At 70.8% G+C, this 166,814-nt stretch carries 138 protein-coding genes and 2 pseudogenes; 64 read left to right on the top strand and 76 right to left on the bottom strand.

The features are described 5' to 3' along the window. The 15 genes and pseudogenes from WH85_RS11070 to iolC form a co-directional block, all read right to left on the bottom strand. Positions 1-201 (bottom strand): annotated as a pseudogene (locus tag WH85_RS11070) (serine/threonine protein kinase); the annotation flags it as partial. Positions 202-293: 92 nt separating this feature from the next. Then, positions 294-4,472, bottom strand: coding sequence for a glycoside hydrolase family 38 N-terminal domain-containing protein (locus tag WH85_RS11065; RefSeq protein ID WP_045741662.1), 4,179 nt, complete (start codon positions 4,470-4,472; stop codon positions 294-296). Further along, positions 4,469-5,587, bottom strand: coding sequence for a Gfo/Idh/MocA family protein (locus tag WH85_RS11060; protein WP_045741661.1), 1,119 nt, complete (start codon positions 5,585-5,587; stop codon positions 4,469-4,471). Before WH85_RS11060 ends, WH85_RS11065 begins: the two co-directional genes overlap by 4 nt. Continuing rightward, complete coding sequence (locus WH85_RS11055) at positions 5,584-7,266, bottom strand: phosphatase PAP2 family protein (RefSeq protein WP_045741660.1); 1,683 nt, start codon at positions 7,264-7,266, stop codon at positions 5,584-5,586. Before WH85_RS11055 ends, WH85_RS11060 begins: the two co-directional genes overlap by 4 nt. A 14-nt stretch (positions 7,267-7,280) precedes the next feature. Beyond that, on the bottom strand, positions 7,281-8,168 hold the full coding sequence (locus tag WH85_RS11050) for a carbohydrate ABC transporter permease (protein WP_045741659.1): 888 nt from the start codon (positions 8,166-8,168) through the stop codon (positions 7,281-7,283). Position 8,169: 1 nt separating this feature from the next. Continuing rightward, positions 8,170-9,078, bottom strand: a complete 909-nt coding sequence (locus WH85_RS11045; RefSeq protein ID WP_045741704.1) for a carbohydrate ABC transporter permease — start codon at positions 9,076-9,078, stop codon at positions 8,170-8,172. Positions 9,079-9,139: 61 nt separating this feature from the next. Then, the gene (locus WH85_RS11040) at positions 9,140-10,423 is read right to left on the bottom strand and encodes an ABC transporter substrate-binding protein (RefSeq protein ID WP_045741658.1); all 1,284 of its coding nucleotides are present in this window, start codon (positions 10,421-10,423) and stop codon (positions 9,140-9,142) included. Between the two features lie 104 nt (positions 10,424-10,527). Then, positions 10,528-12,210: a hypothetical protein gene (locus WH85_RS11035; protein ID WP_045741657.1), complete on the bottom strand. Its 1,683-nt coding sequence runs from the start codon at positions 12,208-12,210 to the stop codon at positions 10,528-10,530. Next, positions 12,207-13,013: a DUF6807 domain-containing protein gene (locus WH85_RS11030; RefSeq protein WP_045741656.1), complete on the bottom strand. Its 807-nt coding sequence runs from the start codon at positions 13,011-13,013 to the stop codon at positions 12,207-12,209. The genes WH85_RS11035 and WH85_RS11030 overlap by 4 nt, the downstream gene beginning before the upstream one ends. 119 nt (positions 13,014-13,132) lie before the next feature. After that, complete coding sequence (locus WH85_RS11025) at positions 13,133-14,125, bottom strand: Gfo/Idh/MocA family protein (RefSeq protein ID WP_245673895.1); 993 nt, start codon at positions 14,123-14,125, stop codon at positions 13,133-13,135. A gap of 35 nt (positions 14,126-14,160) precedes the next feature. After that, a complete protein-coding gene (locus WH85_RS11020; RefSeq protein ID WP_045741654.1) occupies positions 14,161-15,036 on the bottom strand; it encodes a TIM barrel protein in 876 nt (291 codons plus the stop codon). A gap of 12 nt (positions 15,037-15,048) precedes the next feature. Beyond that, positions 15,049-16,914, bottom strand: coding sequence for a 3D-(3,5/4)-trihydroxycyclohexane-1,2-dione acylhydrolase (decyclizing) (gene iolD, locus WH85_RS11015; protein ID WP_045741653.1), 1,866 nt, complete (start codon positions 16,912-16,914; stop codon positions 15,049-15,051). Beyond that, positions 16,911-17,714 (bottom strand): 5-deoxy-glucuronate isomerase, encoded by an 804-nt coding sequence (iolB, locus tag WH85_RS11010; protein WP_045741652.1) that lies wholly within the window; start codon positions 17,712-17,714, stop codon positions 16,911-16,913. The genes iolD and iolB overlap by 4 nt, the downstream gene beginning before the upstream one ends. Continuing rightward, positions 17,711-18,607 (bottom strand): Cgl0159 family (beta/alpha)8-fold protein, encoded by an 897-nt coding sequence (locus WH85_RS11005; RefSeq protein WP_045741651.1) that lies wholly within the window; start codon positions 18,605-18,607, stop codon positions 17,711-17,713. Before WH85_RS11005 ends, iolB begins: the two co-directional genes overlap by 4 nt. Beyond that, a complete protein-coding gene (gene iolC, locus WH85_RS11000) occupies positions 18,600-19,547 on the bottom strand; it encodes a 5-dehydro-2-deoxygluconokinase (RefSeq protein ID WP_045741650.1) in 948 nt (315 codons plus the stop codon). Before iolC ends, WH85_RS11005 begins: the two co-directional genes overlap by 8 nt. A 161-nt stretch (positions 19,548-19,708) precedes the next feature. Between iolC and WH85_RS10995 the strand changes: the two genes are divergently transcribed. Further along, the gene (locus WH85_RS10995) at positions 19,709-20,446 is read left to right on the top strand and encodes a GntR family transcriptional regulator (protein WP_045741703.1); all 738 of its coding nucleotides are present in this window, start codon (positions 19,709-19,711) and stop codon (positions 20,444-20,446) included. A gap of 145 nt (positions 20,447-20,591) precedes the next feature. Continuing rightward, entirely contained in the window at positions 20,592-21,755 is a 1,164-nt protein-coding gene (locus tag WH85_RS10990; protein ID WP_045741649.1) for a glycosyltransferase family 4 protein, read from the top strand. Here WH85_RS10990 and WH85_RS10985 read toward each other — a convergent pair. Both WH85_RS10985 and WH85_RS10980 read right to left on the bottom strand, forming a co-directional pair. Further along, complete coding sequence (locus tag WH85_RS10985; RefSeq protein ID WP_052720304.1) at positions 21,682-22,776, bottom strand: peptidoglycan recognition protein family protein; 1,095 nt, start codon at positions 22,774-22,776, stop codon at positions 21,682-21,684. The genes WH85_RS10990 and WH85_RS10985 overlap by 74 nt on opposite strands. 108 nt (positions 22,777-22,884) lie before the next feature. Further along, entirely contained in the window at positions 22,885-25,137 is a 2,253-nt protein-coding gene (locus tag WH85_RS10980; RefSeq protein WP_045741648.1) for a M4 family metallopeptidase, read from the bottom strand. A gap of 555 nt (positions 25,138-25,692) precedes the next feature. On the opposite strand from WH85_RS10980, the gene WH85_RS10975 reads away from it, so the two are divergent. Further along, positions 25,693-27,333, top strand: coding sequence for a rhamnogalacturonan lyase B N-terminal domain-containing protein (locus WH85_RS10975; RefSeq protein WP_211275332.1), 1,641 nt, complete (start codon positions 25,693-25,695; stop codon positions 27,331-27,333). A 45-nt stretch (positions 27,334-27,378) separates the two neighbouring features. Here WH85_RS10975 and WH85_RS10970 read toward each other — a convergent pair whose 3' ends face one another. After that, a complete protein-coding gene (locus WH85_RS10970) occupies positions 27,379-28,305 on the bottom strand; it encodes an NADP-dependent oxidoreductase (RefSeq protein WP_045741700.1) in 927 nt (308 codons plus the stop codon). A gap of 50 nt (positions 28,306-28,355) precedes the next feature. On the opposite strand from WH85_RS10970, the gene WH85_RS10965 reads away from it, so the two are divergent. Genes WH85_RS10965 through WH85_RS10955 form a run of 3 tightly spaced genes read left to right on the top strand, consistent with a single transcriptional unit; the run spans position 28,356 to position 30,414 of the window. Then, a complete protein-coding gene (locus WH85_RS10965) occupies positions 28,356-28,952 on the top strand; it encodes a TetR/AcrR family transcriptional regulator (protein ID WP_045741647.1) in 597 nt (198 codons plus the stop codon). Then, positions 28,949-29,734 carry an MBL fold metallo-hydrolase gene (locus tag WH85_RS10960; RefSeq protein ID WP_045741646.1) on the top strand — a complete coding sequence of 262 codons (786 nt, stop codon included), beginning with the start codon at positions 28,949-28,951 and terminating at the stop codon, positions 29,732-29,734. Before WH85_RS10965 ends, WH85_RS10960 begins: the two co-directional genes overlap by 4 nt. Next, positions 29,734-30,414 carry an NAD(P)-dependent oxidoreductase gene (locus WH85_RS10955; RefSeq protein ID WP_045741645.1) on the top strand — a complete coding sequence of 227 codons (681 nt, stop codon included), beginning with the start codon at positions 29,734-29,736 and terminating at the stop codon, positions 30,412-30,414. Before WH85_RS10960 ends, WH85_RS10955 begins: the two co-directional genes overlap by 1 nt. A gap of 1,032 nt (positions 30,415-31,446) precedes the next feature. Here WH85_RS10955 and WH85_RS10950 read toward each other — a convergent pair. Further along, positions 31,447-32,541 carry a LacI family DNA-binding transcriptional regulator gene (locus tag WH85_RS10950; RefSeq protein WP_045741644.1) on the bottom strand — a complete coding sequence of 365 codons (1,095 nt, stop codon included), beginning with the start codon at positions 32,539-32,541 and terminating at the stop codon, positions 31,447-31,449. Between the two features lie 220 nt (positions 32,542-32,761). Beyond that, positions 32,762-33,529, bottom strand: coding sequence for an RNA ligase family protein (locus tag WH85_RS10945; protein WP_045741643.1), 768 nt, complete (start codon positions 33,527-33,529; stop codon positions 32,762-32,764). A gap of 99 nt (positions 33,530-33,628) precedes the next feature. Here WH85_RS10945 and WH85_RS10940 point away from each other — a divergent pair, with 99 nt between their 5' ends. Both WH85_RS10940 and WH85_RS52845 read left to right on the top strand, forming a co-directional pair. Continuing rightward, the gene (locus WH85_RS10940) at positions 33,629-34,210 is read left to right on the top strand and encodes a hypothetical protein (protein ID WP_045741699.1); all 582 of its coding nucleotides are present in this window, start codon (positions 33,629-33,631) and stop codon (positions 34,208-34,210) included. Positions 34,211-34,302: 92 nt separating this feature from the next. Next, entirely contained in the window at positions 34,303-35,361 is a 1,059-nt protein-coding gene (locus WH85_RS52845; protein WP_245673894.1) for a hypothetical protein, read from the top strand. Positions 35,362-35,577: 216 nt separating this feature from the next. Here WH85_RS52845 and WH85_RS10930 read toward each other — a convergent pair whose 3' ends face one another. Then, the gene (locus tag WH85_RS10930) at positions 35,578-36,147 is read right to left on the bottom strand and encodes a TetR/AcrR family transcriptional regulator (protein ID WP_045741642.1); all 570 of its coding nucleotides are present in this window, start codon (positions 36,145-36,147) and stop codon (positions 35,578-35,580) included. A gap of 81 nt (positions 36,148-36,228) precedes the next feature. Between WH85_RS10930 and WH85_RS10925 the strand changes: the two genes are divergently transcribed. Beyond that, positions 36,229-37,170, top strand: a complete 942-nt coding sequence (locus WH85_RS10925) for an NADP-dependent oxidoreductase (protein ID WP_045741641.1) — start codon at positions 36,229-36,231, stop codon at positions 37,168-37,170. Positions 37,171-37,567: 397 nt separating this feature from the next. Here WH85_RS10925 and WH85_RS10920 read toward each other — a convergent pair whose 3' ends face one another. Continuing rightward, complete coding sequence (locus WH85_RS10920; RefSeq protein ID WP_045741640.1) at positions 37,568-40,375, bottom strand: FAD-binding and (Fe-S)-binding domain-containing protein; 2,808 nt, start codon at positions 40,373-40,375, stop codon at positions 37,568-37,570. A gap of 16 nt (positions 40,376-40,391) precedes the next feature. Here WH85_RS10920 and WH85_RS10915 point away from each other — a divergent pair, with 16 nt between their 5' ends. From WH85_RS10915 to WH85_RS10885, 7 genes are all read left to right on the top strand, one after another. Beyond that, positions 40,392-41,066 carry a GntR family transcriptional regulator gene (locus WH85_RS10915; protein WP_052720302.1) on the top strand — a complete coding sequence of 225 codons (675 nt, stop codon included), beginning with the start codon at positions 40,392-40,394 and terminating at the stop codon, positions 41,064-41,066. 120 nt (positions 41,067-41,186) lie between these two features. Continuing rightward, entirely contained in the window at positions 41,187-42,086 is a 900-nt protein-coding gene (locus tag WH85_RS46875; protein WP_052720301.1) for a hypothetical protein, read from the top strand. A gap of 68 nt (positions 42,087-42,154) precedes the next feature. Continuing rightward, positions 42,155-42,736 (top strand): excalibur calcium-binding domain-containing protein, encoded by a 582-nt coding sequence (locus tag WH85_RS52840; protein WP_052720300.1) that lies wholly within the window; start codon positions 42,155-42,157, stop codon positions 42,734-42,736. A 233-nt stretch (positions 42,737-42,969) separates the two neighbouring features. Next, complete coding sequence (locus tag WH85_RS10900) at positions 42,970-43,833, top strand: alpha/beta fold hydrolase (protein ID WP_045741638.1); 864 nt, start codon at positions 42,970-42,972, stop codon at positions 43,831-43,833. Position 43,834: 1 nt separating this feature from the next. Beyond that, the gene (locus WH85_RS10895; RefSeq protein WP_045741637.1) at positions 43,835-44,410 is read left to right on the top strand and encodes a TetR/AcrR family transcriptional regulator; all 576 of its coding nucleotides are present in this window, start codon (positions 43,835-43,837) and stop codon (positions 44,408-44,410) included. 12 nt (positions 44,411-44,422) lie between these two features. Further along, positions 44,423-45,424 carry an alpha/beta fold hydrolase gene (locus WH85_RS10890; RefSeq protein WP_045741636.1) on the top strand — a complete coding sequence of 334 codons (1,002 nt, stop codon included), beginning with the start codon at positions 44,423-44,425 and terminating at the stop codon, positions 45,422-45,424. A gap of 49 nt (positions 45,425-45,473) precedes the next feature. After that, positions 45,474-46,427: an LLM class flavin-dependent oxidoreductase gene (locus tag WH85_RS10885; protein WP_063775485.1), complete on the top strand. Its 954-nt coding sequence runs from the start codon at positions 45,474-45,476 to the stop codon at positions 46,425-46,427. Positions 46,428-46,495: 68 nt separating this feature from the next. On the opposite strand, the gene WH85_RS10880 is transcribed toward WH85_RS10885, so the two are convergent. From WH85_RS10880 to WH85_RS48605, 3 genes are read right to left on the bottom strand one after another with little or no spacing between them, the layout of a single operon-like run. Continuing rightward, a complete protein-coding gene (locus WH85_RS10880; protein WP_045741635.1) occupies positions 46,496-46,924 on the bottom strand; it encodes a hypothetical protein in 429 nt (142 codons plus the stop codon). A 60-nt stretch (positions 46,925-46,984) separates the two neighbouring features. Further along, positions 46,985-49,129 (bottom strand): hypothetical protein, encoded by a 2,145-nt coding sequence (locus tag WH85_RS46865; protein WP_157410928.1) that lies wholly within the window; start codon positions 49,127-49,129, stop codon positions 46,985-46,987. A gap of 56 nt (positions 49,130-49,185) precedes the next feature. Then, a complete protein-coding gene (locus tag WH85_RS48605) occupies positions 49,186-50,388 on the bottom strand; it encodes an HAD-IA family hydrolase (protein WP_169792428.1) in 1,203 nt (400 codons plus the stop codon). 123 nt (positions 50,389-50,511) lie between these two features. Here WH85_RS48605 and WH85_RS10865 point away from each other — a divergent pair, with 123 nt between their 5' ends. The 3 genes from WH85_RS10865 to WH85_RS10855 all read left to right on the top strand — a co-directional run bounded on the left by WH85_RS10865 (position 50,512) and on the right by WH85_RS10855 (position 53,849). Next, entirely contained in the window at positions 50,512-51,891 is a 1,380-nt protein-coding gene (locus WH85_RS10865) for an FGGY family carbohydrate kinase (protein ID WP_245673893.1), read from the top strand. Beyond that, positions 51,888-52,784 (top strand): tagatose-bisphosphate aldolase, encoded by an 897-nt coding sequence (locus WH85_RS10860; RefSeq protein WP_245673892.1) that lies wholly within the window; start codon positions 51,888-51,890, stop codon positions 52,782-52,784. Before WH85_RS10865 ends, WH85_RS10860 begins: the two co-directional genes overlap by 4 nt. 69 nt (positions 52,785-52,853) lie before the next feature. Next, a complete protein-coding gene (locus tag WH85_RS10855; protein ID WP_045741634.1) occupies positions 52,854-53,849 on the top strand; it encodes a LacI family DNA-binding transcriptional regulator in 996 nt (331 codons plus the stop codon). Between the two features lie 263 nt (positions 53,850-54,112). Here the strand turns inward: WH85_RS10855 and WH85_RS10850 are convergent, their stop codons facing one another. Further along, positions 54,113-55,357: an FAD-dependent monooxygenase gene (locus WH85_RS10850; RefSeq protein WP_045741633.1), complete on the bottom strand. Its 1,245-nt coding sequence runs from the start codon at positions 55,355-55,357 to the stop codon at positions 54,113-54,115. 41 nt (positions 55,358-55,398) lie between these two features. On the opposite strand from WH85_RS10850, the gene WH85_RS10845 reads away from it, so the two are divergent. From WH85_RS10845 to WH85_RS10835, 3 genes are all read left to right on the top strand, one after another. After that, positions 55,399-55,977, top strand: a complete 579-nt coding sequence (locus WH85_RS10845) for a TetR/AcrR family transcriptional regulator C-terminal domain-containing protein (RefSeq protein ID WP_045741632.1) — start codon at positions 55,399-55,401, stop codon at positions 55,975-55,977. A gap of 683 nt (positions 55,978-56,660) precedes the next feature. Next, a complete protein-coding gene (locus tag WH85_RS10840; protein WP_045741631.1) occupies positions 56,661-57,194 on the top strand; it encodes a hypothetical protein in 534 nt (177 codons plus the stop codon). A 299-nt stretch (positions 57,195-57,493) separates the two neighbouring features. Beyond that, positions 57,494-58,483, top strand: coding sequence for a hypothetical protein (locus WH85_RS10835; RefSeq protein ID WP_045741630.1), 990 nt, complete (start codon positions 57,494-57,496; stop codon positions 58,481-58,483). 212 nt (positions 58,484-58,695) lie between these two features. On the opposite strand, the gene WH85_RS10830 is transcribed toward WH85_RS10835, so the two are convergent. Genes WH85_RS10830 through WH85_RS10820 form a run of 3 tightly spaced genes read right to left on the bottom strand, consistent with a single transcriptional unit; the run spans position 58,696 to position 61,583 of the window. Then, entirely contained in the window at positions 58,696-59,730 is a 1,035-nt protein-coding gene (locus WH85_RS10830; RefSeq protein ID WP_045741629.1) for an ABC transporter substrate-binding protein, read from the bottom strand. A 12-nt stretch (positions 59,731-59,742) separates the two neighbouring features. Further along, a complete protein-coding gene (locus tag WH85_RS10825) occupies positions 59,743-60,801 on the bottom strand; it encodes an ABC transporter permease (protein WP_045741690.1) in 1,059 nt (352 codons plus the stop codon). Positions 60,802-60,806: 5 nt separating this feature from the next. Further along, complete coding sequence (locus tag WH85_RS10820) at positions 60,807-61,583, bottom strand: ATP-binding cassette domain-containing protein (protein WP_045741628.1); 777 nt, start codon at positions 61,581-61,583, stop codon at positions 60,807-60,809. Positions 61,584-61,981: 398 nt separating this feature from the next. Between WH85_RS10820 and WH85_RS10815 the strand changes: the two genes are divergently transcribed. From WH85_RS10815 to WH85_RS10780, 8 genes are all read left to right on the top strand, one after another. Beyond that, positions 61,982-63,157, top strand: coding sequence for an FIST signal transduction protein (locus WH85_RS10815; protein WP_045741627.1), 1,176 nt, complete (start codon positions 61,982-61,984; stop codon positions 63,155-63,157). Between the two features lie 22 nt (positions 63,158-63,179). Next, complete coding sequence (locus WH85_RS46860; RefSeq protein WP_052720298.1) at positions 63,180-64,598, top strand: GGDEF domain-containing protein; 1,419 nt, start codon at positions 63,180-63,182, stop codon at positions 64,596-64,598. Positions 64,599-64,670: 72 nt separating this feature from the next. After that, complete coding sequence (locus WH85_RS53700) at positions 64,671-65,177, top strand: ribbon-helix-helix protein, CopG family (RefSeq protein ID WP_045741626.1); 507 nt, start codon at positions 64,671-64,673, stop codon at positions 65,175-65,177. A 20-nt stretch (positions 65,178-65,197) separates the two neighbouring features. Then, a complete protein-coding gene (locus tag WH85_RS10800) occupies positions 65,198-66,055 on the top strand; it encodes a DUF4097 family beta strand repeat-containing protein (protein WP_045741625.1) in 858 nt (285 codons plus the stop codon). After that, positions 66,052-66,978 (top strand): daunorubicin resistance protein DrrA family ABC transporter ATP-binding protein, encoded by a 927-nt coding sequence (locus WH85_RS10795; protein WP_045741624.1) that lies wholly within the window; start codon positions 66,052-66,054, stop codon positions 66,976-66,978. The genes WH85_RS10800 and WH85_RS10795 overlap by 4 nt, the downstream gene beginning before the upstream one ends. Further along, positions 66,975-67,748, top strand: coding sequence for an ABC transporter permease (locus WH85_RS10790; protein ID WP_045741623.1), 774 nt, complete (start codon positions 66,975-66,977; stop codon positions 67,746-67,748). Before WH85_RS10795 ends, WH85_RS10790 begins: the two co-directional genes overlap by 4 nt. A 344-nt stretch (positions 67,749-68,092) precedes the next feature. Continuing rightward, positions 68,093-68,872, top strand: a complete 780-nt coding sequence (locus WH85_RS10785) for a DUF3472 domain-containing protein (RefSeq protein ID WP_083448925.1) — start codon at positions 68,093-68,095, stop codon at positions 68,870-68,872. 15 nt (positions 68,873-68,887) lie between these two features. Then, entirely contained in the window at positions 68,888-69,745 is an 858-nt protein-coding gene (locus tag WH85_RS10780) for a Vgb family protein (protein WP_045741621.1), read from the top strand. On the opposite strand, the gene WH85_RS10775 is transcribed toward WH85_RS10780, so the two are convergent. From WH85_RS10775 to ligA, 8 genes are all read right to left on the bottom strand, one after another. Continuing rightward, complete coding sequence (locus WH85_RS10775) at positions 69,723-70,550, bottom strand: carbohydrate ABC transporter permease (RefSeq protein WP_045741620.1); 828 nt, start codon at positions 70,548-70,550, stop codon at positions 69,723-69,725. The two genes, WH85_RS10780 and WH85_RS10775, sit on opposite strands and share 23 nt — an antisense overlap. After that, complete coding sequence (locus WH85_RS10770) at positions 70,547-71,422, bottom strand: carbohydrate ABC transporter permease (RefSeq protein ID WP_045741619.1); 876 nt, start codon at positions 71,420-71,422, stop codon at positions 70,547-70,549. The genes WH85_RS10775 and WH85_RS10770 overlap by 4 nt, the downstream gene beginning before the upstream one ends. Beyond that, positions 71,406-72,722, bottom strand: coding sequence for an ABC transporter substrate-binding protein (locus tag WH85_RS10765; RefSeq protein WP_045741618.1), 1,317 nt, complete (start codon positions 72,720-72,722; stop codon positions 71,406-71,408). Before WH85_RS10765 ends, WH85_RS10770 begins: the two co-directional genes overlap by 17 nt. After that, on the bottom strand, positions 72,719-74,728 hold the full coding sequence (locus tag WH85_RS10760; protein ID WP_052720297.1) for a glycoside hydrolase family 36 protein: 2,010 nt from the start codon (positions 74,726-74,728) through the stop codon (positions 72,719-72,721). Before WH85_RS10760 ends, WH85_RS10765 begins: the two co-directional genes overlap by 4 nt. A 104-nt stretch (positions 74,729-74,832) precedes the next feature. Further along, positions 74,833-75,831, bottom strand: a complete 999-nt coding sequence (locus tag WH85_RS10755) for a LacI family DNA-binding transcriptional regulator (RefSeq protein WP_245673891.1) — start codon at positions 75,829-75,831, stop codon at positions 74,833-74,835. 75 nt (positions 75,832-75,906) lie between these two features. Further along, complete coding sequence (locus WH85_RS10750) at positions 75,907-78,459, bottom strand: carbohydrate-binding protein (RefSeq protein WP_211275331.1); 2,553 nt, start codon at positions 78,457-78,459, stop codon at positions 75,907-75,909. A gap of 179 nt (positions 78,460-78,638) precedes the next feature. After that, a complete protein-coding gene (locus WH85_RS10745; protein ID WP_045741615.1) occupies positions 78,639-80,570 on the bottom strand; it encodes a hypothetical protein in 1,932 nt (643 codons plus the stop codon). Positions 80,571-80,621: 51 nt separating this feature from the next. Further along, entirely contained in the window at positions 80,622-82,619 is a 1,998-nt protein-coding gene (ligA, locus tag WH85_RS10740; RefSeq protein ID WP_045741614.1) for an NAD-dependent DNA ligase LigA, read from the bottom strand. A gap of 252 nt (positions 82,620-82,871) precedes the next feature. Between ligA and WH85_RS10735 the strand changes: the two genes are divergently transcribed. Next, positions 82,872-83,468, top strand: coding sequence for a dihydrofolate reductase family protein (locus WH85_RS10735; protein ID WP_045741613.1), 597 nt, complete (start codon positions 82,872-82,874; stop codon positions 83,466-83,468). A 655-nt stretch (positions 83,469-84,123) separates the two neighbouring features. On the opposite strand, the gene WH85_RS51570 is transcribed toward WH85_RS10735, so the two are convergent. Together WH85_RS51570 and WH85_RS10725 are read right to left on the bottom strand one after the other, a co-directional pair. Continuing rightward, positions 84,124-85,086: a 2-keto-4-pentenoate hydratase gene (locus WH85_RS51570; RefSeq protein ID WP_045741688.1), complete on the bottom strand. Its 963-nt coding sequence runs from the start codon at positions 85,084-85,086 to the stop codon at positions 84,124-84,126. A 113-nt stretch (positions 85,087-85,199) separates the two neighbouring features. Further along, positions 85,200-85,814 carry an alpha/beta hydrolase gene (locus WH85_RS10725; RefSeq protein ID WP_045741612.1) on the bottom strand — a complete coding sequence of 205 codons (615 nt, stop codon included), beginning with the start codon at positions 85,812-85,814 and terminating at the stop codon, positions 85,200-85,202. A gap of 137 nt (positions 85,815-85,951) precedes the next feature. Between WH85_RS10725 and WH85_RS10720 the strand changes: the two genes are divergently transcribed. Beyond that, complete coding sequence (locus WH85_RS10720) at positions 85,952-86,401, top strand: DoxX family protein (protein WP_045741611.1); 450 nt, start codon at positions 85,952-85,954, stop codon at positions 86,399-86,401. A 69-nt stretch (positions 86,402-86,470) separates the two neighbouring features. Here WH85_RS10720 and WH85_RS10715 read toward each other — a convergent pair whose 3' ends face one another. The 4 genes from WH85_RS10715 to WH85_RS10700 are packed head-to-tail and all read right to left on the bottom strand — an operon-like array spanning position 86,471 to position 89,836. After that, the gene (locus tag WH85_RS10715) at positions 86,471-87,442 is read right to left on the bottom strand and encodes a hypothetical protein (protein WP_045741610.1); all 972 of its coding nucleotides are present in this window, start codon (positions 87,440-87,442) and stop codon (positions 86,471-86,473) included. Positions 87,443-87,494: 52 nt separating this feature from the next. After that, positions 87,495-88,061 (bottom strand): hypothetical protein, encoded by a 567-nt coding sequence (locus WH85_RS10710; protein ID WP_045741609.1) that lies wholly within the window; start codon positions 88,059-88,061, stop codon positions 87,495-87,497. Positions 88,062-88,118: 57 nt separating this feature from the next. Then, positions 88,119-88,781: a response regulator transcription factor gene (locus WH85_RS10705; RefSeq protein WP_045741608.1), complete on the bottom strand. Its 663-nt coding sequence runs from the start codon at positions 88,779-88,781 to the stop codon at positions 88,119-88,121. Then, complete coding sequence (locus tag WH85_RS10700; RefSeq protein ID WP_045741687.1) at positions 88,778-89,836, bottom strand: sensor histidine kinase; 1,059 nt, start codon at positions 89,834-89,836, stop codon at positions 88,778-88,780. Before WH85_RS10700 ends, WH85_RS10705 begins: the two co-directional genes overlap by 4 nt. Before the next feature lie 138 nt (positions 89,837-89,974). Between WH85_RS10700 and WH85_RS10695 the strand changes: the two genes are divergently transcribed. Together WH85_RS10695 and WH85_RS10690 are read left to right on the top strand one after the other, a co-directional pair. Further along, positions 89,975-90,196 (top strand): hypothetical protein, encoded by a 222-nt coding sequence (locus tag WH85_RS10695; RefSeq protein ID WP_045741607.1) that lies wholly within the window; start codon positions 89,975-89,977, stop codon positions 90,194-90,196. Further along, positions 90,189-91,085, top strand: coding sequence for an aminoglycoside phosphotransferase family protein (locus WH85_RS10690; RefSeq protein WP_045741606.1), 897 nt, complete (start codon positions 90,189-90,191; stop codon positions 91,083-91,085). Before WH85_RS10695 ends, WH85_RS10690 begins: the two co-directional genes overlap by 8 nt. 4 nt (positions 91,086-91,089) lie before the next feature. On the opposite strand, the gene WH85_RS10685 is transcribed toward WH85_RS10690, so the two are convergent. The 3 genes from WH85_RS10685 to WH85_RS10675 all read right to left on the bottom strand — a co-directional run bounded on the left by WH85_RS10685 (position 91,090) and on the right by WH85_RS10675 (position 92,937). Next, on the bottom strand, positions 91,090-91,773 hold the full coding sequence (locus WH85_RS10685; RefSeq protein ID WP_157410926.1) for a hypothetical protein: 684 nt from the start codon (positions 91,771-91,773) through the stop codon (positions 91,090-91,092). Next, on the bottom strand, positions 91,770-92,306 hold the full coding sequence (locus WH85_RS10680; protein WP_083448923.1) for a SigE family RNA polymerase sigma factor: 537 nt from the start codon (positions 92,304-92,306) through the stop codon (positions 91,770-91,772). Before WH85_RS10680 ends, WH85_RS10685 begins: the two co-directional genes overlap by 4 nt. Before the next feature lie 94 nt (positions 92,307-92,400). Further along, positions 92,401-92,937 carry a TetR/AcrR family transcriptional regulator gene (locus tag WH85_RS10675; protein ID WP_045741604.1) on the bottom strand — a complete coding sequence of 179 codons (537 nt, stop codon included), beginning with the start codon at positions 92,935-92,937 and terminating at the stop codon, positions 92,401-92,403. A gap of 120 nt (positions 92,938-93,057) precedes the next feature. Between WH85_RS10675 and WH85_RS10670 the strand changes: the two genes are divergently transcribed. Both WH85_RS10670 and WH85_RS10665 read left to right on the top strand, forming a co-directional pair. Further along, positions 93,058-93,798, top strand: a complete 741-nt coding sequence (locus WH85_RS10670) for an SDR family NAD(P)-dependent oxidoreductase (protein ID WP_045741603.1) — start codon at positions 93,058-93,060, stop codon at positions 93,796-93,798. A gap of 46 nt (positions 93,799-93,844) precedes the next feature. Continuing rightward, positions 93,845-94,366, top strand: a complete 522-nt coding sequence (locus WH85_RS10665; RefSeq protein WP_045741602.1) for an O-acetyl-ADP-ribose deacetylase — start codon at positions 93,845-93,847, stop codon at positions 94,364-94,366. A 5-nt stretch (positions 94,367-94,371) separates the two neighbouring features. Here WH85_RS10665 and WH85_RS10660 read toward each other — a convergent pair whose 3' ends face one another. From WH85_RS10660 to WH85_RS10650, 3 genes are all read right to left on the bottom strand, one after another. Continuing rightward, positions 94,372-95,715, bottom strand: coding sequence for a PepSY-associated TM helix domain-containing protein (locus tag WH85_RS10660; RefSeq protein WP_052720295.1), 1,344 nt, complete (start codon positions 95,713-95,715; stop codon positions 94,372-94,374). An 86-nt stretch (positions 95,716-95,801) separates the two neighbouring features. Beyond that, a complete protein-coding gene (lexA, locus tag WH85_RS10655; RefSeq protein WP_052720294.1) occupies positions 95,802-96,446 on the bottom strand; it encodes a transcriptional repressor LexA in 645 nt (214 codons plus the stop codon). A 63-nt stretch (positions 96,447-96,509) separates the two neighbouring features. Further along, entirely contained in the window at positions 96,510-98,114 is a 1,605-nt protein-coding gene (locus tag WH85_RS10650; RefSeq protein ID WP_045741601.1) for a methyl-accepting chemotaxis protein, read from the bottom strand. Between the two features lie 322 nt (positions 98,115-98,436). Here WH85_RS10650 and WH85_RS51565 point away from each other — a divergent pair, with 322 nt between their 5' ends. Further along, positions 98,437-98,958, top strand: coding sequence for an RICIN domain-containing protein (locus WH85_RS51565; RefSeq protein WP_045741600.1), 522 nt, complete (start codon positions 98,437-98,439; stop codon positions 98,956-98,958). Positions 98,959-99,127: 169 nt separating this feature from the next. On the opposite strand, the gene WH85_RS10640 is transcribed toward WH85_RS51565, so the two are convergent. After that, entirely contained in the window at positions 99,128-99,751 is a 624-nt protein-coding gene (locus WH85_RS10640; RefSeq protein ID WP_045741599.1) for an FMN-dependent NADH-azoreductase, read from the bottom strand. A 97-nt stretch (positions 99,752-99,848) separates the two neighbouring features. Here WH85_RS10640 and WH85_RS10635 point away from each other — a divergent pair, with 97 nt between their 5' ends. After that, a complete protein-coding gene (locus WH85_RS10635; RefSeq protein WP_245673889.1) occupies positions 99,849-100,379 on the top strand; it encodes a MarR family winged helix-turn-helix transcriptional regulator in 531 nt (176 codons plus the stop codon). Positions 100,380-101,591: 1,212 nt separating this feature from the next. Here WH85_RS10635 and WH85_RS10625 read toward each other — a convergent pair. The 7 genes from WH85_RS10625 to WH85_RS10595 all read right to left on the bottom strand — a co-directional run bounded on the left by WH85_RS10625 (position 101,592) and on the right by WH85_RS10595 (position 111,381). Then, a complete protein-coding gene (locus tag WH85_RS10625) occupies positions 101,592-102,416 on the bottom strand; it encodes an SDR family oxidoreductase (RefSeq protein ID WP_245673888.1) in 825 nt (274 codons plus the stop codon). Continuing rightward, positions 102,413-103,813 carry an NAD(P)/FAD-dependent oxidoreductase gene (locus WH85_RS10620; protein ID WP_245673897.1) on the bottom strand — a complete coding sequence of 467 codons (1,401 nt, stop codon included), beginning with the start codon at positions 103,811-103,813 and terminating at the stop codon, positions 102,413-102,415. Before WH85_RS10620 ends, WH85_RS10625 begins: the two co-directional genes overlap by 4 nt. 11 nt (positions 103,814-103,824) lie before the next feature. Further along, positions 103,825-104,022 (bottom strand): ferredoxin, encoded by a 198-nt coding sequence (locus tag WH85_RS10615; RefSeq protein WP_045741597.1) that lies wholly within the window; start codon positions 104,020-104,022, stop codon positions 103,825-103,827. Positions 104,023-104,046: 24 nt separating this feature from the next. Further along, positions 104,047-105,246, bottom strand: coding sequence for a cytochrome P450 (locus WH85_RS10610; RefSeq protein WP_045741596.1), 1,200 nt, complete (start codon positions 105,244-105,246; stop codon positions 104,047-104,049). A 70-nt stretch (positions 105,247-105,316) separates the two neighbouring features. After that, on the bottom strand, positions 105,317-105,961 hold the full coding sequence (locus WH85_RS10605; protein ID WP_211275330.1) for a response regulator transcription factor: 645 nt from the start codon (positions 105,959-105,961) through the stop codon (positions 105,317-105,319). Between the two features lie 161 nt (positions 105,962-106,122). Continuing rightward, positions 106,123-108,357 carry an RNA polymerase recycling motor ATPase HelR gene (gene helR / locus WH85_RS10600; protein WP_157410923.1) on the bottom strand — a complete coding sequence of 745 codons (2,235 nt, stop codon included), beginning with the start codon at positions 108,355-108,357 and terminating at the stop codon, positions 106,123-106,125. A gap of 186 nt (positions 108,358-108,543) precedes the next feature. After that, positions 108,544-111,381 carry a glycoside hydrolase family 2 TIM barrel-domain containing protein gene (locus WH85_RS10595; RefSeq protein ID WP_045741595.1) on the bottom strand — a complete coding sequence of 946 codons (2,838 nt, stop codon included), beginning with the start codon at positions 111,379-111,381 and terminating at the stop codon, positions 108,544-108,546. Positions 111,382-111,490: 109 nt separating this feature from the next. Here WH85_RS10595 and WH85_RS10590 point away from each other — a divergent pair, with 109 nt between their 5' ends. The 4 genes from WH85_RS10590 to WH85_RS10575 all read left to right on the top strand — a co-directional run bounded on the left by WH85_RS10590 (position 111,491) and on the right by WH85_RS10575 (position 114,865). Continuing rightward, positions 111,491-112,132: a ThuA domain-containing protein gene (locus WH85_RS10590; protein WP_045741594.1), complete on the top strand. Its 642-nt coding sequence runs from the start codon at positions 111,491-111,493 to the stop codon at positions 112,130-112,132. Between the two features lie 474 nt (positions 112,133-112,606). Continuing rightward, positions 112,607-112,981, top strand: coding sequence for a hypothetical protein (locus WH85_RS10585; protein WP_045741678.1), 375 nt, complete (start codon positions 112,607-112,609; stop codon positions 112,979-112,981). Between the two features lie 54 nt (positions 112,982-113,035). Then, entirely contained in the window at positions 113,036-113,452 is a 417-nt protein-coding gene (locus WH85_RS10580) for a roadblock/LC7 domain-containing protein (protein WP_052720293.1), read from the top strand. 141 nt (positions 113,453-113,593) lie between these two features. Further along, positions 113,594-114,865 carry an ABC transporter substrate-binding protein gene (locus WH85_RS10575; RefSeq protein ID WP_045741592.1) on the top strand — a complete coding sequence of 424 codons (1,272 nt, stop codon included), beginning with the start codon at positions 113,594-113,596 and terminating at the stop codon, positions 114,863-114,865. Here the strand turns inward: WH85_RS10575 and WH85_RS10570 are convergent. Further along, positions 114,858-115,907 carry a sugar ABC transporter substrate-binding protein gene (locus WH85_RS10570; RefSeq protein ID WP_045741591.1) on the bottom strand — a complete coding sequence of 350 codons (1,050 nt, stop codon included), beginning with the start codon at positions 115,905-115,907 and terminating at the stop codon, positions 114,858-114,860. The genes WH85_RS10575 and WH85_RS10570 overlap by 8 nt on opposite strands. A gap of 102 nt (positions 115,908-116,009) precedes the next feature. On the opposite strand from WH85_RS10570, the gene WH85_RS10565 reads away from it, so the two are divergent. From WH85_RS10565 to WH85_RS10545, 5 genes are all read left to right on the top strand, one after another. After that, positions 116,010-117,968, top strand: coding sequence for a putative bifunctional diguanylate cyclase/phosphodiesterase (locus tag WH85_RS10565; RefSeq protein ID WP_157410922.1), 1,959 nt, complete (start codon positions 116,010-116,012; stop codon positions 117,966-117,968). Between the two features lie 69 nt (positions 117,969-118,037). Beyond that, on the top strand, positions 118,038-119,042 hold the full coding sequence (locus tag WH85_RS10560) for a FecCD family ABC transporter permease (RefSeq protein WP_045741590.1): 1,005 nt from the start codon (positions 118,038-118,040) through the stop codon (positions 119,040-119,042). Beyond that, complete coding sequence (locus tag WH85_RS10555; protein ID WP_045741589.1) at positions 119,039-120,076, top strand: FecCD family ABC transporter permease; 1,038 nt, start codon at positions 119,039-119,041, stop codon at positions 120,074-120,076. The genes WH85_RS10560 and WH85_RS10555 overlap by 4 nt, the downstream gene beginning before the upstream one ends. Then, a complete protein-coding gene (locus WH85_RS10550; RefSeq protein ID WP_045741588.1) occupies positions 120,073-120,882 on the top strand; it encodes an ABC transporter ATP-binding protein in 810 nt (269 codons plus the stop codon). Before WH85_RS10555 ends, WH85_RS10550 begins: the two co-directional genes overlap by 4 nt. Continuing rightward, complete coding sequence (locus WH85_RS10545) at positions 120,879-121,880, top strand: ABC transporter substrate-binding protein (RefSeq protein ID WP_045741587.1); 1,002 nt, start codon at positions 120,879-120,881, stop codon at positions 121,878-121,880. Before WH85_RS10550 ends, WH85_RS10545 begins: the two co-directional genes overlap by 4 nt. Before the next feature lie 106 nt (positions 121,881-121,986). Here WH85_RS10545 and WH85_RS10540 read toward each other — a convergent pair whose 3' ends face one another. The 4 genes from WH85_RS10540 to WH85_RS10525 all read right to left on the bottom strand — a co-directional run bounded on the left by WH85_RS10540 (position 121,987) and on the right by WH85_RS10525 (position 129,583). Continuing rightward, the gene (locus tag WH85_RS10540) at positions 121,987-122,187 is read right to left on the bottom strand and encodes a hypothetical protein (RefSeq protein ID WP_157410921.1); all 201 of its coding nucleotides are present in this window, start codon (positions 122,185-122,187) and stop codon (positions 121,987-121,989) included. 22 nt (positions 122,188-122,209) lie between these two features. Then, the gene (locus WH85_RS10535; RefSeq protein ID WP_083448919.1) at positions 122,210-124,975 is read right to left on the bottom strand and encodes a beta-galactosidase; all 2,766 of its coding nucleotides are present in this window, start codon (positions 124,973-124,975) and stop codon (positions 122,210-122,212) included. Between the two features lie 148 nt (positions 124,976-125,123). Then, positions 125,124-125,771: a hypothetical protein gene (locus WH85_RS10530; protein WP_245673887.1), complete on the bottom strand. Its 648-nt coding sequence runs from the start codon at positions 125,769-125,771 to the stop codon at positions 125,124-125,126. Positions 125,772-125,800: 29 nt separating this feature from the next. Further along, positions 125,801-129,583 (bottom strand): GH92 family glycosyl hydrolase, encoded by a 3,783-nt coding sequence (locus WH85_RS10525; RefSeq protein WP_045741585.1) that lies wholly within the window; start codon positions 129,581-129,583, stop codon positions 125,801-125,803. Between the two features lie 132 nt (positions 129,584-129,715). On the opposite strand from WH85_RS10525, the gene WH85_RS10520 reads away from it, so the two are divergent. Then, positions 129,716-130,291: a TetR/AcrR family transcriptional regulator gene (locus WH85_RS10520; protein WP_245673886.1), complete on the top strand. Its 576-nt coding sequence runs from the start codon at positions 129,716-129,718 to the stop codon at positions 130,289-130,291. Between the two features lie 40 nt (positions 130,292-130,331). Further along, positions 130,332-131,159, top strand: coding sequence for a PIG-L family deacetylase (locus tag WH85_RS10515; RefSeq protein WP_045741583.1), 828 nt, complete (start codon positions 130,332-130,334; stop codon positions 131,157-131,159). 367 nt (positions 131,160-131,526) lie between these two features. Here the strand turns inward: WH85_RS10515 and WH85_RS10510 are convergent, their stop codons facing one another. Then, on the bottom strand, positions 131,527-132,159 hold the full coding sequence (locus WH85_RS10510; protein ID WP_211275329.1) for a maleylpyruvate isomerase family mycothiol-dependent enzyme: 633 nt from the start codon (positions 132,157-132,159) through the stop codon (positions 131,527-131,529). 96 nt (positions 132,160-132,255) lie between these two features. Between WH85_RS10510 and WH85_RS10505 the strand changes: the two are divergent. Both WH85_RS10505 and WH85_RS46855 read left to right on the top strand, forming a co-directional pair. Next, positions 132,256-132,927: pseudogene (locus WH85_RS10505) on the top strand (nucleoside/nucleotide kinase family protein); the annotation flags it as partial. Between the two features lie 108 nt (positions 132,928-133,035). Continuing rightward, positions 133,036-135,378, top strand: a complete 2,343-nt coding sequence (locus WH85_RS46855; RefSeq protein ID WP_052720291.1) for a putative bifunctional diguanylate cyclase/phosphodiesterase — start codon at positions 133,036-133,038, stop codon at positions 135,376-135,378. A 19-nt stretch (positions 135,379-135,397) separates the two neighbouring features. On the opposite strand, the gene WH85_RS10495 is transcribed toward WH85_RS46855, so the two are convergent. Then, the gene (locus WH85_RS10495; RefSeq protein ID WP_245673885.1) at positions 135,398-136,321 is read right to left on the bottom strand and encodes a PDR/VanB family oxidoreductase; all 924 of its coding nucleotides are present in this window, start codon (positions 136,319-136,321) and stop codon (positions 135,398-135,400) included. Continuing rightward, positions 136,318-136,674, bottom strand: coding sequence for a cupin domain-containing protein (locus WH85_RS10490; RefSeq protein ID WP_045741580.1), 357 nt, complete (start codon positions 136,672-136,674; stop codon positions 136,318-136,320). The genes WH85_RS10495 and WH85_RS10490 overlap by 4 nt, the downstream gene beginning before the upstream one ends. Positions 136,675-136,800: 126 nt before the next feature. Here WH85_RS10490 and WH85_RS10485 point away from each other — a divergent pair, with 126 nt between their 5' ends. Next, positions 136,801-137,838: an SDR family oxidoreductase gene (locus WH85_RS10485; RefSeq protein ID WP_045741579.1), complete on the top strand. Its 1,038-nt coding sequence runs from the start codon at positions 136,801-136,803 to the stop codon at positions 137,836-137,838. On the opposite strand, the gene WH85_RS10480 is transcribed toward WH85_RS10485, so the two are convergent. Beyond that, positions 137,752-138,732, bottom strand: coding sequence for a LysR family transcriptional regulator (locus WH85_RS10480; protein ID WP_083448916.1), 981 nt, complete (start codon positions 138,730-138,732; stop codon positions 137,752-137,754). The two genes, WH85_RS10485 and WH85_RS10480, sit on opposite strands and share 87 nt — an antisense overlap. 73 nt (positions 138,733-138,805) lie before the next feature. Between WH85_RS10480 and WH85_RS10475 the strand changes: the two genes are divergently transcribed. Then, positions 138,806-139,711, top strand: coding sequence for a DMT family transporter (locus WH85_RS10475; protein ID WP_052720306.1), 906 nt, complete (start codon positions 138,806-138,808; stop codon positions 139,709-139,711). Beyond that, positions 139,708-140,367, top strand: a complete 660-nt coding sequence (locus WH85_RS10470) for a TetR/AcrR family transcriptional regulator (protein ID WP_045741578.1) — start codon at positions 139,708-139,710, stop codon at positions 140,365-140,367. The genes WH85_RS10475 and WH85_RS10470 overlap by 4 nt, the downstream gene beginning before the upstream one ends. Positions 140,368-140,552: 185 nt before the next feature. On the opposite strand, the gene WH85_RS10465 is transcribed toward WH85_RS10470, so the two are convergent. The 3 genes from WH85_RS10465 to WH85_RS10455 all read right to left on the bottom strand — a co-directional run bounded on the left by WH85_RS10465 (position 140,553) and on the right by WH85_RS10455 (position 143,831). Next, a complete protein-coding gene (locus WH85_RS10465) occupies positions 140,553-141,896 on the bottom strand; it encodes an FAD-dependent oxidoreductase (protein WP_211275328.1) in 1,344 nt (447 codons plus the stop codon). A 230-nt stretch (positions 141,897-142,126) separates the two neighbouring features. Then, entirely contained in the window at positions 142,127-142,471 is a 345-nt protein-coding gene (locus WH85_RS10460) for a hypothetical protein (protein ID WP_045741577.1), read from the bottom strand. Between the two features lie 355 nt (positions 142,472-142,826). Continuing rightward, positions 142,827-143,831 carry a LacI family DNA-binding transcriptional regulator gene (locus tag WH85_RS10455; RefSeq protein ID WP_045741576.1) on the bottom strand — a complete coding sequence of 335 codons (1,005 nt, stop codon included), beginning with the start codon at positions 143,829-143,831 and terminating at the stop codon, positions 142,827-142,829. Positions 143,832-143,904: 73 nt separating this feature from the next. Between WH85_RS10455 and WH85_RS10450 the strand changes: the two genes are divergently transcribed. Together WH85_RS10450 and WH85_RS10445 are read left to right on the top strand one after the other, a co-directional pair. Then, the gene (locus tag WH85_RS10450; RefSeq protein ID WP_083448915.1) at positions 143,905-145,359 is read left to right on the top strand and encodes an MFS transporter; all 1,455 of its coding nucleotides are present in this window, start codon (positions 143,905-143,907) and stop codon (positions 145,357-145,359) included. A 13-nt stretch (positions 145,360-145,372) separates the two neighbouring features. Further along, on the top strand, positions 145,373-145,918 hold the full coding sequence (locus WH85_RS10445) for a hypothetical protein (protein WP_045741575.1): 546 nt from the start codon (positions 145,373-145,375) through the stop codon (positions 145,916-145,918). 245 nt (positions 145,919-146,163) lie between these two features. Here the strand turns inward: WH85_RS10445 and WH85_RS10440 are convergent, their stop codons facing one another. The 3 genes from WH85_RS10440 to WH85_RS10435 all read right to left on the bottom strand — a co-directional run bounded on the left by WH85_RS10440 (position 146,164) and on the right by WH85_RS10435 (position 147,964). Continuing rightward, positions 146,164-146,385: a hypothetical protein gene (locus WH85_RS10440; RefSeq protein WP_045741574.1), complete on the bottom strand. Its 222-nt coding sequence runs from the start codon at positions 146,383-146,385 to the stop codon at positions 146,164-146,166. Between the two features lie 712 nt (positions 146,386-147,097). Then, positions 147,098-147,319, bottom strand: a complete 222-nt coding sequence (locus tag WH85_RS50245; protein ID WP_157410920.1) for a hypothetical protein — start codon at positions 147,317-147,319, stop codon at positions 147,098-147,100. Between the two features lie 225 nt (positions 147,320-147,544). After that, the gene (locus tag WH85_RS10435; protein ID WP_045741573.1) at positions 147,545-147,964 is read right to left on the bottom strand and encodes a PRC-barrel domain-containing protein; all 420 of its coding nucleotides are present in this window, start codon (positions 147,962-147,964) and stop codon (positions 147,545-147,547) included. A gap of 264 nt (positions 147,965-148,228) precedes the next feature. On the opposite strand from WH85_RS10435, the gene WH85_RS10430 reads away from it, so the two are divergent. Genes WH85_RS10430 through WH85_RS10415 form a run of 4 tightly spaced genes read left to right on the top strand, consistent with a single transcriptional unit; the run spans position 148,229 to position 152,936 of the window. After that, a complete protein-coding gene (locus WH85_RS10430; RefSeq protein ID WP_211275327.1) occupies positions 148,229-149,845 on the top strand; it encodes an acyltransferase in 1,617 nt (538 codons plus the stop codon). A gap of 39 nt (positions 149,846-149,884) precedes the next feature. Further along, on the top strand, positions 149,885-151,051 hold the full coding sequence (locus tag WH85_RS10425) for an efflux RND transporter periplasmic adaptor subunit (protein ID WP_157410919.1): 1,167 nt from the start codon (positions 149,885-149,887) through the stop codon (positions 151,049-151,051). A 26-nt stretch (positions 151,052-151,077) separates the two neighbouring features. Next, entirely contained in the window at positions 151,078-151,734 is a 657-nt protein-coding gene (locus tag WH85_RS10420) for an ABC transporter ATP-binding protein (protein ID WP_045741667.1), read from the top strand. Further along, positions 151,731-152,936, top strand: a complete 1,206-nt coding sequence (locus tag WH85_RS10415) for an ABC transporter permease (protein WP_045741571.1) — start codon at positions 151,731-151,733, stop codon at positions 152,934-152,936. The genes WH85_RS10420 and WH85_RS10415 overlap by 4 nt, the downstream gene beginning before the upstream one ends. A 344-nt stretch (positions 152,937-153,280) precedes the next feature. On the opposite strand, the gene WH85_RS10410 is transcribed toward WH85_RS10415, so the two are convergent. The 3 genes from WH85_RS10410 to WH85_RS46850 are packed head-to-tail and all read right to left on the bottom strand — an operon-like array spanning position 153,281 to position 159,242. Beyond that, on the bottom strand, positions 153,281-154,387 hold the full coding sequence (locus tag WH85_RS10410) for an NYN domain-containing protein (protein WP_045741666.1): 1,107 nt from the start codon (positions 154,385-154,387) through the stop codon (positions 153,281-153,283). A gap of 17 nt (positions 154,388-154,404) precedes the next feature. Next, positions 154,405-154,839: a type VII secretion system-associated protein gene (locus tag WH85_RS10405; protein WP_245673884.1), complete on the bottom strand. Its 435-nt coding sequence runs from the start codon at positions 154,837-154,839 to the stop codon at positions 154,405-154,407. An 11-nt stretch (positions 154,840-154,850) separates the two neighbouring features. After that, a complete protein-coding gene (locus WH85_RS46850; RefSeq protein WP_052720290.1) occupies positions 154,851-159,242 on the bottom strand; it encodes a DUF6531 domain-containing protein in 4,392 nt (1,463 codons plus the stop codon). 135 nt (positions 159,243-159,377) lie between these two features. Between WH85_RS46850 and WH85_RS10395 the strand changes: the two genes are divergently transcribed. Genes WH85_RS10395 through WH85_RS10385 form a run of 3 tightly spaced genes read left to right on the top strand, consistent with a single transcriptional unit; the run spans position 159,378 to position 160,587 of the window. Then, entirely contained in the window at positions 159,378-159,677 is a 300-nt protein-coding gene (locus WH85_RS10395) for a hypothetical protein (protein ID WP_045741570.1), read from the top strand. Positions 159,678-159,679: 2 nt separating this feature from the next. Continuing rightward, the gene (locus tag WH85_RS10390; protein WP_045741569.1) at positions 159,680-160,279 is read left to right on the top strand and encodes a hypothetical protein; all 600 of its coding nucleotides are present in this window, start codon (positions 159,680-159,682) and stop codon (positions 160,277-160,279) included. 11 nt (positions 160,280-160,290) lie between these two features. Beyond that, positions 160,291-160,587 (top strand): WXG100 family type VII secretion target, encoded by a 297-nt coding sequence (locus tag WH85_RS10385; RefSeq protein ID WP_045741568.1) that lies wholly within the window; start codon positions 160,291-160,293, stop codon positions 160,585-160,587. Between the two features lie 104 nt (positions 160,588-160,691). On the opposite strand, the gene WH85_RS53695 is transcribed toward WH85_RS10385, so the two are convergent. Beyond that, complete coding sequence (locus WH85_RS53695; RefSeq protein WP_045741567.1) at positions 160,692-165,023, bottom strand: FtsK/SpoIIIE domain-containing protein; 4,332 nt, start codon at positions 165,021-165,023, stop codon at positions 160,692-160,694. A gap of 158 nt (positions 165,024-165,181) precedes the next feature. Between WH85_RS53695 and WH85_RS10375 the strand changes: the two genes are divergently transcribed. Further along, positions 165,182-166,630 (top strand): hypothetical protein, encoded by a 1,449-nt coding sequence (locus WH85_RS10375; protein ID WP_045741566.1) that lies wholly within the window; start codon positions 165,182-165,184, stop codon positions 166,628-166,630. Positions 166,631-166,814 lie beyond the last annotated feature (184 nt).

The raw sequence follows: 166,814 nt of genomic DNA, 5'->3' as shown, positions 1-166,814 counted from the left end.
GGCCCGCGTCACCTCACTGCGGAACCGGCCCCGGAACTCGCTGTCGTGCGAGAACTCCGGCCGCACCATCTTGATCGCCACCGGCCGGCCGTCCGGGCCGCGCCCCAGGAAGACCGTGCCCATGCCACCCTCGCCGAGCCGTCCCACCAGCTCGTAACGCCCCAGGCTGGTCCGGTCCCCCGGACGGAGCGGCATGCTCATCGTCGTATCGTCCCCTTCACCGCAACCCGACGCCGCGAACCCGGGAGTCTACTCACCCCCGTCACTGGCGGGTGCGCCGCGGCGGTTCCGCGTCAGGGCGATGTAGACCCTGCGTGACCAGGCAAATCCTCAAGGTCAACAACTCTGAGGTGTACGCCTGGCGTGTAGCCCACCTCGCCCATCCCGACGACCCGGACCAGTGCCCAGTAGTCCGCTCCGGGACGGGCGTCGCCGGACAGCACCACGTCGAAGGTGAGGGTGCGGGTGCCGCCGGCCGGAAGCTCCCACCCCCGGATCCACGGCGTGATCGTCGCCTCGCCGGACCAGGTTCCGTACGGTGAGACGAGCTGGGCGTCGCCGCGGACCGGGCCGGCGGCCGGGTTCCGCAGCGTCAGGGTGAGCCGCCCGGTGCCGCCGGGCGCCAGGCTGAGAACGGCCGGTTCCAGGGTCGCCTCGACCGGCGCGACTGTCGGATCGCCGACGGCGAGGGCCGCGGTGTCCTCCAGCCGTTGCCCGAAGGGGTCGACGATCCGCGCCGCGAGGTGGCGCACGCCGTCGCCGTCGCCGGTGACGTGCAGGTCGATGGTGTGGTGTTCGCCGGCGGCCAGGTCGTAGTCGAGCGTCCCGTCCGCGGTCACCTCCAGTCCCGGCGGCACGATCAGCTCGACGGTGCCGGCGGTGGCGGCGGTCGCCGAGCCCACGGTCAGGCGCAGCGTGGCCGGCAGGGTGGCCGCGGTCGGCGACAGGTGGACGGCCACCGGCAGGTTGCCGAGCGGCGCCGGGCCCTTGTTGTGCATCCAGTACCGGGTCGGCACCGGCTGTACGGGTTCCACCGCGGGCTCGTCCACGACGGTCGCCGCCCGCACCGGGCGGGCGGAGACGGTCACGACGTCGGCCGCCGCCAGGTCGACGATCACCTCGCCGTCGGCGGCTTCGAGGCGGCCGTCGGCGGCCCCGGCTTCCAGCACGTCGGTACGGGTCGCGTCGCGGAGACCACCGTGGATGCGGATGCGCGCGGTCTGCGGGGTGCCGGTGGACTCGTAGATCCGTACCGTGAGGCCCTCGCCCACGTCCTGGGTGCCGGGGAGCCCGGCCGCCAGCGGGTTGCCCCGGGGTTTGAGGGCGGTGAGGACCGCCGACGCGGGTTCGACCGAGCCCAGCGACGCCCGCACGGGCAGTGTCCCGGCCGACGACGGCACGGGTTCGGCGACGAGCGGGTGGTTCACCTCCTGCCCGGCGTGCACGAATCCGGCCTGCCGCCAGTCGCCGGCTCCGGCCACCAGGCTGTACCGGAAGGTGTGCGACCAGTGCTGCAGCGCGAATCCGGTGCCGTCGGGGGTGGTGCGTTGCGGCCCGTCGATCCACACGCCGCTGGGCCAGCCGGTGCAGGCCCGCATCAGGGACATGTGGAAGGTGCCGTCCGGTTCCACCACGAACCCCGGGGTGCCGTGGTTGACCACCGCCATGGAGTAGCCCGAGAAACCGGAGACGCCCGGGATGACGTCCGGAATCTCGATGACGGCGTCGGCGAGATCGGCGATCAGGGCGTCGCGTCCGGTATCGGTGACGATGAGGACCGGCAGGTCGCGCGGTCCCCGCAGGTCGGCGTCGGGAACCCACGCCTCGGCGAGCGAAGCGATCGCGGGGATGTAGACACGGCCGGTCGTCGTCAGTGTCTCCCGGCAGCCCGGCTCCGCCGAGGCCAGGACCTGGTCGGTGAACGCGTTCTCCCCCACCACGATGCGCACGTCGGGGAGGTTGGAGTCGGCGTCCAGACTTCCGTACCGTTCGCCCGCCGGACGGGTGCCGGTGGCGGTCACGCCCTGGGCGACCAGGGCGGTCATCAGGTCCCGCTGGTCGTGCTCGCTGATGATCTCAGCGACGCCGATCGCCACGTCGGTGCCGGCGACGCGGATCCGGGCGGTGGCCGACAGCCCCGCCCAGGTGTGGGCCGGGTTGTCCAGTGTCCACAGGCTCTCCGCGGCGTCCACGTTCGGGAAGCCGAACGAGCGTCCGATGGCCGCGAACCCCACGTCGGAGACCGGCAGGGCGCCCGGACCGTCGAAGTCGAACCGCACCCGCAGCAGCCGGTCCGCCCCGATCGACCCGTCCACGTGGGTGCGGAAGTCGACGCGGTCCACGCCGTGCCAGAGCAGCACCTCGCGGGTGACCGTCAGGTCCTCGAACGTTCCGCGGATCACCAGGCGGCTGCCGGCCGGGCTGTGCTCGACCCGCGCCGACGTCCCGGTCACCGCGACGCCGGGCCCCCGGGGCAGCAGATGCCACGGGCCCTCACCCCAGAACGGGTGGTCGGGGTACTCCTGCTGCACGACGAGCTCACCGCCGGCCCCGTCGGCCCGCAGCAGCTCACGCCCGTGCCGCAGGTCGTGGATGCTGGTCAGTGCCCCGCCGGAGCAGGTGATCCGGAACGCCTCGTTCTCGATGGACGGATCCGGTGCCTCGGAGTCTCCGGCGGTCCAGACCGGGACCGACGCGGCGGGGACCACCCGCCACACCTGGTAGCCCAGGGCCGGCACCTCCTGGGCCGCAACGGACAGCGTGACCGAGGCGAGGGTGCCGTCCGGGTGCCGGGTCTCCCCCTCGGCGACCGCCGGCAGCGTGTTCCCACGGTCGTCGAGCACCGTGACCCCCCGGGGGCCCGGGGCGGGAAAGTCAGCACGAACGGTCGTCACACCGTCTCGCGACCAGGACAGCGGATTGGCCACCAGCACCGCCTGGCCCCGTCCCCGGGTGTCCGCGAAGGAACCCAGCGCCCGCAGCGCCGCGGACCGGGCCGTCGCACCCAGTTCCCAGGCCTCGCGCCAGCCCGCGACCAGGTCCAGGTAGACCTGATCCGACTCGGTCCCGGTCACCGCGTCGTGGTGGGCGCCGTAGGCCAGCAGCCGCCACGCCTTGTCCAGTTCCTCCGCCGGGTACCGGCCGCCGAGCAGCGCCGCCAGGGTGCCGAACCGTTCCGCGTCGAGGACCACCGTCTCGCCGGCCCGCTGCGCCTGCTTCGTGTCGATGTACGACACGTCCTTGCCGGTGTAGACCGGGTTCATGTCCCGGGTCTGCGGCGAGAACCGGGGCTGTTCGGCGCGGACCGCGTCGAAGAAGTCCCGCGGGATGCCCATCCGGAACTTCGGCCACACGTACGGCCACTCGCGGTGGATCTCGGTGCACCACCGGGACGGGATGTTGTGGTCGTGGCCGACCGGCAGCATCACGTTCCGGGTCGCCGAGACCTTCCGCAGCTCGCGGTACTGGGCGTACGCCTCGGCCATCGCCTCCTCGAGGGTGTTCTTGCGCTCGACGTCCCAGCCGGCCACGTAGTGGTTGGCCATGTACGCGGTCAGCACACCCCGCCCGGTCGGCGAGACCCACTCGAACTCGCTGGGGAACTGCATGCGCTCGATGTCGCCGGTGTGCCGCCGCGCCCCGATGTGGTGGAACGGACCGCGCGCCCACGAACTCGACGTCAGGCCGGCGTCCGCCATCAGTCCCGGGAACGCCGGGTCGTGGCCGAAGACGTCCAGCATCCACGCGGTCTGCGGGTCGCCGCCGAGCACCTCCCGCTGGTAGGCGACCCCGTGCACGGTGTTGCGGATCGTCGACTCGGGGTGGGTCAGGTTGGTGTTCGGCTCGTTGTACATGCCGCCGACCAGTTCCACCCGGCCCTCGTGCAGCATCCGGCGCAGGTCCTTGCGGTCCTCCGGATACACGTCCCAGTACGGCTTCAGATAGTCGATCTCGGCGAGCACGAACCGGTAGTCGTCGTCCGCCCGCGCCGCGTCCAGGTGCGCCCGGACCAGGTCGAACGCGGTCCGGACGAACGCCGGGCGCAGCTTGTCGGCCTTCGGCACGTCCGGGAGTTGCTGCCACACCTCGGTGAAGCCGCGCTGGGTGTTCCACCAGACCGGGTCGTAGTGGAAGTGCGAGATCATCCACATGGTCCAGCCGGTGGCCGCGACGCGCATGGCGGCCTTCGCGGTGACCCGGGCGTCCCCGCTCTCGGCGATCACCGTGATCCGGTGCACCGACCCCTCCGAGGCCGGCGCGGCCACGTGCACCCCGACCTCGACGACCCGTTGCTCGCCGGCGGCCAGCGGTGTGGTCACGGTCTCCTCGGGGGTACGCACGGTCGGGCCTTCCACGCGTACCCGCAGAGGTCCGGTGTCCGTGGTGGCGGTGAGGGTGACCCGGACGACCTGCCGGGGTGCCGCTTCCGGCCCGAGGAAGAGATCGGTGTCCTCGACCGTGGTGATCCTCATGCCGTGGTGCCTTCCGGTGTCCAGGTGAAGGGTGCCGCGGTCGCCCAGCGCGCTCCGGTCTCGCGGTAGAGGCGGCCGGTCGCGGCGGCCCGGCGGGTCAGGCCGGGCAGGTCGTCGAACGCCTCCTGGTCGACCGCGGTCGGCGCCGGTGCGGCCAGCACCGCCTCCGCGACCTGCGTGAACGCCAGCGTATCGGCGAGCGGCACCAGCGGGCCGGCGCTTGCGCCGGCCAGGTGGTCGAGCAGGTCCTCGAGCAGGTCGGTACGCCCGTGCCGGGTCGCGCCGGTTGCGGTGACCAGCCGGTCCTCGGTGTAGTGCAGCTCGGCGGTGTCCCGGCTGCCGTAGACGGTGACCGTCGGTTCGGTCTCGGTCTCCGCGCACAGCGTCGCCGCCACGGTGACCGGGGTCCGCCGGGCGGTGACGATCCGGGCGCTGGCCGTGTCGTGCGCCTCGGACGCCCGGGTGCGGTAGGTGTCGAGTTCGACCCGGCGCACCGGCTCCGCGCCGCCGGACCCGTCCAGGGCCACCGCCAGCGCCACCGCGTGCGCGAACGGGTTGGTCAGGGCGCCGTCGTTGACCGGCACCCCGTCGATCGAGCGGCGGCCGGCCCAGCCGGAGCGGTTCCAGTACGCCTCGCCACGCCACCAGAGCCCGGTGCCGCCGATCGCGTGGATCTCGCCCAGCTCGCCGTCCGCGATGCGGCGCCGCAGTTCGGTGACCGCGCCCGACCCGAACGCCTGGAACCCGACCTGCACGACCCGGCCGGTCTCGCGTTGCACGGTGAGCAGCCGGCCGAGCCCGGCCAGGGTCGGTGCGGGCGGCTTCTCCAGGAGCAGGTGCGCACCGGCGCGCATCGCCGCCTCGGCCAGTTCCACGTGCGTGTGCACCGGGGTGACCAGCACGACCACGTCCGGCGCGACGGCCTGGATCAGCTCGGTGGCGTCGGGGCTGAGTGCGGCGTCCCCGGCCAGAGCACGCTGGCCGGGGTCGAGGGGACGGGGATCGGCCACGCCGGCGAGCCGGAGACGCCCGGCCGCATGCAGCCGGGCGATCGCCTCGAGGTGGCCGCGCCCGTGTCCGTGGGCGCCGACGAGGACGACCCGTGGGGCGCTCATCCGCGGGTGATCCGCACTTGCACGGTGTTCCGGGTGTAGACCGGTTCCGCCTTCAGCCCCGGCGTGGTGACGGTGACCTGCGCGAATCGTCCGGTGATCTTCTGAGCGGTCAGCACTGTGCCCGATTTAGTGCCATTCACTACAAGGTTTCCTGATTTGATGGCGAGAACACCATCGACACGTGCGTTTGATACCTGCAACGTCCCGCCATCCACCGTGACATCACCGAGAGACTCCGCCGCCAAGGTCCCGCCGAGGATCCGCACCCCACCGCGGAAGGTGTTCGCCCCGGTCAGAGCCAGCGTGCCGGAACCCCGCAGGGTCAGCCCACCCTTGCCCGAGATGTCGTTGCGCCAGGTGTCCGAGACGCCGGCGCCCAGGGTCACGTCCACGTCGTTCTCGAACGCGCCATAACCGTCGGCGGCCGTGAACAGGTCCAGCCGCCCCCACTGCTCCGGACCGTCCAGCAGCGCGTATCCGCCGGGCAGGGCCGTGCTGCGCAGCACCGCCCGCCGCTGGGCCGCCGTGAGGTACGGCAGACGCGTCTCCAGCAGCACCTCGGCGCCCTTCGGCACGGTCAGCGGGGTGTCGCGCCCGGTCCGCGGCAGGATGTAGGTGAGCCGAGGCAGGATCGACCGGCGGTTGCGCACCCGGTCCGCATACGGGTCCTCGGCCCCCGGCGTGGCGGTCAGCACCGCCGCCGCCTGGGCACGCGCCGCCGCCTTCAGGCCCGCGTTCGCCGGGTCGTTGAGGATCGCGGCGGCCAGCGCGGTGGCCAGGATCCGCCCGCTCACCACGTCCAGCGGCGAGTGCATGCCGGCCGTGATCCGGGTGTCGGCCAGGTCGAACGCGCAGGTCAGCAACTCCTGGAAGCGTTCCGGTACGGCGTACGCGTAGGCCAGCGCGGCCAGGAACAGCGCGTTGGTGTGCCCGCTCGGGAACCCGCCGTCCTCGGCCGGCACGGTCCCCCGCTGGCGGAGAAGTTGCGGGACGACGACGACCTTGGACCGGTAGACCGGGTAACCGAACGCGTCCACCGCCCCGGTGTCCACGACCGCACTGTCGGTGGTGAGACGCCACGGCCGCGGGTACTGCACCGCGAACTTGCTCGGGTTGCTCGACGACCAGTTGCCGCGCACGGTGTTGACCAGGGTCACCACATCGCCCAGCGACGACGTCGGCGAGCCCGCGCCGAGCGCCGACCCGGCCGGGGCGTCGGCCGGCACGAAGTCGCTGACCGTGGTGGCCGGCGTCGTCTCCGGCGCGGACGTGATGCCGGTGACCGCGAGGGATCCGGCCCGGTAGGAGGGTGCGAGCGGGCCGAGTCCGGCGATCACCGCGTAACTCTGGTGCTGACGGTCGACCACGAACGCCCGGGCGCCCTCGGCCGCGGTCCGGGAGGCGGTCCGGGTCTCGCAGAACCGCACGTTGGCCCGCAGCGTCGCGCGGTCCAGCGGCACGCCGGTGTTCCAGGCCGTTCCGGTCTGCCACAGCGCGGAGACGCCGGACAGGATGCGGACGGCCGCGTTGGTCTCGGCGGTCAGGTTCGCGGTGGTGTTGGAGGTGTAGTCGTCGACGAAGGGGACGAATCCGGCGGCGGAGACGGCGGAACCGGGGAGCCAGGCCACCGCCGGCACCGCGAGGGAGGCGCGCAGCAGGGTCCTTCGAGACACGCTCACGGAGGGCTTTCTCCTTAATCCTTGAGGCCGGCGTTCATGTCCGCGCTCATCACGTACTTCTGGAAGATCAGGTAGATGGCGACGAGCGGGATCATCGACATCACCGAGGCGCCGAGCAGGACCGACCAGTTGATGTTCTGCGCGCCGATGATGCTGGCGACGCCGATCTGCAGGGTGAACTGGTTCGGGTCGTTGAGGATGATCAGCGGCCAGAGGTAGTCGTTCCACCGCCACTGGAACGAGAAGATGGCCAGGGTCATGATGATCGGCTTGGCCAGCGGCAGCATGATCCGCAGGAACGTGGAGATCTCGCCGGAGCCGTCGATGCGGGCGGCTTCGAGGAGGTCGTTCGGCACGGTCACGAAGAACTGGCGGAACATGAACGTGCCGGTCGCGGTGATGACCGCGGGGACGATGACGCCGCTGAGGCTGTTGTAGAGGCCGAGGTTGCGGACCACCACGAACAGCGGGGCGAGGATGGTCTCGCCGGGCAGCATGGTGGTGGCCAGGATGCAGACCGCGAAGATCTTCAGCCACCAGCTGCGGTATTTGGCCAGGGCGTACCCGGCGGCGGCGCTGGCCACCACGGTGAGCACGGTGGCGCCGACCGCGACGATCAGCGTGTTGAAGAAGTACGTGGCGAAGTCGAACTTCGTCCAGGCCTCGGTGAACCCGTCGAGGGTGAACCGGCTCGGGAAGAAGGTCAGCGGGTAGGAGAACAGTTCGCCGGCCGGCTTGAACGAGCTCATCACGAACCAGAGCGTCGGGAAGCCGTAGACCACGACCAGCAGCCACATCACGGCGCTGGAACTGATCTTGCGGGCCAGGTCGCCGGTCCGGCTGCCGGGCTTCTTGTTCTGCTGAGGGCTGCGCAGGGCGGGCGGCTTGGAGATGACGGACATGTCAGCTCTCCTTCCGGCGATTGGCCATCATCTGGATTCCGGCGATGACCATGAGGATCAGCAGGAGGACGAACGACGCCGCGCTGGCGTAGCCGATCTGCGCCTTCTTGAAGCCGGTGTTGTAGATGTACTGGACGATCAGGTTGTTCGCGGTGCCCGGGCCGCCCGCGTTGACCGCGACGATCAGGCTGTACTCCTTCATCGCGTGCAGCGTGCTGAGCAGCACCACGATGAACGAGGTCGGCGCGATGGCCGGCAGGGTGATCCGGCGGAACTTGTCCCATGCGCCGGCACCGTCGAGCTCGGCCGCCTCGTAGTAGGAGACCGGCACGTTCTTGAGCGCGGCGACGAACAACAGCATGTTGAAGGCCGTACCGCCCCAGGTCGCCGCGATGATCACCACCATCAGGGACAGGTCGGCGTTCGACTGCCAGGGCAGCGCCTCACCGCCCAGTTCGGTGATGATGAAGTTGACCAGACCGAAGTTCTCGCCGAACAGCCAGCGCCAGATCACGCCGGCGACGATCGGGGAGATCAGCCAGGGCAGGAAGAAGATGATCCGGGCGAACCCCTTGCCTTTCGTGTACGGGCTGACCAGCAGGTACGCCGTACCGAGGGAGGCGACGAAGCTCAGTGGCACGACACTGCCCGTGTAGATCAGGGTGCGCCACAGGGCGGCCCAGAACGCCGGGTCGTCGATCAGGCGGGTGTAGTTGTCGGCCCCGACGAACGGCGCGGTGCCGATGCCGGTGTAGCTGGTGAACGAGTACCCCAGGCCGATCGCCGCGGGCCAGACGAAGAACAGGCAGAACAGGATCAGGTTGATCAGGATGAAGAGCAGGGGCGCCCCGGTGTAACTGTTCAGCTTCCGCCGTTTGCCGGGCGTGGCCGCCGCAACGGTGTCGACCATGGTGAACTCACTTTCCACGGTGTGGCCCACCCCGCGGGGTGGGCCACACGCCACGGTCGTCTCAGCCGAGCTGTTCGTTCCAGCCGTTGACGATGTTGGTCACGGTGGTGTTGACGTCCTGCTCACCGTTGATGAACTTGGCCATCTCGACCTTGGTGGGGTCCTCGGCGGCGGGCTTGCCGGCGAGCAGCAGCGTGGTCTGGGCGGCCTGACCGGAGGGCGAGATCGGGTCGGCCAGCTCGATCTCGGCGTTGTACAGCGCGAAGGCGTCGAGGGCGGTCTGCTTCTCGAACGGGTACTTCAGGTCCAGGCCCTGCTCGATCGGCAGGTAGCCGTTGGTCTGGGCCAGCTTGGTGTAGTTCTCCCGCTGGAAGATGAACTCGACCCACTTCTTGGCGGCCTCGGCCTTGTCCCCGTTGAACGCCGTCACCAGACCACCGAGGTTGATGTCGGTGGCGTGCACCGGCTGGGCCGGGGTCGGGGCGGCCGCCCACTCGAACTCGGTGATGCCGTCGGCGAAGTCGGCGACCTGCCAGACGCCGGAGTAGTACGCGACGACCTGACCGCTCTTGAACAGGGCGCTGGGGTCGGCGCCGGAGGTCCAGACCGACTTCGGCATCACCTTGTCGTCGTTGATCTTCTTGAAGTCGTCGAGTGCCTGCACGGTGGCGGCGTCCGGGGTGGCGTACTTGTTGTCCGCACCGAGCTGGAAGCCCTTGCCGCCGTGGGTGTAGATCCAGGAGCGGATCCGGGCCGGCGAGTTGTCGTAGACCAGCTCGTACTTGGCGCTGGTGGCGGCCTTCACCTTGGCGGTGGCGGCAAGGAACTCGTCCCAGGTCCAGGTGCTGGCCGGGTCGGTGGGGTAGGCGACCCCGGCCTTGTCGAACAGGCTCTTGTTGATGTAGAGGCCGGCGGCGGTGATGTCCGACGGGATCGCCAGGACCTTGTCGTCCTGCACCGTGATCAGACTCTTGTTGATCTGGTTGGCCTCGTTGTTCGCCACCGAGGAGATGTCCTGCACCTGGTTGACCCAGAGCGGGTCGAGGGCCGGGACGCTGGCGGTGTCCGGCAGCTCGTTCGCCTGCGCGGCCTGCTTCAGCTTGTCCTTGTAGCCGTCGTTCGGGATGTTGACGATCTCGACCTTGATGCCCTCCTTGGCCTCGAACTCCTTGGCCAGGTCGGTGTATCCCTGGTCCTGGGCGTTGGTCGAGTACCAGAAGGTGATGCTCTTGACGTCCTCGGAGTCGCCGCCGGACGAGCAGGCGCTGAGGGCGAGGGCCGTGACGACGCCGGCCGCGAGCAGGCGGCGGAGGCGTCCCTTCCCGAACGCTGCGGAAATGGCCATGACTATCTCCTCGATGAAATCGTCGACTCGTGGCGACGGACGTTAGAGGAAAGCGCTTACCTCGTCAACGAGTCGCCACAGAAAAGGGGGAACAAAACCAACGGTCAGCTATTTGTTCGGCTTGTTGAAAGTAGATTCAGGCGCAGTCGCGCCGGAGCTTTCCCGGTCACGTACAGAATCTCGCCGGACGCCGCGTCGGTGCCGCCGAGAAACGCGTACTCCTCCCCCGGGTGGTACGCCGGGGGACCGTCGGCGGGGGCGTGGTCGGCCGCCGTGACGGAGATCTGGATCGAGTCGTCGCCGACCCGGTAGTGCGCGGTACCCTCGTCGAGCTGCCAGGCGGCGCCGACAGGCCGCGCGCCGTGCATCGTCCCGCCAGGACGGAAGGCCAGCTCCAGGGCCCAGTCGACGATCGCGCCGGACACCTCGACGGACAGTTCCGCGCCGTCCCCGGTGAGATCCACCCGGACCGTCGTCTCGAGCGTCACCTCGTCGCGGCCGCGTTTGGCGAAGTCCATCGCGGCGCTGAACCGGCCGTCGTCACCGAGGCCGTAGTCCGCGTCCGCGCGCAGCTCAGCGGGGTCGAGCGGCTGATAATAGGCGGCCGACACCCGCTCGGTCAGCACCGCCTGATCGCCGTCGAGGGTCAGGCCGTCGCCACGGAACGGTCCCAGTCCGAAGAAGGTCCGCGACAGCCGGACGCTGTCCAGGACGGCCGCGCCGGCGTACAGGCGCAGGAAGGTCGGTGAGTTGGCCAGGCCGGACCGGATCCGCCGCTGCCGGGGGTAGTCCGAACCGCCGAAGACCACGGTGGTCGCCACCGGGGTGCGGTCCACCAGCAGACCGGCGGCCGGGAAATGCCGTCGCCGGGTGCCCGGCGGCGCGACCGGTGCGGGCAGCGCGAGGGCCAGATCCGGGTCCAGGACCAGCGCGGCGGCCACGTGACCGGGCGCCTCCAGGCCCTGCTCCAGGGCCAGGCCGGCGGCCCAGGACAGGTCGCCCCGGCCGCGCAGGCGGGCGATCCGGCGCAGCGGGAGCAGGTACCCGGCCAGCGGCTTCGGCCGGCCCTGGTCCTGCCGCCGGGACAGCACCGTCTCCACGGCGCCGTCGGGGAGCAGCAGGTCGAGGGTGGCGTCCAGGTTCGACACCACCGCGTCGATGAGGTCCGGTCGGTCGAAGACCTCGCCGATGACCAGCAGCGACGGGTTCGAGACGTACGCGGCATAGTTGGCACTGCGCTCGGAGTAGAGGCCGTCCTCGATGTCGGCGCCCTCGGCCAGCCACTGCGCGACCCGGCCGGCCAGCTCCGGCCGCGGGTCGAGGCGGTGCAGCCGGGCCAGCGCCGCGGAGATCTCCCACCGGTGGTTCGGGGTGTGCACACCCCCCTTGACCAGGGCCGGGGTGATCGTGGTCAGCAGTTCGTCCAGGGCCGCCACCAGCGGATGGCCCGCGGCCTGCGGGACGCGCAGCATCAGCGCGACGTCGGCCAGGTCGTTGACGCTGAACGCGGAGTCCGGCGGCGAGTCCACGTTGTCGCCGCCGCGGAACAGCCCGCTCGGATTCTGCAACCCGCGCAGCAGGCCGGTCAGATGCAGGGCGACGTCCAACAGCCCGGTGCGGCCGGTGTCCCCGCGCCAGGCCGCGACCAGGGTCTTCACCCGTTCGGCGAGCCGCCGGTGCTGCATGCCGGTCCAGTCGGCGGTGGTCTCCGCGACGATCCCGGCGATCTCACGGTCCAGTCCGGACCGGACCCGCGCGACGAACTCCTGGTCGACCCGGTCGCTCATATCGCCGCCTCCGCCACGTGTGCGGCGATCGCCTCGCGGCTCAGCACGCCGTCCGCCACCAGGACACGGATGTCCCTGATCAGCGGTGTCCCGGGCACGATCCGCAGAGGCTGCTCCCAGGCCAGTGCCTGACAGACCCCGACGTACTCCTCCAGGCGGACGAACCAGCGGTCCCTGCCCGCCAGACCCCGGAAGACCAGGGTGTACGCGTCACCGACGGTCACCGCCAGCCAGTCCGCGTCCGAGCCGTGCGGTTCGTCGCCGGTGGACGTGAACGCGACGGCCTCGCCGCCGGTGGCCCGCCAGAAGAACCCGCCGTACCCCGCGCCCCCGGTACGCCCGTTCGTCGCCGGGGAGCCGAGATGCACCTCTTTCACGGTGGGGGCACTCAGCGCGTACCCCAGAGAAAGCTCCCAACCGGAGGCCGCGGCACGGGCACGGACCGACCGTTCCTCGCGCAGCACCACCCGGCCGGCGCCGTCCTGCCAGCTCAGGCGCTGGGTGTAGCCGTCCGGCAGCTCCGTGCGATCGTCGGCGACGATCCGGCCGTGGTCGTCGCGCCAGACGTAACCCTCGCCGCGGACGTAGGTGCGCCCGCCCCACAGGTTGACGCCGTCCACGTCCTGACACGTCACCGAGACCCCCAGGTGCCACGGGTGGTCCTCGGGGAGCTCGCCGGTGACGACGGTTCCGGAAAGGGTGCGGACCGGATGCAGATAGGGCCGCGGCGCCAATCGGGTGTCGAGGTCGGGATCGTCCACGACCGTGGCGACCGCGGTTCCGTTCACTCGCAGGCCGGTCATCCGGTCCCTCCCTCGACAATAATGGCGTTCAGAAACTGTTCCGCGCATTATCGGAGGCGCTCAGGCAAGCGCTTTCCTGAAGAAACAATAAACGCGCTGGAACAGGACTGCAAGGTCAACTACCAGCGATAGATCTTAGGAATCGCAGGCAGCTCGACGGCCTGTGCCACGCCCGACTCCAAAGCCGTCACACAGGATTGCGCCACGAACGTCGCGGCGAACCCGTCCCAGGCCGTCGCACCGCCCGCGCCGCCGTCGATCCAGTCCTGCAGCTCCAGCCGGTACGCCTCGGCGAACCGGGGACGCCAGTCCGGCGGCAGCGGCCGCGAGTGCAGCCCGGAGCGGCGCAGCGAGGTGGCCGGCGGCGCGTCCAGGGTGACCGTGCCCAGCTCACCGACCAGCTCACAGCGCACCTCGTAGCCGTAGCGGGCGTTCACGAAGATCTCCACGTCGGCGAGCGCGCCGGACGCCGTGCGCAACACCAGGAACTGCGGGTCGCGGGTGCCGCCGGACTGGCCGGTGGACCGCGGGGCGTGCACGGTGACCTCGACGATCTCCTCGTCCAGCAGCCACCGGGTGATGTCCAGCTCGTGCACCGCCGAGTTGGTGATCAGATTCGAGTCCGGCTGGCCGGGCGTGCCGGCCGGGTTGCGGTGCACGTGGTGCACCATCAGCGCCGCGCCGATCTCCCCGGTGCCGAGCAGGCCCTTCATCTCGGTGTAGCCCGGGTCGTAGCGGCGCATGAAGCCGACCGTGATCAGGCGGCTGCCGTACGCCACCTCGGCCTCGAGGATCCGCGTGCAGCCCTCGACCGTGGGCGCCAGCGGCTTCTCGCAGAGCACCGGCTTGGCGGCCGCGATGCAGGCCAGCACGTACTCCTCGTGGGTGGCGTCGGACGAGGCGATCAGCACCGCGTCGATGCCGTCGTCCGCGATCAGCGCGTACGGGTCGGCGAAGACCCGGGCGCCACCACTGGCCGCGGCGACCGTGGCGGCGCGCTCGGCGTCCAGGTCGAAGACGCCGGCCACGGTCGCGCCGGAGACCGCGTGGGTGAGGAGACGGGCGTGGTCGGCGCCCATGATGCCGGTGCCGATGATGCCGATGCGTCGCACGGTGGTGCTCTTTTCTGATGGTTCTGATCTTGCTGTCATGGCTGATCCTGCAGGAAGGCGCGGCTGGTCCGGACGTCACCCACCGGACCGGCGCCGTCGGCGGGCGGGCCGTCCATCGCGCAGTCCTGCTCCAGGACGTACCAGCCGGCGTAACCCGTCGCCTCCAGGCCGGCCACGATGCCCGCGATGTCGACGTCGCCCGCGCCGAGCGGGGTGTACAGGCCGGCCTTGACCGCGTTCATGTAGCTGCGGGCGCCGGACTGCACGGTCGCGGCGATCGCGGTGTCCACGTCCTTGAGGTGCACGTGGGTGATCCGGTCGGCGGCCAGCTCGATCAGCTCGGCCGGCTGCATGCCGCCGATCAGCAGGTGGCCGGTGTCCAGGCAGAGCGGCACGTCACTGCCGGCCAACAGGCGCAGCACCGCGTCCCGGTCCTCGATCGCGGTCCCGACGTGCGGGTGCAGGGCGGCGCGCAGGCCCCGCTCGGCGGCCATCGCCTGGAGCGTGGCCAGGGTGGCGAACAGCGTGGTCCACTCGTCCTCGGTCAGCCGGACCCTGTGGTCGTAGCTGCCGTCGGTGGACCGGGCGGCCAGCACGACCACCTCGGCGCCGGCCGCGGCCAGCACGCCGATCGCGGCCGCCGCCTCGGCCAGGTCGGCCGCGGTGGCGACGTGCATCGGCACCGGCAGGAAACCGCCGATCAGGGTCAGGCCGTGCCGGTCCAGGGTGGCCCGCACGTCGGCGGGCGTCGCACCCAGATAGCCGGTCGGGCCCAGTTCGGTCGCGCGCAGGCCGAGCCCGCTCATCTCGGACAACACCCGGTCGGCGGGCAGTTCGTACCCCCAGCCGGGCGCCTCGCAGACACCCCAGGAGATCGGGGCCCCGCCGACGCGATCCGCCGGAACACTCATCGGATATGCCTCCTACAGGTAGTCGCGCTGTGCGCGCTTGCCGACGGTGTACTGCTCGTGTGCGGTGCGGACGCTCGCCAGCGTCGAGGTCTCCGCGACGGCCACGTCCCACCACGACTCACTCGACGGGGCGTCGACCAGCGGATCGGCGTCGACGTGCACCACGGTGACGCCGTCGATCCCGCGGGCCTCGGCCAGCGCGCCCCGCAACTCCTCGACGGTGCTCGCCGTCAGGACCGTCGCGCCGAGGCTGGCGGCGTTCGCGGCCAGGTCGACCGGGAGCGTGCCGCCACCCAGGCGGCCGTCCTCGTCCCGGAACCGGTAGGAGGTGCCGAACCGCTGGGCGCCCACCGACTCGGAGAGCCGGCCGATCGACGCGTACCCGTGGTTCTGCACCAGGACGACGATCAGCTTGACGCTCTCCTGGACCGCGGTGACCAGCTCCTGCGCCATCATCAGGTAGGAGCCGTCGCCGACCATCACGAAGACCTCGCGGTCCGGGGCGGCCAGCTTGACGCCGAGACCACCGGCGATCTCGTAACCCATGCAGGAGAAGCCGTACTCGACGTGGTAGCCCTTGGGATCCCTCGTCCGCCAGAGTTTGTGCAGGTCGCCCGGCATCGAGCCGGCCGCGCAGACGACGACGTCCCGGTCCTGCGCGGCGTCGTTGACCGCGCCGATGATCTCCGTCTGGGCGGGGAGCGGAGTGTTACCGAGGTGGTAGGCCCTCTCAACCGTCTGATCCCACTTTTTCGCGAGTAGCGATGCTTTTTCGCGATATTGGTTGCTGGTTTGGAAATCTTGCAGTGCTTCGGACAAAGCGGCCAATGTCGCCTTTGCGTCGGCGACCACCGCCACCCCGGAGTGCTTCGCGGCGTCGAACGCCGCGATGTTCACGTTGACGAAGCGCACCTCGGCGTCCTGGAACGCACTGCGCGACGCCGTGGTGAAGTCGCTCCACCGCGTGCCGATGCCGATCACGACATCCGCCTCGCGGGCGATCTCGTTCGCGGCGACGGTCCCGGTCGCGCCGACCGCACCCAGGCTCAGCGGGTGGTCGTAGCGCAGCGAACCCTTGCCGGCCTGCGTCTCCGCCACCGGGATGCCGGTCGCCTCGGCGAACAGCCGCAACGCCTCGGTGGCCTCCGAGTAGATCACTCCCCCGCCGGCCACGATCAGCGGGCGCTCGGCGGTCCGGATCAGCGCGACCGCCCGGGCCAGCGCGCCGGGCTCCGGCAGCGGACGCGGCACGTGCCACACCCGCGGGCGGAACAGCTCGTCCGGCCACTCGTACGCCTCGGCCTGCACGTCCTGCGGCAGAGCAAGGGTGACAGCGCCGGTCTCCACCGGGTCGGTCAGCACCCGGCAGGCGCCGAGCAACGCCGACGGCAGCTGCTCCGGACGCCACACCCGGTCGAAGAACCGGGACACCGGGCGGAACGTGTCGTTGACGCTGACGTCGAACCCGCGCGGATCCTCCAGCTCCTGCAGCACCGGGCTGGCCGGGCGGGTGGCGAACACGTCGCCGGGCAGCAGCAGCACCGGCAGCCGGTTGACCGTGGCCAGGGCCGCACCGGTGACCATGTTGGTCGCGCCCGGCCCGATCGAACTCGTGCAGGCCAGCGTGGACATCCGGTTGCGCATCCGGGCGAACCCGGCGGCCGCGTGCACCATGCCCTGCTCGTTGCGGGCCTGCCGGTACGGCGCCGCGCCCGGTTCGGTCAGCTCCGCCTCCAGCAGCGCCTGACCGATTCCGGCCACATTGCCGTGCCCGAAGATGCCGAACCAGCCCTCGATCAGCCGGTGCTCGACACCGTCGCGTTCGGTGCGCTGCGCCGCCAGGAACCTCACGGCGGCCTGCCCCACGGTCAGCTTCATCGCGCTTCCTTTCGGTACGGCAGGCGCGGGTCGATCTCCTGGTCCGCCCAGGTGTCGCGGATCCAGGCGTACTCGGGGTCGTCCTGGATCAGCCAGAGGCGTTCGCCCGGCCCCGCCATGACGTTGAGGTAGTAGAGGTCGAAGCCGGGTGCGGCCATCGACGGGCCGTGCCAGCCGTGCGGGATCAGCACCACGTCGCCGGTCCGCACCTCTTCGAGCACGTCGACCGGCCGGTCCTCGGTGCCGTAGACCCGCTGGTACCCGGGGCCGCCCTCGTAGTAGTAGATCTCCTCCAGCTCGGACTCGTGCGGTCCGGCGTCGTCGTGCTTGTGCGGCGGGTAGGACGACCAGTTGCCGCCGGGGGTCAGCACCTCGCAGGCGATGATCCGGTCGGCGTCGAGCACGTCGGGAGTGCCGAAGTTGTTGACCTGGCGGGAGCAGTTGCCGGCGCCGCGGAGTTCGACCCGTACCTGATCGACGGTCACGTGTTTGACGCTGTGCCGTTTCGTGGCGCGTGCCGTGGCCAGCGCGAACCGTCCGCCGCGGTGCGAGGTGAGCGACAAGTCCGCTTTTATCGGGATATAGGCCACGTCGGTCGGGCCGTCGAAGACACTCGCCCGCCCTTGGAGCTCGATCTCCTGACCGTCAGCGGTCACGGTCACGGCGCCGGACAACGGCACCACGATCACCTCGTCGTCCCCGGTGGACGTCGCGTAGGACTCCCCCGCGGCCAACTCGACCACCCGCAGTCCGCTGTAGCCCCACTTCGCCGACTCCGGGGTCACGTCCAGCCTGATCACGCCGCCACCTTCCGTACCAGATCGACCGCGGTGTCCACGGCCGACGCCACGTCACCGTCCGGCGGGTAGAGCAGCGCCCGCCCCACCATCAGCCCCCGCACCCCCGGCACGGCCAGGGCCTTCTCCCAGGACGCGTACGTCTGGCCGGCGTTGCCCGACGGGTCGCCGCCGAGCAGCAGCGCCGGCATCGTGGTGGCCGCCATGACCGCGGCCATGTCCTCCACCACCGGCAACTTCAGCCAGGTGTACGCGCTGGTCCCGCCCAATCCGGCCGCGATCGCCACCGACCGGGCGACGGCCGCCGTGCTCAGGTCGTTGACGACCCTGCCGTCCGCGCCGCGGGTGGACAGGAACGGCTCCACCATCGCGACCAGTTCGCGGGCGGCCAGGTCGTCCACCGCCCGGGCGCTGGCCTCCAGGGTCCGTACGCTGCCCGCGTCGTCCGGGTCGATGCGGGTCAGCATCTTGCCGCCGTCGAAGCCCATCCGTTCGATCGCCGCCGCGTCGTAGCCGGTGAACCGGTCGTCCAGCTCGAACACCGAGTTCTGCAGGCCACCCCGGTTCATCGACCCGAAGACGACCTTGCCGTCCAGCTCGCCGAGCAGCAGCAGGTCCTCGAGCACGTCGGCGGTGCCGAGCACGCCGTCCACGCCGGGACGGCGCAACGCGGTCCGCAGCCGGCGGAGCAGCTCGTAGCGGTCGGCCATGGCGGTGGCGTCACCGCGTACCCCCAGAGCACCTCGCGCCGGATGATCCGCGGCGACCACCATCAGACGCTCGCCGGCGCCGGCCAGCAGCGGCCGCCGGACCCGGCGGGCGGCCGCCTCGGCCACCGCCCGCGGCCGGGTCGCGCGCAGGCTGCGCAGCTCCTCGAAGTCCTCGTGATCAGACACGACCGGCCTCCAGCACTGCCTCGACCTCGGCCGTCGTCGGCATCGCGGTCGAACACTCCAGGCGCCCGGCGACGATCGCGCCGGCCGCGTTGGCGAACCGGATCATGCGTTCCAGCGGCCAGCCCTCGAGCAGGCCGTGGCAGAGCGCGCCGCCGAACCCGTCACCCGCGCCCAGGCCGTTGACCACGTCCACCGGCGCCGGGGCGACCCGGATCCGCTCGTCCTTGGTGGCGGCCATGACGCCCTCCGGCCCGAGTTTGACGATCGCCAGTTCGACACCGGCGGCGAGCAGCGCGTCGGCCGCCCGGTCCGGATCGGTCTCGCCGACCGCCACCTCACACTCGGTGAGGTTGCCGACCGCTACTGTGACGTTCGGGAGCGCTGCTCGGACCTGTGCCCGGGCCTGCTCGGCGGAGTCCCAGAACATCGGCCGGTAGTCCAGATCAAGAACGGTCAGCGGCCGCCGTTCGCGAGCGGCCCAGGCGACGTGGTGCGCGGAGCGGCTCGGATCCTTCGACAGCCCGGTCACCGTGCACCAGAAGATGCCGGCGCCCCTGATCGCGTCGAGGTCGAGCTCGTCGCCCTCGATCATCAGGTCCGGGGCGATCGGCAGCCGGTAGAAGTAGAGCGGAAAGTCGTCCGGCGGGAAGATCTCGCAGAACGTGACCGGGGTCGGCAGTCCGGGGACGGTGCCGACGAACCGGTCGTCCACGCCGAGGTCGGTGAGCTCGCGGCGCACGTACTTGCCGAACGGGTCCGCGCCCACCCGGGTGATCACCGCGCTGTGCCGTCCGTGCCGGGCTGCGGCGACCGCGACGTTGGTCGCGCTGCCACCCAGGAACTTGCCGAACGACGTCACGTCCTCCAGACCGATTCCGGTCTGAAGTGGGTAGATGTCGACGCCGACACGACCCATCGTGACAACTTCGAAGTCCCGCATCCCACCTCCAGCAAACGTTACAGCCACGTTTACGCACGGTTTCCGCGTTGCGTGTGAGCAGCCTGCGACGCAGAGCCACGAAGGTCAAGAGTTTGTCTTGACATTGTTCTGAACGCACTGACAAACTTCCGCGATTGTCAATGCGGAGCGAGGTGCCGACGATGCCCATGCCGCCCGTCGAGATCGACCGGACCAGTCCGGTCCCCATCTACTTTCAGCTGCTCAGACACCTTGAAGAAGCGATCGACCGGGGCGAGCTGGTGCCCGGCGAACGCCTGCCCACCGAGATCGAACTGGCCGCGGCGCTGACCATCAGCCGCCCGACGATCCGGCGCGCCATCGAAGAACTCGTCGCCAAAGGCCTGCTCACCCGCAAGCGCGGCGTCGGCACCCGGGTCACCGACGTGCAGGTGCGCCGGCGTGTCGCCCTGACCAGCCTCTTCGACGACCTGACCGCTTCCGGTCGCAGCCCCGAGACCCGGATCCTACGGTTCGACCGGGACTGCGTGGACCGGCACGCAGCCCGGATGCTGGGTCTCGCACCGACCGAGAAACTGGTCCACTGCGAACGGGTCCGCCTGGCCGACGGCGTCCCCCTCGCCCTGCTGCGCAACTGGCTGCCACCACGTTTCGCCGACCTGAACCCGGACCTGCTGGTGACGCAGAGTCTCTACCGCCTGATGGGCGAGTGGAACGGCCGACCCTCGGTCGCCAAACAGCGGATCACCGCGAAGGCGGCCAGCCCGACCCAGGCCCGGCTGCTCGAAATCGGCCACCACACGCCGCTGATCAGCATGCAGCGCACCGCTTTCGACCCGACCGGCGCCACCGTCGAGTTCTCCGACAACCTGTACCGCGCCGACCACTACGCCATCGAGGTGACCGTCTTCAACCGGTGAGCGTCTACGGTCTCGCGACGCTCTCCCGCCCCCTCCGCTGCGAACCCCGCTCTCCGGCACCGCGGCGTCTGCGAGTGCGGTACAGGGAACTGCTGCAGACCAACGGCACCAGCCGCACGGTGCTTCGGGCGTACACAATGGTGGGGTGAGGGTTCGTTATCTTCTGCACAACGCCTATGGCGTCGGCGGGACCGTCCGGACCGTTTTCCATCAGGCGAACGCGTTGTGCGGGGCGCACGACGTGGAGATCGCCAGTGTGCACCGGAGCGCTGACGCCCCGGTGTTTCCGCTTGATCCGCGGGTGCGGCTGGTGACGTTGTCCGAGCGTGCGCGACGGTCGGGGCTGCGGAATCCGTTGCCGCACGGGCGCGATTTCCGGTACCGCGGCTGGGATCCGGCCGTTGATCTGCGGGTGGTGCGGTACATCCGGGCGCAGCGGGACGCCATCGTGATCACCACCCGGCCCGCGTTGAACATCCTGTCCGCCTGGTTCGGTCCCCGTCGGCTGATCCGGATCGGCCAGGACCACATGAATCTCGGCACCTACCGGCGGCGGTTGCGCCGGGAGATCCTGCGGGCCTACCCGCGGCTGGACGCGGTGACCGTGCTGACCGACGCTGATCTGGCCGCCTACCGCGAGGCGCTGGGCGGCAGAACCAGGCTGGTCCGGATTCCGAACGGCATCCCGGCGCGGACCAGCACACCTCAGCGGCACGACACCAAGGTCGTCGTCGCGGCCGGGCGGCTGGTCCGGCAGAAGGGCTTCGACCTGCTGATCAAGGCCTTCGCCCGGGTGCACGAGCGACACCCGGACTGGGAGCTGCACATCTTCGGCTACGGCCGCAAGCGGCAACGGCTCACTACGATGATCGCCGAGCGGGGCCTCGAGGACGTGATCCGGCTGCGCGGCGTCTCCCGGGACCTGGACGCCGAGTTCGCGACGGCGGCCCTCTTCGTGCTCAGCTCCCGCCACGAGGGCCTGCCGATGGTGCTGCTCGAGGCGATGAGCAGCGGCCTGCCGGTGGTCTCCTTCGACTGCCCGACCGGTCCGGCCGAGATCGTCGAGCACGGCACCAACGGTCTGCTGGTGCCGGCCGAGGACGTCGACGGGCTCGCCGCCGCCCTGAGCCAGATGATCGAGAACGGTCAGGACCGGGAGCGGATGGGGCGGGCTGCCCGGGTGACCGGGACCCGGTACGAGATGCCGGTCATCGCCGAGCAGTGGGAGCGGTTGTTCAGAGAAGTGCGGCGACGTCCGCCCGCACCGACGCCAGCGTCGGGTGGAAGGCGTCCCCGGGGCACTCGGTAGAGCCCGCGCCGATCGTCGCCCAGTCCCGGTGGCCCTGGATCGCGTCGACGGTACCGCCCTTGAGGTTGACCGGGTTGAGGTAGTTCACCTTGCCCGCCGGGTCGATCCCGGTCTTTCCGGCGAGGTATGCCAGCACCTTGACCAGGGATTCGCGCGCGGCGGCCGTCGGCTGGGTGTCGGTGAAGCGGCCGAGCAGCACGATGCCGATGTTGCCGGCGTTGAACTGGCCGACGTGGGCGCCGTTCGCCACGGCGACGCCGTCCGGGCCGAAGGCCGGCAGGCTGTCGTCGCCGGAGACGCGTCCCTCGTAGACCGCGCCCGCCTCGTCGATGAGCAGCTGGTACCCGACGTCGCCGTAGCCGTCGAGCACGCAGTCGTCGTAGTAGATCGCCCGGACGGTGGCGAGCGGGTCCGGGTCGTCGTTGTGCTCGTAGACGCCGGTGTGGTGCACGGTGAAAGCCTGCGGCGGGTAGTAGTCCACCGGCCACAGTTCGGTCGCACCGTCCGCGCTGAACCGCAGCGACTCGTCGGCGCCCCACGCGGCCCGGGAGAGGTACGCCGGAAGCTCACAGTCGCCGATCCGGTCGGCGCCGACGGCCTGTATCGCACCGGCCGGGCCGTCGACCGTGTTCAGCTCGGTGACGGTCGCCGCGCTGCCGTCGGCGGTCTGCACCTCGTACCCGGTGACGTCGCGGGCCAGGATCAGGGAACGCCGGCCGGTGGGGGCGGGTTTGTCGTCGCGTCCGCCGGCGCAGGTGGTCAGGTCGACCCAGTCGCCCCAGCCGGCGCTGGTGCGCAGCCGGACCGCGGCCGCTGCCGGGGCGGCGACCGACAGGTGGGTGAGGGTGAAGTCCGCGACGTCGGTGCGGGTCCGGCTGGCGATCCGCGGGCGCCGGTGGGCGAGGGTGGCCGGGATCCGGGGTGCGGTCTCCCCGGCGAAGGCCGTGGCTCCGGCCGCCGCGGCCAGGCCGAGTGCGCCGAGTCCGGTGGCACCTGCGAGAAGTTTCCGACGTGACAGCATCCGTTTTTGCCTTCCGTGGCGGATATATCACCATGGAAGCTAGATCATCTCGTCGATGAATGACAAGATCGCGGTCCCGCCGCCACGGGACCGCGATCAAGCGATTACTCAGAGGTTGAGCGACCAGCTGTTGATGTAGCCGACGTCAGCCGAAGCGGCGTCCTGCACCCGCAGCTTCCAGGTGCCGTTCGCCGTCTCGGAGGACAGGTTCGCGGTGTAGGTGGTGTCGATGTTGTCCGCGCTGCCACCGGTCCGGCTCTGCAGCACGTACGCGCTGCCGTCCGGCGCCACCAGCGAGACGATCAGGTCACCGATGTAGGTGTGGACGATGTGCACCTCGACCTTGGCCGTCGCCGACGGGGTCGCGTCGCAACCGCTGATCACGATGCTCGACTCGACCGTGGCGTTGTCCGAGATCGTCACGTCGGTGCTGTTGCTGCCCGAGCAACCCGGCAGCCCGTTGATCGTGAGCGCCACGTTGACCTGGCGGATCGTGGCCGGCGACGTGCCGATCACGGTCACCGTGCTCTCCCCGCTGCCGGCCGACGCGGCGGCGGTCAGCGTCAGGGTGGTGGACTCACCGGCGGTCACCGACGCGTCGGCGAACGCGGCGGTCACCCCGGCCGGCAGGGTGCCGGTGGTCAGGACGATGGTCTGCGCCTCACCGTCGACGCTGGTGGTGGTGACGTCGAGGGTCGCCGAGGTGCCGGGGTCCAGGGTCACCGTGGTCGGGGCGACGGCCACCCGGAAGTCGTTGGCCACCGGGCACTCGAGGTCGCTGCCGGCCACGTTGACCGCGGTCCACGCGGCCTGGACCGCCTTGTACTCGGTCGAGCACAGACCGAACAGGTCGTCGGCGGCCTGCAGGGTGTAGGCGCGGGAGGTGTTGGCCGGGGCGGCCGTGTTCACGTACTTGGTGGTCGACGTGAAGTAGGCGTCCAGCGCGTGGAACCAGATCTTCTCGGCCTTCTCCAGTCCGATGCCGACGACGCCCGGGGCGGTGCCGCAGACCGGCGAGGTGCCGTACGCGGTGGCGCCGGTGCCCTCGGCGAGGTTGAAGAAGAAGTGGTTGCCCGGACCGGACGAGTAGTGCACGTCCACGCTGTTCGTGCTGGTCGACCAGCAGCCGTGCGAGGCACCGTCGAGCGTCGGGTTGTACATGTAGCGCAGCGGCGCGCCCGTACCCCGGATGTCGATCTTCTCGCCGATATCGTAGTCGCCCGGGTCGCTGGTGGTGTTCGCGTAGAACTCGACAGCGGTGCCGAAGATGTCACTCGTCGACTCGTTGAGCCCACCGGACTCGCCCGAGTAGACCAGGCCGGCCGTGTGCTCGGTGACGCCGTGCGACATCTCGTGACCGGCCACGTCCAGCGCGACCAGCGGCTTCGCGTTGCCCGCGCCGTCACCGTAGGTCATCTGGGCGCCGTCCCAGAACGCGTTCACGTACGCGTTGCCGTAGTGCACCCGCGACGGCACGCCCCGGCCGTCGTCGAAGATGCCGTTGCGGCCGTGCACGTTCTTGAAGTAGTCGAACGTGGTCGCCGCGCCGAAGTGGGCGTCGATGGCGGCCGACTGCCGGCTCGCGGTGGTGCCGGTGCCCCAGACGTTGTCCGCGTCGGTGAACGTGGTGCACGTGCTGGTGCCGTTGTTCATGTCGCAGGTGCTGCCGTTGCCGCGCTCCGGGTCGATCAGGCTGTAGGTCGAGCCGCTCAGCGTGGTGTCCACGCCGACCGTGCCGGAGTAGATGCTGGCGCCGGTGCCGGCCACGTTCTCGATCTCGTCGTACTGTCCGATCAGCTTGCCGGACGTCGCATCGGTGATGACGTGCAGGTGGGAGGGGGTCTGCCCGTCGGGTGCCCAGCCGTGCAGCACGGTCTCCCAGGCGAGCCGGCCGAGGCCGGTGCTGGCGTCGACGAACAGCTCAGGCTGGTCGGTTCCGGTCAGCTTGCCCTCGAAGCGCGCCTTGGCGGTCTTCAGCGCGGTCGCCTCGGCGACCTTCGCCTTGGTGCTCAGCGTCAGCGGCTTGGTCAGGCCCAGCGACGTCCCGGCGAGGCTGCCGTCGGCGTTGGTGTGCACGACGAAGTCGCCGCCGTAGACCCGCAGGCCCTCGTACTCGCGGGCGTAGCGGACGTGCGCGTCACCGTCGGAATCGATGGTGGCTCGATAGGCGGTGTAGGATTCGTCGCCCACGGCGCCGATAGCCGCCGGACGCGCTTCGATCAGGGCGTCGGCCCGGCTGATCGCCTGCGCCTCGGTGGGCGGGGTGGGCGCCGGCGGGGCTGCCGAGCTGCTCGCGGCGGTGGCCACGAGGGTGCTGCCGACCAGCGCGGTGACGCCGGCCAGCGCGAGGGATTTCTTCACGCGGTTCCTCCCGAACCATGAGATACACACATGGCAATGTGTCGATTCATTATGGTCGGGAAGTAGTGACAACCTTATATATCGTCAGGGTCATATCAAAGGTGGAAGGCTCAACTTTTAGCGATCAGATTCGGTCAGGCTCGGGCGTTTCTCGCACTCTCCTTCGGGGGTACGACCTACCACTCCCCCACCACCACACCTCCCCGTAACCGACTGCGACCTGGGCACATCCCGGCCTTGCCGCCGCCGGCGCCGGGCCGACCCGCCGCCGGATCTCAGAGACACATCCGGAACCGCCGCCGCCCCGCTCCCGCATCCCGGGGCACCCTCGAGTGGCCCGCATCACTCGAGCACTCCCGCTGTCCCACATAGCGGGAGTGGAGCAGATCGGCCGGCGCTGACCCGCCTCGTGATTCGCGACCCGGACCAGGGACATCACCCGCCCTTGACGCGCGGGAATGTTACCGGGAACATCGATAACCTTCAGTTGGTAACGTGTCGGCCGCATCCCCGAAACCGGCGGGCGGCACGGTCCCCGCCCTCCTGGGAGTGACAGTGACGAAACGCCGTACCCTCATCAAAGCCGTCGGTGTGGGCACCGCCGGCGCCCTGGTCGCCGCCGATCCGGCCGCCGCCGCCTCGGTCACCTGGACCGACGACGGGTCCAACTATGTGGTGACGACCGGCGCCAACCTGGTCTTCAAGGTCAGCAAGGCCAACGGTGACCTGGTCTCCTTCGTCTATCGCGGCGTCGAATACCAGGGCTACGGCAAGAACTCGCACGTCGAGAGCGGCCTCGGCGCGTCCACCGTGACGATCTCCGGCAGCACGGCGACGGTGACGATCAAAGTGGTGTACGGGACGCTCGTGCACTACTACGTGGCGCGGGCCGGCGAGAACAACATCTACATGTGGACGTACAAGGACGCCAACTCGACGACCATGCAGCGCTACATCGTGCGGCTGAAGCCCGGGGCGCTCAGTTTCAGCGGCGGCGACGCCTGGGACTCGGCGACGGCGACGACGATCGAGTCGGGGGACGTCTTCCGGGCCACCGACGGCACCACCCGGTCCAAGCACTACTCGGGCAAGCGGGTGATGGACTTCGACTACGTCGGGGCGACGACAGCGTCCGGCACGGTCGGCATCTGGATGGTGCGCAGCAACCACGAGAAGGCGTCCGGCGGGCCGTTCTACCGGTCGCTGCTGCGCTCCGGCAGCACCGCATCACCGGACCTCTACGAGATCGTCTGGTACAACATGGCGCAGACCGAGGAACAGCGGTACGGGCTGCACGGCCCGTACGTGCTCGCCTTCACCGACGGCGGCGCCCCGGCCTCGTCGCTCTACGCCCGCAACATCGACACGTCGTGGGCGGACGGGCTCGGCATTCAGAATCATGTGAGCGCCTCCGGTCGCGGCCGGGTCGCCGGTGTCGGCCTCAACGGGCGGGACACGGCTTACACGTACACCGTCGGTTTCGCCAACAGCGCGGCGCAGTACTGGGCGGTGGCGACTGCGAGCACCGGCTATTTCAGCTGCCCCGGCATGCTGCCCGGAAGCTACACGCTCACCGTTTACAAGGATGAGCTGCCGGTCTACACCGGGTCGGTCACGGTGACCGCGGGCGGCACGACCACGGTGAACACCATCACGATCAGCAGTGATCCGAGTGCGACCGCCGCGATCTGGCGGATCGGTGACTGGACCGGTTCGCCGAAGGGTTTCAAGAACGCGGACCTGATGACGTACGCCCACCCGTCCGACAACCGGGCCGCGTCCTGGACCGGCAACTTCATCGTCGGCACCACCGCCGTCAGCGGGTTCCCCTGCTACCAGTGGGTGGGCGTCAACAACGGCCTGATCGTCTACTTCAAGCTGACCGCGGCGCAGGCGGCCGCCGCGCACACCCTGCGGATCGGGCTGTCGGCGAGTTTCGCGGGCGGCCGCCATCAGATCACGGTGAACAGCTGGACGTCGTCGATCCCGTCCGCGCCGAGCAGTTCCGGCACCCGCAGCCTGACCGTCGGCGCATACCGTTCCTACACGGCGTTCCTCACCTACACGGTCCCGGCGAGCGCTTTCCTCACCGACACCAGCCAGTGGAACATCCTCAAACTGAACGTGGTCAGCGGCTCGTCCGGCGACGGTTATCTGAGCCCCGGCCTGGCCTTCGACTGCATCGACCTCATCTGAGAGCCCTTCCCCTGCCGCTGTAGCCCGGGACCCACCGCCCCCGGGCTACGGCGTGAGGACGATCTTGCCGCGGAGGTGACCGGTCTCGCTCAGCCGGTGCGCGTCCGCCGCCTCCGACAGCGGGAACACCGCCGCCACCGGCACCGTCACCCTGCCCTGCTCGAACAGTTCGACCGAAGCCTTGAACTCGGCCACCGCCTGCGGTCCCGCGCCCGGTCCGCCGGTCCGCGACCGCAGCACCTCGGGTTCCGCAGCGCTCAGGTCCGCGATCGTCACGACCCGCTCCGGGCCGCCCGCCAGTTTCACCAACTCCGGCAGCGAACCCGATCCGGCGCAGTCGAGGACCGCGTCCACCTTCGGGACCAGCGCGGACACCCGGTCGGCGAGGCCCGGCCCGTAGGCGACCGGGATCGCCCCGAGGCCGGTGAGGAACTCGTGGTTCGCCGGGCCCGCGGTACCGACGACCGTCGCACCGGCGGCCACCGCGAACTGGACGGCCATGCTGCCGACACCGCCCGCCGCGCCGTCGATCAGCAGAACGTCGCCGGCGCGTACCCCGAGAAGGGCGAGGGTCCGCACCGAGGTCTCGGTGTTGCCCGCCGCGCCGCCGGCCTGTTCCCAGGTGAGCGTGGACGGTTTGGGCGCCCAGAGCGCGAGGACCACGTGGTCGGCGTTGGCGCCGCCCATCGCGGCCAGGTCGGCCATCCCGAACACCTCGTCACCGACCGCCACCCCGGTGACGCCCTCACCGACCTCGTCGACGACACCGGCCGCGTCGATGCCCGGAGTGTGGGGCAGCGGCAGCGGGATCATCTGCTGGAACGCGCCGGAGCGGACCTTCCAGTCGGCGGGGGTGACGCCGGAGGCGCGGACGGCGATCCGGATCCGGCCCGGTCCGGCGTGCGGCTCCGGCACCTCGGCGACGTGCAGGACGTCGGCGGACCCGTACTCGGAAAACTGCAGTGCTCTCATGACCCGGAACGCTATCCGGAACACCCCGTCCGGTTAGCTAAAGTGAGAGCGTGCCTGATCGACTGTCTCAGAAAACGCTCCGCTCGGACGCCCGCGACAACCGCGACCGCATCCTCGACGCGGCCCGCCACGCCTTGGCCCACGACGGGCTGGACGTGCCGATGCGGGAGATCGCCCGGCGGGCCGGAGTCGGCCCGGCCACGCTGTACCGGCGGTTCCCGACGAAGGAGTCACTGTTCATCGAGGCCTTCGCCGACCAGCTCAACCTGTGCACGGTCATCCTGGACGAGGCACTCGCCGAACCCGACCCGTGGACCGGATTCCGCACCCTGGTGGAGCGTATCTGCGAACTGCACGCCCGGGACCGGGGATTCACTGCCGCCTTCCTCTCCGCGTACCCCCAAGCCCTGGATCTGACCGTGACCCGCACGCAGGCCGTGCGCGCCATCGCCGACCTCACCACCCGGGCCAAACACGCCGGTGAACTACGCGACGACTTCCAACTCGACGACTTCCTGCTGATCCTGCGCGCCAACAGCGGCCTGCGCGCCGCCACCGAGGAGGCGTCGGTCGCCGCATCCCGCCGGTTCGCCTCCCTGATCCTCGAAGCGTTCCACAACCCGGCCCGGATAGGCTCCGGCACGTGAAGGTCCACCACCTGAACTGCGGCAGCATGCGGCCACCGGCGACACCCGGCGGCCTGATCTGCCACGTGCTGCTGATCGAACACCCCGACGGGCTGATGCTCGTCGACACCGGTTTCGGCCTCGCCGACATCGCCACGCCGTCCCGGATCGGCCGGGCCCGTCCCCTGATCCGGCCGGACCTGCGCGCCGAGGAAACCGCGATCCACCAGGTGCGGAAGCTCGGTCACGCTCCTTCGGAGGTACGCGACATCGTGCTCACCCACGGCGACAGCGACCACACCGGCGGCCTGGCCGACTTCCCCGCCGCGGACGTGCACCTGAGCGCCGCCGAGTCCGAAGCCATCCGCCATCCGCGGACCTTCGGCGAACGCGGCCGGTACGTCCCGGCGCAACGATCGCACGGCCCCCGCCTCGTCGAACACCACCCGGAACGCGGCGACACCTGGCACGGTTTCGCGGCGGCCACCGAGATCCGACCCGGCGTCCTGCTGATCCACCTGCCCGGCCACACCCGCGGTCACGCGGCGGTCGCCGTCGACACCGGGAGCGGCTGGATCCTGCACGCCGGTGACGCGTTCTACCACCGCGGCCAGGTGGGTGGTGACGGCCGGGTGCCGCGCAGCCTCCTCACCATGGAGACCCTGGTGGCGTACGACCGGAGCGCCGTCACCGGAAACCACGCAAGGCTGGCCGCCCTGTGGTCGGCGAACAGGCCGGACCTGACACTCGTCAACGCGCACGACCCGGAGCTGCTGCGCCGGGCTCAGGAACGGATCCACTGATGAGGCTGGTCGTCCTCGGCGCCACCGGCCGCACCGGCCTGCTGCTGGTCAGGCGGGCGCTCGACGAGGGCCACACCGTGACGGCATACGGTCGCCGGCGCGGTGACCTGCCCGAACACCCGGCCCTGACGGTGGTCGTGGGTTCCCTCGCCGACCAGGCCGCCCTGGCATCGGCGTTCGCCGGAGCGGACGCGGTGGTCAGCTGCCTGGGACCGGCCCTGCCGTTCGCCCGGAGCACACTGATGAGCGACACGCTGCCGGTGGTCGCCGACGCGATGTGCACCGCCGGTGTACGCCGGATCGTCGTACTGTCGGCACTGGGCGTCGGCGACTCGATCCGCCGGCTGAGTCCGGTGATGCGGTTCGCGTACTCGACGGTGACCCGCCCGGTGTTCGCCGACAAACGGCACGCCGAAGCGCACCTCCGCCAGTCGGACCTGGACTGGACCCTGGTCTACCCCGGTGTCCTGACCGGCGACCTACCCGCCGGTTTCCCGGTCGGCCCACTGCTCGGTCTGCTCACCGGCGGACGGTCGCGCGGCCCGGCCACGATCCGCGACCTGTCCACGGTCGACCGGATCCCCGGCGTCCCGCTGGTGACACGGACCGAGGTGGCCCGCGCCCTGCTCCTGACCGTCACCGACACGACCTGGTCACGCCGTACCGCCGCCGTCCTCTGACCGGTCGATACTGTCCTGCGGTCCCGGTGACGCCCGCGGCCGTTCGCTGACCCCGGGCCGCTGCCCTCCGACCTCGGTGACGCACGCGGCCGTTCGCTGATCCCGGGCCGCTGCCCTCCGACCTCGTGACCAGCCTGCCCGGCCCACGACTCGGCGTCCGCGGCCACGTAGGGAGCCTCGATCGCAGGTAGGCCGCCACCTCCGCCTGAGGCGTCGCCCCGGGTACGAAAAAGTCGCATATATCTGGCATTCCTAGCGGTACGAGTGGCCATCCCAGTACCCGACCAAGCGCAACACCATCGCACGCCAACAGCGCCAGCTCCCCGGCGCTCTGCCCATTGATGCCCCCGGCACTCCGGCACGGCGGCACGCCCGCGCACCCTCACCGACGGCACGGCGCCACAGCGGGCATCGCGGGGAAAGTCGGCATCGCCGATATAGCGGGCATAGCGAATACAGTCGGCATCGCTGACACAGCGGACATCGCGGACACAACGAACGGGCGGCTACGGCTCAGCATTCGCCGCAACAGCCGCTGTCGTGGCCAGCCCGAGCTCGCGTAGCAGGTAGGCACCCCAGCCGTCGTCCACGGCTCCCTCACGGCATCAAACCGACCGTGACTGACGGCTCGGAACCGTCAGCCGTCGGCCACGGTCGTTTTCGGCGCGCCGACGAACCCTGACCGACGGCCGAACCGGACGAGCCGTCGCCCACGGTCGTTTTCGAACACGCCAACGACCCTGACCGACGGCCGAACCGGACGAGCCGTCATCCACGGCCGCCCGGGAGACGAAACACAACCACCGACAACGGCTCGGACCCATCAGCCGTCGTCCACGGTCGCCGTCAGCTTGTCGGCGGACCATGGCCTACGGCCGAGTTGGCCGAGCCGCCGTGCGTGGCTGTCCAGGAGACACGACACGACCATCAGCGACGGCCGGAGCTGACGGCGGACGGAACCGGCGATCAGACACGGGAAAGCGGCCAGGCGGCCAAACGGTCAAACGGTCAAACGGCCAAGCAGGCAGGCAGTCAGGCAGAGGCTCGGAATGCTAGGGAGAGCGGCAGGACCACGCCGGACGGGAGGTCTCCGTCGAGGGTGCGGAACAGTTGGCGGACCAGTTCGCCGGGGTACCGTGACCAGGGAATGCGCACGGTGGTCAGCTGCGGGACGGTCGTCACCGCTATCGGGGCGTCGTCGAAGCCGGCCACCGCCACGTCGCCGGGCACGGACCGGCCCGCCTCGCGCAACGCCTCCAAGGCGCCCGCCGCCATCATGTCGGAGGCGACGAACAGTGCGTCGAACGTGGGGTCGCGGTGCAGCAGCAGTTCGGTGGCTACTTTTCCTCCGGCGAAGGTGAAGTCCCCGACGGCCACCAGGGCGGGATCGAAGCCGTCGACGGCGTCACGGTAACCGGCCAGCCGCTGCACCCCACCCGACACATCGACCGAGCCGTCGACGGCGTCACGGTAACCGGCCAGCCGCTGCACCCCGCCGGGCAGGTCGAGCGGGCCGGTGACGGTGGCGATCCGGCGGCGGCCGCGTGACCGCAGATAGCTGACCATCTCGCGGGCGCCGGCACGGTCGTCCGTGGTCACGTAGGAGATGCTCTGCTCGTACCCGAGAGGGGTGCCGCAGGCGACGACCGGCAGATCGCGTCCGATCAGGTCTTGCACGACGGCCGACGCCGCCGGGGCGGAGAAGACGAGGGCCGGATCGCTGAGGACGCCGAAGACGGGGGCCTGACCGCTGAACGCGCCGGCAACGGAATCCGGACCGCTGAACGCGCCGGCAACAGGAGCCGGGACGCTGCCGACCGGGGTGACCATCAGGATGTCGCGGTCGGCGAGGGCCGTGGCGCAGCCGGCCATCAGGTCGTTGACGTTCGGGTCGGCGAGCAGCCGGTCACCGCCGACGCAGTGCAGGAACGCGACCGTGTCCGGCCGGGCGCCGGCGAGCCTGCGGGCGTGGTGGTGCGGGACGAAACCGGTCGCCGCGACGGCCTGTTCGACGGCGCGGCGGGTGGCCGGGCTCAGTGGTCCGGTGCGGTTCAGGAAGCGGGACACCGACGCGTACGAGACGCCGGCCGCCCTGGCAACATCACGGATCGTCACACGGCCGGCCATCGTCCGACCCTACCGAAAGCAGTCCACAAAGGCCGGACGATTATCGGTGGGGGTGGACAGGTACCGGCGAGAAGCCCGCCCGCGTGGTGACTTCAGGCGCGCTGGGCACCCGAAGTCACCACACCCGACGTGGACCGTGGTGACTACAGCCACGCTCAGCGCCCCAAATCACCACACGGGCGCGACCACGAAACGCGTCCAGTTTCGAGCTTGGCGGGCGTCACTTGCGCCGTTTGAGGGTACGTGCATAGTCCTGGCACCGTGCCTTGGCGATGACCGACCGGTCCCCGGAGCGGAGCACGATGCCCTCCGGGCCGCCGAGCCCGCTGTCGTCCAGGGCGACGAGCGTGGCCGGCAGGTGCTCGCCGAGGAACGTGTTCATCTCCGCGATCCCGGACGGCAGCGCCGAGCCGTCGATCCGGAACAGCCGGGGTACGAGGTCCAGGCCGGTGGCGGTCAGCTCGTCCTCGCCGAGGAACCGCTGGCCCTGGTCCTCGCGCCAGGCGGAGATCGTGGCGGGCGGCCAGTCCAGCTTGTCGGCGAAGTCGTCCTCGGTGAACTCCGCCACGTCGAAGAGTCGCCAGCCGGTGGCGCCGCGGGCCGAGTACTGCTTCGCCTGACCGCCGATCCGGCCGCCGTAGAGTTCCAGGTAGAGCACCCGGATCCGGCCGTCGGGCGCGGTCAGCGTGTCGGCGAACGGTCGCAGGTTCGCCACGATCCCGAGCGCCGGGTTGCCGATCAGGTCGCCGCGCGCGTACAGCAGCTCCTCCCGTGATCCGAGCAGGTAGGAGCCGTCCGGCAGCAGGATCACCCGTGAGTTGGTGCCGTCGACCTTCTCGGTCCCGTGCACGGTGCCGGTGAAGACCGTGACCTCGTCGGTCAGGCTGCCGTTGCGCGGGTCGAGCTGGTGGTACGTCGGGATCGACGGGTACTTGGTCAGCGAGTTCAGCGCGGCCAGGTTCACCGTGCGGATGTCGAAACCGGTCATCGGCGCCTCCTTGAATCACCAGGATGGTGGCAGGCCGGAACGGCGGGCGGCGAGCGGATTTCGGCTCGGGTGCACCCTGCGGGCGGTAGCGTGCGGCTGGTGATCACCGTGCCGGCGGGCAGCAACCTCATCCTTCGGTGCCAGAACGCGCAGGACCGGGTGCTCGTCACGCTCTCCGACGTGGCGGCCCCGTTCATCGCCGAGCTGCCGCCCATCCCGGTCCTCAGCCTGGACGGGCCCGGCGTCCGCCGGATCGGCATCGCCGAGCTGGTCACCACCGCAGGCGTCACCTGGGTGGAGGGTGAGCTGCACCGCGACCAGTTCCGGGTGATCGGTGACGCGCCGGCCGGTGTGGTGCAGCGTCGTGGGGCGCCGCGGCGGGCCGGGAAGCATCCGGCGGTCGGTACCGTGCAGATCCGCAGCACCGGCGGGCAGCGTCTGGTCGCGGTGTCGGGCCGGGTCGAGGACATCTCCACCGAGGGTCTGCTGCTGCGGGCGACCGCCGAGAAGTACAAGCCGTCGCTGCCGCCGGACATCGAGCGCACCATGCTGCACGTGACCATGCCGTGGGGCGAGTTGACCGCCGCGGTGACCGCTGTGGATCAGCGTGCTGATCTGCTGCGCGGCACCTTCGAGTGGGTCGACGACGTGGACCCGCTCGCCGAATTCTGCGCAAGCTGAAAGTTTTTGCCGGATTCGTTGATCCGCTGTGGGAACGCTCCCGTATTCGTGGTCGAACGAACCGGTGAGAGCTCGCGAAGGCGCAGGCACCTATGTACAAGAAGCGTTTCACGAACAGCCGCTCCGGCGGGCGTAAGTGGCTGGTCGGTGGCGGCGTCGCCGTCGTCGCGGTGACGTCGGTCGGTGTCGGCCTGGGCGTCGCGTCGGCGGCCGAGGGCGTGCCGACGGTCAACTGTCCGCAGGTCGTCATCAACGTCGACATTCCGGCGAAGGCCAAGGCCGAGGTCGACCAGAACCTGGCGCTGCTCGACACGCAGATCGCCGAGGCGAACAAGCGCCTGGTCGACACGCAGGGCCAGGGCGGCGCCAACTTCATCCAGAACGCGATCCTCGGACCGCTGGCGGGGAAGCGTGAGTCCGCCATCAACCGCATCGAGATCGCGATCGGCCGCCAGGGCGAAAAGCCTGATCTCAACGCCGCGGGTCTGTCCAAGTGCACGCTGAACGAGGCGGCCGAGGGCGACGACACCAACGCGGGTGAGGGCGAAAACGGCAACGACAACGGGGGCAACAACAACGGGAACAACGGCGGCGGCAACAACGGCAACAACCTGGGGATTCTCACGAACACGTGTGACACCAGCCAGCTGCCGCCGCACGACGGTTTCCAGAACGGCAACCGCTGCGTGTCGACCGAGTTCGGCGAGGTCGGCGCGGCGGCGAACAACCCCACGCTGCTGATCACCAAGGCGCCCACCCAGGTGCGCCGGAACCAGGCGTTCACCATCCAGGTGAGCACCCGGAACCTGATCCGTGACCGCTTCCTGGCGGCCGGTCAGGGTGGTTACTACGTGGAGAGCTCGGTCCTGCAGGGCGGCCTGGTCCGCGGTCACTTCCACACCGCGTGCCGGATCCTGGACAGCACCCGGCAGGCTCCCGCCCCGGACCCGGTGCCGGCGTTCTTCGTCGCCACCGAGGACAGCAAGGGCGGCGCTCAGGCGGACACCGTCAACATCCAGGTGCCGGGTCTGGCCCAGGCGGGCACCTTCCAGTGCTCCTCGTGGGCCGGTGACGGCTCGCACCGCATCCCGATGATGGAGCGGGCGAACCAGACCCCGGCTCTGGACTCGGTGCGGGTCCGGGTGCGCTGACGTAAGACCTCCCGAACGGCGTGGACGCGGCGGCGTCCACGCCGTTCGTGTTTCCGCCGACCGTCACCGAGAACCGCGGAAGATCACGATCGTCAAGGAACTGTCATGTTTTCGCGGACGGACCGTCGCACCCGGACGGCAGAGTTCACCTCGAGCTGATTCACCCCCCACAGCGCCCGGGCGCGGCAGCCCACTACCCTGCCGCGCCCGGGTGTTTCAAATGCTGCGAAGGCCGTCCATCAGGACGTCCAGCAGACGGGCCGCCCGCTGTTCGTGCTGGTGCGGGTGGGCCACCGTGAAGATCCCGATGAGCGCGGCCGCGATGTCCTCGGCGGTGACGTCGGTGCGGATCTCACCCGCCGTCCAGCCGACTTCGAGGATGTCCCCGATCGCCGCGAACAGCTCGGCCTGGGTACGGGCGTGGGCGATCTCCCCCGACTCGATCATGGCGAGCAGCGTGTCGAGCATGCCGTTCTTGGTGGCGATCCACTCTCCGAACAGCTCCGCCCAGCGCCGCAGCGCCGCCGCCGGGGACATCTGCGTGAGCAGTTCGCGGGCGCCCTCGGTGAGCCGCGTGACCTGGTCCTGGTAGACCGCGTCGACGAGCGACTCGCGGGTCGGGAAGTGCCGGTAGAGGGTGGCGATGCCGACCCCGGCCTCCTGGGCGATCGCGCGCATCGACGGCTCGGTGCCGCCCGCGGCGAACAGCCGGGTCGCGACCGCCAGCAGCTGGTCGCGGTTGCGGCTCGCGTCCGACCTTGCTCGGCGGCCTTCTGCTCCAGTCAAAACGGATCACGCTCCGGTTGTGCTACGTTGGCGACGAGAAAAACGGATCATAGTCCGTTTCCTGTTGCTGGAGGAACTCATATGAGCGGGTACGAGAGCCGAGCGGTCCAGTTCGTCGACGCGTTCGGCGGCCCCGAGATGCTGACCCTGCAGGACGTGCCCGCACCGCAGGCCGGGGCGGGACAGATCCGGATCCGTGTCACCGCCGCCGGGCTCAACCCGATGGACTGGTACATGACGTCCGGCGCCGAGGCCGCCACCCGCTTCGGGCTGAGCCTGCCGTGCGGATTCGGCACCGACTACGCCGGCGTCGTGGACCAGGTCGGCGAGGGCGTGACCGGGTTCGCAGCCGGCGACCGGGTGTTCGGCGGCGCCATGTCCCGCGCGGTCGCCGATCACGTGATCATCGACGTGACCGGGACCATCGCGGTGGGCGGCACCGCGCACCACACTCCCGACGGCGTCGACGACCGCACCGCCGCGGCCCTGGAGATCGCGGGCTGCACGGCGGCCGCCGCCCTCGCCGTGGTCCGCCCCGGACCGGACGACACGCTGCTCATCGGCGGCGCTGGCGGCGGGGTCGGCGTCTTCGCCGTCCAGCTCGCCCGCCTCACCGGGGCGCGGGTGATCGGGACCGGATCGGCGACGTCGGCCGACGCCCTGCGCGCTCTCGGGGCCGAGCCGGTCACCTACGGCGACGGCCTCGTCGACCGGGTCCGCGACCTGGCACCCGGTGGTGTCACCGCCGCCCTCGACCTGCACGGCACCGACACCGTCCAGGCGGCGCGGGACCTGGGCGTACCCGACGAGCGCATCACCACCATCGCCGCGCAGGTCGACGGCATCACGCCGGCGAACGGCGCCACCACTCCCCCGGCCGGCATCGAGCAGATCGCCCGCCTGATCGCCGCGGGGACGATCCGGGTGCCGATCGCGGCGACCTTCCCGGTCGAGCGGATCCGCGAGGCGGTCGCCCTCCAGGCCGGCCGCCACGTACACGGCAAGGTGGTCATCGACCTATAGACACGTTTCACAGTCAAGGTCTGCGTGGTGACTTCAGGCGCGCTGACCACCCGAAATCACCACACCGTTGTGGGGTGTGGTGATTTCGGGTGCGCTGGACGCCCGTAATCACCACACCCCCACAGGTGTGTTGACTTGGGGCGTCCAGCCCGCCCGTAATCACCACACCCCCACGGGCGTGTTGACTTGGGGCGTCCAGCCCGCCCGTAATCACCACACCCCCACGGGCGTGTTGACTTGGGGCGTCCAGCCCGCCCGTAACCACCACACCCCCACAGGCGTGTTGACTTCGGGCGTCCAGCCCGCCCGTAACCACCACACCCCCACAGGCGTGTTGACTTCGGGCGTCCAGCCCGCCCGAAGTCAACACGCGGAGGGCTCTGACCACGAAACGTGACTAGGCGTCGGCGCGGTCCAGGAGCTGGGCCAGATGCACGGCCGGACGGTCACGCAGGTCGGCGACCTGGGTGCGGCACGAGAAGCCGTCGGCCAGGACCGTCGCGCCGGGCGCCGCGTCCAGCGCCGGCAGCAGGTTCTGCTCGGCCACCGCCACCGACACCTCGTAGTGGCCGATCTCCACGCCGAAGTTGCCGGCCAGGCCGCAGCAGCCGGCCATCCGTTTCACCGTGGCGCCGGTCGAGGCCAACAGGTCCGCGTCGGCCTTCCAGCCGAGGACCGCGTGGTGGTGGCAGTGCGGCTGGGCGACCACCTCGACGCCGGTCAGGTCCGGCGGGGTCCAGCCGGGCGTCTTGGCGAGGAGTTCGGCGAGGGTGTGCACGGACTCGGCGACCAGGGCGGCGTCCTCGTTGCCGGGCAGCAGCTCGTGGATGTCGGAGCGCAGGACCGCCGTGCAGGACGGCTCGATGCCGACGATCGGCACGCCCTTGCGGGCATCAGGGGCCAGAGCGTCCACGGTACGCGTGAGGATCCGCTTGGCCGAGTCCAACTGTCCCGTGGTGATCCAGGTCAGGCCGCAGCACACCGAGCCGCTGGGCAGCTGTGGTTCGTAGCCGGCTGCGCGCAGCACGCGTACCGTCGCTTCGGCCACCTCGGGTGAGAAGGCGTCGGAGAACGAGTCGGCGAAGAGCACCACGGGGGTGCGGCCCTCGGCCGCGCCCCGGGTGAAGGACCGGTGGAAGGGTTTGGCGGCGAAGGCCGGCACCGACCGCCGCTTGTCGACGCCCGCGATCTTCAGGGCGAGGCCGCGCAGCCCGGGCATCCGGGTCGCCATGTTCGCCAGGCCGGGCATCCAGCCGGCGAGCCGCGCCCAGAACGGCAGCCTACCGAGCGAGTAGTGCGACCGGGGGCGGATCTTGCCCTGGTACGTCTGGTGCAGCACCTCGGACTTGTAGGTGGCCATGTCGATCCCGGTCGGGCAGTCCGACGCGCACCCCTTGCAGGCCAGGCAGAGGTCCATCGCGTCGTGCACGGACGGGTCGCTGAACGCCAGTTCGCCGCGCACCACCTCCTGCAGTACCCGGGCCCGTCCCCGGGTGGAGTCCTTCTCCTCGCGGGTGGCCAGGAACGACGGGCACATCACGCCACCGGCGGCGGAGTTGTCGGCGCGGCACTTGCCGACGCCGGTGCACCGGTGCACGGCCTGGCCGAGGTCGCCGTCGTCGTGCGGGTAAGCCATCGCGAGCATCGGCAGCGGGAACCGGCCGGCCGGGCGGATGTCGGCGTCCACCGGGTCCGGGTCGACCAGCACGCCCGGGTTGAGCAGGTTGCCCGGGTCGAAGGCGTGCTTGATCGCGGCGAACAGGGCGATGGCGTCCGCCGAGTACATGTGCGGGAGCAGTTCGGAGCGGGCCCGGCCGTCGCCGTGCTCGCCGGAGAGCGAACCGCCGAACTCGCCGGCCAGTTTCGCCGCGTCGATCAGGAACTCGCGCATCACCGTGGTGCCGCCGGGCTGGTCGAGCGGGAAGTCCAGGCGCACGTGCATGCAGCCGTCGCCGAAGTGCCCGAACGGTGCGGAGGTCATGCCGTACTGCGTCACCAGCTCGTCGAAGCGGGCCAGGTAGGCGCCGAGCTTCTCGGGCGGGACCGCGGCGTCCTCCCAGCCGGGCCAGGCGGGCTTGTCCGAGGGCGCCCGGCCGGCCAGGCCGGCGCCGTCCTCGCGGATGCGCCACAGCCGGGCCTGTGTGGCCGGGTCCTCGACGACCAGGGCGTCGTCGGCGATGCCGTCGGCGGCGAGCTTGCGGGCGCGGGCGGCCACCTCGCCCAGGTCGTCGCCGGCCAGTTCGACGAAGAGCCAGGCGCCGCCGCGGGGCAGCGGCGGGACGGCATCCGGTCCGCGGCGGGCGCGCAGCACGTCGAGCAGGCGGGAGTCGAGGCCCTCGCAGGAGGTGGGGCCGTGGGCGACGACGGCCGGGGAGGCCTCGCCGGCGGCGACGATGTCGCGGAAGCCGAGGACGACGACGACCCGGACCGGGGCGTCGACGACGAGCTTGACGGTGGCCTCGGTGATGACCGCCAGGGTGCCCTCGGAGCCGACGAACGCCTGGGTGAGGTCGAAGCGTTCGGGCAGGAGGTGGTGGACCGCGTATCCGGAGACCTGCCGCCCGAACCGATCGAATTCGGTCCGCGCGACCGCAAGGTTCGCGCCCATCACCTTCTGGACATTTTGAATCATCTCGTCGGGTCCTTCGGCGAAGGCCTGATCGTCCCGGTATCCCGTGACAATCGTTGATCCATCCGCCGTCATGAGCCGCAGACCGGCCACGTTGTCCGACGTGCGGCCATAGGCCAGCGACCGCGACCCGCACGCGTTGTTGCCGATCATGCCGCCGATCGTGCAGCGCGGATGCGTCGACGGGTCCGGCCCGAACCGCACGCCGTGCGGCATCGCCGCCTTCTGCAGGACCGCGTGCACGGTCCCCGGCTCGACCACGGCCGTGCGCGACTCCGGGTCGATCGACAGCATCCGGTTGAGGTGGCGGGAGAAGTCGAGCACGATCCCGCGCCCGACCGCGTTGCCGGCCACCGACGTCCCGGCGCCGCGCGACGTGATCGGCACCCCGGTCTCGCGGGCCACGGCCAGCGCCGCCGCCACCTCGTCGACGTGCCGCGGGCGGACCACGGCCAGCGGCGGGATGCGGTAGAGCGAGGCGTCCGACGCATACATCCCCAGGGTCGCCGGATCACTCCGCACCTCGAGGCCGGCCTTCGCCAGGGCACCCACCACGCCGTTCACCTGCTCGCTCATGAGTAACATGTTACTCATGCCTGAGCTGGTCCTGCCGCCGGACGCCCCCTCCCTCGCCGACGCCGTCGCCCAGGCCGTCCGCGACGGCGTCGCCGCCGGGGAGTTGCGCCCGGACACCACGTATTCGGTCTACCAGCTCGCCGACCTGCTCGGGGTCTCCCGCAGCCCGGCCCGCGAGGGTCTGCTCCGCCTGGCCGAGGCCGGGCTGATCGAAATCCGCCGCAACCGCGGCTTCCGGGTCCTGCCGCCCCGCGCCGACGACATCGAGGAGATCATCGGCATCCGGCTGGCCCTGGAGCCACCGGCCGCCCGGCACGCCGCCGTGCACGGCACCGACGCCCAGCACGCAGCGATCCGGTCGGCTCTGGCAACGATGGCGTCGGCCGCCGCAGACGGCGACGAGCAGGCGTTCTGGCCGGCCGACCGCGCCCTGCACGACCTGCTGCTGCACACCGCCGGCAAACCCCGCACCGCCACCATCGTCGACCGCCTGCGCACCACGACCGCCCTGCTCGGCCCGCCCACCACGGCCGGCGGCCGCACCCTCGCCGAGATCCACGCCGAGCACGAGCCGCTGGTCACCGCGGTGCTGGCCCGCGACGGCGCGGCGGCCGAGGCCGCCATGCGGGTCCATCTCTCCTCGACGCTCACCCTCCTGACCGGCATGACCCCGGCCCCGGGCGCCCGGTGAGCAACGGCCGAATCATCCAGGCCCGGCCCGCGCCTTCCCGATCCACACTCGTTGATCAAGAACGCTATCCTCCTCGCCGTGTGGCCCTTCCGGAGGCGTACGGCCTTCCACCCCGAAAACGTGTCGGTCGACGAATTCCTGCACGACGACGACGCCGAGTCACTGCGGACCGCGTTGCGGCGCAAGGACTGGCCGGCGGCCCGGCTGATCCTGTCCACGAAGGACCCCGAGCACCGGATGTTCTACTGCCGGATCGCCGGGGAGACACCGGGCCTGGAGGAGTGGATCGACGCGCCGTGCCACACCGACGAGTCGACGCTGCCGTTGCTGATCCGCGGGGCGCGCTACATCTACTGGGCGTGGGAGGCCCGCGGTTCGGCCGTCAGCGCCGAGGTCGCCGCGAGCGCATGGCCGACGTGGTTCGAACGCCTCGATCACGCCGCGAAGGACCTGACCGAGGTCCTGCGGCGCGACCCCGGTGACGCCGACGCCCTGCAATACATGATCATGCTGTCCCGTGCCCGGCAGAAGGGGCTCGACGAGTCGCAGCGCTGGTTCGACCAGCTGCTCGACGTCGCGCCGACCCACCTGTACGGCCACACCGCGATGCTCAACGCCCTGATGCCGAAGTGGCAGGGCAGCACCGAGCTGATGTTCGCGTTCGCCCGGAAACGGGCCGCCGCCCACCCCGGCACCCACCTGCCGGTCCTGGTCGCCAAGGCACACATCGAGCACCACTGGACGAACGGCCGCGAGAGGTGGCTGGAGCGTGACGAGGTGGGCGAGGAACTCCACCAGGCCGCGCACGCGTCGGTCTTCCACGACGACTACGTGAACACGCTGATGACGCCGGTGCCGTGGAACGATTTCGCGTACACGCTCAGCAATGCCCTGTATTTCTCGGCGTCCTGGTCACTGTACGAGGTGATCGGCGAAGACTGGGTGACCACACAACCGTGGGGCAGCGTCCGGAACTTCCTGCGGGAACGCGAGTACGCCGCCCGCAACCGCAGACACTGACCGCCACATCGCCGGCACCCTCATGATCGTTTCTCTCGGCAGAACATCGAATCGGGAGAATCGAACTCATGAAACGCCTGTTCAGCATGGTCGTCACCGCGATGCTCGCCACCGGCGGCATCGCGGTGACGACGGTCGCCGCCGAGGCCGCGGCATGCACCCGGACGACGGCCACCATCGGTGTGCCACTCGACGCCGAGGACCACCGCGACATCCTGCGGCACGCACGGGACGCCATCGCCAAGGGCTATCCGGCCGTCCTCGTCCTGAACCGTCCCGGCGCCGACGAACGCCGCCGGAAGGCGCTCACCACGATCCCCACGAAACGGGGGTACGACCGGGACGAATACCCACCCGCGATCGGCCGCGCCGTCGTCGCCGCCGACGTGCGTCACGTGCCCAGCGCCGAGAACCGTTCGGCAGGCGCCCTGATGGGCAGCACGCTGCAGAGATACTGCGACGGCACGAAGTTCGCCTACAGCGTGCGGTCCACCGCCGTCCCCACCCTCGCGCCGACGGCCGGCACCGACCCGCGGTTCCGTACCTGCGCGGAGGCCAAGCGCAAGGGCTACGGACCGTACGTCCGCGGCACCGACCCGGAATACCGCTGGTACACCGACCGCGACGGCGACGGCACCGTCTGCGAATAGGCCGATCCACGGTCGCGGGGACCGCAGGACGCCGCCGCTCCGCACGGGTGGCGATTGATCACCAGTACGCGGACGGCACCGGCGTGCGGATCCACCGGGCGTTCGGCGGCCCGCAGTGCAGGTGCCCGCAAAGCCGTGCTCCCGAAAGGTCAGCACGGCCGCGCGCAGGAGCAACCGGCGGAACGATGCTGCGCGCCTGGAACTTTTGGTAGTACGGTCGTACCATCAAGGGCATGGAACCCTACGGACGGTTCGTCAGTGACACGGCGCGGCGGGCGTTCCTGGCGGCCTACGACCGGGCACTGCTCGCCTGGCCGGAGCCGAGGACGTCGTGGGACCTGGAGACGCGGTTCGGGAGCGTGCACGTCCACCGGTACGGGCCGGCGGACGGCACGCCGATCGTGCTGCTGCACGGCGCCGCCGGGAACGCCACCAACTGGTACCCGCACGTGGCTGCTCTCGGCGTACACCATCAGGTCTTCGCCCTGGACACCCTCGACGAACCGAACCGCAGCGTCGCCCGGCAGGCCCTGACCGGTCCGGACCAGACGGCGTCCTGGCTCGACGAGACCCTCGGGCTGCTCGGACTGGACGCGGTGCACCTGGTGGGCTTCTCCTACGGCGGATATCTGGCGCTGAACCAGGCCGTGCACGGGCCGGACCGCCTGCGCCGGGTGACCGTCATCGATCCGGGTGGGCTGGCGACGGTGCCGGCCCGGTTCTACCTGTCCATGCTGGCCGGGGCGTTCGCCATGATCCTGCCCCGGCGCTGGCATCCGTGGCTGAGCCGGGCGCTGGCCCAGCGGGCGCTGCTCGAACCGCCGGACCAGCTCGCCCTGATCAAGGCGGCGGCGACGTCGTTCCGGACCCGGCGGCCCGCCGCGCGACGCCTCACCGATGATGAATTACGGTCGATCCGGGTGCCGGTGCGGGTGCTGCTGGCGGGCCGCAGTGTGCTGCTCGACCCGCAACGCGCCCTGGACCGGGTGCGCGCCCTGATCCCGGACGTCCGTGCGGAGATCGTGCCGGGCGCGGGACACGGCCTGCCGCTGGAACAGCCCGGCCTGGTCACCGCGCGCATCCTGGCGGACGACTGACATGCCGCGACTTGCCGACCACGACGAACGACGGGCGCACATCCTCGACGCGCTGCTGCGGATCGCGGCCTCCCGCGGACTGCATGCCGCGAGCATGCGGACGGTCGCGGCCGAAGCCGGCGTCACGGTCAGCACGGTGCAGCATTACTTCCAGGACAAGGAGCATCTGTTGTACGCCGGACTCGAGCGCCTGTCCGTGCGGGTGGGCGAGCGGGCGCTGCGGTCGGTCGCCGGGGACGGCCCGCGGGCGGTCGTCCGGGCGTGGCTGGGACAGTTCATCCCGGTCGACGCGGAGCAGCGGGCGGCGTACACGGTGTTCGCCGCCTATCACGCACTGGCACTCACCGACGACAAGCTGGCCCGGCTTCCCTATGGACGGCGGACGGGAGCTTTGGAGCGTACCCTCGCCGGGAATTTGATCGGCTCCTGCAACGACCCGGACGCGGCCGCAGCCATCGCGCTCGCCCTGGCCACCGGGTTGGGCGACAGCGTGATGGCCGGGATCCGCACGCCGGAGGCGGCCCTCGCGCTTCTGGAAAGGCACCTCGACGACGTTCTCGGCGGTGACGTGGCGTGACATGCTGGGCGGATGGGGCCGGTGGTTCGGTTCGCCGCCACGCCCGCGGGCCGGGTCGCCTACACGGTGACCGGCAGCGGGCCGCCGTTGCTGTGCCTGGCCGGCTGGGTGTCGCATCTCGCGCTGATGGCGGAGAACCCGCAGCACGAACGGTTCTTCGACGGGCTCGCCCGGTCCCGCACGGTGATCCGGTACGACAAGATCGGCTGTGGCCTGTCTGATCGTTCGCGGACCGACTTCAGTCTCGACGTCGAGCTCGCCACGGTTCGGGCGCTGACCGCGCACCTGGGTCTGGACCGGTTCGCGCTGTTCGGATCGTGCGAGGGCGGACAGGTCGCGGCGGCCTACGCGGCGGCGCATCCGGACGCGGTGTCGGCGCTGATCGTCTACGGCAGTTGCGCCCGCGGCGGTGACCTCGCCCCGCCGGCCGTCCGCGCCTCGGTGCTGGACCTGATCCGGGCGCACTGGGGGCTCGGGTCGCGGGTGCTCGCCGACATCTGGCTGCCGGCCGCGCCACCCCCGCTGACCGCGATGTTCGCCCGGATGCAGCGGGCCGCGGCGGACGCGGCGACGGCGGCCGCACTGCTGGAGATGTTCTACGGATGCGACGTCACCGCGCTGCTGCCGGCGATCCGGGTGCCCACCCTGGTGGCGCACCGGCGCGACAGCCGGGCGGTCCCGTTCGAGCGGGGGCGGGAACTCGCGTCGCTGATCCCGGGCGCGCAACTGGCTGCCTTCCCCGGACGGATGCAGCCGATCTACGCCGAGGAGCCGGGGGCCGCGCTGGCTGCCCTCCTGCCCTTTCTGGGGTCGGCCGGTTCGCTGCCCGGGCCCCTCACCGCCCGGGAGTTCCAGGTGGCCGACCTGATCGCGGACGGTCACACCAACCCGGAGATCGCCCGGCGGCTGGGCATCTCGGTGCGGACCGTCGACGCCCATGTGGAGCATGTCCGCACCAAACTCGGGGTGCGGGCGCGTACCCAGATCGCCGTCTGGGCCCGTCGCCCCGCGTAGGTGTGTTGACCGATGCGGGCGCCCGGCCCGCGAATTTAGCGTCGACAGCATGGACCTCACCACCACGCGGCGCGGCGTCGCGTTCACCCCGATGGAGACCCGGCCCGACGTGCTCGTCCGGGCCGCGGCGCTGGCCGACGACCTCGGCTACGAGTCGTTCTCGGTCGCCGAGGGCTGGGGGCTGGACTCCGCGGTCCTGCTCGCCGCACTCGCCGGCGCCACCCGGCGGATCACCCTGATCGCCGGTGTCCTGTCGGTGTGGGGACGCACCCCCGCCACGATCGCGATGACCGCTGCCACGCTGCACCGGCTCTCCGGCGGGCGGTTCGTCCTCGGGCTCGGCGCGAGCACGCGGCGGCTGGTCGAAGGTTTCCACGACGTCCGCTACGAGCGTCCGGCCGTCCACCTGCACGAGGTGACGGCCCGGGTCCGCGCCCTGCTGCGCGGCGAGCGGATCCCCGGCGGCCTCCGGTTGGGGCAGCCGCCCGCTCCGGAGGTGCCGATCTGGCTGGCCGCGACCGGTCCGCGAACCCTGCGGACGGCGGCCGAGCTGGCCGACGGGTGGTACCCGCTCTACCTGCGGCGGGACCGGATCGGGGACCTGGCCGGCCGGATCGCCCGGCACCGGATCCGTAGTCTCACCGACGGGCTGCCGCAACGGCCGATCACCGTGGCGGCCGGGCCGTTCACGGTGGTCGACCCGGACGCCGCCGCGGCGCGGACGGTCGCGACGGCGTGCACGGCCGCCTATCTCACCACGATGGGTGAGGTGTATCCGCGGCTGGTCGCCGGGCAGGGCCTGGCCGAGGACGTGGAGCGGGTCCGGGCCGGAGGTGAGGTGTCCGAGCGGCTGCTGGACGAGTTCACCGCGTACGGCGAGGAGAAGACCGTCCGGGACCAGCTGGAACGCTGGGATGCCACGGTCGACGTCACGATGCTCGGGATCCCGCCGGGCCTGCCCTGGCCGATGATCGAGGCCACGATCAGGGCCGGCCGTCCGTGACCTGCACCCGGTCCCCGGCTTCTCGCCGTCCGACCGGCAGAGCGGTGCTGCGCGCCTGACGGCCCGGTTCAGGGGTGGAGCCGCCGGAAGGCCTCGCCGCAGGCGTCCACGCAGCGGGCCAGAACCACGTCGGCGGTCAGCACCTCGGGCACGGTGAGGAGGAAGACCTCACGGTCGGCCCGCTCGACCGCGGTGATCCAGGGCTGGGCCGCGAGCACCTGTTCGAGGGTGTCGGAGCCGGGCCGGGACAGGTCGAAGACGACGAGCATCCCGTCGTCGAAGCCGAACGACCACTCCCGCCCGTCCCGCGTCGCCACCGACAGGTAGTCCGGCAGGTCGGCCAGTTCGGGGTGGTCCGGCAGCCGCCCGGCCGCCGCGGTCACCGCCGGGCGGGCGGCCAGGCTCTCCCCTGCGAAGCTGTACCAGCCGTTGCTGCCGCGGTCCAGCTCGACACCGTCGACGGCGAACGCCGGCCGGGACTTCCGCAACCAGTTCATGGGTATCACTCTCCCCCGGGCCGGGCCCGGTGTCGCCACCGGACCCGGCCTGCGGACGCGTCAGGGCCAGTAGGTGTCGTTCGACGGGTGAAGAGTGAACGGAATCCGGTTGCGGCGCAGGCAGTCGAGCAGGTCCTGCGGGATGCCCTGGGATCCGTTGGCGTGCGGCAGGAAGTGCCACAGCACGTCACCGACCTGGCCGGTGTCGAGCAGGTGCCGGTCCTGATCGCACTGCTTGAGATAGGACTCCTTGTGGCCGGGCTCGCCGGTCTTCACCTCGTGCAGTTTCAGCGGTGGCCCGTCCTCCAGGAAGTCGGGTTCGCGGGCCGAGTTCGGCTTCGGCTTGCCCGGCATCGGGATCCGCGCGTCCCGGTTGCGTTTGCCGGGGATGCCGGCCAGCAGCACGTCGGCCAGGTAGTCCTCACCGGCGGGCCAGCCCCGCAGCCACGGCACCGAGGCCGCGCCGGGCACCGCGTCAGTGAGCGCGTCGGCCAGCCGGGCCAGGCTGTTGCTGGACTTGCGGGCCAGTCGCAGGATCACCGTGTCGGACATGCCGGCGCCGGTCAGCTTGCCGTAGTTGCCCAGCATGATCGCGCGGATGGTCAGCGTCTTGACGCTGTCCGAGATCTTGTCGTACTTGGCGACGAACGTGATCACCTTGTCGAGCCGGTGCACGTACTTCAGGACGAACTTGGCGGCCTTGCCGGGGATGGCCACCGCGTCTCCGGCGTACGGAACCAACCCCATCACCGACAGCCCGGTGCCGACCCAGTCCTGGTGGATCACTCCGGCGACGGCGTCGCGCAGGTCTGCGAGGCCGCCGAGGATCCAGCCGACCACCGGGATCAGGCTGAGTCCGCCGGAGCACAGGTATCCGGCCAGCCACGCCATCGAGTCGATGGGCTTGAAGTCGCCGGCGATCAGGCCGACCACGAAGTCGGTGACGTAGGTCCACTTGCCGACCCGCTCGTCCGGCACCAGCGGGTCCAGACCCTGGTCCTCGGCGTGCGCGATCTCGTACGCGTCGGCGATCCCGTCCCCGTCGGTGTCCCCCTGCAGCGGGTTCGTCAGGTGTTCGCTGATCTCCGCACCGTCGGACAGGCCGTCGCCGTCGCTGTCCGGGTTGGCCGGGTCGGTGTCGGTGTCGTCGGTCTCGGTGGTGTCCGGGATGCCGTCGCCGTCGGTGTCGACGTCGGTCGGCGTGGTCGGCACCGGCCCGGTGGGCTCGCTGACCGGCGGCGGCGGGTTGTCCGCGACCAGCGGGTCACGACCCTGTGCCACCTCGGCGCCGTCGGCAAGGCCGTCGCCGTCGGTGTCCGGGTCGGTCAGCCTGGTGCCCAGCTCCTGCTCGCGCAGGTTGGTCAGGCCGTCGCCGTCGGCATCCTCGGCGCCGTCCGCGGTCCCGTCGTCGTCGGAGTCCGCGTCGTTGGGCCGGGTGAAGGTGGCGAGCTGTTCGATCTCGGTCAAGTCGGTGAGGCCATCGCCGTCGGAGTCGGCGATCAGCGGGCTGGATCCGAACCGCAGCTCGGTCAGGTCCACCACACCGTCGGCGTCGTGGTCGCCCTCGTAGGTGATGCCGAACCGGCCGAGCACCGCGAAGCCGTTCCTCCAGGTGTCTCCGGCGTACTCGACGGCGTCCTCGGGGTCGGCCTCGCGCAGCTGCTCGTCGGCGTTCGCGAGGGCCCTCGTCGCCTTCGTGATGTCCTCGAGGGCCTTGTCGAGCCCCGTGGGCGTGGGCGGCGCCGGGCTGATGATCTTCCAGGGGCCGACGATCGCCTCGGCGTCCTGAATCGAGGCGTCGGCGAGCAACCGGACGCCGGTCAGCGACCCGACCAGCGCGTCGAGGTAGGGCTGCCGCTCGTCTGCGTCGTCCTCGAGCTCGTCCTGGATCTCCAGGAGGTGCGCGAAGGTCTTCTGCGCATCGGCGGCGCTCCGCAGGCGGGCCCCGTCGAAGTAGCGGGTGCCCAGGTCCTCGCGGATCGGGGTGAGCTTCTCCGCGACGTCCTCGTCGTCGAGGTACGGCTCGACGCGGTCGGCGGCCTCCCGGACATAGGTGGGCGCGTCGCGGGTGTAGGTGGCGGCCGGGATCTTCCGGACCGCGGCCTCCCAGTCCAGGTCGGCCGCGTACGCCGGCGACGCGACCAGGAACGTGGAGGCCAGCAGGGCGGCGGAGCCGAGAACCGCCGTTCTTCGGGCACGATGCATGAACACTCCCCCGTATCAACGACCGCCGATCGACGGCCACGGCGAGAGTATCGACGTCAATAACTTCGCTCAACCCCGTTCCCGGGCCCTACGATCAGGTGGATCCGGGCGTCCCGCGAGGCGAACCGCACCCGGTCCAGACCGTCGACGACCAGGTCGGCCTCCTTGAGCTCCGCCGCTGCCGATGTGCCGGTGACCGCGAGCACCGTGCACCCGGCCGCCAGCGCCGAGCGGATCCCGGCGGCCGCGTCCTCGACGGCCAGGCAGCGGGCCGGATCCACGCCGAGGCGTTCCGCGGCCAGCAGGTAGGGCTCCGGGTCCGGTTTGCCGGTGCGGACGTCGTCGGCGGTGACCGTCACCGGCGGCGTCACCAGTCCGGCGGCCGCCATCCGGGCCCGGGCCAGCGGCGCCGAGCACGAGGTCACCACCGCGCGGCGGCTGTCCGGCAGGCTGCCGAACAGGTCCAGGGCGCCGGGCGTGGGCCGGACCGTCACCGCGTCCTCGATCTCGATCGCGGTGATCCGGGCCAGGCCCGCCTCCGCCTTGTCGGCGGGTAGCAGCAGGTCGATCAGGTGCCGGGCCGGCCGTCCGTGGTTGTCGGCGACGGCCTTCGCCGGGATGCCGTGTTCGGTGGCGAAGCGCCGCCATGACCGGAGCACCGAGGCGGTCGAGTCGGCGAGGGTGCCGTCGATGTCGAACAGGACCGCGTCGAAACCGGCCGCGAACAGCGGGTTCGGCGCCTCGACCGGGCTGCGGCGATCGAGGGCGACGAGGACGCGTAGCAGCTGCTGTTCGGTGGTGAGCTCGGCGTCCACGCTGATCACCGGGATCGACGGTGGGGTGGACGGGCCGTCCGGAGCGCGGTGCCGGTCGCGGTCGGCGCCGCGGGCGGCCCGGCGTTCGGCGAACAGGTCGGGCGCGCCGGTCAGGTGCACGACTCGCACGTCGGCGACCGTTCTCAGCCGGTTCCACGCGTCGTCCTTCTGGAGTTCGGCGGTGAACGGGGCCACCAGGACGGCCGTGCCCGCGGTGGCGACGACGTCCACGGCCACCGTGAGCAGGGCCGCGTACCGGCCGTCGCGGATCGTGGCACGGTGCGGCGACGCCAGCCAGTGCCCGCCGAGCGCCTCAGCCGGGAGGCTGTCGAGCAGCGGATTCGTCATCGTGTCGAGGTCGAGCAGGGGTGCCCCGAGGGTTTTCGCGAGGGCCCGGCCGAGCGTGGTCTTGCCGCTTCCGGCGACCCCGGCGACCGCCACCACGAGGGGTCGGACCTGTTGACAATCCGTTGCTGAGCGCCACATCATGGCTGCCATGTTACCGGTGTCATGGTCGATCGCGACACCGGTGACATGCTCGGATTCCAGCCGCTGGGGAGAACTCCTGTGACAGAACGCGCGGACACCACCGGTCGCTTGATCGCGGGCGTCGACCTCGGCAGCACCGCCATGAAGATGCTGGTCACGGATGAGTCCGGGATCGAGGTCGGCGCGGCCCAGGTCCCGACGCCGTGGCGATCGGGCCCCGGCGGCACCACCGAGATGGACGCCGCCGCCCTGCTCGCGGCGATCCGGACTCTGGTCGCCACTGCCTGTGACCGGGTCGCCCGGTCCACCGGCGCCCCGATCGAGGCGGTCGCGCTCTCCGGGATGGGCGAGACCGGCATGCTGATCGACGCCGACGGCAGCGCCGTCGCACCGGCGTTCGCCTGGTTCGACCCACGCGGCGCCGCGCAGGCCGCCGCGTTCCCGGCGACCGTCCGGGACGAGTTCGCCGGGCGCACGGGTCTGCCGCTGGGCGCGCAGGTCAGCGTGGCGAAACTGGCGTACCTGCGGGACCAGGGACTGCGGCTCGACGGGTTGCGCTGGCTCAACCTGCCCGAGTTCGTCGCCGCCGCGCTCGGCGGGCGGACCGCCGTGGAGTACTCACTGACCTCCCGGACCGGGCTGATCGACCAGGACACCGGCGAGCCGTGGACGGCGATGCTGACCGAGCTCGGCGTCCGGGAGTCCTTCCTGCCCCCCTTGCTCGACGCCGGCGCGCCGTTCGGTGTCACCGGTGACATGGTCCCGGCGAACCTGGCCGGCGCCCTGCTCACCGTCGCCGGGCACGACCACCTGGTCGCCGCCGAGGCCACCGGCGGGCTGCCCGCCGACCACTACCACGTCTCGCTCGGCACCGCCGAGGTGCTGCTCCGGGTGATCGACGAGCCGCTGGGCTACGAGGCCCGCCGCCGCCTCGCCGAACACCTGATCAACGAGGTACGCCACGTCGTCCCCGGCAAACACGTGCTCGTCGCCGGGGTCAAGACCGGGCTCCTGCTGCGCCGGGCCCTGCAGGCCGCCGGGATCAGCGACCGGACCGGCCGTGACGGGCTCGACCTGGCCGTCATGCGGCTGCCGTACGAGGGCGCCCTGCCCGCCGACGCCATCGACGTCTCCGGCGCCCGCAACGACGACGGCGTCCTGAAACTCACCTACCACACCGACGGTGTCACCCCGGCCGAGGTCTTCGGGGCTGTGCTGCGGCACAGCAACGACGAGATCGGCCGGCTCATCCGGGCCATGGACCGGGAGTTGCCGCCCGCGGTCACCTCGACGCTCACCGGCGGCTGGGCCGGCATGGCCGCGGTCCGCCGCGCCCGCGCCCACGCCCTGCCCGCGATGACGGTGTCGTCCCGCGAACAGGAGACCGCGTACGGGGCCACCCGCGCGGCCGTCCGATTGCTCAGCACCATCCCACCGAAGATTGGAACCGCCCCGTGAACCCGCTGACCACCATCGAACGCCGTGGCATGTCCGCCATCTCCACCCCCGGCGGCAAGATGCTGATCGTCGCCGCCGACCAGCGCAACGGCATGAAGGCCGCGATGAAGGACGCCCCCGGCGGCGCCGCGGCGATCAGCAAGGCCGAACTGGCCGAGGCGAAGGCCGACCTGCTGCGCTACCTGGCGAACAACGCCCCCGCCATCCTGCTCGACCCGGAGGTGGCGCTGCCGGGCGTCGTCGACGACGGGGTCCTCGCCCGCGGCACGTCCCTGGTCGTCGGCCTGGACGCGTCCGGCTTCGAGACGGTCGACGGCCTGCGCCACACCGGTCTCGTCCCCGGGGTGACCGCGAAGACCGTCCGCGAGCTGGGCGGCGACGTCGCCAAGATGCTCTGGTACACCCGCCCGGACCGGCAGGACGTCACCTCCCGGGTCGCCGACGAGATGCGCAGCCTGATCAAGGAGTGCACCGACGAGGGTGTGCTGCTCATCGTCGAGCTCCTCACGTACCAACTGGAGGGCGAGACCGACGAGGAATACGCGGCGAAGTTCGCCGGCCTGGTCGCGGACGGCGCGAAACTGGCCGTCGAGTGCGGCGCGAAGGTCCTGAAACTGCAGTACCCCGGCTCGGCCGAGGGCTGCGCCGCGGTCACCGCCGCCGCGAACGGCGTCCCGTGGGCGGTGCTGTCCGCCGGCGTCGACCACGAGACCTTCCTGGGCCAGGTCGCCACCGCGATGGCCGGCGGCGCCGGCGGGGCGATGGCCGGACGCTCACTCTGGAAGGACAGCCTGTCCATCTCCCCGGACCTGCGCAGGGACTACCTCACCAACCGCGCCCTGCCCCGCCTGCGGGAACTGGCCGACGTGGTGGACGGCGCCAACCGACCCTGACAGCGGACCGGGCCGCCGCGGCATCTCCGATATGCTGCGGCGGCCCGGGTACGGACATGCGGAGGTGACATGGCAACGATGCGGGACGTCGCTGCCCGTGCCGGGGTGAGCGCCAAAACGGTCTCCCGGGTCTTCAACGGCGACCCTCACGTGCTCCCGGAGACCCGTTCCCACGTGGAACAGGTGATGCGCGAGCTCAACTACGTGCCGAACATCCTCGCCACCACGTTCCGCTCCGGCAACTCGTCGGCCATCGGTGTCGCCGTCCCCGACGTCGTCGACCCGTACTTCGCCGCCATCGCCGGCGCGGTCGACGACGCCGCCCGCGACCACGGCGTGGCCACCCTGCTCACCAACCTGAGCGACGACCCGGCACGGGAACGCGGCATCCTCGAGTCCCTGCTGAGCCGCCGCCTCGCCGGCCTGGTGGTGGCGCCCACCGGCACCGACCACTCGTGGCTGAAACGGTGGAAGGACAGCACCCCGATGGTCTTCGTCGACCGGGCCCCGATCGGCCTGTCCGCGGACACCTTCACCGACAACGACGAGGCCGGCGGCTACCTCGGCACCCGCCACCTGATCGATCACGGGCACCGCCGGATCGCGTACGTCGGCGACCAGGTCCACCTCTCCACCGAGGTCAACCGCCTGGCCGGTTACCGCCGCGCCCTCACCGAAGCCGGCATCGACCTGGACGACGCCCTGGTCGCGGCCTACGTGAGCGACCGGGACACCGCCGCCGCCGCACTGCGCCGCATTCGAGACCTGCCCGACCCGCCCACCGCGATCTTCTCGGCCAACGCGCGCAGTTCCATGCTTCTGGCGTACGCGAAAGCGCCCGCAACCGTGGCCATCGTGGGTTTCGGCGACTTCCCGATGGCCGACCTGCTCACCCCGGCTTTGACCGTCATCGACCAGGACCCCGGTCAGCTGGGCCGTCTCGCCGTCGAACGCGTCTTCGAACGCGCCGAACACCCGAAACGCCGCCTGCGCCGGACCACCATCCTCGACGTGACCTTGATCGAACGCGACTCCTGCAAGGTCACCCCGCCCGGCCGCGGATAGCACCGGGTCGAGATCGCTGTCAGCATGCGAAGCCCGTCCGCGTGGTGAGCAGTGGACCGTGGTGACAGGCGCGCTGTCACCACACGCAGTAGGGCGTGGTGAATTGAGGCGCGCTGGACGCCCGAAATCACCACACGCAGTAGGGCGTGGTGAATTGAGGCGCGCTGGACGCCCGAAATCACCACACCCGCAGTGGGGCGTGGTGACTTCGGGCGCGCTGGGCGTGTGGTCGGCCGCGCGGAGGAGTCCGCAAGGTTCGTCGATCAGGCGGCGGCCAGATGCCCGTCCGGCCGGACCAGACCGGCCGGGGTGGGCACGAACCCGCCGTCGCGGAGGCGTGCGAAGAGCATGCCGCCCTCCGGTAGTTCCTGGTCGGGCACGCGCGGTCCGGTGGCGTAGGAGGCCGCGAGCCCGGACAGCCGCTCCGCGAGCCGCCGGGAGAAGTCCGGCGCGGTCGTGATCATCTCGCTCAGCACACGGCGCAGCGCCTGGCCGTCGGGAGAGTAGGCGGTCATCAGCGCGGTCTGTGCCCGTGTGTGTTCCAGCAGTTCCGCGCCGACCGGCCACCGCTCCTCGTGATAGCTGTCCAGCAGCGCGTCCGGCGCCCGCCCACCCGCCACGGCAGCGAGCTTCCAGCCGAGGTTGTGCGCGTCGGCGATGCCCACGTTCATGCCGACGCCACCGGCCGGGAAGTGCATGTGCGCCGCGTCGCCGGCCACGAACACGTTTCCGCGCCGATACGTCGCGGCCTGCCGGGCGGCGTTGCCGAAGCGGGACAGCCAGTCCGGGTCGCGCATGCCGAAGTCGGATCCGGCGATCCGGACGACGGTCGCGCGGACCTCGTCCAGCGTCGGCGCGCCACCACCGGTCGCTGCCGCGTCCGCGCCGACGAGCCGGTGCCGCCCGCCCGGCATCGGCACCACCATCAGCCCGCCGTGTTCGCCGGTCAGCGTGAGCACTCCGCCGGCCGGAGGCGCGTCCAGCACGACGTCCGCGAGCCAGCCCCAGGTCGTCGCGTCCGTGCCGGGGAAGTCGATGCCGGCCGCCTCGCGGATCGTGCTGCGGGTGCCGTCACAGCCCACGACATATCGTCCCTCGACTGTCGAACCGTCCTCGAGGAGCACTCCGCCCGGCGCCAGCCCGGCCACCCGTACCCCGCGCCGGACATCCGCCCCCAGCTCCCGGGCCCGCTCCTCCAGCAGCGCCTCCGTGCGTGCCTGCACCAGGATCAGCGTGAAGGGGAAACGCGTCTCCAGCAGTGAGAAGTCCAACCGGTTCGGGAGCGAGGCGAAATGCCCGTTCGGCACGCGCAGCCCTTCGGCGAGGAACCGGTCCGCGAGCCCGCGCGAGTCCAGGATCTCCAGCGTGCGCGGGTGAACGGTCAGCGCTTTCGAGTGTCGGTCCGGCGCGTCCCGGCCTTCCAGCACGGTGACCGTGGCCCCGCCCAGCCGCAGCTCTCCGGCCAGCCACAGCCCGGTCGGCCCGGCACCCACGATGACGACGTCCATGTCTCCTCCTTGGTCAGTGACCAAGAGACTAGACTAGGTCAGTGACCAAGAGTCAAGAGGATGTCGTACGCACCGCACTCGAGGTGCTCCACGACGAGGGCGCGTCCGGCGTCTCGATGCGCGCGATCGCGGCCCGGCTCGGCGTCCGGATGAACACCGTCGTCTGGCACGCCAAGTCCAAGGCCCGCCTCGAGGAGCTGATGGCCGACGCGATCGTGGCGGGCGTACGCCTCGACGATCTCCCGCAGCCGGGCCGGGACCGCGCCGCCGAGATCGCCGCCCGCTACCGCCGCGCACTGCTCGCCCACCGGGACGGCGCGACCGTGGTCGCCGGCACCTACGCGGCCGAGCCCGCCACACTCGACGTGGCCGAGGCGCTGGCGACCGCACTGCTCGACGCCGGCCTGCCCGCACGCGAGGCCGCATGGACCCTGTGGGCGATCATCTACTTCGTCCTCGGCCTGGTCCAGGAGGAGCAGGCCCTCCCGGCCCGCACCACCCCCACGTTCGACCCCGGCGACCGCCCCGCGCTACGGCGCCTGATCCCCTCACTCGCCGAGGACTCGTTCGACGCCCGTTTCACCCACGGCCTCGACCGCCTGCTCAGCCCGCCCGCTTGACCGGCCGGGCAGTGCCTGCAGGCCCTCGCCGATGGCGAGCATGGTGCCCGGAGCGGCGCCGACTCCGGAGATCCGGATCGCGTACGACGACGGCGGCCCACGCCAGATCCTGCATCTACGCCGCCGCAATCGACTCGGCACGGATCGGCTGGGCCTGACCGCGTCGACATCACGAAATCGGCAATACCCCCGACGGCGGCGGTCGGCGCACCGCCGGTCGCGCCCAGGGCGGACTCAACCGCACCGCCGCCGAAACCCCTACCGACGACTCGGCATCACTTCTGAGCTGTGATATCCGCCGGCACGGCGACGGCTGTCCCTGCGTCTCGGGCGGCGTGTCAGCGTGCCTGAGGGTGCAGCTGCCCGGCGAATGGTCAGGAATGACGTTGCGGCCGTCACCGCAAGGAGCCCTCCGCTGATCAGGAAGCCCGGACCCGGGCCGAGCGACTCGGCGACGACCGGCACGCATTGATCCTTGAGCATCGATCGATCACCACCTAGATTGATGTGCGGCGATGTCCATTGTGGAATGGAGGCGCTCAAGGAACGGGGGTTCCATGAGAACAGGCACGGCAAGAAGACTGGCTGCGGGTGCCGCAGCGGCGGCCCTGGCGGCCGGCACACTACTGTCGGCGGCACCGGCCACGGCAGCACCGGACGAAACCGGACAGGAAAACCGCGGGATGCGCCTGACCGCTTTCGACGCACGGGTCGCAGAGGCTCACGGCTACCGGATCGTCATCCTTCCGGACGGCGCTACCGCCTCGGTGCCGGCGTCCCTCGCCGCGGCCGCGGAATCCGGCACCTACGTCCCGACGAGCGGCGTCATCCCCGCCGAACCCGCCGAGGGCGACATGTCGACGTCGGACTACGGCGCGGCGGATGGCGACTGCGGGATGTCCTGGGTCTCCCTGGAGGCTCGCGGCGGCTCCAAGGCGACCCTGCTCACCGGCATGGCTCTGCGGCCTGACGCCGGCGATCCGTGGGACGTGCACTGGAACGTGAACATCAGCGACCCGGGCGGCTCCTCCACCCAGAGCTACAGCGAGGGCCAGGGCACATCCGCCTTGCTGACCTGGACGGCGTACGCGCGCATCCTCGGCCTGACCAAGGGGTACGCCTTCGCCACCGTGGTCTGGTACAGCAGCTACACGGTGACCGACAACGGCTGGGTCTGCTGGTCGGCAGGCCCGACCACGTCCGAGAAGATCACCTGATCACCCCCGCGGACCGGGCCTCGCCCGGTCCGCGGTATCGGCCGGTCCACGGGTCGGTCAGGGCTGGTATCGACGTTATGCCCGCCCGAAGGCGGATTCGGCTCAGGCGGTGTGCGGTCGGACGGCGGTTGAGCTATGCGCGGCCCCTCCCCCGCGGCGACGGCTGCCGGGTTACGGTTTCCATCGACGTCGACCTGTCGCCGCCTGCTGCGGATTCGGCGGGTTCTTCGGGGCTTTCGGGGCTTTCGGGGCTGGAAATGTTCGACCGGCTTGGCAGGGCTCGAACGGGAGGTGACGGGATGGCGTTCGGACCGGCCGCGAGTGGGGACAGGCAGGCTGAGCTTCGGGACGAGCTGGCGCGGCGGGAGCTTCCGGTTCTCGTTCTGGCGCAGGCTGTCGACAGCGCGCGGCTCGCCGGTACGGAACGCTTCGACGGGGTGCCTACCTGCGTTCGGGTGCGGCATGACGGGCCGGACTGCTGGCTCGAGGTCGAGAGCGCACGATGGACGGGCACCCGGGTGTCGTCCGGCTCGCTGCGCGAGATGATCGAACATCATATGAGGCTTTCCGGGGTACGGTTCGCGGACTTCGCCTGGTCCGAGGAGCCTGCGACGCTGGTCGTCGACGGTCGTGAACTGTCCGGGCGCCGGGTGCGCGCCGGCGCCGACTGGTGGGCTACCCGGGTCACCGACGGCGAGCTGGAGATCAGCGCGGTGGCCTTCTGCTGGGCGGAAGGGATCACTCTTCGATCCCTGGCCGGGGAACTGCCGGCACCGTACTCGAGAAAACGAACACCTACGTCCACCACTGAACCACCTGCCGGAGAGCCGAGCGGACAGCCTTCCGGAGAAGACGGCGGACAGGCTTCCGGGGAACCGTACCGGGCACTGGTCGACGCTGCCCTGCGGACCTCGCTGCGGCAGGCGGAATGGCTGGCCGAGGGCGGGCCGGTGCCGGAGCTGCCTGCGGACTGGCGACGGCTCTGGCAAGCGACGGTCGATCGTCAGGCCGGACTGGCGGACCAGTCCCCCGAGTCTGCGCGGCGGGCGGTGCAGAGCATGCTGGGCCAGCTCACCGCGCTGCAACGGGAGGCGACCTGGTTCCGCACCGACGCGGCGTTGCGGGAGCGGGCGATCACAGAGACTCTGCTGTACGGCTCCGGACTGACCGAGTCGGTGCCGAGCCGGGCCGCCCAGGAGGCGTGGACCCGCTGCGAGCCGTCGGACAGCCCCGACACACGGAACCACTGGATCGACCACTGGCACGCCTGGACCCTGGAACATCCCTGAACCGGTTGGGCGCAACCACTCACGCAGGTCGCCCGGTGGGCCGAGTGGTTTGGACGCGGAGCGGCCAGCTCGGGCCGGCGGGCCCTCGGCGGGAGCGACGGTCTGTACCACCCACCCCGCTACGACATCGGTCTTATGATCTTGATCTTTTTCGGGCACGGCGAAGCCGGACGACTGTTCGTCGCCCGGCCTCCCCCCGTTGAAATGCCCGATCAGCAGGTGCTCTGGTAGGCCGCCTTGGTGCCTTCGGTGGCCAGGTTCTCCTTCGTGATCGTGCTGAAGCCCGTCTGGACCTTGGGGTTGACCGTGCTGCCGTCCAGGGCCGCGACCGCCGAGTCCACGCCGAACGCGCCGATCGTGCCGGGCTGCTGGGCGACCAGGGCGTTGACCGTGCCCTCCTCGAGGGCCTTGATCTGGTTGGGGCCCGCGTCGAAGCCGACGATCTTGACGCTTCCGGTCTTGCCGGCCTGGCGGACGCCGGTCGCGGTGCCCTCGGCGGTGAAGAGGTTCGCGGCGAAGACGCCCACGATGTCGGGGTCCTTCTGCAGGGCGGCGCTGATCAGGTTGGCGGCGGTGGCAGCGTCGTTGTGCGAGTACTGGACGGGCAGGTAGGTGAACTTCGCGTCGGCCTCGGCGGCGTCCTTGAAACCCTTGACGCGGGCGTCGGCGGTGGAGATGCCCGGGTCGGTGGACATCACCATGACCTTGCCGCCGTTCGGGTTCAGCTGCTTGATCGCGTCGAAGGCGGCCGCGCCACCGCCCTCGTTGTCGGAGGCGATCGCGGCGGCGGCGTAGGACGGGTCCTCAGTGCTGGTGTCCACCAGGACGACCTTGATGCCGGCGGCGGCCGCGGCCTTCAACGGGGCCTGCATCGCGGTGACGTCGGTGGGGGCGATCAGGATCGCGTCCGGCTCGGCGGCGACGATCGAGTCGAGGATCGGCTTCTGCAGGGTCGGGTCGAACTTCTGCGGGCCCTGCGTGGTCAGGGTGACGCCCAGCTTCGCGGCTTCGGCCTGCGCACCGCACTGCATGCTGATGTAGAACTCGTCGCCGGCCACGCCCTGGATGAACTGGACCGTGTAGTTCTTCTTCGCCTTGTCCGGGACGACCGCTGCCGTGGCGGCGGGGGCGTTCGGGTCGGCGGCGGTGTTACTGGCGACGTTCTCGGCCGGCTTCGAGCTGGTGCAGGCGGAGAGACCGGTGACGAGGGCGAGACCGGCGGCGGTGACCGCGGCGAACTTCTTCATGAGGGGGGTCCTTTATCTGCGCGTGAGGAAGGAGAGGAGCGGCTTGCGGGCCGAGCCGCGGAGCATCGCGGCGCGGCGGGACTGGTCCACGTAGACCGCGGCGACCAGCACGGACCCGACGGCGACGCCCTGCCAGAAGGACTCGACACCGATGATCACGAAGCCGGCCTGGAGGACCGCGGGGATGAACAGGCCGATGACGGTCCCGAAGATGGAACCCTCACCGCCGAAGATCGAGGTGCCGCCGATGACGACGGCCGCGATGACGTTCAGGTTGGTGAGCGACTGCCCGGCGATCGTGGTGGTGCCGAACTGCGCGAGGGCCAGCACCGCACCGAGTCCGGCCATCGCGCCGGACAGCGCGTACACCAGGATCAGGTGCCGGTCGACGTTGATGCCGACCCGCCGGGCGCCGAGCTCGTTGGAGCCGACCGCATAGGTGTAACGCCCGAACCTGGTCTTGTGCAGGAGGATCCCGCCGAGGACCACCACGATCAGGGCGACGAACGGCAGCGCCGGAATGCCCAGGACCTTGACGTAGATGTTGAAGTCGGTGAGCACCTCGGGCACCGATCGGATGTCGATGCCACCGGTGACGACCTGCGCCAGACCGAGGGCCACGGACAACGATCCGAGCGTCACGATCAGCGCCGGGATCTTCGCCTTGGCGATCAGAAAACCATTCAGAAGCCCCCACAGTACGCCGGAAGCCAGCGCGGCCAGGACACCGGCGAACGCCGTCGACCAGCCGTCGCCTCCGACCGCCTGCATGGTCTTGGCAGCGATCACGGAGGAGAAGACGAGCACCGAACCGACCGACAGGTCGATGCCGGACGTGATGATCACGAAGGTCATGCCGACGCCGAGCACCGCCCACACCGCGATGTTCTGGGCGATCAGCGAGAAGTTGCCGGCCGACAGGAACTTGTCACCCGCCGCGGCCGAGAACGCGACGATGATGACGAGCAGCACCCCCAGGATCCACACCTGCTGCATGTTCGCCAGCCGCTTGAGGACCGGCTCCGGCGCCGGGTCGCCGGTCACGGTCTTCGGGTTCGCCGGGGTCGTCATGACGCTCACGCGGGGCCTTCCTTGCCGGTGTTCGCATGGTCCAGGGCGCCGGTCATCGCGCCGACCAGCTGCTCCACGGTCGTGCCGGCGGCCGGCAGGGTGGCGACCCGGGTACCGAGGCGCATCACCTGCACCCGGTCGGCGACCTCCAGCACGTGCGGCATCGAGTGCGAGATCAGCACCACGGCGATGCCCTTGTCCCGGACCCGCTTGATGGTGTCCAGCACGTTGCGGGTCTGCACCACGCCCAGCGCCGCGGTCGGCTCGTCCAGGAAGACGACCTTGCTGGCCCAGCTGATCGCCCGGACGATCGCGATCTGCTGCCGCTGACCGCCGGACATCGCGCCGACCTGCGCGGTCAGGGAACGGACCGTGCCGCCGAGCTCCCGGAAGCCCTCTTCGGCGCGTACCCGCATCGTCTTGTCGTCCATGAAGCCCAGCCGGCCGAGCAGCCCGCGGCGCGGGATCTCCCGGCCGAGGAACATGTTCTGCACCGGGTTGAGGTGTGGGGCCAGCGCCAGATCCTGGTAGACGACCTCCATGCCCATCGCGGACGCCTGCTGCGGGGAGGTGACGGCGACCGGGCGGCCGTCGAAGAGGAGTTCGCCCTCGTCCAGGTCGAGGTTCCCGGTGAGCGCCTTGACCAGCGTCGACTTTCCGGCGCCGTTGTCACCGATCAACGCGACCACCTCGCCGGCGTGGACGTCGAACGAGGCGTCGGTGAGCGCGCGGACGTGTCCGAAACTTCGGCAGAGGCCGCGCGCCTCGAGAAGGGGTGCCATATGACTGTCACCTTCCGGTGTGGGGGGCTGAGCAGGTCGCGGGGTGGATCGGGGGGTTATGGCGACCTTCGTTCCTGATGAGCGATCCAGGGCCGGTATCGAAGTGGGGCGACCGTCACGCGAACCCCTCTCCTGGCCTGTGAGCAGAGCCACTTGTTAACTCGGCTGAAACGCACAGTAAGCCATGTCCCCGGTGCGTGTCACCGGTGTCATGGCAATTTCTTCGAGCGGATGTCATCGGTGACATAGCCGGGTGGGATGGGTATCCTCCGCAGGAAGCGCCGATGTCGGTGCTGCTCAGCGCGGGTGCCGGGGTTCGGAACCCTTCACCCGGGGGCGACAGCGGCCGATAGGGAGCGGGGGAAGCGGACACGGCGCGAGGGAGCGGGCACGGCGCGATGACAGACGACCTCGGCCGCGGCAGCAGCCTCGCCACCGACCCGGGCGAGGCCGGTGAGCAGTGCGTCCGCAAGGCCATCGGCGGCCGGACACCGTCCGCGGCCGACCTGGTCGTCGTCTTCCCCAGCATCGACTACGACCCGCACACTTTCTTCGCCGCCGCGGCCCGCGCCGCCGGTGACGCCCAGGTGATCGGGTGCAGCTCGTTCGCCGGGTTCACCGACGCCGACACCGTCGACGGCGGGGCGGTCGCGCTCTACCTGCCGGCCGCCGACCTCACCTTCGGCGTCGCCGTCACCGACCGGATCAGCGACGACCTGTACGCCGCCGCCCGCGACGCCGCCGAGACCGCGCGGGAACGGGCCGGTGGCGACGCCGACCACTCGGTGCTGATGATGCTCACCGACGGCCTGGCCGGGGACCAGCGTGAGGTGGTGCGCGGCGCGTACGCGGTGACCGGCGCCACCGTCCCCCTGGTCGGCGGTACCGCCAGCGAGAGGATCTCGATGGTGGTCACCTACCAGTTCGGTGCGGGACGGGTGATGTCGAACGGACTGGTCGCCGTCTGGATCAACTCGCCGCGCCCGCTCGGAGTGGGCGTGGCGCACGGCTGGCACCCGATCGGCACCCCGATGGTGGTGACCCGGGCCGACGGCAACATCATCCTCGAGCTCGACGGGCGGCCGGCCGTCGACGCGTACCTCGGGCAGCGGGGTTCGGACATCACCGCGGCGACGATGGAACGGCTGTGGGAGACGCCGTTCGCGCAGGCGGCACTGGGCCATCCGCTGGGGTTGGCGACCGCGTCCGGCGGGTTCGAGGTGCGGCATGTGCTGGGGGCCCGGCCGGACCGGAGTCTGGTCATGTTCGCGCACGTCAGTGACCAGTCGGTGATGCAGGTGATGGCCGGTGAGCCGCGGGATCTGCTGGAGGCGGCGGCGCGGGCGGCTGCGGATGCGGCCGGCCAGCTGGTCGCGCCGTCGCGGGGCGGCCTGGTCTTCAGCTGCGCGGCCCGGGTGGAGCCGCTCGGCGAGGACGTGCCGCGGGAGGCCGCGGCGATCGGGTCCGGCCTGGGCGGGATGCCGCTGGCCGGGTTCTTCACGTACGGGGAGTTCGCCCGGGTCACCGGGTCGACCGGCTTCCACAACGCCACCGTGGTGGCCCTGGCGCTATGACCCGCACACACAGCGAGCAGCCATGACCCGCACTCACGTCGAGCAGGAACTCGAGGAGGTGGTCCGGCTCCGCGCCGAGCTGGCCGAGTCGCGGGTCACGTCGGTACGGGCACTGGCCCGGGCCACCCGTCTCGCCCGCCTGATCAGTGCGCTGGGGCAGCTCGTCGACGTCGACGACGTGTACGACCGCGCCGTCAGCGAGGTCGCCGATCTGTTCGGCGCCGACGTGGCGATAGTGCTGACTCCCGACGACGAATCGAGGAGAGTCAGGCTTGCCGCCCAGTGGGGTATCGCCGCTCGCCACCTACCCCCGGGCACCTGTGACCCACCGGAGCATCCGGCCCGGTTGACCGCGGAGAACCCGGTCACCGCCGGCCCGGCCGGCGACTTCACCATCCCGGACTGGCTGGCTCCCAGCGGTCCGCGGCACGTCGCCTGGGGCCTGCTCACCGTCCGCGACGAGCATCTCGGCCACCTGCTGCTGGTTCGCCGGGCGGACACCCCGTTCGACGCCGCCGAGGTGCAGGAACTGGCCGCCGTGGTGAGCCGGATCTCGCTCGCCGCCGACAACGGCCTGCTCTACCACCGGACCCAGGAGCAGCTGCGCCGGTCCCGGCTGCTGCACCGGCTGACCGCGGACCTGGCCCGGCTCCTGGACGTGGACGAGGCGGTGCGGCGCGTCATCAAGACCCTGATCGAGTACGTGCCGGTGGCGTCCGCCGCGGTCTACCTGACCGGCGGTCGTCCCGTACCCGAGAAGTTGCCGGAGGGAACCGAGCGGCTGGCCCTCGGCCATGACGACACCGAGGTCGGGACGCTGCTGGTGACGGGTGCGCCCGCCCCGGACAGCGATGCCCGGCTGTTCCTCGACCATCTGGTCGATGTCAGCGCGCTGGTCCTGGAGAAGGCGCTGTTCCTGGAGCGGATGCGCACCCAGGCGGAGACCGACGCGCTGACCGGGTTGCCGAACCGGGCACTCTTCCGGCAGCGGCTCGCCACGGCGGTGGCCCGGTGCGAGCCCCGCGGCGCGCCGCTGACCGTGATGTTCGTCGACCTGGACGGTTTCAAGGCGGTCAACGACACGCACGGCCACGACGCCGGTGACCAGCTGCTGATCGCGGTGGCCGGACGCCTGGCCGAGGCGTCCGGCCTGACCGCGTTGTGCGCACGGCTGGGCGGCGACGAGTTCGTGGTGCTGTGGGAGGGCGGCGTTCCGGCGGGGGTGCTGGACCGCATCCAGCGCGCCCTGGACGAGCCGTTCACCGTGGAGACGCCGGACGGGCCGGTGACCGTGACGGCCGGCGGCAGCCTCGGGCTCGGCACCGCCGCGAGCAGCGGTTACGACGCGGAGGCGGTTCTGCGCGAGGCCGACACCGGCATGTACGCGGCCAAACAGCACCGCCGTGCCCGTCCGGCGACCGGGGCCGGCTTCCGCGCCTGACGTGCCGGGCGGGCGCGGCCCGATGTCCGACAGTTTCTTGCGGTGGTGCCATTCTGGTGCCACATTGATGCCATGGACTTGACGTCGTACGTGAACAACCTCGGACGCGAGTTCGCCACACTGGCCGGCGCCGGCGGCGAGGAGGCCCGCGCCCTGGCCGAGCGGTTGAGTGGCGCGCTCGAGTCGGCGATCCGGCTGACCCTGCTGGAGACGCTGACGGCGGCCACCGACGAGATCACCCGGGAGATGGCGCCCGGGTCGGTGGAGGTGCGGCTGCGCGGGCGTGACCCGGACTTCGTGGTGACCGCGGCACCCGCCGAGCCGGATGGTGCCACTGTGGCACCGACCGGCACCACGCCGGACACCGTCGAGGACGGTCCGGCCGCCCGGATCAATGTGCGGATGCCCGAACAGCTCAAGGCGGCGATCGAGGAGGCCGCCGCCCGGGAGGGCCGCTCGGTCAACGCCTGGCTGGTCCGGGCGGCCGCGGCGGCGCTGCAGCCGACCGACCGGGTGCCACCCCGCGAGGCCAGCGGTGCGAAACGTGCCAAGCAAGGCTTCACCGGCTGGGTCCGCTGACCTCGACAAGGAGACCAACCATGCCCACATTCGAGACCCCCGCCCCCATCAAGGTCACCGTCGAGATCGCCAACGGCAGCATCCGGATCGCCGCCGGCGACCGGCTGGACACCGTCGTCGACGTCCGCCCCGGCAATGCCGACGACAGGTCCGACATCGAGGCGGCAGCCCAGATCAGCGTCGACTACATCGACGGTGAGCTGCGTGTCGCCGGCCCTCGGCGGATGCTCGACTTCGCCCGCAAGAGCAGGTCCGTGCACGTCTCGATCGAGGTGCCGTCCGGTTCCCGGGTGGCCGCCGACACCTGGGCCGGGGACATCCGCTGCGCCGGCCCACTCGGCGACTGCCGGCTCAAGACCGGCTACGGCACGGTCCAGACCGGACAGACCGGCTCGGCGAACCTGCAGACCGCGTTCGGTCACATCACCGCCGAGCACATCGCGGGCGACGCCGAACTCGCCACCGGCAGCGGCGACATCGAGGCCGACCGGATCCAGGGGTCCGCCGGCGTCAAGAACTCCAACGGCGGCACCGTGATCGGCACGGTCGGCGGCGCCGTCCGGGTCCGGTCCGCCAACGGCGCCATCACGATCGGCCGGGCCGGGGGCGCCGTCGACGCGAAGACGTCCAACGGCGCGATCCGGGTCGGCGAGGTGGTGGCCGGCACCGCCGTGCTCACCACCGCCTCCGGCGACCTGGACATCGGCATCGCCGAGGGCACCGCCGCCTGGCTCGACGTGCACACCGCGTACGGCCAGGTGCACACCCGGCTGGACAGCGCCGCCCGGCCGGAGGACACCGACGAGACCGCCGAGGTGCGGGCCCGCACCTCGGCCGGTGACATCACCATCCATCGTTCCGCGGGGAGAACCTCATGACGATCACCGCCACCGGTCTGCGCAAGTCGTTCGGCGACCATCTCGTCCTGGACGGCATCACCCTCGACGTGCCACGCGGGACGGTGTTCTCGCTGCTCGGCGCGAACGGCGCCGGCAAGACCACCACCGTGCGGATCCTGTCCACACTGCTGGCCGCCGACGCCGGCACGGTCCGGGTCGCCGGGCACGACCTGGTCCGCGAACCGGACGCGGTCCGCGCCGCGATCGGTGTCACCGGCCAGTTCTCCGCCGTCGACCGGCTGCTCACCGGCTTCGAGAACCTGATGCTGATGGCCGACCTGCACCACCTGCGCCGCGCCGACGGCCGGCGACGGGCCGCCGAACTGCTCGACCGGTTCGGACTGACCGACGCGGCCGGCAAGCCGGTGTCCACCTACTCCGGGGGCATGCTGCGCCGGATCGACCTGGCGATGACCCTGGTCGGCAGCCCACAGGTGATCTTCCTGGACGAGCCGACCACCGGTCTCGACCCGCGCAGCCGGCGCGACATGTGGAGAATCGTCCGGGACCTGGTGGCCGGGGGCGTGACCGTCCTGCTGACCACGCAATACCTGGCGGAGGCCGACGAACTGGCCGACCGGATCGCCGTCCTGGACGGGGGACGGATCGTCGCCGAGGGATCCCCGGAGGAGCTGAAACGGCGGATCCCCGGCGGCCACGTCCGGCTGCGGTTCGCCGACCCGCGGGGGCGGGACGCCGCTTCGGGCGTACTCGAGGAGAGTTTTGCGGAGAGTGACCCTCTGGCGCTGCGCGTGCCCAGCGACGGCAGCCTCCCGGCGCTGCGCGCCCTGATCGGACGACTCGACGACCACCACGTCGACGTCGACGAGTTGTCCGTGCACACCCCCGATCTCGATGACGTCTTCCTGGCCCTGACCCACGGAAAGGCACACACGCGATGACGACGATGAGCCTGGCCGCCCGCGACTCGAGCACGATGCTGCGGCGCAACCTGAAACGGATGATCCGCTACCCCTCGATGACCGTCGTGCTCATCGGGATGCCGGTGGTCTTCCTGCTGCTGTTCGTCTACGTGTTCGGCGGCACCATGGGCGCCGGGCTGGGCGGCGGGCGCGGTGACTACATCGACTACGTGACCCCGGCGATCCTGCTGATGACGGTGATGTCCGCGGTCCAGGGCACCGCGATCTCGGTGGCGATGGACATGACCGAGGGCATCATCACCCGGTTCCGCACCATGCACATCGCCCGCGTCTCGGTGCTGACCGGGCACGTCCTGGGCAGCATGATCCAGGCGGCGCTCGCGGTCGTCGCGGTGCTCGCGGTGGCGCTGCTGGTCGGGTTCCGGCCGGACGCCGGGCCGCTCGGCTGGCTGGCGTTCGCCGGTTTCCTGGCCGCGGTGACCTTCGCGTTCGTCTGGCTGTGCGTCGGCATCGGCCTGGCCAGCGGTTCGGTGGAGACGGCGAGCAACGCGCCGATGCCGCTGATCCTGCTGCCCTTCCTCGGCAGCGGTTTCGCCCCCACCGACTCGATGCCGGCGGCGGTGCGCTGGTTCGCCGAGTACCAGCCGTTCACCCCGATCATCGAGACGCTGCGCGGCCTGCTGATGGACCGGCCGCTCGGCAACGACCCGTGGATCGCGCTGGCCTGGTGCGCGGTGGTCGCCCTGACCGGATACCTGTGGTCGAAGCGCCGGTTCACCCGGTCATAGGTGCGCCGAACCGCGCCGAACCGTGATCCAGCAGATAGCCCGTGGACGGCAGCTCTCCGACGCCCAGGCCGCGAACCACACCCCGCAGAAATACCTGGCCGGCGCCGACAGCTGGAACCCGGTCGGCTGACCCGCTCGGGGCGACGGCGCGAACTCCCGAGCCGTCGCCCACCGCGGCCACCCCGGCAGGCGAACGGTCCGACGACACATCGCCCGTTCGGTCAACGCCCTGCGCGGTCGCACCTCACCGGCGTCAGTCCCGCTTCAGGGTGGTTCCGGACGACGGCGTTCCGCGGCACCTTGGGTTCTCGACGTAACCTCTCCGAGGAAGCAGGGCCGACGACATGCTCAGGAGAATCAGTCGCTGGCTGGCCGGGACGGCTGTGGCGACCACCGCACTCGTCGCCGTCAGTGCCGCGCCGGCGCAGGCGGTCCAGCACCAGAACGCCAACATCGCGGCTCGATGGAACTTCAACGGGGCGACCGGCTTCTGGAACATCGACCAGCGGGTCCAGGTCACGCGGAAGGCCAGGAGCTCGTACTGGGCCATGCAGTGGGGTTTCACCTCCACGCCGAACGAGGCCGGCTACATGGGACTGCAGACCGACGCGCGGCGCCCGAACGGCAGCACCGGCGATCTGGCGATCTTCTCGTTGTGGAACGCCACCAACGCCCGGGGCAGCAGCTGCGGGCGTTTCGGCGGTGAGGGCACGGGGTGGAGCTGCCGGTTGCCCTACACGATCGACGTGCGGACCGACTACCGGTATCGCGTGTGGCGGCTGGAGGCCGACGGCGGCGGCCAGTGGTGGGGCGCCTGGGTCCTCAACGTCCGGACCGGCGTCGAACAGCAGATCGGCGCGATCCGCGTGGCCGGCGGCAAAAACCTGATGACGCCGCCGCTGAACTTCAGTGAGTATTGGGGTGACGCCGTCAGCTGCGACGCTGTGCCCCGGTCGGTGGCCGTTTTCACCCAGCCCGCCGCGAACCAGCAGCGGCCCGGCGTCTACCAGCACGGATCACGCTTCGCCGGTTCGACCAGGGGCGCCTGCACCGGGGGCGACGTCCACGTCGTCGATCTCGGCTGGACCAGAGCCGCCCAGACCACGCTGGGCGGTCCCCGCTGATCAAGGAGGCGACCGATGCCCGCACGTGAAGTGACGCTGCCATCGGGCTACACCCCCTATGCGGTGGCCGGTGACCTGTGGACGACGATCCTGAACCCGCCGGGACTGCTGATGGTGCTGCCCACCGAGAGGTTCGAACCCCTCGAGGGCACCCCGATGCTGCTGGCCGTCGCCACCGACGGCGCGCTCTGGTGCACCCGCACCGACGATCGGCTGGTCCGCCGGGACACCGGTGGCGACTACACGGTGATCGAGCTGGAGCAGGGCTCGGCGCCGTACGGGATCGCCGCCGCGCCCGACGGCGGTATCTGGTTCACCGCGCCGGGCCGGAACCGGATCGGCCGGGCCACCGCGACGGGCGGCCTGACCCTGTTCGACCTGCCGGTCCCGGAGGCCCGGGCGGCGATGCTCACCGTCGACGCCGACGGCCGGCCGTGGACGGCGCTCAACGGCGCCGGCGCCCTCGCCTGTCTGGACGACGGCACGATGCGTCTCGTCGAGCTTCCGGGCGGACGGGCCCCGGCCGCCCCGGTCGGCATCGCCGCGGCCGCGGGCGGCGACCAGGGCGTCTGGTACGCCGACATCGCCGGCGGTTGCGTGGGGCTCGTGGACCCGTCGCACACCGTCCGGCAGATCGTCTTCGAGGATCCCGGCTGCCGACCGCACGCCGTCGCCGCCGACCGTGACGGCGGTTGCTGGGTGACGTTGTGGGGTTCCGGTCAACTGGCCCGGGTCACGTCCGGCGGCGACGTCACCCTGCACGACCTGCCGGGCCGGGAGCCGCACGGCCTGTGGGTGGGCGACTCCCTCGTCTGGGTCGCGATGGAGAGCGGTTCGCTGGTGGCCGTGCCTACTTCACCGCCCCGCTCGTGATGCCCGAGATGATCTTCCGTTGGGCGACCGCGAAAACCACGATCAACGGCAGGCTCATCATGATCACGTACGCGAAGATCAGGTGCCAGTTGTTCAGATAGAGGCCCGCGCTGGCGACGCGGAACAGGTTCAGTGGCAACGTGTCCAGCCGCCCGCCCACCACGAAGAACGCGTAGAACACGTCGTTCCACACGTACAGGCAGATCAGGATCGTCGCCGTCGCCAGGACCGGCCGCAGCAACGGCAGCACCACCCGCAGGAACACCCGGACCGGGCCCGCCCCGTCGATCTGTGCCGCCTCCTCCAGCGACGGCGGGATCGTCCGCACGAAGCCGGTCACGAAGAAGATCACCGTCGACAGGTAGATGCCCATGTAGACGCCGATCATGCCGGTCGCCGTCCCGGCCAGTCCGAGCTGGCGCAGCAGCAGGACCAGGGTGACCACGGCCGGCGGCAGCACGATGCCGCTGATGCCGACGGCATACAGCACCGCGGCGGTCCGGCCGCTGCGCCGGGCCAGGATCCACGCCGCCATCGACCCCAGGACCAGCACGCCCACCACGGCCGGCGCCACCACCAGCACGCTGCCGACGAACGCCGCCGGGATGCGCCCCTCGGTCCACACCGTGCCGAGGTTCTCCAGCAGGCGCCAGTCCGAAGGCGGGGTGAGGTCCGGAGTCAGCGCCTCCCCCCGGGACTTGCCGGCGGTGACCACCACCAACCACAGCGGGATGCCGATCACGACGGCGACCAGCAGGATCGTGACGACGGGCTGGATCCGAGTCCAGATCCGCGAGTCGCTCATACGATCTCCTCACGTTTGCGCAGGAACCGGATGACCGGGAAGGCCAGCAGCGCCACCATCAGGAACAGGATCAGGCTCATCGTGGTCGCCTGCGCGAACAGTCCCTGGCCGAACGTGCGGTAGATGAAGATGTTGAGGATCTCGGTGGTCCGCGCCGGCCCACCCCCGGTGGTGGCCTGCACGATGTCGAACCCGTTCATCGAGCCGAGCAGTGCGGTCGCCACGTTGAAAGTGATCGCCGGGGCGAGCAGCGGGAACCGGATGCGCCAGAACAGTCTCCATCGGGAGGCACCGTCGATGCGGGCCGCCTCGGTCAGCTCCAGCGGCACGGTCTTCAACCCGGCCAGGTAGATCAGCATCGACAGCCCCATCCACTTCCACGCGTGGATCACCGCGACCGTCAGGATCGTCCAGTCCGGATCGGCCAGCCAGGCGTAGTCGATGCCCAGCACCATATTGACGCTTCCGGTCGGCTTCAGCAGGGCCTGGAACACATAGCCGACCGCCAATGCCGACATCAGCACCGGGACCAGCATCAGCACCCGGGCGATCCGGTTCACCGTGGTGTCGCGTTCGAGGAGGACGGCGAGCAGGAATCCGAAGACGTTCTGCAGGATCGCGACCAGCACGGCGTACACCAGGGTGATGCGCAGGGCGCGCAGCAGCGTGCCGTCGGCGATCAGGTCCTGGAAGTTCTCGGTTCCGACGGGTCTGATCTCGGCGTGGAAACTGGACCAGTCGGTGAACGCGTAGACGAAGTTGAAGACCGTCGGCAGGAAGAAGAAGACCAGCAGGATCGCGAAGGCCGGCGCCAGGAACCAGAGCGGATGGGTGTGCCGGCCCCGGTCGAAAGCCTTAGAACCCCGGGACACCGGCGGCCTTGGCGAGCTGCTCGAACTGCGTCTGGGTCGCCGCCGCCACCTCGTCCGGCGTCATCGTTCCCGTGATCATGTCGGCGAGGTTGATGTACAGATCGGGATTCGCCGCCGCCGATGCCTGCATGGATCCGACCGCGGTGCCCAGCGACGCGTGCACGTCCTTCAGCGCCTGCGGCACACCGTCGGGCGTCGGCACCGAGGGCTCCAGCGAAATGGTCTTCCGGTCCGCGACGAAGGACGGATAACCCGGGCCCATCCAGTACGCGAGAAGCTGTCGTGCCGCCGCCTCCCGTTTCGCGTCCCCGGTCCGGAACGCGACGAGCGCGTTGGACTGGTCCGGGATGAAGGTTCCCACGTTGCCGGTCGGTGAGATCGGGAAGAAGCCGACCTTCGCGTCCAGTGCGGCGGTGTCCGCGCTCGCCTGCAGCTGGCCGAAGAACGAGTTGACCTGCACGACCATCGCCGCCTTGCCGTCCAGCAGCGCCCGGCCCTGGTCGGCGAACGTGGCCGTCTTGATGTCGGCGTTGAACAGTCCCTCGTCGATCAGGGCTTTGTATTTCTTGATGGCGTCGACGACAACCGGGCTGCTGAACGTCTCCTGCTTGGTGTTGATTTTCTCCCACAGGCCGTCCTTGGCGGCGTCGGCCAACTGCACCTGCACCCACCACTGGGTGGCCCACCGGTCGGCCGCCATCTCGTGGAACGGCGTCACGCCCTTGGCCTTCAGCTGCCGGGCGACCGTCACCATCTCGTCGAAGTTCTTCGGGGTGGTGGTGATGCCGCCCGCCGCGAAGACCTCCTTGTTGTAATAGACGCCTTCGACCGCCGGACTGGTTACCAGCGCGGCGTATCTGGTGTCGTCGAGAATCCCGGTGATGTCCTTGAGTTCTGGGGCCAGCTGCGGCAGCCAGGGCGCGTCGGTCAGCGGCTGCAGGTTGTTCTTCGCATTGAGGGCGGTCAGCATCGACGCGGTCGGCTGCCAGAACGCCAGATCGGGTTTGTCGCCGGTCGCCACCCGGGTCTGCACGCCCTGTTCGTAGGGGTCCGGAATGGTGACCACCTCGACCGTCGCACCGGTGGCGGCCTGGAAATCGGCGATCACCTTCGCCGGCACGGTGTTGCTGTTCTGCGCCGCCCAGAGGGTGAGCGTGACGCCGTCGAGTCTGCCGGCCGGATCCGCCCAGGTGGCCGGCCCGGACGTGGTGGTGGCGCCGCCGGAACCGGGATCGGTGCAGCCGGCGACGACGAGAGAGGCGGCAAGGACGAGGACTGTTCTGCGGGAGAGAGCCGTCACGACGTTCCCTTCTGAGAATCGATACGGATCAGCCGGGCCGCGAGAGGAGCCGCGCCGGTGTGTGTGATGGTGAGTTGTCGGGCCGCCGTGTCGAGGTCGAGGTCGAACGGCGGCAACGAGGCCGGATAGAGGGTGTCGACGGCCAGGTGGTCCCCGGTCAGGTGGGGGAGGTCCAGCCGGGCGGTCCCCCGGCCGTCCCGGAACCACACCCAGAGGTAGGTGGTTCCACCGGCCACCAGACCGAGGGCGATGACCGGATCGGACCATCCGGGAAGGCCCAGCGGCCAGACCGGCACGGCGCGCGCCAGGTCGTGCCGGATCTCCCGGAACACCGTGACGCCGGAGCGGACCAGGTCACGGTGACCGGAGCTCATCAGGTCCAGGTGGCCGGAGAGGTAGAGCCGCCCGGGCATGCCGGTGCAGAGCGCGACCGCGATCTCCTCGTCGGACATGCCGGGCTGCGGGTACGCCCAGTTCGCCGCCTGCTCCGGCAGGATCGACAGTGGCGCGGCGGCGGCGATCGGCGGGTAGTGGGCGAGGTCCTGCTGGTCGCTGGTGGACTGAAGGTTGAGCCGGGACAGCATCGCGTAGTCCATGCGCATCGCTCCGGACGCGCAGTTCTCCAGGATGAGTCCCGGATGCCGGTCGAGCAGAGCGTCCAGCCAGGCCAGGTGCGCCCGGTTGTGGGCCAGCAGTCCGGCGCCGGGGCTGTCGGCGTCCAGGTCGGTGCCCGCCCCGGGGTCGATGTTGTAATCGAGCTTGAAGTAGCCGACGCCGTACTCGGTGACGAGACGGTCGACGGTCTCGTCGAGGTGGGCGATCGCGGCCGGGTGGCGCAGGTCCAGGTGGTAGCGGTCGTGTTCGACGACGCGGACACCCCGGCGTTGCAGGAACGCCTCGGGTGGCAGCTTGCCGGCGAGCGGGCTGCGCACGCCGATCACCTCGGGTTCGAGCCACAGGCCGGGCACCATGCCGTGCCGGCGGATGTGGTCGAGCACCACCTCGAGGCCGCCGGGGAACCGGGTGCGGGACGGCTCCCACGCGCCGACGCTGTCCCACCACCGGCCGTCCTCGTCGTACCAGCCGGCGTCCACGCAGAACACCTCGGCGCCGGCGGCGGCCGCGGCGTCGATCAGGGGCAGCAGTGCGGCCGTGGTCGGGTCGCCCATCAGCGTGTTCATGTAGTCGTTGAAGATCACCGGAAGGGCGGCGCGTTCGGGATGCGTACGCCGCAGGGCCCGGCGATGTGCGCTGAGTGCGGCCACCGCGCCATGTAGTCCGTCGCCGGAGACCGCGAGGGAGACCGGCACGCTGGTGAAGCTCTCCCCCGGCCGCAGCACCTGCTGCCACTGATGATCGATGTCGGTCGGGCCGGAGAGCGACACGTATGCCCCGCCGAGCCGTTCGCCGACCTCCCAGCGCCAGGGTCCGTTGTGTTCGACCTGCCAGAGCCAGGTGTCGCCGCTCTGCCGGTCGATCAGCGCGCCGGTCGGCAGGGTCTGCCCGGTGGACCAGGTGCCGGTGCTGATCGCGGCGTGCCGTCCGCGGCCGTCCTGCCCGTGGGCCGGCAGGGCGATGTCCGGGACGCCCTGCTCGCGCAGGGGCCGGCGCTGCCAGCGGCCCTCGCCGAGCCATTCGCTGTCGCCGCGCAGCAGGTCGAGGCGGTCGGCGGGGATGTCGACGGCGACCGCGAGCGAACTGACCGCGAGCAGGGTGAGCGGCGCCTCGCCGGTGTTGGTGACCGTCGTGGTGGCCTGGACGGCGGGGACGCCGCCGGTGGAGCGCAGCAGCACGGTGACGGCCAGCCCGTCGTCGGTCAGGTGCAGTCGCCGCTCCTGCCAGTCGCCGTCGCTGGTCTGTTCGGTATCGGTCAGGGTGAGACGGCGGCCGATGGCGGTCCCGGCCAGGCGGTGCGAGGCGCGGGCCCGGCCACTGCCGGGCGTGAGGATCTCCACGCTCAGCGAGACCGGTGTGCCGGCCACTTCGACCTGCAGATTCGCATGCATCGCGCCTCACCTCTTCGATCGACATGTGCCGGTGTGACCGGTCACACGATGCAGGAAGTGTGACCGGTCACACCCATCGATGAAAAGAGGTGGTTACCAGTTCGTTACAGAATCGGTGGCGGGGCCGTCGACTCGCGCAGCACCAACTCCGGCGCGGCCAGCGACACGTCCCGGACCGGAACCCCGTCCAGCTCCCCCACCAGGGCCGTCACGCACGCCCGGCCCAGGGCCACGAAATCCATCCGCACGGTCGTCAACGCCGGTGTCCAGTAGGCGGCGCCCGGCACATCGTCGAACCCGATCACGCTGACGTCCTCCGGCACCCGCCGGCCCGCGTCGTAGAGCGCCCGGCGTACCGCGAGCGCGGTGTCGTCGTTGCCACACAGGATCGCGGTCACCGACGGATCCCCCGCCAGCCGGCGACCCGCCGCGTAGGCCGACGGCGCGTCCCAGCCGGCCGGCACCACCTCGGGGATCTCCACCCCGGCACCGGCCAGCGCCTGCCGCCAGCCGGCCTCCCGGCCCCGCGTCCCGGACTCGGACGGGATCGCGATGTGGTGCACGGTCCGGTGCCCCAGACCCAGCAGGTGCCGGGTCGCGTCGGCCGCCGCGAGACGCTCGTCCAGGCAGATCGTCGTCCGGCTCACCGGCAGCACGTCCGGTTCGATCGCCGCGACGGCCGGCACCCCGGCGGGCAGCGCACGCAGCACCGCCACCCCCTCGGCGTCGAACGCCACCACGATCACGCCACCGCCCGACGGGTCGCTGACATCGTCGACGGCACGACGGACCTCCGCGTCGCGAACCGAGTCGATCACCCGGATCCCGACCGCGAGTTCCTGGTCACGTGCCGATTCCTCGATGCCCTGCAGCGTCGCGGCGTACCCGTAGAGCGTGGTGTTCGCGGTGACCACGGTGACCGCGCGGGCCCGGCCCCGGCCGAGGGTGCGGGCCGCCCGGTTCGGCCGGTAGCCCATCCGGTTCATCACGTCCAGGACCTGCTCGCGCGTCTCGGTCCGCACCTTCGGCGAGCCGTTGAGCACCCGGGAGACCGTCTGGTAGGAGACCCCGGCGGCAGCCGCGACGTCCCTGATACTCGGCAAAGGATCTCCTCGACGGGCCGTGGGCGCAGCGATCAGATCCTACGCCCACGGCTGTTTCGATCGTCTTACCGCTTGCTACCGCGCGGTCGTCGTCGGCGTTCCGGCGACCAGCCGGGCCAGGCTGACCGTGTCGAGGTCCGGCGCGTAGGCGGTGGCGTTGCCCAGGGTCAGCGCGCCGCTCGCCGTGGTGGTGGTGACCGGAATGGATTTGTCCCAGAAGTTGGTCCACGCATACGTCGTGCGGACCGCGCCCCGGGTGGTGCCGCCGCCGGCCTCCGTGACGTCGATGAACCGGTCCACCACCTGCGGGTTGTAACTGTGGCTGCCGCTGCGCTCCGCGTTGGCCGCGCCGACGGTCAGCACGTAGTCACCGGCGCCGAAGCTCGACGGCCGGTTCAGCGTCACGGTGTTCCCGGCGCCGAGTCCGACGAACCCGACGTAGCTGACCGTGCCGCCCGCGTCCTCGGACCCGAAGACGCCGGTCGACTTCGGATAGCTCGCCACTGCCGCGGTTCCAGCCCGGGGCAGCGACTCGGCCTGCGCCCGGTAGACGTTGGCCTGATCAGAATCGGCCGCGGCGGCACGGGCGGTGGTGATCGACGAGAGTTGCGCACCCGCCGCCGCGGTCACGGTGATCTCGCTGATCCCCTGCGGGAGGAAGACCCGCGCGGTGGAGACCCAGGAGCCTGCGCTCTTGCTTGCGGGCATTTTGAGGGTACGCCCGTCAGCACGCACGTCGATCGCGGCGGCGTTCTTCGTCCCGTACCCGACAGAAAGATCGTGATATCCGGTCTCGGCCGCCGCCACGAAGAACGTCGCCTTCCCGCTTCCGGACAGCGACGCCGCGCCGTCGACCAGCTTGGCCCCGCCGGAGAGCCGCGCCTGGAGCACCGGATACACGGTCCTCTCCGAGTCGGTGACGTCGTAGAGGTCGAACCGGTCCACCGCGATGTCCACGTTCGGCAGGGCGGTCACCCCGTCGGTGGAGCCCTTCAGCGCGAACGTGTGGGTGCCCGCGGTCAGCCGCAGCGTCACGTCGGCGTTGCCCCGGTAACCCCACGCCAGCGTCGCCGGATAACGCACCAGCTGGTGGTATCCACCGTCCACGAACAGCGCGTGACGACCCGGGAGGCTGTTGGTGCCGGCCAGCACCGAGAGCCGGTACGTGCCGGTCCGCGGGACGGTCGCCTGCCAGGTGATGCTGGAGGTGGCCTTCTTGAAGTCGCCGACGTCGTGCCGGTTCGAGGCCATCTGGGTCCAGCCGTCGTCCCGGTTGAACACGGTCGCGTCGACGAGCGTGCCGGTCTCCGCCTCCACACTGCTGACCAGCGGGTTCGCCACCGGTTCGCGGCGGGGCAGGACGGGCGTGACGATCGCCTGGTACGCGGTGTGCTGATTGTCGTTCGGCACGGTCACGCTCACGGTGCCGTCGGTGACGGTCGCCCGCGTCGACAGCACCACCGGCGGCTGGCCGGTCGCGCCCTCGGCCCCGTTGAGACGGACTGCCCGCACCTGCACGTCGACCTGCGAGCCGGTGACGTTGCGCAGCACCAGGTTGACGCCGTCGGCGCCGCCGCCGAACAGGACGGTGGTCCTGTCGTTCGCGGCGTCCCGGGCGGCGATGCCCTGCAGGGTGGCGACCGTGTTCGGCCGTGGCGGCGTCACCTTCACCGTGCGGGAACCGGCGAGGTCCCCGTACCACTTGAACATCCACCAGCCGCCGTTGGCGCCGTTGGTCCGGGAGATGTTGTCGCTCAGCCCACCGGCGTAACTCCAGTACGCGGTCTGCGCATCGGCCTTCACGTCCTCGAACATGGTCAGCCACTGGATCAGGCTGCCGGGGGCGCCCATGTCGCGGGGCAGCGCGTACTCGGTGATGTTCACCGGGATCGCCGCGACGCCCAGGCTCTTCTCCAGGTCCCGGTACGCCGCGAAGTTGCCGCGGAAGGTGGCGAGATTGTCGATGCCCAGCTCGTGCCAGATGAACACGTCCGGCAGTTGGCCGTTCTTCTGCGCGTACCCCAGGAAGTCGGCACTGCGATCGGCGTGCCAACGACTGTCACCGGGACCACCGATGCGGGCGTGGCCCAGACCGTGGGCCGCCCACACCTCCTGGATCACCCGGTAGGCCGCGGACCAGTCGGCCAGGAACTGGTCGCGTTCGGTGGGCCAGTCCTGGTACCAGATGCCGTCCGGCTCGTTGAACGGCAGGAACACGTAGTCCTTGGGACGGGCCGACCTGGTGGCGACCTTCTCGACGGCCTCGCGCAGCAGCGGCAGGTAGTCCCACACGCCGTCGCCGTCGGCGTCGCCCGGCCGGGTGCCGGCGGTGTAGGGCCAGTCCGGGTACATGTCCTGCAGGTAGACGTAGAGGTCCTTGCCCGCGCCGGCGAAGAACGACCGTTCGACCTTCAGCGCGTCGCCGGTGGGGTGCTGCAGTCCGTCGGGCGGCCGCTGCGAGGTGTTGGTGACGCGGGCGCCGTTGAGGACCGCCTGCGACGGAACGCCCTCGCTGGACAGTCCGTAGAGGGTGCCGGTCGCGCCGCCCCGGAACGCGCCGGTGTCGGCGGCCAGGTCGACGGTGAGGGTGTCGGTTGCGGCGGCGCGGGCCGCAGTGGCGATACCCATGGTCAGAACGATGGGGACGAGAGCCGCGGCAAGTGTTCTTCGGAGACGGGGCATGGGAGCTCCTTGCAGGGGATTTGCGGCATGTGCACTAGTGTGACCGATCACATAGAGGGACGTGAACGTTAGTGTGATCGGTCACACAGCGAGGCCGGAAGTCCTGTTACCGGTTTGTTACCGGCTTAGAACGCTTGCAGGAGAGCCAGGCTGCCCGAACGCGCCACCAGCACCCGGCCGTCCTCCGCGACCGCGATCGCCATCGATGCCGCCTCACCCTCGTAGACGTCGAGGGGCATACTCGTGCAGTCGACGCCGGAGCAGCGCCACACGGTCTGCCGCCAGGCCGGTGTCGCCCCCTCGGTGCCGACATACACACCCTTCGGGCTGGCCGGCACCGAGCCCGCGACATAGACGTCGTCACCGGCGAAGACGGCGCTGCTCCCGGCACCGTTCTCGGCGCTGCTCTCGGCGCTGCTCTCGGCGCTGCTCTCGGTGCCGGCCAGCCAGGCCGCGGCCTCGACCTCCGGCTCCGCGCCGGAATCCACCGGCGTGCCCGCCTCCGTCTCGGCACCTGCCTCCGTCTCGGTCTCCGCATCCACCGCCGCCTCCGCCTCCGGGGCCGGGTAACGCAACTGGCCGTGCTGCACCGTGACGCCGCGGGTGCCGTCCGTGGCCCAGATGGCGTTCGGGAATCCCGCGAATCCAGATTTCTTGGGATTCACGCAGGTGGTCGGGTCGCACGTCAGCCGCGTGATCCACATGCCCTCCCACCAGTCCGCGCGCGGCCGGCCGTCGGCGTCGATCGACAGCCGGGCCCGTTCACCCCGCTGATAACCGTCCTCCTCGATGTGGTCGAGGGCGCCCATCTCATGCCGCTCGGGTGTGGCGCACGCGACATCCGCGCACCGGATCAGAACGAACCGGTTCCGGCCATGCGGACCACCGTCCGCCGGCAGCGACACGAAGAACCAGAGCGCGCCGTCCGGTGCACTGGCCGGCGCCACCTCCATCTCACCGGTCCCCTGCGTGCTGAGCTTGTCGTTCACCGAGGCCCGAACCGGCAGATACTTCTCCTCGCATCCGGTGCGGACACACCGCGCATAGTGGATGAACGGGCCACCACTGTCCGGCCCGCCACCGATCGCCGCGGTGACGACCGTCCCGTCCCGCCCGATCGCCGCCTTACCGAACCCCCTCATCAACGCCGGCCCGCCGTCGACATCGGTATGCCGCTCGCAGAGATCGTCGTCGCAGAACATCACCGCCCCCAGCGAGGCGATCACCGGATGCTGCCCGGCCGGCCAGGCCATCGCGGCCACCGGCCCCACCCCGTCCCGGGTGTGCACGACCGGCGCGCCGACCGGATTCACCACCGGCAGCCCGGTCGACACCACCAACGACAGGGCCAGTGCCGCGACGCCGGGCCAGGCGCGGATCTTCCGGTCCGTGCCCTCTCCGACGGTACGCGGTAACGACCGCGTCGCGAGTGCCGCCTGGGCGCCGACCGTCACCGCGAACAGGAGGACGTACCCGACGTTGTCCAGATACCACGGCGTCTCGACGGCACCCCACAGGGCCAGCGCGGCGAACGGCAGAGCCAGGCCCGCCAGCACGAACATGACGACCTCACCCCACGACGGCGGCGCCGTGTCACCGGACACCGACCACCGGACGCCGACGAGCAGCGCGCGGACCGCGAGCAGCCCGCACACCACCGCCAGCACGACGATCCCCGGCAACCCGGTCGCCGTCACACCGCCCACCGCGACGAACGCCCACAACACCCCGACCGTCACGGCGCACGCCGCCACCGCGCCGAACAGCATCACCGGCAGGTGCCGCAGCGCATCCCAGGCCGCCTCGCGCGCACCCACCACACCGTCGCCGACCTCGATCCGGCTGCTCGCCAGCAGGGCGAACAGCCAGGCCAGCACGACCACCGCGAGATTCACCCAGCCCAGTGGGGCGGACTCGACCAGCTCGACCCTGCCGTCGACGATGACCAGGCCGTCACCGCCGGCCGCCAGGGTGACCAGGTTCGGCAGGAGCAACGCGACGGCCACCGCGGGAAGAATCACGGCCGCCGACAGCCACCGGGCGGGGTTCATCGACATCCGGCCAGGGTAAGACCGGACGCCAAGAGCCGCGTCGATCAGTCACCGGGATCACGCCAGCATGCGGGCGAACTCCTCCGGATCGATGATCGGAATCTCCAGTTGCGCGGCTTTCTTCGCCTTGCTGGTGGTCGTCTCCGCCGTCACCAGCGCCGTCGTCTTCGCCGACACGCTGCCGCTCGCCGTGCCACCGAGCGCCTCGATCCGCTCGCTCACCGTCGTACGCGTATAACCCGGGACGCTGCCGCTGACCACGAAGGTCTGGCCCGCCAGGGGTTTGTCACCGCCGTCGTCGAGCACCTCCATCGTCACACCCCGCGCGGCCAGCCGATCGATCACATCGGCCATCGCGACCAGCCCGTCGACGATGTACCGCGCCTTGATCAGACCCAGCTTCTCGATCTCGGCGATCTCCTCGACGCTCGCCGCCCGCAGCGCCGTCATCGACTTGAACCGCGACGCCAGCCACCGGCCCACCGAACGACCGGTCATCCGGATGCCCAGCGCCGTGATCACCCGGTTGAACGGCTGCGTCCGCCCCGCCTCGATGCCCGCCATCACCCGGCCGGCGATCGCCGTGCCGACCTGCCGGTTGCCGTCACCGGTCCGCAGCGCGGCGACCTGCTCGACGGTCAGCGTGAACAGGTCGGCGAGGTCCTTGACCAGGCCGGCCTCGACCAGCGCGACGACGATCTCCTCGCCCAGGCCGTCGATGTCCAGGCACTCCCGGCTCGCCGCGTAGACGATCCGGTTGACCACCGCACACGACGGCGTGTGGCAGCGCCAGAGCAGGCTGGACTTGTCCCACGCCTCACCGCACTGCGGGCACTGCTCCGGCGGCGCCCACGGGGTCAGCCCGTGCGGCTGCTCCCCGACCGGGGAGGTGACCCGCGGGATCACGTCGCCGGCCCGCCACACCGCGACCGTCTGCCCGATCGCGAGACCCTGACCGACGACCCAGTCCGGATTGTGCAGGGTGGCGCGGGCGACGGTGGTGCCGGCGACATACACCGGGTCGATGATCGCCCGCAGGCTGATCCGCCCGGTCCGGCCGATCCGCACCTCGATGTCACGCAACACGGTCGACGCGGTGTCCGGCGGGTACTTGAAAGCGGTCGCCCAGTACGGCGTCCGGCTCGCCAGTCCGAGCCGTCGGCGGGTGGTCTCCCGGTCGGCCTTGAGGACCGCGCCGTCGATCGGGAACGCCAGCCCCGCCCGCCGGTCACCGATCGCCTCGATGGCCGCGATCACCTCCTCGGCGGTCCGGCACACCACCGCCGCCTCCGGCACCAGCCCCCGGGCCGCCGGGAACCCCAGCTGCGCGGCGTGCGCCATCCGCTCCTGGTGACTGTCGTCGGCGGTCACCCCCTCACCGCTGATCTCGTACGCCGCGAAGCTCATCGGAGTCTCGTAGGTGCGGTCGACGCTGCGGATCGCGCCGGCCACCGCACCGCGCGAGTTCACGAACGCCTTGCCGCCCGCCTCGACCCGGTTGGCGCTCGACGTCTCGAAGTCGTCGACGGTCATATAGACCTCGCCCCGGACCTCGCCACTCCACGCCGAAGGCAGCTCCGCGGGCAGGCCGGCCACACCCCGGCGGACCTGACCGGTCACGTCCTCACCGGTCGAGCCGTCACCACGCAACGCGGCCAGCACCAGCCGGCCCGCCTGGTATTCGGCCCGGATCGCCAGCCCGTCGAGCTTCACCTCGACCAGGCACTCGTCTCCACCGAGCGTCTCGACGAACGCGGTCACCTCCTCCGCCGTCTTGATCTTGTCGAGGGACAGCATCGGCGTCGGGTGCCGCACGTCGCCACCGGCCGAGGCACCGGCCGCCACCTCGGTGGTGACCCCCTGGTCGTCCCACTCGGGATGCTCGGCGACGGTCGCGGCGATCCGGTCGGCGACGAGGTCGTAGTCGGCGTCGGTCATCTCCGCGTCGCCGGTGTCGTAATACGCCCGGGCGGCCCGGCGCGCCAACGCCACCGCCTCAGTGAACTCGTCGAGGGTGGGGTACGGGCTCACGGCCACGGGCGAACTTTCGATCATGGCGGTGAGCCTAGAACGGCCGTACGACACTTTCCGGCGGGCCCGGAAAATGTCAGTGGTCCCGGCTACCGTGCGGGGTGGCTCTTCAGCCGGGCACGATTCGAGTTCGTCTGCTGGGCACGTTCAAGCTCGTCTGCTGAGCACGTTCGAGCTCTTCAGTCAGGCGTGTTCGAGCTCGTCTGCTGGGCACGTTCGAGCTCTTCAGCCGGGCAAGTTCAAGATCCTCAGTCGGGCAAGTTCAAGGAGGAACCGATGGCTCTCGTGACCGCAGGATTCGCCGTCTCCGCCGACGGGTTCACCGCCGGACCCGGCCAATCCCTCGACAAGCCGTTCGGTGCGGGCCCGGTCAGCGAGCTGACCCGGTGGATGTTCCAGACCCCCGACGAGAACAAGGCCGAGATGGACGCCCTCGTCCAGGCCGACGCCTACATCATGGGCCGCAACATGTTCAGCCCCGGCCGCGGCGAGTGGGACCTGTCCTGGCGGGGCTGGTGGGGCGAGGAGCCGCCCTACCACGGCCCGGTCTTCGTCCTCACCCACCACGAACGCGACGACCTGCCGATGGACGGCGGCACCACCTTCCACTTCGTGACCGGCGGCGTCGAGGAGGCCATGTCCCGGGCCGCCGAGGCCGCCGGCGACGGTCGCGTCGACATCGCGGGCGGCGCCGCCACCGTCAACCAGTTCCTGGCCGCCGGCCTGGTCGACGAGCTGACCCTGAGTATCACCCCGGTCGTCCTGGGCGAGGGCGAGCGCCTCTTCGCCGGCGTCCCACCCCTCAAGCTCGAGCAGATCTCCAGCCGAGCCGCCTCCCTGGTCACCCACATCACTTATCGCGTCGTCCGCTGAAAAGTCGCCCGAACCCACCACACGGAGCCGACTGACAGCCCTCGACGATGAATGAGCCTGGACGGCTCGGGCACCTCGACGGCTCGGGCACCTCGACGACTCGGGCACCTCGACGACTCGGGCACCTCAACGGCTCGGGCACCTCAACGGCTCGGGCACCTCAACGGCTCGGGCACCTCAACGGCTCGGGCACCTCGACGGCTCAAGCGACCGTGGGCGACGGCTGGCCGACCCCGAGCCGTCGCTCACGGCTGGTTCCCGCCCTACCGGACAACCGTAGTCGACGGCCCGACCGGCCCGGCCGTCGACTACGGCCCATCCGCGAGCCGAAGACAACCGCGAGCGACGGCCGGGCAACCCCGAGCCGTCGCCGACGGCTGATCCCCACCCTCCCGAACAACCGCAGCCGACGGCCCGACCGACCCGGCCGTCAGCTGTCGTCCATCCGCCGCATCCCGGCCGCTCAACCGCATCGCTCAGCCATCCGCCGCATCGCTCAGCCATCCGCCGCATCGCTCAGCCATCCGCCGCATCGCTCAGCCATTCGCCGCATCGCTCAGCCATCCGCCGAGTTGAGCAGTCATGCGCCGGGTTGAGTAGTCATGCGCCGGGCCGTTCAACGACGTGCCGGGCGCTCGATGCCGTGCTGTCCGGGTCAGCTGGGTGCCGTGTAGGTCAGCGCGACCAGCCCGTCGATCTCGACGCGATAGGTGACGCCGGGTCGCAGCGGGACCGCGTCGGTGAGCGCCCCGGCCAGGACCACCGAGCCCGCGGGCAGCGACTGGCCCTGGCGGTGCAGGTGTTCGGAGAGGTGTACCAGCGCCAGCCAGGGATCGCCGAGCACCGCGTCGCCCGTCGCTTCCAGCAGCGTCGTGCCGTCGGCGGAGAACACGCAGTGGGCGGCGGCCAGGTCGCCGGCGTTGGTGGTGGGTACCCATTCGCCGGTCAGGAAGCCGGCCGCGCTGGTGTTGTCCGCGACCACGTCGGGCAGGCGGAAGCCGAAACCGGCGAAGCGGGAATCGATGACCTCCACGGCTACGGATACCGCGTCGGCGATGCCGCGGGCCTCGAGGGCCGTGATCGGGTGGTCCAAGGCGCGGCCCAGCCGGAATGCGATCTCCGGCTCGATGCGTGGCTGCACGGCCCGAACCGTCCGGCCGATTTTCACACGGGGATCACCCCGGCCGGCATCCGCCGGAGGATCGTCCACGACGGTGTCCGCCGACCGGCCCACATGATCGGGGTTCACCGGTGGCTCGGAGCGGCCGGTACCTGCCTGCGCGGTGTCCGGCCGCGGGTCGGGCGGGGCTGACAGGTCCATGGCGTCGGTGAGAAAGCCGGCCACGGGCTGGTGCACGCCCATCGTGACCTGCTTGGCGCGGCTGGTCAGGCCCAGTTTCGCGCCTACCTGACGTTCTCCGGCGGCCAGCCGTGCCGCCCGGTCGACGTCCTGCACACGGTATCCCCACTGTTCGTCCAGCAGCGGATCCGAGTCGGTGAACGGCGGCCGGGTCCGGCCCGCCGCCCGCGCCTCGGCCAGTGCCTCAGCGGCCGCCGAAGCCGACAGGAAGGCCGCCGACGCCGACGGGAAGGCTACCGAAGCCGACGGGAAGGCCACCGAAGCCGACGGGAGGACAGTGCCCGAACCGGGCACCCCGGCCGGATTACTCCCGGAGCCGGGATGTCCATCACCGTCCTGAGCTGGACTTTCGGCAGCGCCGGGAGTGTCCGTCACCGGTCGGCCTGCAGCCAGGCGGCGAGGGCCTTCAACGCCTGCGGGGCGATGCCGTGGCCCACCGGATCGCGGCGGGCGGTCGCGTCCGCGCCGGAAGCGCCGGTCACGTACTCCCATGTCCGGTCCAGCAGTTCGCGCGGGATCACCGTGTCGAAGTCGCCCTGGGCCACGAACACCGGCGTCCCCTCCAGGTGCCCGGCTGTGGTCGGGACGCCCGCGTCGAACGGCAGGGTGCCGTAGAGCACGGCCACCCCGGTGTAGCGGCCCGGATCGTCCAGGAGCAGGCCGCCCGCGAATGCCGCGCCGCCGCTGAAGCCGACCAGGAAGACGTCGCGGGTCGGCGGCGCCACGGTGTCCAGCCAGGTGCGGAACCAGTCCATCCCGGTGCGTAGCGAGGACGCGACCGGCCGTCCGATGCCACGGTTCGCGAACCAGGCGTAGCCGCCGCCCTCGGCGATCGGTGCTCTCACGGAGGCGTACGCCGAAGACCGCGGAAGATGCTCACTCAGGGTGATGATCTCGCGTTCGTGCGAGCCGCGCCCGTGCAGCAGCACCACCAGTGGCGCCTCGGGGTCGGTGGAGCCGGCGAAGGCAACGGTCGGGGTGTCCATGGAGGAAACGTAGAACCCGAGATGTTGAAACGTCAACTAAAAGCCGATCGTGACGACAGCCACAGCAATAGTTGTTGCTTCAACCTAAGTCCCTCTAGATAGTTGAAGCGGCAATCAATCCTGCGAGAGAGGCTCCCATGAACAACGGCACGATCCGTGACGTCGCCACCCTGATCGCCCGCGTCGCCGTCGGGGTGGTCTTCGTCGCCCACGGGTGGCAGAAGATCAACGAGTGGGGGCTGGACGGCACCGGCGCCGCGTTCGGGCAGATGGGGGTGCCCCTGCCGACGGTGAGCGCCTGGTTCGCGGCGATCGTCGAGCTCGCCGGCGGCGTGCTGCTCATCGCGGGGGCACTGGTGCCGGTGGCCGGACTGCTGCTGGCGCTGAACATGCTCGGCGCGGTGCTGCTCGTGCACATCGGCAACGGCGTGTTCGTGGCCGAGAACGGCTTCGAGCTGACGGCCGCGCTCGGCGCCGCCGCACTGCTGATCGCCGCCGTCGGCGCGGGCCGATTCAGCGTCGACCGCCTGATCGCGCCGCGACTCTCCACCTCGGGCGCCCGCCACGCCTTCTCCCCCGCGGCCTGACGAGCGATGTGAAGAGGCCCGGCCCGCGGATCCGCGGGCCGGGCCTCTTCACATCGCGTCACACGGAGATCAGGCGCCCGCGGTGTCCGCGAACTGTTTCAGGTCGATCTGCTTCGCATCGGCCGGCGCCTCGATCTTCTCGCCGGTGGCCACCTCGAGACGTGCCGCCACCCGGCCGGTCGCCCCGTCCACGAACTGCAGCACGTTCAGCTCGGCCGCCGTCAGCTCGCCGTCCTCGATCCACAGGTCGAGCGTGATCGGCTTGTCGGCCGGCGCCTCGCCCAGGTCGCCCGCCAGGCCCGGGTCGACCGCCGTCACCAGCCGCTTGGTCTCGGTGTACGCCTTCGCCGTCGACGACGTGGCGATCAGGTGCGTCTCGTCCGCGCTGTCCCGGGTGATGGTCGCACCTTCGAGCAGGTTGGTCGCGCCGGCTATCACTTCCGCGGTCAGCTTCTCCGACTCGAGGTCGTCGGTGGGCACCCCGAAGCCGCCCTCGGCGAACTCACCGAGCTGGTCCGCGGTGACCTTGACCCAGTCGCCGTCCACGAAGTCGATCACGCCGGGCATGGCGGTGACCTCCTTGCGCAGGTCGGCGAAGTCGGCGTCGGTCGCGCCGACCTTCTTGATCACGTCCTGGACCGGCATCTTGGCGTAGAGCACCGCGTCCACCCACCGGATCTCGGTGCCGGTGACGCCGCTGATCGTCGCCGCGAGCGAGCCGCGGTCGTCGGCGGTGCCCTCGCCGGCCTTGTCGTAGGAGATCGTGAACGACGACGCGAACAGCGCGTCCATCGCCATCCTGTCCTCGCCGTCCGCCGACACCTCCTCGCCGGACGCCTTCAGCGCGGCGGCCAGGTCGTCGGCGCTGCCGGTGACCTTGAGAGTGAAGCCGGCCTGCTCCGCGTCGGCGAGTTTCTGCACGGCGTTGCGCAGCTCCAGCTTCGGCTCGACGGCCGCCGCGATCTGCTGCCCGCAGGCGCCGATGAGAGTGAGGGTGGTGACACCGGCAAGGGTGCCGGCGATGAGACGCGAGGCGCGCATGAATCTCCCCGTATGAATGAACGACCGGCCCAGGGTAGAAGGGGGGATCAACTCATGCCGCTGCCCTCCCGGCCGGCACCGGCCGCGCGGACCGCCGGGTCCGGTGGCCGAGCCAGCCGAAGCCCACGAGCAGCAACAGGTCGGCGAGGTGCACCAGCGTCACCTCCCGGGTGATCCGGCTGAGCGGGAAGACGAGGCCTCCGAGCAGGAGGAGAACGCCGAGGGGTACGGGCGCCGCCCGGTACCGCAACAGCACCGCGCCGAGCGCCGTCACCGTCAGCGGGAAGAGCGGCCCGCAGATCCAGTAGAGGGTCCAGGCCGGCACCGGGTAGGCGTCGAGCAACGCCACGGCGGTGGCGTGCGGCACATCCATCACCTGCTCCTGGACGGCCTGCACGCTGAAGGCCATGCCTCCGGTGACGGCGAGCGCGGTCACCGGCGGGGCGACGGTCGCGTACCACGGCACCAGTGGCCGCAGCCGCTGGTAGACGTCGAGCAGACCCAGCATCCAGCAGGCCAGGCCCAGGGTGGCGAGGGTGCCGCCGGTGGCGTCCAGCCCGTCGCCCTTCCAGAAGAATCCGGCCGCGGCGTTCAGCACGGCCCCGAGGATGAGATACATGCCGGCGACGCTACGAACGATCGACGCCGATGGAGTTCCACCGGCGCGGCAGCGGGACTACCGCGGTCGTGGCAGCCGGGCCAGCCCCCAGCGGTACGCGTACACCACGAGTTGTGCCCGGTCCCGGACGCCGAGCTTGGTCATCGCCCGGTTGGTGTGGGTCTTCGCCGTCGCCGGGCTCATCCCGAGACGGTCCGCGATCTCGGCTGTCGACAGGCCGTCCGCGACCATCGCGACCACCTCACGTTCCCGGACGGTGAGGGCCTCCACGGCGGGCGGGGCCGGTTCGCCGGGGACGGCGTAGGCGGCGATCAGCCGCCGGGTGACCGACGGGGCGAGCAGCGCGTCGCCGGCCGCGACGACCCGGACCGCGTGCCGCAGTTCGTCCGGGCTGACGTCCTTGAGCAGGAACCCGGAGGCGCCGGCGCGCAGGGCGGCGTAAACGTATTCGTCGAGGGCGAACGTGGTCAGCACCAGGACCCGGACGCCGGGCAGCCGGTCGTCGCCGAGGATCCGGCGGGCCGCGGTCAGGCCGTCGGTGCCGGGCATCCGGATGTCCATCAGCACCACGTCCGGCCGGTGCGCGCGGGCCGCGGTGATCGCCGCGTCGCCGTCGGCCGCCTCGGCGACGACCTCGATCGCCGGGTCGCGGTCGAGCAGTGCCCGGAACCCGGCACGGATCAGGGCCTCGTCGTCGGCGATCAGCACGCGGACGCTCATCCGGGGATCCAGCCGCGGACCTGGAACCCGCCCGCCGGTCCCGGGCCGGCGCGCAGCCAGCCGCCCAGCCCGGTGGCCCGTTCGACCATGCCGTGCAGCCCGTTGCCCGGTGGCCCGCCGGCGTCCCGGCCGTCGTCGCCGACCTGGATCGCCAGACCGTCCGGCCGGTATCCGAGGCGGACCTCTATCCGTCCCGCCCCGGAGTGCCGGATCGCGTTGGCGACCGCCTCCTGCACGATCCGGTACGCCGCCGCCTCCACCGCCCGGGGCAGCCGCCGGGGCGTACCCTCGCTGATCAGCACCGCCCCGGTGGCCGCGGCCAGATCCGGCAGCCGGTCCAGGGCCGGCGTGGGTGGTGGCGGACCGGATTCGGGGCTGCCGTCGCGCAGCACGCCCACCGCCGCCCGCAGTTCGCGCATCGCGTCGCCGGCCGCCTGGCGCACCGCCTCGAGGGCCCGCCCGGAGCCGTCCGGGTCGTCCTCGCGCAGGTCGGCGGCGACCCCGGCCTGCACCGCGACGACCGCCAGGGTGTGCGCGGTGACGTCGTGCAGTTCGCGGGCGATCCGGACGCGTTCGGAGATCAGGCGCTGCTCGCGGTCCGCGGCGGCGGTCGCCAGCCGTTCCCGTCGCCCGCGGACCACCTCGCCGAGCAGCAGCGCACCGAGGAAGACACCGGTCGAGCCGTCGAGCCGGGCGTCCAGCAGACCGAGACCGGTGGTGGCGGCCCGGCCCTGGATGTCGACGGCCAGCAGCAGCCCGGCGACGACGAACCCGGCACGACGGCGGGACGCGGCGCCCACCGCGAACAGGGCCACCCAGAGCGGCGGGGCGGGCGCGCCGCCCGGATAGCCGAGCACGTGGTACGCCAGGAACAGCACCCCGACCGTGGCGAGCGTGATCGCCGGGTGGTCGTCGCGTACCGGCAGGGCCAGGCACATCGCCGCGACCAGGGCGTACGCCAGCAGGTCCGGGGGCCGGTCGGTGAACACGACCGGGGCGGCCGCCACCCGTGCCACGGCCAGAACGAACGCGAGCGGGGGAAGCCAGCGACCCATGCCGTCACGGTACGGAAATTCGTTCGGCGGCATGTACCACGATCGTTGTATGCACCCGCTCTCTCCACCCTCCGGTATAGCGTGACGTCGGCCCGCGGTGAGATCCGCCGACGGTCGGCGACTGCCAGACTGGCCACCATGGACAGTCAGAACTCCCCCGCCCGCCGCGTCTGGCTCCGGCGGCTGGTCATCGCCGTCTCCTGCATCCCGTTCGCCGCGGCCGGGTTCCTGGCCGCGGTGGGGCGTTCCGGCGACCACGGTGTGCTCGGCGAGTGGTACGTGCTGGTCCCGCTGGCGATCGTGGGTTTCTTCAGCTGGGACCTCATCGAGAAGGCGATCGGGACGACCAGGGATGAGTGACCTTCCGGACTGGGGCCCCGCCCCGCAGCGCGTCGAGGTCGGCGCCGATCAGGTCCGGCGGCTGGTGGCCGCCCAGTTCCCGCAGTGGGCCGGCCTGCCGGTGACGCCGGTGGCGCGGGGCGGCTGGGACAACCGGACCTTCCACCTCGGTGACGGCATGTCGGTGCGGCTGCCCAGCGCCGCCCAGTACGCCCGCGCCGTCGAGAAGGAACACCGCTGGCTTCCGGTGTTCGCCGAGCGGCTGCCGCAGCCGATCCCGGTCCCGCTGGCCCAGGGCGTACCCGGCGAGGGTTATCCGTTCGCCTGGTCGGTCTACGGGTGGCTGGCCGGGGAGACCGCGAGCGTGGAACGGATCGCCGACCCGGTCCGGTTCGCCGGTGACCTGGCCGAGTTCGTCGCCGCGATCCGCGGGTTCGACCCGTCCGGCGGCCCCGGTCCCGGCCTGCACAACTGGTTCCGGGGCGCCACCCTGCGGGCCTTCGACGGCTTCGCCCAGGACGGTCTCACCGCCCTGGACGGCCGGATCGACACCGACCTGGCGGCCCGGGTCTGGGCGGACTGCCTGGCCGCACCGTGGGACGGCCGGGTGACCTGGTTCCACGGCGACCTCGCCCCGGGCAACCTGCTGCTGCGCGACGGTGAACTGGGTGCGGTGATCGATTTCGGCACCTGCGGCGTCGGCGATCCGTCCTGCGATCTGGCGGTCGCGTGGACGTTGCTGACCGCCGACGGCCGCGAGGTGTTCCGCAAGCGGCTCGGGGTCGACGACGCCGAGTGGACGCGGGGCCGTGGCTGGGCGCTGTGGAAGACGCTGCAGATCTGCGCGAGCGACGGGTCCGGCCCCGGCGCCTGGCGTGCCCTGTCCTCGATCCTCGACGACTACCGCTGACCGGTCACTTGCCGGCCTTTCCGGTGGCCGCGCCCATCCGGTCGATCGCCTCCCGGCTGACCGTCAGGCCCTCGCCCAGTTCAAGCAGTTGGGCGCGGGTGATCGGGACGTCGGCCTGGATGGTGGCGGAGACCCGGTCGGACACCGCGATGATCAGCTGCGTGGTGTCGCCGATCGGGTGCACGACCGCCGGTCGCCCGGCGACGGTCACCGTGTCGCCCTCCTGCGGCCCGCGATAGTCGGACCGTTCCAGGAAGATACCGATCTTGTCGGTGTAGAAGCGCGGGTCGTACAGGGTGTCCTTCGACGGATCGACGTCCGGCCCGGGGTTGCGCGCCCGGTCCGGGGCGATCATCAGGCCGGTCTCGTCGTCGTTCTGGATGAAGTAGCCCTCCGGCACCTTCGCGATGGTGAAGTACTTCGGCTGCTCCCCGCGGTAGTCGACCAGCGCCAGGCCGCCCGTGACGCTCTCCGCGGTGCTCCGCGCGCCCGGGACGGCCGATTGCCCCGCGACGGTGGTGAAGGTGAACGCCGCGACGGCGGCGACGGCCGCACCGGTCGCGGCCTGGGCCGCACGACGACGGCGGACGGCGCGGCGTCCCCGTACGATATCGGCGGCGATCATTTCCGGCACGGTGGTCTCGACCGTCCCTCCGAAACGCCGCAACCGCTCCTGCAGGTCCATCATCGACTCACTCCCTGGTGCTGAAGTTCCGGAAAGTTCTCGAGGGCGGTACGCAACTTCTCCAGCGCACGGGCGGTCTGGCTCTTGACCGTCCCGGCGGAACAGCCGAGCGCGACCGCGGTGTCCGCCACGTCCATGTCCAGGACGAAACGGAACACGACGGCCGCGCGCATCCGCGGTGGCAGTTCCCGGAGGGCGGCGGCGAGCGCCGGGTCGGTGTCGGCCGCCGTCGAACCGGGGCGTTCCGGAACGTCGGCGACGGTACGCTCGAAGCGCCGCCAGATCCGCCGGCGTTCGTCCATCAGCGCGTTGAACAGCGCCCGCTTGACGTAGGCGTCCGGTTGTTCCGAGCGCCGGAACGCCGCCCACGACACGTACAGTTTCGTCAGCGCCGTCTGGACGAGATCCTCGGCCAGGTGGCCGTCACCGGCGGTCAACAACCGCGCGGTGTGCAGCATCCGGCCCCGGCGGTCGGCCACGAACTCGTGGAACTGTCGGTCACGCTCGGATCGACCCGAGCCGCTGTCTACTGTCACGTACCCCTAGACCGTCCGGTGCGGGGAGAAGGTTGCACGGGGCTTCACCGCGTACCCGATGACGGGTTTCTCCTGGGGTTGCGAGAACCCGCTCTCACCAGGAACTCCGGTCACGCTCCACGAGCGTCCGCAGGTCCGCGGCGGTGACCTCCTCCTGCAGGAAGACCACCCGGTACACCAGATATCCCAGCCAGGTGTGGGCGGTGACCGCGTCGCCGGTGGTCGCGCGGATGCCCTCGAACCAGGGGTGCAGGATGTCGCGCAGGTCGGCCAGCCCCGCCTCTCCGCGCGAGCTCATCGCCGCCGCGACCACGCTGGCGTCGCCGTATTTCGTCAACGTTCCGAGCAGGCCCTCCAGCCAGGCCAGCGCGTCGCCGGCCATCGAGCCGGTGTCCGGCACCGCGGTCGGCGCCAGGCTGCCGCGGACGGCGTCGGTCACCACCGCCGCCTTGTTCGGCCACCAGCGGTAGAGGGTCATCTTCGCCACTCCGGACCGTTCGGCGATCTTCTCCATGGTGACCCGGTGATAGCCGATCTCGATCAGCAACGCCTCGGCCGCCGCGAGCACCGCCCGCTGTGCCTGCGGGTCCCGTTTGCGTCCCGCTCCGGGACGCGCTCCTCCGACTGCCATGCGGGGCATTCTGCCTCCTGTCACAGGGACCGAGATCACAGGATCCAGAAACCTATACGAGACGTATCGTTTACTTATCAAGGGCCGACCAGCCCTAGTCAGAAGAGCAAGGACAAGATCATGGCTCGATTCGATGGCAAGACCGCGCTGATCACCGGAGCAGCGAGCGGCATCGGCCGGCAGACCGCCCTGCGCGCGGCCGCCGAAGGCGCGACCGTCGTGGTCGCCGACGTACAGGACACCCTCGGCGCCGAGGTGGTCACCGAGATCGAGAAGAACGGCGGCACCGCCCTCTTCCTGCACCTCGACGTGACCTCCGAAGAAGCCTGGGCGCAAGCCGTCAGCACCGTGCAGGAGAAGTTCGGCGGACTCGACATCCTGGTCAACAACGCCGGGCTCGGTCACGCCGAAACCCTCGAGGACACCACCCTCGCGCTGTACGAGAAGGTCGTCGCGGTCACCCAGACCAGCGTGTTCCTCGGCACCAAGGCGTTCGCGCCCCTGCTCAAGGCGGCACCCGCGGCCAGCGTCGTCAACATCAGCTCGATCTTCGGGGCGTCCGGCGGGTTCGGCACCTCACCGGCCTACCACGCGGCGAAGGGCGCGGTGCGTACCCTCACCAAGAACATCGCGGTCGAGTGGGCGCCCCTCGGCATCCGCGTCAACAGCATCCACCCCGGCTTCATCGAGACCCCGATGATGGGCGACACCGACCAGGAGCCGTACGTGACGACGACGCCGCTCGGCCGCGTCGGGCGCCCCGCCGAGGTGGCCGCGGCGATCCTCTTCCTGGCCAGCGACGACGCCTCGTTCGTCACCGGCGCCGAACTGTTCGTCGACGGCGGCTACATCGCCCGCTGAACACCCGCCCGTCGGAGCCCTTCTAGACTGCAGGTCCTCCTGAAAGGTGGATCCCGTGGAGCTGGTGTCCGGCGACCTGACCGAGCAGCACGTCGACGCGATCGTCAACGCCGCCAACTCGTCCCTGCTGGGCGGTGGCGGCGTCGACGGCGCGATCCACCGCAGGGGCGGCCCGGACATCCTGGCCGAGTGCCGAGCCCTGCGCGCCAGCAGGTACGGCCGGGGCCTGAAGGTCGGCCAGGCGGTGTCCACCACCGCCGGCCGCCTCCCGGCCCGCTGGGTCGTGCACACGGTCGGCCCGGTGTGGAGCGCCGACGAGGACCGTTCCCCGCTGCTCCGCGACTGCTACCTCAATTCCCTGGCCGCAGCCGCGGAGCTGGGCGCCACGTCGGTCGCCTTCCCGCTGATCTCGTCGGGCGTCTACCGCTGGCCCAAGGACGACGCCATCCGCCAGGCGCTGCAGGCCGTCGCCGATTCCGGAACGACCATTCCGACGGTCCGCCTGGTCCTCTTCGACGCCGAGACACTCACCGTGGCGAAGCGCATCGCCGCCCGGTCCGGCACCTGACGGAATCAGGCTGGGCGGCGGGCCCGCAACGTGCCGGCCACCACGTCAACCACCAGGAAGGCGAGCAACGGGATGCCGAACAGGGGCATGAACCAGGCCAGCGCGAACACCGCCGGCACCCCCACCGCGATCAGCCACGCCGGCAGCCGCAGCCAACTCCCGCGCGGCGGCGGGGTACCCAGCACGGACCGGCGTCCGCCGCGCTGCCACCACATCCGGTACCCGAGGACGATCATCCCGGCCAGGACGAGCGCCAGCGCGACCAGTGCCAGTTGGTTGACCAGGCCGAACATCGTACCCATGTGCAGGTCGACGCCCCAGCGGGCCATCTTCGCCATGAACGGGTAGTCGCCGAACCGCACGACGTCCGTCACCTCGAACGAAGTCGGGTCGACGGCCGCCACATCCACCGATGTCGGGTATTCCCGGTGGATCTCGGTGACGACCCAGGTCCGGCCCTCCCCGGACGGCGGGCTGATCTCCACCTGGTCGGAGTCCACGTCGGCGGAGCGGGCCGCCGCCAGCACCTGATCGATCGTGGACAGGTCCACCGTGGACGGGGTCGTCACCACACCGCCGCCGTGCCCGGAGTGTTCGCCGCCGGTGACCGCCGCCGCCCGCGCCACGGTCGTCGAGACGGTCGGCGTCGACCAGTCCAGTTGCGAGCGCAGCTCCGTCACGTTCTCGCCGGCCAGCTGCGACCAGGTCAGTCCGGTGGCCGAGATGCCGAGGAAGCCGACGGCCGCCCAGATGCCCAGCACCCCGTGCCAGGTCCGGCTGCGGGCCCGGCCGGTGGCTCCCCGGTCGATCACCAGCGCCGCCCGGGTGCTCCGGGACCGCATCACCCACATGGCCAGGCCGCCGAGGGTGACCACCCACAGCCACGACGCCGCGAGTTCGCTGTAGTACCGGCCGACGTCGCCGAGGTGCAGCGACCGGTGCAGTTCGTCGATCCACGAGCGCAGCGGCATCGCCCCGGTCGTGCCGTAGACGGTCGCCTGCCCGAGCACCGCACCCGTTCCCGGGTCCACGAACACCGCGTGCCGGTACGACTCCGCGAACGTCCCGTCGTCGAAGATCACCCGGGTGGTGCCGCCGTCGGGCGCGGGACGGACCGCGGCCAGGCCGGACACCGTGGTCACCTGCTCCGCGGCGGCCACCTGCTGGGCCAGTGGCACCGCGGGGGCGTCCGGGTCGGCCGGGGTCAGCAGGCCGGCGTACACGATCTTCTCGATCTGTGGGCTGATCGCGTAGGCCGCGCCACTGAGCGCGGCGATCATCAGGAACGGCCCGATCAGGACGCCCGCGTAGAAGTGCAGGCGTAACAGCAGGGGCCGTACCGAACTCATCGTGGTCAGGGCACTACTCCCAGGCTCCGGAATGATCTTGTCCCTGACAAGTCGTCGCGGAGTCCCGAGTAGTTCCCGGAGATCTTCTACAGCCGGCGGAGCACCGAGACGACCTTGCCCAGAATCACCGCGTGATCGCCGTCGATCGGTTGGTAGGCCGGATTGCACGGTTCGAGCAGAACGTGCCCGCCGCGGCGCCGGAAGACCTTGACGGTCGCCTCGTCGTCGAGCATCGCCGCCACGATGTCACCGTTGTACGCCTCCTGCTGCTGCCGGACCACCACGATGTCCCCGTCGCAGATCGCCGCGTCGATCATCGAGTCGCCCTGGACCCGCAGGCTGAACAGGGTGCCGCGCCCGACCAGGTCCCGCGGCAGCGACAGCACTTCCGCGTCCTCCTCGGAGGACGCGGCCAGAATCGGAGCGCCCGCGGCGATCGTGCCGACGAGCGGCACACCGACCGTCGAGGAATCCGACGATTCGGAAACATCCAGGAACATCCGCACATCGATCGGCCGCGCCATCGACGACCCCCGCCGCAGGAACCCGAGATCCTCGAGAACCCGCAGGTGACGGCTCACCGACGACGCCGACCGCAGGCCGGCCGCGTCCCCGATCTCCCGGGTGGACGGCGCGAACCCGTACTCCACGGCGTGGTCGCGGATCACGGCGAGGATCCGCCGTTGCCGTTCGGTGAGAACGGACGTGTCGAGGTCTTCAGGCAGGTACACCCGACGATCTTGACCTATCGGACGGTCTGGTGCCCAGCGGGCACCCCGGATTCACCCGCCGGATCAGTACACGAACCGGGACACCGCAGCCTGCAACTCGACGGACATCCGGGACAGTTCGGCCGCCGACCGCTGCGCGTCGCCCACCGACTCGGCGGTGGTCCGGGCACTCTCCGCCACGCTGGTGATACCGGTGTTGATCTGTCCGGTGGCGTTGGCCGCCTCGTTCACGTTGCGGTTCATCTCCGCGGTCGTCGCACTCTGCTCCTCCACCGCCGACGCGATCGTCGTCGTGTAGTCGCTGATGTGCCCGATGATCTCGCTGATCTCGCCGATCGCGCCGACCGCCTGGTTGCTGTCGTTCTGGATGGCCTCGACCCGCTTCGCGATGTCCTCGGTCGCCCGCGCCGTCTCCTGGGCGAGGTCCTTGACCTCACCGGCGACCACCGCGAAGCCCTTGCCGGTCTCGCCGGCCCGGGCCGCCTCGATCGTCGCGTTCAGCGCCAGCAGGTTCGTCTGCTCGGCGATCGCGGTGATCACCCGGATCACGTCGCCGATCTGCCGGCTCGAGTCGCCGAGCGTCGCGATCGTCTCGTTGGCGGCGGCCGCCGCGGTGACCGCCTTGCCGACCACCTCGGCACACGAGTTGGCGCTCTGGGCGATCTCGGCGATGGCCGCGCCCATCTCCTCGGACCCGGCGGCCACCGTGGTGACGCTCGTCGACACGTCGCTGGACGCGTCCGAGACCATGCGGGCCTGCTCGGAGGCGGTCGCGGCACCCTCGCTGATCTGGTTCGCGATCACCGACGTCTCCTCGGCGGCCGCGGCCAGGCTGTGCGCGGCGGAACCGACCGACGCCACCACCTCGCGGGTCTGTTCCTGCGCCTGCTTGAGCGCCCCGGCCATCTGCCCGACCTCGTCGCGTCCGTGCACGTCCACCGGGTGGGTGAGGTCGCCCTTGGCCATCGCCATCAGCGCGGCCTTGACCTTGTCGAGGCGCCCGACGATGGCCCGGCCGACGATCAGGCCCAGGATGACGGCGGCCAGCACACCGATGACGAGGGCGACGATCTGCAGCATCCGCGAGGTGGAGGCCGCGGACGCGCTCTCCTCCGCCCGCTGCTTCGCCTGGGCGAGCTGGGCCTCACTCTCCGCGTCGATGGTGGTCGACGCGGTGTCGAGCAGCGGGAGCACCTCGTCGTGGTAGACGGTCTCGAAGGCGACCAGGTTGCCCTTGTCCGCCAGCGGGATCATCTTGTTGTCGCCGATGTCGATGAAGCTCTTGTAGGCGGCCTCGAACTGGTTCACCGAGTCCTCGTTCACCGCACCCTCGCGGTAGGCGGCGAGCGCGTCGGTGACACGGCCCTGCCGGACCTCGATCTCCTCGAGGAGCGTCTTGCGGTTCGCCGCCGTGGCGATGCCGTACTCAAGGTACCGGCCGCGCAGCGCCTGGTAGGTGCGCTGCACCAGGGACAGTTCGGTCAGCGGCGAGACGTTGTCCTTGTACAGCAACTGGGTCCGCTCACCGAGACTGCTGATCGCCGTCAGCCCGGCGATCCCGATGATCACAGCAGCGATCGCGGCGACCGCGATGCACCCCTGGATCTTCACGTTGACTTTCAGGTTGGCGAACCAGCCACCATCGTCCCCGCTGGCAAGGTCTGTCATCTCGAGCTCCCCGCGACGAGTCTCACACCCTTCTGTCGACAGGTTCCGTCAGGCACTGAGCCGCTTTGGGGGCTCCAGGCGTGTTTCTTACGCTTTTCATGAGGTACGTGCCTCCACTCCCCCACCGCACCACGACCGTCCCGGGCCCTACCCACGGATCGGCCCCGCCCCGGAGGTCCGTCCCCCGTCCCGGGCACGGTCCGTTTCCGATCAGAACCGTGTCCAACTGCGTGAATGCCCGGCCGTTTCCGGATTGCTACCGTCACTGAGACCTTCACGGCGCATTTCCAGCGTTTTATCGGAGGTATCTGTGAGACGCCCTATGATTGCCCTCGCCCCGGTCGTCGCCATCGGCGCGGCCCTGCTCACGACACCGGCCGCCGCCCTGGCCTCGTCCGCTCCGGCGTCCGCCGCGGCGGCCGACTACTGGGTCACCGTGAAGAACTGGCGAAGTGTGAAATGCCTGGAACAGAGTGCCGGGACCCCGGACCTCACGGTGGCCGCCTGCACCGGTGACGACAGTCAGCAGTGGGCGTACACCTTCATCGACGTCAACAGCGCCATTGCGACCGTGAAGAACAAGAAGAGCGGCCAGTGCCTGGACCAGATCTGGGCGGACGGCGTCGAGACGACAGCCGTCGAGGCAGCCGCATGCACCGGCGGCCTGAGTCAGCAATGGCAGGTCTTCGCCGCGGAATATCAGGTGACCGGATATTTCCTCACCAACAGGAGCAGCGGCAAGGATCTGCAGCAGACCTATGTGAACAACGTCCAGACACCCGATGTCAGTGTCGTCCAGTATTCCAGCATCGGCGATTACCGGAACCTGATCTGGCGCCGATAGGGCCGGCGCGGGGTGGAACGGCAGCGGCTCGGCCGTCGCCCAGGGCACGCCACCCGAACCGGGTGGCGACCGTGTGCTCCGGCCGAGCCGAGTTACTGCTTCTACTGCTTCTACTGCTTCTACTGACGAGTTACTGCTTTTTACTGCCGCGCGCTACGCCGGGCTGCGATCAGGCGCGCTTCGCCAGGCTGCGGCCGGCGGCGGAGGCGGCCTCGTGCGCCGTCTTGCGCATGTCGGCGGCCATGTCGGTGAAGGCGTCAAGCGCCGGGTTCACGCCGACCAGGGTGAACTCACGCTCGATCAGGGTGAGCTCGCCGCCCCAGATGTCGGAGACGATGCGGCACAGGAAGTCGGTGTTGTGGTCCCAGCCCTCACGCGGGGTGCCCGGGCCGTACGCACCGCCGCGGGTGGTGAGCACCACGACCGGCTTGCCGTCGAGCAGCTTCTCGCCCTGCTCGCCACCGACGATGGCCAGGTCGATCCAGGTCTTGGCGTGCTGCGAGACGCCGTAGTTGTAGAACGGCAGGGCCAGGATCGCCGCGTCGGCGTCGCGCAGTTCGGCGGCCAGTTCGCCGGCCAGGGCGACGGCCGCCTTCTGGGCCTCGGAGCGCTGGTCCGCGGGGGTGTAGCCGGCACCGACGGCGGTGGCCCACGCGTCGGCGGGCAGCGGCGCGACACCCAGGTGGCGGCGCACGACCGGGGCACCGCCCAGCTCGGCCTCGACCAGGTCGGCGAGCTCGCTGCTCGCGGACTGCGGGCCCAGGATGCTGGCGTCGATACGCAGTACGGCCATGAAAACTCCTCGGGAGCTGGGGACTTGAATGTTCAACACGAGAGTGCCACCACTCGGGTTGAATGTTCAAGTCGCTGATCGGGTATCGTCCTCACTCGTGAGCGATCCCACAGATGACGTCCCCTGGCTCGAGGCCTGTGAACGCCATGCCTGGGTGGCCCTGCACTCCCTGCTGACGACCCTGCCCGCCGCCGTCGACGCCCAGCTCAAACGCGACTCCGGGCTGAACTCGTTCGAGTACACGATCCTGGCCTCGCTGTCCCAGTCCGAGACCCGCAGCGTCCGGATGAGCGACCTGGCACACTTCGCCTCCGGTTCGCTGTCCCGCCTGTCGCACGCGGTGACCCGCCTGGAACGCCAGGGCTGGGTCCGCCGCCGCAACAGCGACGGCCACGAGGCCCGCTGCGTCGAGGCCGTCCTCACCGACGAGGGGATGGAGGCGGTCGTCGCGGCGGCACCCGGTCACGTCCGCGAGGTCCGCCGACTGGTCTTCGACGTGCTGACCCAGGAGCAGGTCCAGCAGTTGGAGGAGATCGGCCGCACGCTGGTGAGCCGGGCCGCCCCGCACCTGAGCCGCTACATCGAGCAGGCGATGCACGCCGACTCGCCGCGCACCCCGTCCTGCTGACCCGGCCCGCTCGACCCGTTTCGTGGTCAGGCTGCGAAGCCCATCCGCGTGGTGACTTCAGGCGCGCTGAACGCCCCAATTCACCACACCCCTGGTGGTGTGGTGAATACGGGCGCGCTGGACGCCCCAAATCACCACACCCCTGGCGGTGTGGTGAATACGGGCGCGCTGAGCGCCCGAAATCACCACAGAGGCAGACCCTGACTGCGATTAGGTGTCTAGACAGCCGCGGCAAAGCCCCTGATCCGACTCTTGATCAACACAGGGCTGAGTGGCATCGGCCCGGCCGTCCGTCGTTGCGGGTTGTCCTGCGAAGATCGGCAGGCGGGTAGGTACGTCGTAGCTGATCGATCGCCTGCCGCCAATCCGCGGTTTCCTGGCGCTCAAACCGCAGAAGGCCGGCGGGCGTTCGATCAACACCGTGCCGCGGGTGACAAGGCGCCCCGGAGAGCCGTGGGTGACGGCTGGCTTGGTGGGAGCCGAGCTACTCCGCGAGTAGGTCCGCCGTCGTGTCATGCCTGCAGCGCAGAAGTCGAGCCGTTGCCCACGGCTCTGCCCGCAACACCCACCGGCCAACCATCGACAACGGCTTGGCGCCACTGACGGGGCCTGGAACCGCTGACGACGGCTTGGAACCACTGACGACGGCTCAGAACCAGTGACGACGGCTCAGAACCAGTGACGACGGCTTGGAGCCGCCGGCCGTCGCCCGCGGTCGCTTTCGGCTCGCGGGCGGGCCATGAGCGACGGCTGTGACGACCGAGCCGTCGACCACGGCTGTCCAGAGGGCGAAAACCAGCCGCCAACAACGGCCCGGCATCACCCAGCCGTCGACCACGGCTGCCCAGAGAGCGAAAACCAGCCGCCAACAACGGCCCAGCATCACCCAGCCGTCGACCAGGGTCGCCTTCGACTCGCTGACGAACCGTGAGCGACGGCCGGACGGCCGTCCTCCCACTCAACTCACTTCGATCACGGCGGCAGCCCCGCGGAGGCCACGGATGACTGCACTACGCCGACGCACGAAGCGGGCAACGGGCAGCGATCAGCGATCAGCGATCAGCGATCAGCGATCAGCGATCAGCGATCAGCGAGCCAACGCTACGAGAGCCCGGATCGCCCAGATTCGCCGCACGCGGGCAGACGGTGTGGTGGGCCAAAATCATCCGGCCCACCACGTGGCCAGGATCGTCCGGCCCACCACGTGTGGGGTCAGGCGGTCCGGTGGTGCCGGATCCAGGCCGCCTGCCCGCCGTCGATCAGCAGATCGGTGCCGGTGACGTACAGCGAGGAAGGCCCGGTCAGGAAAGCCGCCGCCTCGGCGATCTCGGACGGCGTCCCGGACCGGCCCGCGCCGCACGCGTCGAGCATCGCCAGCATGTGATGGCCCGACGAGGATTCGGCCTCGGCCCGCGACATGGCGGTGGCGATCACCCCGGGGCTGATCGTGTTGATCCGCGCACCCCGGCGGTTCCAGGCGAGGGCGGCGGCCTGCACCCGCACCTGGTTGGCCCGTTTAGCAATGATGTAGGCCCCGGTCGCATCATCCGGAGCCGACGTCACCACCGGCAACGACAGCAGGTCGGCACTCGGCGTAGAAGCCAGCCCCCGCTCGTCCTCCGCCGACAGCTGCGCGTAGTGCCCCGCCATGCTGGCGACGCAGACCATGGACGTACCCGGCCCGGCAACCGCCTCCATCGCGTCGATGACGTAGGCGGTCCCCGCCAGGTCCACCTTCATGATGGTCTCGACGCTGGACGTGGCCGCCGAGACACCCGCCGTATGCACGATCGCGGCAACCCGTCCCCCGCCTGCGGCTTGCGCAGCTGCAGCCGCGAGCCGGCCAACCGACTCGGGGTCGGAGACGTCGGTCAACTGCCCGGTGACGGTATGCCCGTCCGCCCGCAGTTCCGCCACCACCTGGTCAAGCCGTGCCACGGAGGCGTCAGCAAGCAGCAGCTGCCGCCCACTGCCGAGCCGCCGCGCCACGGCGACGCCCATCCCGCCGGCCCCGGTGATCACGACAACGTCGCTCACGCCACACCCCCACGTTGTACGCCGGCCGCCTCGGACTCAGCAGCCGCCCCAGTCACGCCATCGGGTCCGGCCTGCCCGGCATCCGCTTCGGACTGGACAACAGCCGCGGACTCGCTTTCGAAGCCGCGCTGCCTGACAGCCGCCCCAGGCGGAGTGCCGATCCTCGCCACGTCACCGGGTCCGCCTGGAATGCCGGGTCCGGCTGGAATGCCGGGTCCGGCTGGAGTGCCGGGCCCAGCCGGAGCACCGAGCCCAGCCGGAGCACCGAGCCCAGCCGGAGTGCCGGCTTCGATGATGGCCTTGCGCCACGGGCGGATCGCCTTCGGTGGCATGCCGACGGCGAGGGCACCGACGAGCCGACCGTCCTTGTAGTAGGCGGCCAGGAAACGGCGCTGCTGCAAGTCCCCCTCGACGACCTCGACGGTGTCGTGGCCACGGAGGTAGCCGTATGCGTGGATCTTCAGGTCGTACTGGTCGGACCAGAAGTACGGCACCGGGGCGAACGGTTTCGCCGCCTCGGGGTGCAGCAGGTTGCGGGCGGCGGCCATCGCCTGTTCCGCGGCGTTCGTCCGGTGCTCGATGCGCATCGACACCCCGAACAGCGGGTTGTGCCAGCGGGCCACGTCGCCGGCCGCATACACCCCCGGGGCTGCGGCGCAGAACTCGTCGCACACCACGCCGTCGTCCACGGTCAGGCCACTGCCGGCCAGCCACTCGGTGTTCGGGTGCGAGCCGATCGCCACCACCACCTCGTCGCCGGCGACCAGGGTGCCGTCGGCGAGCAGCACACCGCCGTCGACCACCTCGGACACCGCCACCCCGGTGCGCAGATCCACCCCGTTGTCGCGGTGCACGTCGGACAGCATCCGCCCGATGGGCTCGCCCACCGCGTGAGCGAGCGGCACCGGGGCCGGCTCGAGCAGCGTCACCCGGCAGCCCAGGGCACGCGCGACCGCCGCGCACTCCGCCCCGAGGAACCCGGCACCGACCACCACCAGTTCGCGAGCGGGCGTCAGCCTCTTTCGCAGGTCGAGAGCCTCGTCGAGCGTACGCAAAGAAGAACCCCCGGAGAGCGACCTGGGCCGCACGCCGGTTGCCACCACCAAGCCGTCGTAAGGCACCTCAGTGCCGTCGGCGAGGGTGACCACCCGCCTAGCCTGATCCAAACCGGTCGCCGCCACCCCCAATCGCAGATCCAGCCCGAGCGCGCCGATGTCGGCCGACGACCGCAGCGCCACCCGCTCCGGCTCCCAGTCGCCCGACAGTATCTGTTTGGACAACGGCGGCCGGTCATACGGAAGTAGGGGTTCGTCCCCTACCAAAGTCAGTGTTCCGGTGAAGCCTTCCCGGCGTAGCGTTTCGACCGCGGCCAGTCCGGCCGCGGACGCTCCGACCACGACGATCCGATTCACGCCTGCACCAGCCGGATCGCCGCCGCCGGGCACACCGCCGCGGCCTCCCGGGCCTCGTCCTCTTGATCAGGAGCCGGAGATGAGTTCAGCACCACCGCCACCCCGTCGTCGTCTCGCTGGTCGAAGAGGTCGGGCGCGACCATCACACACTGACCGGCCGCGACGCATTTCGGCTCGTCGAGTTCCACGCGCATGTCTTCTCCTTCAAGAGAGCGGGTTCACCAGGTGACCGGGAGGGATTTGAGGCCGTAAGCGACGCCTTCCATCGCGAACTCGACCTGGTCGGCCGGCACCGCGAGGGCCAGGGTCGGGATCCGGCGATACAACGTGCTGTAAACGACCTGGAGCTCGACGCGGGCCAGCGACTGACCGAGGCACTGGTGCACGCCGTAACCGAAGGCGTGGTGCGAGCGGGCAGCCCGGGTCAGGTCGAGACGGTCGGGCTCGGGGAACTCCGCGGGGTCCCAGTTGGCGCCGGACAGGTCGAAGATGACGCCGTCGCCGGCACGGATCGTCTCGCCGTGCAGTTCGATGTCCTCGACGGCGATGCGGCGCACGCCGGTGTGCACGATGGTCAGGTACCGCAGGATCTCCTCGACCGCGGCGGAGACGAACTTCGGGTCGTCACTGTTCTCGCGCAGCAGGGCGAGCTGGTCCGGGTTCGTCAGCAGGGCCAGCGTGCCGAGCGAGATCATGCTGGCGCTGGTCTCGTGCCCGGCGATCAGGATGGCACTGCCCATCGTGACGGCCTCGGCGTGGCTCATCTCGCCGGCCTTGACCCGCTGGCCCATTTCGGACAGCACGTCGTCGGCGGGGTCGGCCATCTTCGCCACGAGCAGATCGCTGAGGTACGCGCCCAGAGCCTGTCCCGCCGCGGCCGCCTCCTCCGGGGCGGTCTCGTGGCTGATCGCCTTGCTGCTCGACTCCTGGAAGAACTTGTGGTCGGCATACGGCACACCGAGGATCTGCGTGATCACCAGCGTGGGCACGGGCAGGCCGATCGCCTGGACGAGGTCGGCCGGGTTCGGTCCGGCAAGCATCTCGTCGACGAGGGAGCCGATGACCTCGAGGATGCGCGGGCGCAACGCCTCCACCCGTTTGACCATGAACGGGCCGTTGACGGTGCGCCGCAGCCGGGTGTGCTCGGGCGGGTCGGTGTTGGTGATCAGCGACGGGATGTGCGGTGCGGCGGCGGCCCGGCCCGCGGTCATGTGCGGGTACCCGTCGAGCTTCTCGTCGATGCTCAGCCGCGGGTCGTTGAGCAGGGCCCGCTGGTCGGCGTGCCGGGTGATGAACCACGGTGTGCTGTCGTCCCAGATCCGCACCCGGGCGACCGGCGGCATGGCGCGCACCTCGGGGGCGGGGGCGAACGGACACCGCGATTCGCGCTGCATCGGGTAATAAGGGGCTTCTGTCATGAACCCATGCCAACAAACCGATCTGACGCGACCCGGACACGAACCTGACAGAACCCTGACGTGACCCAGGTCACCCCAGTCGGTATCCGAAGCCGCGGAGCGTGTGGATCAGCGGCGGGCCGGAGACGTCGACCTTGCCGCGCAGCCGCGACACCAGCCGTTCGATCGCGTTGACCTCGCGCGGCTCGTTCCACACCTCCAGGGCCAGCTGGTCCTTCGACAGCACCCGCCCGGCGTTCAACAGCAGATGGCGCAACAGACGGTATTCCGCCGGGGTCACACCGAGCAGCCGCTCACCACGCCACGCCTGACAGACCACCTCGTTGAGCAGCAGGTCGTCGTGACGCAACACGGTGTTCCGGCGCCCCCGCAGCAGCACCCGCACCCGGGCCAGCAGCTCCGTCACCCGGCACGGCTTGGTCACGTAGTCGCCGACCGTCGTGCCCAGCTCCGGCAGCACCGTCTCGAGGATCGCGCACTCGGCCACGGCCAGCACCGATGGCCGGTCGGTGAGCACCGGCCGGTTGCGGGCCAGCTGGTGGAGATCGGGTATGTCCAGGTCCACCACGATCAGGTCGACCGGCCGGTCGTCCAACATCCGCACCGCCTCCGCCCCGGTCGCGGCCGCGGACACCGCGTAACCGGCCAGGCTCAGACGGGACGCGAGCAGGCCCCGGACATCGTCGTCGGCGGCCACCACCATCAGCCCATGCATACCCCTCAGCATCCCGCTCGGATCGAGCCCCGTCATCAACCCGCCGCAGTATTCCGGCACGGCGTCCTCATCATTGCGGCACAGCGTCCCCATCGACCCCGCACAGTCCCGCCCGGACCGAACGCCGCCGTCGACCGTCGCGGTGTTCCCGTACGGCATCGTCACCGGTCCCGCAGGATCACCAGCTGCTTCGTGGCGCGGGTCATCGCGACGTAACGGTCCACCGCGTCGTCGATCGTGTCCTCGAGGAGCACGACCAGGTCGAACTCCAGCCCTTTCGCCAGCTCCGGGGTCAACGACCGGACCCGGTCCCGGCCGGGACCACCGCCGCCGGGAAGCTCGCCGCCGAACAGGCCGCCGGGAAGCTCGCCGGCACCGATCACGCACGCCACACCCTGATCGTTCTCGGCCAGCCAGGTGTCCAGGATCGACTCCAGTTCACCGGCGGGGCCGTGTCGGACCGGGATGCCGCTGCTCCGGATGGAGGTGGGCACGTTCGCGTCCGGCAGCACGGCCCGGATCACCGGTTCGGCCTCGGCCATCACCTCGGCCGGCGTCCGGTAGTTGACGGTCAGCGGCGCGATCGTGACCCGGTCCACGCCGACCCGGTCCAGGCGCTCCGTCCACGACTCGGCGAAGCCGTGCCGCGCCTGGGCCCGGTCGCCGACGATGGTGAAACTCCGCGACGGGCACCGCGCCACCAGCATCCGCCATGCGGCGTCGGAGAGTTCCTGTGCCTCGTCCACCACGATGTGCGCGAACGGCCCGGCCAGGCTGTCGGTCACCGCCGGCCGCAACGCCGCCTCGTCGACCAGGGCGTCGTGGAAGTCCTCGCCGCGGAGCATGGTGACCAGCCCGGTGCCGTAGGCGTCGTCGGCGACCGCGATCAGGTCGTCGACCACGCGGGTCATGCGCTCCCGTTCGGCCGTTGCGGCGGCGGCCCGGCGGCGTTCCCGGCCGGCCGCGTCCGGGTCGCCGAGGCGGTGCCGGGCCGCGTCGAGAAGCGGCAGGTCCTCGACGGTCCAGGCGTACGGGTCGGCCCGCTGCAGCAGGCGGATCTCGTCGGTGCTGAGCCAGGGCGCGCAGCGCCGCAGGTAGGCGGGAACGGACCACAGGTCGGCGACGACGTCCGCCGCTTCCAGCAGGGGCCAGGCGCGGTGCAGCGCGGCGCGGAGTTCCCGGCCCGCGGCGTGGCCCGAACGGTGCAGCGCGGTGGGGAGTTCCCGGCCCGGCCGTTCCGCCAGGATCGCGGACAACTCCTCCTCGATCTGCTCGCGGGCCTCGTTGTGCGGCAGGCCGGCCGCCGCCTCGAACGCCTCCGCCCAGTCCCGGGAGGTCACGTGCACCTCGGCGTCCTCGGCGGCCACCGTCGTTCCGGCGGGCGGCTGCTCGTGGAACCGGATCGCCGCCTCGATCGCCGCGACCATCCGCACCGACGACTTCAGCCGGGCGACCTCCGGATCCGGCTCGGGTGCCGCTCCGGCGCCCTCGGCCACCAGGTCACGTACCGTGCAGGTCCGCACGTCGTCCTCGCCCAGGCCGGGCAGGACGTCCGCGACGTACGCCAGATAGGGCTGGTGCGGGCCGACGACCAGGACCCCGCCCCGCCGGTGTCCCAGCCGCGGGTCGGAGTACAGCAGGTACGCCGTCCGGTGCAATGCCACGACGGTCTTGCCGGTACCCGGGCCGCCGTCCACGACCAGCGCGCCCCGCGACCCGGCCCGGATGATCGCGTCCTGGTCGGCCTGAATGGTGCCGAGCACGTCGCGCATGCGCTCCGATCGTGCGCCACCGAGACTCGCGAGGAACGCCGACTGGTCGTCGAGCGCGGCCCGTCCGTCCAGGCCTTCCGGGGTGAACACCTCGTCCCAGTAGTCGGTGATCCGTCCCCGGGTCCACCGGTACCGCCGCCGGCTGGCCAGCCCCATCGGGTCGGCGTGCGTCGCCCCGAAGAACGGCGCCGCCGCCGGTGACCGCCAGTCGATCAGCAGCCGCTCCCCCGCGTCGTCGGTCAGCCCGATCCGCCCGACGTACACCGTCGCCCCGCCGTCTGCCGCGACCATGTGGCCGAGGCAGAGGTCGAGGCTGAATCGTCGCAGGGTACGCAGCCGCGCGCTGATCCGGTGGACGGCCTGGTCCCGGTCGAGCGCCTGCTGCCCGATCCCGCCCTCGGCGCGCCGTTCGGCGTCGAGCCGTGACTCCAGTTCCGCGATGGACCGGGCCGTGCTCGCCGCGACGGCCGCGAAGTGCCGTTCGTCGGCCGCGATCAGCGCCGGCCCGGCCTTGTCCGACGACGCCGCGGACAACGCGAAAACGCCGTCCGGCGCGGCGGGCGAGGCGGACGCGCCGTCCGGACCGGCGGGCGAGGCGGACGCGCCGTCATGGGTGGAAAGCATGGTTCTGGTAGCCCCCGAAGCTTCGACATCGCTCACGAGCAGCGATTTTGCGCCCTCACCCGGGTCTTGCCACAAGCCCCCGACCCTGCTATAGCTTGGAGTTGGAGAGAGGCACACCATCGCCCGGAACGCCGAAGAGGCCGGGCGGTGTGCACCGCCCGGCCTCCCCGGAGATCCCGCCTCAGCTCACCGCAGTGCGCGGAGCGTGAAGTTCAGGACGTGGTCGCCCGCCGTGAGGATGTACGGCGGCAGCGGCCCCGTCCCGCAGGATGCGGTGCCCAGACCCCGCTGAGCCAGGTCCAGGTTGACGAACACCTGGTCCCGGGCCGGGATGCGGGTACGCCGGCCCGCCTCCTCGAGGTCCTCGTCGGTGTGGTTGCGGGCGGTGAACCCGAACGACGGCCCGCCCACCACTTCGAGTCCGGCCCCCGACGCGTCTCGCAGGGTGAGGTTCCGGACGTCGGCCCGGTGGCCGTTCTCCTGCGGATAGACGTAGGGGGTCTGCAGGTCGTCGACCGTCGACGTCCACGCCCCGACCAGCGCGGCCTGGATCGAGTCCGAGTACGCCTCCCCGGGTCCCCGGCCGAACCAGGACACCGAGGTCAGCGATCCGGGCAGGGCCAGCCGCACGCCGATGCGGGGCAGCGTCAGCGTCCACCGTTCGTCGGCGACGAGACGCCATGTGGCGTGCAGGGCGTCGTCCGCGTACGTCCACCGCACCGTGCTGGTGAAGCCGACGTTCGTGCCGGCCGGGGCGAACCGGGACTCCACCTGCAGGCCGTCGGCCGACGGGGTGATCGCAACGAGGCGTTCCCGCATCCGGTGCAGGCCTGCTTCCTTCCAGGAGCGCAGGAGGCTGCCGGTGCCGCGGTCGTCCATCCGGTCGTTGTCGGTCGGTGCCCGCCAGATGTGCGGCCGCGGACCGTCGAGTTCCAGGTCGCCGAGTTTGACCAGTCGGCCGTGTACCGGCTCGAAGACGGCGGCGCCCAGGCGGAGGCCGTCGGCCGGGACCGGGGTGGAGCGCACGACCGGGGCAGGTTCGTGAACGACGGCCTGGCCGGCGCCGAGTACCAGCCCGGCCGGCACCCCGGGCAGTGCCTTGGCCGCGGTGGCCGTGACGGTCAGCCAGGTCTCGGAGGCGGGTCCGGAGGGCAGGGGCAGATCCTTCAGCGGGATCTCGGCGGACGTACCGGCGGGTACCGGCGGCAGGCTGAGCGTGCCGGACGCGACCACACCCGACCTGTCCCCCAGTGACCACGCGAGCGCGACATGCCCGAGGTCACGGTAGGTGTAGGTATTCTTGACGTCCACTTTGTCGGGATGGACGCCGATCAGAACCGGCGCGAACACCGCGGCGAACTCCGTCAGGCCGGGAGAGGGTGTCCGGTCCGGGAACACCAGGCCGTCGATGACGAAGTTGCCGTCGTGCAGCGGCTCCCCGAAGTCGCCACCGTAGGCGTAGAAACCGTCCTGCCGGATCCCGTGGTCCAGCCACTCCCAGATGAAGCCGCCCTGCGCCCGCGGGTACCTGTCGAAGATCTCCCGGTACTCCAGCATGCCGCCGGGCCCGTTGCCCATGGCGTGCGCGAACTCGCAGAGGATGTACGGCAGCGACCGCCGGTGCCCGGACGGGTCCTCTCCGCGGCCGATGAGGGTGCTCTCGGCGTGGTCCGCGTACATCCGGCTGTAGACGTCCACGTACTCGCAGGCGTGGTCACCCTCGTAGTGCACCGGTCGCGACGGGTCCCGGTCGCGTGACCAGTTCGCCATCGCCGCCAGGTTGCGGCCGGTACCCGCCTCGTTGCCCAGCGACCACAGGATGACGCTCGGGTGGTTCTTGTCCCGCTCGATCATGCGGGAGATCCGGTCCAGGTACGCGTCACGCCACCGCGGATCGTCCGACGGGTTGTCGCGCCAGCCGACGAACTCGAACCCGTGGGTCTCCAGGTCGCACTCGTCGATCACCCAGAAGCCGAGTTCGTCGAAGAGGTCCAGCACCCGCGGGTCCGGCGGGTAGTGGCTGGTGCGGACCGCGTTGACGTGGTGCCGCTTCATCAGTTCGAGTTCGGCGCGGACGACGTCCAGTGGCACGACGCGGCCGGTGTCCGGGTGGTGTTCGTGGCGGTTCACGCCGTGGATCTGGATGCGCCTGCCGTTGACGGTCAGGATGCCGTCGACGATCTTCACGGTCCGGAACCCGGCGCGCAGCGACACGGTCTCGGCGTCGGTGGCGACCAGCACGTCGTACAGTGCCGGGTCCTCGGGTGACCACGGGCGGACCTCGCCGACCTGGTGGGTGACGCCGGTGGCGAGTCCGGTCAGGCCCAGTGCGGGCACGCTGACCACGGCGTCCTCGGGGCCGTCGACGAGCAGGGTGCCGGTGCCCGTGGTGTGGTCGTAGTCCGCGTGCAGGAACAGGTCGTCGATGCCGCCGGCCGGCCGCAGGCGCACGGTGACGCTGCGGAAGATGCCGGGCAGCCACCACATGTCCTGGTCCTCGAGGTAGCTGCCGGAGGACCACTGGTGCACCCGGACCGCAAGGACGTTCTCGGCGCCCGGGCGCAGTGCGGCGGTGATGTCGAACTCGGCGGGCAGCCGGCTGCCGTACGTGACGCCCAGCTGGACGCCGTTGAGCCAGACCACGCCGCACGAGTCCACCCCGTCGAAACGGATCACGGCGCGCTGGCCGGACCAGTCCGCGGGGACGGTGAAGGTGACGCGGTGGTCGCCGGTCGGGTTCTCGGTCGGCACGTTGGGCGGGTCGATCGGGAAGGGGTAGACCACGTTCGTGTAGGCGGGTTTGCCGTGACCGTGCATCGGCCAGTTCGACGGCACCGGCAGGTCGGTCCAGCCGGAGTCGTCGTAGTCGGTCGCGTGGAAGCCGTCCGGTGCTTCGGCGATGCTCGGCGCGAGATGGAAGCGCCACGTCCCGTCGAGCGTCAGGACCGGCGCGTCGGACGACATGTCAGCCCTCGGGGGCAGCGTGCCGGACGGGCGGGCGAAGTCAGTCAAGTAGCGGGACACAGGCTCTCCCCACGATCGGTGCCGGTCTTACCAAGATCAACGACCATTGTCTCAGCGGAATTCATACGATCAAGTAAAAGTGAGCGATTTTGTTCTAGGGTGTTCGGACATGAAAGCTCTGATCGTCCGTGGCGGCTGGGAAGGGCACCAACCGGTCGCCTGCACCGATCTGTTCCGTTCCTCCCTCACCGATCACGGCCTCGAGGTCGTGATCTCGGATTCCCTGGACGTCTACACCGACCCCGCCGCCCTCGACGGCGTCGGCCTGATCGTGCAGTGCTGGACCCGCGGATCGCTCACGCCCGCCCAGGAGGAGGGCCTGGTCGCGCACGTCGGCGCGGGTGCGGGCTTCGCCGGCTGGCACGGCGGCGTCCTGGCGATGGGTTACGAGGCCGCGAGATATCAGTACATGGTCGGCGGCCGGTTCGTCTGCCATCCCGGCGGAATGGTCGACCACACCGTCGACGTGACCGGCGACGACCCGGTCACCGCGGGCGTCACGTCCTTCGCGGTCCACACGGAGCAGTACTTCTGCCACGTGGACCCCACCCTCGACGTGCTCGCCACCACCACCTTCACCGGCGATCACGGCGCTCCGGAGACCGCCGGAGCGGTGATGCCGGTGGTCTGGAAACGCCGCTTCGGCCAAGGCCGCGTCTTCGTGAACACTCTCGGACACGCCCCCGAGGACCTCCTGCGACCGGAGACCTGGGCGATGACCGAGCGCGGGTTGCTCTGGGCGGCTCGCTGACGCCTTTCCCGGCGTACGCGAAAAGCACGGGGAACGAACGGCACCGCAGTGACGCGTACCCCTGAGGAAACGCCCGGATCCTCGCCGAGTGGGCGAATCGCGGGGTTGCGGAAAGCGCGATGTGCTGATCTCAGAACTGGCACCGACGGTTCCGGCGTTTGTCCAGGTAGCGGGATTGTGGTTGCGCGAAGATGAACACACCTAGCAGGATCTTCACATTGAGTTGCCGAATCACTACTCGAAATCGCGTCTGCGATCAACATCCAAGAGGGTGAAAAAGTCGGCGATCGGATGACAAAGCGTGGGCAAATCGTCCGTAGAAGACGATCTTCGGATGGATCATGCCCGATTTCGGCTCACTTGAGTGTTCAAGCAAACCCGGGCGTGCGAGCCTTGCCGCAGGCCCCTTTCACGGGGCCGCTCGTCTGTCATGCGTAGGTGACGGGCGGGATGCTCGAGAACAACGGAGGAATCATGGCTGGCATCGACATCTCCCTCAAGGAGGCGATGAGCATCTCCGGCGCCATCGGCGTCGCTCTGGTGGACTACACCAGCGGCCTCACCCTGGGCGTCATGGGTGGCGGCGCGATCATGGACATGAACATCGCGGCGGCCGGCAACACCGACGTGATCCGCGCCAAGGTGCGCACCCTCGAGATGCTGGGCCTGCAGGACGGCATCGAGGACATCCTGATCACGCTCGACTCGCAGTACCACCTGATCCGCCTGCTCCAGGGCCGGCGCAGCGGCGAGGCGCTCTTCCTCTACCTCGCCCTCAACAAGAGCCAGGCCAACCTGGGTCTCGCCCGGCACCAGCTCCGCAAGATCGAGGCCGAGCTCGACTTCTGAGCGACGTAGTCACCGGCTGATCGCACCATGAACACTGACGTTACGGAGCCAGCAGTGCAGAACGCCTCCACCGACCCGTTCCAGGCCGTCCGTTTCGAGATGGCCTCGCTGCGGCAGCAGGTGCCCGGCGTCCTGGGGACCGTCCTCGGCGGGGTCGACGGACTCCTCGTCCTCGACGACGTCCTGGAGGGTGTCCGCCCGCACGACATCGCGGCGCTGGCCGCCGGCGCCCACGGCATCAGCCGTACCTGCGGTAACGCGCTCGGACAGGGCCAGTTCTCCGAAGTGACCATCCGCAACCTGGGTGGATCCCTGGCCGTGTACGCGGTCGGCGAGCTCGCCCTGCTGGCGGTGATCGGCGACGGCACCCTGAACGTCGCCCGGCTGCACATCGAGGCGCGGCCCGTCATCGGGCGCATCGCCGCTCTCCTGCAGATCCGTTCGGTGCAGGACGCCAACCCGCGTTTCTGAGCACGGACACCGGCCCGGTGGGACCCGAATCCCACCGGGCCGTCGTGTGCCCGGAGCCTTTCCCGGCACGTGGCGTTCACCCCGGCCGGAACGGCCTCCGGTGTTACCGTGGCCACGGCGAGGGAGGACGTTTTGCCGCATATGTCGCGCCGGAACGTGCTCCGGCTGAGTCTGGCCGGCGCCGCCGCGACCCTCACCGGGTGTGCGAGCGAGGAGACCACCGCCGCCGGCACTCCGGACACCGTGCTGTGGACCTGGCCGGGCGGCCTCAGCACCGCCGTGGTGACCGCCGCCGCCGAACAGTTCGCCAGCCGCACCCGGCTGGAGACCAGGGTGATCGAGGGCGACTACCGCCCGCAGCTCGCCGACCTGCTCGCCCAGGGCGGTGACCTGCCCGGCATCGTCGGCATCAAGGGCGAGGACATCGCCTCGCTGCTCCCCCGCGCCGACCTCTTCGCCGACCTGCACGACCTCGGCGCCGACGAGGTGACCAGCCAGTACGCCTCCTGGAAGTGGGACCAGGCCAGCGCGCCGGACAGCCGGCTGATCGGCTTCCCGATCGACATCGGCCCGACCGCCACCTACTACCGTTCCGACCTGTTCGCCGCGGCCGGCCTGCCCACCGGCGTGGCGGAACTGAGCGCGAAGATGGCCGACTGGGACGGGTTCTTCGCGGCCGGCGCTCAACTGCACGACAAGCTGCCGAAGGTCGGGTTCACCCGCAACGGCGCCGAGCTGTTCACCATCCTGATCTGCCAGGGCACCCAGCGCTTCGTCGACGAGGGCAACCACTACATCGGGGCCGGCGCACACATCCAGGAGTCCTGGGACCTGTCGGTACGGCTGATCGACGAGGGCCTGACCGCCCGCATCCACACCGAAGACCAGGACGCCTGGCAGAAGGCGCTGGCCGACGGGACGGTGGCCACCGCTCTGGGCGCGGCCTGGCTGGGGTACGACATCAAGACCGCAGCCCCGGACACCGCCGGGAAGTGGGGCGTGGCCGGCGGCGCGACGACCGGCGCGAACTACGGCGGCTCGTTCCTGGCGATCCCGCAGGCCGGCACCGGTCACGAGCTGTCCTTCGAGATCATCCGATGGATCCTGTCACCGGAGAACCAGGCCGCGGCGTTCACCGACGCGGCGCTGTTCCCGGCGGCCACGGCGGCGTACGACACCACCGCCCTGACCACGGCGGACGCCTTCTTCGGCGATCAGAAGACGGTCGAGGTCTTCGCCGCGTCGGCCCGCAAGGCCCACCGGGTGTACGAGGCGCCCGCCGACACCGAGATCCACCAGGCGTTCGTCGAGCAGCTCGGCGAGTACGAGTCGGGCCGCAAGGACCGGGCCACGGCCTGGACGGACGCCGTGGCGAACGGCCGCAGGGTCGCCGAGTCGATGGGCGTCAACTAGCCTCGTCCAGCGGGCGCAGATGCTCGTCGGTGTGGTCCGCCATCTCCCGGCCCTGTCGCCGGAACCAGTCCAGCCGCGACTGCTCGGTCTGCTGCCGGGCGATGATCTCCGAGGCGTTGGCCTCGTCCACGATCACGGTCGGCGTCTCCAGCCAGCCCTCCGGCAGCGGGGTGCCGTACCGGGAGCTGCGCGCCTGCACCACCCCGGCCAGCCAGCCGATCAGGAACGGCTCGGTGGAGGCCAGCACCAGACCACCCTGCCGGGCCTCCTCCAAGGCCAGGTCACCGATGCCCATCGCCCCGTCGGTCCGGGCGATGCCGGGCCGGCGCAGCTTGGCGAGGCTGAGACTGTCCTGGCCGGCGACGCCGATGTAGGCCACCGCACCGGGGTTCGCCTTCTGCAGGACGGTCCAGGCACGCAGGTTGCCCTCCACGTCCTGCTTGGTGTCGAACGGCCCGATCACGGTCAGGTCGGGCCGCAGACGTTCCATCTCGGCGCGGACCCCGGCCACCCGGTCGTCGAGCACCTCCACCCCGGGCGACGGCGAGCCGATCACCACCACGCCGGTGGCGGCGTCCGGGATCCGCCGGGCGACCGCGGCGGCCAGTCTCGTACCGAGCGCCGTGTTGTCCGGGCCGACGTACAGGCCGACACCGGAGCCGACCGACGGCAGCGAGTGCAGCGCCATCAGCGGGGTGCCCGCCTCGGCGGCCTGGTGCAGGGAGTCGGCGAACAGTTCCGGGGCCAGGGTGAAGAACGCGACCGAGCCGTGCTCGCCGTCGCGGTACCGCTGGAAGTTGCGCAGCTGCTGCATGCTGTCGTCGGACTCGGGACCGATCTGCGCGATCTCCACGCCACCGATCTCGGTCACCCCGTACCCGAATCCCCGGGCCATGTCCCGGACGAACGGGATCTGACGGCCGGCCATCAGCAGCACGGCGGTGGGTGGCTTCCGGTCCGGTTCCGGCACCCGCTGGCAGCCACCGAGCAGTCCCAGCGACGCCAGGGCGAACGCCGCGGCGAGCCTGCTGACCCCGATCACTCCTCCCCCATCGGCGACGGCGGGCCCGCACCTGAGCGCGCCGCTCAATCCGCCGGATTCGCGGTCGATAGGTAGGGGCGCGGGGAGCGAGGGGCTTGGGTCATGCGGCAATGGTTACGACGGCGGGTGGTCGCGCGTATCGCCGTCGGCGCGCTCACCGTCGGCCTGTCCCTGCTCGCCGGCCTGGCGGTGTTCAGCAGCCGCAGCACCGACCGGGCGGCGACGACCGCGGCCGCCACCCAGCAGGTCAGCCAGCAGTGGAACGAGATCTACCTGAAGATCAATCTCGAGTACGAGCTGCTCGAGGACTTCCTGGACACACCGAACGAGAACGGCAGCCAGCTGCTCCTGTCCTCGATCGGGTCGGCGGAGGGGAACCTGCGCTGGCTGACCGCCAACGGGGTGGACGACGACCGGCGGCAGGCGCAGACACTGCAGAACGCGTACGGGGGTTACACGTACACCCTGCGGAATCTGATCGACGCGGTCGGCGACCACGACGACGCGCGGATGCTCGACTTCGCCGAACAGGCCGCCCTGAGCGCGTCCGCGTTGCGCCGGCAGGCGTCGGCCAACGTGGCCCGCAACAACCTGGCGATCGGGGTGACCCTGCGGGTGGCCCGGGACGCCAACGCCAAGATCCTGCTGGCCGTCGAGGTGATCTCGCTGGCCGACCTGGCGCTGGTGCTGTTCTGCGGTCTGGTGCTGCTCACCTACCAGCGGCGCACCGAACGGCAGGCCGCCGACAACGATTACCGCGCCTCGCACGACGGCCTGACCGGGCTGGCGAACCGGCGGCTGCTCGGCGAGGGCATCGACCAGGCCATCACCGGCGCCGACCTGGAGGGGCACGGGGTGGGCCTGCTGCTGCTCGACCTCAACCGGTTCAAGGAGGTCAACGACACCCTGGGCCACCACTCCGGCGACCTGCTGCTGATCGAGGTGGCACGGCGGCTGCGGGCGTCGTCACGGCCGACCGACCTGGTGGCCCGGCTCGGCGGTGACGAGTTCGCCATCCTGCTGCCGCTGATCGGGGCCGCCGAGGACCTGCCGGACATCGCCCACCGGGTGCTGACCGACCTGTGCGGGCCGGCCGAGATCGGCGGGCTGGCGGTGGACATCACCGGCAGCATCGGGTTCGCGTTCTACCCCGGGCAGAGCAGCAACGCCGAGGAGCTGCTCCAGCACGCCGACATCGCGATGTACCACGCCAAACGCAACCATCTGGGTGCGGCGCCGTACGACGCGGAGAACGACCGGAACAGCTTCGAGCAGCTGACCCTGCTCGCCGACCTGCGCGGGGCGATCGACCGCGACGAGCTGGAGCTGCACTACCAGCCGAAGATCCGGGTGGGCGGCGGCGGGGTGGCCGGGGTGGAGGCCCTGGTCCGGTGGCGGCACCCGTCCCGGGGCCTGCTCGGGCCGGGCGCGTTCGTCCCGGACGCCGAGCAGAGCGACCTGATGGTGCCGCTCACCGAGGCGGTGCTCCACCTGGCCCTGCGCCAGCAGCGCACGTGGCGCGAGGGCGGGCTGGACCTGCCGGTCGCGGTCAACATCGGCGCGGCGTGCCTGCGCGAACCCGGGTTTCCCGGCCGGATCGCCGACCTGCTCGCGCTCTACGGCGCCGTCGACGGCCAGCTCACCCTGGAGATCACCGAGACCGTGCTGATCAACGATCCGAAGGCGGTGGCCCTCGCCCTCGGCTCGATCCGCCGGCAGGGCGTCCGGGTGTCCATCGACGACTTCGGCGTCGGCTACTCGTCGATGAGTTACCTGCAGAGCATGCCGCTGGACGAGCTGAAGATCGACCGGAAGTTCACCATGGAGATCCGGTCCACCGACCGGGGCCGGGCCATCGTCGGTGCGATCGTCGAGCTGGCGCACGCGCTCGGGCTGTCCGTCGTGGTCGAGGGTGTGGAGGATCAGGAGACCCTGACCGAGATCGGTGAGCTGGGCTGCGAGCTGGCCCAGGGCTATCTGATGTGCCGCCCGCTGCCGGCCGCCGAGATTCCGGGATGGATCAGCGCGTGGCGGCCCAGCTCCCCGCAACTCGCCGGGTGATCACCGGCACAGCCCATTGTGATCATCTCGGGGTGGACGGCCGCTTGAAGTAAGCCTTACCTTACCTGCGTGCAACCCAGGACCATCGGAAGACTCGGCGTCTTCGTCGTGGCGATGGTCGTGCTCGGCGGCGTCATGGTGCTCAGCCTGATGATCGGCCGGCAGTCGATCTCCCCCGGCGACGTCGTCGGCGCACTGCTGCCCGGCGCCCACGGCGAGATCGCCGACATCGTGCGCGGGCTCCGTCTGGAACGGACGGTCGTCGCCGTCGTCACCGGCGCCGCCCTCGGTGGTGCCGGCGCGCTGATGCAGGCGCTGACCCGCAACCCCCTCGCCGACCCCGGCCTGCTCGGGGTGAACGCCGGGGCGGCGGCCGCGGTGGTCACCGGCTTCACCTTCTTCGGCGTCGCCAACGGTTTCGCCCAGTCCGGGCTCGCGCTGGCCGGGGCGGCCGCCGGGTCCGTCGTGGTCTACCTGCTCGGCAGCGGCTCCCGGTCGTCGGCCACCCCGGCGCGACTGGCGCTGGCCGGGGCGGCCCTGACCGCGGTGCTGTACTCGTACCTCAACGCGCTGGCCATGCGCGACCAGGACACCTTCAACGAGATGCGGTTCTGGGTGGTCGGCTCGGTCGTCAACCGCGGGTACGACCGCCTGCTCATCGCGCTGCCGCTGATCCTGCTCGGCGTCCTGATCGCGCTGCTGACGACCCCGGCGCTCAACGCGCTCGCGTTCGGCGACGAGACGTCGCGCTCGCTGGGCCTGAGCGTCGGCAAGGCCCGGATCGCCACCGCCGTCGCGGTCACCCTGCTCTGCGGGGCGGCCACCGCGCTGGCCGGGCCGATCGCCTTCGTCGGCCTCACCGTGCCGCACGTCGCCCGCGCCCTGGTCGGCGCCGACCAACGGAGGGTGGTGCCGATGGCGATACTGATCGCCGGGGCGTTCCTCGTCCTCTCCGACACGCTGGGACGTGTCGTGTCCAGCGGCGCCGAGATCGAGGCCGGCATCGTGACCGCCGTCATCGGCGCCCCGGTGTTCATCGCGCTCGTGCGCCGGCGGACGCTGACCGCGGCATGACCGGCGTCCCCGTCCTGGCGGCCGGTTCCCTGTCGATCCGCTTCGGACGGCGCTCGGTCGCCGTCTGTGTCCTGCTCGGCGTCGCGGTGGCCGCGATGGTCGTCGTCTCGCTCGCCGCCGGCGTCAACGCGTTCCCCCCGGACCGGGTGTTCGCCGCGATGACCGGCGCCGGGACGCCCGCGGAGAACCTGATCGTCGGCGAGCTGCGCCTGCCCCGGGCCGTCACCGCCGCCCTGGTCGGTGTCGCCCTCGGGCTCTCCGGGGCGATCTTCCAGACGCTGACCCGCAACCCGCTCGGCAGCCCCGACGTGGTCGGCTTCGGCACCGGCGCGTCGACCGGCGCGCTGGTGATGATGCTGCTGGCCGGTGGTGGCCTGCTCGCCACCTCGATCGGCGCGGTGGCCGGCGGCGCGATCACCGCCACCGGCGTCTACCTGCTCTCCGCCCGGCACGGGGTGTCCGCCCCGCTGCGGCTGGTGCTGGTCGGCATCGGCGCGAGCACCATGCTCGCCTCGCTGAACTCGCTGCTCATCGTGCGCGCCCAGGTCTACGACGCGCAGAGCGCCTCGATCTGGATGGTCGGCAACCTGGTCGGCCGGGGCTGGGCGGACGCCCGCCTGATCGGTGGCGCGCTGCTGCTCGGCGTGGTGGCGTGCACGCTGCTCGCCCGGCCGCTGGCGCTGAGCGAGTTCTCCGACGAACGCTCGATGAGCCTGGGCCTGCCCGCCGGGCGGATGCGGATGTCCGCGGTGGCGGTCGGCGTGCTGCTCGCCTCGGCGGCGGTCGCGGTCGCCGGGCCGATCCAGTTCATCGCGCTCACCGCGCCGCAGGTGGCCCGCCGGATCACCGGCGCGTCCGGGCCGAACCTGGCCGCGTCCGGACTGACCGGCGCCCTGCTGCTGGTGATCACCGACTTCGCGGCCCGGGAGGCCTTCGCGCCGCGCCTGCTGCCGGTCGGCGTGCTCACCGGCATCGTCGGCGGCGCCTATCTCGCATGGCTGCTCGGCCGTGAGTGGCGAAAGGGACGCATATGAACACGCCGCAACGGCTACGGGCGGAGAACGTCGCCCTCGGGTACGGCGGACGCCGCATCGTGCACGACCTGGACCTGACCGTGCCGGACGGCTCGTTCACCGTGATCGTCGGCGCCAACGGCAGTGGCAAGTCGACACTGCTGCGCGGGCTCGCCCGGCTGCTCGAACCGCGGACCGGCACGGTCGTGCTGGACGGCAAGGACATCCACTCGCGGCCGCCCAAGGAGGTGGCCCGCCGGCTCGGCCTGCTGCCGCAGTCGCAGACCGCCCCGGACGCGATCAGCGTCGCCGACCTGGTGGCCCGCGGACGCTACCCGCACCAGTCGCTGTTGCGGCAGTGGTCGCCGGCCGACCAGGCCGCGGTGACCTCGGCGCTGGAGCTCACCGGCACCACCGACCTGGCGCAGCGACCGTTCGACGAACTCTCCGGCGGCCAGCGGCAACGGGTCTGGCTGGCGATGGCCCTGGCCCAGGAGACCGGCATCCTGCTGCTGGACGAGCCGACCACGTACCTCGACATCGCGCACCAGATCGAGATGCTCGACCTGTGCGCCCGGCTGCGCACCGAACGTGGCTCCACCCTGGTCGCGGTCCTGCACGACCTCAACCTGGCGGCCCGGTACGCCACCCACATGGTGGCCATGAAGGACGGCACGATCGTGGCCGAGGGAGCCCCCGCCACGATCATCACCGCCGAGCTGATGGCCGAGGTGTTCGGTCTCGCCTGCCGGATCATCGCCGACCCCGAGTCGGACACCCCCCTCGTGATCCCCCTGCACCAGAAGAACGGGAAGGAAACCTCATGATGAGCAGCCGTTTGAGTACCGTCGCCGTGGCCGTCGCCGCGTCGCTGGCCCTGGCCGCCTGCGGTGGCGGCACCGAGACCGCCACCCCGGGCGGCAGCTCCGCACAGGCCGGTCCCTTCGAATACGCCGACGCCCTCGGCAAGAAGATCTCCCTGGACAAGACCCCGGGTGTCGTGGTGGCGCAGAGCAGCGTCGCCGCCGCCCTCTCCGACGCCGGATACCAGGTCGCCGGGGTGTACGGCGAGCTCCAGCCGGGCGCCGACGGCAAGCTCAGCTACCAGGTCGGCTCGCTGGACGTCAGCAAGGTCCAGGTCATCGGCAAGACGTACGGCGAGTTCGACACCGAGAAGTACGCCCTGATGAACCCGGAGCTGCTGGTCGACTACACCTTCGACCAGAAGGCCCTGTGGTACGTCCCGGCCGCCCAGTCCGAGAAGATCCTCGGCCTGGCCCCGGCCATCGCCGTCCCCGGTGACTACGAGAACACCGACGTGGCCATCGCGACCTTCGTCGAACTGGCCGGCAAGCTCGGTGCGGACACCAAGAGCGCGGCGCTCACCAGCGCGAAGGCCGACTACGACGCGGCACTCAAGGCCGTCGCCGAGGCCGCGTCGGCGTCCGGCCTCACGGTGGCCGTGATGTCCCCCGGCACCGACAGCCTGTACGTGGCGAACCCGTCCTACCTGCCCGAGCTGACCACGCTGAAGAACCAGGGCCTGGACGTGATGGACCCGGTCGAGCCGGACGCCCAGGTGTTCACCCAGTACAGCTGGGAGAGCGCGACGGACTACAAGGACGCCGACGTGATCCTGGTGGACGCGCGCACGTACGACGCCTCGAAGGCCGACCTCGCCAAGATCGCGACCTGGGCGAACCTGCCCGCGGTCAAGGCCGGCCAGATCTACCCGTGGTACGCGGCGGCACCGTACTCGTACACCTCCTACGCGAAGATCTACCAGGAGCTGGCGGGTCAGCTGACCGCCGCGAAGAAGCTGTGACGCCCACCCACCCGCTCCCCCGCGGACGGCACGTGACAGCGGAAGGGGCCGGTCACAGCGTGATGCTGGACCGGCCCACTCCGGTGATCGAGGATCGTCCGGGTGGTCACAGGCTGAGACCTGTCAGGAAACCGGCCACCGCCGCGAGCAGCGCCAGACCGGCGACCTGAACCGCGAAGAGGAGACGCTGCCGGCGTGCCCGCGCACGGCTGGCACGCAGCAGCGCCCTCATCTCCCAGGGGCCCCACTCGGCCTCCACGATCGATGCGAAGTGTTGCCGCAACTCGTCCACACCTCCAGAACGCATCCCGGACCGGGATATGTTGCATTCACAGCAGGACGACCACTCCCCGGGCGGGCAGTTCCCCGGTCGCGCCGTCGACGTCGGCCAGGTCGACCGGCTCGTCGGTCCGGTTGATCAGGAACCGCACCGGGCCGCGCACGGCCGGCTCGACCCGGCCGCGCAGCGCCACCGGCAGCTCGCTCGACACCCCGGCCCGGCGCAGGAGATCGTCGAGGACCGGTTTCCGGCCGTCCGCGGGCAGAACACATGAGGTGTACGCCGCGGAGCCTGCGCGCAGTGCCCGGCGGGTCACGGCCGGCCCGCCGTCCGGATATGTCAGCAGGACCTCCACCGCCGGATCGGTGACCGTGACCCGCTCGGTCCACACCGTGGCGGCCGTCCCGTCCGACAGGGTGACCGTCTCGCCGTCGAGCAGCGGGACGAACTCCTCGACCCGGACACCGAGCAGGTCCCGCAGGGCCCCCGGATAGCCGCCCGGCCAGAGGTGGTCGTTCTCGTCCACGGTCCCGGAGAAGTAGGTCGCCAGCAGGTGCCCGCCGCCGTGCACATAGTTCTCCAGCCGGTCCCGGAGCCGCTGCGGGACGACGTGCAGAATCGGGGCGACCACCAGGCGATAACCGGACCAGTCGCCGCCGGCCGGCACCACGTCGGCCCGCACCCCCAGGTCGAGGAAGGTGGAGTACCAGTTCAGGGCCTCACCCCGGTAGTCGAGCCGGCTGGTCGGGTGCGAGTCCTGCTCGGCGGCCCACCACGAGTCCGCGTCCACCAGGATCGCCGCGCTTGCCCGCGTACGCGAAAGCCCGGAAACGGCCGAGAGGGCGGCAAGCCGCGCACCCAGGTCCGCGACGTCGCGGAAGACGGCGCTGGAGACACCTCCGTGCGGCAGCATCGCCGAGTGGTACTTCTCGGCGCCCGCCCGGGACTGCCGCCACTGGAAGAAGCAGACGCCGTCGGCGCCGTGCGCGACGTGGGTGAGCGAGTCCCGGGCCAGCTCCCCGCGGCGTTTCGGCACGTTGACCGGCTGCCAGTTGACCGCGCCGGTGGAGTGTTCCATCAGGAACCAGGGCCGCCCGCCGGCGATGTTCCCGGTCAGGTTGGCCGAGAAGGACAGCTCGTCGCGGGCCTGCGGGCCGGGCCGCACATAGTGGTCGTTGGCGACGAAGTCCACCTCACTCGCCCAGTCCGCGTAGTCCATCTCGTTGATCGGCCCGGCCACCATGAAGTTGGTGGTGACCGGCACGTCCGGGGTGAGTTCGCGCAGCACCGCCCGTTCGGCGCGCAGGTGGTCCCTCAGCGCGTCCGAGGAGAACCGTTTGAAGTCGAGGGCCTGCGTCGGGTTGCCCGCGCCGCCGAGCAGCCGGGGCGGCAGGATCTCCGCCCAGTCGCCGTACCGTTGCGACCAGAAGGCGGTCCCCCACGCATGGTTCAGCGCGTCCAGTGTCCGATAGCGATCCCGCAGCCACGACCGGAAAGCGACCGCCGCGTCGTCGGAGAAGTCGTACACGTTGTGGCAGCCCAGCTCGTTGCTGATGTGCCAGGCGGTCAACGCCGGATGGCCGCCGTACCGGGTGGCCACCGCCCGGACCAGGCGCAGCGCGTGCTCGCGGAAGACCGGCGAGGTGGGCCGCCAGTGCTGCCGGGCGCCCGGCCCGACGGTGTGCCCGTGCCGGTCGACCGGCAGGATCTCCGGGTACCTACGGGTCAGCCACGGCGGCGGCGAGGCGGTCGGGGTGGCCAGGTCGACGAGGATGCCGTGGCTGTGCAGCAGGTCCATCACCTCGTCCAGCCAGCCGAAGTCCCACTGTCCCTCGGCCGGTTCCAGCCGCGCCCACGAGAAGATCCCCAGCGACACGACGGTGACGCCGGCCTCCCGCATCAACCGCACGTCCTCCGGCCAGGTCTCCGGCGGCCACTGCTCCGGGTTGTAGTCCGCCCCGAACTCGATCCGCGGCGGACCGTCCCGTCTGATCCACCGGCGCCGTCCCCGGGCGAGACCGGCGGCCAGGAACTCCAGCGACTCGGCGACGCCGGTGTCCTCCAGCGGACGGTTCAGGTGACCGTGCGCGGTGCCCGCCGCCACGAAGACGGTGGCCGCCACCCCGGCCTCGTGCAACTGGCGGACGATCAGCTCCCCGGACGGCCGCAGATGGTCGTTCTCGGACAGCAGCACGTGCACCGGCGGCAGGCCCTCAAGCCGGGCGTGCCCGGGGAAGGCATCGGCCGGGACGTCGCTGATCCGCCCGACGTAGTTGCGGACCATCTCCTCGACCCCGTGCTCGTAGGGGCCGGGGTTCGGGAAATGCAGGAAGGGATAGGCGAGCAGGATCGTGTCGGGCGCCCGCCCGCCGCCGTCCCGCGCACCGCCGTCCCGCACAACGTCGCCCCGCTCGTTTTCGTCCCACCCGCCGCCGTCCCGCTCGTTTTCGTCCCGGCTCCGCAGCGCACTGGCCAGCGCGAGCGCCGCGCCCGCACTCGCACCACCGATACCGGCCGTCACCGGCTGGTACTTCCCGGTCATCCACTGCCAGGCGGCGTGCACGTCGTCGACCGGAACCGGATGCCGGACCCCGCCGACGGCCAGGCGATAGCCGACGGCGACCACCAGCGCACCCGCCCGCCGCGAGATCTCCGCGGCGACCATGTCGGACTCGCGCATGTCCAGGTCACCGTGCCGGAAGCCGCCGCCGTGCGCCCAGAGCAGCGCGGCACCCGACGGCTCGCCCGGATCGTAGACCCGGATCGGGATCGGTCCGTGCGGTCCGTGGATCGTGACGTCCTCGATCGAACTCATGATCTGGTATTACCGATTCCCGACGGCAGCGGCAAGCCCTCGGATTCACCAGTAGGGAACAGCCGTGGATCGGCCGAGCCCCTGGACGGTGACGCTCGATGCCGCATGGTCGCCCTGCCCGAGTTTCTCCGGCGACGGCCTCCCCGAGCTACGCCGCCGCCGCTCCGTCCCCTGGCCCGGTCGCCGACCGATCCGTCGGCGCCGGAACCCGGGTACTGTCGGCCCGCGCCGCAACGAGGACGCGGAGGGCGCCTGCCACCCCGGCCACGAACAGCACCGATCCGCAGGCGATGTCGGCGAATCGGCTCGGCCAGGGCAGGATCGCGAGCGGGGTGAACCACCCCAGGTAGAAGGGCTGGATCACGGCCCCGGCGGGGACGACGAGGCGGGCCGCCACGCCCCACCCGTCCGTCCGGCGGGCGACCGCGCCGATCAGGCCGAGCGGACCACCCAGGATCAGCGCGGCCAGGAACCACTCCCGGTTGTCCGCGAAGACACTCGCGTCGAACATGCCGACGGCCCGGCCCACGCCGTAGTGCACGAGGCAGGCGATCAGCAGGGAGACGATCCCGGCCGCGGCGGCCGGGACCGGGCGGCGGACGAGCCACCCGGACAGCACGCCCAGCCCGGCCCACAACGCCCCCGCGTTGATCAGCCGGCTGACCGTCATCCGGGCGGCGAGCAGTGTGTTCGCGTCGCCTTCCATCTGGCTGGTGGTCGTCACGTTGGAGGCGAGCGCCACCAGCGCCAGCGCTCCGGCGGCACCGGCGACCGCGCCCCATCCCCGCAGATTCACCGCCGGAGTCTACGGGGACGGGGGTCCGGTCAGGCCAGCAGTTCCAGCTCGGCCACGGTGGCCGGACCGGTGAACTCCAGGCGGTAGTGGGTGTAGGCGCCGGGGGTCGTCACCGTGAACGGCCGGGTCTGCCGCCGCCACGGGAACGCCTGCTCGGACCGTACATCAAGATCGGTCCATGTGTTTCCGTCGGTGGAACCGAGCAGCTTCCACCCGGCCGGGTCAGCGCCCTCAGCGGCCCCCGACGTGATCGTGTACTGCTTGACGGTGGCCGGCGTGTCCAGCGTCCACTCCTGCGAACTCACCGTCGCCGGTGTCGCCGAGGAATCGTCGGCCAGGGCGGCCGTGGTGACCGTGCCGGTCACGTCCTTCTGCGGGGTGGCGACCGCGTCGCCCGTGGTCAGCGACGGCGGCAGCGCGTTCGCCCCGGTCGCCCACCTCGACGGCTGGGACCCCATCGTGAAGTCCAGGGTCGCGCCACCGGACAGCACCGCGTGCGGGAGCGACGCCGACTTCCACGCCTTGCCGTTGATCTTCAACGACTGGACGTAGACGTTCTTGGCCGAGTTGCCGGGCGCCCGGATGACGACCTTCCTGCCGTTCTCCAGGTTGATGGTGGCCTTGGTGAACAGCGGTGACCCGATCACGTAGTCGGCGCTGCCCATCTGCAGCGGGTAGAACCCGAGGGCGGCGAACACGTACCAGGCGGACATCTCACCGTTGTCCTCGTCGCCCGGGTACCCCTGGCCGATCTCGCTGCCCAGGTAGAGCCGGTCGACGATCTCCCGGGTCAGCGCCTGCGTCTTGGCCGGCTGCCCGGCGTACGTGTACATCCACGGGATGTGGTGCGACGGCTGGTTGCTGTGGCCGTACTGGCCCATCCGCACGTCCCGAGCCTCGGTCATCTCGTGGATCACGCCGCCGTAGGAGCCGAACTTGAGGCCGGTCTCCGGTTCGGAGAAGAACGTGTCCAGCTTGTCGCCGAGGGCGTCCCGCCCGCCGTACAGGTTGGCCAGGCCCTGGCCGTCCTGCGGCACGTGGAAGGCCATGTTCCAGCCGTTGGTCTCGGTGTAGTCGTAGCCCCACACCTCGGGGTCGTACTGTTCCGGGGTCCACCGCCACTGCCCGGCGCTGTTCTTGCCTTGGAAGAAGCCGACCGACTCGTCGAAGTGGTTGACGTAATTCAGCGCCCGCTGCCGGTAGTACGCAGCCTCCTCGGTGTAGCGTGCCGCGTCCGGACCGCCCTTCTTCGCGAGGGCGGCGGCCATGTTGGCGATGCCGAAGTCGTTGATGTAACCGTCCACCGCCCAGGACATCGCCTCGCCGGTGGCGTCCAGCGGCGTGTACCCCTTGAAGATCGACGTGGTCAGGCCCTTGCGGCCGACGTTGTCGTTCGGTGGCGCGACCGTGGCGTTCTTGGTCGCCGCCGCATAGGCATCCTCAAGATCGAAACCTTTCACGCCCTTGAGGTACGCGTCCGCGAACGCGACGTCCGAACTGGTGCCGACCATCAGGTTCGCGTATCCGGGCGACGACCACCGGGAGATCCAGCCGCCGTCGCGGTACTGCTGGACGAACCCGTCGATCATCTCGCCGGCCAGTGACGGGGTGAGCAGCGAATACGCCGGCCACGTGGTGCGGTAGGTGTCCCAGAAGCCGTTGTTGACGTACACCTTGCCGTCCCGGATCGGGGCTCCGGTCTCGGTCGGCGTGCTCGGCGGGGTGGTCGTCGACGACTGGACCGCGTGCCGCCACGCCGGGGACGCTGCGGTGCCGGTGTTCTCGTGCGCCGAATTCGGGTAGAGGAACAGCCGGTACAGGCTGGAGTAGAGCGTGACCAGCTGGTCGCGGCTGGCGCCCTCGACCTCGACGGTGCGCAGTTTGGCGTTCCAGGCCGCTTCGGCGCGGGACCGGACCGACTCCAGGGTGTCCGCGGCGCTCAGTTCCAGCTCCAGGTTGTGCCTGGCCTGCGCGACGCTGAGCAGCGAGGTCGCGACCCGCAGGTTCACCGTCTCGGCGCCCACCGTCACGTACCCGGTGGAGGGCCGGTTGCCGGCCGGCAGCATCCCGCCGCCGAGGATCGGGGCGTCGACCGTCGCGTACAGGAACATCCGGGACGCGCCGTTGGACAGGCCGCTGCGCACGTCCGTCCAGCCGGTGATCGTGCCGGTGGCGGCGTCGACGGTCAGCCCCGCGCTGTCGTTCACGTTGTCGAAGATGATGTTTCCGCCGTCGCCGGTGAAACCGAACCGCAGCAGCGCCGCGTGATCGGTCGGCGCGACCTCGGCCGTGAGTCCGCTGTCGAACGTGACGCCGTAGTAGTGCGGCTTCGCGGTCTCGTTCTCGTGGTGGAACGGCAGGGCGCGGGCGGTCCGGTCGGCGTTCGGCACCCCGGTGCCGTCCTGCGGCATGAACTGGAACGTCTGCCGGTCCGCCATCCACGGGCTCGGTTCGTGGCTGACCGACAGCGCCTGCAGCTCCGGCAGGTTCGCCGCGTTGTTGCCCTTGTGGTACTCGTACAGCCAGCTCAGCGTGGACGCGTTGGTCACCGGCGTCCAGAAGTTGAACCCGTGCGGCACGGCGGCGGCCGGAATGTTGTTACCCCGCGAGAAGCCTCCGCTCGACTGTGTTCCGCGGCGCGTCTCCACGTACCCCGCAAGGCTCTTGGAGGGTTTCTGATCCTTGACGTCGGTCAGGGTGATGTCGTCGAACCAGGCCCGCCATGCGCTCGGCGGACCGGACGGCTTGTCGTAGGCGACCAGGATCCGGTCGACGGTCTTGCCGCGGGCCACGTCGCCGATCCGGGTGATGATCTCGTTCCACTGATTGGCGGACAGCTTCTTGGCCGCGCCCTGCGCCTGCGGGCTGACCACCGTGCCGTGCTGGTCCTTCGCCTTCAGCCCGCTCAGGAACGTGCCGTCGGTGAACGCCAGGTCGACCGCGGTGTAGGTCGCCGGATAGGTCAGGTCGCCGCGGGTGAACTCGGGGAACACCAGATAGGACAGCTCCGTGTCCGGCCCGATCTTCAGATCGACGTCATAGATCCTGTTGTACGTGTAAGCACGCCCGTCCACGGCGTGCCGCCCGGCGAACTCCAGCGAGGCCAGGCCGGAGTATCCGACCCGGGCCTTGGCGGCCGGGGCGTTCGACGGCCCGGTCCCGATCGCGCTGCGGGCCGGCTCGGCCGGGGGCGGTGTCTCGTCGCCGTTCGACAGTTGCAGGTCGGCGAGCTGCACGATGGTCGCGCCGCCGTTCGCGGTGACGCTCAGCCGGTAGAAGCCGTAGTCGCCGGGTGTGCTGACGTCGTAGGTGGTGGTGTCGCCCCGTTCGCCGAGGGCCTGACCGGTGCGGGTGTCCACGGTCGTCCAGGTGCTGCCGTCGGCCGAGCCCTCGAGCCGCCAGTCGCGCGGGTCCCGGGTGGGCGCGTCGTTCGCGGCGGTCAGGGCGTAGCGGGCCACCCGGACCGGCGCGTCCAGCTGGTAGGTCACCCACCCGGTGGTGGCGAAGACCAGCCACTTGGTGTCCGGGTCGGCGTCGAGCAGGTTCTCCTTGACCTCGCCGCCGCTGGTGTTCTCGCCGGAGGCGGTGACCGCGGTGACCCGGCCGTTGACCGAACCGGGGATCCCCACCACCAGCCGGCCGTCCACGCCGGAGGCCCGCTCGGCGGTGTTCTGCCAGGTGGGGGGCGGGTCGCCGGTCTCGAACGAGGTACTGAACCGCGGCGCCGGAGCGGCCTCGGCCGGCCTGCTCACCATCACCGATCCTCCGGCCAGGGTCAACGACAACAGGGCGGCGAGCGGCGTACGACGCATGAGACCTCCATCGATGAGGATGATCACCTGCCATCTTCGATCGCCCGATATCGATCTGTAAAGGTCTCTTAACAGAAAGGGTGGGACCTCCCGCCCCTTGCTGCCGGAAGGGAGGTCAATAGGGTGAACATCGTGACGACTCCTCGGCGCCGGGACGCCGCCTCCACGCGGCAACTGCTGCTCGACGCCGCGCGGCGCCGGTTCGCCGCCGACGGCTACAGCGCCACCTCGGTCCGCGACATCGCCGGCGACGCCGGGGTGAACGTGGCCCTGATCAGCCGCTACTTCACCTCGAAAGAGGGCCTGTTCCGCGAGTGCCTGCGCGACACCGGCGACGACCTGCGGCGCAGCGTCACCGAGGGCCTGACGGTCGCCGACGCGCCGCGGATCATCGCGGAGAAACTCGCCGGCCCGCCGTCGACCCAGTTCCCCAACCGGCTGCTGCTCCTGCTGCGCACCTCGGGCGACGAGGCCGCCGAACGCATCCGCCTCGACATCCTGACATCGTTCGCCGAGCGGCTGGCCGCCGTCAGCGGCGACGTCTCGGACCGGTCGCTCCTGAACGCCCAGCTGGTCATCGCCACCGCCCTGGGCATCGTGATCCTCCGCGCCGCGGGCGTCCAGCCACTGGCCGGCGCCGACGAGGAGAAGCTCACCGAGCCCCTCCATCACCTGATCACCGCCCTGCTCGGCCGGAACGGCGCCTGACCGCCGTCATCGCCGGTGGAACGAGGCATAGGGTGGGCGCATGCGCGATCGCCCGCTGACCCTGATGGCCGTGCACGCCCACCCCGACGACGAGGTGACCAGCACCGGCGGCACGCTCGCCCGGTATGCCGCTGAGGGCGTCACCACAGTGGTGGTCACCTGCACCGACGGCCGCTGCGGTGACGGTCCGAACGGTGTCAAGCCCGGCGAGGCGGGGCACGACCCGGAGGCGGTGGCGGCCCACCGGCGCCGGGAGCTGGAGGCGAGCTGCGCCGAGCTGAAGGTGACCCACCTGGAGATGCTCGGCTACCACGACTCCGGGATGCTGGGCTGGGACACCAACGCGGCGCCGCAGTCGTTCTGGGCCACCCCGGTGACCGCCGCCGCGGAGCGGCTCGCCGGGCTGATCCGCCGCTACCGGCCGGACGTGCTGCTCACCTACGACGAGAACGGTGGTTACGGCCATCCGGACCACATCCAGGTGCACCGGGTCACGATGGCCGCCGTCGAGCTGGTCACCGACAGCTCGGCGGAGGTGTACATGAGCGCGCTGCCGCGGTCGGCGTTCCAGCGGATCGGTGAGCGGATGCGGGAGATGGGCATCGGCACGGACGGTCCGGACCCCGCCGCCGAGCAGCCGATGGGCTGGCCGGACGAGGAGATCACCGCCCGGATCGACGTGACCGGGACGCTGGAGCAGAAGTTCGCCGCACTGTCGGCGCACGCCAGCCAGGGCGACGGCGCGTTCTTCCTCAGCCTCGGCCGCGAGGTGTTCGGCGAGATCATGGGCGTCGAGTGTTACGTGCGGGTCCGCGACAGCACCGGCGCCCCAGCGGTGGAGCACGACCTGTTCTCCGGTCTCCGGTGAGGCGGCCGGAGAACCGGTCCTACCTGATGACAGGGCAGGCCGTCGCCTAGGTGCATCGTCAGTATTCCTGCCCGTGACCCGAGGCTGGACGGCTTCGCCGGCGCATCCCGTATCCGCCCCGGTGCGGTCACCCAACCGAACCGGACAGCCAGCGCCCCCAAACCGTTGATCGGGTGCAGTCGCCTGTTCGGAATGGGTGGCAGGCGTGCCCGACAACGTGATCGGGTGCTGTCACCACCCGCCAGGACGGCCAACGCACCCAAGCCGTTGATCGGGTGCGGTCGGTCGTCCACAAGGGATGGTCGGTGCATCCGAAAACGATGCGATCAGGCGCACCGTGCTACTGGCGAGGCATGCGGAACCCCCGTCAGGCAACTCCCAGACGACGGCGCAGCTCGGGCAGGCCGTCGCCGGACAGCTCCGGCAGCACGATCGTTCGGCCGGTCAAGCCCAGCATCAGCGGCTCGGCATCACCGCGGACCACCGGGCCGGAACCCCACGACCAGCCCAGGTCGATCGCCTCGAAACGCAGGCCCGCCACCCGCTTGCGGGGCGTGAACCCGACCGCCCGGCCGCCCACCAGGAAGTCCAGCCCGACCCGCATCCGTTCCGGGAGCAGCGCGTGCGGCAGCCCGAGCGGCCGCCGGATGTCCTGCCCGTGGATCAGCAGGTCGGTGAACGGTCCGCCGTAGCCCACGATCGGCGGCTGGAACGGATTCTCCGCGTTGGCGCGCAACTCCCGCGCCATCACGTCCTGCCCGCGCGCTGCCATCCGCTGGGCGATCGCCGCGTTGGTCCGGTGTATCGAGAACCCGTTACGCACCGCCGCCGGCAGCAGCCACGACCGGGGCGCCGCGACCGCCGCCACCAGGTGCCCGATCACCTCGCCGACCGTCCACTCCCCGCACAGGCTGGGATGCGCCCACTGCTCCGGCGTCAACGTGTCCACGAGGTCGGCCAGCCGGAGTCGTTCGTCCGCGATCATCGCTCTGATCTCCACACGAGAAGCCTAGGGCTCGGGGGCCGGAACCCTCGGGACCAGAATGCGCATGGCAGGACCCGGCGGGGAGACTGGGCGGATGAGCGACAGGGAGAGCGCATGACCACGTTCGAGGCGCTGGTGGAGCGGGCCCGCGCGCTCGCCGCCGGTGGGGAGCGGGCCGTCCTCGGGATCACCGGCGCCCCCGGATCGGGCAAGACCACTCTCGCCGAGGAGCTGGTGCGGGCGCTCGGCTCCGACGCGGTGGCGCACGTGCCGATGGACGGGTTCCACCTCGCCGACGTGGAGCTGGACCGGCTCGGGCTGCGGGACCGCAAGGGCGCGCCGGAGACGTTCGACGCTCTCGGGTACGCCTCGCTGCTGCGCCGCATCCAGGAGGACGAGGACGACGTCGTCTATGCGCCCGGTTTCGAGCGGACGCTGGAGCAGCCGATCGCCGGGGCGATCCCGGTGCCCCGCACGGCGCGGCTGGTCGTGACCGAGGGCAACTACCTGCTGCTGGTCGAGCCGCGTTGGGCGAAGGTCCGGCCGCTGCTGACCGAGGTCTGGTACGCGGACCTGGACCGTGACGAACGGCTGCGCCGGCTGATCGAGCGGCACATCCGGTTCGGTAAGGACGAGACGGCGGCGATCGACTGGGCGACCGGCACGGACGAGCGCAACGCGACGCTGATCCGGGCCACCCGGGACCGGGCCGACGTGATCGTCCCGGCGGAGCTGTTGTGCGGCATCGGCACGCCGCCGCGGCGCCGATCGTCCGGCTCCTGACGCAAGGGCACGCGACGGCCTGCATCCGATCGACGAGCCACGGGGAGGTGCAGCTCGTACCCTATGAATGGTCTCAGGATCCCGGGCCGTGGGCCGATATCAGGCGGTGTGGAGACGCAGGCGGGAGCGCACGGCCGGGTGACCGGCCGGCCGCGGTCCGCGCCCCCGCCGAGGCCGCGGAGCACCGCGGACCGGCTGACCGGCTGGGCGGTGACCACCGCCGGGGCGATCGTCGCCGCCTACCTGGTGTTCTACGTCAGCGGCCGTGGTGGCGAGGAACTGCGGACGGTGATCGCCGACGGCGTCTACCTGCCGATCTCGCTGATCTTCACGGTGCTCGTGGTGCGGGTGGTCCGGCTGCGGCGGCAGTCCCGCCGGTCCCGGATCGCATGGGGGTTCATCGCCGGGGCCTACGTCTGTCAGCTGGTGGCGCACACCTCGTGGTTCGTCGAGGACGCCGTCCTGCACGACGCCGCCTACCCGTCGTTCGCGGACTACTGGTTCCTGGCGTTCGTGCCGTTCATGCTGGTCGGGCTCCTGCTGCTGCCCGGTTCGCAGCGGACCCGCTCGGACCGGGTGCGGCTGGTGCTGGACGCTCTGACCGTGGGCGCCAGCGCGTTCATGGTGTTGTGGTACCTCGTTCTCAGCCCGATCTTCGGCACCGACGGTGCCTCGCTCTCCGGTTTGCTGTACGCGGCCGCCCTGCCCGTCGGTGACCTGCTGCTCGTGCTGGCCCTGGCGACGCTGCTGCTGCGCCCGTCGACCGCGGTCGACCCGGCGGTGCGGCTGCTGGCGGGGGCCGTGTCGATGTTCGTCGTCGCGGACATCTGGTACGGCTGGATCCAGCTGCACGACGGTTTCGTCGGTGGCACCTGGCCGGACCTGTTCTGGGTGTTCGGCTGCTATCTGCTGGTGCTGGCCGCGGACCGGCGGCTGGTCGACGCGGGCCGGGAGGCGAGCAGCCGTCTCGCGCACCGGCTGGCGACCGACTGGCTGCCCTACGGGGCGATCGCCATCGCGTACGGTGCGCTCGGCGTCATCGCCCAGCGGGAGGGCCTCTACCCGCTCGGCGGCATGATCATCGGGGCGGTGGTCCTGACCGCCCTGGTCGCCGGCCGGCAGATGTACGCCCTGCACGAGAACCACCGGCTCGCGGTGACCGACCCGCTGACCGGGCTGTCCAACCGCGCCCACCTGACCGAGCTGATCACCCGGATGGCCGTGCAGACGCCGCGGGACGACCGGCAGGGTGCGGTGATGCTGATCGACCTGGACCGGTTCAAGCCGATCAACGACGTGTACGGCCACGACGCCGGTGACGCGGTCCTGCAGGCGGTGGCGGTGACCCTGCGGTCGGTGATCCGGTCCACCGACGTGGCCGGGCGTCTGGGCGGCGACGAGTTCGCGGTGGTCCTGCCGTACCTGCCGGACCGGTCGGTCGCCGAGCGCATCGCGCAGCGGCTCGTCGACGCCCTGCGCACGCCGGTGATCTTCGGGGAGCACCTGCTCAGCGTGGAGGCGAGTGTCGGTGTCGCGTACCACGACTTCGACACCTTCGACGCGCAGACGCTGCTGCAGCACGCGGACATCGCGATGTACGCGGCGAAACGTTCCGGCCGCGGCCGCTACCAGGTCTACACGCCCGAGCTGGACACCCGGGCCCGGGACGCGGAGCTGCGCCAGGCCGTGGAGAACGGCGAGATGGTGGTTCACTTCCAGCCGGCGATCGATCTGGTCACCGGCGGAGTCTCGGCGGTGGAGGCGCTGGTCCGCTGGCAGCATCCGCACCGCGGCATGCTGCCCCCGCACGACTTCGTCGACCTCGCCGAGGAGACCGGGGCGATCGTGCCGCTCGGCACGTGGGTGCTGCGGGAGGCGTGCACGCAGGCGGCCTCGTGGCGGGCGGCCGTTCCGGAGCTGCACGACCTGCGGTTGAGCGTCAACCTGTCGCCGCGGCAGGTGGTGCAGCCGGGGATGCTGGAGACGATCCAGACCGTCCTGGACGAGACGGGTTTTCCGGCGGACCGGCTGATCCTCGAGCTGACCGAGGGGGTGGTGCTGGAACCGGACGCCCGGACGGTGACCTCCCTGGAGCAGTTGCGGGCCGTCGGCATCCGGATCGCGGTCGACGACTTCGGGACGGGCTACTCGGCCCTCAGCTACCTGCGCCTCCTGCCGGTCGACATCCTGAAGATCGACCGCTCGTTCGTGACCGGCATCGACGTCGATCCGGAGGCGCGGCGGGTGGCCGAGGCGGTGGTGCACCTCGGTGTGGCGTTCGGGATGAACGTGGTCGCCGAGGGCATCGAGACGGCCGAGCACGCGCGGCTGCTGACCGAGATGGGCTGCGGGTTCGCGCAGGGCTACTTCTTCTGCCGGCCGGTGCCGGGCGGCGAGTTGCTGGAGAAGTTGCGGGACGGCGCCGGAAAGGCTTCCTTCACCCCCCTTTAGGTTTTCTTCGGTACGGGGGTCAGAGGTCGATGGTTATCCGCTGTCCGAGCGCCCGCGAGACGCAGAGCATCATGCACCGGTTGGCGGCCTTCTCGGCGGCGGTCAGGACGTAGTCGCGGTGGTCGACCTCGCCGGCGAGGACGCGGGTCTCGCAGCTGCCGCAGATGCCCTCTTCGCAGTCGCTGAGCACGTCGAGTCCGGCGTCGTTGACGACTTCGAGGGCGGACTTGTCGGCGGGAACCACGAGCTCCACACCCGACTTTTCCAGTTTTATCGTGAAACTTCCGTCGTCGGCGGTCAGCGTCTCGGGGGCCTGGAAGTACTCGGCCCGCAGACGGTCGGCTTCGCCGCGCGCTTCGAGCGCCGCACTGACGGCGTCGATCAGGGTGGCGGGGCCGCAGACGTACACCAAGCCCGGTTCTTCCAGATGTCTCGCGAGATCCGGCCTTCCGCCGGTGGCGGTCTCGTGGACGGTCACGGCGCCGCCGAGCGCGCGGACCCGGTCCAGGAACGGCATCCCGGCGGCCGCCCGCCCCACATAGACCAGCCGCCACGGCCGGTCCCCCGCCGCCAGCCGCTCGGCCATCGGCAGCAGCGGGGTGATGCCGACACCACCGGCGATCAGCACGATCTCGGCGGCATCCTCCAGCGCGAAGTGGTTCTTGACGCCGCGCAGCGTCACCGGATCGCCGGGGCGCAGCGTCCGGTGCACCCAGGACGAGCCGCCGCGGCCCGCCGGGTCGTGCCGGACCGCGACGGTCAGCGTCCCCGGCCTTCCGCAGATCGAGTACTGCCGGACCGTCCCGTCACCGACCACGAGGTCCACATGCGCGCCCGGCTCCCACTCCGGCAGGGGCGCGCCGGACGGGTCGGCCAGGTCGACGGTCAGCACGCCGTCGGCCTCGAGGACGAGGCCGCGGACCATCAGCTCCCGCGCCGTCACGGCTTGAACACCACGAAGACCTTGCGGAGCCGCTCGGTGACGACCCATTCGCCCTGCCAGCCGATCGGGAAGTAGGCCGTCGAGCCCGCGGTCACCTCGACCGGCTCACCGCCGTCCTCGGTGACGACCATCCGGCCGGCGATCACGTGGATGATCTCGCCGCGGGTCAGGAACTCCCAGCGGGACGTACCCGGCTCGGACTCCCAGATGCCGGAGACGACCCGGCGGTCCTCGGTGGCGAAGTCGACCCGGCTGCGCACCGGGATCTCGCCGCTCAGCGGTTCAGCGCTGGGCTGCCCCAGCAGCGACTCGTTGAGGCCGGTCACGTCCAGCGGGCGATTGACCACGGTCATGATGGCTCCACTTCCTTCAAGATTGGATCCCAGAACTCTATCTCTGGATCCCCACTGCGGTAAACCCCGAGATCGAAAGCATTGATGACCTTGGTACGTTGACCGATCAGCGAAGGGAACGACGTCATGAGTGGCGAACTGGTCCTGGTGACCGGCGGCTCCGGCTTCATCGGCGCGCACTGCGTGCTGCACCTGCTCGAGCAGGGCTACCGGGTCCGCACGACAGTACGATCCGCCGACCGCGAACCGCAGGTGCGCGCCATGGTCGAGGCGGGCGGGGTGACACCCGGCGACCGGCTGACGTTCGCCCACGCCGACCTGACCGCCGACGACGGCTGGGCCGCGGCGGTCGACGGCTGCGCCTTCGTGCAGCACGTGGCCTCCCCGTTCCCGGCGAAACTGCCGAAGCACGAGGACGACCTGATCGTCCCGGCCCGCGAGGGCACCCTGCGCGTCCTGCGGGCGGCCACCGACGCGGGCGTGCGGCGGGTCGTCCTGACGTCCTCGTTCGCCGCGATCGGATACGGACACGCGGACCCGACCCGGGTGTTCACCGAGCACGACTGGACGGCGCTCGACGGGACGCCGCTCGTGCCGTACGTGAAATCCAAGGTCCTCGCCGAACGCGCCGCCTGGGAGTACGCCGAACGGGAGAACCTGGAGATCGCCACGGTCAACCCGGTGGCGGTGTTCGGCCCGGCGCTCGGCCCCGGCTACTCCGCCTGGGTCGAGGTGATCGAGCAGCTGCTGAACGGCAGGTTCCCCGCCCTGCCCGACCTGGACTTCAACGTGGTCGACGTCCGTGACGTGGCCGACCTGCACCGCCGCGCGATGATCGACCCGGCCGCCGCCGGCGAACGTTTCCTGGCGATCACCGGCCGCCTGCCGCTCACCGAGGTGGCCGGCATCCTCCGCGCCCGCCTCGGCACCGCGGCTCACCGGGTGCCGGTCCGCACCCTGCCCGACTGGGTGGTACGCCTGGCCGGCCGTTTCGACGACCGCCTGGCCCAGATCACCCCCGACCTGGGCATCATCCGCACCGGCTCGGGCGACAAGGCCCGCAGTCTGCTCGGCTGGTCACCGCGGCCGGTGGCCGACACCTTCACCGACACCGCCGTGAGCCTCTCCGCCGTCGGCCGGCTGCGCACCCCGATCACCGCATAGGGCGGTCAGCGCCGCCAGGAAGGCCGCCACGGCGGGCGTCGTCGTGCCCGCCCGGGTCACCACCATCAGGCGGCGGCCCAGGTCCGGACCGGCCACGTCCCGGACCGCCAGCGCCGGATCGTCGTGCCGGGGCAGCGTCAGCACCGGCAGCAGCGCCACCGCGCCGAGCCGGCGGACCAGCTCCAGCTGGACGTCCGCGTCGTTCGAGCGGTGCCGCAGGTCCGGCTCGAAGCCGCCCCGCGAACGGCACACACCCGCCACCATCGCGTGGTGACCGGTGCCCGGGTCGGACGTCGCCCACGCCGCGTCCCGCAACTCCTCGAGGGGGACCGGGCCCCCGCCTGCCGCCAGCGGATGCGCCGCCGGCAGGACCACCTTGACCGTCTCGGCGAGCAGCTGAGCGAACCGCAGACCGGACGGCCGCGGGCGGGGATGACCGTCGTACTCGTCGCCGATCACCACGTCGACGGCGCCCAGCCGCAGGTCGGGCAAGGCCTGCTCCAGTTCGAGCTCGGCGATCTCCGGGCGGACACCGGGATGCGACGCGACCACCGCGGCGGCGGCCGGGACCAGCAGCCGCCGGGCGGCCGACTGCAGTCCACCGGCGCGGACGGTTCCGCGTACCCCCGCGAAGGTCTTCAGATCGGCCTCGGCGACCTCCGCGGCGGCCAGGATCGTCCGGGCGTGCCCCGCCAGCAGGCGCCCGGCGTCGGTGAGGCGCACGCCCCGCCCGGCCTTGGCGAACAGGCGGACGCCGACGTCCTTCTCGAGCAGCGCCAGCTGCTGTGACACCGCCGACGGGCTGTAACCGAGGGCGGCCGCGACCGCCCCGAGCGTGCCCCGCTCCTCGAGCTCGCGCAGGAACCTCAGACGCCGCAGATCGAGCACGACCATCCACGAATCCTAACCATTCACCTCCAGGAATCATCACTGGACGTGACGGGTCGGCGACCTGATGCTCGAACACATGGGTGCGATCCTGTGTCTCGTCTCCGCCGCATGCTTCGGCGCGATGGCCGTCTTCGGCAAACTCGCGTACGCCGCCGGCGTCACCCCGCAGACCCTGCTGCTGATCAGGTTCGGTCTGGCCGCCGTCACGCTCGGCCTGGTGCTCGCCGTTGCGCGCCGGCCGGTCACCGCGCCCCGGCGCACGCTGGCGGCCGCGTTCGGCATGGGCGCCATCGGGTACGCCGCCCAGGCGTCACTGTTCTTCGCCGCGCTGGAACGGATGGACGCGTCCCTGCTGTCGCTGATCCTCTACACCTATCCCCTGTTCGTCACGGTCGGCGCGGTCCTGCTCGGACGGGACCGGCTGACCCGGGCCCGGGCTGCGGCGCTGCTGGCCGCGTCCGCCGGCACCCTGCTGGTCCTGCTCGGCGCGGGCACCGGCCACCTCGACCGGGGCGGCGTGGTGCTCGGATTCGGGGCGGCTCTCACGTACACGGTCTACATCCTGGTCGCCGACCACATCCTGCGGGACCTGCCGCCACTACTGCTCACCGGGCTGGTGATGGCCGGCGCGGCCACCACCTTCACCGTGCAGGCCCTGGTCACCGGCGGTGTCCGCACGGATTTCGCCGCGGCCGGCTGGCGGTGGCTGATCGCCATCGCCCTGATCTCCACCGTGCTGGCGATCCTCACGTTCTTCGCCGGGCTGCGCCGCACCGGACCGTCGACGGCCGCGATCCTGTCCACCTTCGAACCCGTCGTCACCACGATCCTGGCCGCCGCCACCCTCGGCGAGAACCCGACCGCGCCGCAGATCGCCGGCGGCCTCCTGATCATCCTGGCCGCCGCCCTGCTTCACCTGCGCACGAAGCCCAGTAAGGTGGCCCTCGGAAACCGCACCCGGAATGCCGAGACGAGATCATGAGCCGCAACACCCAGGACGTCCAGTCCGGACGAAGCGTGCGCGGGGAGCAGGTCGAGCTCACCCGGACCCGGATCCTGGACACCGCCGAACGCCTGTTCGCCGAACACGGCGTCTTCTCGGTGTCGAACCGGCAGATCAGCGAGGCCGCGGGGCAGGGCAACAACACCGCGGTCGGCTACCATTTCGGCACGAAGGAGGACCTGGTCCGGGCCGTCGTGCGCCGCCATGCGACGCCGATGGAGGAGATCCGGCGCAGGCTCTTTCTGGGGTACGCGGAAAGCACCGCCCTGCGAGACTGGGTGACCTGCATCGTCCAGCCGTTCACGGACCACCTGGCGTCGCTGGGCACCCCCAGTTGGTACGCCCGTTTCGGCGCCCAGATCATGACCGAGCCGAAACTGCGCGACCTGGCAGCCATCGAGATGCACGGCGCTCCCCTCCTGCGGGAGGTCACCGAACGCCTGCACGCCTGCCTGCCGGGGCTGTCCCCGGAACTGCTGCGCGAGCGCGACTACATGGTCCACGCGCTGGTCGTGCACTACTGCGCCCGCCGCGAGCAGACGCTGCCACCCGGCACCGAGGGCGACTGGCCGGCCACCACCATCGCCATCATCGACGCTGTCGAGGGCCTCTACCGCGCACCCAGCAGTCGCTGAACGCGCCGTTCCCCTTCCGGAACGCGGCTCCTTCGCCGACGCGGCTCCATCGTGAACGAACGCGGCTCCTTCGCGAAGCCGGCCGCTTCGTGAACGCGGCTCCTTCATGTAGCCGGCTCCTTCGCGAACGCGGCGACGGCCGCCCCCGGGTCGGGAGCGGCCGTCGTCGTCGTGCCAGCGGCGGGTCAGCCGTTGCAGATGGTGGTCATCTCGTCGCGGGGGACGACCTTGACGCGCTTGCGGCCGTGCGGCTCGCCCAGCGCGATCTCGTGCGCGTCCAGCTGCTGCCAGCCTTCCCAGGTGGTGTACGGCAGTCCCCGCTGCGCCAGGTAGGTGAGGACGTCGTTCGCGTCCCGCTCCGCGGCGGCGGGCAGGTTCTCCCGGTCCTCGAGCAGGCACTTCACGGTCTCGCCGGCGTCGCCCTTGGTGTGACCGATCAGGCCCACCGGGCCCCGCTTGATCCAGCCGGTCACGTACATGCCGGGGATGTGTTCCCCGTCCAGGTCCAGGATCCGGCCGGCGGCGTGCGGGATGGTGCCGGTGGTGGTGTCGAACGGCAGGTCCGGCAGGGCGGTGCTGAGGTAGCCGACCGCGCGGTACACGGCCTGCACGTCCCAGTCGGTGAACTCGCCGGTGCCGCGGACCCAGCCGTCGCCGGTGAGTTCCTGCGTCTCGGTGCGCAGACCGGTGACGTGCTCGTCGCCGAGCACCTCGACCGGCGCCTGCAGGAAGTGCAGGTGCAGGCGGCGCGGGCGGTCCCGCTCGTCGCGGACGGCCCAGTTCTGCAGGATGTCCACGCACATCTTGATGTGCCGGGTCTTGCGCATCGCCTCGAGGCTGCCCTCGTCGAACTCGATGCCCTCCGGGTGGACGATCACCTCGACGTTCGGCGAGTGGTCCAGTTCGCGCAGCTCCTGCGGGGTGAACTTGACCTGCGCCGGGCCGCGCCGGGAGAAGACGTGCACGTCGGTGACCGGGCTGGCCAGCAGACCCTGGTAGACGTTCTCCGGGATCTCGGTGACGAGCAGTTCGTCGGCGGTCTTGGCGAGGACGCGGGCCACGTCGACGGCGACGTTACCGGCGCCGATCACGGCGACCTTCTGCGCGGTCAGCGGCCACTCGCGGGGCACGTCGGGGTGCCCGTTGTACCAGGACGCGAAGTCGGCGGCGCCGAAGCTGCCGATCTTGTCGATGCCCGGGATGTCCAGGGCGCGGTCCTTCTCGGCGCCGGTCGCGATGATCGTGGCGTCGTAGAAGCGGGAGAAGTCCTCCGGCTTGACGTCCACGCCGTACGCGACGTTGCCGATGAAACGGATCCGCGGGTTGTCCAGGATCCGGAACAGCGCGGTGATGATCTCCTTGATCCGCGGGTGGTCCGGCGCCACGCCGTAACGGATCAGGCCGTACGGGGTGGGAAGCTTGTCGAGGATGTCGACGGTGACGTCCGGGTCGGCCTTGATCAGGTGGTCGGCGGCGTAGATTCCGGCCGGGCCGGCGCCGATGACGGCTACCCGCAGGGGGCGATCCATGCATGCATCCTTTGACTCGTCGCTTCGCTCTGACACTCCAGCCCAGCCATGATCGACAACAGGCTGTGACGACTCTAAAACTTCAACCTAGGTTCAGATCAAGTTGCGACCAACCGGCGAGAACCCGGCCGATCCCTCCCGACCTGCGCCGGAGCGGGTGTTTCGGCAGGTGAGGTTAGGGTTACCTACCAGTCACCGGCAAGGGGTGCACAGCGCGGACGTGAGGCGCCTCACCCTCCGACCGTGATCCATTCACCCTTCGGGGTACGCACCTCGAGCCCGACGACCGCATCACCGTGCCGCCGGAACCGGACATCCGGGCAGCCCTCCACGACCGGCCCCCACCCCCGCTCGGGGTCCAGGACGGCATGCCGCCGACAGTGCTCCTCGTCGACGAATCCCCAGGCCCGTAGGACTTCCCGGCCCGCGTACGAGTAGCAGCCCACCGACGCGATCCGGTCCCCGTCGGGCCGCCGGTAGAAGTCGGCACGCAGGCCGGGCACCGGGGTTCCCTCGAAGTCGGCATCGGGCGTGGAGCGGTGCGGAACGTACTCCGCCAGATCAGGAAGGGACACCGTTGTTCCTCTGGTCGCGGGCACCGGTTGTCGGCGCCACCGCAGACAAGTCGTGATCCACCCCCGTTTGGTTCCCGCCATGCCCGAAAGTGTTCAGCCTTCCGCCCGCCCGCGCTCCGAGCCGACCGGTGCGGACGCGGCTGACGGCGCTCAGGCGGCCGGCCCTCTCCACGCCTCTCGCACGCATCACCCTGCCCAGCGCATCCCCGCAACCCGCAGCTCGGCACACCCCTGCAACCCGGCGCGCCCTGCAACCCGGCACACCCCCGCAGCCCGACGCGCCCCGCAACCCGGCACACCCCTCACGCGACACCTGCTCCGCGGCCCGATCGGCATCTCCCGCACGCACGCGTGGTCAGGCGGTGGGGGCCGGGCCTGCTGTTCCGCGGACCACCAGGCGGGGTGGGACGACCACCTCGCGGTGGGGCACCGGGGCACCCTCGACGCGTTCGACCGCGCGGGCCACGGCACGCGCGGCCATCGTGTCGACGTCCTGGGCGATCGTGGTCAGGTCGATGTGCGCGAGGCGGCTGAAACTGCTGTCGTCGAAGCCGACGACGCTGATCGCGCCGGGCACGTCCAGGCCGTGCCGGCGCAGCACGTCGAGCAGGCCGGTGGCGCTCAAGTCGTTGAAGGCGAACACCGCACTCGGCGGATCGTCGAGCAGCGCCCCGGCGGCCCGCGCGCCGTCCTCCTCGCCGGAACCACCGGAGATCACCCGGATGTGTTCGCCGAGACCGTGCCGGCGCATGGTGTCCTCGTACCCCTGCCGACGTTCGGCGCTGCCGTGCAGGGTGCCGCCGTCGACGTGAGCGATCCGCCGATGACCGAGTCCGATCAGGTATTCGACGGCCTGCCGAGCCCCGTCGAGGTCATCGGTGTGCACCACGTCGACATCGCGTTTGCGTACGCTGCGCATCATCGCCACCACCGGGAGGCGGGCGGCGAGTCCCGCCAGTTCGGCCGGCCGCATCTTCGGGCTGAACAGCACGAGCGCCTCGCACCGGTCCTGCAGCAGGTCGGCGACGGCCGCGTGCTCGTCGCGTCGCGGGGTCACCGCACTCAGGGTCAGCTGGTAGGCCGCGGCGTCGGCAGCCGCGTAGAGCCCGGTGAGCAGGTCGGAGTGGAACGGGTGCCGCACGTCGAAGACGACCCCGAGCAGCTGGCTGCGGCCGCTGCGCAACAGGCGGGCCCGGCTGTCCGGACGGTAGTCGAGCCGCCGCGCGACCTCGAGAACCCGCTCCCGGGTGGCGGCGCCGGCCCCGGGCGCGCCCCGCATCACGATCGACACCAGGGCGACCGAGACACCGGCCTCGGCCGCGACGTCCGCCAGGGTGGTCCGCCGCTCCGCTGACTGCATGATCCGATCGTACGCTGTGACGACTAGAACGTTCTATGTCGCCGAGCTACTAGAACGTTCTAGAGTGTGCGCCGTGGATACCCTCACCACCGGCCGTCGCTGGGCGGCCCTGACAGCCCTCGCCATGGGCGGCTTCGGCCTCGGGCTCACCGAGTTCGTCGCCATGGGCCTGCTGCCCGAGGTCGCCCAGGACCTGTTCCCCGCCGCATACCTCCAGTCCCCGTCCGAAGCGGTGGCCCGGGCCGGATGGCTCATCACCGTGTACGCGCTCGGCGTCGTCGCGGGCGCACCCACCATCGCGGCGCTCACCGCCCGGGCGCCCCGCCGCCGTCTCGTCCTCGGACTGCTCACCCTGATGGCCGTCGGCACCGTCGCATCCGCGGCCGCGCCCACCTTCGAACTCGTCCTCGCCGGGCGGTTCGTCGCCGCCCTCGCCCACGGCGCCTACTTCGGCGCGGCGGGACTCATCGCCGCCCACATCCTCGGACCGGGCAACCACGGCAAGGGCATCGCGATCGTCCTCGGCGGGCTCACCGCCGCCAACCTGATCGGCGTACCGGTCATCACCGGCATCGGACAGAATCACGGCTGGCGCGTCGCGTACACCTGCGTGGCCCTCGTCTTCGCCCTCACGCTGATCGCCGCGGCAGTGACCGTGCCCCCGATGGCGGCCGCGCCCGGCGGCTCACCCCGCGCCGAACTGCGCGCCTTCCGCTCACCGCAGGTGTGGCTGGTCGCGGCCGTGGTGGCGATCGGCCCGGCCGGCTTCTTCACGGTCAACAGCTACATCGCACCGGTCACCACGAGCGTGACCGGGCTGTCCGAGAACACCGTGCCGTGGGTGCTGGCCGCGATGGGCCTCGGCATGACGGCCGGAATCGCAGCCGGCGGCATCGCCGCGGACCGGGACCTGCGCCTCAGCGTCCTCGCCGGCCTGCTCGGCAACGTGCTGGCGGTGGCACTGTTCGCGGTGACCGCCGGCAACCCGGTCGGCCTGTTCGTGAGCGCGTTCCTGGTCGGCGCGGTGAGCCTGTTCATCGTCCCGGCACTCCAAGCACGCTTGATCATGGTGGCGCCCGGCACACAGCTGATGGGCGCCGCGGTCAACCAGTCCGCGATCAACATCTCGAACAGCCTGGGGGCGGCACTGGGCGGCGCGGTGATCGCCGCCGGATGGGGATACCTGTCGTCGGCGTGGCTGGGCGTGGGCCTGGCCGTGATCGGCCTGCTCCTGGCCCTGCTGAGCTTCCGCGCCGCGGCTCCAGCCACGATCTCCTCGCCGGCCGACTCTCCCGCCCCGGCGGACGCCGATTCTCCCGCCCCGGCGGACGCCGATTCTCCCGGCCCGGCGGACGCCGATTCTCCCGCTCCGGCGGTAACCGATCCCCCCGGCCCGGCGGAAGCCGATCCTCACGCCCCTGCGGGAGCCGATTTTCCCGTCCCGGCGGAAACAGCATCGGCACCGCCGGAATCTTCGCCGGTGCGGTCCGGCGCGTCGCCGCCATCCTCAGAGAGCGCACTGCTCTGATAGGCCGGACGTCATGGGCTGCGGTCGCACCACCGCCGCCCATGACGTCCTCATCTTCGGCCGGTTCCCGTTCACCCTGATCAACACGGTGGCCGCCGTTGTCGGCCCCGTCGATACCGGCCGTCTTCGCACGGCTGGTATCGCTCTCGCCGGAGCCCAGTTCTCACCCATCGCGCCGACCTCAGTGGCCGCCGCCGTGCCCGTCGCCCGGATCGCCCTGGCGATTGTCGGAGTAGGCGCCGCCACCGGCGGAACCCACCCTTTGGAGACGCTGCTTCGGATCCTCACGCGGATCCGCCGCATCGTGAAGCGGGTCGTCGCCGTCAGCGACGGACTGCCCTCCGGCCTGGTCCGCGGACGGCTGATCCCGGTCGTCGATATCTGTTTTCCGCATGACTCGGAGTACCCCGGAATCCCCGGCCCACTCCCCACCAAGCCACATTCTCCCAGTTCAGGGCGGTGCAGCCGGTCCGCCGCGGTATATCCGGCCGCCCAGGTCCAGACCGCCCATGTCCAGGCCGCCCAGGTCCAGGCCGCCCGGCCCAGCCGACCCGGTTGAGGCAGTTGGACCCGAACGGCAAGATCAATGCGATTTGAGCTGAATGACCATATTAGGACGATTGGTCCAGCCAACCGGGGTCGGCGATTCGATTAGGCCAGCCGTGATCAGACCCGGTCCAGGCCGACCGTGATCAGACCCGGTCCAGGCCGACCGTGATCGGACTCGATCCGGGCCGACCGTGATCGGACCCGGTCCAGGGATGTCGCGATCGGGCCGGCCAGACAGGTTCGGTGAGCCTTCGGTCAGGCGGGTTCGGGAACGGCGTCGGGCGGGGTCGGCTCCGGCTGGGCCGGCACGCCCGGGTCACCGGGGTCACCCGGCTCGCCGGGCATCGGCTCCACGGGCGGCGGCGGCAGCGGATCCGGGCTGTCCGGCGAAAGTTCACCCGGGTCGTCGGGGATCGGCGCACCGGGGTCGAGCGGCGGATATTTGTCCGGGTCGGACGGAATACGCGAAGTCGCCATCGGAATCTCCTCTCGCCGCACTCCCCGCCTTCGCGGGAATCGGCAGAAAAGCCACCTACCCCACTCCACGGTGATCAAAACAGCTCACCCGGGATCACCCCGCCCAGCAGCGCTCGCAAACGCGCCCCACACACTCACAGCTCGACGCCAAAGAGATCTCCAGGCCACAGAGCAGTCGCACCCGATCAAGCGTTCGGGTGCGCCCACAATCCCGAAACGACCGGCATCCGCGCCCAAACACTTGATCGGGTGCGGACACCCGCCAAGCCGAGGCAGAGACAACCACCCGAGAAGCAACCGCACCCGATCAAGCAACTGGGAGCGGCCGCAGCCCCAAAACGACCGGCAAGCGCACCCAATCGCTTGATCGGGTGCGGACACCCACCAGGCTTGAACCCGAGACAACCACCCGGCAGGCAGGCGCACCCGATCAAGGACCCGAGCGAAGCCAGGGAGACAGCCGTACTCGATCGAGCAGACGGGTGGCGCCCGAGACACGGCCGCACTCGATCGAGCAGACGGGCGGCGGCCAGGACACGGCCGTACCCGATCGAGCAAACGGGCGGCGCCCGGGACACAGCGGTACCCGATCAAGCAACCGGGAACGCTCACCGCCACAAAACAACCGGTCACCGCACCCAAACACATGATCAGGTGCGGACACCTACCAGGCTTGAACCCGGAGTATCCGCTCAGGGGCCACCGCACCCGATCAAGCAGCTGGGTGCGGCCGCAGCCCCAAAACGACCGGTGTCCGCACCCAATCGCTTGATCGGGTGCGGACACCGGCTGGCATATCCCCCAGCGAAACCGCCGAAATCGGCCCGGCGAAACCGGTGAAACCGGCTAAATAGATAAAAACAATAAATCGAATTAATGCTGCTAAGTCATTAAAAACAATCAAAAGTTTGGCCAACTCGAATTGGATCAGCAAACCCGACAGACAGCCGTGATCGGCGAAGACTGCCGACGGACCCGCCCCCACCCCCGGCCCGGCTGGCCGCTCCGGCCCGGCTGGCCGCTCCGGCCCGGCTGGCCGCCCCGGCCCGGCTGGCCGCCCCGGCCCGGCCCGACCCGACCCGACCCGACCCGACCAGCGAAGACTGCCGGCGAATTCGACGTGCGAACCTCGGCCGAGGACCGAAGCGTGGGCCGCGGGTCAGAAGAGGTACGGGCGCATGGGGTACGTGTAACCGGGCGCCCAGTACGGCGACAGCCCGTAGTGCCCGTACACGTTGGCGTAGTAGTCGTCGTCGTGGTCGACCAGGTCCGGGTCGTAGCCGGGTGTGCCCGCCACGTGCCCGCTGGTCCGGTCGATGCGGACCTCGTCGGCGGTCACTTCGACGACAGCGTCGACCGGGATGTAGGACGGGGTCGCGCCGAACCCCAGGATGCCGCCGTGTTCGACCAGCAGGAATCGGATCCGCTGTTCGTCGGCGTCGATCAGCAGGTCGTCGATTCGGCCTACGTCACTGCCGTCGATGTCCTTGACGATTCGGCCGCGGATGTCGAGCGACGGGTCCGCCACCGCCTTGTCGGAGTCGCTCAGCCTGATCATCGTTGCGTTCCGGACAGTCATGGCACTCTCCTCTCGTCCGTGAACCGGTGTCCCACCGAGATTGCGAGCCACAAAAAGCCGCAAAAAGCCGCAAAAAGCAACTAGACCGCGACCAAAGCCGTGAGCCGGACCGCAAAAGCGCCCCGATCACGTAGCGACCGGCCCGTGAACTCGGTGAACTCTGGAACTGATGAGTACCCGCTTGTGGAGACGATCAAACGATGCTCGTATTGATCTTGTTCGAACACCGGGACGGGGACCGACCACGGAAGCCGAGGGACGATCGTGACCATCGACCGGCAGCGCCTGCTCGACCACTCGCCCTGGACGTTCTGGCGGGACGCCGACGAGACGAACCGGCGACGACAACTCGACGCCCAGCGGGACATGGCGGACGAGCGCGGATACCGGTTCGGAACCGACTGTTTCGTCTCGGCACTGGCCTCGGTCGACAACGACGATCTCACCCTCGGCGACCGGACCTATGTGGCGGCGGGCGCCTACCTGACCGGTTCGCTGGTGGCCGGGCGGGACTGCAGCATCAACCCGTACACCGTGGTGCGGGGCGATGTAACGCTCGGTGACGCGGTCCGGATCGGCGCGCACACCTCCGTCATCGGATTCAACCACACGATGACCGACCCGGATGTGGAGGTGTTCCGGCAGCCCTTGCAGTCGCGAGGCATCACCGTCGGCGACGACGTGTGGATCGGTTCGCACGTCGTCGTCCTGGATGGTGTCACGGTCGGTGACCGGTCGGTTGTCGCGGCCGGCGCGGTGGTGACCAAGGACGTCCCGGCTGGGGCGGTGGTCGGCGGCAACCCGGCCCGTGTGCTCCGCCGCCGCGTCCCCGAGCCCCGCATCGGCGACGAACCCGGCGGACTCGAAGCCTTCGCCGAGAAGGTTCGCGCTCAGGCATCCGTCGTCCTGGACCGGGTCTGGAATCCGGCCACCCGCCTCTTCACCGACCGCCCGGGAACCGGCGCGACGGTCAGGGCACAGTGCGACGCCGTCGAGATCGCCGACCTGCTGCTCGGCCGGGCGCCCGGCCAGTTGCCGCCCGGCGAGCAGGTGGCGCGGCTGCGGGGCTGGCAGGATCCGGCCTCGGGACTGGTGCCCGAACTGGACGGCACCACCACTCTGGCGCTGAGTGACGGAACGGCTGCTTACCACGTACTCTGCGTAGGTTATGCCCTGGATCTTCTGGGCGGTGAGTTTCCGGAACCGGTGCACGCTCTGTCACGACTCGAGCCGTCGGACCTGGTCACGTCGCTGAAAGCGCTGCCGTGGCGGGATCGCGCCTGGAACGCCGGGCACCACGTGGACGGCATCGGCACCGCCCTGCACTGGAATCTCCGCAAGGGCGCGAACCTCCGCCCGGGCATCCCCGAAGCGCTCTTCGGATGGCTGAATCTGAACACCGACCCCCGAACCGGCATGTGGGGCACGGGCGAAATGCTCGAGATCGTCAACGGCTTCTACCGCGCCTCCCGCGGAACGTTCGCCCAGTTCGGCGTCCCGGTCCCCCGGCCGGAACGCGTGATCGACACCGTCCTGGAGCATGCCGCAGACGCCCGGTTCTTTCGTCCGGACCGCTGGAACGCCTGCAACGTGCTGGACGTGGCGCATCCCCTGTGGCTGACTCTGCACACCGGGCACCGGTACGCCGAGGTGACCGCCCTGGCCGGCACGCTGCTGCGGGGTGTACTCGGACGGTGGCACGACAACGCCGGGTTCGCCTTCCGCCTCGACGACGGCGATCCCGGGTTGCAGGGGACGGAGATGTGGCTGGCCACGATCTGGTACCTGGCCGACATCACCGGCCGTAGCGATCGGCTCGGCTACCGTCCACGCGGTGTGCACCGGCCGGAACCCGCCGCCGGGCCGGCGCCGTTCGCCTGATCTGACAGCTTCCTAACGAAGGTTCGCCAGGCTCGGCGCATGCATGGAAAGCCTGACGCCCCGACCGAAGTGATGACTCTGACGGCGCCGCCGCCACGCCCGCGGCGGGTCGCCCGATGGCTGGTCGCGGGCGTCGTGGCCGCCGCTCTGGGCGGGGGGACCGCGGTCGTGGTGACCCGTGGCCGGGCGGGTGCCGAGGCCGTCCCGCAGCCGACCGTGCCGGCCGCCACCGCGGCCCTCGAGCGCCGGGATCTGTCCACCACGCGGTCCATGCCGGGTTCTCTGGGGTACGGCGTGAGCCGCCCGTTGTCCGGTCATCGGGAGGCGACCGTCACCTGGCTGCCCGAGGCCGGCCGGACGGTGCGGCGCGGCAAACCCGTGTACCGGGCCGACGACCAGCCGGTGGTGCTGTTCTACGGCAGGATGCCGCTGTTCCGCGAGATCAGCGGGGAGAACCTGGTCGGCCGGGACGTCCGGATCGTCGCCGACAATCTCCGGGCACTGGGGTACGCGACCGGAGTCCAGCCGCAGCCGGGCTCCACAGTGGCAGCCGGCACCCCCGGTGCCGCCCCGGCGCAGGTGCGCAAGGGCGACGGTGTGCTGACCCGCGAGCTGATCGCCGCGATCAAGCGCTGGCAACTCGACGTGGGCCTGCCGGTCACCGGCACGATCCGGGTCGGCGACGTCGAGGTGCAGTCCGGCGCGATCCGGGTCGACGCGGTGGCCGCGCAGCCCGGCTCCCCGTCGAACACCACACTGATGACGGTCACCTCGACCGGCAAACTGATCACCGTGCCGGCCGAACTCGGCGAGGCGACCGGGATCACCGCCGGCGCCGCCGTGACCGTGGTACTGCCGGACGAGAGCACCGTCCCCGCGAAGGTCCTGTCGGTGGGCCGCGCCCTGGTCGCCGACGAGAGCACCGTGACCGGTCCGGCCAAGCTGACCGTCACCGTCACCGCGAACGATCCGGACGACGTGGCCGCCCTGGACTCCGCCGACGTGCAGGTGCGGTTCGCCGGGCGTACCGCGAAGAACGTCCTGGCCGCGCCGGTCGAGGCGCTGGTCGCCCTGACCGAGGGCGGGTACGCCGTGCAGGCCCCGACCGGGCTGGTGGCCGTGACGACCGGCATGTTCGCCGGCGGCTGGGTCGAGATCGAGGGTCCCGGACTGGCCGAGGGCACGACCGTGGTGGTCTCGTCGTGACCGTGTTGTCCGTCCGCGACGTCGGGATGAGCTATCCGGGCGGGGTGACCGCCCTGGCCGGCGTCACCCTCGACATCGACGAGGGCGAACTGGTCGCCATCGTCGGACCGTCCGGTTCCGGCAAATCCACCCTTCTCAACATCATCGGTACGCTGGACCGGCCCACCTCCGGCACCGTGCACGTGTCCGGCCGGGATGTGGCGACGCTGAGCGACCGGCAGTTGTCCGCGCTGCGGGCCCGCGAGATCGGCTTCGTGTTCCAGCAGTTCCACCTCGCCGATGGACTGTCCGCGCAGGCCAACGTGGCCACCGGTCTGCTGTACGCCGGGGTTCCGCGCCGCGACCGCCGCGACCTGGCCCTCCGCGCGCTGGCCCGGGTCGGTCTCGGGCACCGCGCCGAGCACCGGCCGCAACAGTTGTCCGGCGGTGAACGTCAGCGGGTCGCCATCGCCCGTGCGCTGGTCAACCGGCCGTCGCTGATCCTCGCCGACGAGCCGACCGGCGCCCTGGACACCGCCACCGGCCAGGCCGTGCTGGCGTTGCTGCGCCGGCTCAACGCGGAGGGCGCCACCATCGCGCTGATCACCCACGACCGGGACATCGCCGCGTCGCTGCCCCGGCGGGTGGAGATCCGCGACGGTCGCCTGGTCCACGATTCCCTTCCTGCCGGGGTACGCCGATGAGCCGTCCACCACGACCCGTCCGTCTCGCCCCGGCCGACATGCTCGCGCTCGGCCTGCTCGGGCTGCGGACCCGGCCGGCCCGGGCGCTGCTGTCCGCCCTCGGCATCGCCATCGGCATCGCCACGATGATCGTGGTGACCGGCATCCCGGCGTCCAGCCAGGCCGCGCTCCTCGCCGAACTGACCGCGCTGGGCACCAACACCCTGCAGGCGATGGAGACACCGGACGCCGAGAAGGAGGAGAAGATTCCCGAATCGGCGGTCGGCATGATCCGGCGGATCGGTCCGGTCACCGCCGCGAGCGCCGTTGCCAACACCCATTCCCGGGTACGCCGTAACGACCGTACCGCCCCCGACGACGGCGGCGGACTCACCGTGCTGGCGAGCAGCCTCGACCTGCTGCCCACCATCAACGCCCGGGTCCACGCCGGAAACTGGCTCAACCCGGCCACCGCGGACTTCCCGACCGTGGTGCTCGGCTCCGTCGCGGCCGGCCGTCTCGGCATCACCGACCTGCCCGCCGGCGGCCCGGCCCCTCAGGTGATCATCGAGGACGTCCCGTTCACCGTGATCGGCATCCTCGGCACCACCCCGCTGACCCCGGACATCGACCGTGCGGTGCTGGTCGGGTGGGAGGCGGCCCGCACCAGTCTGCGCTTCGACGGGCATCCGACCGTCCTCTACGTACGCTGCGACGAGGAACACCTGGAGGCGGTCCGCGGCGTCCTCGCCGAGACGATCTTCCCGGAGCGCCCCGGTCAGGTGATCGTCACCCGGCCGTCCGACGCGCTCGCCGCGAAACGGGCCACGCAGAGCAGCTTCTCCGTGCTGTTCCTCGCCCTCGCCGCGGTGGCCCTGGTGGTGGGCGGCATCGGCGTGGCCAACACGATGGTCGTCGCCGTCCTGGAACGCCGCTCCGAGATCGGCCTGCGGCGGGCCCTGGGTGCCACCCGCGGACAGATCCGGGGACAGTTCTTGACCGAGTCGGTGCTGCTGGCCGCGCTGGGCGGGATCCTCGGTACGACGCTGGGCCTGCTGGCCACCGTCGGGTACGCGGCCTGGCAACACTGGCCACTCGTCATCCCGGCGACGGCGGCGCTGGGTGGCGTGGGTGGGGCGGTGCTGATCGGGGTGCTGGCGGGCGTCTATCCGTGCGTACGCGCGGCCCGCCTGACCCCGACCCAGGCCCTGGCAACCGTCTGACACCGATCCGGTCTCGTCATGTGCACCCGGCCGTGTGGTGACAGGCGTGCTGGACACCCGAAATCACCACACCCGTCGGGCCGTGGTGATTACGGGCGCCCAGCACGCCCCAAATCAACACACCCGTTGGAGGTGTGGTGATTACGGGTGCGCTGCGCGCCCCAAATCAACACACCCGTTGGAGGTGTGGTGATTACGGGTGCGCTGCGCGCCCCAAATCAACACACCCGCCGTGCCCCTCCTCGGGGTCGCGCGAAGCATCCCGGTGGACGGGAAAGCCTGACCGGTGCGGCCGCTGGGGGTGCGCGGACCAGCGTCGACGTCGACGGGGACCGCGCCGCGGGTCATGCGGACGGCGGCGTCAGCAGGTAGTCGTCGGCGTCCGGGCTCCACGCCAACGCTACCGCTCCGCTGGTCGCGGCGGCTTTCGCGAACTGCAGGAAGCTGCGGTAGCCGAGTTTCTTCTCGCTGAAGTCGGGCGCTACCTTGCGTACCTGATTCTTCAGGCCGGAGAGGGCCGCCGGGCCGGAACCCGACGCGAGGTCGGTGACCACCGCGCGGAGCAGGGCGAAGGCCGCTTCCCGGTCGCCGTGTTCGGGCAGGGACACTTCCGGGTCGCCTTTGGCCTGGCCGTCGCTCAATTCGATCACGTTGGTGCCGGCCAGGTGGCGCAGCAGTTCGCCGAAGGCGCGGAAGCCGTAGTCGGCCTCGTTGAACGTCGGGTCCTTGCGCAGCAGGGTGCGTTTGAGAGTGGACGCCGTCACCGAGCCGCTGGCGCTGCGCTGCAGGCCGGAGACGGTCTGGGCGACGAGGGTGGCGAGGGCTTCCGGTTCCGGGGCGGCGAGAGGTTCGGGGACGGTGAGAGGTTCGGGGACGGCGAGAGGTTCCGGGGTGGCAAGCGGTTCGGGGACGGCGAGAGGTTCGGCCGCCTTGACGGGTGCCGGGCGGGAACGGCGGGCCTGCGGTGCGGGGGCGTCGACCCCGTCCAGCCGGTCGTAGAAGAGGAACTCGTCGCAGGCCGGCGGGAGCAGCGCCGAGGTGGTGCGTTCCACCCCGACGCCGATCACCCGCTTGTTGAGTTCGCGCAGTTTGTGGACCAGGGGTGTGAAGTCGCTGTCGCCGGTGCAGAGCACGAACGTCGAGATGTAGTCGCGTTCGAAGGCCAGTTCGAGCGCGTCCACCACCATTTTGATGTCGGCCGCGTTCTTGCGGGACGCGCCCATCCGCTGCGGGATGTCGATCAGTTCGACGTGGCCGCGGGTGAGCATCCGGCGGTCGTTGTCGAAGTACGACCAGTCGGCGTACGCCCGGCGCACCACGACCCGGCCGCGTTCGGCCAGGGCGTCGGTGACCGGGCGCAGGTCGAAGGCCATGCCGCCGAGGTGGTCGCGGGCTCCGATCGCCAGGTTCTCGTAGTCGAGGAACATCGCGATGCGCTCTTCTTGATCCACGACCACCAGGCTAGACGCTAAACCAGGGCGGCGGCGGGGAGGCGTACCTCCAGGTCTGTTCCGGGGTTGAGAGTCACCACACGTCCGGCCAGCGACGAGGCGGGCAGGAGCCGCCAATCACCGGCGGAGGGGAGATACCGGTCGGACGTCCAGGCATGGAGCTCATCACTGCTCGAGGCGGCCGGATCGACGAAGACCTGACCGGCCAGCAGCGCGTCGCGGACGGCCGCGTCGTCGCCGTGCCCGGTGGCCGCATTCTGGACGGCGGCCTCGATCTCGTTGGCCGGGGCCGGCCAGCCGAGGGCGCGCGGTGACGGCCGGTAGTCCGGGTTGGGGATCATCTCCTCGGCGGGGCTGCCGTCCTCCCCCACCGGGTAGGCGCCGGCTATCGCGTACGGCGGGATCTGCTCGGCGCCCTCGTAGGCGGGGTCGACGGCGTACATCCAGCGCATGGACGGATTCCTCACTTCTTCTTCGCCACGTAGTCCGGGTTGTCGATGAGCTGCCATCGGCTCTGGCCTGGGGGGATGTCCAGCTGCTGCACGCCGTTCTTGATACCCACGTTGTAGGGCGAGTCGATCAGGAACGCGTGCGAGATGTTCTTACCCGGGATGTGGTCCAGTGCCGCGAACTCCGTCTGCGACGCCTTGGTCACGTCCTTGATCGTCTGCACGTTCAGTTCGACGAACGGCTGACTGTCGGCGCGGATCGCGTACACGTATCCGTAGTGCAGTTTGTAGTCCTTGCCCCCGATGTTCTCGGTGAACTTGACGCCGTCCAGCGGCTTGCCCTGCAGCATGAACGCGATGTCCTTGTCCCGGACGAACTGCAGCGAGACGTTCAGGTCGTCGGTGGTGGAGACGAACCCGCTGAACGTGTTGTCGTCGCGGGCCTTGGAGCTGTTCTGCTGGTGCAGCTTGATGTCGTAGTGCGAGTTCGCGTTGTTGCGCAGGGCGTTGGACTGCAGGCCCTCCTTGAAGATCACGTCCGGGTGCATGTCCGAGCCGTGGTAGAGGAACGTCGGCTGGGACTTGTTGGGCACCAGGCCGGGGATGAAGTCGGCCGGGTTCTTGAACTCGGGCGTGTCCAGCTTCTGGACGATGGCGGGGATGTCGGCGGAGCCGGGGTTGGGCTTGGGCACGCCGGAGCCGCCGGGGCTGGTGCACATCAGGCCGAGCGGGTCGGCGGTCTGCAGCGGGTTGGCCGCGTATCCGGCGGGGTCGATCGCCGGTGCCAGGCCGAGCGGGTCCTGGCTGAGGTAGCGGCCGGTCATCGGGTCGTAGTAGCGGAACACGTTGTAGTGCAGGCCGGTCTCATGGTCCCGGTACTGCCCCGGGAACGAGACCGACATTTCAGAAATGTCGGAAGCGCCCCACAGGGTGGTGTCGTTCTGCCAGCGCAGCGTGCCGTCCGCGGCGAGCAACTCGGTCGGCGTGCCGATCCGGTCGGTCACCACGGTGGCGAAATCCAGGTCGCCGTCGATCCGCACGGTCCGGGCCACCGGGCGCCCGTCCGACGGATGGTGATCCCAGGTCGTCACCCGCAGCGTGCCGTCCGCCGCGGTGTGCGCCTCCTCCACCAGAGTGCTGCCCGACCAGGCGAAATCGTAGCGCTCGACCCCGTCGGTCTTACCGATCCGGCGTCCCAGCGGATCGTAGGCGTAACGCCAGGTCGTGCCTCCCGGGGTCACTGCCGCGACCATCCGGCCCTCGTCGTCCCAGGAGAAGACCCAAGATCCAACCTCCTCTATGGTACGCCTGACCACTCGCCCGAGGCCGTCATAGGTGTTCGACACCGCCCCCGATGATCGCAACGAGGTGCCGTCGTACACCCCGTCCGGACGACCGTCCACGTAACGGTAGGTCTCGTCCCGGCCCGGCCCGTGCACCCGGGTGACCCGGCCGACGGGGTCCAGCGTGTACGCCGTCCGCCCGGTCCAGTCCACCTTCCCGGCGATCACCCCGTCGGCCCGGTGCTCGAACACCCGCTCGCCGACCGCCGGCAGGCTCTGCCCGAGCAGGCGGCCGTCGGTCCCGTGGCGCTGGGCGAGCACCGGCGTCCCGTCGACCGTCCGGGCGATCTCCCGCCCGGTCACGTCGTGCCGGAACCGGAGCGAGTGACCGGCACTGTCCAGCGTGAACGGCTGGCCGAACGGATCCGCCGTCCAGGTGCTGACCGCCCCGGCCGGGGTGCGCCGGACGACCGTGGCGCCGTCGACGTCGATCCGGACCGTCCGCCCGTTGACCGTCTCGGCGACCTTGCGCCCGTCCGCGTCCCACTCGACGCGCAGGTCCACGCCGGGGCTCTGCGCCGCGACCAGCCGGCCCTGAGCGTCGTAGGAGTAGGACGAGTCGCCGCGCCGGACCAGGTTGCCGGCCGCGTCGCGTTCCAGCGGTACGCCGTCGACCGCGGTCACGTGGCCCGCCGCGTCGTGGGTGAACCGCCGTTCCCGTCCGTCGAAGTCGGTCATCGCCGTGACCCGTCCGGCCGGGTCGTACTGGTAACGCCAGACCAGCCCGGCCGGATCGGTGACCGAGGTGACCCGCAGTTCGGTGTCGTAGGTGTACGCGGTGCGCAGCCCGTCCGCGTCGACGGAGGCCAGCACCACGCCGAACGGACCGTACTCGGTGCGCCGCACGTTGCCGGCCGGGTCGGTGCGTTCGACCGGGTAGCCCTCGGCGTCGTAGACCACCGTCTCGCCGTCGCCGGTGCGGACCGCCCAGCCGGCCAGGCCCTCCACCCGCTCCGGCGCCGCCGGCCGGCCGCCGCGCAGCCGGTCCAGGTCGAGTCGCGCGCCGGTCGCCGTGGCCGACGGGTCGTTGCCGAGCGCGTCGGTCCGGGACAGCTGCTCGTTGTAGCGCCCCCAGGTGGCGGTGCTGGTGTTGCCGAGCGGGTCGGTGACGCTGGTGACGTGGTGGTACTCGTCGAAGGTGTAGACGGTGCTGTGCCCGAGCGAGTCGGTCCAGGTGGTCCGGTCGTCCTCGTAGGTGAGGGTGGCGCTGAGGTAACCGTCCTCGCCCATCGTGCCGACGCAGCGGCCGTCCTCGTCGTAGGTGTACCGGTACCCGAACCCGGTCCGGTCGATCCACTGGGTGATCCGGCCGTCGTCGTCGTAACGGAACCGCGCCGGCCGGCCGGAGATGTTCGCGGCCTCGACGAGACGCCCGCTCTCGTCGTACGCAAAGGAAGCGACCGTGGTGCCGCCCAGGGTGACCGCGGTGATCCGGCCCTCGGTGACGGTGAACAGGACCCGGCGGCCGGACGGGTGGTGCAGTGCCAGCGGTGTGCCGTCGGGCGCCCGCTCGACGCGCAGCGTGTTGCCGGCCGGGTCGGCGACCGTGGCCAGGCGGCCCTGGTCGTCGAAGCCGAGCACCCGGTCGCCGGTCTCCAGGGTGGCGCTGCCGTCCGCGGCCGTCGTCAGCGGCCAGCGCGGGCCCTCCTCGGGCAGCACCGCCGCGCCCGGCACCCCGATCGGGTAGACCAGCACCATGGCGTCCGCGGCGAAGAACAACGTCGCCTTACTGTCGGATTCCAGACGCTGATCGATGGTGGACGACCAGGACGCCCCGAACAGGCCCCCGGCCCGGTACGACGACAGGTGCGTGCGCTCGAGGGCGAACGGCAGCGGCGCGGGCAGTTCCAGGTCGACCAGGGGCAGCACCATCTCGCCGGTGGCCACGTCGATCGGGTCGGTGACGCACTCCCGGATGTCGATCGAGCGGGAGACGTCCTTCGGCACCGGCGGCACCTTGATCTGGAACAGGTCGGTGAGCTTCGCCGCACCCAGGCCGGCCAGGCCACCGAGGTTCTTGACCAGGGTGACCGCGCCCGCGCCGACGCCCTTGACGATGTTCACCATGTCGTTGGCCAGCGTCTTCATGCCCTGCAGCGCGGCCTTGCCGATCTCCTTGAGACCGCCGGCCTTGTAGAGCGCGCTGAGCTTGGAGAGCGAGGTCAGGCCCCGGACCCCGGGGATCACACCGAGCAGGCCGAAGACGAGGTCCATCACCGACCCCTTGCCGCCCGCGAAGTCGACCACCGCCTTGATCAGCAGGATCGCTCCCGCGGCCAGCGCCACCCAGGCCAGCGGCCCACCGATGATCATCGCGATCACGCCGGCCACCAGGGCCACCCACTTGGCGACCTCGCAGATGATGTCCCACATCTGCTTGAACGCCTCGCCGAGCTTCTCCCAGAACGACCGCGGCTGGATGCCCGCGTCGGAGGCGTCGTCGATCTCCCGAGCGCAGGTGCGGGCCGCGCCGTCGCGCAGCTCCTTGGCCTGCATGGCCAGCTGCTTGGCCAGGTCCAGCTCGCCCTGCGCGCCGGCCACCGCGGCCTGGGCCTGGTTGCGCTTCTGCTCGGCGGCCTCGGCGTCCCGGACGGCCTGCTTGACCTGATCGGGATCGGGCTTCTGGGTCTCGGCGCGAGCCCGCTCGGCGGCCTGCGAGGCACCGGAGAAGTCGGCCTCGGCGATGCCCAGCGAGCCCTGCAGGGACTTCAGCTTCTCGGCCGCTGCGCGCCCGTCGGCGAGGGCCCGGTCGGCCTGCGCCTGCGCGTTCTCCAGAGTGGGCGCGTACGCGTCGAGCGCGTCACCGACCATCAGGTGCGAGCGGTACAGCTTGTCGACCTGTCCCGGGAAGTCGCCGAACTGCGAGCGGAACGCGTCGCCGGACTGGCCGACCCAGGTGAGCAGGGCGCCGTCGCCCTGCAGGGAGTCCACCGCCATCTTCGCCCGGTGGGCGTTCTCCGCGAAGTCGTGGAACCGGGAAGCGAGCTGGCGCAGCCGTTCCGGGTCTCCGGGCGTGGGGTCGCCGTCCATGTCCAGGACGTACCAGTCCGCCGGCCGAGCCATTGATGCCTCCCGTTGATCCGTGCGCCGGGAGTCTAGCGTGCCCGGTCACCCAGCGTTCCGATCACAAGGTTGGATGATCTTGCCGGGGCGACGTACGCTGCCCCTCGGCGTTCGAGACGACAGAGGCGGAGGGCCATGGCAGCCGACCGATTGACGGTCAATCTGGACGGCCTGACGGAGTTCTCCGTCCAGTTGGAGGGCATTCGCCAGGGAATGGACTCGGCGAAGTCCTGGATGAACGAGTTCTCCGGCGACCTCGGCGGCCGTGAGGTCGACAGCGCCATCAGTAACTTTGAGTCACATTGGCGGGACGGTCGGGGACGGGTCGACGAGAACTGCGCCCAGCTGATCAAGATGGCCAAACAGGCGGTCGAGAATCTGCGCAAGGCCGACGACGATCTCGCGTCGAACCTGCGCGACAGCATGAAGGGCTGAACATGGGCGTCACCGGTTTCACGATCACCGTGCCCGACTCGTGGTTCGAGGTCGAGCTGCACCCGGACGCCCGCAACGCCGCGATCGGCAAGCTCGTCGAAGACCGGATCAGGGACGTGCCGCAGCTGTACGAACATCGGGCGGCCCTGGCCAAGGTGCTGCGTGAGACGTCGCGGCGGGCGTACGACAGCGGCGCCCGGTTCTGCGGCACCCTGGTCACCGTGGTCGGCGACGCGATCATGTCGGCCACCGTCACGGTCACCATCGTCAACGCCCCGGACCAGCAGGGCGCGGCCGACGCCATCGCGCCGCACCTGACCGCCCGTCCCCGGCGCGGGGCGGACTCGCTGTGGCGCGAGGTCGAGTCGGCCGAGCTTCCCGGCGTCGGCCCGGTCCCCCGCACCCGGGGCGTCGACGACGTCACCCTGCCTGACGGCTCCGGCTGGATCCGGTCGCTGATCATGCAGACCTTCGTGCCGTTCCCCGGAACCGACCCGGACCGGGTGGCACTCATCACCGGCAGTTCCCCGGTGCTGGCGCTGGAGACCGAGTTCTTCGACGTCTTCGACGCCGTCACCGGCACGTTCCGATTCACCAGTTAAGGGGCTCTATCATGGCAAACGTCAATGTGACCTACCAGGAGATGCGCGACGCCTCCAACCGGCTCAACTCCGGTCGCGAGGAGATCCTCTCCAAGCTCAGCGAGCTGAAGAACCTGGTCAACAACCTGGTGAACGGCGGGTACGTGACCGACTCGTCCAGCAAGCAGTTCGACGAGTCGTACAACGAGTTCAACGAGGGCGCCACCAAGGTGATCGGCGGCCTCGAGGGCATGGGCAAGTACCTGACCACCGCCGCGGACACCTTCCAGCAGGCCGACGACGAGCTGGCCAAGGCCCTGCGCAGCTGATCTGCGTGGTGAGTTCGGGCGCCTGAGGCGCCCGAACTCACCACAGTCGCCGTGGTGTGTTGTTTTCGGGCGCCTGAGGCGCCCGAAAACAACACACCGCGCTTCTATTCGGGGACCTGCACCGTGATCGGCTCGTTGTCGCCCAGGTGCAGCAGCGCCCGGCCCGGCCGGATCGGCTGCCCGACCGCGGTCCGCTGCAGACGGATACCGACCATGTCGCCGTCGGTCCGGTTCTGCGGCGACAGCAGCGCGCCCCGCCGGCTGCGCCGCGCGTCGATCAACCAGCCGCTGAACCCGACACCCAGATCGTCCGGGTCACCCGCGTAGATCACCGCGAGCTTGCGGGCCTCGCCGTTGCGGATCACCTCGCGCAGCTCGCCCGAGGCGGCCGCGTCGCGCAGGGTGGCCGCGTCGTCGACCACGATCAGGCCCCGGCCGGTGACCTGCGCCAGCGCGGCGTTCAGCTCCTCCGGCGTGACATCGGTCCCGGTCAGCACGGTGATCACACCCGGCTTGCCGGCCAGATCCCGGACCGGCGAGGTACGCGGCGCGAGGACGATCACCTGCTGGCCCGAGTCCAGCGCGGACTTCGCCATGCTCGCCAGCATCGTGCTGCGACCGGACTTGGCCGGGCCGCCGACACCGAACGCCGGGACACCGGTCGCCAGGTCCGGGCCGAAGCCGAGCAGCTGGTTCTCGCCACCGACCCCGGCGAGCAGCCAGCCGGCGCCGTCCGCCGCCCGGGGCAGCGCCTTCGCCTGGGCGTACCCGATCTGGTTGGGGATCTCCCCCAGCCGGAACGGCCGCAGCGCGCCCGGCACCGCGGCGTCGCGCTCGGTGGTCCGCCGGCCGATCTCGGCAAGCGCCGCCGCCTGGGCCGCGCCGCTCGGATCCGCGGTCAGCAGCGCCACCTGCACCTCGACGCCGGTCTCCGAACGGAACGCCCGGCCCGGCGCGATCTCGTCCGGCAGGTTGCGCGGGTGCAGGCCGAGCATCGCCACGTCGGTCTTGTCGGCCAGCCGGAACGCCAGCTTGTCCTCGGTCAGCGTGGAGATCCGGCCGCTGAGCACCGACCGGTCGCCGGTGATCACCAGGTGCACGCCGACGCTGGCACCCTCCCGCAGGAAGGTGAAGATCTTGTCGGTCAGCGTGCCGGCGTCCAGCTCACCCAGGGTGGACAGGAAACCCTCCCACCGGTCCAGCAGCAGGAAGACGTGCGAGAGACGTTCCGTCCCGCTCTTGGCCTTCCGCTGCTCGGTGACGTCGGCGAACCCGTCCGCGGCCAGCACACCCTGCCGGCGGCGGATCTCCTCGCCGATCCGGTCGATCAGCCGGACCGCCCGTTCCACCTCGGACCGGCTGACCACCGCGCCGCAGTGCGGCAGACCGTTCAGCGGCAGCAGCGCCCCGTTGCCGCAGTCCAGGCCGTAGAGATGCACGTCGGCGCTGGAGTACGCGGTCGCGAGCGACCCGGCGATCGTCCGCAGCAGCTGCGAACGGCCGGTCCGGGGTGCGCCCGCCACGATCAGGTGCCCGAACGTCTCCAGCTTCAGGGACGCGGTCCGCTGCACCTGCTGGGCCGGCAGGTCCTCCCGGCCGAACGGGACACCGTCGCCGGCGTCCAGATCACTGAGGAGGACGGACTCGGGCAGGGCCGGCAGCCACGGGCTGTGCTGGGCGGGGACACCGGCCTGCTCGGCCGCCTCCCGCAACGCCTCGACCAGCACCTGCAGGTCGGTGACCTCGTCCTGGTGCTGCTCCTGCGCGGCCCGGGTCACCTCGATCGGGCGGACCAGGTCGGCCCAGTCCAGCACCCGCAGCTCCGGCGCGGGCACCCCGGCGGTGCCCGCCGCACCGGGACGACGGCCGCCGACCCGCCCGGACTGGAACGGCACCAGCGAGGCGTGACCCAGCCGCACGTACGCGCGGCCCGGGGTGCTCTTCGCGATCCGCGCCGCGTCCGGGGCGTTCAGCACGTCCTGGCTCTCCGACGCGTCGGTCACCCGCAGCGCGATCCGCAGGTTGGTGTTGGCCCGGATCTCCGGCGACACCACACCGCTGGGACGCTGCGTGGCCAGCAGCAGGTGGATGCCGAGCGACCGGCCCCGCTGCGCGATGTTCACCAGACCGGTCACGAAGTCCGGCAGTTCCCGGGCCATCGACGCGAACTCGTCGATCACGATCAGCAGGCGCGGCAGGGGCTCGGTCTGCGTACGGACGTAGTCCTCGATGTCCTTGGCGCCCGCGTCGGCCAGGATGTGCTCCCGGCGGCGCAACTCGGCGCCGAGCGACTCCAGTGCCCGGCGGACCAGGTGCTCGTCCAGGTCGGTCACCATGCCGACGGTGTGCGGCAGCCGGACACAGGCGCCGAACGCGCTGCCACCCTTGTAGTCGACCAGCACGAACGTCATCGCGTCCGGCCGGTTCGCCACGGCGAGCGAGGCGACGATCGTCTGCAGCAGCTCCGACTTGCCGGAACCGGTGGTACCGGCGATCAGACCGTGCGGACCGTCCCGGCGCAGGTCGATCTCGAACGGGCCGTCGAACGACTCGCCGACCACGGCCGCGGTGCTCGCACCCCGCATCGTCCAGCGGGCCAGGATGTCCGTCGCCTTCGGCGGGTCCAGCGACAGCACGTCGAGCAGCCGGCTCGCCCCGGGCAGGGCGGCGTCGTCCTCGTCGTCGCTGACGTCCCGGACCGGCGCCAGCGCGCGGGCCACCCGGACACACCAGTCGATCGACGGGAAGTCCGGCTCGATTCCGGTCAGCGCGCCCGAACCGGTCCGGGAGATCCGCAGGCCACCACCCTCGACCACGGCGACGGCCTGGCACTCGGCGGGGAGCAGGCGCTCGTCGGTGTCCAGGCAGATCGCGTACACGCCGACCGCCGGCCCCTCACGCAGCAGCTGGACCACACCGGGCAGTGACCGCAGCCGGCGCGAGCCGTCCAGCACCACCAGCATGTCCGGCTCCCGGAACCCGGCGTCACCGGTCTCCTTGCGGACCGCGACCCGCTGCTCCAGCAACTCCAGCAGGCCGGCCACCCGGCGGCCCACCGAATCGGCGTCGTGGCCGAGCAGCACCGGCGGCGCGCTCGGATTGTTGCTGCGGGCATGCGGCAGCCAGCGCACCCAGTCCCAGTTCTGCTTGCCGGCCGGATCGGTCAGCACGGTGATCTGCAGATCGGTCGGGCTGTGCAGCACCGCGGCCTGCAGCACCGCCCATCGGCCCAGCGCGGCCCGGGTGTCCCCCGGTCCGGCGAAGCCGATCACACCGTGCTCACTCAGCGACAGGGTCACCGGGGTGTCCGGAATGGACCAGTGCACGGTACGCCGGTGCTCGTCCTGCTCCGGGTCGTCGAGCGCCACCTCGGCGGGCAGCTCGCCACTGCCGACCCGCAGCAGCAGGTGATCGGGGTCGCGGCGGCGGCGCTCCCACAGCCGGCGGCGCGGACCGGTCGCGATCACCGCGATCAGCGCCGGGTCCGGACACAGCTCGCGGCGTTCGGCCTTCTCCAGCTCGAGGGCCTCCCGGGCGTCCTGCTCGATCCGGCTCTTCCGCTCCTGGTATTCCTTGCGCAACTGGGCGTACGACTGCTTGCCCTGACGGCGGTTCATCACCCAGTTGCCGATCAGTGACAGCGGGCTGAGCAGCGCGAGCAGCAGCAGCGTCTTGTTGCCGGTGACCAGCATCAGCGCCACCGAGCCGACCAGCGGGATGACCGCCATCAGCCAGGGCAGCGGGCTGCGCTGCGGCTCCTTCGGCGGCACCGGCAGCTTGAACCTGGTCTGATGACGCGGCGGGCGGATCCGCGGCGGACGGTTGTAGTCGAACCCGGTGCCGTCCGCGGACGGTTCCAGGGCGGCGTCCGGGCGGCTGTATTCAGCCAGATCGAACAGCGAGCCGCCGACCCGCAGCAGCAGGCCCGGACGCCACTCGGCCGCACCGGTCAGCTCCTCACCGTCCAGGGTCACCGCGACACCGGACAGCGGCTCGACCGTGCAGCGGGCCCGGACGTCCACACTGACCGCGACCGCGGCGGCCGGCAACGCCGGGTCGGCGATCGCGATCCAACCGTCCGGGTCACTGCCCAGGTCGCCGCCGCCGGCACTGAGCCGGACGAACGCGCCGGTCGCCGGGCCGCCGACGACCCGCAGCTCGAGCAGGCCGGCCTGCTCCGCGGGCGGCCACCCGGCCGGACCGTCCAGGCCGAGCACGCCGCCGTCGCGGACCGGAGCGTCGGCCACCGCGAGCGCCGGATCGATCGGCTTGCCGTCGGCGTAGAGCACCGGCGCCCCGGACCGCTCGTTCACATCCCGGAGCAGCTGTTGCGCAGCGTGACCGAGCGCTTCCACCGTGGATTGGCCGTCGGCGATCAGCGCCACATCGGCCGCGTCACCGGTCCTAGAATCTACAATTGTCAATAACAGCTGCACAGTGCCTCCGGACGCGGAAATCCGCACGCTCGCGGACCTCAGGGCTTCCCGGCAAAGGGCGGTGCGCGACGGGCGGATAGTCGGGCAACGTTATCGCACACCGTAAATGTAGGGTGTCCGCGTCACGATCAACTATGCGCGCGGAGAAGATGACAGATATGGACCGTCGAACCCTTGGTCGCGTTCTGGGGTGGGGGCTGGCCGCGGTCGCCTTCGCACCGGCCCTCGCTCCCCCCGCTCCCGCCGTCGCCGCTCCCGCGGTCACCGCTCCTGCCTTCGCCGCTCCCGCCGTCGCCGCTCCTGCCGTCGCCGCTCCTGCCTTCGCCGCTCCCGCGGTGGTGCGGCAACTCCGGGCCGACCCCAAGTGGTACCAGGTGCAGTCGGCGGTCGGCGGCAAGCCGGAGTTCCTCTACGGCATCGCCGAGCGGTTCCTCGGTGACGGCGACCGCTACCTGGAGATCTTCGAGCTCAACAAGGGCCGGGTGCAGGCCGACGGCACCGCGCTGAGCGACCCGGCGGCGATCACCAGCGGCTGGATCCTGATCCTGCCGGACGACGCTGAGGGTGAAGGCGTCCAGACCGGTCCGATCCCGAGTGCTGCTCCGGTTGCTCCCGTCGCGTCGGCCAACACTTCGGACGCTTCGGATATTTCGGATTCTTCTGACTCGGCTGTTACGTCCTCTTCGGTGTCCGGCGGGCTGATCGCGGCGATCGTGGCCGGCGTCCTGGTGCTGGCCGGCGCCGGAGCCGGGGTGTGGTGGTTCCTGCGCCGCCGCCGCTCGGCCCCCTCCACCTCGTCCTCCCCCGACGCTGTGGCCGCACCCAGCCGCACCTTCGACACGGCCGCCGCCTGGAGCATCGACCGCGCCCTGCAGGTCCTGGTGACCAGCGCCGACGCGGCCGGCACGACACTCCCGTCGATCTACGGTGTCTCGGTCGACGAGAGCCGCATCGCGCTGCGGCTCGCCGCCCCGGACGAGACCCCGCCGGAACCGTGGGAATCCGCCGACAGCGGCCGGGTGTGGCAGGCTCAGCTGCGCGATCTGCAGGCCCTGCCCGCCAGCAACGACGTCGCCGCCCCGTGCCCGCGACTGGTCACCCTCGGCACCGCCGGCGGTGTCCGCGAACTGATCGACCTCGGCCAGGCCACCGGCATGATCAGCGTCCAGGGCGACGCCGCGGCGACCAAGGCCCTGGTGTCCTCGTGGACCGAGGAACTCACGAGCAGCCCGTGGGCCGGCGGCGTACAGGTGGTGGCCGGCGACATCCGCCCGCACCTGACCGGCGGAGAACGGGTCAGCATCCGCGACGCCCTGGCCGCCGCCGAGGGCGAAGGCTCCGACACCGCGTTCACACTGCGCGGAGGCGGCAGCGCAAACCGCAAACTGGGCGTGCTGATCCTCGGCTCCACCCCGGGCAACCGCGAACTGGAGCGGGCCCAGTCCCTGGTCAACCGCCCCGACGCCGCCTGGGTGGTAATCGTCCTGGGCAAAACCCGCTACGACCGCTGGCGTTTCACCGTCGACGCCGACGGCAAGCTCGACACCGGCGCCCTGGGCATCACCGTCTACACCGGAACCACCACTCCCGCCCGTTCCTCCCGCTGACGCCCCACCCCACCCGCATTCCTCCCACTCACGCCCCACCCCCCCCGGGTTCCTCCCACTCACCCCCCTCCCCACCCGGGTTCCTCCCGCTGACGACCCACCCCACCCGGCCGCCCCGGGGCCCACCAGTGGTCGTCCGGCGTTTGACAAAGCGGCCCCCACGACCGCCGTGTTCCGGATGCTC

Source organism: Actinoplanes rectilineatus, assembly GCF_000962825.1.
In the GTDB taxonomy this organism is placed as follows: Bacteria; Actinomycetota; Actinomycetes; order Mycobacteriales; family Micromonosporaceae; genus Actinoplanes; species Actinoplanes rectilineatus.
The sequence above is the reverse complement of the archived record's forward strand: the minus strand, read 5'-3'. Positions and strand labels throughout refer to the sequence as shown.

What these genes read in the sequence shown, in the direction of transcription:
- WH85_RS11045 (WP_045741704.1), bottom strand. Translation starts at nt 9,078, where the DNA reads ATGGTCGACACCGTTGCGGCGGCCACGCCCGGCAAACGGCGGAAGCTG.
- WH85_RS10715 (WP_045741610.1), bottom strand. Translation starts at nt 87,442, where the DNA reads ATGCGCGCCTCGCGTCTCATCGCCGGCACCCTTGCCGGTGTCACCACC.
- ligA (WP_045741614.1), bottom strand. Translation starts at nt 82,619, where the DNA reads ATGATCGAAAGTTCGCCCGTGGCCGTGAGCCCGTACCCCACCCTCGAC.
- WH85_RS10725 (WP_045741612.1), bottom strand. Translation starts at nt 85,814, where the DNA reads ATGGACACCCCGACCGTTGCCTTCGCCGGCTCCACCGACCCCGAGGCG.
- WH85_RS10420 (WP_045741667.1), top strand. Translation starts at nt 151,078, where the DNA reads ATGAGCTATCCGGGCGGGGTGACCGCCCTGGCCGGCGTCACCCTCGAC.
- WH85_RS10660 (WP_052720295.1), bottom strand. Translation starts at nt 95,715, where the DNA reads ATGAGTTCGGTACGGCCCCTGCTGTTACGCCTGCACTTCTACGCGGGC.
- WH85_RS10445 (WP_045741575.1), top strand. Translation starts at nt 145,373, where the DNA reads ATGGGCTGCGGTCGCACCACCGCCGCCCATGACGTCCTCATCTTCGGC.
- WH85_RS11065 (WP_045741662.1), bottom strand. Translation starts at nt 4,472, where the DNA reads ATGAGGATCACCACGGTCGAGGACACCGATCTCTTCCTCGGGCCGGAA.
- WH85_RS10925 (WP_045741641.1), top strand. Translation starts at nt 36,229, where the DNA reads ATGAGCGGGTACGAGAGCCGAGCGGTCCAGTTCGTCGACGCGTTCGGC.
- WH85_RS10435 (WP_045741573.1), bottom strand. Translation starts at nt 147,964, where the DNA reads ATGACTGTCCGGAACGCAACGATGATCAGGCTGAGCGACTCCGACAAG.
- WH85_RS51565 (WP_045741600.1), top strand. Translation starts at nt 98,437, where the DNA reads ATGATTGCCCTCGCCCCGGTCGTCGCCATCGGCGCGGCCCTGCTCACG.
- WH85_RS10535 (WP_083448919.1), bottom strand. Translation starts at nt 124,975, where the DNA reads ATGAGTTCGATCGAGGACGTCACGATCCACGGACCGCACGGACCGATC.
- WH85_RS10825 (WP_045741690.1), bottom strand. Translation starts at nt 60,801, where the DNA reads ATGACGACCCCGGCGAACCCGAAGACCGTGACCGGCGACCCGGCGCCG.
- WH85_RS10880 (WP_045741635.1), bottom strand. Translation starts at nt 46,924, where the DNA reads ATGAACTGGTTGCGGAAGTCCCGGCCGGCGTTCGCCGTCGACGGTGTC.
- WH85_RS10590 (WP_045741594.1), top strand. Translation starts at nt 111,491, where the DNA reads ATGAAAGCTCTGATCGTCCGTGGCGGCTGGGAAGGGCACCAACCGGTC.
- WH85_RS10840 (WP_045741631.1), top strand. Translation starts at nt 56,661, where the DNA reads ATGCGCCTGACCGCTTTCGACGCACGGGTCGCAGAGGCTCACGGCTAC.
- WH85_RS11020 (WP_045741654.1), bottom strand. Translation starts at nt 15,036, where the DNA reads ATGAGTGTTCCGGCGGATCGCGTCGGCGGGGCCCCGATCTCCTGGGGT.
- WH85_RS10490 (WP_045741580.1), bottom strand. Translation starts at nt 136,674, where the DNA reads ATGACCGTGGTCAATCGCCCGCTGGACGTGACCGGCCTCAACGAGTCG.
- WH85_RS11060 (WP_045741661.1), bottom strand. Translation starts at nt 5,587, where the DNA reads ATGAGCGCCCCACGGGTCGTCCTCGTCGGCGCCCACGGACACGGGCGC.
- WH85_RS10795 (WP_045741624.1), top strand. Translation starts at nt 66,052, where the DNA reads ATGACGATCACCGCCACCGGTCTGCGCAAGTCGTTCGGCGACCATCTC.
- WH85_RS10615 (WP_045741597.1), bottom strand. Translation starts at nt 104,022, where the DNA reads ATGCGCGTGGAACTCGACGAGCCGAAATGCGTCGCGGCCGGTCAGTGT.
- WH85_RS10480 (WP_083448916.1), bottom strand. Translation starts at nt 138,732, where the DNA reads ATGGTCGTGCTCGATCTGCGGCGTCTGAGGTTCCTGCGCGAGCTCGAG.
- WH85_RS10760 (WP_052720297.1), bottom strand. Translation starts at nt 74,728, where the DNA reads ATGCATGCGAATCTGCAGGTCGAAGTGGCCGGCACACCGGTCTCGCTG.
- WH85_RS10920 (WP_045741640.1), bottom strand. Translation starts at nt 40,375, where the DNA reads ATGAGCGAGCAGGTGAACGGCGTGGTGGGTGCCCTGGCGAAGGCCGGC.
- WH85_RS10885 (WP_063775485.1), top strand. Translation starts at nt 45,474, where the DNA reads ATGGACCTCACCACCACGCGGCGCGGCGTCGCGTTCACCCCGATGGAG.
- WH85_RS10695 (WP_045741607.1), top strand. Translation starts at nt 89,975, where the DNA reads ATGGACAGTCAGAACTCCCCCGCCCGCCGCGTCTGGCTCCGGCGGCTG.
- iolC (WP_045741650.1), bottom strand. Translation starts at nt 19,547, where the DNA reads ATGCGGGACTTCGAAGTTGTCACGATGGGTCGTGTCGGCGTCGACATC.
- WH85_RS11050 (WP_045741659.1), bottom strand. Translation starts at nt 8,168, where the DNA reads ATGTCCGTCATCTCCAAGCCGCCCGCCCTGCGCAGCCCTCAGCAGAAC.
- WH85_RS10700 (WP_045741687.1), bottom strand. Translation starts at nt 89,836, where the DNA reads ATGGGTCGCTGGCTTCCCCCGCTCGCGTTCGTTCTGGCCGTGGCACGG.
- WH85_RS10995 (WP_045741703.1), top strand. Translation starts at nt 19,709, where the DNA reads ATGCCCATGCCGCCCGTCGAGATCGACCGGACCAGTCCGGTCCCCATC.
- WH85_RS10950 (WP_045741644.1), bottom strand. Translation starts at nt 32,541, where the DNA reads ATGGCCGGCCGTGTGACGATCCGTGATGTTGCCAGGGCGGCCGGCGTC.
- WH85_RS10900 (WP_045741638.1), top strand. Translation starts at nt 42,970, where the DNA reads ATGGAACCCTACGGACGGTTCGTCAGTGACACGGCGCGGCGGGCGTTC.
- WH85_RS11040 (WP_045741658.1), bottom strand. Translation starts at nt 10,423, where the DNA reads ATGGCCATTTCCGCAGCGTTCGGGAAGGGACGCCTCCGCCGCCTGCTC.
- WH85_RS10675 (WP_045741604.1), bottom strand. Translation starts at nt 92,937, where the DNA reads ATGGCAGTCGGAGGAGCGCGTCCCGGAGCGGGACGCAAACGGGACCCG.
- WH85_RS10545 (WP_045741587.1), top strand. Translation starts at nt 120,879, where the DNA reads ATGATGAGCAGCCGTTTGAGTACCGTCGCCGTGGCCGTCGCCGCGTCG.
- WH85_RS10855 (WP_045741634.1), top strand. Translation starts at nt 52,854, where the DNA reads ATGGCAACGATGCGGGACGTCGCTGCCCGTGCCGGGGTGAGCGCCAAA.
- WH85_RS10785 (WP_083448925.1), top strand. Translation starts at nt 68,093, where the DNA reads ATGCTCAGGAGAATCAGTCGCTGGCTGGCCGGGACGGCTGTGGCGACC.
- WH85_RS10375 (WP_045741566.1), top strand. Translation starts at nt 165,182, where the DNA reads ATGGACCGTCGAACCCTTGGTCGCGTTCTGGGGTGGGGGCTGGCCGCG.
- WH85_RS10415 (WP_045741571.1), top strand. Translation starts at nt 151,731, where the DNA reads ATGAGCCGTCCACCACGACCCGTCCGTCTCGCCCCGGCCGACATGCTC.
- WH85_RS10385 (WP_045741568.1), top strand. Translation starts at nt 160,291, where the DNA reads ATGGCAAACGTCAATGTGACCTACCAGGAGATGCGCGACGCCTCCAAC.
- WH85_RS10710 (WP_045741609.1), bottom strand. Translation starts at nt 88,061, where the DNA reads ATGTATCTCATCCTCGGGGCCGTGCTGAACGCCGCGGCCGGATTCTTC.
- WH85_RS10670 (WP_045741603.1), top strand. Translation starts at nt 93,058, where the DNA reads ATGGCTCGATTCGATGGCAAGACCGCGCTGATCACCGGAGCAGCGAGC.
- WH85_RS10605 (WP_211275330.1), bottom strand. Translation starts at nt 105,961, where the DNA reads ATGCATGGGCTGATGGTGGTGGCCGCCGACGACGATGTCCGGGGCCTG.
- WH85_RS10555 (WP_045741589.1), top strand. Translation starts at nt 119,039, where the DNA reads ATGACCGGCGTCCCCGTCCTGGCGGCCGGTTCCCTGTCGATCCGCTTC.
- WH85_RS10705 (WP_045741608.1), bottom strand. Translation starts at nt 88,781, where the DNA reads ATGAGCGTCCGCGTGCTGATCGCCGACGACGAGGCCCTGATCCGTGCC.
- WH85_RS10790 (WP_045741623.1), top strand. Translation starts at nt 66,975, where the DNA reads ATGACGACGATGAGCCTGGCCGCCCGCGACTCGAGCACGATGCTGCGG.
- WH85_RS10750 (WP_211275331.1), bottom strand. Translation starts at nt 78,459, where the DNA reads ATGGGTATCGCCACTGCGGCCCGCGCCGCCGCAACCGACACCCTCACC.
- WH85_RS10895 (WP_045741637.1), top strand. Translation starts at nt 43,835, where the DNA reads ATGCCGCGACTTGCCGACCACGACGAACGACGGGCGCACATCCTCGAC.
- WH85_RS10835 (WP_045741630.1), top strand. Translation starts at nt 57,494, where the DNA reads ATGGCGTTCGGACCGGCCGCGAGTGGGGACAGGCAGGCTGAGCTTCGG.
- WH85_RS10915 (WP_052720302.1), top strand. Translation starts at nt 40,392, where the DNA reads ATGCCTGAGCTGGTCCTGCCGCCGGACGCCCCCTCCCTCGCCGACGCC.
- WH85_RS10425 (WP_157410919.1), top strand. Translation starts at nt 149,885, where the DNA reads ATGCATGGAAAGCCTGACGCCCCGACCGAAGTGATGACTCTGACGGCG.
- WH85_RS10395 (WP_045741570.1), top strand. Translation starts at nt 159,378, where the DNA reads ATGGCAGCCGACCGATTGACGGTCAATCTGGACGGCCTGACGGAGTTC.
- WH85_RS10955 (WP_045741645.1), top strand. Translation starts at nt 29,734, where the DNA reads ATGAGGCTGGTCGTCCTCGGCGCCACCGGCCGCACCGGCCTGCTGCTG.
- WH85_RS10390 (WP_045741569.1), top strand. Translation starts at nt 159,680, where the DNA reads ATGGGCGTCACCGGTTTCACGATCACCGTGCCCGACTCGTGGTTCGAG.
- WH85_RS10485 (WP_045741579.1), top strand. Translation starts at nt 136,801, where the DNA reads ATGAGTGGCGAACTGGTCCTGGTGACCGGCGGCTCCGGCTTCATCGGC.
- WH85_RS52840 (WP_052720300.1), top strand. Translation starts at nt 42,155, where the DNA reads ATGAAACGCCTGTTCAGCATGGTCGTCACCGCGATGCTCGCCACCGGC.
- WH85_RS10890 (WP_045741636.1), top strand. Translation starts at nt 44,423, where the DNA reads ATGGGGCCGGTGGTTCGGTTCGCCGCCACGCCCGCGGGCCGGGTCGCC.
- WH85_RS10850 (WP_045741633.1), bottom strand. Translation starts at nt 55,357, where the DNA reads ATGGACGTCGTCATCGTGGGTGCCGGGCCGACCGGGCTGTGGCTGGCC.
- WH85_RS10565 (WP_157410922.1), top strand. Translation starts at nt 116,010, where the DNA reads ATGCGGCAATGGTTACGACGGCGGGTGGTCGCGCGTATCGCCGTCGGC.
- WH85_RS11035 (WP_045741657.1), bottom strand. Translation starts at nt 12,210, where the DNA reads ATGAGCGACCGGGTCGACCAGGAGTTCGTCGCGCGGGTCCGGTCCGGA.
- WH85_RS46860 (WP_052720298.1), top strand. Translation starts at nt 63,180, where the DNA reads ATGACCCGCACTCACGTCGAGCAGGAACTCGAGGAGGTGGTCCGGCTC.
- WH85_RS10945 (WP_045741643.1), bottom strand. Translation starts at nt 33,529, where the DNA reads ATGACCGGTTTCGACATCCGCACGGTGAACCTGGCCGCGCTGAACTCG.
- WH85_RS46850 (WP_052720290.1), bottom strand. Translation starts at nt 159,242, where the DNA reads ATGGCTCGGCCGGCGGACTGGTACGTCCTGGACATGGACGGCGACCCC.
- WH85_RS10735 (WP_045741613.1), top strand. Translation starts at nt 82,872, where the DNA reads ATGGCTCTCGTGACCGCAGGATTCGCCGTCTCCGCCGACGGGTTCACC.
- WH85_RS10970 (WP_045741700.1), bottom strand. Translation starts at nt 28,305, where the DNA reads ATGAGAGCACTGCAGTTTTCCGAGTACGGGTCCGCCGACGTCCTGCAC.
- WH85_RS10405 (WP_245673884.1), bottom strand. Translation starts at nt 154,839, where the DNA reads ATGCGCTGGATGTACGCCGTCGACCCCGCCTACGAGGGCGCCGAGCAG.
- WH85_RS10515 (WP_045741583.1), top strand. Translation starts at nt 130,332, where the DNA reads ATGCGCGATCGCCCGCTGACCCTGATGGCCGTGCACGCCCACCCCGAC.
- WH85_RS10780 (WP_045741621.1), top strand. Translation starts at nt 68,888, where the DNA reads ATGCCCGCACGTGAAGTGACGCTGCCATCGGGCTACACCCCCTATGCG.
- WH85_RS10800 (WP_045741625.1), top strand. Translation starts at nt 65,198, where the DNA reads ATGCCCACATTCGAGACCCCCGCCCCCATCAAGGTCACCGTCGAGATC.
- iolD (WP_045741653.1), bottom strand. Translation starts at nt 16,914, where the DNA reads ATGAAGCTGACCGTGGGGCAGGCCGCCGTGAGGTTCCTGGCGGCGCAG.
- WH85_RS10470 (WP_045741578.1), top strand. Translation starts at nt 139,708, where the DNA reads ATGAGCCGCAACACCCAGGACGTCCAGTCCGGACGAAGCGTGCGCGGG.
- WH85_RS10690 (WP_045741606.1), top strand. Translation starts at nt 90,189, where the DNA reads ATGAGTGACCTTCCGGACTGGGGCCCCGCCCCGCAGCGCGTCGAGGTC.
- WH85_RS10775 (WP_045741620.1), bottom strand. Translation starts at nt 70,550, where the DNA reads ATGAGCGACTCGCGGATCTGGACTCGGATCCAGCCCGTCGTCACGATC.
- WH85_RS10465 (WP_211275328.1), bottom strand. Translation starts at nt 141,896, where the DNA reads ATGGATCGCCCCCTGCGGGTAGCCGTCATCGGCGCCGGCCCGGCCGGA.
- WH85_RS10440 (WP_045741574.1), bottom strand. Translation starts at nt 146,385, where the DNA reads ATGGCGACTTCGCGTATTCCGTCCGACCCGGACAAATATCCGCCGCTC.
- WH85_RS10585 (WP_045741678.1), top strand. Translation starts at nt 112,607, where the DNA reads ATGGCTGGCATCGACATCTCCCTCAAGGAGGCGATGAGCATCTCCGGC.
- WH85_RS10830 (WP_045741629.1), bottom strand. Translation starts at nt 59,730, where the DNA reads ATGAAGAAGTTCGCCGCGGTCACCGCCGCCGGTCTCGCCCTCGTCACC.
- WH85_RS10985 (WP_052720304.1), bottom strand. Translation starts at nt 22,776, where the DNA reads ATGCTGTCACGTCGGAAACTTCTCGCAGGTGCCACCGGACTCGGCGCA.
- WH85_RS10475 (WP_052720306.1), top strand. Translation starts at nt 138,806, where the DNA reads ATGGGTGCGATCCTGTGTCTCGTCTCCGCCGCATGCTTCGGCGCGATG.
- WH85_RS10455 (WP_045741576.1), bottom strand. Translation starts at nt 143,831, where the DNA reads ATGCAGTCAGCGGAGCGGCGGACCACCCTGGCGGACGTCGCGGCCGAG.
- WH85_RS10720 (WP_045741611.1), top strand. Translation starts at nt 85,952, where the DNA reads ATGAACAACGGCACGATCCGTGACGTCGCCACCCTGATCGCCCGCGTC.
- helR (WP_157410923.1), bottom strand. Translation starts at nt 108,357, where the DNA reads ATGCTTTCCACCCATGACGGCGCGTCCGCCTCGCCCGCCGGTCCGGAC.
- WH85_RS52845 (WP_245673894.1), top strand. Translation starts at nt 34,303, where the DNA reads ATGTACAAGAAGCGTTTCACGAACAGCCGCTCCGGCGGGCGTAAGTGG.
- WH85_RS10550 (WP_045741588.1), top strand. Translation starts at nt 120,073, where the DNA reads ATGAACACGCCGCAACGGCTACGGGCGGAGAACGTCGCCCTCGGGTAC.
- WH85_RS10650 (WP_045741601.1), bottom strand. Translation starts at nt 98,114, where the DNA reads ATGACAGACCTTGCCAGCGGGGACGATGGTGGCTGGTTCGCCAACCTG.
- WH85_RS10820 (WP_045741628.1), bottom strand. Translation starts at nt 61,583, where the DNA reads ATGGCACCCCTTCTCGAGGCGCGCGGCCTCTGCCGAAGTTTCGGACAC.
- WH85_RS10525 (WP_045741585.1), bottom strand. Translation starts at nt 129,583, where the DNA reads ATGCGTCGTACGCCGCTCGCCGCCCTGTTGTCGTTGACCCTGGCCGGA.
- WH85_RS46865 (WP_157410928.1), bottom strand. Translation starts at nt 49,129, where the DNA reads ATGCATCGTGCCCGAAGAACGGCGGTTCTCGGCTCCGCCGCCCTGCTG.
- WH85_RS53700 (WP_045741626.1), top strand. Translation starts at nt 64,671, where the DNA reads ATGGACTTGACGTCGTACGTGAACAACCTCGGACGCGAGTTCGCCACA.
- WH85_RS10540 (WP_157410921.1), bottom strand. Translation starts at nt 122,187, where the DNA reads ATGCGTTCTGGAGGTGTGGACGAGTTGCGGCAACACTTCGCATCGATC.
- WH85_RS10575 (WP_045741592.1), top strand. Translation starts at nt 113,594, where the DNA reads ATGTCGCGCCGGAACGTGCTCCGGCTGAGTCTGGCCGGCGCCGCCGCG.
- WH85_RS10745 (WP_045741615.1), bottom strand. Translation starts at nt 80,570, where the DNA reads ATGTCGATGAACCCCGCCCGGTGGCTGTCGGCGGCCGTGATTCTTCCC.
- WH85_RS10640 (WP_045741599.1), bottom strand. Translation starts at nt 99,751, where the DNA reads ATGGCCGTACTGCGTATCGACGCCAGCATCCTGGGCCCGCAGTCCGCG.
- WH85_RS10685 (WP_157410926.1), bottom strand. Translation starts at nt 91,773, where the DNA reads ATGATGGACCTGCAGGAGCGGTTGCGGCGTTTCGGAGGGACGGTCGAG.
- WH85_RS10815 (WP_045741627.1), top strand. Translation starts at nt 61,982, where the DNA reads ATGACAGACGACCTCGGCCGCGGCAGCAGCCTCGCCACCGACCCGGGC.
- WH85_RS11030 (WP_045741656.1), bottom strand. Translation starts at nt 13,013, where the DNA reads ATGACCGGCCTGCGAGTGAACGGAACCGCGGTCGCCACGGTCGTGGAC.
- WH85_RS10610 (WP_045741596.1), bottom strand. Translation starts at nt 105,246, where the DNA reads ATGACAGAAGCCCCTTATTACCCGATGCAGCGCGAATCGCGGTGTCCG.